The 230,686-nt window shown below is 34.1% G+C and carries 172 protein-coding genes and 1 other RNA gene (2 of these 173 running past the window's edge); 65 read left to right on the forward strand and 108 right to left on the reverse strand.

Features of this window, described 5'->3' with window-relative positions; translation table 11 throughout:
* The 15 genes from JS605_RS06550 to JS605_RS06620 form a co-directional block, all read left to right on the forward strand.
* Positions 1-3,900: the 3' portion of a glycoside hydrolase family 38 N-terminal domain-containing protein gene (locus tag JS605_RS06550; protein ID WP_203256900.1), read on the forward strand. It extends 447 nt beyond the left edge of the window; the window shows 3,900 of its 4,347 coding nt (coding positions 448-4,347); its start codon lies beyond the left edge, outside the window; the stop codon is at positions 3,898-3,900.
* A 13-nt stretch (positions 3,901-3,913) separates the two neighbouring features.
* The gene (locus JS605_RS06555) at positions 3,914-6,088 is read left to right on the forward strand and encodes a glucosidase family protein (protein ID WP_203256901.1); all 2,175 of its coding nucleotides are present in this window, start codon (positions 3,914-3,916) and stop codon (positions 6,086-6,088) included.
* Between the two features lie 21 nt (positions 6,089-6,109).
* The gene (locus JS605_RS06560; protein ID WP_130935471.1) at positions 6,110-7,150 is read left to right on the forward strand and encodes a mannonate dehydratase; all 1,041 of its coding nucleotides are present in this window, start codon (positions 6,110-6,112) and stop codon (positions 7,148-7,150) included.
* A gap of 147 nt (positions 7,151-7,297) precedes the next feature.
* A complete protein-coding gene (locus JS605_RS06565) occupies positions 7,298-8,674 on the forward strand; it encodes a sugar porter family MFS transporter (RefSeq protein ID WP_203256902.1) in 1,377 nt (458 codons plus the stop codon).
* Between the two features lie 2 nt (positions 8,675-8,676).
* On the forward strand, positions 8,677-9,450 hold the full coding sequence (locus tag JS605_RS06570) for an SDR family NAD(P)-dependent oxidoreductase (RefSeq protein WP_203256903.1): 774 nt from the start codon (positions 8,677-8,679) through the stop codon (positions 9,448-9,450).
* A 26-nt stretch (positions 9,451-9,476) separates the two neighbouring features.
* On the forward strand, positions 9,477-10,802 hold the full coding sequence (locus tag JS605_RS06575) for a glucosidase family protein (protein WP_203256904.1): 1,326 nt from the start codon (positions 9,477-9,479) through the stop codon (positions 10,800-10,802).
* A gap of 27 nt (positions 10,803-10,829) precedes the next feature.
* On the forward strand, positions 10,830-12,161 hold the full coding sequence (locus JS605_RS06580; RefSeq protein WP_203256905.1) for a glucosidase family protein: 1,332 nt from the start codon (positions 10,830-10,832) through the stop codon (positions 12,159-12,161).
* Positions 12,161-13,588, forward strand: a complete 1,428-nt coding sequence (locus JS605_RS06585; RefSeq protein WP_203256906.1) for a glycoside hydrolase family 125 protein — start codon at positions 12,161-12,163, stop codon at positions 13,586-13,588. The genes JS605_RS06580 and JS605_RS06585 overlap by 1 nt, the downstream gene beginning before the upstream one ends.
* Before the next feature lie 6 nt (positions 13,589-13,594).
* Positions 13,595-15,913 (forward strand): hypothetical protein, encoded by a 2,319-nt coding sequence (locus JS605_RS06590; protein WP_203256907.1) that lies wholly within the window; start codon positions 13,595-13,597, stop codon positions 15,911-15,913.
* A gap of 118 nt (positions 15,914-16,031) precedes the next feature.
* A complete protein-coding gene (locus tag JS605_RS06595; RefSeq protein WP_203256908.1) occupies positions 16,032-17,048 on the forward strand; it encodes a LacI family DNA-binding transcriptional regulator in 1,017 nt (338 codons plus the stop codon).
* A gap of 57 nt (positions 17,049-17,105) precedes the next feature.
* Complete coding sequence (locus tag JS605_RS06600; protein ID WP_203256909.1) at positions 17,106-20,516, forward strand: glycoside hydrolase family 38 N-terminal domain-containing protein; 3,411 nt, start codon at positions 17,106-17,108, stop codon at positions 20,514-20,516.
* A 1-nt stretch (position 20,517) separates the two neighbouring features.
* The gene (locus tag JS605_RS06605; RefSeq protein ID WP_203256910.1) at positions 20,518-23,235 is read left to right on the forward strand and encodes a GH92 family glycosyl hydrolase; all 2,718 of its coding nucleotides are present in this window, start codon (positions 20,518-20,520) and stop codon (positions 23,233-23,235) included.
* A 19-nt stretch (positions 23,236-23,254) separates the two neighbouring features.
* Positions 23,255-24,190 carry an ROK family protein gene (locus tag JS605_RS06610; protein WP_203256911.1) on the forward strand — a complete coding sequence of 312 codons (936 nt, stop codon included), beginning with the start codon at positions 23,255-23,257 and terminating at the stop codon, positions 24,188-24,190.
* Positions 24,191-24,237: 47 nt separating this feature from the next.
* Positions 24,238-25,539, forward strand: a complete 1,302-nt coding sequence (locus JS605_RS06615) for an amylo-alpha-1,6-glucosidase (RefSeq protein ID WP_203256912.1) — start codon at positions 24,238-24,240, stop codon at positions 25,537-25,539.
* 10 nt (positions 25,540-25,549) lie between these two features.
* Complete coding sequence (locus JS605_RS06620) at positions 25,550-27,319, forward strand: class I mannose-6-phosphate isomerase (protein ID WP_203256913.1); 1,770 nt, start codon at positions 25,550-25,552, stop codon at positions 27,317-27,319.
* A 91-nt stretch (positions 27,320-27,410) separates the two neighbouring features.
* On the opposite strand, the gene JS605_RS06625 is transcribed toward JS605_RS06620, so the two are convergent.
* From JS605_RS06625 to JS605_RS06640, 4 genes are all read right to left on the reverse strand, one after another.
* A complete protein-coding gene (locus JS605_RS06625) occupies positions 27,411-28,496 on the reverse strand; it encodes a peptide-N-glycosidase F-related protein (protein WP_203256914.1) in 1,086 nt (361 codons plus the stop codon).
* Between the two features lie 165 nt (positions 28,497-28,661).
* Positions 28,662-30,533 carry a LamG domain-containing protein gene (locus JS605_RS06630; RefSeq protein ID WP_203256915.1) on the reverse strand — a complete coding sequence of 624 codons (1,872 nt, stop codon included), beginning with the start codon at positions 30,531-30,533 and terminating at the stop codon, positions 28,662-28,664.
* An 8-nt stretch (positions 30,534-30,541) separates the two neighbouring features.
* Entirely contained in the window at positions 30,542-32,080 is a 1,539-nt protein-coding gene (locus JS605_RS06635) for a SusD/RagB family nutrient-binding outer membrane lipoprotein (protein ID WP_203256916.1), read from the reverse strand.
* Positions 32,081-32,090: 10 nt separating this feature from the next.
* The gene (locus tag JS605_RS06640) at positions 32,091-35,171 is read right to left on the reverse strand and encodes a SusC/RagA family TonB-linked outer membrane protein (RefSeq protein WP_203256917.1); all 3,081 of its coding nucleotides are present in this window, start codon (positions 35,169-35,171) and stop codon (positions 32,091-32,093) included.
* Between the two features lie 329 nt (positions 35,172-35,500).
* Here JS605_RS06640 and nagB point away from each other — a divergent pair, with 329 nt between their 5' ends.
* Entirely contained in the window at positions 35,501-37,378 is a 1,878-nt protein-coding gene (gene nagB, locus JS605_RS06645; protein ID WP_239000286.1) for a glucosamine-6-phosphate deaminase, read from the forward strand.
* A 2-nt stretch (positions 37,379-37,380) separates the two neighbouring features.
* Here the strand turns inward: nagB and JS605_RS06650 are convergent, their stop codons facing one another.
* On the reverse strand, positions 37,381-38,103 hold the full coding sequence (locus JS605_RS06650; protein WP_203256919.1) for a LytR/AlgR family response regulator transcription factor: 723 nt from the start codon (positions 38,101-38,103) through the stop codon (positions 37,381-37,383).
* Positions 38,100-38,969 (reverse strand): sensor histidine kinase, encoded by an 870-nt coding sequence (locus JS605_RS06655; RefSeq protein WP_239000287.1) that lies wholly within the window; start codon positions 38,967-38,969, stop codon positions 38,100-38,102. The genes JS605_RS06650 and JS605_RS06655 overlap by 4 nt, the downstream gene beginning before the upstream one ends.
* A gap of 305 nt (positions 38,970-39,274) precedes the next feature.
* Here JS605_RS06655 and JS605_RS06660 point away from each other — a divergent pair, with 305 nt between their 5' ends.
* From JS605_RS06660 to JS605_RS06700, 9 genes are all read left to right on the forward strand, one after another.
* The gene (locus JS605_RS06660; protein WP_203256921.1) at positions 39,275-41,524 is read left to right on the forward strand and encodes a GH92 family glycosyl hydrolase; all 2,250 of its coding nucleotides are present in this window, start codon (positions 39,275-39,277) and stop codon (positions 41,522-41,524) included.
* Positions 41,525-41,527: 3 nt separating this feature from the next.
* On the forward strand, positions 41,528-43,405 hold the full coding sequence (locus JS605_RS06665; RefSeq protein WP_203256922.1) for a sodium:solute symporter family protein: 1,878 nt from the start codon (positions 41,528-41,530) through the stop codon (positions 43,403-43,405).
* Positions 43,406-43,413: 8 nt separating this feature from the next.
* Entirely contained in the window at positions 43,414-44,382 is a 969-nt protein-coding gene (locus JS605_RS06670) for a glycoside hydrolase family 130 protein (protein ID WP_203256923.1), read from the forward strand.
* Positions 44,383-44,478: 96 nt separating this feature from the next.
* Positions 44,479-45,453, forward strand: coding sequence for a carbohydrate-binding family 9-like protein (locus JS605_RS06675; protein WP_317194131.1), 975 nt, complete (start codon positions 44,479-44,481; stop codon positions 45,451-45,453).
* Between the two features lie 8 nt (positions 45,454-45,461).
* Complete coding sequence (locus JS605_RS06680) at positions 45,462-46,544, forward strand: family 10 glycosylhydrolase (RefSeq protein ID WP_203256925.1); 1,083 nt, start codon at positions 45,462-45,464, stop codon at positions 46,542-46,544.
* 9 nt (positions 46,545-46,553) lie between these two features.
* Positions 46,554-48,836, forward strand: coding sequence for a GH92 family glycosyl hydrolase (locus JS605_RS06685; protein ID WP_203256926.1), 2,283 nt, complete (start codon positions 46,554-46,556; stop codon positions 48,834-48,836).
* Between the two features lie 80 nt (positions 48,837-48,916).
* Positions 48,917-49,891, forward strand: coding sequence for a type I phosphomannose isomerase catalytic subunit (locus tag JS605_RS06690; RefSeq protein ID WP_203256927.1), 975 nt, complete (start codon positions 48,917-48,919; stop codon positions 49,889-49,891).
* Positions 49,892-49,895: 4 nt separating this feature from the next.
* Positions 49,896-52,238: a GH92 family glycosyl hydrolase gene (locus JS605_RS06695; protein ID WP_203256928.1), complete on the forward strand. Its 2,343-nt coding sequence runs from the start codon at positions 49,896-49,898 to the stop codon at positions 52,236-52,238.
* 6 nt (positions 52,239-52,244) lie between these two features.
* A complete protein-coding gene (locus JS605_RS06700; protein WP_203256929.1) occupies positions 52,245-54,500 on the forward strand; it encodes a GH92 family glycosyl hydrolase in 2,256 nt (751 codons plus the stop codon).
* Between the two features lie 29 nt (positions 54,501-54,529).
* Here the strand turns inward: JS605_RS06700 and JS605_RS06705 are convergent, their stop codons facing one another.
* From JS605_RS06705 to JS605_RS06825, 25 genes are all read right to left on the reverse strand, one after another.
* Positions 54,530-56,095 carry a M81 family metallopeptidase gene (locus JS605_RS06705; protein WP_203256930.1) on the reverse strand — a complete coding sequence of 522 codons (1,566 nt, stop codon included), beginning with the start codon at positions 56,093-56,095 and terminating at the stop codon, positions 54,530-54,532.
* 15 nt (positions 56,096-56,110) lie between these two features.
* A complete protein-coding gene (locus JS605_RS06710) occupies positions 56,111-56,752 on the reverse strand; it encodes a copper homeostasis protein CutC (RefSeq protein ID WP_203256931.1) in 642 nt (213 codons plus the stop codon).
* Positions 56,753-56,756: 4 nt separating this feature from the next.
* On the reverse strand, positions 56,757-58,691 hold the full coding sequence (locus JS605_RS06715) for an endo-beta-N-acetylglucosaminidase (protein WP_203256932.1): 1,935 nt from the start codon (positions 58,689-58,691) through the stop codon (positions 56,757-56,759).
* A gap of 42 nt (positions 58,692-58,733) precedes the next feature.
* Positions 58,734-59,807, reverse strand: a complete 1,074-nt coding sequence (locus JS605_RS06720) for a mannonate dehydratase (protein ID WP_203256933.1) — start codon at positions 59,805-59,807, stop codon at positions 58,734-58,736.
* A 7-nt stretch (positions 59,808-59,814) separates the two neighbouring features.
* Entirely contained in the window at positions 59,815-61,002 is a 1,188-nt protein-coding gene (locus JS605_RS06725) for a CaiB/BaiF CoA transferase family protein (RefSeq protein WP_203256934.1), read from the reverse strand.
* A 2-nt stretch (positions 61,003-61,004) separates the two neighbouring features.
* Positions 61,005-61,775 carry an enoyl-CoA hydratase/isomerase family protein gene (locus JS605_RS06730; protein ID WP_203256935.1) on the reverse strand — a complete coding sequence of 257 codons (771 nt, stop codon included), beginning with the start codon at positions 61,773-61,775 and terminating at the stop codon, positions 61,005-61,007.
* 2 nt (positions 61,776-61,777) lie between these two features.
* Entirely contained in the window at positions 61,778-62,917 is a 1,140-nt protein-coding gene (locus JS605_RS06735; protein WP_203256936.1) for an extracellular solute-binding protein, read from the reverse strand.
* A 16-nt stretch (positions 62,918-62,933) separates the two neighbouring features.
* On the reverse strand, positions 62,934-64,022 hold the full coding sequence (locus JS605_RS06740) for a lactonase family protein (RefSeq protein ID WP_203256937.1): 1,089 nt from the start codon (positions 64,020-64,022) through the stop codon (positions 62,934-62,936).
* Positions 64,023-64,826 (reverse strand): SDR family NAD(P)-dependent oxidoreductase, encoded by an 804-nt coding sequence (locus JS605_RS06745; protein ID WP_203256938.1) that lies wholly within the window; start codon positions 64,824-64,826, stop codon positions 64,023-64,025.
* Between the two features lie 6 nt (positions 64,827-64,832).
* Positions 64,833-65,264 (reverse strand): cupin domain-containing protein, encoded by a 432-nt coding sequence (locus JS605_RS06750; protein ID WP_203256939.1) that lies wholly within the window; start codon positions 65,262-65,264, stop codon positions 64,833-64,835.
* 6 nt (positions 65,265-65,270) lie between these two features.
* A complete protein-coding gene (locus JS605_RS06755; RefSeq protein ID WP_203256940.1) occupies positions 65,271-66,722 on the reverse strand; it encodes a sugar porter family MFS transporter in 1,452 nt (483 codons plus the stop codon).
* 36 nt (positions 66,723-66,758) lie between these two features.
* Complete coding sequence (locus JS605_RS06760) at positions 66,759-67,463, reverse strand: RraA family protein (RefSeq protein ID WP_203256941.1); 705 nt, start codon at positions 67,461-67,463, stop codon at positions 66,759-66,761.
* A 29-nt stretch (positions 67,464-67,492) separates the two neighbouring features.
* Positions 67,493-70,345 carry a glycoside hydrolase family 38 N-terminal domain-containing protein gene (locus tag JS605_RS06765; protein ID WP_203256942.1) on the reverse strand — a complete coding sequence of 951 codons (2,853 nt, stop codon included), beginning with the start codon at positions 70,343-70,345 and terminating at the stop codon, positions 67,493-67,495.
* A gap of 76 nt (positions 70,346-70,421) precedes the next feature.
* A complete protein-coding gene (locus tag JS605_RS06770) occupies positions 70,422-71,447 on the reverse strand; it encodes a LacI family DNA-binding transcriptional regulator (RefSeq protein ID WP_203256943.1) in 1,026 nt (341 codons plus the stop codon).
* Between the two features lie 110 nt (positions 71,448-71,557).
* Positions 71,558-72,871, reverse strand: a complete 1,314-nt coding sequence (gene fucP / locus JS605_RS06775) for an L-fucose:H+ symporter permease (RefSeq protein WP_203256944.1) — start codon at positions 72,869-72,871, stop codon at positions 71,558-71,560.
* Between the two features lie 167 nt (positions 72,872-73,038).
* Entirely contained in the window at positions 73,039-77,070 is a 4,032-nt protein-coding gene (locus JS605_RS06780; RefSeq protein ID WP_239000288.1) for a hybrid sensor histidine kinase/response regulator, read from the reverse strand.
* An 11-nt stretch (positions 77,071-77,081) separates the two neighbouring features.
* A complete protein-coding gene (locus JS605_RS06785) occupies positions 77,082-78,866 on the reverse strand; it encodes a metallophosphoesterase family protein (protein WP_239000289.1) in 1,785 nt (594 codons plus the stop codon).
* A 7-nt stretch (positions 78,867-78,873) separates the two neighbouring features.
* A complete protein-coding gene (locus tag JS605_RS06790; protein WP_203256945.1) occupies positions 78,874-81,825 on the reverse strand; it encodes a glycosyl hydrolase 115 family protein in 2,952 nt (983 codons plus the stop codon).
* Positions 81,822-82,883: a phosphatidylinositol-specific phospholipase C1-like protein gene (locus JS605_RS06795; RefSeq protein WP_203256946.1), complete on the reverse strand. Its 1,062-nt coding sequence runs from the start codon at positions 82,881-82,883 to the stop codon at positions 81,822-81,824. Before JS605_RS06795 ends, JS605_RS06790 begins: the two co-directional genes overlap by 4 nt.
* A 2-nt stretch (positions 82,884-82,885) precedes the next feature.
* Complete coding sequence (locus JS605_RS06800) at positions 82,886-84,325, reverse strand: glycoside hydrolase family 125 protein (protein WP_203256947.1); 1,440 nt, start codon at positions 84,323-84,325, stop codon at positions 82,886-82,888.
* Positions 84,326-84,368: 43 nt separating this feature from the next.
* A complete protein-coding gene (locus JS605_RS06805) occupies positions 84,369-86,666 on the reverse strand; it encodes a GH92 family glycosyl hydrolase (RefSeq protein WP_203256948.1) in 2,298 nt (765 codons plus the stop codon).
* A gap of 4 nt (positions 86,667-86,670) precedes the next feature.
* Positions 86,671-88,299 (reverse strand): glycoside hydrolase family 28 protein, encoded by a 1,629-nt coding sequence (locus JS605_RS06810; RefSeq protein ID WP_203256949.1) that lies wholly within the window; start codon positions 88,297-88,299, stop codon positions 86,671-86,673.
* Positions 88,300-88,302: 3 nt separating this feature from the next.
* Positions 88,303-90,378: a GH92 family glycosyl hydrolase gene (locus JS605_RS06815; RefSeq protein ID WP_203256950.1), complete on the reverse strand. Its 2,076-nt coding sequence runs from the start codon at positions 90,376-90,378 to the stop codon at positions 88,303-88,305.
* Between the two features lie 138 nt (positions 90,379-90,516).
* A complete protein-coding gene (locus JS605_RS06820; RefSeq protein ID WP_203256951.1) occupies positions 90,517-92,175 on the reverse strand; it encodes a RagB/SusD family nutrient uptake outer membrane protein in 1,659 nt (552 codons plus the stop codon).
* An 18-nt stretch (positions 92,176-92,193) separates the two neighbouring features.
* Complete coding sequence (locus JS605_RS06825) at positions 92,194-95,247, reverse strand: SusC/RagA family TonB-linked outer membrane protein (protein WP_203256952.1); 3,054 nt, start codon at positions 95,245-95,247, stop codon at positions 92,194-92,196.
* A 360-nt stretch (positions 95,248-95,607) separates the two neighbouring features.
* Here JS605_RS06825 and JS605_RS06830 point away from each other — a divergent pair, with 360 nt between their 5' ends.
* From JS605_RS06830 to JS605_RS06840, 3 genes are all read left to right on the forward strand, one after another.
* A complete protein-coding gene (locus JS605_RS06830) occupies positions 95,608-96,483 on the forward strand; it encodes an inositol oxygenase family protein (RefSeq protein WP_203256953.1) in 876 nt (291 codons plus the stop codon).
* Positions 96,484-96,521: 38 nt separating this feature from the next.
* Entirely contained in the window at positions 96,522-98,096 is a 1,575-nt protein-coding gene (locus JS605_RS06835) for a solute:sodium symporter family transporter (protein WP_203256954.1), read from the forward strand.
* Positions 98,097-98,225: 129 nt separating this feature from the next.
* Positions 98,226-99,242: a LacI family DNA-binding transcriptional regulator gene (locus tag JS605_RS06840; protein ID WP_203256955.1), complete on the forward strand. Its 1,017-nt coding sequence runs from the start codon at positions 98,226-98,228 to the stop codon at positions 99,240-99,242.
* 11 nt (positions 99,243-99,253) lie between these two features.
* On the opposite strand, the gene JS605_RS06845 is transcribed toward JS605_RS06840, so the two are convergent.
* Both JS605_RS06845 and JS605_RS06850 read right to left on the reverse strand, forming a co-directional pair.
* A complete protein-coding gene (locus JS605_RS06845) occupies positions 99,254-100,879 on the reverse strand; it encodes a UxaA family hydrolase (RefSeq protein WP_239000290.1) in 1,626 nt (541 codons plus the stop codon).
* An 11-nt stretch (positions 100,880-100,890) separates the two neighbouring features.
* On the reverse strand, positions 100,891-102,348 hold the full coding sequence (locus JS605_RS06850; RefSeq protein WP_239000291.1) for a tagaturonate reductase: 1,458 nt from the start codon (positions 102,346-102,348) through the stop codon (positions 100,891-100,893).
* Positions 102,349-102,836: 488 nt separating this feature from the next.
* Here JS605_RS06850 and pheT point away from each other — a divergent pair, with 488 nt between their 5' ends.
* Genes pheT through JS605_RS06865 form a run of 3 tightly spaced genes read left to right on the forward strand, consistent with a single transcriptional unit; the run spans position 102,837 to position 106,437 of the window.
* Positions 102,837-105,266 (forward strand): phenylalanine--tRNA ligase subunit beta, encoded by a 2,430-nt coding sequence (pheT, locus tag JS605_RS06855; protein WP_203256956.1) that lies wholly within the window; start codon positions 102,837-102,839, stop codon positions 105,264-105,266.
* A 1-nt stretch (position 105,267) separates the two neighbouring features.
* Entirely contained in the window at positions 105,268-106,137 is an 870-nt protein-coding gene (locus tag JS605_RS06860; protein ID WP_203256957.1) for a phosphatase PAP2 family protein, read from the forward strand.
* Between the two features lie 60 nt (positions 106,138-106,197).
* Positions 106,198-106,437, forward strand: coding sequence for a putative signal transducing protein (locus tag JS605_RS06865; RefSeq protein ID WP_203256958.1), 240 nt, complete (start codon positions 106,198-106,200; stop codon positions 106,435-106,437).
* Here the strand turns inward: JS605_RS06865 and JS605_RS06870 are convergent.
* Positions 106,434-108,059, reverse strand: a complete 1,626-nt coding sequence (locus JS605_RS06870) for an ABC-F family ATP-binding cassette domain-containing protein (RefSeq protein ID WP_203256959.1) — start codon at positions 108,057-108,059, stop codon at positions 106,434-106,436. The two genes, JS605_RS06865 and JS605_RS06870, sit on opposite strands and share 4 nt — an antisense overlap.
* Before the next feature lie 187 nt (positions 108,060-108,246).
* Here JS605_RS06870 and JS605_RS06875 point away from each other — a divergent pair, with 187 nt between their 5' ends.
* The 3 genes from JS605_RS06875 to trmD all read left to right on the forward strand — a co-directional run bounded on the left by JS605_RS06875 (position 108,247) and on the right by trmD (position 110,725).
* Positions 108,247-109,656, forward strand: a complete 1,410-nt coding sequence (locus JS605_RS06875) for a TlpA family protein disulfide reductase (protein ID WP_203256960.1) — start codon at positions 108,247-108,249, stop codon at positions 109,654-109,656.
* 97 nt (positions 109,657-109,753) lie between these two features.
* Positions 109,754-109,936 (forward strand): hypothetical protein, encoded by a 183-nt coding sequence (locus JS605_RS06880; protein WP_203256961.1) that lies wholly within the window; start codon positions 109,754-109,756, stop codon positions 109,934-109,936.
* Between the two features lie 111 nt (positions 109,937-110,047).
* A complete protein-coding gene (gene trmD / locus JS605_RS06885; RefSeq protein WP_203256962.1) occupies positions 110,048-110,725 on the forward strand; it encodes a tRNA (guanosine(37)-N1)-methyltransferase TrmD in 678 nt (225 codons plus the stop codon).
* A gap of 72 nt (positions 110,726-110,797) precedes the next feature.
* Here trmD and JS605_RS06890 read toward each other — a convergent pair whose 3' ends face one another.
* Complete coding sequence (locus tag JS605_RS06890; protein WP_449554949.1) at positions 110,798-112,687, reverse strand: M61 family metallopeptidase; 1,890 nt, start codon at positions 112,685-112,687, stop codon at positions 110,798-110,800.
* A 99-nt stretch (positions 112,688-112,786) separates the two neighbouring features.
* Between JS605_RS06890 and JS605_RS06895 the strand changes: the two genes are divergently transcribed.
* Genes JS605_RS06895 through JS605_RS06915 form a run of 5 tightly spaced genes read left to right on the forward strand, consistent with a single transcriptional unit; the run spans position 112,787 to position 118,010 of the window.
* Positions 112,787-113,794: a glycosyltransferase family 2 protein gene (locus JS605_RS06895; RefSeq protein ID WP_203256964.1), complete on the forward strand. Its 1,008-nt coding sequence runs from the start codon at positions 112,787-112,789 to the stop codon at positions 113,792-113,794.
* A gap of 48 nt (positions 113,795-113,842) precedes the next feature.
* Entirely contained in the window at positions 113,843-115,768 is a 1,926-nt protein-coding gene (locus tag JS605_RS06900; RefSeq protein ID WP_203256965.1) for a vWA domain-containing protein, read from the forward strand.
* Positions 115,765-117,018 (forward strand): dihydroorotase, encoded by a 1,254-nt coding sequence (locus JS605_RS06905; RefSeq protein ID WP_203256966.1) that lies wholly within the window; start codon positions 115,765-115,767, stop codon positions 117,016-117,018. The genes JS605_RS06900 and JS605_RS06905 overlap by 4 nt, the downstream gene beginning before the upstream one ends.
* 1 nt (position 117,019) lies before the next feature.
* On the forward strand, positions 117,020-117,349 hold the full coding sequence (locus JS605_RS06910; protein ID WP_203256967.1) for a hypothetical protein: 330 nt from the start codon (positions 117,020-117,022) through the stop codon (positions 117,347-117,349).
* Positions 117,350-117,353: 4 nt separating this feature from the next.
* Entirely contained in the window at positions 117,354-118,010 is a 657-nt protein-coding gene (locus JS605_RS06915) for an alpha/beta hydrolase (protein ID WP_203256968.1), read from the forward strand.
* 50 nt (positions 118,011-118,060) lie between these two features.
* Here JS605_RS06915 and JS605_RS06920 read toward each other — a convergent pair whose 3' ends face one another.
* The 14 genes from JS605_RS06920 to JS605_RS06985 all read right to left on the reverse strand — a co-directional run bounded on the left by JS605_RS06920 (position 118,061) and on the right by JS605_RS06985 (position 131,364).
* Positions 118,061-118,765 carry a response regulator transcription factor gene (locus tag JS605_RS06920; RefSeq protein WP_203256969.1) on the reverse strand — a complete coding sequence of 235 codons (705 nt, stop codon included), beginning with the start codon at positions 118,763-118,765 and terminating at the stop codon, positions 118,061-118,063.
* Positions 118,766-118,769: 4 nt separating this feature from the next.
* Positions 118,770-120,341, reverse strand: coding sequence for a sensor histidine kinase (locus JS605_RS06925; protein WP_239000292.1), 1,572 nt, complete (start codon positions 120,339-120,341; stop codon positions 118,770-118,772).
* 77 nt (positions 120,342-120,418) lie between these two features.
* Positions 120,419-121,006 carry a dephospho-CoA kinase gene (coaE, locus tag JS605_RS06930; protein WP_203256970.1) on the reverse strand — a complete coding sequence of 196 codons (588 nt, stop codon included), beginning with the start codon at positions 121,004-121,006 and terminating at the stop codon, positions 120,419-120,421.
* Entirely contained in the window at positions 121,003-121,968 is a 966-nt protein-coding gene (locus JS605_RS06935; protein ID WP_239000293.1) for a CdaR family protein, read from the reverse strand. Before JS605_RS06935 ends, coaE begins: the two co-directional genes overlap by 4 nt.
* Entirely contained in the window at positions 121,965-122,972 is a 1,008-nt protein-coding gene (locus JS605_RS06940) for a glycosyltransferase (RefSeq protein ID WP_203256971.1), read from the reverse strand. Before JS605_RS06940 ends, JS605_RS06935 begins: the two co-directional genes overlap by 4 nt.
* Before the next feature lie 84 nt (positions 122,973-123,056).
* Positions 123,057-123,875, reverse strand: a complete 819-nt coding sequence (locus JS605_RS06945) for an enoyl-ACP reductase FabI (RefSeq protein ID WP_203256972.1) — start codon at positions 123,873-123,875, stop codon at positions 123,057-123,059.
* 78 nt (positions 123,876-123,953) lie between these two features.
* Positions 123,954-125,606: a DNA repair protein RecN gene (gene recN, locus JS605_RS06950; RefSeq protein WP_203256973.1), complete on the reverse strand. Its 1,653-nt coding sequence runs from the start codon at positions 125,604-125,606 to the stop codon at positions 123,954-123,956.
* A gap of 56 nt (positions 125,607-125,662) precedes the next feature.
* Entirely contained in the window at positions 125,663-126,550 is an 888-nt protein-coding gene (porD, locus tag JS605_RS06955) for a type IX secretion system protein PorD (protein WP_203256974.1), read from the reverse strand.
* Entirely contained in the window at positions 126,543-127,754 is a 1,212-nt protein-coding gene (gene coaBC / locus JS605_RS06960) for a bifunctional phosphopantothenoylcysteine decarboxylase/phosphopantothenate--cysteine ligase CoaBC (RefSeq protein WP_203256975.1), read from the reverse strand. Before coaBC ends, porD begins: the two co-directional genes overlap by 8 nt.
* 9 nt (positions 127,755-127,763) lie before the next feature.
* Complete coding sequence (locus JS605_RS06965) at positions 127,764-128,090, reverse strand: DNA-directed RNA polymerase subunit omega (protein WP_203257389.1); 327 nt, start codon at positions 128,088-128,090, stop codon at positions 127,764-127,766.
* A 9-nt stretch (positions 128,091-128,099) separates the two neighbouring features.
* Complete coding sequence (locus tag JS605_RS06970; RefSeq protein WP_203256976.1) at positions 128,100-128,930, reverse strand: outer membrane protein assembly factor BamD; 831 nt, start codon at positions 128,928-128,930, stop codon at positions 128,100-128,102.
* A 108-nt stretch (positions 128,931-129,038) separates the two neighbouring features.
* Complete coding sequence (locus JS605_RS06975) at positions 129,039-129,962, reverse strand: ion channel (RefSeq protein ID WP_203256977.1); 924 nt, start codon at positions 129,960-129,962, stop codon at positions 129,039-129,041.
* A 1-nt stretch (position 129,963) separates the two neighbouring features.
* Positions 129,964-130,842 carry a 4-hydroxy-tetrahydrodipicolinate synthase gene (gene dapA / locus JS605_RS06980; protein ID WP_203256978.1) on the reverse strand — a complete coding sequence of 293 codons (879 nt, stop codon included), beginning with the start codon at positions 130,840-130,842 and terminating at the stop codon, positions 129,964-129,966.
* A 3-nt stretch (positions 130,843-130,845) separates the two neighbouring features.
* Positions 130,846-131,364: a DUF6913 domain-containing protein gene (locus JS605_RS06985; protein ID WP_203256979.1), complete on the reverse strand. Its 519-nt coding sequence runs from the start codon at positions 131,362-131,364 to the stop codon at positions 130,846-130,848.
* Between the two features lie 60 nt (positions 131,365-131,424).
* Here JS605_RS06985 and JS605_RS06990 point away from each other — a divergent pair, with 60 nt between their 5' ends.
* The 3 genes from JS605_RS06990 to JS605_RS07000 all read left to right on the forward strand — a co-directional run bounded on the left by JS605_RS06990 (position 131,425) and on the right by JS605_RS07000 (position 133,561).
* Positions 131,425-132,192, forward strand: coding sequence for a 5'-nucleotidase C-terminal domain-containing protein (locus tag JS605_RS06990; protein WP_203256980.1), 768 nt, complete (start codon positions 131,425-131,427; stop codon positions 132,190-132,192).
* A gap of 4 nt (positions 132,193-132,196) precedes the next feature.
* A complete protein-coding gene (locus JS605_RS06995; protein ID WP_203256981.1) occupies positions 132,197-133,117 on the forward strand; it encodes a bifunctional metallophosphatase/5'-nucleotidase in 921 nt (306 codons plus the stop codon).
* Positions 133,118-133,183: 66 nt separating this feature from the next.
* Entirely contained in the window at positions 133,184-133,561 is a 378-nt protein-coding gene (locus JS605_RS07000; RefSeq protein ID WP_203256982.1) for a DoxX family membrane protein, read from the forward strand.
* On the opposite strand, the gene JS605_RS07005 is transcribed toward JS605_RS07000, so the two are convergent.
* The 4 genes from JS605_RS07005 to JS605_RS07020 form a co-directional block, all read right to left on the reverse strand.
* Positions 133,558-134,262, reverse strand: coding sequence for a hypothetical protein (locus JS605_RS07005; RefSeq protein WP_203256983.1), 705 nt, complete (start codon positions 134,260-134,262; stop codon positions 133,558-133,560). The genes JS605_RS07000 and JS605_RS07005 overlap by 4 nt on opposite strands.
* Before the next feature lie 80 nt (positions 134,263-134,342).
* Entirely contained in the window at positions 134,343-136,346 is a 2,004-nt protein-coding gene (gene ligA / locus JS605_RS07010; RefSeq protein ID WP_203256984.1) for an NAD-dependent DNA ligase LigA, read from the reverse strand.
* Positions 136,346-137,203: a peptide chain release factor N(5)-glutamine methyltransferase gene (gene prmC / locus JS605_RS07015; protein ID WP_203256985.1), complete on the reverse strand. Its 858-nt coding sequence runs from the start codon at positions 137,201-137,203 to the stop codon at positions 136,346-136,348. Before prmC ends, ligA begins: the two co-directional genes overlap by 1 nt.
* Positions 137,200-137,691: a GNAT family N-acetyltransferase gene (locus JS605_RS07020; protein WP_203256986.1), complete on the reverse strand. Its 492-nt coding sequence runs from the start codon at positions 137,689-137,691 to the stop codon at positions 137,200-137,202. Before JS605_RS07020 ends, prmC begins: the two co-directional genes overlap by 4 nt.
* A gap of 53 nt (positions 137,692-137,744) precedes the next feature.
* Here JS605_RS07020 and JS605_RS07025 point away from each other — a divergent pair, with 53 nt between their 5' ends.
* The 4 genes from JS605_RS07025 to JS605_RS07040 are packed head-to-tail and all read left to right on the forward strand — an operon-like array spanning position 137,745 to position 140,423.
* A complete protein-coding gene (locus JS605_RS07025; RefSeq protein ID WP_203256987.1) occupies positions 137,745-138,200 on the forward strand; it encodes an LEA type 2 family protein in 456 nt (151 codons plus the stop codon).
* Positions 138,201-138,202: 2 nt separating this feature from the next.
* On the forward strand, positions 138,203-139,207 hold the full coding sequence (gene ribD, locus JS605_RS07030; RefSeq protein WP_203256988.1) for a bifunctional diaminohydroxyphosphoribosylaminopyrimidine deaminase/5-amino-6-(5-phosphoribosylamino)uracil reductase RibD: 1,005 nt from the start codon (positions 138,203-138,205) through the stop codon (positions 139,205-139,207).
* A complete protein-coding gene (locus JS605_RS07035; RefSeq protein ID WP_203256989.1) occupies positions 139,200-139,811 on the forward strand; it encodes an HAD family hydrolase in 612 nt (203 codons plus the stop codon). The genes ribD and JS605_RS07035 overlap by 8 nt, the downstream gene beginning before the upstream one ends.
* A 3-nt stretch (positions 139,812-139,814) precedes the next feature.
* A complete protein-coding gene (locus JS605_RS07040; protein ID WP_203256990.1) occupies positions 139,815-140,423 on the forward strand; it encodes an IMPACT family protein in 609 nt (202 codons plus the stop codon).
* Here the strand turns inward: JS605_RS07040 and JS605_RS07045 are convergent.
* Positions 140,420-140,815: an acyl-CoA thioesterase gene (locus JS605_RS07045; RefSeq protein WP_203256991.1), complete on the reverse strand. Its 396-nt coding sequence runs from the start codon at positions 140,813-140,815 to the stop codon at positions 140,420-140,422. The two genes, JS605_RS07040 and JS605_RS07045, sit on opposite strands and share 4 nt — an antisense overlap.
* Before the next feature lie 190 nt (positions 140,816-141,005).
* Between JS605_RS07045 and dnaA the strand changes: the two genes are divergently transcribed.
* Genes dnaA through JS605_RS07060 form a run of 3 tightly spaced genes read left to right on the forward strand, consistent with a single transcriptional unit; the run spans position 141,006 to position 143,642 of the window.
* Complete coding sequence (gene dnaA, locus JS605_RS07050; protein ID WP_203256992.1) at positions 141,006-142,433, forward strand: chromosomal replication initiator protein DnaA; 1,428 nt, start codon at positions 141,006-141,008, stop codon at positions 142,431-142,433.
* An 11-nt stretch (positions 142,434-142,444) separates the two neighbouring features.
* Positions 142,445-142,903 (forward strand): low molecular weight protein-tyrosine-phosphatase, encoded by a 459-nt coding sequence (locus JS605_RS07055; protein WP_203256993.1) that lies wholly within the window; start codon positions 142,445-142,447, stop codon positions 142,901-142,903.
* A gap of 22 nt (positions 142,904-142,925) precedes the next feature.
* On the forward strand, positions 142,926-143,642 hold the full coding sequence (locus JS605_RS07060) for an SAM-dependent methyltransferase (RefSeq protein ID WP_203256994.1): 717 nt from the start codon (positions 142,926-142,928) through the stop codon (positions 143,640-143,642).
* A gap of 6 nt (positions 143,643-143,648) precedes the next feature.
* Here the strand turns inward: JS605_RS07060 and JS605_RS07065 are convergent, their stop codons facing one another.
* From JS605_RS07065 to dapF, 5 genes are all read right to left on the reverse strand, one after another.
* Positions 143,649-144,314: a lysozyme family protein gene (locus JS605_RS07065; protein WP_203256995.1), complete on the reverse strand. Its 666-nt coding sequence runs from the start codon at positions 144,312-144,314 to the stop codon at positions 143,649-143,651.
* Between the two features lie 111 nt (positions 144,315-144,425).
* Positions 144,426-145,334, reverse strand: coding sequence for a DUF2279 domain-containing protein (locus tag JS605_RS07070; RefSeq protein ID WP_203256996.1), 909 nt, complete (start codon positions 145,332-145,334; stop codon positions 144,426-144,428).
* 3 nt (positions 145,335-145,337) lie between these two features.
* The gene (gene mltG / locus JS605_RS07075) at positions 145,338-146,381 is read right to left on the reverse strand and encodes an endolytic transglycosylase MltG (protein ID WP_203256997.1); all 1,044 of its coding nucleotides are present in this window, start codon (positions 146,379-146,381) and stop codon (positions 145,338-145,340) included.
* A gap of 1 nt (position 146,382) precedes the next feature.
* Complete coding sequence (locus JS605_RS07080) at positions 146,383-146,907, reverse strand: GNAT family N-acetyltransferase (protein WP_203256998.1); 525 nt, start codon at positions 146,905-146,907, stop codon at positions 146,383-146,385.
* Positions 146,904-147,677, reverse strand: a complete 774-nt coding sequence (dapF, locus tag JS605_RS07085) for a diaminopimelate epimerase (RefSeq protein ID WP_203256999.1) — start codon at positions 147,675-147,677, stop codon at positions 146,904-146,906. The genes JS605_RS07080 and dapF overlap by 4 nt, the downstream gene beginning before the upstream one ends.
* 126 nt (positions 147,678-147,803) lie before the next feature.
* On the opposite strand from dapF, the gene JS605_RS07090 reads away from it, so the two are divergent.
* The 3 genes from JS605_RS07090 (at position 147,804) to JS605_RS07100 (ending at position 151,547) form a co-directional block, all read left to right on the forward strand.
* The gene (locus JS605_RS07090; protein WP_203257000.1) at positions 147,804-149,216 is read left to right on the forward strand and encodes a trypsin-like peptidase domain-containing protein; all 1,413 of its coding nucleotides are present in this window, start codon (positions 147,804-147,806) and stop codon (positions 149,214-149,216) included.
* 125 nt (positions 149,217-149,341) lie between these two features.
* The gene (locus tag JS605_RS07095) at positions 149,342-150,790 is read left to right on the forward strand and encodes a glyceraldehyde-3-phosphate dehydrogenase (RefSeq protein ID WP_203257001.1); all 1,449 of its coding nucleotides are present in this window, start codon (positions 149,342-149,344) and stop codon (positions 150,788-150,790) included.
* 136 nt (positions 150,791-150,926) lie between these two features.
* Positions 150,927-151,547: a tRNA (guanine-N1)-methyltransferase gene (locus JS605_RS07100; protein WP_203257002.1), complete on the forward strand. Its 621-nt coding sequence runs from the start codon at positions 150,927-150,929 to the stop codon at positions 151,545-151,547.
* A 76-nt stretch (positions 151,548-151,623) separates the two neighbouring features.
* Here JS605_RS07100 and fsa read toward each other — a convergent pair whose 3' ends face one another.
* The 22 genes from fsa to ffs form a co-directional block, all read right to left on the reverse strand.
* A complete protein-coding gene (gene fsa / locus JS605_RS07105) occupies positions 151,624-152,277 on the reverse strand; it encodes a fructose-6-phosphate aldolase (RefSeq protein WP_203257003.1) in 654 nt (217 codons plus the stop codon).
* 255 nt (positions 152,278-152,532) lie between these two features.
* On the reverse strand, positions 152,533-154,842 hold the full coding sequence (locus tag JS605_RS07110) for a hypothetical protein (protein ID WP_203257004.1): 2,310 nt from the start codon (positions 154,840-154,842) through the stop codon (positions 152,533-152,535).
* 163 nt (positions 154,843-155,005) lie between these two features.
* Positions 155,006-155,425 carry a hypothetical protein gene (locus JS605_RS07115; RefSeq protein ID WP_203257005.1) on the reverse strand — a complete coding sequence of 140 codons (420 nt, stop codon included), beginning with the start codon at positions 155,423-155,425 and terminating at the stop codon, positions 155,006-155,008.
* A gap of 44 nt (positions 155,426-155,469) precedes the next feature.
* On the reverse strand, positions 155,470-156,273 hold the full coding sequence (locus JS605_RS07120) for an SDR family oxidoreductase (RefSeq protein WP_203257006.1): 804 nt from the start codon (positions 156,271-156,273) through the stop codon (positions 155,470-155,472).
* Between the two features lie 330 nt (positions 156,274-156,603).
* Positions 156,604-158,604: a transglutaminase domain-containing protein gene (locus JS605_RS07125; protein WP_203257007.1), complete on the reverse strand. Its 2,001-nt coding sequence runs from the start codon at positions 158,602-158,604 to the stop codon at positions 156,604-156,606.
* 34 nt (positions 158,605-158,638) lie between these two features.
* Entirely contained in the window at positions 158,639-161,797 is a 3,159-nt protein-coding gene (locus tag JS605_RS07130; protein ID WP_203257008.1) for an efflux RND transporter permease subunit, read from the reverse strand.
* 347 nt (positions 161,798-162,144) lie between these two features.
* A complete protein-coding gene (locus JS605_RS07135; RefSeq protein ID WP_203257009.1) occupies positions 162,145-162,729 on the reverse strand; it encodes a hypothetical protein in 585 nt (194 codons plus the stop codon).
* Entirely contained in the window at positions 162,707-163,939 is a 1,233-nt protein-coding gene (locus tag JS605_RS07140; protein WP_203257010.1) for a 6-bladed beta-propeller, read from the reverse strand. The genes JS605_RS07135 and JS605_RS07140 overlap by 23 nt, the downstream gene beginning before the upstream one ends.
* 73 nt (positions 163,940-164,012) lie before the next feature.
* On the reverse strand, positions 164,013-164,372 hold the full coding sequence (locus JS605_RS07145; RefSeq protein WP_203257011.1) for a hypothetical protein: 360 nt from the start codon (positions 164,370-164,372) through the stop codon (positions 164,013-164,015).
* A 367-nt stretch (positions 164,373-164,739) separates the two neighbouring features.
* Complete coding sequence (gene lepB / locus JS605_RS07150) at positions 164,740-165,906, reverse strand: signal peptidase I (RefSeq protein WP_317194134.1); 1,167 nt, start codon at positions 165,904-165,906, stop codon at positions 164,740-164,742.
* The gene (locus JS605_RS07155) at positions 165,893-166,519 is read right to left on the reverse strand and encodes a hypothetical protein (RefSeq protein WP_203257013.1); all 627 of its coding nucleotides are present in this window, start codon (positions 166,517-166,519) and stop codon (positions 165,893-165,895) included. The genes lepB and JS605_RS07155 overlap by 14 nt, the downstream gene beginning before the upstream one ends.
* Before the next feature lie 21 nt (positions 166,520-166,540).
* On the reverse strand, positions 166,541-167,686 hold the full coding sequence (locus JS605_RS07160; RefSeq protein WP_203257014.1) for a 6-bladed beta-propeller: 1,146 nt from the start codon (positions 167,684-167,686) through the stop codon (positions 166,541-166,543).
* Positions 167,687-167,766: 80 nt separating this feature from the next.
* On the reverse strand, positions 167,767-168,120 hold the full coding sequence (locus tag JS605_RS07165; RefSeq protein ID WP_203257015.1) for a hypothetical protein: 354 nt from the start codon (positions 168,118-168,120) through the stop codon (positions 167,767-167,769).
* Between the two features lie 272 nt (positions 168,121-168,392).
* Positions 168,393-168,593: an HTH domain-containing protein gene (locus JS605_RS07170; protein ID WP_203257016.1), complete on the reverse strand. Its 201-nt coding sequence runs from the start codon at positions 168,591-168,593 to the stop codon at positions 168,393-168,395.
* A gap of 12 nt (positions 168,594-168,605) precedes the next feature.
* Complete coding sequence (locus JS605_RS07175; protein ID WP_203257017.1) at positions 168,606-170,120, reverse strand: TolC family protein; 1,515 nt, start codon at positions 170,118-170,120, stop codon at positions 168,606-168,608.
* Complete coding sequence (locus JS605_RS07180) at positions 170,117-173,185, reverse strand: efflux RND transporter permease subunit (RefSeq protein ID WP_203257018.1); 3,069 nt, start codon at positions 173,183-173,185, stop codon at positions 170,117-170,119. The genes JS605_RS07175 and JS605_RS07180 overlap by 4 nt, the downstream gene beginning before the upstream one ends.
* 16 nt (positions 173,186-173,201) lie before the next feature.
* Positions 173,202-174,155 carry an efflux RND transporter periplasmic adaptor subunit gene (locus JS605_RS07185; protein ID WP_203257019.1) on the reverse strand — a complete coding sequence of 318 codons (954 nt, stop codon included), beginning with the start codon at positions 174,153-174,155 and terminating at the stop codon, positions 173,202-173,204.
* A 174-nt stretch (positions 174,156-174,329) separates the two neighbouring features.
* The gene (locus JS605_RS07190; RefSeq protein ID WP_203257020.1) at positions 174,330-174,935 is read right to left on the reverse strand and encodes a hypothetical protein; all 606 of its coding nucleotides are present in this window, start codon (positions 174,933-174,935) and stop codon (positions 174,330-174,332) included.
* Positions 174,932-176,203 (reverse strand): 6-bladed beta-propeller, encoded by a 1,272-nt coding sequence (locus JS605_RS07195; protein ID WP_203257021.1) that lies wholly within the window; start codon positions 176,201-176,203, stop codon positions 174,932-174,934. The genes JS605_RS07190 and JS605_RS07195 overlap by 4 nt, the downstream gene beginning before the upstream one ends.
* 60 nt (positions 176,204-176,263) lie before the next feature.
* Entirely contained in the window at positions 176,264-176,647 is a 384-nt protein-coding gene (locus JS605_RS07200) for a hypothetical protein (RefSeq protein ID WP_203257022.1), read from the reverse strand.
* Between the two features lie 156 nt (positions 176,648-176,803).
* Positions 176,804-178,714, reverse strand: a complete 1,911-nt coding sequence (locus JS605_RS07205; protein WP_203257023.1) for an O-antigen ligase family protein — start codon at positions 178,712-178,714, stop codon at positions 176,804-176,806.
* A 239-nt stretch (positions 178,715-178,953) separates the two neighbouring features.
* Positions 178,954-179,052: signal recognition particle sRNA small type (gene ffs / locus JS605_RS07210), an RNA gene on the reverse strand.
* Positions 179,053-179,141: 89 nt separating this feature from the next.
* Here ffs and JS605_RS07215 point away from each other — a divergent pair.
* The 3 genes from JS605_RS07215 to JS605_RS07225 all read left to right on the forward strand — a co-directional run bounded on the left by JS605_RS07215 (position 179,142) and on the right by JS605_RS07225 (position 182,600).
* The gene (locus JS605_RS07215; RefSeq protein WP_203257024.1) at positions 179,142-180,176 is read left to right on the forward strand and encodes a glutaminyl-peptide cyclotransferase; all 1,035 of its coding nucleotides are present in this window, start codon (positions 179,142-179,144) and stop codon (positions 180,174-180,176) included.
* A 98-nt stretch (positions 180,177-180,274) separates the two neighbouring features.
* A complete protein-coding gene (locus JS605_RS07220) occupies positions 180,275-181,579 on the forward strand; it encodes a cytochrome ubiquinol oxidase subunit I (protein ID WP_203257025.1) in 1,305 nt (434 codons plus the stop codon).
* A 1-nt stretch (position 181,580) separates the two neighbouring features.
* Complete coding sequence (locus JS605_RS07225; protein WP_203257026.1) at positions 181,581-182,600, forward strand: cytochrome d ubiquinol oxidase subunit II; 1,020 nt, start codon at positions 181,581-181,583, stop codon at positions 182,598-182,600.
* An 11-nt stretch (positions 182,601-182,611) separates the two neighbouring features.
* Here the strand turns inward: JS605_RS07225 and JS605_RS07230 are convergent, their stop codons facing one another.
* The 9 genes from JS605_RS07230 to JS605_RS07270 all read right to left on the reverse strand — a co-directional run bounded on the left by JS605_RS07230 (position 182,612) and on the right by JS605_RS07270 (position 188,269).
* Positions 182,612-183,508 carry a DUF5777 family beta-barrel protein gene (locus JS605_RS07230; RefSeq protein ID WP_203257027.1) on the reverse strand — a complete coding sequence of 299 codons (897 nt, stop codon included), beginning with the start codon at positions 183,506-183,508 and terminating at the stop codon, positions 182,612-182,614.
* Positions 183,498-184,040: a YceI family protein gene (locus tag JS605_RS07235; RefSeq protein ID WP_203257028.1), complete on the reverse strand. Its 543-nt coding sequence runs from the start codon at positions 184,038-184,040 to the stop codon at positions 183,498-183,500. Before JS605_RS07235 ends, JS605_RS07230 begins: the two co-directional genes overlap by 11 nt.
* A 3-nt stretch (positions 184,041-184,043) precedes the next feature.
* Entirely contained in the window at positions 184,044-184,469 is a 426-nt protein-coding gene (locus JS605_RS07240) for an OB-fold protein (protein ID WP_203257029.1), read from the reverse strand.
* 97 nt (positions 184,470-184,566) lie between these two features.
* Entirely contained in the window at positions 184,567-185,745 is a 1,179-nt protein-coding gene (locus tag JS605_RS07245) for a hypothetical protein (RefSeq protein ID WP_203257030.1), read from the reverse strand.
* Between the two features lie 44 nt (positions 185,746-185,789).
* A complete protein-coding gene (locus tag JS605_RS07250; protein ID WP_203257031.1) occupies positions 185,790-186,062 on the reverse strand; it encodes a cation transporter in 273 nt (90 codons plus the stop codon).
* Between the two features lie 10 nt (positions 186,063-186,072).
* Entirely contained in the window at positions 186,073-186,921 is an 849-nt protein-coding gene (locus JS605_RS07255; protein ID WP_203257032.1) for a DUF5777 family beta-barrel protein, read from the reverse strand.
* Positions 186,922-186,927: 6 nt separating this feature from the next.
* Positions 186,928-187,320, reverse strand: coding sequence for an OB-fold protein (locus JS605_RS07260; RefSeq protein ID WP_203257033.1), 393 nt, complete (start codon positions 187,318-187,320; stop codon positions 186,928-186,930).
* A complete protein-coding gene (locus JS605_RS07265) occupies positions 187,317-187,886 on the reverse strand; it encodes a YceI family protein (RefSeq protein ID WP_239000296.1) in 570 nt (189 codons plus the stop codon). The genes JS605_RS07260 and JS605_RS07265 overlap by 4 nt, the downstream gene beginning before the upstream one ends.
* Positions 187,887-187,903: 17 nt before the next feature.
* On the reverse strand, positions 187,904-188,269 hold the full coding sequence (locus tag JS605_RS07270; RefSeq protein WP_203257034.1) for a hypothetical protein: 366 nt from the start codon (positions 188,267-188,269) through the stop codon (positions 187,904-187,906).
* 244 nt (positions 188,270-188,513) lie between these two features.
* On the opposite strand from JS605_RS07270, the gene JS605_RS07275 reads away from it, so the two are divergent.
* A complete protein-coding gene (locus tag JS605_RS07275) occupies positions 188,514-189,614 on the forward strand; it encodes a LytR/AlgR family response regulator transcription factor (protein ID WP_203257035.1) in 1,101 nt (366 codons plus the stop codon).
* Between the two features lie 163 nt (positions 189,615-189,777).
* Here JS605_RS07275 and JS605_RS07280 read toward each other — a convergent pair whose 3' ends face one another.
* The 4 genes from JS605_RS07280 to JS605_RS07295 all read right to left on the reverse strand — a co-directional run bounded on the left by JS605_RS07280 (position 189,778) and on the right by JS605_RS07295 (position 196,971).
* Positions 189,778-192,015, reverse strand: coding sequence for a TonB-dependent receptor (locus JS605_RS07280; protein WP_203257036.1), 2,238 nt, complete (start codon positions 192,013-192,015; stop codon positions 189,778-189,780).
* Between the two features lie 107 nt (positions 192,016-192,122).
* On the reverse strand, positions 192,123-192,593 hold the full coding sequence (locus JS605_RS07285; protein WP_203257037.1) for a hypothetical protein: 471 nt from the start codon (positions 192,591-192,593) through the stop codon (positions 192,123-192,125).
* Entirely contained in the window at positions 192,583-196,725 is a 4,143-nt protein-coding gene (locus JS605_RS07290; protein ID WP_203257038.1) for a non-ribosomal peptide synthetase, read from the reverse strand. Before JS605_RS07290 ends, JS605_RS07285 begins: the two co-directional genes overlap by 11 nt.
* A gap of 9 nt (positions 196,726-196,734) precedes the next feature.
* Positions 196,735-196,971, reverse strand: coding sequence for an acyl carrier protein (locus tag JS605_RS07295; RefSeq protein WP_203257039.1), 237 nt, complete (start codon positions 196,969-196,971; stop codon positions 196,735-196,737).
* 335 nt (positions 196,972-197,306) lie between these two features.
* Here JS605_RS07295 and JS605_RS07300 point away from each other — a divergent pair, with 335 nt between their 5' ends.
* The 5 genes from JS605_RS07300 to JS605_RS07320 all read left to right on the forward strand — a co-directional run bounded on the left by JS605_RS07300 (position 197,307) and on the right by JS605_RS07320 (position 204,632).
* Positions 197,307-198,542 carry a HupE/UreJ family protein gene (locus JS605_RS07300; protein WP_203257040.1) on the forward strand — a complete coding sequence of 412 codons (1,236 nt, stop codon included), beginning with the start codon at positions 197,307-197,309 and terminating at the stop codon, positions 198,540-198,542.
* A gap of 9 nt (positions 198,543-198,551) precedes the next feature.
* Entirely contained in the window at positions 198,552-201,458 is a 2,907-nt protein-coding gene (locus tag JS605_RS07305) for a non-ribosomal peptide synthetase (RefSeq protein WP_203257041.1), read from the forward strand.
* Between the two features lie 12 nt (positions 201,459-201,470).
* On the forward strand, positions 201,471-202,262 hold the full coding sequence (locus JS605_RS07310; protein WP_203257042.1) for a methyltransferase domain-containing protein: 792 nt from the start codon (positions 201,471-201,473) through the stop codon (positions 202,260-202,262).
* Entirely contained in the window at positions 202,259-203,845 is a 1,587-nt protein-coding gene (locus JS605_RS07315) for a thioesterase domain-containing protein (RefSeq protein ID WP_203257043.1), read from the forward strand. The genes JS605_RS07310 and JS605_RS07315 overlap by 4 nt, the downstream gene beginning before the upstream one ends.
* A gap of 61 nt (positions 203,846-203,906) precedes the next feature.
* Positions 203,907-204,632, forward strand: a complete 726-nt coding sequence (locus JS605_RS07320) for a 4'-phosphopantetheinyl transferase family protein (protein ID WP_203257044.1) — start codon at positions 203,907-203,909, stop codon at positions 204,630-204,632.
* Here the strand turns inward: JS605_RS07320 and JS605_RS07325 are convergent, their stop codons facing one another.
* The 8 genes from JS605_RS07325 to mnmE form a co-directional block, all read right to left on the reverse strand.
* Positions 204,633-206,375, reverse strand: coding sequence for an alpha/beta hydrolase family protein (locus JS605_RS07325; protein WP_203257045.1), 1,743 nt, complete (start codon positions 206,373-206,375; stop codon positions 204,633-204,635).
* Positions 206,376-207,132: 757 nt separating this feature from the next.
* Positions 207,133-207,567 carry a hypothetical protein gene (locus tag JS605_RS07330; RefSeq protein ID WP_203257046.1) on the reverse strand — a complete coding sequence of 145 codons (435 nt, stop codon included), beginning with the start codon at positions 207,565-207,567 and terminating at the stop codon, positions 207,133-207,135.
* Positions 207,568-207,570: 3 nt separating this feature from the next.
* Positions 207,571-208,491, reverse strand: a complete 921-nt coding sequence (locus JS605_RS07335) for a hypothetical protein (protein ID WP_203257047.1) — start codon at positions 208,489-208,491, stop codon at positions 207,571-207,573.
* 5 nt (positions 208,492-208,496) lie between these two features.
* Entirely contained in the window at positions 208,497-217,070 is an 8,574-nt protein-coding gene (locus tag JS605_RS07340; protein WP_203257048.1) for a LamG-like jellyroll fold domain-containing protein, read from the reverse strand.
* An 11-nt stretch (positions 217,071-217,081) separates the two neighbouring features.
* Complete coding sequence (locus tag JS605_RS07345; protein WP_203257049.1) at positions 217,082-217,996, reverse strand: tail fiber protein; 915 nt, start codon at positions 217,994-217,996, stop codon at positions 217,082-217,084.
* 143 nt (positions 217,997-218,139) lie between these two features.
* Positions 218,140-218,778 carry a response regulator gene (locus tag JS605_RS07350; protein WP_203257050.1) on the reverse strand — a complete coding sequence of 213 codons (639 nt, stop codon included), beginning with the start codon at positions 218,776-218,778 and terminating at the stop codon, positions 218,140-218,142.
* A 2-nt stretch (positions 218,779-218,780) separates the two neighbouring features.
* Entirely contained in the window at positions 218,781-220,802 is a 2,022-nt protein-coding gene (locus tag JS605_RS07355) for a sensor histidine kinase (protein ID WP_203257051.1), read from the reverse strand.
* A 198-nt stretch (positions 220,803-221,000) separates the two neighbouring features.
* Positions 221,001-222,389: a tRNA uridine-5-carboxymethylaminomethyl(34) synthesis GTPase MnmE gene (gene mnmE, locus JS605_RS07360; RefSeq protein ID WP_203257052.1), complete on the reverse strand. Its 1,389-nt coding sequence runs from the start codon at positions 222,387-222,389 to the stop codon at positions 221,001-221,003.
* Between the two features lie 378 nt (positions 222,390-222,767).
* Between mnmE and JS605_RS07365 the strand changes: the two genes are divergently transcribed.
* Positions 222,768-223,196, forward strand: coding sequence for a hypothetical protein (locus JS605_RS07365; protein WP_203257053.1), 429 nt, complete (start codon positions 222,768-222,770; stop codon positions 223,194-223,196).
* A 21-nt stretch (positions 223,197-223,217) separates the two neighbouring features.
* Here JS605_RS07365 and JS605_RS07370 read toward each other — a convergent pair whose 3' ends face one another.
* The 3 genes from JS605_RS07370 to menD form a co-directional block, all read right to left on the reverse strand.
* A complete protein-coding gene (locus tag JS605_RS07370; protein ID WP_203257054.1) occupies positions 223,218-224,051 on the reverse strand; it encodes a CvfB family protein in 834 nt (277 codons plus the stop codon).
* Between the two features lie 99 nt (positions 224,052-224,150).
* Complete coding sequence (locus JS605_RS07375) at positions 224,151-224,489, reverse strand: DUF2853 family protein (protein WP_203257055.1); 339 nt, start codon at positions 224,487-224,489, stop codon at positions 224,151-224,153.
* A gap of 84 nt (positions 224,490-224,573) precedes the next feature.
* A complete protein-coding gene (gene menD / locus JS605_RS07380) occupies positions 224,574-226,334 on the reverse strand; it encodes a 2-succinyl-5-enolpyruvyl-6-hydroxy-3-cyclohexene-1-carboxylate synthase (RefSeq protein WP_203257056.1) in 1,761 nt (586 codons plus the stop codon).
* A gap of 98 nt (positions 226,335-226,432) precedes the next feature.
* On the opposite strand from menD, the gene JS605_RS07385 reads away from it, so the two are divergent.
* Positions 226,433-227,026, forward strand: coding sequence for a hypothetical protein (locus JS605_RS07385; protein ID WP_203257057.1), 594 nt, complete (start codon positions 226,433-226,435; stop codon positions 227,024-227,026).
* Between the two features lie 14 nt (positions 227,027-227,040).
* Here the strand turns inward: JS605_RS07385 and JS605_RS07390 are convergent, their stop codons facing one another.
* Together JS605_RS07390 and JS605_RS07395 are read right to left on the reverse strand one after the other, a co-directional pair.
* Entirely contained in the window at positions 227,041-228,156 is a 1,116-nt protein-coding gene (locus tag JS605_RS07390; protein WP_203257058.1) for a chorismate-binding protein, read from the reverse strand.
* Between the two features lie 4 nt (positions 228,157-228,160).
* Positions 228,161-228,586, reverse strand: a complete 426-nt coding sequence (locus JS605_RS07395) for a PaaI family thioesterase (protein WP_203257059.1) — start codon at positions 228,584-228,586, stop codon at positions 228,161-228,163.
* Between the two features lie 206 nt (positions 228,587-228,792).
* Here JS605_RS07395 and JS605_RS17670 point away from each other — a divergent pair, with 206 nt between their 5' ends.
* Positions 228,793-229,644, forward strand: coding sequence for an AraC family transcriptional regulator (locus tag JS605_RS17670; RefSeq protein ID WP_203257060.1), 852 nt, complete (start codon positions 228,793-228,795; stop codon positions 229,642-229,644).
* Between the two features lie 17 nt (positions 229,645-229,661).
* On the opposite strand, the gene JS605_RS07405 is transcribed toward JS605_RS17670, so the two are convergent.
* Positions 229,662-230,558, reverse strand: a complete 897-nt coding sequence (locus JS605_RS07405) for an NHL repeat-containing protein (protein WP_203257061.1) — start codon at positions 230,556-230,558, stop codon at positions 229,662-229,664.
* A 122-nt stretch (positions 230,559-230,680) separates the two neighbouring features.
* Between JS605_RS07405 and JS605_RS07410 the strand changes: the two genes are divergently transcribed.
* Positions 230,681-230,686, forward strand: the beginning of a protein-coding gene (locus JS605_RS07410; protein ID WP_203257062.1) for a hypothetical protein. Its footprint extends 345 nt past the window's final position; 6 of the gene's 351 nt are visible here — the first part of the coding sequence; the start codon lies at positions 230,681-230,683; its stop codon lies off the right edge, out of view.

A 230,686-nucleotide genomic window follows, 5' to 3' on the forward strand; every position in this document is an offset into this window, starting at 1 on the left:
CGAGAAGCCGGTATTGATACAGCACTAGACTTTTGTAAGGAGACCGACTCTTGGGACGAAAACGACCAATTTAGATGGAATATTGAAACCAGTGAACCTATAATTCGTTGGATATCAAAACAAACCCCTGAGAGAATCAAAGAATTTGAACAACGCGTTAATGAGGGCAGAATAGGCTTTTCTGCCAACCACAACACCATTTCCTCCCAAATACCAGGATATGAGGTTTTAGCCCGTAGCTTTTACACACCTAACCGCTACATTGTTGACATGTTAGATGTTGCGCCTTCTAAACTTGCTTTAAATAATGATGTTACAGGTATTACCCGTTCTTGGCCTTTGTATCTTAAAGAAGCTGATATTCCTTATTTTATGCATGGAAGCAACAATCCTAACAACTTGAATGATATGTTTGACCAACCTGTTTTTAAATGGTTGAGCACAGACGGCGACACAAAAAACACGCCTTTATGTAAAACAGATTCGTATTACTCTCCAAATAAAATAGCAACTTGGGACCTTGATGGCGTATCCTATCTCATTAACCGCCACGTAGATTTAGATTGGCAGTTCGATTGTATTTTGGCTTATGATAGTCACGATTTTTCTGTCCCAACCATGGAAAATGCCGAAAAAATCAAAGAGTGGAATGCCATATACGAGTATCCAAAATTTAGATGCTCTTTAGTTAGTTCATATTTTGAAGACGTAGAATCGCAATTAAAAAATGGCATCACAATAGAAGAAACTGCTAAAGATGCACCAGATAGCTGGAACGACCAGGAAATAATAGACGCCGACCTTATGGCTAAGGCAAGACGTGCAAATTACGCCATTCCTACTACCGAAAAATTAGCAACTTTTGCTATGAATACAAAAGGTGGTTATCCAGAAAAAGATATATTCCAAGCCTATAACCGTATTGTCATGTATCACGAGCATACTAACGGTACTTTTGATGGAGGTAATCCTAAATACTACGAAACCGAAAATGTTATGCATGAAACTTTGGTAGATGAAGCCATTGCGTATAACGAAAATGCATTACAAGCATCATTAGAAAAGTTGGGCTCTGAAGTACAATCAAAATCTAACGCAATAGTAGTATACAACAGCTTAAACTGGGAACGAAACGATGTGGTTTATATCAATAAAGACCAAATACCTTTCAATAGTTTTAAAATAATTGACCCCAATACCAAAAAGCCTGTTAAAGTACAAGAGCTAACCAATGGAAAATTGGTGTTTTATGCTAAAAACATTCCTGCCATGGGGTATAAAACCTTTAACATTAAAGAAGTAAAGAAACCAACTCTCTCCAAATCTTTATTAAGCAATGAAACATCTGTAGAAAATAATTTTTACCAAATAACCTTAAATAAAGAAGAGAATATTATATCGGATGTTGTGGACAAACAACTCAATAAAAGCATCATAGATAAAAGCTCGCCTTACGCCTTGGGAGAGTACATTCACTATGACCATTTTAGCAAAGAGTGGAAGAAAACAAAGTTTACCGATATTAAGCTATACAAAGGTGCTGTAATGGACGAACTGCACCTAAACCAAAAGGCTTACCTAACAGACAGAACAACTTTAGTAGTATATATACATCACAATACTAAAAGGCTAGATTTTGCTTTAGAAGTAGACAAACTTTCTAACGGAGAAGCACTTATTTCTGGCTGGAACCGTTATATTAAAGAAGCCTCTTTTTGTGCCGTACCCATAAACGTACCCAATCATCAGCACCACCATGAATTAGCAGGCACTGTAACCCAACCAGGAAATAAAGATTTACAATTTGAAGCAGCTGAATCTGCTTTTTATGCGATTCAACATTTTGCAGATGCATCTAATGAAGACTTTGGAGTAACTTTATCTACAATTGAAGGCAACTTGATTAATTACAAGCACCCAAGACCCGTATTTTGGAATAATGATGGTCGCAGAGCTAAAGAGGACATCGTAAAACCAGAGAACAGCAATATGTTTCTCTATTTAATGAACAATTTCTTCCAAACCAATGTACAAGTAGACCAACCAGGCTTAAAGAAATATACGTTTTCTATAAACAGTCATAAAGGCAACTGGCAACAAGGAAAAGCACCAACTTTTGGTTGGGAGAGTTCCCACCCACTCTTAGCGCAATACATTCAAAAAAACAAAAAAGGACAATTACCAAATAGTCGTTCATTTTTAAGCACAGATAAAGACAATGTTATATGTACCACATTTAAAAAAGCCGAAGCCAACGGTAATGGGTTTATTATGCGTTTTTTCGAATTAGAAGGTAAAACCACAAACGTAAAAGTAAAGCTCAATTTAAATCAAGATATTACAAAAGCCTTTGCCCTAAACCTTATTGAAGATGATAAAGAAGCCATTAAAGTTACCAACAACGAAATAGAATTTCAAATTAATGGTCATGGTATTAAAACAATACGAGTACTAGGTAAAGCGAATTTCTCTACTTCAGATTTAGAAGTAAATGCCCAAGCCATATCTAATGAAAAAGTACAAATCTCTTGGCAACAAATAGAAAACCCTGAGAATTTAAGCCATTATAACGTTTATAGAAGTTTAGATAATTCCTGTGAACCTAACGCCTTAAATTTTATTGGCACCGCAGAAACAAATTCATATACAGACCAAACACAACTTAACTTTGGAGGTTGGGCACACAATCGTGTGGCTCCAAATACAACATATTACTATCGCGTTCAAGCAGTAGATAAATTTAATAACCGCAATAATGCATCAAAAGTAGTAAAGTGCAAAACGCCTAAAAGTGATGAAATAGATGGCAAACCTACTAAAGTACAAGGGGTATACACGGCACATGTTTCCCCATTAGCACCAGAAAATTTTATCAATCTATGGTTTTATACCAATTTTGAAAAAGATGTAGACAAATATGTAATTCACAGAGGGGAAAACCCAAATTTTACACCAACAAAAGACAATTTAATTAATGAGCTTATACCCTCAAAAGATTCCATTACCTTCCATAAAACCTACAGTACTGAAGCACTGAACCGACAAATGTATGCGGACAAAACGGCAAAAGTAAATAAGGCCTACTACTATAAAGTTGCAGCTGTAGACCATAACGAAAATGTAGGGCCCTATTCAGACCCATCCTACGCCTACATGGAGCAGGTACCAGTAAAAATCTCTCACGAATATGTAGCCAGTAAAACTTTTGAAACCTTCAGACCAAAAAAGATTGTTACCATTACATGTACAGACCCAAATCTAGATATCTATTATTATACAGAAGATAGAAATAGTACTAGCGAACTAAAAAAATATACAGCACCTTTTGAAATTGATGAACGAAGTCTCATTAATTTAGAAATGTACAAATCGAATACCAAAGATATGGTACACCGATACAGAAGATTTGTGGACTTGAATCAAAATATTAGTCAATCAGATTATAACAATTACTTCAATTCCCTAAAAGCAACCGATGGAAGTTATTACAGCGGTTGGGTATCCAAACAATATGGTGGAGGCACTAAAGAACAGCCCAAAGATATTTGGTTAGGTATCAATTTAAGCGAAGAAAAAACAGTTGGAGGCATGACAATGATAGCCGACAGAGGTAATATTTTCCCAATTCATGACAAATTCCGCCTGTATGCAAGAAATGGAGAGCAATTAACCGAAATTAATTTTGAGTCTGCTCCAGATAAAGACATTAGAAACACCTTCCACGTAACGTTTAACCAACCGATTTCTGCCGATGGTATCATGATTTTATTTGAAAAAAACAACTTACCAACATTTGATGATGACAACAAACAAAATGGTATAGTTAGATTAAATGAAGTTACTTTGTTAGACGACAAAAAACAATCCGTTCTTAGAACCGATTTATTACCAATAGAATAAAAAAAAACACATTATGAAAATTAAATTATTAGTCTTAACCCTATTAGCAATTACTGTGCAATCTGTTTTTGGGCAAGTAAAACGCACCCCAGCACACCCCGAATACTACGCCATGGATAGGGAAGATATGACTTTTGACGACCAGCAAGTTCTGCTAACAAACTATCGCGGTTTTATATCGCCGCGTCAGTATAGTGTTACCCAGTTTACCAATGTATGGTTTTTGCCAATAGAATCTACCCGCTATAATTTCAATTTGAATTTTTTCGATAAAGGCACAGGAAGAATTATAGAGGATGACGTACCTGTAAAATGGAAATCATGGATTGATGATGGCAAAAGTCATGACCCCTTAGGGTCTAATTTCCGTCCAAATTCGCCATCAATAATGGTTACTCAGGATGAAAAATGGCAACCCAACCAATATGTTAGAACAGCAACGTTTCATAAAGAGTATAACCAAACATGGGTAAGTTTTGCAGCAAAAAGTTGGACCAATGTGTCTTTTGAAGACGATGAAGTTTTTATCAAACTTAAATTAACCAATCGTAATTCCAAAGATTTAAACATGACCATCATACCCAATCAGGTAGCAGAACGTATGGTATGTCACTTTAAACAAGGAAATACAAAGTCTGCTCAGATTGACACCTTTACCATAGGTAGCGATATGGCTCATGCTCGTGTTTCTTCTTCCATAAAGGAAACTAGCGAGAAAGGGTTTGAAATTAGTATTGCTCCTGGGGAAACAGCTACCTATTATTTTGCAGTTAAGTTTTACGAACCGCAAAATGGCGCTCCAGAAATATATCAAGCTGATATTAAAGAACGTATGGAACAGGCAGATAAAAAGACCCGCGATATGCTAGCTTGGGCTTACGAAAAAATGCCTGTTTTAACCAGTTCTAACAAACAACTACAAGAATATTATTATCGCTGTTTACTATCTGTAATGATGAGTCGTTACGAAAACCCGAATTATATAACCGATGTATTTTGGGCAGTAGGTACTTGGCCATATACCATTAGCTGGGATAATTCCTATGCATCAGATGTGCTAGCCATGTTAGAACCAGAAAGCTTAAAAGGTGCCATATTAACCGATTTTGAGCAAGTACAACTCAAGAAAACCTATGTAGGTTGGAACGGAGCGCACTGGGAAATTCTATACATTCAGGAGCCTTTTGCACTTCAAATTATGATAGAGGCCTATTTACGACATACTAACGATTATTCCATTTTTGATGAAGTGGCCGCTGGTAAAACCGTATGGCAGTGGATGCAAGCATGGGTAGACGAATTACAAGATAATTACACCAACAAACTAGGTTTAATTGATGTGGGCTACAATACCGAAAAGATTATTGAAATACGAACCGATGGTTATAACCATGCGGTGCCCATTACCAATACCTTAACCATAGACCTACTTTACACTATGGCAGATTGGGCGAAAAAGCGAAATGAAAGTAAATTAGAAAAGACATTCTTTAAAGACGCCGAAAAACTGAAATCTTTAGTTGATGAGTACATGTGGAACGAAGAATTGGGATGGTTTGATAATTATTATCCAGACGGCTCCAAAGGCACTATTTGGACCTACCACCTTTTCGATTTATTAGGTACCGATTATTTACCCCCACACCAAGCCTATAAATTAGTTAGCCATCTTCAAGAAGGCGAGTTTTTAGGGAAATATGGGGTGTATTCCATAGCTAGACGCGATAGCGTGCATTGGGATTTAATAGATTCCGACTGGGGTGGCGGTGGCCAATATGCAGGAATGCCAGGACGAATTTCGAGAAACCTATACCAAAAAGGATTTGCTGGAAAAGGATGGGATGTTTTAAAACGTAACATACGTTATATAGACCATTTTCCTTACCTCCCGCAAAACCCACGCATAGATGCTCCTGAGGCAGACCGCTCATCAATGCCCTTACAAATTGCGGCCGGAGCTGGAATGGAAGCCATTATTTTTGGAACTTTTGGCGTAAACATTCAAGAAAACAGTTTATCTATAAAACCCTATAACCACGAGGATATTGGTACAGCTTTACTAGAAAATGTAAAATGGAACAACGACAACTATAGCATTCAACTAGAAAGAAAAACATTTTCTATTTATAAAAATGGCCAACTAGAAGCTACAAAGTTCTATGGCGAAACTTATTCAATAAAAAAATAATACGCGTTGCGTTAAATTAATATGGAACGACTTATAAAAACGGGGCAGTGGAAAGATTTGCCTATGCGCCCAGGTTTCGGGTCCTTTATGCACCCAACCGAAGAAAAACTAACCCTAATTAAGCAATTAGGGGTAGATGAAATTATCCTGAATATGTACAGGAACAACCTTATCGATACCAATTTTGACAGTCTACCCCTTCCAGGTGACCACCAATGGGAATATAAAGACCTTCTCATGCTACGTAAAACAGTTGAAAATGCAGGTATCCGCTTTTTAGCTCTGGAAAACATGCCGTTTTCATTTTACGATAAAATAATGATGGGGCAACCAGGCAGGGAAGAACAGCTAAAGCATGTACAAGAATCCATTGCCAATATGGGTGCTGCCGGTATTCCAGTATTGGGTTATGGATGGACACCAACAGGAGTTTGGCGTTCCTCTACCACCTACCCTATTCGTGGTGGGGCACAATCCATGAGTATAGACCTTGATGATTTTAAAAGAGCACCGCTGTCTCACGGACGCGTATTTTCAGAAGACGAAATGTGGGATTACTACCAATATTTTTTGGAAGGCGTACTACCCGTAGCAGAAGAAGCTGGTGTAACTTTGGCATTGCATCCTAATGACCCTCCCGTACCTTCTTTGGCAGGCGTACCACAGCTTTTTAGAAGCTTTGAAGCCTATAAAAAAGGGATGTCTTTGGTAGAAAGTGAAAATCATGGATTACAATATTGCCTAGGCAATTTTTCAGCAATGGGCGAAAACCTAGACGAGGTTACAGAATATTTCGCAAAACAAGATAAGTTGGTGTATGTACACTTTCAAACCATATCCAATTCTTTAGTAAACAATACTAAATTAAATGAAGTTTTTGTAGACATGCCCGGATATTATGACCCCGTAGCAATGCTTAAAAAACTAAAAGACGTTGGGTATAAAGGCATGATTATGCCGGGGCACGTGCCAAAAATGACTGGCGATGTATCTTGGGAAGAACGCGGTAGAGCCTTTACCATTGGGTATATAAAAGGAATTATTGCTACCTTAAATCAATAGCACCAGTATTTTAAAGGTATATGGAATAAAAAAAGCCATTTATCACTGCTGTTAGCAAACGCGTAAAGGTTATTCGTCTAAAAAAACACGGTTATTTGAAAAAAAAAGATGTACTTGTCTAATTAAATTTAACATAGAAGTTTAAAAATGAATAAAATTATTGTTTACAAATTAGCATTCATAGCATCCATGGGAGGCTTTCTATTTGGTTTTGATACCGCAGTTATTTCTGGTACCATAAGTTTGGTAACCGACCAATTTCAGCTAGATGCCGTATTACAGGGCTGGTATGTAAGTAGTGCCTTATTAGGCACCATTACTGGCACCCTAATAGCTGGCGTTTTAAGTGATAAATACGGTAGAAAAGAAATGCTAATAGCCTCAGCAATTTTATTTGGCATATCAGCATTTGGATGTATGATATCCCAAGGCTTTCAAAGCCTTATCGTCTACCGATTAATAGGTGGTATTGGTGTAGGATTAGCATCTATCTTATCCCCATTATATATTTCAGAAATAGCACCAGCGAAAATTAGGGGGAGTTTGGTATCCCTATACCAATTCGCCATTACTTTGGGAATTTTAGTAGCCTATTTTACCAATGCATGGTTTTTGGATATTAGTGAATCCAATGGACTTGCAGATGCTTTTGAAGGGGTACGAAAAGTGTTTATTTCAGAAGTCTGGCGCATCATGTTGGGTAGCGAAACCATTCCAGCATTTTTATTTTTAGTGCTTTTGTTTTTTATACCAAAAAGTCCACGTTGGTTCTTAAGTAAGGGTAAAGTAGATAAAGCCGAAAACATACTAGTAAAAATAGTAGGCGAAACTGAAACAGAAAATGAATTGCAATTATTTAACAACGCCAATAAAACCACAGTTAAAATAAGCTCTATATTTAAAGGAGGTTTTAAAACAGCCTTAATAGTTGGGGTAATTTTAGCAGTATCCACGCAACTCTGTGGTATAAATGCTGTTATCTATTACGGGCCTAGACTCTTAGAAGAAGCTGGGTTGCAACTGGGAGATGCCTTGGGTGGACAAGTAATTATAGGAATAGTAAACGTACTTTTTACACTAATAGCTATATGGAAAATAGACCAGTTTGGTCGTAAAAAACTATTGCTCTTTGGTATTTCTGGAATTTTAATTTCACTTATTGCTATAGGTATTTTGTTTTATTTAGACGTAAACAGTCCGTACTTACTCATTGGTTTTATATTGGCATTTGTAGCATGTTTTGCGTTTTCATTTGGTCCAGTGGTTTGGGTATTATTATCAGAGATTTATCCAACCAATATCAGGGGGTTTGCCATGTCTATCGCAACCTTTGCACTATGGATTGGCGCAACAGCAATAGGCCAATTGGTACCGTGGTTGCTTGAAAATTTAAAACCCTTTGGCACATTTTGGCTTTTCGCCCTATGTACCATCCCATCGGTGTGGATAGTTATTAAAATTTTACCCGAAACCAAAGGGAAATCCTTAGAAGCAATAGAAGAATTTTGGCTTAATAAAAAATAAAAATGTCCAGATTAAAAGATAAAGTAGCTATTATAACAGGAGCCGCAGATGGTATCGGACTCGCCATAAGTGAAGCTTTCGTTAAAGAAGGCGCCCGTATTTTAATGGCAGATATAAACGAGGAAAAATGTAAAAAAGAGGCAGAACGGCTAGCTAGCGGTAACAACACAGTAACATATATGCATTGCGACATAGGCACCACCAAAGCAGTGCAATCCATGGCTGAAACCTGTATCAATACCTTTGGCAAAATAGACGTACTGGTAAACAATGCCGCTGTAGCAATACCAGGAGAAATTACTAAAATGACAGATAACGATTGGGACACCCTAATGAACATTAATCTAAAAGGAGCATTTCGTTGTATTCGGGCTTGTTTACCTCACATGATTTCCGCTAAACACGGTAGTGTAATAAACATATCATCTACCCAAGCCCATAGAAGTTGGGATAATTGGACGGCTTATGCTGCAGCTAAAGGCGGATTACTATCTATGACCAACCAACTGGCAGGTCAATTTGGAAACAAAAACATTCGGTTTAACAGTATTTCCCCAGGTACAATTTTAACACCAATGCTTACCGATAGAGTTAAAAGCGAAGGCGAAGAGTTTTTAAAAGCCTCCATAAATCAAGCATCAATGCTACGTTGTGGCAAACCAGAAGAAGTGGCAATGACGGCTGTATTCCTAGCCTCTCATGAGGCGGCCTTCATCAATGGAGATGACATTAAAATAGACGGTGGATTATCCACTTTACCAAGATATTTTGAATAAAATAGATAAAAACTAAACTTTTAAACATGTTTAAATTTTCAGCAGTAATTACACTATTATTGTTGGTGTCATCATGCAATAACACTAACAATAATGAAACACAGCAAACCCCAAAGCAAGCATTGGCAGAAAGCATTCTAGCCGATACACGCTTAGATGCAGTTTTAGCTAAATCCAAACAAACCTTAAAGCCAGAAGACGGCAGGTTTCAGGCGGGCAGTAATTATGCAGAAACATGGATAAGGGATTTCGCAACATTTATAGAAATTGCTTTAGAGGTAAACCCTAAGGAAGTTATTAAAGAAAGAATGTTATTGTTTTTTGATTTTCAAGGCGATGACGGTAATATTATAGACGGCTATACAGAACTTAAAAATGAAGGTGGGTATAATTACAGATATTCAAAAACAGCACCCAACTATAAAGGCCACAAAAACACAGTTGAAACCGACCAAGAAGCATCTTTAATACTGGCCATAGCCAGATATATTGAAGTTACAGGCGATAAAGACATACTGCAACTCAACAAAAATGGTAAAACCGTTTTAGAACGTTGCGAAATGGCACTAAATTTCCTAAAAGAGCACATGTACTCTGAAAAATTCGGACTTATAAAAGGGGCAACTACCATCGACTGGACAGACGTACAACCAGAAAGCAACTGGGGGGTTTACATTACCAAAGACACCCATTGGTGCGTAGATGTTTACGATAACGCCATTTACGTATTAGCAATAAATGAATACCTAAAATGGATTAAAGAGGATGAAGAAAAATACAACCATTGGACCTCTGAAAAAGCCTCAATTACAGCCAATGTGAGAGAGCATTTATGGGATAAACAAAGGCAAAAATTTATACCGCACAAATACATAGAAGATTCTCCTTTTACTGGATTTGATGAGGATGAGATATACTACTTCGGCGCAACGGTATATGGTATTATGGCTGGGTTTTTAAACGAAGATGAAATAGAAACCAGTTATAAAAAAATGTTGGCCGTAAAAGAATTAACTGGCGCCATGACCATTGCCGTTATCAACTGGCCTCCATACCCTTTGGGTAGTTTCTATAAAGGCGAAGGCACCATACCATACAAGTATGTAAATTCTGCCGATTGGACCTGGTGGGGAGGACGTGCTATTCAAGCCATGGTAAAAACAGGACATCTGGAATTGGCGTATCAAGAAATAAGTCCGTTCCTCGATAGAGTCATTAAAAACGAAGGGTTTTATGAGTGGTACTCCGTTCTAGACCATCAGCCCCATGGTTCCAACACCTTTCTAGGGGCCGCTGGCGCATTGGGGAAAGCCGTAAAATTAATGAAGGCAGAAGCATCAAATATCAAATAAAAAATCATTAATAAAGTGTCATTAAATATGAAACATACAATAGTAACCATTGCGCTTGTTGCAGTATGTTTTGGTTGTACAAACCAAAAAAAGCAACAAGAAAAACCAGAAAACCCCAAAACCACCCTTAGCAAAACGATTTTAGAAGATACGAGACTGGATGTAGTTTATGAAAAAGCAAAAGCAACGCTAAATCCAAAAGATGGCAACTTTAATGCCGGTAGTAACTACCCAGAAACATGGATACGCGATTTTTCCACATTTGCTGAAGTTGCCCTAGAGGTAAATTCAAAAGAAATGATTAAAGAACGAATTTTATTGTTTTTTGATTTTCAAGGCACAGACGGCAATATTGTTGATGGCTATACATATATTGATACCGAGGCTGGATATGATTACATCTATTCTAAAACAGCACCAAAACACAAAGCCCACAAAAACACGGTTGAAACCGACCAAGAATCGTCCTTAATACTAGCCATAGCCAGATACATTAACGCTACTGGCGATAAAGATATACTACAGCTAGAAAAAAACGGAAAAACCGTTTTAGAACGTTGCGAAATGGCACTTAACTTTTTAAAGGAAAAGATGTATTCAGAAAAGTACAATCTGATTTATGGTGCTACTACAGTAGATTGGACAGATGTACAACCAGAAAGTCCATGGGGTGTATTTATAACTAAAGACACGCATTGGTGTGTAGATGTGTACGACAATGCCATTTACGTACTTGCCATTAACGAATTTTTGGAATGGGTAAAAGAGGACACAGAAAAATACAATTTCTGGGATACAGAAAGAGCATCTATAAAAGCCAATGTTAGAAAACACCTTTGGGATGAAAAACTTCAAAAATTTGTACCACATAGATATCTAAAAGATTCTCCATTTAGCGGATTTGATGAAGATGAAATTTTCTATTTAGGAGGCACAGTTTACGGCATTATGGCAGGGTTCCTAACAAAAGAAGAAATAGAAATTAGTTACCAAAAAATGCTTGCCATTAAAAATCTAACAGGCGCAATGACGGTGGCTGTTATCAACTATCCCCCGTATCCAAAAGGTAGTTTTCTAAACCCTGGTGTAGACCCCTACGTGTATGTAAACTCAGCCGATTGGACCTGGTGGGGCGGACGTACCATTGAGGCCATGATAAAAACAGGACATCTGGAATTGGCCTATCAAGAAATAAGTCCATTTTTAGATAGAGTAATAAAAAATGATGGGTTTTACGAATGGTACTCTGCTATAGACCACAAACCTCATGGTTCTAATACCTTCCTTGGGGCGGCAGGTGCCTTAGGGAAAGCAATCAAATTAATGAAAGCTGAAGCTTCAAAAAATATCGAGAACTAATGAATAGAAGGGTATTTGCAAAACAAACGGCAATGGGTACTATGGGGCTGGCATTAAGTCCGCAGTTGGCACTTTCGGAAACACCTTATAAAAATTTTGTATCCAAAAGACCACCAGAGCAAGAAAGGCTTTTTACCAGTAAAGCCGTTGAACAGGTCATAAAAAAAGTAAAAAAACAGCTAAAAGACCCAGAGTTGGGATGGTTGTTCGAGAATTGTTTCCCAAATACCCTAGATACTACTGTATTTTATAAAGAAGAAAAAGGTAGACCATTAAGCCATATTATTACAGGCGATATAAACGCCATGTGGTTAAGAGATTCTACCTGCCAAGTATGGCCGTACGTACCTTTTGCCAATAAAGACGAAAAGTTACGCAAGATGATTATGGGGCTAATAAACTGGCAGGCAGACTGTGTTTTGGTAGACCCTTATGCCAATGCGTTTAAAAAAGATAAAAGTGAGGTTAGCCAATGGAAGGACGACCTTACCGACATGAAAGACGAACTACATGAACGCAAATGGGAAATCAATTCGCTTCTTTTCGTTATCAGGTTGGCTCACAAATATTGGAAAACCACAGGAGACACTACCCCTTTTGATGCCAATTGGGAAAACGCCATGAAACTTATTTACCAAACATTATTAGAACAACAGCGTTTTGATAATCTTGGGCCTTACACCTTTATGCGAGAAACCACCCAGGCCAATGAGGTTATTGCAAATAATGGTTACGGAAGACCTACCAGGAAAATTGGAATGATACACGCCACACACCGTCAAGACGATGCCTGCGTATTCCCATTTTATGTGCCAGATAATTTAATGGCCGTGGTAGAATTAAAGCATCTTGCCGAAATGTTCAAGACCATTTTAAATAATACCACCTATGCAGAGCGTTGCTTAACAATGGCAGACCAAATAGACAGCGCCATTAAAGAATATGCTATAATAGAGCACAAGGTTTTTGGCAAAATGTATGCTTTTGAAGTAGATGGCTTTGGAAGTCAATTATTATTAGAAGAGTCTACAATCCCAAATTTAATGTCCCTACCCTACATTGGTGCTTGCGATATAAACGACCCCGTTTACCAAAATACCAGAAAGTGGTTGCTTAGTGAGTGGAATCCTAAATTTGTAAAAGGCGAATTTACCGAAGGTAATGGCAGTACCCATTATTTTGAACCACCAAAACGCATTTGGCCCTTAAGCACAATTTCTAGAGCATTAACAACAGAAGATAAAGAAGAAATACTGTTTTGCGTAGAACAAATAAAACGAAGTAACGCAGGTACAGGTTTTATTCATGAATCGTATTTACCAGACCACCCCGAAGATTTTACACGCCCTTGGTTTTCATGGGTAAACACGTATTTTGGAGAGATGATATTAATTCTGCTTGAAAAACACCCTGAATTACTTAGTTAGAAAATTATGAAAAACTGCAAAAAAACCACAGCACTTTTAATTATTCTAATTGGTTTAAATATGAGTTTAACCTCATGTAAAAACCATGCAAAAAGTAATATATCTGTTGCAACCAACATCCCGACAATTGATGAAATTTCAGGGAAATGGATAGCATCAGATACTATGGCAATAGAGCCTTCTATACGCAATTTTAGAGGGCAAGCACTACTTAATCGTGATGTAACATCGGTAAGTTGGTTTGTGTCTGCGCCATTTTCTGGCGGACACCACACAGGTACACTAAAAATTAACGGTATAACACCCGAAGCATCACACTTTCGTTGGCAACCCTATCAAGCGTTAAGAAAAGCTACTGTAAATGGTATTGAAATACACAGCACCACACGAATGCTTGTAGAGGACAATGCTATAATGTGGGAAATAGACATCACAAACAAAGACAACGAGGAGAAAAGTGTCCAGATAGATTTAGATATGATAGGCTACATAAGCCAATATGAAGATGGTAAGTGGAATTGGTGGTATCCATACCCAGACTGGGATGGAAAAAGGTCTGAGCATCGTAACCCAGCCATAGAAGGCATGCGAAAGCACATTACTTCAAATCGCACAGAACAAGAAACAAATTGGCCTAAGGATAACGCTATTCTTAACTCCCCACATTTTAGCACACATAAAGAAGCGCAAAATATTTATATCCAAGATAAAAACACCCCAGCAATTTCTGCATTTTCGTTGGTAACTAAACCCGACAGTCTATCCGTTAGAAACTGTGGTGGTAACGCCAAATGGAACGTAACGTTAGCTTCAGGAAAATCAAAAACCATCAAATATTTTTTATCCTACAATAACAACCTAGAAACCCTTAAAACCCAAACACAAAACTGGCAAAATACCTTTGATACCACATTTGCATCAATAAAAACAAAATGGGAAGATAAATGGCAAAATTTATTTAAACCTAATAATAACTTAGTTTCAGGGTGCTTTCCTGTTTTAGAAACCAACGATGAAAAGGTAAAAAGAGTGTATTATACCGGTGCTACAACCCTACTCTATTTATTAAACACCAACCTACCAGAACACAAACGTGTGTATTTAACAGGAGGCCCAAGATGGGGCGCTACAACAACTTTCTTCTGGGACATTGCCATTTGGTCTGAACTTTGGGCAGTGGTAGACCCAGAAATGATGAAAGAACACATTATGGCCTGGATAGAAATAGACCCAAATTTGCATTATGGCAAAGACAATTTGGGAGGCAATGGTGTAGGTAATGGCTATTCCGCTAATTATTGGTGTTTGTTCAGAATTATACGTGCGTACATAGCAACCACGGGAGATTATGAGTTTTTAGATACAAAAATAGGAGCAAAAACAGTTATGGCGCATTTAGAATCTTATGCCCTGAACTGGCAAAACCTCTCTAATTACGGTAAAAAAGGGTATGAAAACGAATTGTACCATCTTGCCGATTTTGGTGCAAACCCAGCAAATTTGTTAGAATGCGTCCCAACCTACGTACACATAGTACCATCATTTAATATTGGCTATGTATGGATGATGCGAGAAACCGCTAAATTACATTATCAAAAAAATAATATAGCTAAAGCCAAAGCACTAGAAGAACAGGTAAAAAGCATGACGCAAAGTATTCTTAAATTATACGCTGGCAAAGGGGTTTGGAATAGCTTATATCCTAACAACAAAACAGTAGAAGTACGTCATGTACTGGATTTTATTTACTTCGGAAAATATCTAGCCAACGATGTAAGTTTAGAGATACGTAATGAAATGATGGATTTTCTTAATACAGAATTAAGAACAGATTCATGGATGAGAGCACAGTCCTTAAAAGATATTGCGGCCAAAGATTCAGACAGACCAGACCATGGGCCTTTAGGTAGTTTTGATGGTTGGATTCCAGAAGTTATGGATGCCATGAGCAATATGGACTACACCACTGATGCATTAGCATTTTACAGAGCTATAGAACCCGTTACTCACGAAGGCAGTTGGGCGCAAGCAAGAGAACTGTGGGGCGAGGACAAATTAAATAAAACCGCAAGAGTACGTATAGCAGACCGTGGATGGAATAACCGCGAGAGTTCATCTGGTATAGGAATATCTCAGGTAATGCTAAAAAACTTCTTTGGCTTCTATCCAGAAATACACAATGCACCGCTTTTAAATTACGATACTTGGCCAATTAATGGTAAGGCAACCTTGCACCACGTATTTTACGAGAACGACTATTATCGTATTGAATTTATAGATAACAAACCCGTTATGGTTAAAGAAGAACCCGCAACACATCCATAATTTCATCACTCGATTTAGAAAATCACTAGTGTTAAAATCGGTATATTTCTTCTAGAAATTCAAATTTTATGGAAAACTTTTATATATTTGCTTAACCGGTTAAACTAAACAAATTCACTTGAAAAGCATTTCCCTCAAAGATATCGCTATTGCATTAAATCTGTCTAAGACAACAGTGTCTTATGTCATGAACGACAGAGGCGATGAAAAAAGGGTTAGCAAGGAAACACAAGATAGAATAAAACAGTATGCTCAAGCGCACAGCTACAAACCCAATCAATTAGCAAGAAGTTTAAGCTTAGGAAAAAGTAATATGATAGGCTTAATTGTGCCTAATATATCCGATAGCTTTTTTGCTCAAATAGCCAGACGCATTGAAAAAAAAGCAGAAAAACTGGGTTATAATGTGGTGTTTAGTAGTACAGGCGAATCCCCAGAAAGAGAATCAAAAATCATACAGTCTATGTTAGATAGGCAGGTAGATGGTCTTATAATAGTATCTAGTGAAAAAAACCACGACGATATTTTAAAATTAAAAAAAGGGAACTTTCCTTTTGTAATTGTGGGTAGAAAATATGCAGATATAGAGACCAATGTTGTAGCCTTAGAGGATAAGGAAGGTGTGACTTCTGCTGTAGAACTACTCATAGATAACGATAGAAAACACATAGGTTTTATAACCATTTCCTTAGAGCTAGATTCTATAAAAGACCGCTTAAAAGGTTATAAAAAAGCACTTAAAAATAAAGACATTACCTATAACACCAATGTTGTTAAACACGTAACTTACAATAATGTAGAAGCCAGTCTTAAAGAAGCTATGCAAGAGTTGGTGCATCAAGAAAAAGTAGATGGTATTGTATTTGCCACGCACTATTTAGCTGAAGAAGGGTTGCGTTTATTAAAGCTTAACAACATAAATGTACCTGAAGAAGTAGCCATAGTAAGTTTTGGAAAAGATAGAGGATTTGATTTGTTTGACCCTCCCCTAACGTCGGTAGATTTCCCCATAATAGAAATGGGAGATACCGCTGTAGACTTATTATTGGATGCTATTGAAAACCAAGTCGTCTCAACAAAAAATATAATAATGAAAACCAAACTGGACATAAAGCAATCTTGTGGAAGCATTTAATTTTTATTTAAAAAATTGCTTAACCGGTTAACTAAATACTATTTAAGATAAAACAATATGAAACTATTAAAATTTTTATGCACCATTACCCTACTAGCAGGTATAAGTCTAGATATTTCGGCACAGTCAAAATATATAAATGGCTATGGTAAAGCTGTTTCAGGGGTAAACTTTGCGTACCCTTCCCCCCACTCCTACAACGACCCGTGTTATTTAACAAGAGCCACCAAAGATGTAGGCCCTATGGAATGGGAAACCGTTGCCATACCAGAAAATCATACAGGTAAAACTGTATCCTTTATCTGGGTGTACGGCATGGATGTAACTCCAAATAGTGAAGCATTTGATTTATCTGTGAATAACCAAAAAGTATTAACTTTTAATAACCCTGTTTCTACAGAAGAAAAGTCACGTACCATTCAAGGTAACAATGGGGTATCACTACAGTTTATCCAATCTATGGTAGATTCCAACCGAGATGAAATGGGCTATGCCGTTCTTACATTGCCAACAACCATGGTAACCCTAGGGCAACCCGTATTATTAAAAATTGGTGGCGTACCCAACAATAGCAGTGCGTGGTACATGACCTTTAAAATATCCCCAAAAAACGCTTTTAATGCCTACCAATTAAAGGCTGTAAAAAAAGAAAACGACAAACTTTTTAGCGTAGTACGTTTTAGTCAAGTTCATCTAGGAAAACCCTTAAATGCCAAATTAATAGTAGAAGGAAAATCTAAAAAGGTAAAACTAAAAACAGGACTTAACGAAATAGATTTTTTAGTACCAAAAGTGGAAAGTCCTAAAACTGTAGAGGCACAAATACAATATGGTAAATTAACCGAAAAAATTTCTGTAGCACTGCAACCAATTAAAGAATGGACGGTTTATTTGGTACAGCATAGCCATACCGACATTGGTTACACACGACAACAATCTGAAATTTTAGCAGAGCATTTAAGGTATATTGATGATGCTTTGGACTATTGCGACCAAACAGACCACTACCCAAAAGAAGCACAATTTCGTTGGACCTGCGAAGTCGCTTGGACGGTGCGCGAATACATCAATAGTCGCCCTAAAGCACAAGTAGACCGTCTTATACAACGTGTAAAAGAAGGTAGAATTGAGGTAACAGGGATGTTTTTAAACTACTCTGAAACTATTGATGAAACCGCATTAGCGATTCAACTACAAGCCCTTAAAAAATTTAAAGCTAAAGGTATAGACGTAACAACAGCAATGCAAAACGATGTAAATGGTATTGGCTGGTGTATGCCAGATATGTACGAAGATACAGGAGTAAAATACTTAACTATGGGTGTCCATGCGCACAGGGCAAGACTCCCGTTTAATAAACCTACCTCCTTCTGGTGGGAATCGCCATCAGGAAAAAGGCTTTTAGCTTATAGAAGTGAGCACTACATGCACGGTAATGCGCTAAGTTTGGTATCAGGAGAAATGGATGTATTTGGTAGCAACCTCTCTAAATACCTAGACAAACTAGAAGACAAAACCTATCCTTTTGATAGGGTGGCATTTCAGTTTTCGGGATACACCACAGATAACTCCCCACCTTCAACCAAAGCCTGCGATATCATTAAAAAATGGAACGAAACTTACGAGTGGCCAAAACTAAAATCTGCCTTAGCCAGCGAGTTTATGGTGCACATCGAAAAAAACCATCCAGATGATATAGAAACAAAAAAAGTTTCTTGGCCAGATTGGTGGACCGATGGTTTTGGCTCTGCCATGAAAGAAACCAAAGTGCTTCGTAATAGCTACTCGCAAATGTTAGCTACCATGGGATTATTGTCTATGGTACAAACATCGGGTGGAGACATACCAGAACAAATACATGACGAAATAAGAAACTGCTATGACAACCTATTGCTTTATAGCGAACATACTTTTGGTGCCTCAGAAAGCATCAGGGACCCATATAGCAAAAACACGATGGACCAATGGAGCCAAAAATCCTCTTATATATGGTCTGCCAACCAACAGGCCAATTTATTAAGAGAAAAGGCCATAGGTTTAATTCAGCCCCATGTAAAAGTCCCAAAAGCACCATCAGTAACAGTTTTCAATACTTTAAATTGGTCTAGAAGCGGTATAGCCGAAGTCTTTATAGATTATGATATTTTGCCTCTAAACAAAAAAACAAGTATTGTAGATAGTAACGGTAACGAAATACCGTCGCAAATTATAAGGCAACGTGCAGAAGGTACGTATTGGGCGCTATGGGTAAAAGACGTACCTCCAATGGGATACGCCACTTATACCATTAAAGTATTAGATGAAAAAGCACCGCCTAGAACTAAAAAACTACCCGCTACAAAACAGTTTGAAAATGCTTTCTACAACATACAAATAAATGAAGCAGAAAAGGGTATTACAAGTATTTATGATAAAACCCTGAATAAGGAATTGATAGATACACAAAGCCCACATGCACTTGGAACTATTATTTATGAAAGGATACGCAACAGAAGGGATTTAGAACGATTAACAGGTACTAGAAGAGATACCGTTTTTAAACCCCTTAACGAAAAACACTATAAGTTTTCTAGCTTTAAAATTGAAAAAGTTACAGATGGCGCTATTTGGAAATCTGTAATTTGTAAAGCACAACTTCCCGAATGTGCAGAAGAAGCTTCAGGAATAACTATAGAAATTCGTTTACATCATCATAAAAAAGAAATAGAATTTTTATACAATATGAAAAAGCTTGACATCATTGAACCCGAAGGTGTGTATGTAGCATTTCCGTTTTCAAATGATAAAGCGCAATTGGTTTTTGAAGCGCAAGGTGGTGCGGTGCGTCCGGGCATAGACCAATTAGCAGGTTCTGCTTCAGACTGGAATACCATTCAAAATTATGCCTCTGTAAAATCAGACGATTCGCAAATTGTATTTTGTAGCGAAGACACACCACTGGTGCAGTTCGGCGGTATAAATACAGGGCGATATTACTATAAAAACCCCATAAAAAACAAAGGCCATATTTACTCGTGGGTACTTAATAATTATTGGGTAACCAACTTTAGAGCTAGCCAGTTTGGAGAGTTAAACTGGAAATATCAAATTACTTCATCAGAGAATAAATCAAACACCTTTGCTACCAAATTTGGTTGGGGTAACCGCGTACCATTTGTAAGTAAAGCAAATAGTGGTAAAGAAAAATCGAAGAACAATCAGGTTTCAGAATCCTTGATAGACCTAAATATGGTGGACAATTTACTATTGGTACACGCACGCCCAACAGAGGCCAACGACGGCGTTATTCTACACCTACGTGAAACAGAAGGCGACCATGCCATTTTAGATATCAATAAATTTCTTGAAAACCCTGGTATTAGCGAGGTATACCTCGTAAACAGTTTAGGCGAAAAAATTGAGAAACTAACCGCTCCCTTCTTGGTAGAGCATTTTGAAACACGATTTATTCTTTTAAAAACAAAATAAAATGAAACACAAGTTTTTAATAGTAGTAATAGCATCCATAGCGCAATTTGCGTATTCAGGCTCGAAAAACATTGCTACAACAGCTAAAGCATCGGCTTCTTCTTCTATCAATGAATCCTATCATCATCAAAATATAAACGATAATGTTATAGCCATTGCCGATAATGGCAACTGGTTGGCCAACAAAGATGAGGCTTGGATAAAACTTACTTGGGAAACATCGCAATGGGTTAATAAAGTGGTTATTTACAATTATCCCACCTCAGAAGGAAGAGTACTAAATGGTACTTTAGAATTTAGTGATGGTAGTACTATGGCCGTAGAGTTGCCCGAAGATGGTACTGCAAAAGCCGTTACTTTTTCAGATAAAAAAGTAGCGTTTGTACGCTTTCTTATTAATGATGCAGTAAATGAAAACGCTGGTCTTTCGGAAATTGAGGTATTCTCATCCCCTAATCAATATAAAGAACCCGTAGAGTGGGTTGACCCTTTTATTGAAACAAACAGAGGTCGCTTTTTTCTATTTGCAACAGGCTCCAGACCTTATGGAGTTACTTGCTCTGCGCCTATGACCAAAAACTGGAATAACGGTGGAGGTGGATACGCCTATTTTTCTGATGAAATATTAGGCTTTCCGCAAATCCATGCATGGACACTTTCAGGTTTAAACCTTATGCCAACATTGGCGAGTGTAAACCCTACTCTTGGCGAAAACGCCTGGAAATCTAAATTTAAACATGACGATGAAATAGCACAACCGGGATACCATCGTGTTTACTTACCAGACAGTAAGGTTTGGGTGGAGCAAACCTCCACTGATAGAGTTGGCTTTTACCGTTTTAAATGGACAGAAAACACAGAAGCCCAAATTTTACTTTCGCTAAGTGGATTATTGGGCAACAGCCGAATGACCAATGCAGATGTGAAGAAAATCAATACGCAAGAATATGAAGGCTCAATTAGTTCTGTAGACAGAGCATATAATGTTGGCCCTAAGGATGTGAAAATTTATTTTGTTGTTCAATTAGACAAACCATGGAAAACATTAGAGGGTTGGGATGGCAAAGAGAGGTTTCAAGACATTAAAACCCTAAAAGGGAACGAGGCTGGTATGTCTTCCATACATCATGTAAAAGCTGGAGAAGAAATACAAATGAAAATTGCCATTTCTTACACAAGCATAGAAAATGCAAGGAATAATCTAAACACAGAATGTACCACTTGGGACTTCAACAAAGTAGCTGAAGATAGTAGAAATATATGGAACGAATGGCTACATAAAATTGATGTTGAAGGAGGCACAGTAGCACAGCGCATTAAATTCTACACCGATTTATGGCATGTGCTATTAGGAAGACATCGTATAAACGATGTTAACGGCGACTACCCAGATAGAACCACAGGCGAAAAAACCAATACAGGAAATTTAACCGATGGCTTTGTAACCGACGCCAATTTTCTTATAAAAAATCCAGGGTTAGATTCAGAAGGAAAGGTTAAGCATAATATGTATAATTCAGATGCTTTTTGGTTAACACAGTGGAATTTAAATGTGCTTTGGGGCTTGGCGTGGCCAGAGATTCAAGATGATATGGCTTCATCAATGGTAGCCTATTCCAACAACGGTGGTTTGCTTCCTAGAGGCCCATCAGGAGGAGGATATTCTTTTATTATGACGGGATGCCCAGCAACCAACCTTATTGTAAGTGCTTTTATGAAAGATATTTTAACAAAAACTGACCATGAAAATGCATTTCAACAAATAAAAAACAACCATTTCCCTGGAGGTATGATGGGAGGTGGAAAGTTCTTTGCACACGACCTTGAGTTTTATGATAAAAACGGCTGGTGGCCTAACAATGCAGGTATTACTATTGAGGCATCGTTTCAAGATTGGGGAGCGGCCCAAATGGCTAAAAAGTTAGGGAAAACAGAAGACTACAATTACTTTTTTAAGCGTTCGCAGTCTTGGAAAAAATGTTACAATCCAGAACAGAAATTATTATTCCCAGTAGACCCTAAAGGAAAGTATGTACATGAAGACCCACTAAAAGGATGGGGTTATGTAGAAGCAAACGCGTGGCAAGCCACATGGGGCGTGTCGCATGATATCCCTACTTTATCAGCGCTTATGGGAGGCGATAACGAACTCATAAAAAAACTAAACTACGCCTTTGAGAAGGAAGAAGAAAACAGTTTTGTACACAGCTATGGCTCAGGACATATTAGTTATGCCAACCAACCAGGATGTTCTAACGCACATGTATTTAGTTATGCTAATGCGCCTTGGTTAACCCAATACTGGGTGCGCAAGGTTAATGAGAAAGCCTACGGCGGAATTACGCCAGATTTAGGTTATGGCGGACACGATGAAGACCAAGGACAAATGGGAGGTGTTAGTACTTTAATGTCTATCGGGCTATTTAATATTATCGGTACAGAATCGCAAACCCCATACTACGAAATTACAGCACCGGTTTTTGATAAAATTTCTATTGCTTTAAATAATGACTATTACAAGGGAGATAAGTTCGTTATCAAAACCTACAATAATAGTAAAGAGAATTGTTACATTAAAAAGGCAAAACTAAACGGTAAAAAACTTAAAAACTTCTGGTTTTTACATGAAGATTTTGCAAAAGGTGGAACCTTAGAAATTTGGTTATGCAACAAACCAAATAAAAAATGGGGAACCAAAACACCGCCTCCAGTAAATTAATCATTTAAGAAACATTACAATGAAAAATATAGCCATTGGAGTAGATGTTGGTGGAAGCCATATAAGTTGTATGGGTTTCGATTTAGAAAGCAAACAATTACTGCCAGAAAGTTTTGCCGAAAACTGTGTAGATAATCATGCCATGCCCAACGATATTATAAATGCTTGGGGTACGGTAATTAAAAAAACTATCAATAAAATTGGAGTAAATAACCTTGCAGGTATAGGTTTTGCAATGCCAGGACCTTTTGATTATGTAAACGGGGTATCTTGCTTTAACGGACAAAACGGTAAATACGAACATACATACGGCATGAATGTTAGAGAGCGCTTATTAGAATTTTTAAATATATCGCAACCCCTAGAAATTAGATTTATTAATGATGCTACTGCATTTGCGCTTGGCGAAGCCAAATTTGGAAAGGCAAAAACCTACCAATCTGTCCTATCCATTACTTTAGGAACTGGATTTGGTTCTGCATTTATAAAAAACGGAGTGCCTGTTGTAGATGGTAATGAGGTACCAAAAGGCGGATGCCTGTGGCATTTACCATTTGAAAAAGCTACGGCAGACGATTATTTCTCCACACGCGGATTAATCAATAGGTTTGAACAAAAAACGGGGTACAAATCTATTGGGGTAAAGGACATTGTAGATTTATGTGAAACAAATCCAGATGCCAGAGAACTCTTTGCTGATTTTGGCAAAAACATAGGTGTTTTTCTAACCCCTTGGATACAAAAATCGAGCATAGATATAATAGTACTTGGAGGTAATATTTCTAGAGCTTATTCTTTATTTGGAGAGGCTATGCAAACCTATTTTAATAGTGAAGGTATCTCTGTGGAAATCGTGGTATCCGATTTAAAAGAAAAATCGGCATTTATGGGAAGTGCTGTCTTAATCGATGATAAAATTTATGAAAAGATACTTCCTATTTTACAAAAAATGTGATTACTAAATCTTAAACTCAAAGTTTACTAAAATAAATTTAATGATATATGAAATATTTTAATCTAATTGTGTTATGTCTTTTAATAAGCTGTAAATCAAATACAAAAAAAGAAAACACAGTACTAAAAGAACAAATTAAGACCAATGAATACTTTGCGTTTACCAAAGAAAAAGCGCTTAAAGTAGTTAAAACCGGATTTAATGCTGGAGACAGTTATGGCGAGGTTTGGATACGCGATTACAATACATTTATAGAGCTATCTGCAGAAGTATTCCCAAAAGAAGCCCTAAAGGAAAATTTACGTGTGTTTTTTAGGCTTCAAAGAGAAGACGGCAACATTATTGACGGGTTTATACCAAAAGAAAAGGCTGTACAAACCAAAGATGGCTACACCTACATTTTTACAGATTTAGAGCCCAATTATGCAGGTCAAAAAAACGATGTAGAAACCGACCATGAATCCTCTCTAGTTCAAGCTGTTTATAAGTATGTAAAGAAAACAGGCGATACTGCATTTTTAAATGAAACTATAGGAGGCAAAACTGTAACACAGCGTATGGAATGGGCTATGCAGTTTTTGTTAAACCATCGCTGGAGCGATAAACACGGACTAATTTGGGGTGCTACCACAGCAGATTGGGGCGATGTACAACACTGTCATCCTTGGGGCGTTTACATTACCGAAGACACCAAATATGCTATAGATATTTACGATAATGCCATGATGCTTGTTGCACTAGATAATATGATGGCTATAGCCCCACAGTTAAAACAAAAGTGGCAACCTATAAGACAGGGTATCGCGCAAAATACCATGAAACATTTATGGGACGATAAAAACCAAAAGTTTATACCACATGTATATTTAGATGGTTCGCCTTTTCCAGAAGATTTTAACGAAAACAACATTTACTATCACGGAGGTACAGCCCTAGCCATAGAAGCAGGACTACTTTCAAAAGAGCAAATAAAAGTGTCTTTAGATAAAATGATTGCCAATGTAAACGCATCAGGAGCAGGCTCTATAGGTTTAACATTATACCCTGCCTACCCCGATGGGTCGTTCGAAAACAAAGGCATGTTCCCGTATAGTTACCAAAACGGTGGAGATTGGACGTGGTTTGGTGCCCGTATGATTCAGCAACTTGTTGAAAACGGATTTATTGAAGAGGCCTATCAACAATTACAACCCATGGTAAAACGCGTTAAAGATAATGATGGTTTTTACGAATGGTACACTATAAAAAACACACCTCAAGGGTCTGGAACATTCCGTGGTTCTGCAGGCGTACTTTATAAAGCCATACAGCTATTAGAAAATTATTCACACGATAAAACAATTGAATAACTACAAAATCATGAACCATACAACACTAAGAAAATCAGACCAATACTTATTGCCTCAAAAAAAACAAGAATCTCTTGTTGGGATGTACGACTTGTATCCTTCAATAAGCTTAGAGTCGGGAAAAATTGCATCAGACATCAACAGTTTGGTAGATGAGCTGGACAACCAAAAAACGATTATCATTGATGGCTATATTGGTGTGTTTTACGATAAGATAAAAACACAAATAACTGAGGCATTTAAAAGCAAAGGAAAAGATGTCGCGTGGTTTGACGCTGATAAAGCCTTAAAGCCAGAAGCAGAAATTGATGCACTGATAGCACCTTTTCTTGGAGGAGACGACCCCATTTTTGGAAAGCGCACAACACTACAGCTGGAAGATTTTTTCAATAAGGAAAGACTAGCCCAATTTAAACCAAATACTAATGCCGATGTAAACATCATTATAGGTGTAGGAGCCAGTTTAGCTGGATGGGAAGGTACTTTGGTATATATAGATTTACCAAAAAACGAGCTTCAATTTAGAGCCAGAGCAAAAAGTGTATTAAATATTGGAGCCACCAAGACAGATGCTATTAAACCCATGTACAAACGCTACTATTTTGTAGATTGGATAGCACTAAATAAACATAAAAAAGACCTATTACCCCAAATAGATTATTTTGTAGATGAGCAACGTATAGACCATATCACTTGGATGAAAGGAAACGATGTTAGAGATGGTTTAAAAGCGATGTCTCAAAACATGTTTAGAGTGCGTCCTTGGTTTGAACCAGGAGCATGGGGAGGGCAATGGATTATTGATAAGATTGATGGGCTAAACAAAGATGTAATTAATTACGCTTGGTCTTTTGAATTAATAGTTCCTGAAAATGGGTTGTTGTTTGAAAGCGATGGCAATCTTTTAGAAATATCCTTCGATTGTTTAATGTTTCAAGAACATCATGCAGTAATGGGCAAGCATGCAAACCAGTATGGTTATGAATTTCCACTTCGTTTCGATTTTCTTGATACTTTTGATGGGGGGAACCTATCCATACAATGTCATCCGCATTTAGATTATATGAAGGAACATTTTGGAGAACCCATTACCCAAGAAGAAACCTATTATATTTTAGATGCTGGGGAAGATGCAAAATGCTACCTAGGATTTCAAGAGGATATCAACCCTGAAGCTTTTGAAGCAGATTTAAAGTATAGTTTTGAAAACAAAAAGGAAATAGATATTACAAAACACGTGCAGGTTCATGACTCTAATAAGCACGATTTGTTTTTAATTCCTCCGGGAACAATTCATGGTTCTGGTACAGATAACCTTGTGCTAGAAATTAGTGCAACCCCTTATATTTTCACATTTAAAATGTACGATTGGTTACGTGTAGATTTAGATGGAAAACCAAGACCGATAAATATTGAACGCGGTATGGAAAACCTTTCCTTTGAACGTAAAGGAGATTATGTAAAAGAGAAATTAATTTCGCATCCGTATGTTTTAGAACAAGGAGACGATTGGACATTGTATCACTTACCAACGCATGAGAAACACTCGTACGATGTACACCGCTTTCATTTAAAAACTAATGTAGAGGTTAAAACTAACAACCTTTGCCATGTACTATCTTTAGTAGAAGGTAAAAGCATTATAGTTGAAACTGAAAATGGTATGCGCCAACGTTTTAATTACGCCGAAACCTTTGTAATTCCGGCTAATGCAGGTTCGTACAGGATTATAAATGAATTAGATACTGAAATTATGGTTGTGAAAGCCTTTATGAAATAAAGCCATATTTCAGTTAATATATTAAAACCCCCATGATTTAAAATCATGGGGGTTTTATTATCCACTCTATCTAGAGCAAGTAAAACTATATTTAATTACTCACTATTGGTGCATCTATAGGTGTTTTACTTTTTACTACAACATAGGTAGAAATAGCATAAAAAGCACCTGTTTGTCCTGATTGAGTACCCCCATCTGATACCCAATCTTCAAAATCGTATTCAAAATTAAATGTAACGTTAGAGTTAGATTTATCAAACTTATCAATTCTTACAGGTACAGCCATTCCCGGGCACCACCCTGCCCTATCAGGAGCCCAATTACCACGTTGCGGATTTATTTTATTACTACCACAACCTATAGGTTTTAATTCGTGGGTAAATCTGGGGGCATTATCAATTTTAATTTCATGGGTTCTAAAACACCATTCTGCACAACCCCTACCATCGCTATCGGCAGGAGTGGCATGTCCCCATCCAGAAATTACGGTTCTTAAATGCGTACTAAATGCATTACTAGGTATAGCTATTGTTTTTGTGAGGTCGAATCCAGCAGTACTACTTCCATAGGGAACACCTGCCAACGACAAGGCATTATAAGCAATAACTTCAGAAACCCCATAATACGGATAATCTGGCACGCCCTCTTCAAAATCGAAATCTACAGATAAATTCCAGCCATCATCTCCCCAAGTTTCTATAAAAGCCCTTAATTCTACCTGGCCTTGTAGCATCGTCTTAAAATCTGTAACATCTATTTCAATACCTCTCGTTAATTGGGATGTATCAACACCATAAGGTGTTATATATCGTCCCAATTCAAACCACTTATTTGTTTTTTTATCTTTAACACTAATATTGGCATAAACATCCCAAATATTGCATCCTGCAGTAGGACAATCTAATTGTATAAACATTTTCACAGCTTTTACATTGGTATTGTCTTCATTTAAAGTAAACGTACTTACTTTACTTTGACTAAGACCAGCCCCAAATGCAATTCGCGTTTGGCTAAATGTTTTATAGTTAAGTGTTTCAAAATCTTGGGGCGGGTTGTCGTCCTTTGAACCATCCCCACTATTTCCTACATCAGTACCACTACTACAATAACTAAAGCCTAAAATAAATGTAAAGCAAAAAGACAATTTTATAACCGCTTTAAAAAAAATCTTATTCATAATTTATTTTTTGATCAACTTTCTAAATCTGATTTTATTTAGAAAAAATAATTTTAAAGGATCTTAATAATTTGCAATACAGTTAGATAGCTTTGTATAAAAAAGAAGAACCTAGAAATAGGTTCTTCTTTATACAAAACTAAAACTAACTCAAAACAATCTATCTTAATTGTTCCAAACTATACCGCGCATTTCTCCATTATAATTTCCAGTTTCATCACTAAATTGAATACCTTTAACTCTATCTAATGGGAAATATGTTTGTAAATTAGGCTCTGTACCATCAATATCTGCATCAAGTTGACCAACAGAACGTACTTCATCCCATCTTCTAAAATCTTTAACGTAACCATTTATCTTAGCTCCAAAAGCATTACCTATCCATGTTTCTCCCCAAACTGAATTTAGAGGTACACCAATATCTTCCTGTTGTGAAACCATTTCTCCGTCAACATAAATTGCTGTTGTCCTTGCAGTATCGTCATGAACAATAGCTATATGTTGCCAAGTACCAGATTTAATTGTTAAAGCTGGATATGTAGGGCCAGTATAATTTGCAATAGCTTCAATGTATGTGAAGTTCCAACCTCCTCCAGCATTGAGTAGATTTTCCTCAGATAACTCTTGGTATCCATTAAGTCTTAAACCTAAAGTATTGTTCCCAAAAATGTCTCCCCAACCAAATGTAGGTAACTCTAAAGTTTTAATCTTTAAGTCAAACTCATATGTATAATCTCCTGTAGGGGTGTAATTAGGAGTCATTCTAAATCCTACCGCATTAGGGTCCTCACTATCAATATATATTCCATCTGCTGGTCCTACCAAATTAGCATTTATTAAATCAATCTGTGCAGATAAAGCAGCAGCTGCATCATCTAAAGCCGATTGTCTTGTTTCATTGGCCACAACATCACTAGCACCAGTAAGTAAACTATCAATATAATCTATAGTGCCTACAGGATAGTCACCATCCATATCTCCTTCTACAACCGTAGCTCTAAAATCTAACAATTCTTGAATAGCTGCATTAATATTATCATAGTTAAGTACAATTATTGGTGGTTCTGACACCCACTCTACACTTCCATTAAGTGTTGCTGTGCTATTCCCTACTATATCTGAAAAACTACTACCTAAATCGGATCCAAATGGAAAATAAGCTTCTAAACCTGATTCTGTTCCATCTACAGAACTACCAAGATTACCTTGAATTGTTGCCTGATCTAATTCTTGATTCCATACTTTAAACTCTCTTACCAATACATTACTAGAACGATCTGTCCAGGTTGGTCCATTACCAATTAAAAAAGGTACGTCTGTTGCCGCAGGTATACCATCTATAGTAGTAACAAGTGCTCCATTAACATAAAACTTTTGCCCTGAACCTGAATTAGTATAGGCAATATCCAGCCATTCTCCTGACTTAAGAGTTCCCGGACCTGCTCCAGCCACTACCCAACCAGAGGCTGTCCCAGCTACCAATTGCAATGAACCATCACCAAAATACCTTGCTGTCATTCCATTGTTAGGAAGTGCTTCTGATGAAAGTAAATTATTAAGTCCCGTACCACTAAACGCATTCAAATCAACAATATAAATTTGAGCCTCTATAGTTGAAACCCCAAACACAATCTGTTTGATGTTATCTGACAATTCTATTCCTGCCCCTACTCCATGTTGAATCCAAGGTAAGGCTACAGAAACCGTACTTGTTAAAAACTTATCGATTGCAGCGTTTAATTTAACTACAGCATCATCTATATCTGCTTGTGATTTAGAGGATTCTATACGTTTGTATATCCAATTCACAACATCCTGAAGGGCGTCTTTCGATCCAGGTTGAAAATCTCCAGCGTTGATACCTTCTACGCTGGTTGCTATCAAATTTTCTGCCTCAGCTATTCTTGCTTCTAGTTGGGCTATATTAAAATTCTGTACAGTTGCGTCGTCGTCATTGGCACAGGATACTGTAAAAAACACCACTATTAACGGTAACACAAATGCTACTTTTTTTAAGTTGTTTAATATCTTCATCATATATTTTTTTAAAAATTACTATTCATCAAACCGTTAGATTTAGTTCTGGTATCTGCTGTATCCCACCATACTTTAATATCCATTCTATCTGAATCTATTGTATTTTGACTTGCTGGCATAAATTGCTGCTCCAACTCATGTGCATTGTCTGGATATCTTATACGCTTAACATAAGTTCCTGAAGCAACAGAAGAAGCACTACTTACCCCATCAATTGGTAAGGTTAAATCTGGATAGTCCGTTCTTCTAAAATCTGCCCACGCTTCTTTTCCGTTAGGGAAATTAGAAATATATTTTTGAGTAATTAACTGTTTTAGTTGGGCTTCATTAGATCCTGATAAGGCTGGCAACTGATCGATATAAGCTGTGGCATCTGCTGGATCTACTCCTACAAACTCCATAGATGCTCTTACACCTTCTTGCATTAACGATGTAGGATCACCACCTGTCCACCCTCTCAGTGCTGCTTCTGCTTGTAAAAATAATACTTCAGTATACAGCATTACCGGTTGATAATGATCGATCTCTCCATCATCTCCTGAAAATCCGATGTAATTTGTATCTGCATTCAGTGTTGCAAAATCGTTAGCATCTACCGGTAAAATATTATAACCATTGGCTACACCTTCTAAACGGTCACTACCAAACATTGGAGAACTGTCTTTGTAGGAAAACCAAATTCTAGCTCGCGGGTCTTCCATTGAAGTTTCAGAATACATAAAATCTAAAAATGTTTTAGAACATCTTATGTTATCCCAGAACACCGCCATATTCCTAAGGTAATCGTAGAATCCTCTACTCCACGCTGGAATATGCGCTACGTCTGCATTACTTTGCATAACACCTGCATTTATAGCAGCTACAGCTTCCGTTTGGGCTTTTCCGGGATCTACATTAGAAATACGCATAGCCATTCTTAATCTTAATGAATTTCCAAAGCGTTTCCATTTATCCAAATCCCAATTAAAAATTAAATCAGGACCTATTCCTGGTTCTTGTAGAGAAATTTGACTTGTATCGTTTGCGTCAATTGCATTCACTGCTGCTGTTACTCTATCGAATAAGTCATAATAAATTTCTTGTTGAGAATTATATGGTACGCTCTCTCCTAATCCAGCCCCGAAATATGGAATATCTCCATAATAATCGGTCATTCTTGTCCATTCAGACGCTTCCCATATCTCTAAAACTTGCATTAAATTATTGTAGGCAGGATCTTCTCCATATACCCTCTGTAGTGTTCTAATGTCGGCTAAACCAATGGTGTACCATTCGCGCCATTTATTACCTACCCATCCATCTACATACTCATATCTACCAGATTCAAAACCAGAAATAGTATTGGCCCAATACTGTGAATAAAAGTCTGCAAATAGGTTTACATTTCTTTGATAATTATACACAGGTACTGTTACTATTATAGTAAATAACTGCCCTGGTTCTGGTGCTACAATAGCATCCTTTTGGGTATTTATTTCCTCAAAGTCTTCTGTACATCCAACTAGTGTCAGTAGAATACTCAGTATTAAAATTATTGATTTTTTCATGTTATTTTTTTTATAATTTAACGTTAAGGGCAAAACCATAGGTTCTTTCTACTGGTACAGGAGAGAAATCAACAGCCTGGGAACCAAAAGTGGAATTGTAAACCGTATCTGGAACTGTTCCTGGTGTATTTCTATAAAGATAAAATAAATTTCTTCCCACTGCTGATATTCTTACTTCGCTTAAAATACCATTACCAATAGAACTTAGCACTGACTTAGGAAGTGAATATCCAAGAGATATTTCTCCCAGTTTCATAAACGAGGCATCGTAAATAAACTCCTCATCAATATTTGTTACTGATTGCCAGTATGCTTGAGGTGTTACAATGGTGGTATTGGTACTACCATCAGCTAAAACACCAGTAGGAACGAAAAATGGTTCTCTACCCAAACTAAGCGTCTTTGGAGTATTACCACTTCCTGTTGCTGACTGCTCAGTTAAAGATAAAATATCTCCACCTTGTTGCATTACCAACAATGCGTTTAAAGAAAAACCTTTGTAAGTAGCATTAACCCCAATAGATCCTGTAAAATCTGCCTGTACGTTACCTAGCTTAACATCTTGTTGACTGGTAGTAGGTAATCCGTCTGCTCCCACAATAACATTGCCATTATCATCAAGTTGATATGATGTTCCAAAAATATCACCATAACGCTCTCCTGGTAGACCACGTACAGTGGCTCCGAAAAAACGATGGAAACTATCAGGTTCATCTGCTATAAACTCTTCTATAGTACCAATATTTTTTGCAAAATTAAACGTTAAACCTAAATTGAAATCCTCAGTTCTAACTGGAACTACATTGGCATATATTTCGATACCTTCATTTCTAATTAAACCTAAGTTATCAATCCTAGAGGTAAACCCACCTGATTGCCCTGTTACTACAGGAATAATTTGGTTCCTTGTATCTTCTCGATATAAGGTAATATCAAATCCTATTCTATTTTTTAATAATCTAAATTCTAATCCTAATTCTGTAGTAGTTGAAATTTCTGGCTTCAAATCAGGACTAACAGTTGCATCTGGAGTTGTAGTTGCCAAAAGCAAAAAGTTGTTTGGTGCTAATTGAAACACTGGATTTGTTTGGTATGGTTCAGTATCCTTACCTACCTCAGCCCAAGTTGCTCTTACTTTTAAATAAGATAACCAATCTGGGGTTTCAAACATTTCAGAAAGAATACCACTTAAACCTACGGAAGAATAGAAATATGAATTTGCATCTATTGGTAAAGCAGAAGACCAGTCATTACGAGCAGTAACATTTAAAAACAAATAATTCTTATATGATACATCGGCAAAACCGTATAAGGAATGAATCTCTCGTTCGTTAAATCTTTCATTAACACCAAATTCGGTAGCTGCATTTAAGAATAAATTATTTTCTGATGCTAGTTTACCGGAAGCAGCATTTAAACTTTCAAGACCACGACGCATGATGTTACCACCAGCACTTACACCAACAGTAAAATCTTCATTAATTTCTTTGTTATACGAAAGTAAAAACTCTGCATTGTCTTCTTTGAAAAAGGATTCTGATGTATTTAAAGAAGGTGTGTTATTTGTAAATATTAAATCTTCATAACGGGCTCCACTTATCGCTTCATATCTATAAACATCTAATCCATATTTAAGTTTTAGTTGTAAATCGTCAGTGAACTTAAAAGTGGTAGCTAAATAACCAAAAATTCTGTTACGTTCATCACTATTAAAATTAGAAGCTCTTAAGAAATAAGGGTTTCGGTTATCTGCATTAGGGTTTTCCGTTAAAATTGTACTCGGTCCAAATAGGTATTCACGTGTTTGGTTATCTTGGAATACAAAACCTGGAGCCAAATCTTGTGTTCTTATATTAGCTGGCATCCCATTCCAATAAGACACACTACTGTAAACCCCAATTGTAGGTCTTCCAGCACCCTTAGTATTAATGTATGATACTTTTGCATCCACATTCATCCAAGGGTTAATATCGTAATTAGCTCTTAAATCAAAATTTAACCTGTCTATATTGAATCCATCATAAATCCCTTCAGTTCTATCTTTAGAAATCGCAGCTTTAAAATTACCATCCTCTCCTCCTTTTGTAAGTATAATGTTATTTCTGGTACTTACACCTGTCCTAGTAAAGTCTTCTAATAAATTAGATTCCGCCTGATATGGTAAAACCTCTCCCGTCCAAGCCACGCGTTCTACGCCATCAAAACGAGGTCCCCAAGACACTCTTGATTGTGGATCATAAACCCCATCTGTACCTTGACCATATTCTCTCTGTAAATCCAAGAAATATGCTGCTTCTGAGAATGTGGTTGAACCTGTGTAAGATATACCTAAGCCTTTAGATTTCGCTCCACTTTTTGTAGTAACCAGTACTACACCATTAGCACCACGCGAACCATACAAAGCTGCTGCTGGCCCACCTTTCAGTACTGAAATGGTTTCAATATCATCAGGGTTAATATCTAGATAACCGCCACCGTTTGATACACCGCCAAATAAGCCTTCAGCATCTGTTGATGTATCTTCTGTGGAGAAAGGCACACCATCAATTACCCATAGCAAGTCATCATTTCCTGTTAAGGAACTTGTACCACGAATATCAATTCTAGGCTTACCTCCTACACCACCTGCAGAGGTAACATTTACACCTGCTGCCCTACCTTGAAGCGCTGATGTAACATTAGGATTAGCTGCTGCTGCAATGGTTTCAGAATCAACTTCCTGTACAGCATAAGACAGCGCTTTCTTCTCCTTTTTAATACCAAGAGCGGTTACCACAATCTCGTCTAATGCCTCTAAACTTTCTTCTAGAGTTACATTAATTACTGTTCGTGAATTAACAGCTTCTTCTTTTGTTACAAAACCAACATAGGTAAAAACTAGGGTTGCCGAGGAGCTAACTTCTATAGAATATTTTCCATCAAAATCAGTAGAAGCACCATTATTAGTACCCTTTTCTACAATATTAACGCCTGGTAGGGGTACCCCATTAGGGTCGACCACTGTTCCGTTTACAACCCCATTTTGCGCTTTTACTATGTTAGTGGATAATAAAAACACAAAAACTAAAAAGAATAATAATTTTTTCTTCATACTAGTTTAATTTAATCAGTTTAGAAATAGTTAAAAATTAAGTTTAAGTAAATGTTACAAAAAAGTTAAGAGCCTTAAAAGTTTTTCGACCAACAACAGTGCATAAAAGCTAAAGGTTGAAAAAAATCTTCTAGAAAAGCCTTAACATATGATTTTTAAGGGTTTAATACATATATGCCAAAAACCTTTTCAGTTATGCATTTTAGACTAACGCCATAAGTTGTTCGTCGAAATAATAATTTATATTGAATAAGCACTGGCTAATTTTGCCGAAACAAATAATTTAAAGCAAACTTTATATGGTATCCTTAGCCTTCAAAAGACCCGGAATGTTTGAAGAAACCCGTTTTGAAAAAATCCACAATATTATTTTCAAAGATTCTATAGAACCTTCTATTCTTGTTGCTCGTGAAATAGCAGACCTAATAAGGGAAAAAGCAGCAAACAACAAATCTTGTGTTTTGGGATTAGCCACAGGATCTTCACCAATAAAAGTATATGAGGAATTGGTACGTTTACACAAAGAGGAAGGGCTTAGTTTTGCAAATGTAGTAACTTTTAATCTTGATGAATATTACCCAATGGATAAAGGGAACATACAAAGTTACTTTTATTTTATGCACGAACATTTGTTTAATCATGTAGATATTTTACCTGAGAACATCAACATACCTGATGGCAAAATAAGCACAGAAGACATACAACAATACTGTATTGACTATGAGAAGAAAATTAAAGCTGCAGGAGGCTTAGATTTTCAACTTTTAGGCATTGGAAGAACTGGTCATATTGGATTTAACGAACCAGGGTCTCATTATAATTCTGGCACTAGAAGCATTACTTTAGACCATATAACCCGAGTTGATGCCGCCCCAGCTTTTTTAGGTATTAACAATGTCCCAAGAAAAGCCATTACCATGGGGATTGGAACGGTAATGAGCGCCAAGCGTATAGTGTTACTAGCATGGGGAGGTAATAAGGCAGAAATCGTTCAAAAAACCATAGAAGGTACCGTGACATCTGAAGTACCAGCAACATACTTGCAAAACCATAATAACACAACTTTTATTTTAGATGAGGCTGCTTCAACAGAGCTTACCCGTGTAAAAACACCTTGGTTGGTAACATCTTTAATATGGGACGAAGTGTTAAAACTTAAAGCTGTTGTATGGCTATCTGAACTTTTAAATAAGTCAATTCTAAAGCTAACAGATTCAGATTACAACAACAACGGCATGTCTGGTCTGCTTACCGAAGAGGGCACTGCTTATCATTTAAATATTAAAATGTTTAATAAACTACAGCATACCATTACGGGGTGGCCCGGAGGTAAACCTAATGCAGATGATTCTAAGAGACCAGAACGCTCATCACCAAAACGTAAACGTATAGTTATTTTTAGCCCGCACCCAGATGATGATGTTATTTCTATGGGAGGTACTTTTGACCGATTGATAGAACAAGGGCACGAAGTTCATGTAGCATACCAAACTTCAGGCAATATAGCGGTTTCAGACGAAGAAGCATTAAAATTTGCAGAAATAACTCAATCTTTATGTCCTGAGTGTGGAGAAACCAAAAATATCATCAACTTTTTAAAATCGAAAACCGAGAATGATATTGATACTGAAGCCGTAAGACGGCTAAAAGGATTAATAAGGCGTAATGAATCTTTAGCAGCTACTAGATATTTAGAGTTAAACGATGAGAATGTACACTTTTTAGATTTACCTTTTTATGAAACTGGCACCATTAAGAAAAATAATATATCTGATGAAGATGTTTCCATAATGAAAACACTAATTGATGACATAAAACCACATCAAATCTATGCAGCTGGGGATTTAGCAGACCCGCACGGTACACATAAGGTTTGTCTAGATGCATTGTTTAATGCTCTTGAAGAACTGAAACAAAATAAGTATATGGATGATTGCTGGGTTTGGTTATATCGCGGTGCGTGGCATGAATGGGAGTCTTACCAAATTGAAATGGCAGTTCCTTTAAGTCCAGATCAAGTACTTAAAAAGCGACGTGCCATATTCTATCATCAATCCCAAAAAGATGGGGTCATGTTTCAAGGGGACGACTCTAGGGAATTCTGGGTAAGAGCTGAAGATAGAAATCGCCTAACCGCAAAAAAATATAATGATTTAGGATTGGCCGATTATGCAGCGATAGAGGCATTTAAAAGATATCATTTTTAACTCTAGTTTATGTTATTAGGGTTTAATATTTTACCTTTAACCTCCTCAAGGTAAGATCTACCTATAACATACCTTAAACCCTCTATTTCAACACTATTGCCTTCTAAAATATCTATTTTATCTATAGCTATCGTGTAAGATCTATGTATTCTTATAAAATTTTCTTTCGGAAGAAGTGCCGTGAAATCTGATAATGTGCTATGGATGATATATTTTCCAGTAGTTGTATTTATTTTTAAATAATCTTTTAACGATTCAACAGTAAGTATCTCATCCAAATAAATCTTTTTCATCTTCTTTTTATCAATCTTTATGAAAAGATGCTTCTTGGCCTTACTTGAATCCCCCAGATCTACCTTATTACTTTTACCCAACCTATTCTCAACCTTCCTTATAGCCTTAATAAACCTAGGAAACTCAATGGGTTTAACTAAATAATCAAGAACATTCAATTCGTAAGTTTCAACCGCAAATTCAGTGTAAGCTGTAGTAATAATGATTAAAGGAGGATCTTTTAAAGTCTTTATAAAATTCAATCCATCCAATAAGGGCATATTAATATCTAAAAAAATAACATCCACTTTATGCTCCTTTAAAAACTCCAAAGCTTCTAGGGCATTGCTAAACGTATTTATTACTTCAAATCCATTTATTTGCTGTAAATAGTTTTTAATAACATTAATTGCCAAGGGCTCATCGTCAATTATTAAACATTTGGTACTCATGCTACTCTTATTTTTAGTTTAGCTATAAAAATGTTATCCATTTCTTCAAATTCTAGGTTGTAATCATTTTCAGAATAACCTAGCGAAAGTCTTTTTCTAACGTTCTTAAGGCCTATACCTCCAGAATAGTTTTTTCCTGAATTTTGATTCATAATTGAAGGCATTGGGTTTGACACACTAAAGTATAGAAAATCTTCTTTAATTTCGAATGAAATATCAATTTTAATATTACCAATGTTTTTGTTTACCCCATGTTTAAAAGCATTCTCAACCAAAGACAACAAAATAATTGGAGCAATTTTTTTGCCTTGTATATCTCCGGTAATTGAAACTTCTACTTGTAAAGACTTACTGTGTCTTATCCGCTCTAAATCCAGATAGTTTTGCACACATAAAATTTCCTTTTCCAATGTTTGCCTTCTTTGTCGTGTTTCATACAAAAGATAGCGCATAAGTTCTGACAACTTTAAAATTATTTTGGAAGTTTTCTTTGATTTCTCTAATGCAAGTGAATGGATATTGTTTAAAGTATTAAAGAAGAAATGAGGCGATATCTGGGCTTTTAAAAACATGAGTTCGGTTTCTAAATTTGCTTTCTCAAGTTCAGCCACTCGCCTATGTTCTTGCAGGTAATCTAACGTTATTTTTATGGCTGTTACAAATGTTATAACATATAGTTCGCCAATCATCATATCAATAACATAGTTAAGGGATAGTGAATTAAGCGTTTCCGGACCTTCTGGCCATACATTCGTGCTTATTAAAATATATGTAAGATTAAACTTAACCAAAACCATGATAAAAATAGCAGTAAGTACAGATAAAACATATAATATATACTTTCTCTTGTAGACTAAAAATGGCATTAAAACAAAAATATTAAGGTAACATAACACCATGTGAATTGGGAAACCCAAGAGGTTTGTCTTCAAAGAATATATGTAATCCCCAAAGTAACTCCCCCATCTAAATGTGTTGAAAGAAAAATAAATCAACCAAAATATTAAATGAAATTTAAAGGGTAATTTATAATATTCCTTAGAGTTTAAAATCTTTACCATGGTTTCCTTACTATTATTTTTTTGGGTGTTTAGCTTCGATTAGATGTTGTCCGTCTAAATTTATTTGGGAGAATGATAAAATTATGAATTTTTACATTAACTGATTTTTTATGAAGCATATATTGCCGTGTTTGTTTTTGATTGTTTTGGTTTTTACTTGCAAAAATAAAAGTAAAGATTCTTTAAAAAATAGTGCTAAACCAAAATTAACCCATCTGGTAAACCCTTTTATTGGAACAGGTGGGCATGGACATACATATCCTGGTGCCACTGTACCGTTTGGTATGTTGCAGGTAAGCCCTGTAAATGGAATATCAGCTTGGGATTGGTGCTCTGGCTACCATTATACAGATTCGGTAGCCATAGGTTTTAGCCACTTGGCACTAAGCGGAACAGGTATTGGAGATTTGGCTGACATATTGCTAATGCCCATAAACAAAGAGGTGGACTTGTCTCCCACACCTAAAGAACGAGATAGTCTAAACTATAAATCAAAATACGCTCATAGAAACGAGAACGCTTCTCCAGGATATTATCAAGTATATTTAGAAGACCATGATATTGATGTTGAATTAACAACTTCTCAGAGAACAGCATACCATAAATATACTTTTAAAGAAGGCGATAAACAATCGGTGGTCTTAGATTTAGGGTTCTCCATTAATTGGGATAAGCCTACAGAAACTGCGATACATATAGAAGATGCACAAACCATATCTGGCCATAGATTTAGCACAGGTTGGGCAAAAAATCAAAAAGTGTTTTTTGTTGCTAAGTTTTCAAAACCTATAAAAAGTTCTAAGCTCTATGCAGATGGATTGCCAGAGGATTCCAAGTCTATAAAAGGACACAAAACAGCCTCTCAATTGGTTTTTGATAGTCAAAACACAAATCAACTTTTTGTTAAAGTGGCACTGTCTTCAGTAAGCGTGGAAAATGCTAAGAACAATTTAGATTCTGACGATTTTAACTTTGAAAACACTAAACAAAATGCAGAACATATTTGGGAAGCTTCATTACAAAATATAAAGATTGAAACCCCTGTAGATTCCCTAAAAACAATATTCTATACTGCACTATACCACAGCCAATTGGCGCCAGTAACATTTAGTGATAAAAACGGAGCATTTAGAAAGGAAAATGACAGTATTGTATTGGCTCAGGATTACACAGCCTATTCCACACTTTCCCTATGGGATACTTTTAGGGCAGAACATCCCTTGCTAACACTTGTTGCTACAGAGAGAGTTTCCGATTTTATAAATTCCATGTTGGCTTACTACCAAACCAATAAAATTTTACCAGTATGGACATTATACGGCAACGAAACCAATACCATGACGGGCTATCATTCCATCCCAGTTATCGTAGAAGCTTACCTTAAAGGCATTCGTGGGTTTGATGCCGAAAAAGCATATGAGGCAATGAAAACCACGATGATGCAGGATGAAAGAGGGTTAAACCACTACAAAACTTATGGCTACATTCCTTATGAGCTATTAGACGAGTCTGTAACCATTACTTTAGAATATGCCTACAACGACTGGTGTGTAGCACAAATGGCTAAGGCTCTAGGAAAAGACGATGACTATAGTTTCTTCTTAGAACGTTCTAAAGCATACACCTATTTATTTGATAAAGACACTGGCTTTATGCGTGGCAAATCTAAAGATGGTAAGTCGTGGAACATGCCTTTCGACCCCAAACATTCAAATCATAGAGAACATACAGATTATACAGAAGGTAACGCATGGCAACACAGCTGGTTTGTACCCCATGCAGTGGAAGATTTTATTAAGATGCATGGCAACAATGATATGTTTTCTACTAGATTAGAACAACTTTTCACAGAAAGCTCAGACATTACAGGGGACAATGTTTCTGTAGATATTTCTGGGCTTATAGGCCAGTATGCACATGGTAATGAGCCTAGTCATCATATTGCTTATATGTTTAATAAAGCCAATAAACCATGGCGTACACAATACTGGGTAAACCATATTTTAAACACGCAATATAACACAACACCAAATGGTTTAAGCGGTAATGAAGACTGCGGACAAATGAGTGCATGGTATGTGTTTAGTGCCATGGGATTCTATCCTATGAATCCAGCATCAGGTAACTATGAAATAGGAAGCCCTATTTTCGAGAAAACTACCATTAAATCAAAAGACAATAAAGTATTTATTATTGAAGCTGAAAATGTTTCGAATAAAAACATCTATATACAATCAGCAACCTTAAATGATAAAGATTTTAATAGCACAATTATCTCTCACAAACAAATTCTAAACGGAGGCACTTTAAAGTTTAAAATGGGGCCAGAACCTAATAAATCCTGGGGTGTAAAAAATTGATTTATGAACGCTATTGACGTAACAATAATTGGAGTATATATTGTACTAACCTTAAGTGTTGGTATTTGGATTTCCAAAAGAGCCTCCAGAGGTTTGGATTCTTATTTTCTAGGAGGAAAAAGCATTAAATGGTACTATTTGGGGCTTAGTAATGGCTCAGGGATGTTTGATGTCTCAGGTACTACATGGATGGTAGGCTTACTATTTCTCTACGGAGCAAAAAGTTTCATGATGATGTGGATGTGGCCTATTTTCAACCAAATTTTCGTTATGGTATTTCTGGCCGCATGGATAAGACGGTCAAACATTATGACAGGTTCTGAATGGATTTTAACACGTTTTGGAGATGATAAACCCGGTAGGGTATCTCACCTCATCGTTGCTATATTTGCAATCATATCATCTTTGGGTTTTATTGCCTATTTCTTTGAAGGTGTCGGTAAATTTTTAACCATTATATTGCCATGGGACCTAACTATAATGCTCAATGGTTCTGTTTTTTTACCCTCGGATCAAAGTTATGCCCTACTAATTATTATTCTTACTACCATTTACACCGTAAAAGGAGGTATGTTTTCTGTTGTAGCAACCGAGGTGTTACAGTATGGTATAATGGTTTTAGCTGGCTTGTTGATAGCTACATATACTTTTATTTCTATATCAGATATTCAGCTTGAATCTATCATTTCAAAAGAATGGGGTACAGTATTTTTTGGTTGGGAACTTGATGGTTTTTGGGATGGGAAGTATGAGAAGTTTAATGATTTAATAGACACACAAGGTTACAAAATGTTTGGGGCTTTTATTGGGATGTCTTTATTAAAAGGCTTCTTTGCCAGTATTGCTGGACCCACGCCAGGTTATGATATGCAACGCATACTCTCCACACGATCCGTTAAAGAGGCGGCTTACATGAGCGGATTTACAAATTTGGTATTATTCATTCCAAGATATTTACTTATTACAGGTGTTGTCATTTTAGGATTGGTATTTATAGCACCCGAGATGGCTATATCAAGCACCCTATCGATTAATGATTTAGAGATTATTTTGCCTAAAGTGATAAACCATCACGTACCCGTCGGTATAAAAGGTATACTTTTAGCAGGCCTTTTGGCTGCTTTTATGTCTACGTTTTCCGCAGTAGTAAATTCCGCATCTGCTTACGTCGTAAATGATATTCATAAAAAATATTTTAAACCAAATGCAACGCCTAGATATTATGTACGAGCAAGTCATCTAGCTTCTTTTGGTATTGTTATTTTGGGTGTAATAATGGGCTTTTTCGCAGACTCCATAAATTCTATAACATTGTGGATTACTAGTGCTCTCTATGCTGGCTATGTTGCGGCCAATCTACTTAAGTGGATTTGGTGGCGCTTTAATGGCTGGGGCTATTTTTGGGGGATGACAGCTGGACTTTTAATAGCCACGCTACAATTTATTTTAGAGCAAAATCAAGATAGCTTTCAAGTTGGCTCGTTTATGCACCAAATAGCAACTCTTCCTGTTATTTACGCTTTTCCGGCAATATTAGGAATCTCCTTAATCGGCTCTTTTTTAGGTACATTTTTAACACCTCCAACAAATATGGATACCCTTAAAAGTTTCTACACCAATGTAAGGCCGTGGGGTTGGTGGAATCCAGTTTTTAAAACGATTAAAGAAACTAATCCAATTTTTGAGAAAAATAAAGATTTTCCAATCGATATGTTTAACTGTATCATTGGTATTATTTGGCAATCCAGTATGATATTATTGCCTATTTACTTTATGGTGCGAGATTACTCTAACATGTTTTGTGTTTTAGTGCTGTTTGTAGTAACTTCTGTGATTTTAAAATTTACTTGGTTAGATAAAGTAAAGAAGTACAAAAATTAATTAAAAAAATGAATGCTATTCCTTGGGAAGAAAGACCGTCAGGGTCCAAAGAGGTCGTTTGGCGTTATAGCCAAAACCCGATTATTAATCGTGATGCCATTCCAACATCCAACAGCGTTTTTAATAGTGCCGTAGTGCCGTTTAAAGATGGTTTTGCAGGGGTGTTTAGATGCGATAATAAAGCTGTGCAAATGAACATTTTTGCTGGCTTTAGTGACGATGGCATCAACTGGAAAATTAATGAGAATCCTATAAATTTTGAAGCACACGACAAAGGACAGATACTCGGAGATTACAAATACGACCCCAGAGTGGTATTTTTAGAAGACCGCTACTGGATTACTTGGTGCGAGGGTCACAATGGTCCTACAATAGGTATTGGCTATACCTTCGATTTTAAGGAATTCTTTCAATGTGAAAGTGCCTTTTTACCTTTCAACAGAAATGGGGTATTGTTACCTCAAAAAATAGATGGAAAATATGCTATGATGAGTCGCCCAAGCGATAACGGTCACACCCCTTTTGGAGACATCTATATGAGTTACAGCCCCGATATGAAATACTGGGGAGAACACCGGCACATGATGTCTCCCACCTCTTTTAAAGATAGTGCGTGGCAGTGTACAAAAATTGGCGCAGGCTCAGTCCCTTTTTTAACCAATGAGGGCTGGTTAATGTTTTATCATGGCGTTATAAATACCTGCAACGGCTTTAGGTATGCCATGGGCTCTGCAATTTTAGATACAGACCAACCGCATATCGTAAAGTACAGAACACAACCCTATTTGCTCACACCATCTAAAACCTATGAACAAGTAGGCGATGTACCCAATGTTATTTTTCCATGTGCTTCGTTACAAGATTTAGAAAACGATAAAGTAACCATTTACTACGGAGGTGCAGACACCGTTGTGGCCATAGCATTTGGTTACATAAGTGAAATATTGGCATTTACAAAAAACAATAGCATCATATAAAAAAGAATGAGATTAATAGCATCAATACTTGCTCTTTTGAAAAAAGGCTTATGGAACATAAGTCTTTTTTTTCTTGGGCTACCAATATATAGTTGCGTGCAAAATAATATACCCACTACTCCCAAAACATACATAGCAAATTTTGTTGATGAACCCATAAAAATTGATGGTTTCGGGAATGAAACATCTTGGAAAAACGCTCCATATTCCGATATGTTTATTGATATAGAAGGTATTAAAAAACCAAAGTACAACACACAAGTAAAAATGCTTTGGGATACCCATCATATTTACTTTTTTGTTAAAATGGAAGCCCCTCACGTTTGGGGTAACCTAAAAAAAAGAGATACCATCATTTTTCACAACAATGATTTTGAAATTTTTATTGACCCCGATAACGACAGCCATAATTATTACGAATTTGAATTTAACGCCCTAAACACCGTTTGGGATTTGTTTTTAACAAAACCATACCGTGATGGTGCATTAACGCTCAACGATTGGGATGCCAAGGGTTTAAAATCCGCTGTTTATATTGATGGTACATTAAATAATCCAAATGATACAGACAATGGATGGCGTATTGAAATTGCTATACCACTCAGTGCTTTTAAAACTTCTTATTTTGAAACTATTGATTTATCAGACACCTTTTGGCGCATCAATTTTTCAAGAGTGCATTGGGATTTTCAACTAGACAACGGAACGTACCAAAGAAAAACAAATGAAAAAGGAGAACTTTTGCATGAATACAATTGGGTATGGTCGCCACAAGGCGTTATTGCGATGCATCAACCCGAAACTTGGGGGTATGTTTATTTTTCAAAAGAAAATAAAAGTTTTACCATTCCTAAAGATGAGCACATCAAGTGGTATTTATCCGAATTACATAATGCTTTAAAACGCAAAACTATCACTATTGAAGACGTTAGTCAATCAAGGCAAATTCTGAATAAAACGATAACTCCTCACTACGACAATCATAAAACAGGCTATAATATTTGGGTGGAAAGCCCTTTTTCAAATACAACCATCATTATTAATCAACATGGTAAAATCATGGTAAAATAGTGTTCCATATGAAATCAATATATCAATTACTCATCATCATTTTCATAGTAACAGTATCCTGTTCAAAAGAAAAAAAGGACATCAAAATTACTGAGACTGAAATCACACCACCGTTTAAGTATTGGGCTTGGTATGGTGCTGCGGCTAATGTTGCAGATAGTATTCACATTAAACAATTCAAAAAATATACAAATTCAGGTATCGATGCCGTACTTATTGATACTAGGGCCGATGCCGATTATTTATCTAAAATTGCACCGTTAGCCATTAAGGAAGGTTTGGAAGTACACGCGTGGATGTTTACCATGAACAGACCGGGAGACACCACGGCACTAAAACACCCCGATTGGTATATGGTAAGCCGAAGTGGAAAATCGTGTTTTGACGACCGCCCTTATGTAGACTATTACCAATGGCTATCTCCCAGTCATCCAGAAGCCCGAAAACATATTTGGAGCTTAGTGGAAGGTTTAGCAAAAGTCGAAGGCATTTCCAGCGTACATCTCGATTATATAAGATATCCTGATGTGTATTTACCTGTAGGTTTACTTCCTAAATACAATTTAGTACAAAACGAAGAACTTCCCGATTTTGATTTTGATTATTCAGAAGCCTCGGTTAAAAAATTTGAAAAGCTATTTGGAAAAGACATTACAAAAGCTGAAGTACCAGCCATAGACATAGAATGGAAACAATTCAGGCTTAATGAAATTAAAGCGGTCGTAGATGGCGCTTATGATATAGCCCATAAACACGGTAAAAACCTAACCTCCGCGGTATTTCCCTATCCTGAAATGGCAGACCACATGGTGCGCCAACGTTGGGATAAATGGAATATTGATGCAGTATTACCCATGATTTATAACAATTTTTACAATGAAGGTTTAGATTGGGTAGAATTTGCCACAAAGCAAGGACTTACAGATTTAAAAGCTAAACAAACCCAATTACATACAGGCCTGTATTTACCTGAAATGACTGATGATGAATTGGCAAAAGCCATTGCCATTGTAAAACAATCAGGAGCTTCAGGAGTCGCTTTTTTTGATATTCAAGAATCGCATTTTGCAGTAATTAAAGCGTCGCAATAATACTTATTTATGAATAAGATTTGTATTTACATATTACTATTGATTATCACGTTTTCTTGTAAATCTAAAACAGATGTAAAAGAAAACACCAAACCTCTAGTGGATTATGTGAATCCGTTTATTGGAACCGATGGCCCCGGAAATACATATCCGGGCGCAAGCGAACCCTTTGGTATGGTGCAATTAAGTCCAGATATAGGTATTCCGGGTTGGGATAGGATTGCGGGCTACTTTTATCAAGATTCCATAATCACGGGGTTTTCGCATACGCATTTGTCGGGCACTGGAGCTGGCGATTTATACGATATCCTAGTCATGCCAACCAATAGCAGATTTAATAAGCGTATTGAGGCGAATAATTTCAAACCCTATTCCACGTTCAGTCATCAAAAAGAAAAAGCATTCCCGGGATATTATACAGTCGATTTGTTGGATTATGGCATAAAAGCAGAATTAACAGCCACAAAACGAGTAGGCATCCATCGGTACACCTTTCCCAAAGATGGCGATAGCCAAATACATATCGATTTGGGCTATGCCTTGAACTGGGATAAACCAGCAGAAACTTATATTGAAAAAGTAAACGATACGACGATTCAAGGCTATCGTATGTCCACAGGCTGGGCAAGAAACCAAAAAGTGTATTTTCAAATGCTGTTTTCAAAACCTTTTGATACGCACCACTACTATAAAAACGATACGCTGAAAATTTACCCAATGAAGGGTAATACCAAAATGGTATTGAAATATCAAACCCTAGAAAATGACCAAATCATCATCAAAACAGGATTGTCTTCTACAAGTTGTGAGGCCGCGGCCCATGCCATAAAAATGGAAACCGTTGGTTTTGATTTCGATTATCAACAGGAAAAAACCACATTGGTCTGGGAAAATCAACTTCAAAAGATTAAGATTGAAACCCCAGATGAAGACAAAAAAAGCATCTTTTATACCATGATGTATCAAAACATGCTGACGCCTAATTTGTTTAGCGATTATGGAGGTACCTATAAAACGGCCAATGATGAAAATGGACAACTAAAATCTGGTATAAATCCCATTTCTAAAGCTGAAGGATTTAATAGATATGACACATTCTCCTTATGGGATACCTTTAGGGGCGCACACCCGTTACATACTATTTTACAGCCAAAACTGGTACCCTATTTCATAAAATCTTTGTTGGCACATTATAAAGAAACTGGCGAATTACCTGTTTGGTCCATGCAAGGCAGTGAAACCGATATGATGATTGGTTATCATGCAGTCCCTGTAATTGTTGATGCTTATTTTAAGGGATTTGATTTTGACGCACAACTTGCTTACCAAGCCTGTAAAGAAAGTGCTATGGTTACTGATAGACAGATTAATGTTTACATGCAAAAAGGCTATATACCCGTTGATAAACACCACGAAAATTGGTCGGTTTCAAAAACCATGGAATATGCTTATGATGATTGGTGTATTGCCATGTTTGCACAGTCATTAGGTAAACTTGAAGATTACAACTATTTCATAAGACGCTCTAAAAATTGGCAAAATTTACACAACGAAACCAATTCTTGGATGCAACCTAAAGATGAAAGGGGCAACTTTATCACACCATTTGTTCCCAAGGAGTACAGCCCCTACTTCTGCGAAAGCAATGCCTGGCATTATTACTGGTTTGTACCTCATGATGTGGAAACTTTAATTGCAAAAACAGGTGGCAAAGAACGTTTTGAACAAAAACTAGACTCCATGTTTACCTACTATCCTGAACCTACTGATAAATTACCTTTATTTAGCACAGGCATGATTGGGCAATATGCACATGGCAATGAACCCAGTCATCATGTGGCATACTTATATAATTTTATAGATAAACCATCCAAAGTGCAAAAATATATACGTCAAATTTTAGAAACGCAATACAAAAATGAACCAAATGGACATTGTGGGAATGAAGATTGCGGGCAAATGTCGTCGTGGTATATCTTCAACGCTTTAGGATTTTATCCCGTTAATCCCGCCCAAAATGCCTATGCCTTAGGGTCGCCACTTTTTGATTCTGCTACCATTGTATTGCCAGATAAAAAACAGTTCAAGATTGTAGCAGAAAACAATTCAAAAGATAATATTTATGTGAAATCGATATGGCTTAATGGAGAAACCCTTAATAGGAATTACATTACCCACAAAGAGATTTTGGCAGGCGGTACACTTAAATTTGAAATGAGTAATACTCCAAACTTAAGCAAAGTAGTTGAAAAGCTAAATTCGGCCAAGGTTTATGGTAATTTTCCATATTAATGCATTAAAGTTCCATGTGTAGTCTAATACTTTATAAGTATTTTTACTAAGCAAAACGTTTAACTAACACATATAGATTTATGGATTTATATCCACTAAAATTCACGCCACTTTTTAAATATAGAATATGGGGTGGCGAAAAACTAAAAACAGTATTAAACAAAGATTACAAAGAAACCAACGTTGGCGAATCTTGGGAGATTTCGGGTGTAGAAAACGATGAAACTCTAGTGGTCGATGGGGCCTTAAAAGGTAAAACCCTTGAGCAACTCATCAATACCTTTAAAGGCGATATGGTTGGGAATAATGTGTATCAAAAATTTGGAGATACATTTCCGTTACTTATCAAATTTATTGATGCCAAAACTCCGCTATCCATTCAAGTACACCCAAGTAACGACATAGCAAAAGAACGCCATAATTCCTTCGGAAAAAATGAAATGTGGTATGTTATGGAAGCTGATGATGATGCCGAATTAATTGTTGGTTTTGATAAAGAAATCACGCAAAAAGAATACAAAACGCATTTAGACAACAGCACTATTTTAGAAGTGATGCATCATGAAAATGTAAATCCAGGCGATACGTTTTATATCCCAACAGGAAGAGTGCATGCCATTGGTGCGGGCGTGATGTTGGCAGAAATCCAGCAAACTTCTGATATTACTTATAGAATTTATGATTACGACAGGGTTGATTCAAAAACAGGCTCAAAAAGAGAATTACATAACGATTTAGCTGTTGATGTAATTGATTATGATGTACTTGATTCTTATAAAACATCATACGATTTAAATAAGAATACGTCAAATACACTAGTACATTCGCCATATTTTAAAACCAACATTATAGCTATAGATGGCGAAATGTCTATGGATTACAGCAACATAGATTCTTTTGTAATTTACATCTGCGTGGAAGGTAGCCTGAATATCCATTGCAACGGCACTGATTACAACCTAAAAACAGGAGAAACCATTTTAGTGCCAGCAAGTTTAAACTCCCTTAAACTACAATCTGAAGATGCAAAAGTACTGGAAGTCTATTATCAATAAGATTATGAAAATAAGAACATTATATAGCATTATTGGCTTTGTAGCACTTCTTTCGTGCAACACCAGCACAAAACAAGAAGACACCTGTTATGCCATTGATACGACCACAAATTTGGTGGATTTTGTAAACCCGCTTATGGGTACAGATTCTTCTTTTGAACTATCCAATGGAAATACCTATCCTGCCATTGCAACCCCTTGGGGCATGAATTTTTGGACACCAATGACCTCAAAAATGGGAGATGGATGGACCTATAAATACGACGGAAATAAAATTAGAGGCATAAAGCAGACCCATCAACCAAGCCCTTGGATAAATGATTATGCGGCCTTTTCGTTAATGGCCGTAACCGGCGATTTAAAGTTTCAAGAGGACGAGCGTCAATCTTGGTTTTCGCATAAAGCCGAAACAGTAAAACCACATCATTATTCTGTGTATTTGGCGGATTATGATGTTACTGCAGAAGTGACTCCAACAGAACGGTCAGCTCATTTTAAATTTACCTTTCCAGAGAATCAATCTTATATTTTATTAGACGGATTCTTTAAAGGTTCCATGGTAAAAATCATACCAGAAGAACGAAAAATTATTGGCTACTGTCGAAATAATACTGATGGTGTGCCAGACAATTTTCATAATTATTTTGTAGCCGAATTTGATAAAGACTTTGAACTTACCCATACTTGGAGCGACAACTGGGCACTTCAAGAAAATAGTAAAGAAAGTGAAGGCGAACACGTAGGAGCTATTGTTGGTTTTAAAACAAAACGTGGGGAAACTGTGCATGTAAAGGTAGCGTCCTCTTTCATCAGTTTAGAACAAGCAAAACTTAATCTAGATAGAGAAATTGGAGCCGATAGTTTTGAAACTACAAAAGCTAAAGCCAAAAACGTTTGGGAAAAGGAACTGGGTAGAATTAAAATTGAAGATGATAATATTGATAACATCCGTACCTTTTATTCTTGTCTTTACAGAGTGTTATTGTTCCCAAGGCAATTATATGAAATAGATGCACAAAATCAAACGGTTCATTACAGCCCTTATAATGGCGAAGTGTTACCTGGTTATATGTTTACCGATAATGGATTTTGGGACACGTTTAGAGCGGTGTTTCCCTTTTTCAATTTGATGTATCCAGAACTGAATGCACAAATCATGGAAGGGTTGGCAAACACCTACAAGGAGTCTGGTTGGTTGCCAGAATGGGCAAGTCCAGGACACAGAGATTGTATGGTGGGCTCTAATTCGGCACCCAATATTGCAGATGCCTTTTTAAAAGGTGTTGATATGACGGATACAGGTGTATTACTAGAAGCAATGTTAAAAAACGCCACAACCTCAGAAGGTAGACCTGTTTCATCTGGAGGTAACACCTTAAAATCTGTTGGGCGTGAAGGCATTGAATATTACAACAAATTGGGCTATGTGCCTTATGATGTTGGTATTAAAGAAAATGCGGCCCGAACTTTAGAATATGCCTATGCCGATTTTACCATAGCACAAATGGCTGAAAAATTAGGAAAAGAAGATATAGCTGAGACATTTTATAAACGCTCGCTGAATTACAAAAATCTATTCGACCCAGAAACCCAATGGATGCGAGGTAAAAATGAAGACGGTACGTTTCAAAGTCCGTTTAATCCCCTAAAATGGGGCGATGCCTTTACCGAGGGGAATAGTTTGCATTACACATGGTCGGTTTTTCATGACATCAACGGACTCATGGAACTTATGGGCGGTAAAAAAGCATTTGAAAATAAATTGGACGAGGTATTTAATATGCCTCCAGATTTTGATAATTCGTATTACGGCTTTACCATCCATGAAATTCGCGAAATGCAAATTATGAATATGGGTAACTACGCCCATGGAAATCAGCCCATTCAACATATGATTTATTTGTATAATCATGCGAATGCATCATACAAGGCACAAGAGAAAGTGCGTGAAGTATTAACCAAATTGTATTCTGCTACACCAGACGGTTATTGTGGCGATGAGGATAACGGACAAACCTCGGCATGGTACGTATTTAGTGCTTTAGGGTTTTACCCCGTAACACCAGCAGTAAATGAGTATGTTATTGGTAGTCCGCTCTTTAAAAAGGCAACCGTTCATTTTGAAAATGGAAACACCTTGGTAATATCTGCACCGTCAAACTCAAAAGATAATGTTTACATCAACGGAGCATCCTTAAACGGAGAAGCTCACAATAAAACGTTTTTAAATTTTGAAACGCTAAAAGAAGGAGGCACATTAACCTTTGATATGAGCGCAACCCCTAATAAAGATTGGGCTAGTAATGATAACGCAGTACCTTATTCTTTGAGTCTGATAAAAAAGTAGAACTCTATGGCACATCTTAAATTAATTAATAATCTTTTACTATTACTATTTGTTGTATTAGTAGGTTGTAAAGATGTGCCAAAACAAGATGTAGAGCAAGAGACTGCAACTACATCAAAAGACTTTACGCAATTTGTTAACCCATTTATTGGTACTTCAAATTTTGGAACCACCAATCCTGGCCCTATCGCCGTAAGAGGTATGGCAAACGTATCCCCATTTAATGTCGCCGGTCCAAAAAATTTGCCTTTGGAAAAAGACAGTCGTTGGTTATCCACGCCCTATGTACATGAAAATACTTTTTTAACAGGGTTTAGTCATGTCAATCTCAGCGGTGTGGGGTGTCCAGATTTGGGTGTTATTTTAGCAATGCCAACCACGGGAGATTTGGAGACCAATCACTTAAATTATGGGTCGACATATTCAAAAGAATCGGCCTCTGTTGGGTATTACACCAACACACTTGATAAATATAATATTAAAGTAGAAGCCACAGCAACTACAAGAGTTGGCGTGAGCAAATACCACTTTCCAGCGGGGAAATCCAACATACTTTTAAATTTAGGTTTGGGCTTAACTAACGAAGAAGGTGCAATGGTAAAAGTGGTATCGCCCAATGAAATTGAAGGCATGCGCTCTGTGGGTTCATTTTGCTATTACAAACCCGAAGAAGCATATCCTATCTATTTTGTAGCACGTTTTTCTAAACCTGCTGATGCTTTAGGTGTATGGAAAACCCCAAGAACTTATGATGGCGTAGAAGGGAAATGGATGGGCTATAACGGAAAGCATCGCATCAAAGAAAATTATACTAAAGAAGTCGTTGGGGACAGTATTGGAGCGTATATGCGTTACAATTTTAAAACACCTACAGTGGTTGAAATGAAAATTGGTGTATCCTATGTAAGTATCGAAAACGCCAGGGAGAACTTAGAAAAGGAAACTGCAAACAAAACATTTGATGCTGTTTTAGCTGATACGAAAACAGATTGGAATAATCATTTATCAAGAATTGAAGTTGAAGGCGGTACGGATGACGATAAAACCATTTTTTACACAGCATTATATCACACGTTAATCCATCCCAATACTTTAAACGATAGTAATGGCGAATACCCAAAAATGAAAACTCGAGAAACTTTAAAAACCGATGGCACACGCTATACTACCTTTTCTTTTTGGGATACCTACAGAAATTTACACCAGTTGATGAGTTTGGTATACCCCGAACAACAATCTAATATGGTTAAAAGTATGTTGCAGATTTACGATGAATCTGGCTGGTTACCAAAATGGGAACTTAACGCTACCGAAACCACAACCATGGTAGGCGACCCTGCAGGAATTATTATTGCGGATACATACTTAAAAGGTATTACCGATTTTGATGTTGAAAAGGCTTATGAAGCCATGACCAAAAGTGCAACCCAATTAGAAAACAATGCCTTAAGACCAGGATTAAAAGACTATATTGAAAAAGGCTATCTCACGACAAGTACCGTACATAGTGGTTCTGTTTCTACAACCCAGGAATATAATATTTCAGATTTTGCCATTGCGCAATTGGCTAAGGCCTTGGGTAAACAAGAAGATTATGAATTGTTTTCCAAAAGAGCCATATCCTACAGGAATCTTTACAGTGATGAATTCAAATTATTAAGACCCAAAAACGAAGATGGTAGTTGGTTAACGCCATACAATCCAGAATACGGAGCAAATTTTGTTGAAAACGTTGGCTTTATAGAAGGTAATGCGTGGCAATACACCTTCATGGTATCTCATGATACTAAAGGTTTAATTGAATTAATGGGAAGCGACGATGCTTTTGCTAACCAATTGGAAAATGTATTTTCAAAAAACCAATTTGATATGGCCAATGAACCTGATATTGGTTATCCGTTTTTGTTTAAATACATAAAAGGTAAGGAATACAAAACAGATGCATTGGTACAGCAACTTTTAAACACCTATTTTAAAAACACCCCAGATGGATTACCAGGAAACGACGACACAGGAACCATGAGCGCATGGGCGGTATTTTCAATGATGGGTATTTATCCTGTATCTCCTAGTGAACCTAGCTATGTTGTTTTTCCATCTAAATTTGATAAGGTTACTATTCACTTAAACAAGCCCTACTACAATAAAGAACGACTAATATTATCCAAACTATCCGCAAATAAAGGTTTTGAGGTTATGGTTAATGATAAGGTTTACAATGAGCATTTTATTTCGCATGCTTCGTTGACTGGCAAGGACTAGCCAAAATAATGTTCCGGGTATTAAGTTGTCTAATGTGATTGCTCAATCCACCGCACACTCAAATCAGGATTCTCCATTTCTTTATCCAAAGGAAACATAGGGCGTTTAATGCGCTTGTAGGGTAAACGTTCTATATCTTGGTCTACACCTCCAGGAGTTAGCGCCATTACCCAATCGCCACGCATGTTGTACAACTCTGGAACTAAATAGCCTATTTTAACAACTACAATATCTGTATCTCTGGGGTTTAAATCTAAATCGGTAAAGTCTTTTTCGTAATGATAAGGCTTACGCTTTTTAGTCACAATAACTGATATATTCCCTGTTTTAACCACAACTTCAACTTCGGCATTTTTATCACCTGTTTTAATTGCTGTAACTTCTCCTTCTAATAATACCGGAGATGCATATCTATTATCTACCTCAGCGCCTAAGTAGGCTTTTACCTTACCACCAACACCTACTTTTAATGCCTCCACAATTAATTTTGGTCCAGGAATAGAAGCATATATTAAGGACTTACCACCATCACTTTTAAATTCATCAATATTTAATAGTTCATTCAACGTCCATGTAACGTCCCCTGCTCCACCTGCAGTAGGATTATCTCCCATATCACTCAACATAAATGGTTTTTTATCGCTTTTCATAGCGGTTTCTATAGCTTCTTCAAATGGTAATGTAGGTGCTACAAATTCAAATTCATGGCGTGCATCCCAAAAACTTTGTGCTAACATTTCAGCGGATGCCTTTACGTCTTCTTTACCATCTCCCACTACCATAATAACGGCATGGTTTCTGGGTTCGTCTGCCCACGCATAACCCACCCAAATACCTGCGTCAATAACGCCTTCTTTTAACGTTTGTGGTTCTACTTTAGCATACAAACTTTTTCCTGGTTCTATACGCGTGCTGGTTTTCTCTCCTGGTAATAAAATGGGCACTGGAATCCATGCTTTATATTTTGGTTTACCTTTTCCTGACTTTAACCGCTCTATTAAATTAACTAATGCCCGTTCTTTAGATTCCATAGCATCTTCATGGGGCGCTAATCTGTAACAGGTCATTAAATCTGTTTCTCTAGCTAAGGTTTCAGATACATTACCATGTAAATCCATACAAGTAGAAATGACGCAATCATATCCTACAACTCCTCTAATTTGTTTTATCATATTACCTTCGGGGTCGTCTAATCCTTGTACGCTCATAGCTCCGTGAATATCAAAGAATAGTCCGTCATAAGGCAAATTCTTCTTTAAACTATCTAAAGTTTTCTTCATCAAAGCATCATAGGCTTCTTTTGTAACAATACCTCCTGGTAAGGCATGCCCTTTTACCGCTGGAAAATATTGAGCCTGTTGCCTTAATGTATCTTTTGGCTCTCTTAAAAACGTAAAATATTGAAACACATCTTCTCCATAATACGCATGAAAGGCTTCTTCTGATGTTGTTGCTGGCGAAAATGTACTTGACTCAATTCCCAAACCTGTAATGGCTATTCTTGGAAGATTATCGGTTTCTTTGGTGCCTTTCTTACAACCAACGAAAACAACAAAAACAACAATTAAAACGGTTAGATGTATTAATTTTTTCATGCTCTAATTAGAATTTTATAATGTTCCTACAATTAATTTACCGTGATAGGCTTTGGCTTTAAACACACTATGCGCGTCCTCAAGATTTTGTTTTGTAATACCTCCGCAAGGCATGATTTCAAGATGACTTCCCTGAGCTACTTTCATCATTTGTAAGATTAATTCTTGTCCCTCTTGCCATGTTTGTCCTTTGCCCGAGGTTAATATCGTATCTATGCCTTTAATGTTCATCAATGCCTTAATTGTTTCAACGGGACTATCTACTGCGTCAATAGCTTTATGAATCGTTACTTTCATAGGTTGAGCTAGTTCAACTAGTAATTCAGTTCTTTTTAAATCCATCGTATTATTGTCGGTTGTAATCCCAAAAACAACGCCTTCAATACCTAATGATTTACAAGTTTCTATTGCCTGTTTCATACTTTGAAATTCTTTTTCGGAATAATCAAAATTACCTTCTCTTCGTCTTATAATGACTCTAACTGGAATATTACATTGCGTCGTAACCTCTTTTATCGTTGCGATATCAGGTGTTAGCCCATCTAAATCTAAACGTGCACAAAGTTCAATTCTATCCGCCCCTAGTTTTTCAGCTAGTAGTGCTTGTTGTAATCCCTCAACACAGGCTTCTTTTATGTATTTACTATTCAAATCCATAACATCATTTTAAACTCACTTTTTTCAGGGAGGGTCTACTGTTAGAGTTGTTTTTTGAAACGGAAACTACTTGAATTTCTATTGTTTTTTGATTTTTATTTATTTTGAAAGGTGCCACATAATAATCTGTACTTCGTGTTTTACCCAACCAGATTTTCTTACCGTTTTTAATTCGATATATATTGTGAAATTCAGCTTGTTTATCGCCTTCAATATGTACATACAATTCCACGCTATCATCATGTTTAAAAGGTGCAATAGTCACTTTAGGCTTTTTAATGGCGGTATTGGATTTCTGTCTGATTGCCAATGCCCCAAGATATACCATATCTCCTTTGCTTCCTGAAAATTCGATTTCAATCTTAATAACTTTTAAACCTTTTAATTCTTCTAATAAATCAAAGGTATTTTCATTCCACACTTTATCTAATTTGACATGAAATGCATGTTTTGAACCATGATTTGTATAAAGTACGTATTGTAATTTCCCAACGCCCTTGCATGCTATATTCAATACCTCCTTACCGGTTAGACTTAGTGCTGTTTTGTATAGCGGAATTTTAGATAGTTCAACATTCGTTTTAGCTTCTATTTTTACCGATGAACCTCCCGTATAGCTTTCATTAAAATCAAAACCAATGTTAACCTTAGTAGTATCCACTTGCCATTGCCATGTGGGTAAAATATCTTGAATACTTAAATTATGCCATTCTGTATTGGATACTCTTTTTCCTTTTTCATTAAAAAAGCGCCCTAAGCCATAATTGAAATGGGTTGAAAATGGGAGTCTCTGAATAACCGAACGCGCAGGAATATATTTTGAAAAACCTTTCCATTCTTTAGATTGCCACGCAGGAACTTCTTCCTTTAAAATGGTACCGTTCCAAAATTTTTGTTCTTCCTCATAAACCGATTCTGGTTGTTTGTCTTTGGCTATATCAAAAGTAGAATTTGGCCAATATAAACCTATAGATGTTGTGTAAGGTTTTTCGTTTTTATATAAGCCTTTCCAGTTGGTTGGTGTTTTATAACTTTTGGATTGTACGTCAATACCAGAGTATAATTCCCACGGACTTCTACCCAAAGCTTTGGCACGTTTATGAGAATCTTCCAATTGTGTTTCACTCCAACCAAAATCAATAAACATGATATCTGAACGCTTTTCATCTTCTTTTTGAAAATACATGCTGTTGTGGTGATTCAACTCGTCTTGCCAAATGACGCGTCCATCTTCAATCATGGCGTCGTACCACATAATTTTTAGATGTCCGCTGGCTTTTTGTTGGTAATATTTTAAAAATTCTTGCATTAAGCGTGCCTCTTTTTCGCCCATACCATGGGTTTCTTGATTGATAAACCAACCTTCAAATCCGTAAAGTTTGGCTACTTCAATTAATTTATCTGCTACTAGAAAATTACCGGTATCATCTTGCTGTAAAAACTGGTGCACCCATTCCTCTTTCCCTCCATACACATTGGGCGGAAAAAATACGGTTCCCAAAATTTCAACACCATTTAAGTGGGCAGATTCTATCCAAAAAGCAGTTGGTGTTACAATGATGCCTTCGCCAGCAGAACCTCCCCATTGTACCAAATAATCAATATACTGCCAATATGGAAAGGCATACTGCTCTACTGTTTGAAACCCTTGGGAAGGGTGATTATTAGTAGTATATGGCGCAATTAAAGATATTACAGACGGCTCTGTACTTAATTCTGGATTGACTTGTGTGGTACTATCAACAAATCGGTCTTGTATTGGTAGGTAACTTTTATTGAATTTAACATTGTTATCTTCATTGGGGCTCCATTTTAAAAGCTCATCAATAAACCAATAAGAAGAGTAAGGCTGATGTTTTCCCATTCCACTCTGAGCACCAGAATAGTGAAAGACAGCAACTAAAAGTAGTGTCTGAAAAAGCATTTTTAATTGTCGCATAATGTACAGTTATATCTTTAATCTATGTTATCAACTTTAAAACTACTGTTCATGAATTAACTTAAGCGAGGCTTTCATAAACCCCATAGCATAAGCCATACCCGCATACCATGGTCCATCGCAACTCATTTGTGGGGTATGGTCTGGAATCAAAACACCTTCGAAATTATTTTTCTTTAAAATTTCTAAAATCTTAAACATATCGATATCTCCTTCATCTACAAATACTTCGTGGTAATTTGGCACTTTGCCAACAACATTTCTAAAATGAATATAGGCTATCTTGCTTTGTTTGCTGTATTGGTCTGTAGCTTCGTATACATCGCCTTCAGTCATTTCAGATATGGTGCCCAAACAAAACTCTAGGTTGTTATTATCACTAGGTTTCATATCTATTAAACGTTGATACATGTCAGGTTGATACACCAATCGTGGTGTGTTTCTAACATACGGCATTGGTGGGTCGTCTGGGTGGGCCGCCATCTTTACACCTGCCTCCTCGGCCACTGGTATCACATGGTCTAAAAAGTACTGTAAGCGCTCCCAAAGTATGGCATGCGACACTCTTTCTACAGTCCCTGCTGGTGCGTTATCATCATAGACCATATTCCAAACCATACCGTTTGGAATAGGTGTTTCATCAACCGAACCTTCCATACCTACGGAAACCGCTCCACCGCGGGCAAATGGTTTTTCAACCCTACTGGATACGCCTGCCAAAGAAAAATTATAACCGAAGACAGGAATTCCTACTTTACCCACAATTCGAATTTGTTCTTTAACCAGCTCTATTTGTTGTTCCTTTTTAGGGCCATCTAAAAGAATATCGTGCCATATTGAGGGGTCAAAATTCTCAATAGCGTACCACTCTAGTCCATGACTATTAATTTCTGCTTTAATCTTTAAAAGCTCCTCCAAAGACCATAGTTCTCCGTTACCTGCTTTTCCCCAGCCTTTGTTTCCCCCTATGGGTTGGTTGGCGTTAGATTTACTATTATCTGCATTCCCAAAATAATCTACCATGTGCACCACCACGTGTGTCGCTCCACATTGCTTTGCAAATTTATAATGCTGTTCGTTCAGCATGTGACGGTATAGTCCGAATCCTAATTTCATCTTATTATTATTTTTTGTTTAAAAATGTGTGGATATCCTCATCGGAATATCCACAATATTGCTTCAATATCTCTTCGGCATGTTGGTTGAGTAAAGGTGCCGGTTTTTCAATTTTTTGTGGTGTTTCACTAAACTTCACAGGAAAGCCTGTAGTTTTTACAGTGCCCACCTTTGGGTGTTCGTACTCCAAAATCATGTCATTATGTTTTATCTGTGGGTCTTCTACCATTTCTTTAAAACTATTGACTTGCGAACACCAAATGTCTTCTGCCAACAATAATTCTAACCATTCACTAGTGGTTTTGGTTTTAAAAACAGCATTAAAATCGTTTCGAATATTATCACGATTATCAATGATGTTATTCGATTTGTACTTCTCTGAATCATACTTGTCTAAACCAATGACTTGCGCTAGTCTTTGTACAGAATTCATCCCGATAGCAATGTAACCATCAGAAGTATCGTATAAACCATAGGGCGCACCCAACCAAGGATTTGGAATACCGCTTGCACTGCGCTCTGGATTTTCCCCTTTTAACAAAAAAGCTGTTATCTCTTGAATATGAAATCCTACTGCAGAACTCAATAAATTAGCTTCAATTTTTTGTCCTTTACCAGTGACACTCCTTGAATAAATACCAGCTAAAACCGATTGCACAATAAACAAACTGGTTAATAAATCGGCTTGACCTACTGCCGTAACCACGGGCAACCCATCTTTCTGTCCGTTTAAATAGGGAGCCCCACTTATGGACTGTGCCAGTAAATCCTGCCCTGGTCTTTTTAAATATGGTCCTGAAGCTCCGTATCCCGAGCTAGAGCAATATACTAATCCCGGATTCAGCGTTTTCATATCTTCATAACCCAAACCTAAGCGCTCCATTACACCAGGACGAAAATTTTCCAAAAGAATATCCGCCTTAGCAATTATATCTATTGCTATTTTTTTGCCTTCGTCAGATTTTAAATCGAGTGCTATACTTTTTTTATTTCTATTGAAACTTATAAATGAGATACTCTCCCCTTCGGGATATAAATTCCCATAGGAATAATGACGCATCCAATCGCCTTTTACCGGTTCTATTTTTATGATGTCTGCGCCCATATCGCCCAACATTTGTGTAGCCCATGGCCCTTGTGCCAACTGCGAAAAATCGGCTACTACCAATCCTTTTAAAGATCCGTGTTGTTCCATGTTTATTGTTCCGACTTTTTAATAAACTTTTGAATTGACATTTGCGCTTCTTTATCTAAGTATAATTGTTTAACTGCAATGGCCTCTTCATTGATACGCTCTTCAAAAGGTATTGTTGTTAAACTCATATTTGCCAGACGCTTTAATTGTGCTATAGATTTATGAGGTCTTCTTGAAAGTTTCCCTGCAAAACCCATCATTTCGGTTAAAAAATTATCGCTGGAAAACACCTGATTAACCAACCCCCAATCTTTTAAGGTATTGGCATCGTATTGCCCTCCTAGAAACAACATTTCCTTTACTCGGTTTATGCCTATTTTTTGGATTAATCGTTGCGTGCCACCACCACCAGGAACTAAACTTAAAAATACTTCTGGTAGCCCCATTTTTGCACTTTCAGATGCTACAATCATATCGCAAGCCAAGGCTATCTCACAACCACCACCAAGAGCAAAACCATTAACACCAGCTATCCAAGGTTTATGTGCATTTTCAATAGCATCATATAGTTGTTTCCCTTTTTCTTGAAAGGCGTCAAACTCTTCAGGGGTTTGGCTTCCGTATTCCTTAATATCGGCTCCTGCCATAAATGCTCTACCCGTTCCAGTAATTACTGCAACATGATAGTCAGATTGGGCGTTAATCCGATGGATGCCTTCAATTATTTCATCCATCATCTCCCGATTCATGGCATTTAATTGTGCTGGCCGATTAAATTTTAATACAGCAATGGCATCAGTAGTTTCAATGGTTATGGTTTTAAATGCTTTCATAACTAAACGGATTTGTAATAGTCGTTTAACGTATTCATTATTGCCTCTGAACTCGTATCTTTTAATATACCATCGTGAATAATATCGGCACCCTGTTCTTGAAATGCATTCCAACCCGGATGTTGCGGACGTATATAAGCGTTTTCAATAGTCCATTTTGTATCATTAAAAAAGTCGTTACATAACACATTGTTAGTTTTGCTCTCCCAAGCAGTTTTACTTGCGGGTTGCCCATCGTTTTTGGTAAACACACCTTTTTGAACCTCAGCACTAGCTGCATAGTTGACATACTTTGAAGCTATTTCAGGATGTTTGGTTAAGGCAGATACCGCTAGCCCTACACCTCCCATAATCGTTGATATATCTTTTTGTAATCCCGTAGGGCTATTTGTAAAATGCACTAGGTTTTTAGTATACCCTTTCCGGGAATAATTGGTGTACCCAAATAGATAAGGCGAATAAATTATACTTTCTTCATTACCCATATTATCCAGTATCTGAATAGGATTCCAGTTTAAGGATTGGGGATGACTATGTTCTACATGAAATTTTATATCATCTAAAGCAGAAATACCAACTTTGGAATTAATTTTATTATTATCAATAAATCCAGAACCAAAATTTTGAGCACAAAGCGTTAAAAAAGTACACCAAATATCTGTTGGACAAAGTGCCCAAGCCACTGAAAACCCAGATGGTAACTTTTTATAAAATGCTTTTAATTCCTCCTGATTTTTAGGTAAGCTCAGTTCCAAGCTATCTATAATATCTTTTCTGTAAGATGCCACTAAGGCTGCCGCATCTATTGGAGTGGCGTAAAAGTGGTCCTCGCAATTATAGATATCGAAGCATTTTCCTAAAGCCTGTTGTTTCAAGGCATCTAATGCTTCGGGGGTTATATAGTTTTCCAACTGAAGTAGCAAGCCTTTTTTGTGGGCTTGCCCCATGTAGGGATGGTCTATGGTTATGATATCAAAATTTTCAATTAAATCTTCGATAGGTGTATCCCCAAATTCCTTTAGGGAACGCACTTTCCAAGTGATATTGACATTTGGATTATTTTCTTGAAATGCCTTTGATGTAGCTATGAGTGGTTCATACCCTCTTGGATGGTCCCATGCTATGCCTTTTAATTCAATCATTGTTAACTCAATTAAACTATAACCAGCAAATATTTACTGGTGTATTTACTTTAAATGTTGATTTTTTTTGAAGTGTGCCATCATTTGTATTTATCTCAAACACTACTAAGCTATTGCTATCCTGATTAGCGACTACAAGCCATTTGCCTTCAGGATGGATATTAAAGTCTCTTGGTGTTTTACCATAGGTACTTTGATGCCCCACAAGTGATAATTGCTTGGATTGGGCATCAATTTTAAAAATGGCAATGGTTTCAGAACCGCGATTGGATGCGTATAAGAACTTCCCATTGGGATGCATTCGTATGGCCGCACCACCAATTGCCCCATCATGATTTTCAGGAATAAAACTTATCTTTTGAATGCTCTTACTATCACTTTTCTTTACATCTACAACAAAAATCTCTCCTGTTAATTCTCCCAGTACATAGGCAAACTCTTGATTGTTATCCATAACCATGTGTCGTGCACCACTTCCTGGCTCAATTGATATATCTAAAACTGGATTGCTCTGCCATTTTTGTTCTTTATCTTGCCATTGGTAGGCCTTTGCGGTATCTAAAGTTAAATCTACAGCAAACATCTGATTGTCGGCAAAAGGGTATATCATGTGGGCATGTGCCGCTTCTTGCCGTTCTTTATTAGGACCAACACCTTCGTGCCGGATGTCTTGTGAATATGGATTAAGACTACCATCTGCGTTTATGGGATAGGATAAAATATTTCCTGACATGTAACTTGCCAGTACCAATTTATTTTCAATAATAGCTAGATGACATGCGTAATCGCCATTGATAGGCTGTGAATTAATAAGGCGTAAACCTCCATTATTTTCAATCTTATAGGCATGTACCTTTGGTTTGAGATTTTCTTGGGTTTCCTCAACCGCATAAAGGTATTTTTTGTCGTCAGAAATTACCAAGTAACTCGGATTTCGCTGTTTCGTATAGCTTTTTTCGGTAATTTCTCCTGTTTCTAAATTAAATTCAAAACACCCAATACCTTTTCCTTCTGGATTTTCTGCCGGAGTGCCTTGCCCCGTATAGCTTCCTGTATAAAAAACACCCATACTTTGTAATGCAATTGTTATTAAAATTAGTTTCATCTATTTATTCGTTTTTCTCGGAGGACGAGGGTCGTATTGAATCGTGTGGTTCATGTAGGCACCATCGATGTACAAATCTGCCCCGTTGATATACTCTGCCATATCACTTGCTAAAAATGCCACGGTATTGGCTACTTCGGTAACATTACCTATTCGTCCAGATGGTATCCAGTCATGAAACTTCTCCCGTCCAAATTTGTTGATTTCTTCTCGGTTCATATTCGTTTCAATAGCTCCTGGCGCTACAGATACCACTCTAATGTTATCTTCTGCCAACTCTAAAGACAGACATTTTGTAAACATCTTTAATCCTGCTTTTGCAGAACAATAATGAATCAATCCCTTTCTGGGAACCGTATCATGAATTGAGGAAATATTTATAATAACACCGCCTCCATTATTTTCCATACGTTTTCCTGCTTCTTTAGCACATAAAAAAGGGCCTTTTAAATTGATGCCCATTACCCTATCCCATTCGTCTTCTTCTAAATCTAAAACATGTTGAACGCTTTCGCTACCAGCATTATTTACAAGAATATCAATAGTGCCAATTTCGGCATCCATTTGACTGAACATATCCTTAACTTCGGAAGCTTTTGCCACATTGGCTTTTCCTATCCTTACCGTAACATTATACTTTGATGTTATCTCATCTGCTACCTCCTGTGCTTTATCTTTATTACTGTAATAATTGATAAATACATCAGCACCACACGCCGCCAATGCTTTACAAATTCCTGCACCGATACCTTGACTTCCTCCTGTTACTAGGGCTTTTTTGCCTTTTAAGTTAATTTGTGTCATTGGCTTTTAATCTTTTTGGTTATTAAAACAAGCTGTTACCTTCTGTTTTAATTCAGCTATTTGCGTATCATTTAATTGAAAAAACTCAAAGTCTGATATATGTGTATCTGATTTTTCTACTATAATAATCTCGCTTCCTTCTTTCATAGCTATATTATGCCACACATTGGCAGGAATATTATATGTGATGTTGGGTTTTAGTAATTCTGCTTCAAAGGTTACACTATCGCCTTCAATTTCAGCCCCAATTAATACGGCCTCTCCTTTTAATAGAATAAATACCTCATCGGTTAAAAAATGGACATCCAATTTTTTTATATTATCTATATGTTGCTCTGGCATATAGTTTAATTGTGCCACTTGCCAGCCCTCTCGTATTAAAAACGGATGGTATCCATTAGCTTCTACTTTGTACTGTTCTATAACGGTTGTGCTCATATTATTTTAGTCTTTTGTTCTATCTTGTTTCCAAGACATTTCTATCTCTTCTAATGTTTTGCCTTTTGTTTCTGGTACAAACTTCCATATAAACCAAATGGCTGGGAGTGTTAATGCGCCGTATAAAAAGAAAGTCCCCGACGGTTTTATAGTTTCTATAAACACAGGGTTGGTAAGTGTGATAAAAAAACCTGTAACCATTAATGATAAACTACCAATACTTACGGCTAAACCTCTAATTTTAGTGGGGAATATTTCGCTAATAATGACCCAAACAATAGGACCATAGGAAAAGGCAAAACATGCTACATACAATAATAATGGAATAATGACCAAACTAGAACCTAGGGCAAATAAGGTAGCTACACCAAACAATGAAATGGCGGCACCTATGACGCCAATTAGAAGTAATTTTCTTCTTCCGTAACGCTCAATATTCATAATAGCTACAAACGTGAAAATGGAATTTACCAATCCTACTAAAACCGCTCCCAAAAAGGAACTTTCTACACTTTTTATAGACTCATTTAAAATATTTGGCGCAAAATACATGATGGCTGCAATTCCGCTTAAATGTGAAAACATTGGCAATAGAATACCTATTAAAAATGGTCGTCTTAAATAGGGCTTTAGCAAATCTTTAAAACCTTGAGATTCTGATTTTACTACAGATTGTATCTCGTCCATTTGAGATTTAGCCATAAATTCTCCCATGGTTTTAACCATAATGGCGTAGGCTTTATTTTCCTTACCATTTACCGCTAACCATCTTGGACTCTCTGGCACTAGGAATAACAGCACCAAGAACAATAATGCTATGGGAATTTCTGTACCAAACATACCACGCCAAATTTCTTCTACAAATAACCAGTTCCAAAACCCTCCGTTTTCTTGCGTTACAACCCCAGCCACGTCTCCTGCCGCATTTAGTACCATCCAGTCCACTAAAAAGGCTAACAGAATACCTAGTGTTATTGAAAGCTGATATAGCGACACCATTTTTCCTCGCTTTTCGGGTAATGTTAATTCTGAAATGTATATGGGTGCTACAACTGACGTGATGCCTACGCCTATACCGCCTATGATTCTAACCACAACTAAAAATACAAATGAGTTTTTAGAAGATGCCGACATCCAATAGGCATTGTTCAAATCGCCTAAAAATTGAGGCGGTAACATAGAACCAAATGCAGAAAGCAACAAACATGCTGCTGCCACTATTAAGGCTTTTTTTCTACCAAACTTGTCCGTAATACTTCCCGAAATCACACATCCTAAAATGGTGCCCAAGAGTGCCGAAGACACGACCCACCCCAACATACTTGATGACAGGTTATATTGACTTTCTAGAAATGTGTTACATCCTGAAATAATGGCGGTATCGTACCCAAAAAGAAAGCCCCCAATGGTGGACACAAAGCTGATGCCATAAACGTAAAATGATGTATTGGTTTTCATAATTTATATTTAGTTAGTGTTGGTTTGGTTTTTCTTCTACATAATTCCAAATTTGTTGTAGGCATCTACAGTACTCATCCCTTCTTCCAAAGCTTTTTTTACAAGTTGCTCTCCCCTTGCCTTTTCTATAGCTCCTGCAAACGCTTTTTCTTCTACTTCTTTTGGCACTACAACTACACCATCCCTATCTCCATAAATAATGTCGCCTGGATTTATGCGTGTACCTTCTATTTCTATAGGCACTCTATAATCTATTACTTTACCTCTTGGGCCTTGGTCCTGTGCATAGCCTCCGTAAGAAAATGTTGGGAAATTAAGATTTAAAACTTCGTTGGTATCTCTTGAATAGCCATGAAGTACAGCGCCTGCGGCCTTAAGTTTCATAGCGCGGGTACTCATTAATCCTCCCCATAGGGCATATCTAGGAGAAGACCCTGAGCAGATGTAAACTTCATCTTCTTTTAAATCGTCTAAGGCTTCAAACATAATCCCGAATGGTTTTTTCATCATGGGGTTTTTGGTGTCTTTTACAGACTCTTCAAAAACATCGGCCTCTAAAACTGGCATTGCTCTACCTATAACCACAAAATCTGTATTTAATGGTTTTATATTAGGCGGTAAAAATTGATGTTGATATCCCAACGTATCTAAAATATCGCCTACTAAGGCTACAAATAATTCTGACTTGGCTATGGCGAATAGCTCTTTATCATCATTCCAAATTTTATTAGTATTGCTCATATCGTTTGATTACAAAATGTTAATTCCTGTTACTTTAAAATTATTTTATAAGTTTCAATAGCATTGTGCCCAATGTCTATTTTAATATCTTTTCCACTTAAATTCAATGTTTCTGCGTCTTCTTCAATTAAATTAGTTTTTATAACTTTTGAAGCCTCTTTAGGTAGTGATATTGTGGGTTGACTGTCTTTACCATCTAGTTCTACCAACCTTAACACGAGAGCATCTTCATCTTCTGCTTTCTTAATGGTAGTAACACGTACCATCGGATTGGAAATATCAAAAAAGCTCTTACTTTCAGGTAAACTACCCTCTTTATTCTTTGTTTTTTGAGAGCATACTTGAAGTGGATGATGTGCGTCATTACTAAACTTATACGCTATGGCATCACTTGCTTGATGTGATGTTATTGAAAATTCAAAATGATGGTCTCCTGTTTGGTGGTACCAATTCCCTTCGCCATGACAACTTTTATGTGAAGCCATTAAAATACCTTGAAGTACGGTGTATTCAACAGATTCTCTGGTTGGGTCTATCCAATCTGCTACGGCCACACCAGAAGCTAAGGTAACTTGAAAACCATCCTTTTCTGAAGATATAAAATTCATAACCTCTCTTGGATGAATCTCCACAGGCTTTTGGTCGTAAGTACCAACCCAAGACCAGCCTCTCGGTGCTTGTTTCATTTCAGATTTTCTAACTTCGGCTATGGCCAGAGGTACTTCGTATTTAATAGTAGTCTCTTCCATATCTAAAGGCAAAGCAAATCTAAACTCCCTGTTATGTGTGCCATCCCAATCTAAAATATCTATTGAAAAATCTATTTTCTTAATATGATGATGCACTTTTATGTGTTGAACTATGTTGGCATGTTTAAACTTAACACGGTTTTCATAAAGTGTGTATACAGCACCATCATTCACAATTTTCCAGTTACCTGTGTGTAAACTTGTTTTATCAAATCCGTCCATTTTTGGGGCTGTCATTTGTGTAAACTCTCCCGCACCATTCCCATCATATTTCATTGAAAGTATATCGCCTCCAGCAAACCTTGTAGTCTTTACAACCTCTTTATTTGACTCTCTATCTAATAAATACGTCATACCACCTTTTCCTAATCGCATTTCATAAAATTGATTCCATAGGGCATTAGGTTTTACAGTCTTGTTGACTTTAAATGTTTTTCTACCTTTCTTTAAGTAAAAGGTAGCATAGCCCAAAGAGGGTAATTTAGATGCTACAAACTCCAAAGTTCTTATACCCTTTTGCGTACTGATTTGAGACGGTACCACATTACCATTTTGGTCTATAACATAATAGTTGGAATTATCATTTAAAGCCACTTTAGCAGTTGCCTTTCTTTCCCAAGACAGGTCATTGTAAACCACCATCGCATTGTTGCGCTTGGTTTTCACATTACTTGAAATGGAGTGGATTGACTTTTCAATTAAACGGTCTGCTTCTGATGCCGAAAATTCCAATTTTGCACGGAAAATACTATCTGTAACATGTCCGTTTTTGCCACCCCAACCGTGGTCTGGATAAATTGACGCTTCAAAAGCTTCCGAAAGTGCTTCTGATGGATAGTCTTTAAACGACCCTTTTAAAGTAGCATCAATTGAAGCAAAAATTTCTGCTGATGGTAATAAGCGCCCTGCTTTTCTTGAAGCTGTAATAGCCTTTGCGTGACCAGGTCCATGAATGTATGACCAAATGTTAGGTCTTTCGCCGTCTACAGTTTCAAATTTAGCTTCAGGTGTTTTTATTTCATTCATCAACGCTGTTACTGTGGAATGTCTAAGATTGGGCATTTTAACCCCAGTTTTCTTTAGAATTTCATTCCATTCTGAAACAATGTTTCCATAGTTGTTAGGTCCTGAAGCATCATTACTTATCACTATAGCAAAATGTGGTGGTAGGTTGTGTTCTTTATAATAATCGCTCCACATTTTTACTCTAGATTGCAATTTATGCATAGCTTCTATAGCATCTTGTTCAAAGAGCTTGTAGAACATAACCGCCCAGCCATAATTCCCAGGACTGTATGTTGGGATTTTCGAACCATCTGGAGAATACCAGTTATAAAAACCTTCTTTCATTCTAGATACAAATAAGTTCTCTATACCAGATTTAGCCAGTACTTGTGCTGATTGCAACGTTCTTCCGGGCACATCTGTATTGTAAACAGTAACGGCATCTGCGCCTTCAAGGTTCTTTATAATCCAACGTCTTCCAAAATAGAGCTCACGAATTAACTGCTCGTCGGTTTGCATGCCTTCATAAGGCTGATTATAGGTTCCTCCCCATTTAAATCTTCCTTCCTGTGAACGTAATATAATCTCCTCTTTGCGCTCTGGAAATTCTTCTAAAAACTCCATTAAATCGAGTGTTTGCTCCATTCCAAAGTGGAAATTTTTATCGGTTTTCATAATATCTAAAGCAGGTGCTACGATATGATGAATACGCTCCTCCCTACACTTATCTGGTGTATCTACCCAGGCAATATCTTGATGTGATGATGAAATAACATGCAACGTACCCTCACTAAAATAGCCCCAATCTGATGTTACTAATGGTGTAAATAATTGTTTAGAAGTATTTTTTCTTGATTTCCCTACAAAGGTTACGCTTTCGGGGGTGCCAAAAACGGGCAACCATACCCATGCTTTACCATCTTGTTGCTTTACTTCGGCGGTTCTTCCACTAGCAAAATCTAACCGTTTGTATATGTTAACATCATCAATATTTAAACTCGCCTTTGCCAGCAAATTCCCTGAAACTTCTTTATACTCATAAGGCTCTACATAAGTTATATTAATAGTGCTTTGCCCATAGGCTAACCCTACCATTAACATCAGCATTAAAAATGTATAATTTTTCATTTAATTCTTAGCTATTTAAATTTATTAATTGTCTTACTAAATCGGTTTAGTTTATTTCTAAAAAAACTCGCTAAAGCTATTTTTTTGTTCCGCAAGACCCTCTTACTTCTAGTTTTGTTTTTAAAACTTCTACTTGTGTTTTGGTCTTAACTGTACCCGCTATTTTATTTAAAAGTATATCTGTTACTGCTCTTCCAATGGCTTCAACAGGTTGCACTACTGCTGTAATTGGAGGTTCTACTATATCAAAAGCACTTAGTTCATCAAAACTTACTATGGCAACGTCATCTGGTACATTTACGTCTAATTTTTTAAGTACCCGCAACCCTTGAGAGGCCAAATAATGTGTTGAAAATACTATGGCATCAACGGGTTCTGCTCCCCGGAGTAAGTCTTTAATAGCGCTTTCTATTTCATTAAAATATTCTTCTCTACTAATCTCTTGTATATGGTCCTTATTCTGAACTAAATTATGACTTTTAAGCGCGTCGCAATAACCTTTTAAACGTTGGGCTATTGGTTCTAAGCCTGGTTTTAATGTTACAAAACCTATACGTTTTCTTCCTAAGCTAAGTAGATGTTCTGTTACTTTTTTTGAACCATAGAAATTATCTACAATAACATGGTCTGTATCCATATCTGGATAATGCCTATCAAACAACACAAAGGGAAACTTTTCTTTCTTTAAAAAATCTATTTCCTTTTGATTTTTTTGGGTAGACGCAATCACTAATCCATCTACTTGCCTATTAAGCATAGACCTTATAAGTTCTCCTTCAGTTTCAGGGTTTTCGTAAGAACTACTAAATAGTACTGTATAACCTTTTTCTTTTGCTTTTCTTTCAATAAAACCAGCTACTTTAGAGTAAAAGGTATCTGATATGTTTGGGATAATCAGCCCAATGGTTTCACTTTTACCCATACTTAAACCACGTGCTAACTGGTTTGGAATATAGTTATGCGCTTTGGCAAAGTCTATAATCTTCTGTTGGGTCTCTTGGCTTATCTTATTTTCATCGCCTTTTCCATTTAACACCAGTGATACTGCCGTTTTAGAAACATTTAGTTCTTTCGCTACATCCTTCAAATATAATTTCTTCATAAAAATGAACTAAATCGGTTTAGTTTACTGTATTACAAAGAAAAGTAAATAGATTTTATTTTCAAAAAAAATTGCTTTCTAAATCATTTGTGGCATGAAAACAAGTATGTTTATATTTTTGGAGGTTGATTTAAATTAACAAAAAAACCATACCATGTAATGTAAAAGAAACACATTAGAGGTAATACAAATGAAAAGTTAACCTCTGTAACACCTAATATGTCTGTATCTGAAACTCCACTGCCTCCTAAATCTATAATCATACCTTGTAACTTTGGCATTAAAGCACCTCCTACAATGGCCATTACTAATCCAGCCGAACCTACTTTAGATTGTTCCTCGGTTAAATCTTTAAGGGCAATACCATAAATGGTTGGGAACATTAAAGACATACAAAAAGATACGCCAACTAATGCATACAAACCAACAACACCTTTAATAAAAATGGTACCCAGCACAAAACACATGGCTAGTATGGCAAAAATCATGAGTAACTTACCTGAACCAATAAATCTTAACATATAAGTTCCTATAGCTCTTCCCAATGTGAATAAAATAAAAGCTACCATTTGATAATATCCAGCAGTTACGCTATCCATACCTATGCCCTCTGCATATTGGTAAATATAGGTCCAACACATAATTTGTGCTCCCACATACAGTATCTGCGCCAGTACACCCAAAATATATTTCTTGTTTTTGAATAATACTGAAAATGTATTGCCCATACTTGGCATCTCCCCTTCTTCTCTAGCTTGGGGCATTTTACTCACTAAAAACAACACAAAAACACCAACCAGTACCAGACCAAGAATAACATATGGATTCCTAATGACCAGTAAATCTGAAGTTTTAATAAGAATTTTAGATGCTTCATCCAAAGCACTAAAATTTTCAATATCATCAGATTGTAGATTTTTAAGCACAAACTGTTGTGCCACAAATAATCCCAATATGAGTCCTACTGGATTAAATGCTTGTGCTAGATTTAAACGTTGCGTAGCTGTTTCTTTTGGCCCCATAGCCAGAGCATAAGGATTTGCCGCTGTTTCTAAAAATGCTAGTCCGAAAGTTAAAATATAAAGTCCCAAACAGAAAAACCAAAATAGTTCTGTTGTGGCCGCGGGATAGAACAACAAGGCTCCAACGGCATATAGTCCTAATCCAATTAATATTCCTGTTTTATAAGAGTATTTCCTCATAAACATTGCCGCTGGTAGTGCCATACAAAAATAGCCTCCATAAAATGCCATTTGCACCCATGCCGCTTGTGAATTTGATAGCTCCAATACTTTTTTAAAGGCTTGAACCATGGGGTCGGTTACCGCATTGGCAAATCCCCACAGGGCAAATAAGGAGGTCACTAGAATAAATGGTATAACCATTTTTTTGGGAACAACTGGTGTCTTTTCTCTATGCGCCATAATGAATTTTAATAATTGAATGTTTAATGAATCCCAAATATGTATTAAGCTGTATTAATTTATACAGACATATTGTTCAAATTCATGGAAATTTCAATTAAAGGAGAGCTAAAGGTATCGATAGCTTGATAAGCTACTGATGCCATAAATGCTTAAAGCCTAGTTTACTATTTAAGTAATTCGCTTGGAGAATACCCAAATTGTTTTTTAAAGACACGGCTAAAATATAGTGGGTCATTAAAGCCGACTAAATCTGATACTTCTGATACATTATAACGTTTAGTTTTTAAGAGCTCGGCAGATTTTTTTAAACGGATGGTTCTTATAAACTCATTAGGCGATAAATTAGTAAGCTGCTTAATTTTTCTATATAATTTCGAGGTACTCATAGCCATTTCGGTGGAGACGAAACTTGGTGTTAATTGAGACGAATTCATATTGGTTTCGATAATCTCTTTTATTTTAGATATCAAATCAATATCTATCTGCGAATGAGCTAAGGTCATCACATCACTTTCTGCCTCTCCTGAGAATTGTTGTTTTAACTCAAAACGTATTTTAATTACGTTTTCAATTCGAGATTTTAGTAAGGCGGGGTCAAATGGCTTTACCAAATACCCATCTACACCAATTTTATAGCCTTTAATCCTATTTTCATTTTCTGCTAAAGCTGTTAGTAAAATTACAGCCGTATGGCTCAGGTTTTCATCATTCTTAATGGCTTTAACAAATTTAAATCCATTCATTACAGGCATCATAACATCTACTACACACAGGGCAGGTTTCACTTTTTTACAGATTTCTAAACCTTCTTTACCATTTTCAGCTTCATAAACTTTGTAATAATCAGATAAATAGTCTACGATGTATTGCCTTAATTCTGGATTATCTTCAATGACCAACACTTCGTGTTTTATATCGGCATCAAAAATAACCTTGGTGTCTTTAACCCTTAGCAGCGCCTTAGGTTCTTCACTTGTAATACTTTCAAGTTGTTTTTGGGTATCTTCATTATCCAGCTCTAGGATTTCATCTAATGTATAGGCGTCTTTATTAACAGGTAACTCTACCGTAAAAACACTCCCTTGGTTGGGCTCGCTTTCTACGTTTATATTGCCTTTGTGGATTTCTACAAGTGCCTTTACTAAAGACAGCCCTATTCCCGTTCCTGTGGTGTTCTTTTTACTATTCCTCGCTTGATAAAATCTTGAAAAAATCTTCTCTTGACTTTCTATTGGAATACCAATACCATCGTCACTAACTTCAATAATTAATTTATCCTTTTCATTATCTTTTATACCAATGAATAAATCTACATTGCCAAAATTGTTTGTAAACTTCATGGCATTGGATAATAAATTGTACAGGATTTTATTCAATTTGTCAAAATCCACCCAACACACAATGGCTTCATCTTCTGTATTAAAGTTGAAGTTTATGTTTTTTGATTCTGCTAACTCTACGAATGAGTAAAAGATACTTTTCGTAGTCTGCAATACGTCAACTTCTGAAACTTTTAATCTTAATTCGCCCGTTTCTGCCCTTCTAAAATCTAATATCTGGTTTACAAGCCTTAAAAGTCTATTTGCATTTTGATGAATTAAACTAATTTTATTTTTGGCACGTTGCCCGTTGTAATCTTGGTTTAATAGTTGTTTGGCAGGCCCTAATATTAATGTTAATGGTGTTCGTAACTCGTGGGAAATGTTGGTAAACAAACGCAACTTTTCATTATTTAAGCGTTCATCACGTTCCCTCCTATCCTTTTCTAACAAAAGTTCTTGCTTTAAGCGAATACGGTATTTAATCTGCTTCCTTAAGAAATATATTAGTATGGAGAGCAATACTAAAACGATGATAAAAAACTGATAGGTTAGCCAAAACGGAGGCGCTATTGTAATGTTGTAGCTTGAAACGTCACTCCAGTAACCATTGTTATTAGAAGCCTTTACTTGTAAGGTATATTTTCCTGGATATAGGTTAGTATACTGTATGGCTCTAGAATTACTGGTTGTTGTATTCCATTTATTATCAAACCCTTCTAGTTTATATTGGTACGTGTTTAAACGCTCATTGGCGTAAGAAGGGATTGAGAACTCTATTGAAAAATTCCGATTTCCATAGGTTAATTCTACATTATTGTCATAATTTAAATCTTTATTTAAAACAATTTGATTATCAATTCTAACACCTGGTAATACTTCTTCGTTTTGTATTTTAAATTCTGTTATTAAAGGTTTTGGTGCATTGGTGTTTTCTTTAATATCTACAGGAGAAAAATAAATAATGTCCTTATCGCCACCTATATAAATTCTTGTATTATCATATTGCAAAAACCCTCTTTTGTTTATGAGGTTAGAACGTACTCCGTTATTGATATGAAACGACCTATATTCATTTTTCTCAGGGATATATTTTACAATTTTGTTATAGTTCATATTTAACCATAAGCATCCGTTGATGTCGGTAGCTATATCGGTTATCCAACTATTTTTTAATTCTGAAGGGTCTTCCTTGGGTAAAAAATTATCTTTCTTGGCATCATAATAATTTAATCCCTTTCTTGTAGCTACCCAAACATTGCCGTTAACATCAACAATAATATCTTTTACTTTGTTATTGGATAAACTTTCTTTATTTACTTCATGTTTATAATGCCTAGTTTCTTTGGTGTGGGTATTATATTTAAAGACACCCTCTTCTGTGGCTAACCAAACTATATTGCCTCTATCTGGAACAATTTTATTTACATCATTTAAGGCTTGTAGTTCGCTATTTATCTTAGAATATGTTTTTGTATTTAAATTATATTCTACCAATCCTTCCCCTACAGAACCTATCAACAATTTTTCTTTTGATGTTTGATGAAAGGTTAATACTGGAGATGATGTAAACCCTACGTTTAAAAGTCTCTCGCGCTTTGTTTTTAAATTAAATGCTACAACTTTACCACTCCACAACCCAACATAAAAATCGATATTATTCACGGTGTAAATACTACTTATTTTCGTGTATTTATTTAATATTTGTGTGAAACCATTTTCATCTTTTAAAAATATCCCGTTGGAATGTGTTCCTATTAAAAGTTTGTCATTATACGTTTTAGCAAAGCAACTTATAATGGGGATACTACCTTTTGAAGTGAAATTTGCCTTTATGGTTTTAAATTGATTTTCGTAAGGGTCTAACTTATCAAGACCATTCTCTGTACCCACCCATAGTATTCCTGAATAATCGAAAAAAAGTGATAACACATAGTTATTAGCGAGAGAGCTTGTATTGCTAATATCTGGAACATATCGTTTATATGTATTACGTTTTATCTCATCGATACTTTCACATTCAATGATACCGTTAGAGGTACCAAACCAATATTTACCATCTGGAGCAACTGTATAACACCTAAAGTACTCTCCTAAACCATCTTTGTGAAGCAAACGGAATTTAGCTTCTTGCTGGTTGTATTTATAAAGCCCGTCTTTGGTTCCTATATACAAATCATTTTGGTGGTCTTCTAGAATAAAATAAGCATCAGAGTCATTTTGTAATTCGCCTTTGGCAGGAAATAATCTATGGTTTAGTAACTGACTTATCTTATTGTTTTTATCTATGGTAAAACTAAAAACTCCCATATTGAATGTTGTAAACCATATTTTCCCGTTACTGGTTTGATATATCGACCTTATATTTTTTACACCTTCAATATCTACTTCATGAAATTTATCGTCTTTTTCATCATAAAAACAAATTCCATTTTGCATGGTACCTACCCATAATCTATCTGAATTATCAATAAAAACAGACCTGATTTTATCTCCTATTATTTTATTTTTTTCATTCTTATTGGCATGATAGGTTTTAAAAGTATGAGTAGATATATTATACTTTGTTAGCCCAAAATCTGTTGCTATCCACAGGTTATCATGTTTATCAATTACAATTTCTAGAATATCATCGCTATGTAAGTAATTAGGTGTGTTAACCTTACTTTGATAGGCCTTAAAATCGTAACCATCAAATCTATTTACACCTCCAAAAGTACCAATCCATAAAAACCCGTTACTATCTTGTACTATATCCCTAACCGAGTTATGCGACAATCCATTTATTTCATTGTAATGTTCAAAAACCAGTTCTTGTGCTTGTGCGTAACAGCAAAACAAATACATGGTAAAACATAGGAAATTGAACTTTTTCAAGGCAATTGGATTTATTTAGAAATTACTTGATTGGTACTTAAATTTATCACAAAATTTTCAGATGGAGCTCCGTTTAAAAACTTTTTAAAGATTATACAGAATTGCAAGAAGTCATTTTCTATTTCTGATGGCTCACTAATCTTCTTAAAATGAATTAAGTAGGCTTCTATAATACTCTTATAGTTTTCAATCTTTTTTGCTCCAATATCTTGAAATGCCAACGTATCTGCAGAACGCAAGCGATACAAATCGAATAACATGTCAAAACCTGTCCAGTCCTCAAATCCTTCTAAAGTACTTTCGTCAATTGAAACAAACTCTGAAACACTATTCTTAGTTAAACTCAGTAAAAATTTGGTAAACGGAATATCCCAATCCTTTTGCAAAAACCTATTATTAATTAGACCCTTCAAATGACTTTGGGTAAAGTCTTTATAATTTGTTGCATTTAAAATTGTTGAATCCCACAGTGTACTGGCATCAGTGCTCTTTAAATGGGAGTACTCTAGTTGGTATAATGGAAAGAGTTCCTTAAATCTGGGCACATTGTCAATAACGACGGTCTCAATCTCAACCTTATCTGCGGAGACCGTTGCTATTTTATAAGCAGGAATATACGCCGATAATGAAGGTATTTGCACATTTACTAAACTACCTGATTCAAAAGTAGCGACACCTGTATCATTAATATGCATGTGCCCTCCAAAATGTACTTTTACTCCTGCTTCAATAAATGCTTTGGCCACCGCTTCTTTGGGTACACGATGCAGTTGCATTTTATTTTCTCCTAGTAACATACGTATATTTTCTGAAGCACCATCGTTAAATTCAACCGTTGGAAAATGGCTAAACACTATTAATTTTTTATTCAGCGTTTTTGCACGCTGTGTCACGCTTTTTACCCATGCTATTAGATGTGACTTATGCGATAATACATTATTATAGCCAACACTTGCACTGTTATAGTTATTGGCATCCTTAGGCACATACACATTAGCATCAATGGCTAAAAACCATAGTCCCTCTGTCGGTTCTACCAAATAACTTACATCAGAAATTTGGCTTCCAAAAGGTGGGATTTTGTAATTTCTATTTGATAATTCAGCTTGTTTTAGAGCTTCATCAAATTGATAACTGTCGTAATTATAATCTGTAAATGGTGTCTCCCAATACACATCTTTTTGCTTTGGATAGAAACCGAAATCTTTTAATTCATTTAAGATATCTTCGTAACCTAATTTTGCAATATCTTTTGTAAAAACAGGTGCCAATGCGTTGGAGTCTTTTGCTTTGTATATCTCTTCCGAACTAAAAATAGGTTGCTGTTTTCCATCTTCGCCTATAAAATCATGCTTGCCCGCTTCTTGGTAAAATGGGCGCACTGGGTCGTGATTACCCGTAGTTAAAATAAACTTGATGTTATGTGCTTCTGAATACTTTTTTAAAATCCGTTTTAAGCCCTTGATATTCAGCATTTGACCATCATCACTAAAATCCCCAGGCAATACAACATATTTAATGTTTTTGGATACTATATCGTCTAAAGCTGACAAAAAAGCAAAGTAGTTCTCATTAAATAACCGTGTAGATTGTAACTGAGACTGCATGGTTCTGGCTAGTGTATAGGTATTCGTTTCAGGGTTTAAAACACCCTTATAATCATTATCTGAAAATCTACCATAGATGTCTTGCAAATGCACATCGGCCATAAAGGCTACTTCATAACTTTTATCATCCCTTTCTTTTTTACAAGAAAGACATACCAATAGTATTAATATGACGATACTTCTGTACAATATTTTGCTATTTTAGTTTAGTTTCAGATGGAAAGGTATACGATGTTTTCCAACCGCCTAAATCAATTAAAATTTGGTCTAACATCACTCCGGGGTCTACCATCCAAATCTTTAATTTATGCTTTCCAGCTGTGTTCACTATTTGCTTAACGGATTGTACCGATGCATTTTTTAACACATTTTGCTTCCAAGTTTCACTTCGCCCAAAGGTTTGAAAATCTACTATTACAGGTTCTGCATCATCTATAGCTACCGCACAACGCACCCCTGTATCATTATTAAAAGCGTGTGTTGGTACAGCCTGTAAAAACACATCTACCTCCCCAAAATTAAAGGCATAAAAATCATATTCTAAAATAGGACTATTTTGTTTTATGGCCTCAACGGAGGTTTCAGAAGTTGCGCTTCGTGGAAGTGCCACACTTACATTTCCTGTATGCCCTAGACCAGAAAAGGTTGTCCATTTGGCTTCTTTACCGTCTGCTTTTCTAGTGAAATTTTCAGCATTTATTGAGACAAAACCTTTGTCTTCAACAAAACCTTTATAATTTTCTAGGTCTTTAAACTTTGGATTAAAAACCGAAACACCAAGCGTTGTCGTTTTGTTTTTGGTTACTACATCTATAGCCGAATTCACTTTGTAACTTGGCGGTATTAATTGATAATCGTGTCCTAACGGAGCTTCCTTTTTATTTTCCCCCTGCGGTACTTTATCCCAGTCTATGGTAACCCAAATACGCTCTTCTAATTGTTCTTTATCTAATTTCCCCGAGGTTTTAGAAAGTATAATCCAATCGTCTTTTGGTTGTAATTCCCACTCCAATTCGCCTTGTCCTTTTAAGAACACATCCATGTAATATGTATTCTCTGTGTAAGCATTAAACACCGGAAAAACATCGGCATAAGAATTTATAATCTCATCATTTACTTCCATTTGATAGCTCTCGATGGCTATCCCTAATGTATTTGATTTTTCGGTTAATGGGATGGATGCCGTTGGTTCTGAAAACACGGGCAAATGCCTAGGCGACATGCTCATGATATGCTTCCATTTTCCATTTTGAAGGGTGTTATTAAAATAATCGGTGTCTTTTTGAATGGTTTTGTATGCCTCTAAAGATTTCGTTGCAAAATCCTTAGCACTCTCTCGCCCCTGCGAGGCCACAAAAGCATTTTTATAACTGTACAACCATTTTAAATTTAAGTTTGAGGCACCTGAAATTGGATAATAAACGAGTTGATAAAAGGCATCTGCCTTATGGCTGGGAATATTTTTTTGAATAGCCTTCACACGAGAAATCAAATCTTGATGCGCTTTGATACGCTTACTAACCTCATCGCCATAATGGTATTGCGTCAACTCGGTGTTACCCGCTTTGGTTACAGGTTCAACACTACTCCACGCCATAAACTCAGGTCGCCTTTGAAACGCCAATTGATTGTATTGGTACATCAAATCGGTAATGGTAGTTGCATTATTTTTTCCAAATTCTCTGGCACTCCAATCCATATGATGCGCTCTGATGGTATCGTCATTTTTAAAGGCATCTATATTCCAAGCCATGTCCAAAAACAGCTCGATATTATATTCGTGGGGTTTGATATCGCCACAATTTAAAATCCAAATATTTTGCGACCCAAACTCATAGGCTTTGGTCATTTCTTCCCACATTAAAACAGGATTCGTCGAGTTTAACCATAAATAATCATGTGGTCTTCCCCAATAGGATGTGTGATAATACACGCCCGCTCCTCCGCTTCGTTTTTGTTCTTCAGCATTACTTAATTGTCGAATATATCCGTAGTTATCATCGGTCCAAACCAAACCTACATCTTCAGGTAAATCCAATCCGCTTTGGTAATAATGTAACACCTCTTTATACGGCACAAAAGCCTGAGGTTTTGTAACACCTTTTTTAGAATTTGCTTTTAGAATCTCGCGTTGGTCGGTTATAACCTGTTCTAAAAGTTTTACTTGCGAATCGGTATCATCTTCCCCAACAATCATGGGCGAATCGTGTTCTCCACGCATACCAACCGTGTAAATCCCCTCAAAATTTGCGGTTTCTTTAGCTCGTTTTTTGAACAAGGTCTTTATGGATTCTGAATTGGTATCATATCGATAATCGCCCATAGTATCATGATTCCATTCTGCATTGATGTTGCACAACATAGGTTCTGCATGCGATGTACCAATAACAATCGCATAATTATCGGCTACTATTTTATTTTTCGGATAGTGGTAAAATGCCTTAGTACATTTGTGCATTGCCGGCCAAATGGTATTGGCACGTAGGCGCAACAATAATTCAAATACTTTGGCATAGGTTTTTGGGCCTATATCTCCCGTTTCTGGCTCGTAATTTAGTGCCGACCACCGTTGCAAGCCCCAATCTTCGTCATTTAAAAATATACCTCGGTATTTTACTGATGGCGTTCCGTAGGTTTTGTTTTCAATATGAAGCACAATACTTTCTTGCTTTTCTGGAGTAACATCTGCCCACCATTCCCACGGGGAAACGCCTATCATTCTGGAAATATCTAAAAGTCCGTAAGCCGTTCCTCTTCGGTCTGAACCAATAATGACTAATGCTTTTTTTATGTCTTTTGAAGGATTTTCAATGACTTGAATCGTGTAGGTTTCCCATTTCCCTCTAATTTGTGAGACATCAATAGCGTGTTTTTTTATGAGTTGATTTATAACTTTACTGTTCCCCAATGTTCCTGCTATAATTTGACATGGGGCTTTCTTTTGATGTTTCACAACCGTTTTTCCTGAAACTTTTTGGATATCGCTCGCCAAAATATCTGAAGCAATATCGACGACTTTGGCATCCCTTTTATCTATGATAATAGAGGCTACTTCTCCATTTTGTACTATTGGAAATTGAATACTATTTTGCCCCCAAAGAGAAGAACAAATTATTAGAAATATGAATTTTATATAGCGTTTATTCATTTTATAATGTCTTTAATGCGTTCGTAAGTACCATCCTCAAATTTTACTTCAAAAGTAGATTTGAATAATCTTGAAGGTTGGTAATAATCTGTTGAAATCACTTGCGCTCCCGAAGCCTTTGCTTTTTCAAACTTGGTGTAATCGTTAGTTCGGGCCTCTTTTGTTCCAGCATCAGCACGAGTGCGTACCATATAACCTTGTGCCACCAATTGCTTGATATATTCAAAATCGGTAATAGGATTGTTTACAATTCTAAAGGCCGATTCTGGATTTCCTTCTTTACTATTCACAAAAAATACACGGTTTTTCAGCGTATTGTCCCCATTCATGTACAGGCCATTTTTATGAGCTTTTTCATCTAAAACAAATAGAAATTTCCCTTTGCATTCTTCTAATTTTGGCCAACCTTGTTTTAAAACGGCTTCTTCTAAAGTACCATGGTTTCCTCTTACATCATCTGGTCGTATTAAATCCTCTTTTGTAAATACTGAAAATATTTCAGCATCTAATTCTTGATACGCTTTCGCTGAAAAGGGAATTGGTTTGGTTAAGTCTGGTATTACCTTGTCTTTCGTATTCATTAAAATTATGATGGGCAGATGTGCAGGATTATTATCCGACCATTTCTTCATCGCTTTTAATGCCTCTTTGAACAGTAAATGATGACTCCGAAAATCGATATCTTGGATATGAAATAGTTTAAACCCCGGTTGTTTTAATTGTTCTGATTCGTCAAAAGGCATTGGCGTTTTTCCCGATTGTTTGACAATTTCTAAGCCTTTTGGATTTAAAAAATGACCGCCTTCGGGGTCGTAAAACACATCTAGCTCTAAATTCCGTAAGCCAAGATTTAACTGTGCTACTATGGAAATATGCTCGTATTCCAATGACTTCGCTTTACTGGAATCTTTTAAAGCGATGTCCTTTAAAAGTGGTTGTTCAATCGCAATTTTATAGGAATTGTGACTCCCAATTACCTGAATATCATTAAGTTTTATGGGTTGCTCTTTTGAACATCCAAAACACAGAAGCACAGCAAGAAGTACGAGGTGCTTCATATTTAAATGGATTTAAGAAGTTCTGGCTTTTCGTTGTATAATTTCAAGATTAACTCGCCAAAAAGGGTGTTTGCCCATGCAAACCAAGAACGCGAAAATTTGGATGCATCATCTTTATGGAAGGTTTCGTGCATAAACCCTTTACCATCGTGGGTATTCATTAACTGTTTTACACACCACACAATTTCAGAATCACTATCGCTGGTCATGGCCCGTAAAATAATCCCCATAGGCCAAATGGTGTCTAAACCTGCATGCGGACCGCCTTGTCCTTCGCCCGCCTTTCCTTTAAAATAATAAGGGTTGTCGTCACTTAACAGATAAGCTCTTGTATTTTTATACGCCTCTAAATCGTAATACCGCTCGCTCATTAAATACTTCATGGCGATTAAAGATGGAATGTTTGGGTCGTCTATAAATGCTTTATTGCCAAAACCATCCACTTCAAAGGCATATACTTTACCATAGTTTAAGTGTTCTGAAATGGCATATTTGTTTATCGCATTTAGTACTTCATTTGAAAAGGATTGACATGCTTCTGAAAACGCTTTGTCTCTAAAAACATCCTTATAAATCTCGCTTAACTGGGCTAAAGACTCCACCGCAAATAAATTAGATGGAATTAAAAACGGATACATGGTACCATCATCTGAAGGTCTAAACGCAGAACATATAAGTCCGACAGGCTTAATAGGCCTACCCTTTCCACTAAAAGGCGTAATGATATTTTTATTTCGTCTTACGCGCTCAAAATAATAGGGTGTTTCTCCATTTTTACGTTGCTCTGTTCTTAGCGTTTTTACCGCGAGTCGCATGGCTTTATCCCAATTGGCATCTAAAACAGAGGTATCTCCCGTTTCCTTATAATATCCATAAGATAAACGAACAGCATAGCACAACGAATCTATTTCCCATTTACGCTCATGCACACCGGGTATTGGGGTTGGGCGGTCGTCCTTCCATTTGGTTTCTCTGGTCAGGTCTTTATAAAATGCGTTGGCATAAGGGTCTAACAAAATGCATTTGGTTTGCCTGTTGATTAAACCTTTAAATAGCTTTTTTAATGCTTCATCTTGATTTACCAAAGGCAAATACGGCCATACCTGAGCAGTAGAATCCCTGAGCCACATGGCGTCAATATCGCCAGTAATAACAAAGGTATCTGGTTTGTTATTTATGACTTCGAAATCTACCGTAGTATCTAAAGTGTTTGGAAAACAGTTTTCAAAAAGCCACGACAATTCTGGGTTTTTTATGCCCTTTTTTACCGTTTTAATGGTATTTTCAACGGCTTGACTTATAAAGGTTCTATCGGCTAATGGTGGTCTGTTAGATGTAAAGGATGATGTGCTTGAAGCCATCGTAAATGCCGAACAACTCAGTGTAGCAACTCCCGTTGTACCTATAATCGTTTGCTTTATAAATTTTCGTCGTGTGGTCATAAAAATGATATTTACCTAAACCTTTTTCAATCTGCATGACAGACTACTTTGTCCCAGTCATTTCAAGTTTTAGCACCCCGCCGTTAGTTAGGGTTTTATGAGACACATTAAATTTAAGTAAATCCTCGTTATTAAAAGAGGCCTCTTTTATGAAAACATTAGAACTGCTATTGTTTACGGATTGAATCTCCAAAGTCTTCCCTGAATAATACTCTGGATGTAATTGGATGGTTACCTTATCAAAAATAGGACTTCCTATTTGATACTCTGGATTTTCCTCTGTACCTCCATTAACTTGAAACAGCCCAATTTTTATTAAAACGGCTAAACTTCCCATGAGACCTTGGTCTTCATCGCCATTGTATCCTGTGGATGGGGCTAGACCGCCAAAAACCTTAGAAGCCACTTGCCTAGACCAATAGTGGGTTAAATCTGGTCTATCTAATTTATTAAAAATAAAGGCTGTTTGAATAGATGGTTGGTTACCATAATTTATGGGGATTTTACGATACTCTGGGTGCAATTCTGAAGCATGCGATGTGCCCGAAGTAAAGTTTAATTGTTCCGCTTGTTTAAATTGTGTATTTAATTTTTCAACAGCTTTGTCTTTGCCTCCCATGAGTTCAGCAAGTCCATCGTAATCATGTGGTACAAACCAAGTAGATTGCGCGCCATTGGATTCTATAAACCCTTCTTCGTAGGTATACGGACTATAGTCTGCTTGCACTTTACCATCAACATTTTTGGCTTGCATCCAGCCCTCATCATTTAAAAGTGTAGCATAACTTTTTGAACGTTTTATGAAGTATTCATAATCTTCCGTCTTATTCAGCTTCAGTGCCAATTGGGCCAATACCCAATCTTGATAGGCATACTCTAAAGTTAAACCTGCACCATCTTGATGTCCGCCAAACTTCCCTTTAGGATTAGGATGTGGCACAAAGCCTTTTTCCATATAGAAATCCAGTCCGCCTCCAATATTGGTTTTATGCTCATAACCTGCTTTTTCCATGATACCACCTTCTAAATGGTTTTTCTTCAAAGCATCATAAATGTCTTCTAGATTTTCCTTTAAAATACCTTTTTGAATCGCGCTGACAAAAAACGGTGTGGCTGGGGAGCCTGTCATAACGTAGGTGTAATTTCCACCTGATGGCCCTCTGGGAACCAAGCCTCCATCTTTATAATATTGAAGAAAAGACATGGCAAACTCTTCATAAATATCTGGGTAAGCTAGTCCCCAGAGTGTATTTAGTGTCCATTGGGCTCCCCAAAGCGCATCAGAATTGTAATGATTGAATTTTGGTTTTCCCGAAGTATCCAACGGCAATTGTCCTATCTTAAATTTACCTCCAGTATTATCAGGATACGCACCATTTACATCATTAATATTGCGTCTGCCCTGAAGCGCATGCCATAAATCTGTATAAAAACGTCTTTGTTGTTTTTCGGTATTGCCTTCTACCTTTATTCTACTTAATAACGAATTCCAATGGTCTTTGGAATCTTGAACAACTGCTTCAAAATCCCAGTGTGGTAACTCTGTTTTAAGATTCAAGTTGGCATTTTCTTCTGAAGTGTACGAGATAGCCACCTTCATAAGTAAGGGCTTTTCCAAATTAGAAAAATGCATCAAGTAATTACCTGTTGCTTCATCTTTTTGTAATTCAGTTACTGGAGCATCGAGACTTACACTAAAGAACACCTTAAATTCTTGAGGCCTTCTGTGGGTTGGTGTTGCCACTACTGAACCCGCAAATTCCGTATCACTAATTTGGCGCAATTCTCCTTGAGCATTATCTGATGGCCCAAGTATGGTATTCAAATTAAATAGAACGGCATTTTTGGTTTTTTCTGGAAAGGTATACTTATGAAACCCCACTCTTGTGGTACTGGTAAGCTCTGTTCTAATGCCATAACGTTGTAGCTCCAGACTATGATAACCTGGTGTTACCGTCTCATCATCATGACTAAATTTTGAGTAAAAATCTTTGAAAACGGTTTTAGTATTCTCGTCAGAAAGCGTTACCGGCATAACCGACACACCCGATATTTGCCATCCATGTATATGGCTAAAGCCTTTAATGGTATCGGTTTTATAACGATAACCACTGCCCCAAGCTCCGTCTATTTCGTTATCTGGACTTAGGTTTACCATGCCAAACGGGCGACATGCTGATGAAAAGAAAAACCATCTGGAATTCTCTGTATCTAAATGCGGATATACCAAACTTGCATAATCTATTGCTTTATTGGTTGTATCAACAGTTGTTTTATCTTCATTTTTACATGAAAACAGTATACTTAAAACGGTTATTGTTACTATTAAATATTTTCTCATGCAGTTACTTAATTACTAAAATATTTTCCTTTATGGCATCACTATGTGTAAAATTTTCTTTTCCTTCAAATACGAATTGTTTGTGGGCAGTTTCTGGAACTTTGACGCTTTCTAAATGTACACCATCAACGCCATGGAACACAAAAGCTGGTCTAAAATCGTGATGTTCTAACTTTAAATTTACGTTTTTATATGTAATGTTGTTTGCATGTTTTACATAAAATCCCCAAGCTGGCAACTCGCCAAACATTGAAAATTCCGGATAATCTTTTATTTTCTCGGGCACTTGTTCCAATCTGCTTAACGGTACATAAGCCATCCCTTTTGATGCTCTTCCGGGATATGTAATTTCTACATTTTCGATGGTTACGTTTTCAATGTTGTGACCAGGAATACCAACAATGGAAGATGGAAAAGGGTTATGGAAAAAGTCTACTTCAGGCCCTCGTAAATCGTAATCTATGTCTGGTCTTCCAAAAGGCACCTCCACTTTGATATCTTTAATGTGAATATTTTTTACAACTCCCGGTGCATCTCCGCCTCTATGCCCTAATCTTATAAAAATGGCATTACCTGTATTTTTCGCTATGATATTGGAAACGTTGATGTTTTCAATAACACCGCCATCTACACTTTCAATTGCTATGGCTGAACGGAACGTATCGTATACTTCTATACTATCAATGGTTACGTTTTTAAATCCGCCGTAAGAAGCTGTTCCAAATTTTAAGGCACTGGCGCTACTTCTTATTTTACAATTTGCTATGTAAATGCTATCGTTGTAATAGGCTGGGAAGTATGATTTTAGGCAAATACCGTCATCGGCTGAATTTACATCACAATTTGTGATTTGTACATTTTTGCAATCGGTAATGTCCATACCGTCGTTATTCCAATAGGCTCTATTGATAATTTTTAAATTATCCAGTTTTAATTTTTCACATAATTCGAAAGACAATCCCCAGCATGCTCCATTTTGAAGATGGAGGTCTAAAATATCTACATTTTTACACATAGAAAATCTGAACAACTTAGGTCTTGCTGTTTCGTTGGGGCGCATACGCCTGTAGTTATATTTTGGGTCTTTGCGTTCTCCTGAATGGTGTAAGCTATCAATATTTAAAGCCAATGCTCTACCTTGACCGTCTATTTTTCCTTGACCATATATCTTAAAGTTATTGGCCTTATAAGCCACCAAAAATGCCATATTGGAATAGTCATCGCGCTTGGGAGACTCTGGACGTTCAGGCATTGGCACATCTGAATAATGATAGGGATTTGTACTTCCCAACAATACAGCATCTTCTTTTAAATAAAGACTTACGTTAGATTTCATTACCAAGCCTCCTGAAAGATATTGCCCTTTTGGAAATACCAAGGTGCCCCCATTTTCCTTATGAACCTTATCTATTAATTGTTGTAATGCTATGGTGTTTAGGGTTGTGCTATTACCAACTATACCATAATCTGTAACCAGATATTCTGTATCGTTGGTCTTTTTTATATAGTTCTTATTTATTTCAATTTGAGAGACATTTACAGCTGTTTTTGGTGTTTCGTTACACGACCAAAAAAATAAGGTCAGCAACAACACGTATAAAACAGAACTATTAAATTTTGTCTTGTATGTCATTTTCTAATTTTGTTTTCCCCAAAGTGTATTGGGCATGTCTGTTAATTCAAATTGTAAAACGCCTCCTTTAGAAATTAAATTAAAGTCTATAATACTTGAATTAATTTCTGCGCCATTCCATGTAACTTTTTGAATGTAAATTGTATTTGGTGTTCTGCCATTGGTAATAATTTCCAATGGTTTGTCTTTTGTTTTTATGGTTATCTTATCAAATTGAGGTACTGTTAGTGCTAACTGCGTACTTCCCGGAAACACAGGGTAAAGCCCTATTGTGGACCAAACATACCATGAGGACATGGTGCCTGCATCATCATCCATTTCTTTGATATAGCCATTTGGTGTTGCCGTAAATATTTTTTTTACAATTGGTGCTTCAAACTTTTCGTGGGTGCCGTACCAGTTGTTAGTTACTTTGTTGAGTAACTTGTCTACTAACTGTTGTGTTTTCCAAGGCGAATTGGTGTAGTTATACAAATAAGGCACTTGAATATCTGGTTGATTACCAATGTTAAACAGTTCATTATCAAAGAAATAATCTAATTGATTTTCAAATTCGTCTTTACCTCCCGTCATAGTTTGAATGCCTTGCATATCAAAAGGCACAAACCATCGGTATTGCCACAGGGTTCCTTCGTACAATCCATCGCCATGCATAACATCTGAGTTTTCATCCATGTTCATGAATTTATTCTCCCACGTGGTTTTATATTCAAAAGCTCGTGCTCTGTAAAATTCTGCATCTACGTCTTTTCCTAATATTTCAGAAATTTCAGAAAGCGCCCATAAATCGTAACTAGATTCCAAAACATTGTCTGGCGATTTAAAAGGTAGGTGTTTTGCTTCTTCCTTTAATTCGTCATAAACTTCATTTAAATCAAATGGTAGAATTCCTTTTCTATAAGCATCCAGCAACATGACTATGCTATGCTCAGTTCTTATGGTTAAAAACGGTTCTGTTTCTGTTGCCCAATCTGGTTTGCCTTGTTTGTATAATCGTTTTAAGGACAATAACATGTCTTGATATCTCTCTGGATAAACCAAAGAAAACAGAGGCAACTTTGTTCTAAATGTGTCCCAAATAGACCAACCGTGGTAAGTTGGTGTTTTGCTATTATACAGTTTATTGTCACTTCCTCTTACCTCGCCGTTATCATCATTTATAATAAATGGAGACTGTGTGGCATGGTATAGATGGGTGTAAAACATGGTTTTAAGCGAATCGTTTTTGGTTTCTACATTTACAACATCCAGTAAGTCGTTCCACTGCTTTTTCGAAGCATTTTTAACCGTTTCGAAATCAAAATTCAAACTCTGGATTAAATTATAACTAGCATTAGCCTTACTTACACTAGATAAAGCGACTCTTAATACGACCTCTTCGTCTTTCTTGGTTTTAAATTGAAAGGATACCGTTGATGAATCATTAGAAATTCCTATGTCTCCCTTATTTAAAGCCAATGCATAATAGAACGTATACTTACCCTTTTTACAAACATTTATACTTGTTACCTTTCCACTAACAATGCCTTTGCTAATTTGATGTTCTTCTGAAACGTGTCCTACAAAGGAGCTGGCCAAATCAATAGATATTCCTGAGTTTTCAGACTCGGGGAATGTATATTTATGAAATGCAACCTGTCTTATACCTGTCAATTCAGTAGTAACACCATTATTTAAATCAACTTTGTAATACCCAGCCGAAGCCGTTTCACTTTCTTTTTTGAAACGTAATTTTTTAGAGGTGGAGTCTTGTTCTGAAATCACAAGAGGCAGTACTCGTAAATTACCGCCTACACCTCTACAGCCTACACCAGAAAATCTCGTATTTGAAAAGCCGATAATTTCTTTGGCCATATAGTCGTACCCAGAATGTGCTATAGGATTGGTATCTGGGCCTGGTTTTACCATACCAAATGGTACCGAAGCCGATACATCTGTTTGTCCGTGATCATCTGAGGTACAGATGAAAGGGTTGATGTAGTCTACGTTTTGTTTTGATTCTACTAAAGGGACATCAGCATGCTTTTGGCATCCTAAAACAACTAAGAATAATATGATTTCTAGATGGCGTTTAACCATAAAATTGCTTTTCAAATTATAAAGGCAGACAAAAAAATTTCATCTGCCCTTATAAAAACTAAACTAACTCAAAACTAATTACTCAAAAATTAAAGTTTCTTATACAATGTTCTCTTCTAAAAAAAGAGAATATAATATCTAATAATTAGGGTTTTGGTCTATAGAACCTTCAGATAGAGCAACTTCATTATCAGGAATTGGTCTTACTAAATGAGTACCTGCACTAAATGCACCGTGATCTACAATATGTGGGTTGTACATATTAATGCGTTCTTCTAATTTACCTGCGCGCTTTAATACAGCCCATCTATCTTCTTCTCCTGCAAGTTCTATAGCTCTTTCATCAAGAATGGTATCAATATCTACAGAAGTATAATGATTTACTACACCAGTAGCTCGTTCTCTAACCCTGTTTAAGTGACTTAATGCAGAAGTTGTATTACCAGCTCCCAAATACGCTTCAGCTGCAATTAAATGCGTCTCTGCAATTCTAAATAGAAATGTATCCCTTGATCCTCCATTTTCTGCATCAATACCTACATCATCAAACTTCTTAAATATTGGGAAATTCGTTCTTAAAACATTAGAGGAATACTGATAAATAACTCCTGGTACATTATCTGGAAGCCCAAATAAATACTGATCTGGTTGATATACCCAGTACCTGTTTAACTTATCTGCTAACTCAGCAGCATCTATAGGTTCTTTAGGATAATACACGATTGTATCTCCAGGCACAACATTATCTGTACCTTCTGGCGATGTGAATGTAGCTTCCTCATCTGCAAATAACACTCTATGTAATGTTACTTCATCTCTTGAATCATTGTTTGCCAATAATTCAAAGAAACGAGGCGTTGGCATTAAACCAGTATTATTAGCTCCATAAGGATTAGCTCTTCCTATACCAACATAATTATCGACAGGATTCATAAAAATTCCATGCTTGTTATTATTCCTGTCATCAAAATTACCCCCAGGCCCATATTGAACTGCAAAAAGAATCTCAGGATTTACTTGATTACCATAATCGAATACTTGCGCATAGGTTTGACTTCTTATATCATAAGACCCAATGGCTTCCTCTGCCAAGTTAGCTGCAGTTGTAAAATCCGAAGCACTACCGAATGATTTATAAGCCCTTGTTAAATAAACATCGGCTAATAAATGTTGAGCAGCACGCTTAGACATTCTACCTGTTTGTGGATTATCTCCTAAATTAGGGATAGCTTCTTCCAAATCTCTAATAATTTGAGTAAAGGTTTCTTCTTCAGAAGACCTCACATAATCTGTACGAATTGAATTAGTTTCGTTCAATTCCAAAACTATACCTCCAAAATGTCTAACCAAATTGTAGAAACCAAGTGCTCTTAAAGCTTTTGCTTGGGCTATTCCATTGTCACGAACGGCTAAATTGGCATCGCTCCATGAAATTTGGTTCTCATAGCGATTTATAACCGTATTGGCATCTGATGTTAAACCATAATTTGCACCCCAAAAAAACGCAGAATTACCTTCACTAGCTGTGAGACCAAAATAATCATTTATTGCAAGGTTACTCCTTACATCGTCTTGTGAAGTAAACACATCTGTTCCTGGGAACATAATTCCATAATTCTTGTACACTGCACGTAAATTACCATACATTCCAGCTACTAATTGATCTGCATTGTTTTCATTTATAGAGTTTTCGGCAACTAAACCACCATAAAACTCCTCTTCTATATAGCTTTCACAGGCTGTAAAAATTAAGCCTAGTAATAAAACTATGTTTTGTATTTTAAAAATTGATTTCATTTTCTTAACAATTTATAATTATAATGATACGTTTAATCCAAACAATACTGTTTTGGTCATATATGCAGAACTATAGGAGTTTTGCAAACCAGTCTCTGGATCTGGTCCTTCGTAATCTGTGAAAACAAATGGATTTTGAATATCTAAAGATAATCTCATACCACTAAGCTTTAACTTATCTAATACATTAGATGGTAGTGTATATGTAAAACCGATATTTCCAATCTTAACAAAATCAAATTCTTCATAATAGTACTCTCCTGGGTGAGCATAAGCCAAGGCTGGTCTTGATGCATCAGGATTATTAGGTGTCCAATAGTCTAAATTAATTTTATTAAACTTAGCTTGGTCATTTTGATAAGGTGTAAAATTTTGATACCACTCTGAATGACCTAGTGTTCCTTGACGTGTGTTAATTTGTACTCTGGCTTCGAAATTCTTATATGTGAAGGTATTTGTCATACCACCAAACCAATCTGGTGTAGGACTTCCAATAACAACTTTGTCATCATTATTGATTACACCATCATTATTTTGATCCACAAATTTATATTGCCCAGGTCTCGCTCCAAATGTAGCTGCTTCAGCATATTCATCTAACTGCCAAATACCATCATTTTCAAAAGAAAAAATAGCTGCTGGATCTTCTCCAACTTTTGTTACACCGTGACGTCCAAATGGTACTTCTTCTACATCGCCTTCAATCTTTAAGATTTCAGCTTCGTTTTTTGAAAAGTTAAGACTTGTACGCCATCTAAAATCCTCAGTTTGTATGTTAGTTGTATTCAATACGACCTCAACCCCTCTGTTTCTTACCTCTCCAAAGTTCCCTATAGCAGAACCAAAACCAGAAACAGCTAACAAGCTTCTAGGAAACAAGCTCCCATCTGTATCTTTATTATAATAATCTACGGTCAAGTTTACTCTATTATTAAATAGTCCTAAATCTATACCAATGTTAGTTTCTGTAGTTACCGCCCATGTTAATTCACTATTAGGCAAACCTGCAATAACCTGTGTAGTTGCTAAATCGTCTCCAAATAAATAGGTACCTCCACTCAAAGATGAAAAAGACTGATATGCTCCTATTGTATCAATATTTCCTGTTTGTCCGTAGGTTAAACGTACTTTCATATTATTAAGCCAAGACACATTTTGCATAAACTCTTCTTGAGAAACTTTCCATGCAAACGCCGCTGAAGGGAAAAAATCCCATTTATTACCAACAGCTAAACGAGAAGCGCCATCATAACGACCAGTAAGTGTTAATAAATACTTGTCTTTATGAGAATAGTTTAATCTAGCTGCAAAAGACGCTATATTATCCTTAATAAAACCACTATTAAAAGCACGTATGTCTGTACCTTGCCCCGTATTGAAGAACAAGAACTCATCCGCCAAATTACGTGTTTGTATATCTCCTCTTTCAAATTCTTTATGATATAAAGAAGAAATCAACGTGGCTGCTAAATTGTTATTATCATCAATATCAAAATTCATGTTGGCAATGTTATCCCAAGTATATGTTACTATGGAGGCAGAATTATAAATAGCTCTAGTTCTGCGAGGGTCATTTCTAGCTGCTTTTGTCAATAAAGCCCTATGTTCCCCAAATCTATTATAAACTAAACTTGGTGAGAATTGTGTTTTTAAGTTTAACCATTTTAATGGCTTGTATTCTAAAAAAGCATTAGCTATAATGTCAAATCTTTTAGTATTAACCCTCCATGCCCCATTTTTCTCATAAATTGGATTTATGAAACGCTGATCTTGTTCATCTGGTATTAAATCTAAAGTGCCATCGTCTTCAAAAGGATCAACAGTTGGAGCCAAACGGAAAGAACTTCTAAATAATTCCCGGCTACCTTCTTCTCTTTCAGAAAAAGCGATATACGTTTTTACACCAAATGTTAATTGGTCATTTACTTTTTTAGATAGCGAACCCGAAAGGTTATATCTTTCAAAAGCTTCAATACCTACAACACCTTCGTCCTTTAAATAGCCTACAGATGCGTTATACACTAGTCCATCCTGTCCACCAGATGCTGATAAGGTATGGCTGGTTTGAATTCCTGTTTCTTGAAACAGACCTATCCAATCAGTATAATTGCCGTTTAATGCATTAGCCTGCTCTTCAGCACCTATAAACTCTACTGTTGTATCTGGAACTATGTTATTGTAATCTGCAGCAGATGCTGGTCCAGTATTTAACAAGTTACCAAACTCTCTCGCTCTAACAACATCATTAACAAATGCTACATATTCATCCCCACTATAAAAATCTGGAGAGTTTACCACACTTCGTATCCCAAAAGTAGCATCATAATTAAATCGTGTCCTTCCTTCAATACCACTTTTTGTAGTTATTATAACAACACCATTAGCACCTCTTGCTCCATATATAGCAGTAGAAGATGCATCCTTAAGAATATCTATTTGTTGAATATCTGCAGGGTTGAGTGCGTTAATATTATCTACAAAAATCCCGTCTACTACATATAAAGGAGATCCTAAATCACTTGTAGGGTCATCACTTACACCGTCATTACCTTGATTGTTGTTTCTAAGAGCACCATTACCTCTTACAGTAATGGAAAGCGGAGCTCCTGGCTTATTATTTAAAGTTCTAACATCTACACCCGCTAAACGCCCTTGTAAAGCCTGCCCGACATCTGTTTTTCTTTGTTCGATTACAGCATCACTCCCTATTGAAGCCACTGATCCTGTCAAATCTGTCCGTTTCACACTTCCATAACCAATAACAACAACTTCTTCTAGTTGTGCGGTATCTTCTAATAATTGCACATCTAAGGTTGATTGTCCTGAGTAACTAACTTCTTGTGTTTTGTAACCCAGATAGGAAAACACAATAACATCGCCATTACTAGCTTGTATTTGATAGTTACCATCAAAATCTGTTGATGTACCAGTTGCAGTACCTTTAATAAGTACATTAACCCCTGGTATAGGCACATTTTGTTCATCAGTAACTACACCGGACACATTATCCTGGGCAAACACTGATAGTGTACCTATAAAAAAGGTAAACAATAAAAGTTTTAGTTTTTTCATTTGTAATAAATTTAGATTAGTCAAAATTATTTGGTTAAAATTAAGTTAAGACCTAGGACTTGATATGGAATTTTACATCAAAAACATGGAAATATCATTTAGACGTCATTTAAAACACTGGACATTATTCTACATAAAACTAAGCTTAAATTTCTGATTTTACCCAAATTGATGTATGTTATATTCTACCCAAGCAAATACTGTATTGATTAAATAATCCATATAAATAAACTATTAGTCCATTATACTAAATATCGCTGTGGTTAAATTTGTTACTCGCTGATTTTATGTAACTTGTTAAGTTCATTTGTTCTTATTAGAACTAAAAAATTAGTGAATTAAAATTAAATACTAAGTCGCATGAAAAAATCATCAATAAACCAACCGCTTGAGAATATAGAACATTGGGAAGAAGATCTTTTAAAAAGGTATCCAGATCCTGATCCTGATACAAATGGTAAGGAAAAGGAAGATTTTAGAGACTATGAAGATTCAGAAAGAGCAGAAACTGTTAAAGAATTCTACAGGCTTAATCACACGTTTCAAACCTACGACTTTGTATCAAAAAAGGAAGCTGATTTTTTACAGTTTAATAGAAAAGAAATGTCTATTTGGGAAGCTGTAGATTTTTTAAACACATTAGTTGATGACAGCGACCCTGATATTGATCTGGATCAATTACAACATTTGCTACAAACCTCTGAAGCCATTAGGGCTGATGGTCATCCCGACTGGTTTGTTTTAACGGGGTTTTTACATGATGTTGGTAAAGTACTTTGCTTATTTGATGAACCTCAGTGGGCTGTTGTTGGTGATACGTTTCCTGTTGGATGTAAATTCTCTGATAAAATAGTACATGCTGATTTTTTTGCTGAAAATCCAGACTCAACCAATCCTAAATTTAATACTAAATATGGTATTTATTCCCCTAATTGTGGTTTAGACAAGGTTAAGATGAGCTGGGGACATGATGAATATTTATATCAAATATTAAAAGATTATTTGCCCGAACCTGCCTTATATATAATTAGATACCATTCATTTTATGCGCAACACCGTGAAAATGAATACCGCCATTTAATGAATGATAAAGATGTAGAAATGTTTGAATGGGTTAAGAAATTTAATCCTTACGATTTGTATACAAAAGCTCCTGTGAAACCTGATTCTGAAGCTCTTAAACCTTATTACCAAGAACTTGTTAAAAAATACTTGCCAGATGTATTAAAATTTTAAAAAACACAAACTAACCAACTAACTAACCTTTTATTGAAATGTTTTATACTTACCTAGGCTTTTTTGGGTTTACTCTTTTTGTAATATTATATACAACATATAAACTCAGAAAAGATAAATTTACCACATCTAAAGGTTATTTTTTAGCTGGAAAGAGTTTAACAGGCCCAATTATTGCGGGCTCTATGATACTAACTAATATTTCAACAGAGCATTTAATAGGAATGAATGGGAGTTCCTATAAAAATGGCATCATTATTATTGCTTGGGAAGTTACTTCAGCTATAGCCCTAGTTATAGCCGCCATTTATTTTATTCCTAAGTTTATTAAAATGGGGTTGACCACAATACCAGAGTTTTTAGAAAGACGTTTTGATGGTGTTATAAGATCTGTGGTCGCTTTTCTTTTAATGTCCTCATTTGTTATTACCCTTTTACCTATTGTGTTATATTCTGGTGCGATTAATATTGAAAGTGTTTTTGATTTCTCTGAAATGTTCAACATTTCAAAAGGACAATCTTTAATCTATACCGTATTAATTATTGGAGTTATTGGTTCATTATATGCCATTTTTGGTGGCCTAAAAGCAGTTGCATATTCAGATTCTTTAAATGGTATAGGACTTATGCTAGGAGGTTTATTAATACCTATCATTGCCTTATATCAAATAGGTAATGGCGATATGTTTAGCGGTTTAAGTACTGTATACAATTTTGCTCCAGATAAGTTTGACATCATAGGAAAACCAGACTCCGTACTTCCCTTTTCTGTATTATTTACGGGTTTAATGATTAATCAACTCTATTTTTGGGGAATGAACCAAGCCATTATACAACGGGCTTTTGGAGCTAAAAATTTGATTGAAGCTCAAAAAGGATTGATTTATACAGGCATTCTAAAACTCTTTGTACCAGCTATAATTGTATTGCCTGGATTAATAGCGTATTATTATTTTCAGGATCAATATTACGAAACACCAGATTTAATATATCCTATGCTTGTAAAAAAGGTGCTACCTACCTATCTTTTTGGATTTTTTGCTGCTGTTATTCTAGGAGCTGTTTTAAGTACTTTTAATAGTGTTTTAAATTCTGCGAGTACCATATTTTGTTTAGATATCTACAAAAAAATTATAAATAAAAACGCTTCAGATGCAAAACTGGTTAAATATGGTAAAATCTCATCAGTAGTTTTAGCCATAATTGCTATAGCTGTTGCTCCAATGGTAGCATATGCCCCTGAGGGGTTATATCAATTATTACAAGAACTCAACGGTATATTTTTTATCCCTATTTCTTCAATAATCATAGCAGGTATATTTTTTAAACAGATTAATACTAAGGGTGCCAAAGCTGGTTTATTTTTTGGATTTACATTTTACATCCTAACTACATTTATCCTTAAACTGGATATTCATTTTGTACATCTCTGGGGTATAGAATTTATTCTAAATTTTATCATCATGTTTTTAGTATCAAAAATTTATGCTTCTGAAGACAATATAGATTATTATAAAGAAAAGAATACTGCAGAAAAATCGTGGTCTAAAGTAAAACCTTATGGTGCTATACTAGTCGTTTTAACCGTATTGATTTATGTATTGTTATCATAGAGTACTCTAAAACTGATGCTTTTATTAAGACTCCCCCTTTTTATGATTTATTAATAAAACCTTATAAACTATCATTCTTTAATATTTAATTTTTATTTTGCTTATCACTTCATTCATGATTGAATATTGATGACAAAAAAAACGACAATATATGATATTGCGGAGCGATTAAATCTAACAGCTGCTACGGTTTCAAGGGCTCTAAACGATAATGATAGGATAAGTAAAAAAACAAAAGCCCTAGTTCAAAAAACCGCTATAGAAATGAACTATGAGCAAAATAGGGTAGCTAAAGCTTTAAAAAGTGGCAAGAGTTATAATGTTGGGGTTATTGTACCAAAAATTGACAATAATTTTTTTGGTTCCCTTATAAGAGGTATTGAAGAAGAAATTCGCCCATTGGGATATCATGTTATTATTTGCCAAACACATGAAGATCCAAATATTGAAAAAGAGTGCATTGATACGCTAATACATGCCCAAGTTGATGGTATTTTAATTTCTACCACGCCAAACTCAACTACACAGGCTTTTGAAAAAATCATCAAAAAGGGAATTCCCCTCATATTTTTCGACAGAAAAAAGAGCATTAAAGGCGTAAGTTCTGTAACAATAAATGATTTTGAAGCTGGGTATAAATCTACAAAGCACCTAATAAACCAAGGCTATAAAAGGATAGCGCATTTAAGAGGTGATTATTCTGTTGAAATTTTCAAACAAAGATATTTGGGCTACAAACAAGCTTTAATAGATTCAGGATACGAATTAAATGAAGATTATATTATAAAAACAAAAAGTACTCGCGATGATGGTAAAAAGGCTGCTAAAACCCTACTTAATTTAGGGAAACGTCCTGACGCTATATTTTCGTCAAGCGATTTTGCTGCACTTGGTGCAATTAAAGAATTAAAAGCACAGGGAGTAAAAATACCTGAGGATATGGGAGTTGTTGGTTTTAGTAATGAACCATTTACTAAATTTATGGAACTATCTATGAGCTCGGTAGATCAATCACCAATAGAAATGGGAAAATCGACTGCTAGGGTTTTTATGGAGCAAATGCATAACAGTTCTAATTTAAAAGAAGCTAAACATGTAGTGCTTGAGCCAAAATTAATTGTAAGGCAATCCTCTTCTAAACGATAACTGCATATTTATTACAGGGAAACACCTCGCTTCCAAGGAATAAAATCGTTTTGATTTAACATTTTAGCTTTCGTTTTTATCCTACCACTGGCGACTTCTATAATAAAATCTAACATTTCCTCCGCCATGTTGTCTATGGTTTTTTCTCCACGAATTATAGCCCCAGTTTCTATATCTATAATATCTGGCATTTTTTCCTTAAGCTCGGTATTAGAAGATACTTTAATCACTGGTGCAATAGGGTTCCCTGTAGGCGTCCCTAAACCTGTGGTAAATAAAACCAAGTTTACACCAGATCCTACAAGACCTGTAGTGCTTTCTACATCATTCCCAGGTGTACATAACAAGTTAAGTCCAGATTTGGTAATATATTCTCCATAATCTAAAACACTTTGTATTGGAGATGTCCCTCCTTTTTTAGCTGCGCCCGCAGATTTCATAGCATCTGTGATAAGACCATCTTTTATATTTCCTGGTGATGGATTCATATCAAACCCTGAACCCGCATCTACAACGGACTTTTCATAAGCCTTCATCAACTTTAAAAACTTTTCTCCATCTTTATCATCTACACACCTATTCACAAGTTCTTGCTCTACACCACATAGTTCAGGAAACTCTGCTAAAACAGCTGTTCCCCCCAATGCTACAATCAAATCTGAGACAACTCCTAAAGTAGGATTTGCTGATATTCCTGAAAAACCATCTGATCCACCACACTCCAAGCCTATTCTTAATTTCGACAATGGTGCAGGCTGTCTTTTTATCTTGTTTGCTTCTTTAATAGCTGCAAATGAGTCTTTAATTATGGTAGATAGCATAATATCAACAGTTCCCATTTGCTGTTGTTCATAAATTAAAACTGGTTTTTTTATATCGGGATTTATACAATTAAGCGCATCTTGAAATATAGATATTTGTAAGTTTTGGCATCCCAAGCTTAACACTGTAGCTCCTGCTACATTTGGATTATTAACATAACCAGCCAACAATTTTGCTAAACTCTCTGCATCTTGTCTAATACCACCACACCCTGAAGCATGTGTTATAAATTTAACATCAATATTCTCAAAAACATCAGCTTCATTGTTTAATATCTCGGTTTCCTCCTTACCACTTACTAGTGACCGAAGTAACATTTGGTGAGGATTGGGTTTTTGTTTGAGTAATTCTTTTTCAAAGATATCTTTAAGGATCAATATATTTCTATTCTCACAGAAAACTAAAGGAAAAAATAGCCAAACATTTTCTGTACCTACTTGCCCATCTTCTCTGTGATACCCCATAAATGTTTTAGTGTGCCACTTTTCAACATTGGGGGCACACCAATGAAACTCTTCCGTTTTACCAAAAACGCTTTCACTTTCATGTTTTACATTATCTACAGTTAAAACATCCCCTTTTTCAATGGTAGTACTGGCTGCCCCCACCAGTACACCGTACATGGTAATCTTATCTCTAGGTTCAAAGTGTTTTAAGGCTATTTTATGTTTGGATTTGACATTAGAAAGTACTTTTATCGCCTGATCTTCAAAAGATATAACATCATTAACTTTTAAGTCCACCAACGCCACTGCAACATTGTCTGTCTCATTTACCCTAATAAGTTTATTTTGTATTTTCTTCTCTTTCATCATCCAACTAAGCATTAATATTCCTTGGCGTAGTTTATATAACCCTTTTCAACGCCCTGGTTTTCAATTTCTTTTAGAGCTAAAGTTATAGCTTGCACCAAACCGTCAACTTGTGTTAAGTCCTCTCCCCAATATGCTTTTATGCTTAATATTTGCTCTACAACTATTGCTACATCACTAGAACTCCAAATCTTCACAAAATTGTCCATAATCTTCTCATCATCTCTCACAGGTAAGGCCACTCCCCTCCATGTACCTTTATAGAATCTTAATAAGCATGCAAAAGCAAATACCAAATTAGTTGGTAATTTTCCATGAACCTTAATATAACCTAATAAACTAGGAAGTACCCTTACCTTAAACTTAGAAATTGAATTTAATGCGATACTGGACAGCTTATGGATTATAAATGGGTTTCTAAACCTATCAAAAACTTCGTTAGCAAAGCTATTCAACTCGGTTTCTTCCATATTTAAAGTACTAATAATCTCATTGAAAACAGTATCCTGAATAAATTTACTGGTAAACACATCATCTATAGATTCTTTTACGGTTTCATTTCCATATAGTAAAGAGAATGGTACCATAGAGGTATGAGCTCCGTTTAATATGCGCACTTTTCTGGTTCTGTAAGGTTGCATATCCTCTACTATTTTAACATTTAAGTCTGTTTTATAAAACGGCAGTTGTTTCTTAAGTTTTTCTCCACCTTCAATAACCCATAACAGAAAGGGTTCAGCAGTAACTATCAAGCTATCTGAATAATTCAACTGTGCATTGTAAATATCAATTTCGTCTTTAGGATAGCCGGGAACAATTCTATCTACTAAGGTATTATGAAATGAATTATGCTCTAAAACCCAACTTCTAAAATCACTACCCAGATTCCAATCTGAAATATATTTAAGTATAATATCTTTTAAAACATCTGAATTATAATTTATAAGTTCACAAGGAATTATAGTTAGCCCTTTATTTATATCTCCATCAAACCAATTGTACCTTTCATAAAGAAAAAGGGTTAATTTCGCAGGAAAAGAACTCGGAGGTCTCATATCTTGTGTGTCTCTAGACACGTAAACTATTCCCGCTTCTGTTGTATTAGAAATTATAAATTCTAATGATGCTTCCCTCGCAAGATTTAAATACATCTCAAAATCTTCATAAGGATCAACACCAGTAACAATAGTATCTATCAGTTTTTTATCTTCTATTATTTCATTTTCTTTTATACCCTTCATAAATAAAGTATACAAACCATCTTGGTCATTGAGCATACTCACTAAACCCTCCTCTATAGGTTGTACAACAGCTACACCTGCATTAAAATCTGCTGCTTTATTTAATTCATAGATGGCATAATCAACAAAGGCCCTTAAAAAATTCCCCTCTCCAAACTGTACTATTTTTATTGGATACTTATTTTCTAACCCTTGGGTAGTCCTATTTAACTTCATTTTAGTATCTATCATAATCTGCTTTGGTTTGCATCTAACAAGTAGTAATCAATAAAAACTTGCAGTAAAAAATCAAAAATGTAATCGATTACACAAAGTTAATATTTTCAATATGGTATGCAATTAAATTTACAGAGTATTTATAGCTACTCCTAACTAGGTTTAAGAAAAAATAGATAGTTGAAACAAAAAGCTCAACCTTAATCTTGGGTTGAGCTTTATTACTGATGTTTGGTTTGATTGATGAGAAAAGGCTTAATACCTTAATTATGTCTAAAATACTGGCTATTTGATTATGAGAATGTTAGTACTTTGTTAAATAAGTTAACACGAGTGTTAATTAACAGTTTTAACATTGTTACTATAAACTAATAAATACTACATAAAAATCCTACTTATTTATTAAACTCTGGAGATTTAACTTCAACATACAAAATGAAAGGCTTTATTTGAATACTAGCTCCAAAGAATTATCTTTGCCTCCTCTAATAGGATAACGATTTATGAAGATTTCATATAACTGGTTAAGGCAATTTATTAATATTGAGTGGACACCAGAGCAAACTAGTGAGATTCTAACCGATTTAGGTTTGGAAGTTGAAGGTCTAGAAAAATACCAATCCGTTAAAGGTGGTTTGGAGGGTGTAGTTGTTGGCAAAGTTTTAACTTGCAAGAAACACCCAAATGCTGATAAACTTAAAATTACCACGGTTGATCTTGGAGCGGATGCCCCAGTACAAATTGTATGTGGTGCTCCCAATGTTGCTGCTGGACAAAAAGTACCTGTTGCTACTGTAGGTACAACTTTATATGCTAAAGATGGTGAGGCATGGAAAATAAAGAAAGGAAAAATTAGAGGCGAAGAAAGCCTTGGTATGATATGTGCCGAAGACGAACTTGGTTTGGGCGAATCTCATGATGGTATCATGGTTTTAGATGAAACTTTAAATGTTGGTACTCCAGCTGCTGATATTTTTGAAATAGAGAATGACACTGTTTTTGAAATTGGATTAACCCCAAACAGAGCAGATGCGATGAGTCATTATGGAACTGCTCGCGATCTCAAAGCGGGACTACTCCAAAAAGAAGTAAAAGTTGAATTGATTACACCATCTGTAAGTGCTTTTAATGTTGAAAACAGAACTTTAAAGATGGATGTTGATGTTATTGATAAAGCATTGGCACATCGTTATTGCGGTGTTACCATTTCTGGTATTAAGGTTACCGAATCTCCCCAATGGTTACAACATAAACTTAAAGCCATAGGCTTGAGCCCAATAAATAACATAGTAGACGTTACAAATTATGTGCTACACGAACTTGGACAACCTTTACATGCTTTTGATGCAAATAAGATTGAAGGAGACAAAATTGAGGTAAAAACCTTAAAACAAGGCACTAAGTTTATAACACTTGATGGTGTAGAACGAGAACTACATGAAGAAGATTTAATGATTTGTGATGCAGAAAAACCAATATGTATCGCTGGTGTATTTGGAGGTTTAGACTCTGGAGTAAACGAGAAAACTAAAAGTATTTTCTTGGAAAGTGCCTATTTTAATCCTGTTAGCGTAAGAAAGACAGCTAAACGACACGGATTGAATACAGATGCTTCTTTTCGTTTTGAGCGAGGAATTGATCCCAACATAACCGAATATGCATTAAAACGTGCTGCGCTATTAATTCAAGAATTGGCAGGTGGCGATATTACCAGTGATATTGTAGATATTTATCCAAAAAAGATTGAAGATTTTCAAGTACGACTAAGTTTTGAAAATGCTAAAAAAATTATTGGTGAGGAAATTCCAAAGGAAACCATCAAAAGTATTTTAACATCTCTTGATATTAAAGTTAATAATGTTACTGAAACAGGCCTAGGTTTAACTGTTCCTGCTTTTAGAAATGATGTGCAACGTGAAGCTGATGTTATTGAGGAAATTTTAAGGGTTTATGGTTACAACAACATCAATATTTCTAATAAATTAAATGCCTCTATATCCAGCATGTCTCGCTTTGAGGATTTTAAAATTCAGAATACTATTGGTAATCAACTTGCAGGGCAAGGTTTTTTTGAAATTCTATCAAACTCATTAACCACTCCTAGTTATGCAGCACTGAGCAAACAGTTGAAAACAGAACATAATATTGAAATGCTCAATCCTTTAAGCAATGAGCTATCTGTTTTAAGGCAATCTCTAATATTTTCTGGATTAGAAGCTATATCGTATAATATCAATAGGAAGCGCCAGGATTTAAAACTGTTTGAGTTTGGTAAGACGTATCTTAATTTTTCTGAACAGAAAGAAGAGCACAAACATTTAGCTATATTTGCTACCGGGAGTCAAGATTCAGAAAGCTGGAACTCCAACTCAAAGCTAAAAAGTGATTTTTTCTATCTAAAAGGTGTTGTAACCGCCATACTATCCCGTCTAGGTGTTTCGAGATACAATGAAACTCCTATTAAAAGCGATTTGTTTAGTGAAGGTGTATCCCTTAATTTAGGTAAAATAAAACTGGTAGATTTTGGCTTGGTAACTAAAAGTGTTTTAAAGTATTTTGATGTTTCCCAAGAAGTGGTTTGTGCCGATTTTCATTGGGATGCTATTTTAGACGTGATTAAGCGAAATAAAATTATATTTAAAGCCATACCTAAATATCCTGAAGTACGTAGGGATTTTGCACTATTACTTGATGATAATGTAACTTTTGAGTCTATTCATAAAATTGCTAAACAAACTGAAAAGCAGTTATTAAAAAATATAAACTTATTTGACGTTTATCAAGGTAAAAACCTGCCAAAAGGTAAAAAGAGTTATGCTGTAGGTTTTACACTTCTAGATGAAAACAAAACGCTTAATGATAAGCAAATTGACAAAATCATGAAAAAACTTCAAACCAATTTTGAGAAACAACTTGGTGCAGAGTTAAGATAACATGAGTATACATCATAGAAACTACTACCTAAAACCCCTACTGATAGTTTTATTTTTTTATTGTCAATTAGGATATGGTCAAGATACAATATCCAATTACTCTCAAAATAAGCAAACTAAAATAAGTCAACTTTTAAAGCATGATTTCAAATACACCTTAAAGGGTGTATCACATAGTTTTACCAGACCTATATATTGGAAAGAAAAAGATTTTATTAGGTTAGCAACCTTGCTTGTGGGCACAACTGCTTTATCAACATTAGACAATGAAACCAATCGATTTTTTGATAAAAACAAAAAGGGCTTCCCAAAGCCACTAAGAGATTTTGGGTGGTATTTTGGCAGTCCACAAAACTACTTTATGGCCAATGCAGGCCTATATGGTTTTGGTTTAGTTACCAAAAATGAGAAGATTAGAAAAACTAGTGTCCTAATCATTTCCTCATCGGTAACTACTGGTGTTATTACGAGCCTTCTCAAGAGTAGTGTAGGTAGATCTAGACCCAATAACGGAACTTATGGTCATTTAGATTTTGAATTGTTTTCTACCAAACCCGGTTTTCACTCCTTCCCGTCTGGGCATACAGCCCTATCTATTACAATGTCTCATGCCATTGCAAAACAATTTGATAATACATGGGTTAAAGTGGGAATTTATAGTATAGGTGCCATCCCTCCAATTACAAGATTAGTTGATGGCGCACATTGGCTTACCGATGTTGCTTTTTCAGCTGCTTTAAGCATAATTGTTGTGGATAGTATTGATAAATTCCTCTTAAAAAGCAAAGCTTATTCATATAATAAACCAAAGAAAATCTCTTGGAATTTTACAATTTCTACTAATCAAATCGGGTTTATTGGTTCTTTTTAAATTTGCTAAATTTATATTTTTTTAGTATATTCATTGACGTATTATTAAAAATTATAAGCTATGTCTAATTATATTAAAGTTTTTGAAGGTAGCTTTATTGAAGTGCAACGTATATTTCAATCTCTTGAGACTGAAAATATATGTGCCATAATTAAAGATGAAGCAGAATCTGGAAGGTTAGCTGGTTTTGGTGGTGCACTACAAGGTTTTCAAGAAATTCACGTACACAAAGATGAATTAAAGCGGGTAACTCCAATTATTAAACGCTTAACTTCTCAATTAAAGCAAGAATCTAATTAAACAGTTACCGTGTACATTTTATCACGTAACTCTTTAATCTTTGCATCTTGCATGTACTCATCAAACGTCGTATAACGATCAATAATTCCATTTGGTGTAAGTTCTATAACACGATTTGCCACAGTTTGCGCAAACTCATGATCATGGGTGGTAAACAAAACTGTTCCCTTAAAGTTCTTTAATGAGTTGTTAAATGCTGTAATACTTTCTAAATCTAGATGGTTTGTAGGTTCATCTAGCATTAGTACGTTAGCTCGTATCATCATCATTCTACTTAGCATACAACGCACTTTCTCTCCTCCAGAAAGCACATTACACTTTTTTAAAGCTTCTTCCCCACTAAAAATCATTTTACCCAAAAAACCACGAATGTAAACTTCTTCTCGCTCCTCTTCTGTCTTAGCCCACTGGCGCAACCAATCTACCAAAGATAAATCACTATGGAAATATTCACTGTTATCTAATGGTAAGTAGGATTGTGTTGTAGTAACACCCCATGCATATTTGCCAGCATCAGCGTTTTCTTTACCATTTATAATCTGATAAAAGGCTGTGGTTGCTCTAGAGTCTCGAGAAAACACTACCAACTTATCACCCTTTGCTAAGTTCAAATCTATGTTATTAAACAAAGTTTCTCCATCCATGGAAGCTGATAAACCTTCAATATTCAAAATTTGATCTCCAGCTTCTCGTTCTCTCTCAAAGATAATAGCAGGATAGCGTCTGCTAGATGGTTTTATGTCAGAGATATTCAATTTATCAATCATTTTTTTTCTACTGGTGGCTTGCTTACTTTTAGCAACATTCGCAGAAAAACGACGTATAAACTCCTCTAATTCTTTTTTCTTTTCTTCAGCTTTTTTATTTTGTTGTGCCCGTTGTTTGGCAGCTAATTGTGATGATTCATACCAGAACGTATAGTTACCTGAATAGTGGGTAATCTTTCCAAAATCAATATCTGAAATATGTGTACAAACCGCATCTAAAAAATGACGGTCGTGAGACACCACTATAACACAATTATCATAATTTGCTAAAAAGGTTTCCAACCAAGAAATGGTTTCGTAATCCAAATCATTAGTAGGCTCATCCATAATAAGTACATCAGGATTTCCAAAAAGTGCTTGCGCCAAAAGTACACGTACTTTTTGTTTTCCGTCTAAATCTGCCATTAAGCTATAATGCAAATCTTCTTTTATACCCAAATTAGAGAGCAAGGCTGCAGCATCACTTTCTGCATTCCACCCATTCATTTCTTCAAACTGTACCTGTAACTCCCCTATTTTTTCAGCATTCTCATCAGAGTAATCGGCATACAAGGCATCAATCTCTGTCTTAATTTTAAATAAAGGTTTATTGCCCATTAAAACAGTTTCTAAAACATTATGGGTATCATATAAATTATGATTTTGCTCTAGAACCGACATGCGCTTACCAGATTCTAAACTTACACTACCAGAAGTTGCCTCTTGCTTTCCTGAGAGGATTCTTAAAAATGTAGATTTACCAGAACCATTGGCCCCAATTATACCATAACAATTACCATTGGTAAAAGATGTATTTACTTCATCAAACAAAACGCGTTTACCAAACTGTACTGAGAGGTTTGAAACTGATAACATAACCTTGCTTTAAAATTTTCGCAAAAATAAAAAATATTAATGTTACATGAAGCTTTATAAATTTAATTTTTAACACGTATTAAAGTGCTTTAAAACATTTAACAACGCCTTAACAGCCTGTTTTAAGGGCAAAACATATTTTTGTATTGGTAGATGTGTTATATCTACTTTTTTTGAAGAGGGATTTATGAAAATATACTTTTACATAGTATGTATTGCTTTTGCTTTAACAAGTTGTGGTACAGACTCTTGTAGCTACGCAATTATTGGTGGTGAAATCATCAATAAGAACACAGATTATGTGGTCTTATATGAATCTAAAAAGATTTTAGATACCGTACAACTTGATGGTAATAACCGCTTTATTTATAAGATAGATGCTTTAAAACCTGGTTTTTACACGTTTCGTCATGGCGGTGAAATTCAAATGGTACTTTTGGAGCCTGGGGATAGCCTTATGTTTCGTTTAAATACTTTTGATTTTGATGAATCACTGGTTTACACTGGAAAAGGAGCCAAAAAGAATAATTATTTAATTAATGATTTTCTTCAGGGCGAAAAGGAAGAAAAACAAGTATTTAAATTATGCCAACTTAAGCCAGAAGCTTTTGAAAAGAAAATAGACTCTATAAGAGCAAGAAAAAATAAAAAACTAGAGAAATATCAAGTAAAGCACAATACCTCACCGCTTTTTAATAAAATAGCGCAAGCTAATATCGATTACGATTATTATTCTAGTAAAGAAGTATACCCATTTGTACATTACGGGAGAAATAAGAAAAAAATAATTGAATCTTTACCTTCGAATTTTTACGAGTATCGCAATCACGTAAATTATAACGATGAGTTTTTTAAAGATTATTTCAACTATACGTCGTTCCTTAAGCGTAGTTTCAACAATATTGCTTTAGGAAACCACATAAAACATACAAAGTCGCCTTATCAAATATGGACAAGTTGTTACTACAACATTGATAAAATGACAGCTGTAGATAGTTTAGTTAGCAACAAAGACATTAAAAACGAATTACTCTATCATTACACGATAACTTTTCTATCGAAGAATAAAAATGCAGAGGACAATGATAAAGTAATAGCATATTTCTTATCGAAAAGTACCGACAAAAAACATAATGATTTTATTGTAGCTTATAAAGAATCTGTTAGCAAGTTAAAACCTGGAGAGAAATTCCCTGATATACAAGTGAGAGACTTAAACAATGATGTGCTTAATATGAATAGCGTTATAAGCAAGCCTACCGTTGTATACTTTTGGTCCCATTTATATAAAAAGTATTTTGAAGATAGCCATAAACGTGTTAAAGAATTAAATAAAAAATATCCTGAAATAGACTTTATTTCAGTAAATATTGATAATTATAGTAAACATCGCTGGTTGTCTACTTTAGAACACAAAAAAGATATTCTTAAACATGAGTATATTTTTGAAGATGCAGAAAACTCCATAAAAACCTTAGCTGTTTACCCTCTAACAAAAGTAATTTTAGTTAGCGAACATAATAAAATTGTAAATGGTAATGCCAACATGTTTTCTCATGGTTTTGAGGAAGAGCTTTTAGGCTTGATTAATTATTAAACTGACAAATTTTCAACATCCTTACATAATTTTGCTTTGGAATATTTTTTGATTCCAGATGTCTATAGTTTTAGTTTAATCTTAAATGGTCTAAATTATGGAAGAAACATTAGTAAAAGTCAAATTTATTGGTAAAAAAGGAAACAAATACTTAATTAATTTTCCAGATTTAAAAATTCCTGTTTCGGTAAACAAAAGCTTGTTCAAAAAAATGCTAGATAGCAATACATATGAGTTTATGAATTTACCAAAACAACACTCAAGAGTGAATTCCGCGTAGTTTTCTGAGTGATTAAAAACTAAAATTGAATAGTAAAGGTTACCTTATTTATTGGTAACCTTTTATGTTTTCATAAAAAACATCGTTTATATTTGTGGCAACATTTGTATTATGCGTATAGACATTATTACCGTTTTACCAGAGCTACTCAAGAGTCCGTTTGAAGCCTCTATTTTAAAACGGGCTATAACAGCCAACTTGGTTGAAATTCATTTTCATAATCTACGCGATTATGCTACCGATAACTATAAATCGATTGATGACACCCAATTTGGAGGCGGGGCTGGCATGGTAATGATGGTAGAACCTATACATAAATGTATTAGCGATTTAAAATCGCAACGTGATTATGATGACGTAATTTATATGACCCCTGATGGAGAAACCCTTAATCAAGGCATAGCGAATCAAATTAGTATTAAAGAAAACATCATTATTCTTTGTGGGCACTATAAAGGTGTAGACCAACGTGTTAGGGATCATTTAATTACTCGTGAAATTTCAATAGGCGATTTTGTGCTTTCTGGAGGAGAGCTTGCCGCTGCAGTGTTATGTGATGCTGTAATACGATTAATTCCAGGGGTATTAGGCAACGAAACCTCTGCCTTAACTGATTCTTTTCAAGATAATTTATTAGCGCCACCTATCTACACTAAACCCAGGGAATATAATGGCTGGAAAGTACCAGAATTATTATTTAGTGGCAACTTGCCCAAAATAGAAGAATGGCGTGAAGAGCAGGCGTATAAACGCACTAAAGAACGCCGTCCTGATTTATTGGAAGAATAAACGGTAAAATAAAAGCGATTACTTTACATAAAATAATCGCTTCAATTTTAATTTTATTTGTAAAAAAATAGCTTAGCCTTTCATCCAAGCCTTTCTTAATGCTATCTGTGCTTCAGTTGCACCTTTCTTCTCTATCAAACCTTTTCCATCTGTATAACCTTGCGTAGTTACAGTTTTAATCACAATCTCTTCTCCATTCCTATCCAATTTTACCTCAATATCTTTTCCCGGTTTCCACATGAACACTTCTTGAAGTACTTGATTGGCATTCATCAATGTTAACTCTGTACCGTTAATACTTTTAATAACATCATTAGCCTGAATGCCTTGTTCTGCCCAAAAACTATTTTGCAACGCAGCTTCAGTAAAAAATATTGTTCCTTTTTGACCATCCCCACTAACTATAGGCATATTATTCATCATAATATAATTTGCCTTTATTTTAGTGTTCCCAACTTCTAAACCAACTTTTTCAAAAAACGTATCGTAGTTAATTGGTAAATCTCCAACTACATGAGTATTTAAAAACTCCCCAACTGATGGATAGGTCATTTCAGTAATTTCAGCAATTAGCTTATCATCTTCAAAAGGTTTGTTTTTGCCATATTTATTTGATAATTCTTTCATTAAAGATAAAACACCTCTATTGCCGTTGCTTGCTTCTCGCATTAAAATATCAATACACATACCAATCAATGCCCCTTTTTGGTATACATTAATATATTGGTCTTTATAAGCATCCTTCAATACATTCTCACTCATTATAGTAAAACTCATGGCATCATTATACTGTTTAGACGCCTGTATTTTACCCATAATTTTATTGTAAAAATCTTCCTTTGCCACAATATCTTGATTGATTTGAAATAGCGTAGCAAAATATTCGGTAATTCCTTCATACATCCACAAATGTTTAGAGAATGTTGGATTGTTATAATCAAAATAATGCACATCTTCAGAGTGTACACTCAAAGGTGTAACGATATGAAAAAACTCATGGGACACTACATCTATCATACTTTCAGCAAGAGCTGCTTCATCCATGCCTTCTGGTAAAACCACAACAGTAGATGTGTGGTGCTCTAGAGCTCCAAAACCCTTAGGGGAATCTTGTTTTCCTTCTGATAAATACAAATAAATATCATACCTAGGCGTGGCGTTGATATCTCCTAAATAGGCTTTTTGCGCTTTCATCATCTTAAAAATAGTCTCCTTTAATGATGCCGCAGTGTGTACCTTATTTGGGGAATAGACGCTTAAAACTATGTTTATATCTCCAACTTTAAATTTTTCAACATCTAGATTACCATACATCATAGGGTTATCTGTAATATCAAAATATCGTGATGCCAAATAGCTTGTTGTGGTATACTTACCATCATCACTAGTTTTAGATGCTATGTTTTGTAATGCAGAGGTGCGTACAAAGTCTGTTGGAGCAACTACGTCTAATTTATATTGGTTGTTCTTTAATTCATCAAAATACCCAATAAAACCATGTAAATTCAATACATAATTCTCATCTTCTATGTTGGTTCCTGATGGAGAAAAAGGTTGTTCCCCACCTATACCCCCTTCGGTTTCAATATCATATGTATCGTTAACGTAATATGTTATTTTATCTAGAGATTTTGCATTTGTAATGGTCCAAGAATTCTTATCAACCTTATTCACTGTTATTTCATTACCATCATTGTCAATCGCTTTAAAATCATCAATATATTTTCCAAAATCACTCACGGAATAAGTCCCTTGAATTACCCTGGGCAATCTATAGGTTACCGTCTCAACAGTAAAACGCCCCGGATTTATGGTAACAGGTACTTTATCATCTTTAACTTTAGATAAATCGATGTGTGATTCTATGGGTAAACTAATGGCTAAATCGTTTGCTTTACCCTTTCCTGCACCACAACTAAAAAGTACTAAACTGAAGCAAATAGATGCTACAAAAACTCTAATATTCATTTGTTATTTTTTTTGTTAAAAAAGTAGATCAAAAATAACATTATAGCGTACTATGTTATCCCAAGGTTTTGTTAAAAGATACTATATTCGCCTATGGAACAACCGCTAATAAGCATATTAACACCTTTTAAAAATACTGAACGTTTTTTAAGTGAATGCCTAAATTCTATTTTACAACAAACCTACAACAATTGGGAATTACTTATTGTAGATGATCATTCCACTGATAAAAGCTTAAGTATAGTTGAAAAATTTGCCAAAAAAGATGCACGTATACAACTTCGTAAAAATGATGGCAATGGCATTATTGATGCACTAAAAATGGGATTTAAATACAGTTCTGGTACGTTGATAACAAGAATGGATAGTGATGATATTATGCTCCCAAACAAACTTGAAGTTTTAGCAAACAACCTTATAAAATTTGGAAAAAAGCATGTAGCAATTGGGTTGGTAGAATATTTTAATGCCAATGGGGTTGGTCCCGGGTATAAAGCGTACGAAATATGGTTAAATAACCTGACGCAATCAGGTAATAACTATAATGAGATTTACAAAGAATGTGTAATTCCGTCCCCATGTTGGATGCTACATCGGGAGGACTTAGAAGCGTGTAACGCATTTAATCCTAATATTTACCCTGAAGATTACGATTTAACATTTCGCTTCTATAAAAACAACTATAAGTGTATTCCTTGTAAGGAGGTTATCCATAAATGGAGGGACTACAGCACCAGAACCTCTAGAACGCACATACATTATGCACAAAACCATTTTACTACGCTTAAAGTGCAACACTTTTTAGATATTGATTACGATGCATCAAAAACTTTAGTAATATGGGGTGCAGGTACTAAAGGAAAGTTAATGGCAAACATCTTTATACAGAGAAATATTCCTTTTAGATGGATTTGTGATAATCCCAATAAAATCGGAAAAAAAATTTATGGAATACAAATGCTTAGTTTTAATGCATTGGCAAGCATAAAAAATCCACAAAGTTTAATAACTGTAGCCAATAAAGAAGCTCAAAACGAAATAAGGGTGTATTTGGGTAATTTAAATTTACAAGCATTTAAAGACTACATTTTCTTTTGTTAACTTAATTAATAAAAAAAAATACGTAGGTTTGATAAACTAAAAACTTAGATGCAGTTTAAATATCCCGAACTTCTTTACGCTTTATTTTTACTGGTAATCCCTATAATAGTCCATTTATTTCAACTTAGAAAGTTTAAAAAAATCCCTTTTACCAATGTTGCGTTTTTAAAACAGGTAGAAATGCAAACGCGTAAAAGTTCCCAGATAAAAAAGTGGTTAACACTACTTACCAGATTATTGCTATTTGGAGCCATTATTTTCGCATTTTCCCAACCTTACTATTCAAAAAACAAAACACTAAATAAAAACACTGAAACGGTAATCTATCTAGATAATTCCTTTAGTATGCAAGCTAAAGGCAATAATGGAATATTATTAAAACGTGCCATTCAAGACTTATTGACCAATGTTCCAGAAGATGAACCAATTTCAATTATAACTAATTCTAAAACTTTTAAAAATACAACCATAAAAGCCATAAAAAACAGTTTATTACAATTGGAGTATACACCTAATAGTATCTCTTTTAAAACCGCACTTTTAAAAAGCAAAAAACTGTTTAGTAAAGATTTAAAAACCTTAAAAAAATTGGTCTTCGTTTCTGATTTTCAAGAACAGGATGAAATTTTTAATATTGAAGAAGACACCCTTGTAGATGTATATGCTGTAAAATTACACCCCATTAACCCACAAAACATAGCTATTGACACTGCTTATCTTTCTAAATCGAATCCAACTAAATTAGAGTTAACCGTCATACTAAAAAATAATGGTAAGCCTATAGAAAATGTTCCTGTTTCCCTTCTTAATAACAATAATTTAATTGCAAAAACATCCACGCAAATAAACAACGAAGCTAGCATTACTTTTGATTTGCCCACAAACGAAATTATTAACGGAGAACTTAAAATTAGTGATACACATCTAAAGTTTGATAATTCCCTATTTTTTAATTTAAATGCTCCTGAAAAGGTTAATGTTTTAGCTATTAGCAATACAAACCCAGACTTTTTACAACGTATCTATACAAAAGACGAATTTAGATTTATGAGTTATGGTCTAAAAACTTTAGACTATAACCGCATAAATAACCAAAACCTTATCGTCATTAATGAGCTGGAAACTATACCCAGAGCTTTAACTACTGTTTTAAAATCGTTTACCGATAATGGTGGGACTATTTTAATTATCCCTGCTAAAAAGACTGAAACTAATTCTTATAATGCTTTACTTGCTAATTACAACTTAAATCTCGGTAATGCTATAGAAGCAGAAAAGCGTATTACAACTATAAACTACAGTCATCCCCTATATAATAACGGTGTTTTTGAAAAGCGAATTTCCAATTTTCAATATCCCAAAATCAATTCATTCTATAATATCAGCTCAGGCAATCTGTCATCTATCCTATCATTTGAAGATGGAAAACCCTTTTTAATAGGGAATCGTAATACGTATCTTTTTTCAGCGTCTCTAAATTCAAAAAATTCAAATTTTAAAAACTCTCCTTTAATAGTGCCTACACTATATAATATTGCTAAACGCAGTTTTAAAATCCCTGAATTATATTATACCATAGGAACGCAAAATAGTTTTGAAGTAAACGTTAATTTACAACAAGACGAAGTATTGACGTTGCAACTCAACGACGATAGAATGATTCCTAAACAGCAAAATTTTAACAATAAAGTACAGATAACCACAGATGAACTGCCCAATAAACAAGGGATTTACATGCTGATGCACAAAGAGGTGCCATTAAAAAATGTGAGTTATAATTACAACCGAAATGAAAGTAATCTAATATATCAAGAAATTGACAATTTAGAACACCTTAAAACCAGTGATTCCATAAGCGAATTGTTTTACACCTTAAAAAGTGAGACCAAAGTTAACGCCTTATGGAAATGGTTTGTTATTTTTGCACTGATTCTGTTGCTAACGGAAATGCTCATCTTAAAATATTTTAAATGAACATACTCATAAAATCCGCCACAATACTTGATACCAAAAGTGATTTCCATAACACAACTCAAGATATTTTAATTGAAGACGGATTGATTTCTAAAATAGGGACCAACCTTAAAAACCCCAAAAAACATCAAGAAATTGCTCTAGAAAACCTACACATATCCCAAGGATGGTTTGATAGCAGTGTGTCTTTTGGAGAACCAGGTTTTGAAGAGCGGGAGACTATAGTCAACGGTATTAAAACTGCTGCATTATCAGGGTTCACAACCGTAGCTTTAAACCCTAATACGAATCCCATTGCAGATAGTAGTGCTGATATATCTTTTATAAAAACTAAAAGCGCAAACAGTGCTGTAGATGTGCTACCTATAGGAGCCCTAACAAAGCGTGGTAAAGGGGAAGACCTCGCTGAACTATTTGATATGATGAATGCTGGTGCGGTTGCATTTTATGATTACAAAACCCCTATCTCTAACCCCAACCTCCTAAAAATAGCATTACAATATGCTAGTAATTTTGATGGCTTGGTGTGCTCTTTTCCACAAGAAGACAGCATTTCTGGTTTGGGTGTTATGAACGAAAATATTACGAGTACATCTTTGGGCTTAAAAGGAAACCCTGCCCTAGCAGAAGAACTTCAAGTAGCGCGAGATTTGTTTTTGTTGGAATATACAGGAGGTAAATTACACATTCCTACAATTTCTACAGCTAAAAGTGTTGCCTTAATAAAAGAAGCAAAAGTAAAAGGATTAAATGTTAGCTGTAGTGTTGCAATACATAATTTGTACTTTACTGATGAAAACCTAACGGAATTTAACACCAATTTTAAAGTTAAGCCTCCGCTAAGAACTCAAAATGACATTGATGTACTAATAAACGGTGTTAAAGATGGCACTATTGATATGGTTACCAGTGATCACAACCCTTTAGATATCGAGTTGAAAAAAGTTGAGTTTGACCACGCTGATTATGGTTCTATTGGATTAGAAAGTGCTTTTGGGGCATTACTGCAAAAGTTTACACTAAAAAAGACCATAGAGATTCTTACTAAAGGGAAACAACGTTTTGGTGTAAATGATACTCCTATAAAAGTTGGTAATAAATTGAACGCCACATTATTTAATCCAAGTACAAAATATACATTTTCAGGGCAACACATCCTTTCAAAATCTCACAATTCAATTTTTAAAGGAGAAACCTTAAAAGGAAGTGTTTATGGTAGTATCTCAAACAACATATTAGCTTTAAAATAAAATGACGCAACAAGACATACAAGATGGTAAAGGGCTTTCAATAGTTAGTTATTTAGGTATTATAGGTATTATCATAGCCTATTTTATGAATAATGATAAGAGAAACCCTTTTATAAGTTTTAACATAAGACAATCTATGGGGTTGTGGATTATGTTTCATTTATTTGCGTTTATCGCTAGTTCTTTTGATAGTTGGATGGTAACGTCCTCCTTTTATTTATGCTTTGCAATTCTTGTGATATATGCTTTAATTAATGCTGTTGGTGGCAAAGTGCAAACAGTTCCGTTAGTTGGAGATTTTTTTCAAAGAATTTTTTCAAATGTAGGTTAATTCTATGCTTCACACGTCTTTATCTCTAGATTACGTTTTAAGACCATCTTCAGTAACAGAAAATATACCGTTGCTCATCATGTTACATGGTTATGGTAGTGATGAAAATGATTTATTTTCTTTTGCTAACGAATTACCTGATGAACTTTTAATAGTTTCAGCAAAGGCACCTTATGCCATGCAGCCTTTTGGCAATGCTTGGTATGCCATTAATTTTGATGCAGACAAAGGTAAATGGAATGACAATGTACAAGCTAAACAATCAGTAGACCTAATTTCAAAATTTATTGATGAGATAAAACAAGAATATAACATTAACCCAAGTAACGTCTCTCTTTTAGGTTTTAGCCAAGGTAGTATTTTAAGTTACGCTTTAGCCTTGACATATCCTGAAAAAATAAAAAATATTATAGCGCTAAGTGGCTACATAAATAAAGATATCTTACCAGAGCACTTAGACAATAATGCGTATTCCCATTTAGATTTTTATTGCTCACATGGTAGTGTAGACCAAGTAATTCCACCAGATTGGGCAAGACAAACCCAACCGTTTTTAAATGCTTTAAACATAAAAAACACATATTCAGAGTTTCCAGTAGGACATGGGGTTGCACCTCAAAACTTCTATGAATTTAAAGCATGGTTGCATAAACGTATTTAAACAAAAAATCCAGCGTTTGCTGGATTTTTTTATATATGTACGAATACAGTCTAACGGTTTACTACTAACCTGAAGCCTTCTCCATGAATATTTAAAATTTCAACCTTTTCGTCTAACTTCAAATACTTACGCAACTTAGCTATGTAAACATCCATACTTCTTGAGGTAAAGTAATTATCATCACGCCAAATTTTTGTTAGGGCTAACTCTCTGGGCATTAAATCATTCTCATGCAGGGCTAACAAACGCAATAGCTCATTTTCCTTTGGAGAAAGTTTTATAGGTTCTCCTCCATCAAAACGCAAAAATCGTAATTTAGAATTTAAATGGAAACGTCCAATCTCAAACTCAAATTGCTTACTATCGGCTATGGTTTCAGTTGCTTTACGCTGCATAATAGCCTTTATTTTCATGAGCAATACTTCACTATCAAAAGGTTTATTTAAATAATCATCTGCACCAACTTTGTAACCTTTTAACACATCTTCCTTCATAGCTTTAGCTGTTAAAAACACTATAGGCACATCAGTATTCTTCTCTCGTATTTCTTTAGCAAGAGTAAATCCATCTTTATAGGGCATCATAACGTCTAATATGCATAAATCGTAATCGTCCTTTTTGAATTTCTCGAAACCTTCCATGCCATTTTTAGCATGAACTACATCATAGTCATTCATCATTAAATAATCCCTAAGCACGGTTCCAAAATTTGGATCGTCCTCTACTAATAAAATTTTCTTGTTTTGTTCTTCCATAATTCTATGATATTAGCGGAAGTTTTATCGTAAATGTACTTCCTTTACCTTTTTCACTTTCTACCGAGACAAAGCCCTGGTGGTCGTCTACAATACGCTTTACGTATGCTAAACCTAAACCATGTCCCTTAACGTTATGTATATTTCCTGTGTGTTCTCTATAAAATTTCTCAAAAACACGTTTTATGGCAGCTTTACTCATTCCACTGCCTTGATCTTGTATTTTTAATAAAATATTAGTGCCCACATTTTCTGTAAAAACATCAATTTTTGGAGTTTCTGGTGAGTATTTTATAGCATTATCCAGCATATTCACTATTACATTTGTAAAATGTGTATCGTTAGCCAAAACCGATGTTTGATCTGCTTCTAAATGCGTTTTTATATACCCATCTCTGTCTTCAACAATTAACTCTACATGGGTAACAGCATCTTCAACTAGGTCGTGCAAATCCACTCTATCCTTACTAATATTTAGTTCGTTCTTTTCTAATTTAGATATTCTCAATACGTTTTCAACTTGTGCGTGCATACGCTTGTTTTCCTCTCTTATCATATTAAGGTAGCGCATTACTTTGTCCTTACTATCAATAATTTTAGGATTTTTTATGGCATCCAATGCTAAATTAATTGTAGCAATTGGCGTCTTAAACTCATGCGTCATATTATTGATAAAATCCGTTTTAATCTGTGAAATTTTACGCTGTTTAACTAATTGAAATAAAGCACTTGAATAGGCTACAATTATGATGGATGTAAACACAATGGACAATAAAACCATTCCTAAAATAGAAGAAAATATAAACTTGTTATCTCCTGGAAAGTTTAATAAAAGCTTGTAATTACTTTGGTTATTTTCATCGTAGAAAATAGGCACACTGTAGGTTGAAGTCTCTGTTTTCTCAAAACCTTCACTGTACAATTTAGTTGCTAAATCCCTACTGTAAACCGCAAATTCAAAATCTATATCTATACCGTTCTGATTTAATTTAGAAGTTAGCAACGTTTCCAACTCTTCTATAGATACACGCTCATAAACAGGTCTCTGCTTTGCTAATGCTTTAAAATTCTTTTCAAACGAACTTCTTTGGGCATCACCTAAAATACCACTGTGTACTATATTTAATATAGGAGATTTATCAATATCTATCTCTGAAGACTCAGTCCCTTCAATAACTTTTATTTCGGAATTCCCTATGATTCGCTTGATATCAATACTATCTAAACCAATGTCAAAGAGCGAAGAAGATAATTTATAATTTTCTTCTAAAATACTGCTTCTATAAAAAAGCATGTCTTTGGTACTGTTATTTCTCTGATAAATAAACAATTGAGAAACAGCAGCAGAATCTATCTTTTTTTCACTATCTAATTCCTGAAAACGTTCAAAATAATTGTCTAGTTCCTTTTTTTCAATGGCATTAGACACATAACTTAAGGCACTTTTTACGTTAAACTTAAAACGCGCTTTTTCGTTATTATACGCATCATTTATAAAATAGGCTTGAACAAAAATTATTCCTATAAGTGATAGACTCATTAATAAGACCGATAGGACAAATACTTTTTTGCTCATTACCCAAAATTAACATTTTAACGATTAGTCAACTTATCATTTAACCTTACATTAACAAAAATGTTAAAACTAGAGATTTATTGTATTTTTTTAAGAATTTGCTGGTGTATTTTGCGTACTTGAAGCCTTGTTTCTTGTATATTTTTGTTTGTAATTACAAAATCAGAGTGCTCTATTTTTTTACGATCACTCCACTGATTTTTCATTATAGCTTCAATTTTTTCTTTAGAAGTATTATCTCTTTTTAGCAAGCGTTCTATTCGTAATGATTTTGGTGCTGTTACAGTAATTACAAAATCACATTGGGTGTTGGCACCATTTTCAAATAAAATAGCTACCTCTTTTATGATGTAAGGTGCTTTTTGCTTGACTACCCATTTTTTAAAATGACTCCCTACTTTAGGGTGTACAATGGCATTTATTTTTTCTAGATAACTCTTATCATTAAAAATGATATTTGCAATGTAAGGTCTGTTAAGCTTACCATCATTATAAGCCTTTTCTCCCAGAAGTGCAATGAGCTTGCGTTTGATAACCTTAGAACGATTCATCAATTTTTTAGCTTCAATATCAGCTATATAAACAGGAATTCCTAGAGCATCAAACTCTTTAGCCACTGTGGTTTTACCACTACCTATACCGCCTGTTAAACCAACTACTATCATTTTATGATTATAAATTCTATTTGTTGTTGATTCAACTTTACATGTTTCACTTTTTCTGGTATTTTAACCAACTTAGGAATAAGAATAGATTGGTTCTCGCTCACATTATTAAAATCACAGCTTACTTTAAAATGGCTTGGTTTTATTTTATTAAAGTTATCTAAACTTGTATAATACGATACTTTTACCTCTTTTGGAAAATATTTAATTGAAACACCTTGGGGTAAGTTGATAATTTTAACAGGAACTGTAAGTACTCCCTCTGTAAATTTTTCAACATTAGCAGTAAACTCAACCTCTTTAACCGAAAATTTTAAGTCTTTAGACGCATTAGGTAGCACTAGTTTTGTTGTTTGCGAAATATCTTCCTTTACTTGTTTAAGGGTTACTTTTTCTGCATCAATATGATTTATCTGTTTAACTATATTGTGAGGTCCTATTACAGTTACCGAATCTGGTATGGTTGTATAATGATCCAACACATCAAACCCAGGCAAGAAAGAAATATCTGTTTCTATGTTAACTGGAACTTTCTTAATAAGGTTAGTATCATATTTAAAAACCAACGTGTCCGGATTAATACTTAATAACTTTACGTTATTTTGAAATGGCTTTTTTTCATTTAAATAAGATACAGATTTTGTGTAGACATAAGTACTCTGGTTCTTGTATACTTCATTCGAAAAATCTATACTCACATTTGGTGTACTAAAGTAGTATTTAAGCCAGTTAAAACCATGTGTTTTAAGTGTTACTGATAATTTTCGAGTTGAGTCTTTTAAAATAACTTCATTATCTGGCACGTTTATTTTTTTTATACCAAAGCTTAAGGTATTGGTATATTCCTTAGAGAGTTTAGTGAAAATTAGGATGATAAAAGCTGAAAACAGAAATAGCAAAAACACATTAAGTCTTTTATTCTTAATGGAAGTTAGTAGTTCTGTTTTTAACGTTTTTATCATTTTAACTTAAAAAATAGCTTTGGATAGTGTACTTCTGGATCTTTATTCAAAATATGAATAGCTATAGTGGATTCTAGAAAACCTAAACCATAACCAAAAAATTGTATACAAATTGCCCATAATGCCATTATTGATACTTTTATACGCTTTGTGGTATAAATTGCTGCTATAAAAGCTATTATAAAGTATAATAGATACATAACTAAAAACCACCAAAAACCTAAAATTGCTAGTATTATAGATATATCAAAACCTATAATAAAAATTGTAGGAAACCAATAGGTAATTTTTTTTGTTTGCGGGTGCCATTTATTTAAAATAGGACGTACCAAGCCAAATTTACGAACTTGTTGTTTAAATTTACTCCAAGAAATACGGCGTTTATGATACACTACTGCTTCTGGAATTAGTTTTGTTTTAAATCCTAAATCCCATAAACGGATAGATAAATCTGGATCTTCCCCTGGATGGATTTGTCCAAAACCTAGCGATGCTTGAAATGCCTTTTTTGATAACCCCATATTGAAGCTCCTGGGTTGAAATTTATCTACGGCATTTTTATTGCCCCGTATACCGCCAGTTGTGATAAAAGACGTCATCGCAAAATTTATAGCTTTTTGTAAATCGCTAAATGATTCATGAGCCGCATCGGGACCTCCAAAGCAATCTACATACTCAACCTTTAAGCTTTTGTCTACCTCATTCAAATAATTCTCAGGCAAAATAACATCACTGTCCAATATAATAAAATAGTTACCTTTTGCATGTTGCATACCATAGTTTCTAGAATCTCCCGGACCTGAGTTTTCTTTAAAAAAATAAGCTATGTTTAGATCGTTTTTATAGGTTTCTAATATGTGCTCTGAAGTATTGGTAGAGCCATCTTCTACAATTACAATTTCATAGTCCAAATGGGTCGTCATGCTCTTAAAGCTCTTTAAGAGTTCATCTACCTCGTCTGGACGATTATACACTGGAATTATAAATGAGTACTGCAATTGCATAACACAAAAGTAATTATTCCTAACAAAAAGACCTGACAGGTTTTAAAAACCTATCAGGTCAATAAAGATTATATATTACGGTATCTACTCTTCTCCCATAAAGGCACTCATCACTGCATCACTTACACCCATGTTACTGAAACCACCATCGTTGTATAAGTTCTGCAATGTTACACGTTTGGTTAAATCACTAAACAATGTAACGGTATAATTTGCACAATCTAAGGCTGTTGCATTACCTAATGGTGACATTTTTTCGGCATAGGAAATAAATCCATCAAACCCCTTTACACCACTACCTGCTGTTGTTGGTGTTGGCGATTGGGAAATGGTATTTACGCGTACTTTTTTATCTCTTCCAAAGAAGTACCCAAAGCTACGTGCTATGCTCTCTAAGTAAGCCTTATTATCTGCCATATCGTTGTAATCTGGAAACACACGTTGAGCAGCCATATAGCTAAGCGCAACAATACTACCCCATTCGTTCATAGCATCTGCCTTATAAAGCGTTTGCATCACTTTATGAAAAGACATAGCAGAAACATCTGTTCCTTTTTGTGTCCAACTATAATTTTGATCTGTATAGTGTTTGCCTTTTCTAACATTAATGGACATCCCTATGGAGTGCAATACAAAATCTATTTTACCTCCTAAAACCTCCATCGACTTTTCTATCAAATTTTGCAAATCTTCTTCAGAAGTAGCATCAGCAGGGATAATCTCAGAACCTGTTTTTTCTGCTAACTCGTTAATCTGCCCCATTCGCATTGCTACAGGCGCATTGGTTAGCACAAATTGCCCACCTTCTTCATGCACTCTTTCTGCTGTTTTCCAAGCAATTGAATTAGCATCTAATGCTCCAAAAATGATTCCTTTTTTTCCTTTTAATAAATTATAAGCCATAGTATTCGTCGGTTATCGTTTCTTATTAAATTTATGATGCCAAAAGTACTAACTTTCAACTTAAATTTGGAATGTTTTTTAATTAAGTAATTCTTTAGCATGCGCGATTGCCGAAGATGATAAATCCGTACCTCCCAACATTTGCGCTATTTCTACAATACGGTCGTCGTGATTTAATCTTACCAATTTTGTTTCTGTGGTATTGGCTACATCTTCTTTATAAACTTTAAAATGGGAATGCCCCTTTGCTGCAATCTGTGGTAAATGCGTGATAGAAAACACCTGCATGTTTTTACTCATTTGCAGCATGATATCTGCCATTTTATTTGAAATTTCTCCTGAAACACCAGTATCAATTTCATCAAACATAATAGTTGGCAGTTGTGTATAGTTAGATAATATAAGTTTAATGGTTAGCATAATTCGGGATAATTCCCCTCCTGATGCTGCCTTTTTTAATTCATTGAAACTCCCACCTTTATTCGCTGAAAATAAAAACGACAAAGTATCCTTACCATTAGAAAGATAACTTTCTGTTGATGAAATTTCTATCTTAAATTGGGCATTGGGCATACCTAAATCAGAAAGTGTACTCTGCAATTGCTGCATTAAACCTGAAATAGCTTTTTCTCTATTAGATCGAATTGTGTTTGCTATAGCATCAAGCTTTTCTGCAGATTTGGAAACGTCTGTAATTTTATGTTGAATCGTTTCATCTAAATTCTCAGTAACACCTACTTTTTCACTCAATACGTCCCTTATCTCAATGAGTTCAGAAATGGTTGCTACTTGATGCTTATCAAACAAACCGTTTAACTTACGTAGTTTGGCATCCACCATTTCCAAACGTATTGGATCTGCTTCAACAGCATCTTGCTCGGTGTCAATTTCTGAAAAAATATCATCAATTTCTATAAAACTACTATTTACCCTGTCGTATAAATGTTCATATTTTGAAGACAAATGGGATAGTTTTTGAAGACTACTTTTTAAATTAGTCATTGTTGAAATCACGCCAATCTGCTCATCATTTAGTAATTGATAGGCTTCTGATAGATGTGTCTTAATATCTTCAATATTATTTAAAGTCTCATATTCTTCTTCTAAAGCTTCTAATTCCCCGTCAACCAAATTAGCTTCCACCAATTCATTGAGCAAAAACGAGTTATAATCGTGCTCTTTTATCGCTTCTGCCTTGAGGTTTTTAAGTGCTTCTAAATCTGTATTTAGTTTTTTATAATGTGATAACTCATTGATGTAGACATCAATATTATTTTGATTTTTAGCTAGTGCATCAATAACTTGAAACTGAAATTCGTTTTGTGTTAATTGTAGGGTTTCGTGCTGGCTATGAATATCTATTAAACGCTTACCCAGTAACTGTAGGCTATTTAAATTTACCGGAGAATCATTAACAAAAGCTCTCGATTTTCCAGATGGCAAAATCTCTCTTCGTATGATAGTTTGTGTATCGTAATCTAAATCTTCGGCTTTGAACAAAGACTTTAAATTATAATTTGAAATATTAAAAACGGCTTCAATGATACATTTAGTCTCTTTATCCTTTAAACTGCTCAAATCTGCACGCTTTCCTAAGATGAGAGACAAACCACCCAACAAAATAGATTTTCCTGCTCCTGTTTCTCCTGTAATTATGGTAAACCCATCATTAAAATTAACTTGAAGTTGATCTATTAAAGCGTAATTTTTAATGGTTAGCGATGTAAGCATATTGTAAAAACAGCTAATTTGTAAGTTTCAATATATTCTAGCTTTCTATGGAATTACTAAAATTTAATATTTCTCCATTTACTAGAATGCATAGGTGCCACTTTCTGTAAAACATCCTTAAGATTTGCGATGTTTACTTGTGGACCATCTGTAAAAATTTGTTCTATTTCGTCTGATTTAGCATCAAAAAAAGTTCGTAATAAAAAGGAATTAGGACGCCTACTATTCATTGCCTTAAACTTAACCAAACTTGATGCTATTTGTTGCTTACCTTTTTTAGCGTCGTTGCTCATTTCGTCCAGTCCTAATCTGTGATAATCGTACACTACATTTCTAAATTCTTTGAATGTTGTGGACGATACATTATCAATAAGTATAAACCTACTTTGTAATCCATCTTCTAACTTCCATCCCTTAAAATTTTCTTGTTGGGAATAGTTTAAAATGGTTTGTGCTTGTTTGTAATATTCCTGTCCGCCATTTTGTTCATAAGAATCTGCGTCCAACGCCAAAATCATATACACATGAAATGCCAATACAGAGATTAAATTAGAGGTGTATTGGGTAGGGTTATAAATTAAGTTTTGAAACTCTAAATATCTAAACGTAAAATCTTTATCGTTGAAATTATAAATTGGAGAACTGTAAGACGATCCGTAAATAGGTCTGGAAGATTGTACTTGTAGTGTAGCTTGAAATGTTTCTCCACTGTATTGGGATACTATAATATTCATACTACAATTAATCAACTCTTGGGAAGCGTAAGTTCTATCAGTCCACTTAGTATTGTTTACAAACTCTGTGAGTTGCTTTTCTAAATTTTTAAAGATCTGTAAATTCTCATTACCAGTTTGCTGGGCATTAACAACAACGGTACAGTTAAGTTCTTGAGAAAAACTTATTGTACTAAAACTTAATAAAAGAATGATTAAAAAATTACGCATAAACATGTTTTACAATTTCGTTTAATACATCTACTGCTACTTCAGCCTTAGATTTTAATTGAAACTCTGTTACATTATTTTTATTATCTATTAACGTAACTTTATTTGTATCTCCTTTAAAACCGGCACCCTTATCTTGTAACGAATTTAAAACAATTAAATTTAAATTTTTCTTTTTTAATTTCTGTTTTGCATTTTCCAACTCATTATTTGTTTCTAAGGCAAAACCAACTAAGAATTGATGCGTTTTAATTTCCCCTAAAGATGCTAAAATATCCTTTGTGCGTTCCAGTTCTAAAGTTAGCGTATCTGCTTTCTTTTTAATCTTTTTTGTTGCAACTTCTTTAGGTTTAAAATCAGCTACTGCCGCCGAGAGTATCGCTACATTAATATCCTTAAAATATTTATGCGCTTCTTGGTACATCTCTTCTGCACTAATAACTGGTAAAACATGAATTAAACTGTGGGATGTCTTTTGGTGTGTTGGTCCCGTAATTAAAACAACCTCAGCACCAAGGTTAGCCGCAGCTTTTGCTAAAGCAAATCCCATTTTTCCACTGGAATGGTTACCTATAAAACGTACAGGATCTATGGCTTCATATGTTGGTCCTGCTGTAATAAGTACTTTTTTTCCTTTAAGTGGAAGCTTTTCTAGAATATCATTTTCTATGAAAGTAACGATATCCTCTGGCTCAGCCATTCTACCCTCACCCACCAAGCCACTTGCTAATTCCCCACTAGTTGCTGGAATCATAATATTACCAAACGCTTCTAACTTGTTAAAAGAATCTTTGGTGGACTGATGCTTGTACATATCCAAATCCATTGCTGGTGCAAAATACACAGGGCATTTGGCTGATAAATATGTGGCAAGTAATAAATTATCAGATGTACCATTTGCCATTTTGGATAGGGTATTTGCTGTTGCTGGTGCAATAACAAATATATCTGCCCAAAGTCCTAAATCTACATGATTATTCCATACAGCATTATCATCTTCTTCGTTAGTAAACGATGAATATACTGGATTTTTGGAAAGTGTGGATAGTGTAAGTGGTGTTATAAAATCTTTGGAAGCGGGCGTCATTACCACTTTAACCTGTGCTCCTGATTTTATAAACAATCGCACAAGAGCAGCTGTTTTATAAGCGGCAATACCTGCTGTAATGCCTAACAGAATGTTCTTGCCGCTTAGTATACTCATAGATTGTGATTACTGAGCGTCTTCCTCAGTATTTCTAAAATAAATTTTATCTGTAAGCCATTCTTGAACAGCTAATGCATGAGGCTTTGGTAATTTTTCATAAAATTTTGATACCTCAATTTGTTCTTTATTTTCAAAGATTTCCTCTAAACTATCATTATAAGTAGCAAACTCTTCCAACTTATCTATAAGTTCTTTTTTAATCTCTGTGTTAATTTGCTCTGCTCTTCTTGAAATGATAGAAATGGCCTCATAGATGTTCTCTGTTGGCTCATCTACTTGATTTCTATCATAAGTTACTGTGTTTACTGGAGCTGTGGTTTTCTTTAAATCCATCATTATATATTAACTTTTAGCACTGTATACTTCTAATTGTTCATTTATTGTTGCTGCCATTTCTTCTGCTTCTGCAATATATTTAGAAGCTGCATAGGCTTTCTTAAAGGCGTTAAAATACTCTTTTGCCTGTTCTAATCTATTTTTCTTTAAATTGACAATTCCTTCGGCTGTTCTTTTAAAATCCACACTGTTCACAGCAAGTTTATATGCTGCATCTAATCTGTAAAATAACGCATCCTCTCGTAAAGTGGACCCTGGAAATTGAAAAATAAAATTATCGAATGATTTTATAGATGCCTTAAAATCTGATATGTGATTGTATTGTTTAGCAATTTCAAATGCTTTCTTTTCGAGCTTAAAATCTAACTCTTTTACCAAAACATTAGCTTCTGAAACATATTGGGAGTTTGGATAAACATTTATAAACTCTTGCAATTTCTCAATAGCGTCCTTAGTTTCCTTTTGGTCTTTAGAGTATCTAGGAGAGAGCATATAATAACTTTTAGCACTTAAAAAGGCTGCTTCTTCTCTCTTTTCACTTTTTGGATAACTTGCAACAAAACGTTCAAATTGGTACCCTGAAACATAGTAATCCTTCATTTCAAAAAAAGATTTCGAGTACAAATACATTAATTTTTGGGCTTGAGGTTTTCCTTTGTATTTAGGAACTATTTGCGCAAAAATCCTATTGGCTTTCTCGTACTTACCTTCCTGAAAAAGAGAGTCTCCCATTTTAAATTTTAAAGCGACATCTTCAGATTTCAAAATCTTTTGATACTCGCTACAGGAACTTAAAATACAGGCTATTACTAATATGCTAAAAAGAGTAGTTCTCATAGATTTTAAACAGAATGCAAAATTACATTTATTAAACGTAATTTAAAAATATTATTTCACGGCTAAAATAAATCTTCAAATACTGCAAGCACAAGGTTTAAGTTATATTTAACTTTTAGTAGATTCAATGGCATCAAAAAGCTTGTGATCTAGCACCATCTGTCCTTTTTCGTTGTAATGAAAGGTTTTTATAAATCTAAAATTAAGCTTAATATCTTTCAATAAATATGAGCACATTTGGTGTACCTCTTGATTAAAAGATTCGTCATAGTAGCTAACCATTACTATCAATTCTCCTTGTTGTTTGACAATATCATCATCAGAAAATCTAAACAAAGGGCTTTTTTCATCTATTTCATGGACTATTGTCCATGTTGTTGGTAGGTAGTTTATGTTGTCCCTCTCTAATTCCAGAGTATAAAAATCGTTTACATATACCCCTTTTTTATTTTTCTTCGAAAGTGTAAGTGTAACCGTTACTTTTGGATGAATCATCGTGCTCTTTCTATCATTTTCAATTCTAAACATCAGTGCTCTATGCGCTTTAACATCATTTAACACTAAATGCTTTGTAAACCTAATAGCTGCCTTTGGTTTAGAAAATCTTCCATAAAGCAAGCCTGTAGCAAATGCAAAAAACATCAATCCAATAAAAGCTTCAATCGAAGATACTATACCACTTGCCATTCCAGTTGGAGACATTGCTCCATAACCTAGAGTGGTGAAGGTTTGGGAAGAAAAAAAGAAGGCGTTAAAAAAATCCTGAAGCATACTCCCAGAAGCTACTGTAATTTCTTCAATTCCTATTAATAAATACAAAAAAGCAAAACATGTATTTGCAAAAATGTAAGAGACAAATGAGAGACCAAAAAAAGCTCCCCAAGATATATTTATAAGATAGTTATAAGCTTCAGAAAATCGTTTTGATTTATTGAGGTGTACCACATTAAAAAATCCATTATCATCAATTAACCGTCCTACATATTGCGCAGAAGATTTACCAATACCTGGATCTTTTATTTTCTTACCCAAACTAAAACGTTTTTACAAAGCCCGCTATTTTTTCTTTTAATTCCTTCGATGCTGTTACCAATGGTAGTCTGACATTAGATTCACATAAATTTAATGCTTCAAAAACCGACTTTATGCCTGCTGGGTTATTTTCTTCAAAAATATAGTCGATAACATCCATTAGACGGAAATGAAATTTATAGGCTGCCTTTGCTTCTCCTTTAAGTCCCAAACGAATCATCTCGGAAAATTCTTTTGGAAATGCCTGACCTATTACCGAAATAACTCCCGCTCCTCCTGCAAGCGTTACTCCCAATGCTAAATCGTCATCTCCAGAAATCACTAAGAAATCTTCAGGTTTATTTTTTAAGAGTTGTAAATACTGGTACGTACTATTACCTGCCTCTTTAACACCTATTATGTTTTTAAAATCGTTTGCCAAGCGAATAATGGTACTCGGCTCAACATTTTTTGAAGTACGCCCTGGAACATTGTAAAGTAAAATATCCACTGGACTAGCTTCTGATATTGCTTTAAAGTGCTGATAAATGCCTTCTTGGGTTGGCTTAGTATAGTAAGGAGACACAGATAAAATGGCATCTATTTCACTTAAATCCGTATCCTTTATTTCTTCAATTATTGCAGCAGTGTTATTACCCCCAATTCCTAAAACCAGTGGTACCCTTCCCTTGTTAGTTTTAATTATAGCTGCAGTGATATCCTTTTTTTCTTGTTTAGTTATAGTTACACTTTCTGCTGTTGTCCCGGATATTACCAAATACTCAATCCCGTTTTCAATATTATAGTCAACAATTGTACTAAGCGCATCATAATCAATACTCAAGTCTGATTTAAAAGGTGTAATCAGTGCCACTCCAGTTCCAAGAAACTTATTATTCATTTTTTAAATTTTATTTAATACCGTTAAGTATTTAACTACTTCATCGCTAAATACATCAACCTCTTTAATCTTAGTTTTTATAATGATATCATTTAAACGTGTATCACTTTGCAAAATTCCGATTTTAAATTGAGATTTAGAAGAAGCTGTTAATAATTTTAATTCCAAATGTTCTTCGGAATAATAACTGATCAAAACATCAAAAGACTCTTCTAAAAATGCTCGTAATTCAATATTTTTTATTTCGCCATTCCAGCCAAAATCTTTTGCGTTAAAACAAGCGTCCCAAGAATTACTGTGGTTTTTTACATCGTTGGTATACGCAATGACCTTAATTTTATTGGCATGGATTTTTAAATGGGAGGCCAACACATTAAAGGCGTTAAAATCTTCAATCTCATCAAAATTTAAAATAACACCCAAGCTTTTAATGCGATTATTACCAACATTGACTTTACGGTCAGATAATAATTTATTCAAATACTTTTTATTTGATTTTGTCTTAAAAGCTTTTAAAAACATTTAAATTTACACTTTGCGCAAAGGTAGCAAAAGTACACTCAAAATATAATCAAATTTAAGATGGCAAATTTTGTCAAATCCAAATTAGGTTTAATCTCACTTATCCTACTGATATCGATAGGCTGTAGAACCCAAAAGCTATATTTAAATAAAGTTGAAGGGCAACGTTTGGATATAAATACAGCTATTACGCCCAATGCAGGTATAGAGGCATTTATTGCGCCATATAAAAACCGTATTAACAATGACTTAGACAGTACGATTGCCTACGCAGTAGACACCTATTCCAAAAATGACGGTACTTTAAACACAGCTATTGGTAATTTAATGGCAGACATTGTACAGCTACAGGGAAATACTGTTTTTTACAAAAGAACTGGGAAAAAAATTGATGCTGTAATTTTAAACCATGGAGGCATACGTGCAGAAATACCAAAGGGTCCTGTAACGGCCAGAACCGCTTATAATGTTATGCCATTTGAAAATGAAATAGTTGTTGTTGCACTCAAAGGGAAAGCATTGGATAATGCTATAAACTATTTAGTTAGCAAAAAAAGAGCCAACCCTATCGCTGGTCTTAAGATAACAGTTAATAAAGCCTATAATTTGATAAGCGCCACCATAAATAATGAAACAATTGACACTAACCGCACATACTACTTTGCCACCAGTGATTATTTATACAACAGAGGGGACAACATGACTTTCTTTCAACCTAACGAGGGACTTTATGATTTAAATTACAAAGTAAGAAATGCCATGATTGATTATTTTAGAAAGACGGATACGATTAACCCAGTAATAGATGATAGATTTACATTAAAATAAGCAGATGAGAAGAAGAGATTTTATTCAAAAAGTATCTACCGGAACAACTGCTTTGGCCGCTATTGGCAGTTTAGGGCTCCAATCTTTTGCTCCAAAGCCAAAGGCTACTAAAATTACCATATTACATACCAACGATGTACACAGTCACATAGACACATTTGGACCTGATGAAGGTAGGAATGCCAACAAAGGAGGCGTGGCAAGACGTGCCGCTTTGATTGATAGTATAAGACAACAAAATCCAAACACCTTACTATTTGATGCTGGGGATATTTTTCAAGGTACACCTTATTTTAACTATTATGGAGGTGAATTGGAAATTAAACTCATGAGTAAATTGAAATATGATCTAGCTACGATTGGTAATCATGATTTTGATAATGGCATTAACGGGTTTTACGCACAATTACCACATGCTGATTTTAACTTTGTTTCTGCCAATTACGACTTCTCCAGCACACTATTAGATACACATGTAAAACCTTATCAGATTTTTAAGAAAGGTGGGGTTAAAATAGGTGTTTTTGGATTGGGTATTGAACTTAACGGACTGGTTGAAAAAAGGCTTTACAAGGAAACAAAATATCTTGATCCTATTGAGATAACCCAAGATATAACACGTATTTTAAAATATGATGAACAATGCGATTTAATTATATGTTTATCCCATCTTGGTTATGATTACAGAAATAACCCTGATAAAATAAGTGATTTAAAACTTGCTAAACTCACAAAAGATATTGATTTAATTATTGGAGGGCACACCCACACTTTTCTATCCAAACCAAGCATTGTAAAGAATTCTGAGAATAAAGAATTACTTGTTAACCAGGTAGGCTGTTACGGGCTTTATCTAGGACAAATTGATTTCTTTTTTGATACTAATAAAAACAAAACAGCTAAGGGTGTTTCCATAACAGTTTAGTTTTTTTTCAATTTTAATAAGTTTTTATGCATTGTTGCGTCTAAATGCTTATTAAATTGAATAATTATGAAAACATACCTTCCTTTAGCATTACGAATTATAGTTGCGATAATTTTGATTCAAACATTGAGATTTAAATTTCTTGGTCATGAAGACAGTATTTATATTTTTGAAACTGTAGGCTTGGAACCTTATGGAAGAATTGGTGTTGGTATCATGGAACTTATTGCTGGCATACTGTTACTTGTTAGAAAAACAGTTTGGATTGGTGCTCTTCTTACCATAGGGATAATTGGCGGTGCAATAATGATGCATCTTACAATATTAGGTATAGATGTAAAAGGAGACGGCGGTTTACTTTTTATCACAGCTGTGGTTACATTTTTACTTGCTACAGTAATTGCTTTACTATATAAAAAAGATATTCCCTTTATTAAGGTTTAATGCAGTACTTTATCTTGTTTTCTATATTTAAGTTTAGCTTGCTCGTACAAAAAGTAAAAACCTATAAGTCCTAAAGATATTGCAAAAAAGTTGAGCAAGTTTGTATCAGACACATATAAATACGCAATGCTGATTACTTCGGAGAAAACAATACATATAGCTCCTACTAATATGTAAAACGCCTTTCTGCTATCCTTACAAAAATAATTCAACAAAGCTAAGGACAGTATTATTAGCATAGAAATGTTGTAAACTAGTTCTAATACATATTTTATCCCTACATCCAAATAGGTGCTAATAATTTGAAACAGCACATAGCTTATGTATACATTGAGCAAAAACAGTACTATTATTGAAAACAAATAATGCTTTAAAATATAGCTAATTGATAAATCTTTAGCAATTTCAATAGCTAGAGCAATATAAGCTAGAACATACAGTGTATTACCCACAAAATAATCAACATCATCAGACATATATTGCGAAAAAAGCATCAATATATCTGATATTGAATGAAATATTAAAAACAAAATCAAGTAAAGCGACCGCTTTTTAACATGTAAAAAGTATCCTAATGTTATAACAGGTAGAATTAATGCACCAACTCCATCAGCATATAATATATTGCCTGAAAACAGAAAATATACAAATAGCGCATAAATAAAACCTACAAATGTTGCCAGTACTTTGGGGCTGCACATAATAGTGGTTAATAGTTGTGTGACAAATATAAATAAAAAATGTAATTAATCGATAAAAAAATACTTTTTGTCGTTTTTTTTTAAAATTTATCTATTTTTTGTAAGAATTCAACTTCGTTTATTAATGTTATTCCTAATTTATTTGCTTTATCCTTTTTACTAGGCCCCATTTTATCACCAGCAACTACAAAACTAGTTTTGGAGGATATGGAACTACTAACCTTACCTCCATTATCCTCGATCAGTTTTTTAAGCTCATTTCTGGATACATGCTCAAACACCCCAGAAACAACGATAGACTGTCCTTTTAAAGTATCTGTTTGTCCTTCCAACTCCTCAGAGGATATTTCTAATTGTACACCAAACCCTTTTAGCCTATTTACAATTAGTATATTTTCCTGTGAGGCAAAAAACAAGGTAACACTTTCAGCAATTTTCACACCTATTTCATCAACCTGCTCTAAATCTTCTTGAGAAGCATTAACGAGATTATCAATTGATTTATAATGCTTTGCTAATTTTTTAGCTACGGTCTCACCAACATAACGAATACCCAATGCATACAATACACGCTCAAAAGGAATGTTTACAGAGGCTTTGATCCCATTTATTAAATTGTCGGCACTCTTTTCTGCCATTCGCTCTAAAGGGATAACCTGCTCCTTTGTTAATTCATATAAATCAGAATAATTTGAAATTAAACCTGCATTTACAAGAAGCGCAACGGTTTCCCCTCCCAAACCTTCAATATCCATTGCCTTTCTTGAGATATAATGTTGTATTCTACCAATAATTTGAGGATTACAACCATTATAATTAGGACAATAATGCTTAGCATCGCCATCGGTTCTTATAAGTTCAGTACCACATTCTGGGCAATGTGTTATATATCTTGTAGGCTCTGAATCTTCTGGTCGTAATGTAAAATCAACTCCAATAATTTTTGGAATAATCTCCCCGCCTTTTTCCACAAAAACAGTGTCCCTTTCACGAATATCAAGTTTTTCAATTTGATCTGCATTATGTATAGATGCGCGCTTTACTGTTGTACCCGCCAATTCCACTGGCTCCAAATTAGCCACAGGAGTAATGGCTCCTGTACGCCCTACTTGGTACGTAATCTCGTTTAATAGAGTAGACACTTGTTCTGCCTTAAACTTATACGCCATTGCCCAGCGTGGTGCTTTGGCTGTATAACCTAACTCTTCTTGTTGTTGCAAACTATTAACTTTAACCACAACCCCGTCAGTCTCATAAGGCAGCTCATGACGTTTGACGTCCCAATAATTTACAAACTCTAAAACTTCATCAATATTTTTTGCCAATACTGCAACATCTGGCACTTTAAACCCCCAAGAACGGGCTTTTTCTAAGCTTTCAAATTGTGTTGAAATGGGCAAATTTCTACCCTTTAAGTTATACAGCAAACATTCTAACGGGCGTTTGGCGACCTCGGCGCTGTCTTGCAATTTTAAACTACCCGATGCTGTATTTCTGGGATTCCTGTAAGGCTCTTCTCCGTTAGCAATACGCTCCTGATTCATCTTACTGAATCCATCAAAAGGCAATATAATTTCTCCTCTAATTTCAAATACATCAGGATAATCTCCTTGCAACTGCAATGGTACAGTTTTAATGGTTTTTACATTTGCAGTTACATCATCACCTTGAAATCCATCACCACGGGTCACGGCTTTAATCAATTTTCCTTGTTGATAAGTTAAACTCATGGAAGCCCCGTCATACTTCAATTCGCATGTATAATTCACCTCTCCTTCTACTATTTTTTTTATGCGCTTTTCCCAATCCAATAAATCTTCTTTGGAATAAGAGTTATCCAGAGAATACATACGGTACTCATGCTTAACCGTTTCAAAGTTTTTAGTTACTTCTCCCCCTACACGTTGTGTTGGCGAGTTAGCATCGTAAAACTCAGGATGCTTTTCTTCTAGCTCTTGAAGTTCTTTAAGTTTAATATCAAACTCATAATCTGAGATTTTAGGATTATCCAATACATAATAACTATAATTATGAGCTCTTAATTCTTCCCTAAGTTCATTTATTCTAAGTTGAATGTCTTTCATTAGTTCATTTCTGCTTTTATCATTCTATCTTTCCCAAAGATATCTTGCTTTAATATTATGTTTTTAAAATAAAATTCCTCCAAAAGCCCAACAGTCTCTTCTCCCAAATATTCATTAATCTCAAAAAACAAGCATCCATCTTGATGCAACGCCTGTTTTGCAAATTTAGAAATAGCCTCGTAAAACAATAGTGCATTATCATCCTCTACAAACAATGCTAAATGAGGTTCATATTCTAATACATTAGGTTGCATCAATTGTTTTTCCAATACTCTAACATATGGCGGATTGGACACAATAACATCAAACTTTAAATCCTTAAAACAGTGCTCCCAAGCCTTCTCATCTAAAATATCACACTTCATAAATTGGAGAGTTACCTTATTATTTAAAGCATTGCCTTTAGCAACCTCAAGTGCACTTTCACTTACATCAATTGCATAAACGTTGGCTTTTGGCAATGTTTTTTTCAATGAAATTGCAATACACCCACTGCCTGTACCAATATCTAAAATATTAATTTCCCTACCCTCATCAACAGTATTAATTATCCATTGCACTAAAGCTTCGGTTTCGGGGCGCGGAATCAATACATTCTCATCCACCTTAAATTTGAGACCAAAAAACTCTGCTTCTTTGAGTATATATTGAATTGGTTTCTCAGTTTTTAACAGTTCTAGAGCTTCCAAAATTAAAGATTCGTGTTGTATTTTTTTATTTGGATGCATGGCCAAATCAATCCGCTTTAATCCATAAAATTTTTCAGTAAGGAGATAAAAAAACGTATTTATTTCCTCTCTTGGATAAAACTGCCCCAAAGCTTTATGAAACGTATTTCTGATATCTTTTAATTTCATAAATCCATTATCATCCATATACCACAAGAGGAATGCCCTGTATTGCCCAAGGCACTTTGTAAATGCTTAAACCCAAAGCTCTCATATAGATGTATAGCAGCTTTTAGTTGTGGCGCAGACTCCAAATAGCATTGTTTATAACCTAAATCTTGTGCTGCTTTTATACAGGTTTTAAACATCAATTTACCAAAACCTTTGCCACGAACTTTAGGGGAAAAATACATTTTCTGAATCTCACAAATCGTATCTTCAAAATCCTTTAGAGGTTTGACGCCTGCCCCACCTAAAATTTCTCCATTTTTTTCTACAACAAAATATACATCATCATCATTTTGATAGGATTGAAACATTTGTTTAGTTTCTGGATCTTCGTAAGCAGTACCAGTGAGAGGAATATTAAACTCATAAAAACAGTTTCTAATTACTGCCTCTAATTGAGCATCATCTTGCGGCTGTATTTCTCGAATAACTATAGTATCTTTACCCACTTTAATCGATTCTTTTTTTAAAAGTGAAGATACAGGAATTCTTAAAATAGAATATGAAACGTTTTTTATTATTATTAACAATACTGTGTACTTTTTTTAACTGTAAAGTAAATGAGAGACCTCTTTTTATAAATGTTGAAAACATTAAAGTAGAGGAATCCACTTCTAAGCACATTACACTATCAGCTGATGCTTTATTTATGAACCCCAATGATATTGGAGGCGAATTAAAAACCGATGAAATCAAAATATTTGTAAATAACAATGAAGTAGGTCAAGTATCCACCAAAAGTTTCAAGGTGCCTTCGAAAAAAGAATTTAGCATTCCTCTAAAGGCTACTGTTCCCATTGATAGCCTTATAAGCGGAAAAAATATAGGTGGGCTTATTGGAAGTTTATTTAGCCAAAACATAAAAGTACAGTACAAAGGAGCTATTATTTATAAAGCTTTGGGCTTCTCTTTTAATTATGATGTAGATGAAACCGAAGAAATAAAAATTAAGATATAACCGTGAGCGTTCATGAAACCTACATAAAACGCTGTTTACAAATTGCAAAAAACGGGTTAGGCATTACCAGACCAAACCCTATGGTAGGCTGCGTAATTGTGGTAAATAACAAAATTATAAGTGAAGGATTTACCAGTGCCTATGGAGGTAACCATGCAGAAGTAAATGCCATTAACGCCGTGCAAGACACTTCTCTTTTAAAAAAAGCAACACTGTACGTTACTTTAGAACCCTGCTCTCATTATGGAAAAACACCACCTTGTAGCGACTTAATAATTAAACATAAAATCCCAAATGTTGTTATTGGCTGTATTGATGATAACGAACAAGTAGCTGGGAGAGGCGTAAAAAGGCTTAAAGATGCCGGCACCAATGTTATAGTTGGTGTTTTAGAGTATGAGTGTAAGCAACTTCATAAACGTTTTTTTACTTTTCACAATAAAAAACGCCCCTACATTATACTAAAATGGGCTGAAACCCAAGATGGGTTTATTGCTCCCAAATCTAAAACAAAACAAGCTCCTGTATGGATAACAAATAAACACTCAAGACAATTGGTACACAAATGGCGTGTTGAAGAACAAGCCATTTTGGTTGGCACAAATACGGTTTTAGAAGACAACCCTAGTTTAACCGTTAGAGATTGGACTGGTAAAAACCCTATTAGAGTTGTCATTGATAAAAACAACAAACTACAAAAGGGTTTAGATGTTTTTAATGCAGAAGCCAACACTATAATTATTGATAAAAATACTATTGACTTTACAGTACCTATAGGTAAACAAATCTGTACTACTCTATTTGCAAATAATATTAACTCCGTAATCATTGAGGGCGGAGCACAAACCTTACAAACCTTTATTGACGAAAACCTTTGGGATGAAGCACGAATTTTTAAAGGCAACTCCAATTTTGGAGACGGAATTAAAGCACCAAAACTCTCTGGTAAGTTAATATCACAAAGTAAAATCCTAAACGATACCCTTAATATCTATAGCAATGATTGATACCATTATATTTGATTTTGGAAATGTATTTATCAATTTAGATATTGAAAACGGATACAAACAATCACTACAGCAACTTAAAATTAATACTTTACCCCAAGACATTATTACCATTAATAATGCTTATGAAACTGGTAAGGTTTCTACTGAAACATTTGTTAGTTTTTATGCTAAAAAGTTCCCCCATTTATCCAAAAAACAATTAATCGATTTATGGAATATCATTTTAAAAGATTTCCCCAAGCAACGTTTAGATTTTTTAAAGGCTTTAAAAGCAGAACACAAATACAATCTTATTTTATTGAGTAATACAAACGAACTACATATAAATTGGATTAAAGAACACGTAGCATTTTATGATGAATTTAAAAACTGCTTTGACGCATTTTATTTATCCTATGAAATACATTTAAGAAAACCAAACACTGATATTTTTGAATTTGTATTGAACAATCACCAACTAAAACCAGAACAGTGTCTCTTTATCGATGATAATGCAGATAATATTTCTACCGCTAAAGTGTTGGGTATTAAAACGTGGCACATCACACCCTACAAAGAAGATGTTACGGATTTATTGTTAAAGCAAAAGCATCTTTTTTAAATTTTGGAGGCTAAAGACACTTATAAAACAATTGTTTCTACTACTGATAGCATTCTTTATAAAGAAAGGAACAGTAAATTCTACGGATTGGCATTTCCTGTAAAAAATGAAGATGATATAAAACAACACTTAGAAGCTACAAAAAACCAATACCATTCTGCCAGACACTGGTGCTATGCCTATCAAATAGGAACAGAACAAATGGTTTTTAGAGTAAATGACGATGGCGAACCCAGCAATTCTGCAGGAATGCCTATTTACGGACAGATACAATCCTTTGGAATTACTAATGTATTAATAATAGTGGTGAGATATTTTGGAGGCATAAAATTAGGCGTTGGAGGTTTGATACAGGCTTACAAAACAGCCGCGCAATTAACTTTAGAATCTGCAGAAATCATTGAAAAGACCATAGATACCGAGTTTGTAATTACTTTTGAATACAAGGATATGAACAAAGTAATGCGAATTATTAAAGAAAGACAACTTAAAATCATTCATCAACAATTAGAACTAAGTTGTGCCATTACCATCTCTGTTAGAAAAAGCTTAGTTAAGGATATTTTTAAAATATTTAATGCCACGTATGGCGTTACTATTAAAACCCCTTAATCTATTAAATCCAAAATATATTTTGGAGCACGCACTGGCCTGTTAGTTTTCATATCGATAAAGACCAATGTTGTACTTGCAGTAGTTAAAATTTCTCCAGCTTCATTTGTGATTTCGTACTCAAATTCAATCTTTGCAGTTGGCTTCTTTTTAAGTTGAGTTTTCACATTAATTAGGTCGTCGTAACCTGCTGATTTTTTATAATTTATATTAAGGGAAACTACTGGCAACATTATACCGTCTTCTTCCATTTTTTTGTATGAAACTCCTAGTTTACGTAACCATTCAATTCTCCCCATTTCTAGGTATAACGCATAATTGCCATGATATACCACACCCATTTGGTCTGTTTCACCATACCTCACTCTAATTTGTATTTCATCGAATTTCATGACTTTATATCAATATTTTTTTGTAGTTTCGGCTGGAGCTTAAACATGAGGAAAAAATTCTGAAAATTCAACACTATTTGATTTTTTTTTTTAGAATTTTGTTCACATATTTGCCATGTAACAAAAGGGGGATTAAAGAAGTATTCTTCTTCTTTAAAAATACTAACTAAAACCAAAATATTTTAACTAAATGAGTACAACTGCGCAATCGGTTTGGAATAACTGTCTTAGTTTTATAAAGGATAATATCCAACCGCAAGCCTACAAAACATGGTTTGAACCCATTGTAGCAGTAAAGCTTCAAGAAAACGCTTTAAGTATTCAAGTTCCAAGTAAATTCTTTTATGAATGGCTGGAAGAACATTATGTTAAAATCTTAAAAGTAGCTCTAACAAAAGAGCTAGGGGAAACTGCCAAATTAGTCTATATCATCAAGATGGAAAATACTTATGGTAATAGGCAGCCTTTTACTGAAAAAATACCAAGTTCTAATAGAACACCAGTAAAATCACAAGAAGTAGACATTCCTCTTAATAACAAAAGTCCTGAATTAAAAAATCCATTCGTTATTCCTGGGATAAGAAATGTGAAAATTGAGTCACAATTAAATCCCAATTATAGTTTTGAGAATTTTTTAGAAGGAGATTCTAATAGGCTAGCAAGAAGTGCAGGATTAGCTGTAGCAGCCAAACCTGGTGGTACATCTTTTAATCCATTACTTATTTTTGGTGGTGTTGGCTTGGGGAAAACACATTTAGCTCATGCTATTGGGGTTGACATTAAGGATAAATATCCAGAAAAAACTGTACTTTATATTTCTGCCGAAAAGTTTACCCAACAATATATAGATTCCGTTAAAAAGAACAATCGCAACGATTTTATTCATTTTTACCAAATCATTGATGTATTAATTATTGATGATGTGCAGTTCCTTTCTGGAAAGTCTGGAACACAAGATGTATTCTTCCATATTTTTAATCATTTACATCAAAATGGGAAGCAAGTCATACTTACCAGTGACAAGGCTCCTGTAGATATGCAAGATATCGAGCAACGCTTACTGTCACGCTTTAAGTGGGGACTTTCTGCTGAATTGCAGCATCCAGATTTCGAAACACGCGTATCCATTTTAAAGAACAAATTATATCGTGATGGGGTTGAAATGCCTGATGAGATTATAGATTATGTTGCAAAAAACATTAAGACTAATGTTCGTGAGCTAGAAGGTGCTATTATTTCATTAATCGCACAATCTTCTTTCAATAGAAAAGAAATTACTTTAGAACTGGCTAAACAAATAGTTGAAAAATTTGTAAAGAATACAAAACGCGAAGTGTCTATAGATTATATTCAAAAAGTTGTATCTGACTATTTCCAAATGGATGTAGATACACTTCAGTCTAAAACCCGAAAGCGCCACATTGTACAAGCTAGACAATTAGCGATGTTCTTTGCCAAAAAAATGACCAAAGCCTCGTTAGCCAGTATTGGTTCCCAAATAGGAAAACGCGACCACGCTACGGTACTTCACGCTTGTAAAACAGTAGACAACCTATCCTCTACCGATAAGCAGTTTAGGAAATACGTAGAAGATATTGCAAAAAAACTCTCTGTTTAAATTTTACTAAAATGACTAAAATTCTGATGGTATGCTTGGGCAATATTTGTCGCTCGCCATTAGCTGAAGGTATTTTAAAATCTAAGCTACCTGATACTGATGAATTTATCATCGATTCTGCCGGAACAGCAGCTTATCATTTAGGCAGCAAGCCAGATTTACGCTCAATCTCTATCGCTAAAAAGCACGGTATTGATATTACCCACCTAAGGGGAAGACAATTTGTGAAAAAGGATTTCGAAGATTTTGATTTGATTTACGCAATGGACGAGTCAAATTACAATCATATTTTATCCATGGCTAAAGACGAGAATCATACATCTAAAGTAAAACTTATTCTTAACGAAATAGCACCAAACGAAAATTTAAGTGTTCCAGATCCTTACTATGGTGGGGAACAAGGCTTTAAGAATGTATACGAAATGCTAGATAAAGCTTGTGATGTTATTGTCGCTAGATTAACAGCGTAAATAACTCCTTAATAGAATTGAAATGCAAACTACCAAAGGCAAATTATTTCTCATTCCTACTACATTAGGAGACACACCTCCTCTTGAGGTGCTACCCATTTCAATAAAGAAAACCATTGAGGATGTTTCTATTTTTATAGTTGAGAATGAAAAAACCGCACGTCGGTTCATCAAAAAAATTAGTCCGAAGAAATCACAGCCCTCTTTAGAAATATTTTTATTAAACAAGTTTACACAACCTATTGAGTTACCTGAGTTTTTAGAACCCTGCTTAAAAGGAAAAAACGTTGGTCTCTTATCAGAGGCTGGTTGCCCTGGAGTAGCTGATCCTGGTGCTGATGTTGTAAAACTTGCTCATGAAAAAGATATTCAAGTTGTGCCATTGGTAGGCCCATCCTCCATTTTGTTAGCTGTTATGGGCTCTGGCTTAAACGGGCAAAGTTTTACATTTAATGGGTACCTAACAATTGATAAAAATGAACGCAAAAAGGAAATAAAATACTTAGAGCGCTTATCTTTTGATAAAAATCAATCACAAATTTTTATTGAAACACCTTATAGAAACAATAAGTTACTTGATGACATCTGCGCAACAGTATCTGGAGACACAAATGTATGTGTTGCTTGCGATATTACACTACCCAGCGAATACATAAAAACTTTACCCGCCAAAGTTTGGAGCAAAAAAAAAGTAGACCTTCATAAAAGGCCTACTATTTTTATTATTCATAAAAGCTAAACCCATCTATATGGAATTTACTTTGGCTTTTTTATTTGCTTTCAAGAAAGACGTATCGTAACCAGAGAACCTTTTCATATAATAGGCTACCGTGGTGCCATAACCATCAGCAAAATTATCTAAACCGTAACTTCTTAAATATTTTTTTACGCTTCCAGCTCCTGCAAGATGTGCTGCTGCTAAGATGCCCGATTCTGTAACCAGGATACCATTTATTCGTTTTCCAACAAAATTATTAATATCCCTTCTAAGAATCCACTTGTTTCTCTGAGCATTTGCTATAAAAGCTTTTTCTTGCAATTTAGGAGTGTTTAAAAACTTATTGATATCCCTTACTCCTATAAGCCTGAGGGTTTCCTTACCAAACTGATACTTCCCCAAGTACCCATAGGTATTAATTGTAGCGTAATTACCTCCAGATTCCTTAAAAGCTAAAGCTTCTTTAAAACCAACGAACGATTTACCAAGATATGGCGAAAACGATTCGTATCCATCATTTGACGTCTTAGCATTATCCCTAATGCTTACGTCTGGCTTAACGGTATAATTTAACACTAAGCCTTCGGTTGAATACCTACTAAAATCTACCGCTTTACTACTTGAAAACGATATGTGTAACAGTATACATATTGTAAGTGCTATTACTAGGTAACTTGCAATATTTTTTACCATAATATTTAAATTTCTTCAGCAAAATTACTAGGTAAAACTGCTTGAAAATTTGAGCGTGCAAAATTACACTTTATTTTAATAATATCAAAATAACTCGTTTAAGTGCAATTTTTAATAATGCAATAGATGAAATACAGCCCCTTTTTTATTGAATTCTAAGGTAGGAAATGGTATTTTTATCATATTAAAAATGTTAAAAATTGACTTTAACAGCGCTGATTTCGTTCTTAGGTTTGATAAATTTACATCTAAACTCAAATAAAACTGCCTAAATCTTGGAATAGTTGTTAACATTTGATTGTCAGCAACTCTTGTACCTGTAAGCATCCCTTCGCCTCCATAGCCTAGAGTCACATTTAACCATTTTGGAATTTTACTGCCTTTAAAAAAAGAATACAAATTAAAACTTAGCCAATACGTTTGTCCGTTATAGTCTTTTAAAACTTGTTCCGAGAAAGAATTTCCAAGTTTTTCAGGGTTTAAATCTGCATATCTTGAGGGCCTAAATCCAAATTTAACGTTAATGCGCTGTTCATTCCACAATAATTCTTGCGAAATATATAAGCCAGTTCCTAATGCATTAGCACCAACATCTCCCCAAGAAAAGCCCCATTCTTTAGAATAACCATCTAGTATTTCTACTGCTGTTAAAAACCCAAAACCTAAAGTAGCTCCATATAGTAATTGATCTTGTTTTCTAACCCCGCTCCAATTTAAAAGGTTTGCTCCCAGTTTTCCCATTTGGTAAGATGTAAACACATGACCAAATTTATCCATCTGCAACCATTGGCTATTATCGTTTATGGTATGGAATTTAGAACGCTCAAAATCTGCATACCAGACATTATTTAACGCTACCAAAGTTATTCCGCTTAGCGTTACTTCTGATAGTACTACAGCATTTCTTCGGCTCTTATTTAAGGTGTCACTGGGTTTTAAAAATTGCTCTAAACGAGATTGGGATGTTACGGTGCTAGTGAAGCACAAAAAAAGAATAACACTACACCTATATAACCACATGCTCTATTTTCTAATCCCTTTGGCGTTTAAGTATGAATGGTATGCTCTTGCATTAGCATTATGCTGTGCTAATGTTTTAGCAAATTTATGATATCCAATTCGTTTAGGGTCTGCCGAGAAGTATAAATAGTTGTGCTTTTCGTAATTCAAAACAGCTTCTATTGCTGATATGTTTGGCATAGCGATAAGCCCAGGTGGTAAACCTCTGTTCTTATAGGTATTATACGGCGACTTAATTTCTTTGTGCACATTTAACACACGTTTTATTATAGTGTTTTTATATTTAGGTAGCTTGTATGCAGCAAATTTTAGTGTAGGATCTGCCTGTAAGGGAATACCATTTTTCAACCTATTAATGTAAACACCAGCTATTCGTGGTTGCTCTTTTTCTGCTTTAGACTCTTCGTAAACAATAGAAGCCAACGCAATTACTTGGTCTTGAGACAAACCAATATTATGTGCTTTGGCAATACGCTTATCTGTCCAAAATCGCTTGTACTCCTTTAGCATCCTATCCCTAAACGTCTCTGCAGAAGTATTCCAATACAATTCATAACTATTGGGTAAATACATGCCTAATGCTGTTTCGCTTTTAAAACCATTGGAACTTAAAAACTCAGTATCTGTCATGGCATTGATAAGAGCCAAGCTATCTGCCTCTATTTGCTTGGCAATTCTACCCGCCAATTTCTCTAGGGAATTTTGATTATTAAATGCTACTTTAACGGGGATGTTTCCACTCCGTATAGAATTAATAATATCATTATTATTCATGCCTTTTTTTATCGCAAACTTTCCTGATTTTATATTTGATGTATATTTTTTTTGTTCGGCTAAAACATCAAAAGAGGCTATATCTTTTAAAAGTGGCTCTAATTGGGATCTTACTTCATCATAACTATCCGTAGATTTTATGTATATATAGGCTTCATCATTGTTAAACTTTGTATTTGGAGATAACATCGCATTGTACACATAATATGCAAAAAAGCCTGCTACTACTAAACCGATTAGTGCTATTGCCCAAAGTATTTTTTTTATATACATACTATGATTTTATAAGTTGAAATAAAAATTCGTTACTGTATTGCCCTTCATTGTAATTCCAATCCTTTTTAAGCCCTATGCTTTCAAAGCCGTGATTTGTAAAAAGCTGGATACTTGCTTTGTTTTCCTCTGAAATGTTACAATATAATTGATGCAATCCTAAATGTGCAAAACTATATTTTATTAGAAGCTTTAGGGCTTCATTTCCAAAACCTTTAGCTCTATTATTTTCATCCTTTACAATAATACCTACACCAGCCCTTTTATTCTTAAAATCAAAGTCAAATAAATCAATCAATCCTAGAGCTTCTCCGTTTTTACTTTCTATAAGTAATCGCAATTGTTTTGCCTCAAAAATATCCTTGAGGGCATTTTCTAAATATTGCTTAATAACATAACGAGAAAAAGGGGTTTGTGTATTACTTAACTGCCAGGTGGTTTCGTCATTCTCTACCTCAAAAACAAAATCTAAATCCTCTGGTTCTAGAGCTCTAAGGTTAATATGTTCTCCTGTTAGGGTTTTCATATGGTGCCCTCAAAAACAAATTTCGCAGGTCCAGTAAGCCACACATTGGTGTACTTACCTTCTTTAACATCAAAACTTACTTCCAATTTTCCACCTTCAACATGTATGGAAATAACATTCTTTTCAGTCTCTCCTATATAATGCATTGCGATGGCTGTAGCTGTAGCCCCTGTACCACATGACAAAGTTTCATCTTCCACGCCACGTTCGTAGGTTCTTAATCTAAAGGTATCATCATCCATCTGTTTTACAAAATTCACATTGGATCCTTCTTCAAAATACGGTGCTCCATATCTAATTTCAGAACCTTTTGCTTTAATTTCAAAAGTATCTATAGCTTCCTCAAATTGAACATGGTGTGGCGAACCCGTGTCTAAAAAAACATAACTTTCCTTTTTCTGCACAGAGGGCACGTCTTGCATTTGTAATCGTACAATACCATCCTTTATGGTGGCGTGATGTAAACCGTCAATAGCCTCAAAAACAGCACTATCGGAGATCACACCTAAATGCTTGGCAAAAGCTACTAGACATCTACCGCCGTTTCCACACATCGTACTCTCATTACCATCAGAATTATAGTAAACCATCTTAAAATCACAAGTATCGTGATTTTCTAATAAAATTAAGCCGTCTGCACCTATGCCAAAACGTCGGTCACAAAGGTCTGCCACCAATTTGGTATTATTTTTGTCGAATGTTTGTTGACGATTATCAATCATCACAAAGTCGTTTCCTGTACCTTGATATTTGTAAAATTTCTGTTGCATAATCAAGGCACAAAGATATAAATATTATAGCGTTTTTCAGATTGTTAAATCGTCGTTAAAGTTGAATTTCAAATTCAATAAATATTTAATTTTAATCGTTCATGAATATATCTTAAACTGAAAATTATGAAGAAGATTTTAACATTAGTATTGGTTTCAGCTCTTGGTGGTATATTAACACTTGGAGGCTACAAATTATTTCTAGAAAAAGAAAAAACATTAGTAGTTAATACTACTGAGGAGCAACCCTCTTTAATCCCAACAACCTCAACTAACACCATTTATAAGCCTTATGAAACACCTGATTTCGCAAAGGCTGCTGAAAACACTGTAAATGCTGTTGTACACGTAAAAAATGTAACGTTAAGTAGAGGTAGATTGACTTTTGAAGATTTATTTTTAGGCAGAAGCCCACAACGCGCACAGTTAGGTACTGGCTCTGGTGTTATAATTACCCCTGATGGATACATTATTACAAACAACCATGTTATTGATAAATCCCAAGAACTTTCAGTAACCTTAAATAACAATAAAACTTATAAAGCCGAAATTGTAGGCACCGATCCCAAAACAGATATCGCATTGTTGAAGATTGAGGCCGAGGAGGACTTACCTGTTGTTACGTTTGGAGATTCTGATAATGCAAAAATAGGCGAATGGGTTTTGGCAGTTGGCAATCCCTTCAATTTAACTTCAACCGTAACCGCAGGAATTATTAGTGCTAAAGCAAGAGACTTATCTGGTAATGCATCACAGTCTTTTATACAAACAGATGCTGCTGTAAACCCCGGAAACTCGGGAGGTGCTCTTGTTAACACTAACGGAGAGTTAATTGGTATCAACACTGCTATTTCCTCACAAACAGGATCTTATGTAGGATACTCCTTTGCTGTACCTAGCAATATTGCAAGAAAGGTGGTAAATGATATTATGGAATACGGTAACGTACAAAACGGAATTTTAGGGGTGTTTGGAACTGCCTTAAACAGCGTAGCTGCCGAAAAAATAGATATCGATGATACAGAAGGGTTTTATGTGGATAGTATTGAAGAAGACTCTGGTGCCGAAGCGGCTGGTATTAAAAAGGGAGACATCATTAAAAAAGTAGATAATATCAAGATCTTGAAGTTTTCTGATCTTAAAGGCCACTTAAATACTAAAAGTCCTGACGATTATGTGGACGTTACTTATTTACGCGATGGAAATATTAAAACTGTTCCTGTAAGACTTATTAAACCTGCCCCTTCGGTTGTTTTACCTTATGTAGGCTTAATTAAAAATGCAAAACCCAAGGAATTGAAAAAGTTTAAGGCTAAAAATGGGGTTAAAATAGACCGATTAGACGGTAATGAAAGAATCATAAACTACTGGAAAAAAAATAATATTGGTAAAGGCTCTATTATTACCAAGATTAATGGCACAGATATAAATAATGTCGATGATGTAAAAATGGTTTTAAAAAGTCAGTCTGTTAACGAACCACTAGAGTTAGAACTCATTAATTTAGACGGAGAAAAAGAGAGTCATTTTATTAGATAAAAACAAATATATACTATGAAGAAACAGCATCTTTTGAAGGTGCTGTTTTTTTATACAAATGTTTTACGAAAACGTTTGAAATGTGATACTTTTGCAACATTATAAACTACTAAACTATCAAAATAATGTCCACAGATGCGACTTACGAAAAAGAGTTAGCGTTTCAAGCAGATCGACGAAGAGCTACAGTTGAATTTATTAAAGTTGTTAGTGATCTCTGGTATGATGACTCTATCGAGCTAATTCTCTTTAAAAACCAGCTTATCGACAAAAATGTAAGTGAAATTTTAAACTTACATGATTATGCTGGTAAGTTTGTACAAAAACCCATTTCAATTTTTGATTCCGTTGAAGTTGCAAAAGCAATAAAACAGCTCAATATCCCTCCTGCTAAATTGGATATTGGTAAGTTAACTTACGAATTCCACTTAGAGGAAAACAAATTTGATGATGCAATACATTTTGTAGCTAATAAAATTAAAGATGCCGACAAAAGTAAATCCATCGAACCAAAAGATGTTGTACTTTACGGTTTTGGTCGTATTGGGCGTTTGGTAGCCAGGGAATTAATGGCCAAGACGGGAAAAGGCAGTCAACTTCGCCTAAGAGCCATTGTTACTAGAGGTGCCATAACATCAGAAATTTTAGAAAAACGAGCTGCTTTATTAAACAACGATTCTATTCACGGTGAGTTTTCAGGAACTGTTACAGCTGATGTAAAAAATAATGCCCTCATTGTAAATGGTACAACTGTAAAGATCATTTCATCAGACGCTCCTGAAACAATTGATTATACCAAATACGGTATAAGTAACGCCTTAGTTATTGATAATACTGGAGCTTTCAGGGATAAAGATGCATTATCCAGACATCTACAAGCAAAAGGGGTTAAGAAAGTCTTGCTTACTGCTCCGGGAAAGGAAATTCCCAATATCGTACATGGTGTTAATCATTTTGATTACAATCCGGATGCTATTGATATTTTTTCCGCTGCATCTTGTACTACTAATGCCATAACACCTGTTTTAAAGGCAGTGGAAGATTCTTATGGTATAAAAAGTGGTCATTTAGAGACGATTCATGCTTATACCAACGATCAAAATTTAGTAGATAATTTTCATAAAAAATACCGTCGTGGTCGTGCTGCTGCACTAAATATGGTAATTACAGAAACTGGTGCCGGGAAAGCTGTGGCTAAAGCATTACCAAGTCTGGATGGTAAATTAACATCCAATGCGATTAGGGTTCCTGTACCAAATGGTTCGTTAGCCATTCTAAATTTAGAACTGGATAGAAAAACATCTCTTAATGCAATTAACGCCACCATAAAAAAATATGCACTTGAGGGCGATTTGGTGGAGCAGATAAAGTACGAGCTTAATGATGAACTCGTTTCTAGCGATATTGTTGGGTGTTCTGCACCTTCAATTTATGATAGTAAGGCAACTATTGTTCGCCCTGATGGAAAAAATGTAATACTGTATATATGGTATGATAACGAATATGGATACAGTCATCAGGTTGTTAGACTCGCAAAATATATCTCTAAAGTAAGACGTTATACCTACTATTAAAAACATCTAAGCACAAGTTTTTATCGTAAATAGCTCTGAATAGCTTCAAATTTTGAGGCTATTCTGTATTTATTGATGTTTTTAAACTTTATTTTATATTTTCGCATTAACAGTTAACCTATTTAAACACAACCAAATGAATTCCTCAAAATACCTAATCGCATTCATCTTTTTGTTTACTTTTAGAATAGCTTTCTCTCAAACCGCTCAACAACCTGAAGCATTATCACTTAATAGTGGTACCATTGATAGTCAATTTGAATTTATTTTTAGAAAATCTGGTAATTTCAAGGGCACAAATGGTCAACCTTACGAGGCCGTAAAAACAGCATGGTTATTAACACTACGTAACCATGTAAAGGATTCTTTAAACGGAATTCGTAAAAATTTAAACGAGACGCAAGCTGTAGTTAAAACACAAGCTAATGAGATTACACAACTAAAAAGCTCGCTTTCTAAAACGCAAGCAAACTTAGATAAGACTAACACTGAAAAAGATAGTATGTCACTTTTTGGGATGCAAATGAGCAAGACTGGGTATAACACATTATTATGGAGTATTATTGCTGCACTATTGGCCTTACTCCTATTATTTATATATAAGTTTAAAAATAGTAATGCCGTAACAAGGCAAGCCAAACTTAGCTTATCTGAAATTGAGGAGGAATTTGAAGAACACAGAAAAACTGCCTTAGAACGCGAACAAAAAGTAAGACGCCAATTACAGGACGAAATTAACAAGCAGAAAAAGGCTTAAAATTCTAGAAATCATAAAATTAAAAAGGCGCACTAATCAAGTTGATTATTGCGCCTTTTATATATTCTATAAAAACTTAGTTACCTTTCTTGTAATCAGCTAAGAACTTAGCTAAACCAATATCAGTTAAAGGATGTTTCAATAACCCTTCAATAGAACTTAAAGGCCCAGTCATTACGTCCGATCCTATTTTAGCACAATCAATAACATGCATTGTATGTCGTACAGAAGCCGATAGAATCTGGGTTTCAAAACCGTAATTATCATAAATATGACGGATTTCAGAAATTAAATTTAACCCATCTGTAGAAATATCATCCAAACGTCCTAAAAAAGGAGACACATAAGTAGCTCCTGCTTTAGCAGCTAAAAGTGCTTGTCCAGCAGAAAACACCAATGTTACATTGGTTTTAATTCCTTTACTAGAAAAGTACTTACATGCCTTTACACCGTCTTTAATCATTGGTAATTTAACCACAATTTGGTCGTGCAATTCAGCTAAAGCTTCTCCTTCTTTTATCATACCTTCAACATCGGTAGAAATTACCTCAGCACTTACATCGCCATCTACAATATTGCAAATATCAACGTAATGTTTCATAATATTATCATGCCCTGTAATACCCTCTTTAGCCATTAACGAAGGGTTTGTAGTTACACCGTCTAAAATCCCCATATCTTGGGCTTCTTTTATTTGGTCTAAGTTTGCAGTGTCAATAAAAAATTTCATTATTTCTGTTATATAGTTTTTAATTTATATTAAGTCAATATTATGGCGTTACCCACAAGGGGTCGGGCTTTCAGCAGCCGCTCCCTCCTACGTCGGGGAGCTTCAACAAATGCTTCAATCCCTAACGCAGCGAATTTACAACATTAAGCGCTTTACGTAATTAACTTTAGATAAAATCTATTAACAACTTGCTAAAAGTTTTCGGGAAAGTAAACTTTATTAAAACCAGTAGAACAAAATTATTAACGCGTATTCTCATTTAGGTTTATGCACTATAAATTTAAAGTTATTACTCCCAATTAATCCAGTATAGTCAACACCTTCTATAACCCCTAGAAACGTAGTATCTATATCTGAACAAAAAAATTGAATAGTAGCCTCTCCTTGACTATTAGTAATGATATCTGGTTTCCAAAACAGAGTGTTACGGTAATCTGGAAAAGGATCATTTATAGATTCTTCATCGTATGCTGGTTGATAAAACTCTCGTTTACCATAATAACCTTTTAACATTACCAAATTGAACTTTTTTAATAAATACGCTTCTGTTAATTCTGGATACTTATATTTCTCAACTTTAGAATTCTGAAATGTGTATTGTCGTCTACTTTCATCTACCCATTTAAACCCCACATATTGCTCATAAGTTCTTCCTTCTATAGGTTTGGTATTATCTGGGTGATTTAAACCATGAGTTGGGCAGTTTAAAATTCCTGATGAACATACGTAATCTACATTCAAATTTAATTTAGCTAAGCTATCTAGAACCCCCAGGTATTTATCTCTAAAGATTTTATTTTTTTTAGTTGACAGTACAATTTCTTTTAGTTTATTGACTTCATCGGTTACAATAAAGGGCTCTGTAACTTTATTTGATTTTATTTCTTGAAACTTTGAAAGTGGGTAATTTATTATTTTAGTCTTGCGATAATGATTGATGGTATCGAAAAAAGAGTCTCTAATATTAATTGCATACTTGTTTTTTTGTGACATCATTGGCTTGAGATATAAATATGCTTGTTCTGCCATTTTAAAATGATTATGATTAAGACTAAATTGCCCATAATCATTGGTACCTATAAACGTTTTACCCTTTGATGAATCAGCTGTAAAAACCATTACAAATTTCTCGCCTATCTGTTTGATAAGTTTATTGGTTTTTTCTGGTTTAAGTATTCCCGTAAGTGAGTCAGAAAGAATATAATGTAGAAACTTAGGATACCTATTTAAGTTTTCTTCATTCCATAAATAGTTTCTCCAACCTTGAGTTAACATTAATAGATTTAATGCCTCTTTTCTGTTTTTGTTCCTTTCATCAAAATAAAAAATAGGGTTATATAACTTCCCTTTTAATTGAGTAGATAAATGATAATGACTAAATATATTTTTTGAATCTTGTGAATTTTTATATAGTCTATCGTATACACCTAACCCCAAATGGGCAATAGCTGGTAAACCATTCTCATCTGTTACCCTTATCTTCATGGTAACTTTTTCCCTAGTAGCATATTCTTCTTTATTAAGTGTTGTACTAATATTAAGCTTTTTGTTATGATTTACATAAACTAATCGTTCTGCTAAAGGTAACAGCATATCATTGAATAATGTAACTTCAACTATACCTTGTGGAATATCCTCTAAAGGAATATTAATAAGTAATTCTTTATTTAAAATTGCTCTAGCAATGTAATATACCATGCCTTTAGCTTGAACTCTCAAATAAATTTTTTCTTTTTTATGCCCCAAAGTTTTGGTCACTTTAAAACGCAGTTCTTCTTTGGTATTATTCAAAAGTTGTAATACAGTCCCTTTGGCAAGAATTTTTGGTAGATAATACTTTTTATTATCACTATCATTTTTAAGCTCAATATGGTAATCTTTATCAGCTTTAGGTGTTAATAAAAAACTCCCCATACCTTCATATTCGCTTTCAAATTCCAAAACACGTATATTATCTTCGTATAATGTGCCTATAACCTGAATTGGAAATCCTTGTGAATTTGTAGCCTTAAATGCAATTCTGGATTCAATATCATTAACTAAATTTCCTCCTTCAGGAAAGGTATTTAAATGAATGACACTATCTGTTATCTTTTTTTTAAATTGTAGTTTTCTTTTACTGCCAATATTTTTAAATATATATATTTCTCTTACTGCATGGAACTCTTCATTATCTTTATAATAGGATTTACTAGAGTAAGCTGTCAAACTATACTGTCCTTCTTCTAAAGAGTCTTGTAAATAAAGATGCCCATCAACAAAACCATTTTCTATTTCATATTTTTCCTCCCATACAGAGTTACCTGTTTTATCGTTTATAAGCTGTACAAAGAGTACATTACTACTATTAGAGGGTATATTATATTTTTCATCTAAGATATAAGCTTTAAACCAAATGTTTTCTTCAGTTTCATAAACCCCTTTGTTTGTTTGTAAGTATAAAAGATCAGCATGCCTGTTATTTGATAGTTTTTCTAATTTATCTACCAAAATATCTGACACATGAGTTTTAACTTGAGAATAAGAATAAAAAACAGAAAAACACAGAAGAAATAAATACTTCATACCACATCAATAGACACATTAACCTACAGACGAAAATATACTTAACTTACAATAATAATATAAACAATTAAAGAAAATATATGGACAAATTAATCTTCTTTACAAACCAAACACTAAAAATACAGGCTTTTAGATTCTAAAATTATACAAAAATAAGAATACATCAATTAACCGTTAAAATATAACTTCTGTCTGTACTTTCCTCACAAAGGCCATCACAATCATTTAAATTATTCTCGCAATAATTATCAGCTTGCTCAACGTCTAGTCTAATGGTAAATCGATACCTACCTCTTTCTCGAGGGATACCTTCAATAAAAACATCTCTATAATCAAAATATACATCAATACCAGGAGGTAAATCCCCAATCACAGAAAAAAAGTAATAATAATCGTTATCTCTGGGCTCATTTTTAATTTCTGCTGTTATCAATTCAGAATAATTTTGATTAACTAAACCAACACGCAACCTATTATCAGATAAAACAGGTCTTCTATTTATAACACATTCTAAAATATCTTGACAACCTGTTATCAAAAAGAACAGAGCGAAGACTGAGGGAAAAGTAATTTTTTTATACATCTGGTTACATTTGTGCTAACAAAACACAAATAACGTACCAAATCTTATATTTTGTAATGATTCATTAATAACTTTTCATAAACTTTATCAGGAAGTATACGTTTTAATACAATTGAAAATTTCTGCATAAACTCCCCTACCTTGTAATGAATCTTTGGGTTTTTAGTGGTAATGATGTTATAAACAGCTTTTGCCATTAGTTCAGGATCACTTCCAGAATCTACATGGGCATCCATTAATTCTAAGGATTTTCCATAAGATGATTTGTATGGCGAATCGTCTTTAAGAGGTGCATGATAGCGTCCTGCAGCAATATTAGTTGCAAAATCTCCTGGCGCAACATTGGTCATTTCAATATTAAAGGGTTTTAATTCCATTCTAAAAGCTTCAGTTAACAATTCTAAAGCACCTTTACTCGCACTGTAAACTCCACGATACGGTAATCCCATATACCCCGCTATAGAAGTAATATTAATTATTAAACCAGATTGTTGTTGACGCATCTGCGGCAATACAGCTTTAATCACATTAATGGGTCCAAAAAAATTAGTATCAAAATTAGCTTTGATCTCTTGCTCTGGAATTTCTTCAATAGGTCCAGTAATTCCTGCTCCAGCGTTATTAATTAAAACATCTAATCTACCTTCGGTATCTATAACCTGCTTAATAGCTATATGTATAGTAGAAACGTCTTTAACATCTAAAGTAATCAGAGGAAATTTGCTGTTCTCATAATTTTTAGGATTTCTACTTGTACCATAGACTTTATAACCCTTTTGGTGTAAAAATTCTCCAATAGATTTTCCTATCCCTGAAGACCCTCCTGTGATTAAAACAACTTTAGACATATTTATAAATTAAAGTGCCAAATTACAATATAGAATATGGATAAGAAAATTTTAATAAGTGGAAGCATTAATTTCTTTTTACTCTAAATCAAATTTTTTTTATCAGTAAACAAAAAATCATTTAGTCAACATTTTTAGAATTCACCATAACTTATAACATAAAACTAACCACTTTACTTAATTAGTATTATCTGAAATTTATTATGTAAAGTTGAGATTGAAGTACTAGTATCAAACTATCTAAGAAAAATTATTGCTATAAACTAATAGTTTTTAAACCTAATATGTGTTTATTATTTTATCCAAGTAGTATTATAATTGGCTATCAAATTACAACCCATAAAAAGATCTATCATTTTCATATTCTGAACATCCTACCCAAAACTGATTACCATTATCATCAAACTTAAAAACAAATTCTTCTTTACCTTTTGAATTATTTTTTAACAAGTATAACATATTCTTAGGTATTGCATTGTACACTAAAATGGTGTCATCTGCTTTTTTTATACCTAATGAAATCCATTTTTTATCCCAATAATGTAACTCGTAGTTGTCTCCCACATCAATATGATTACCATCATTTCTGGCTTGAATTTCGAAACCAAAAATTTTCTTTGGCTTTTTAAAAGAATAGGTTATTGTTAAATGTTTTCTTTCAATAAATGATAATTGATTGTCATCAATTATATTTTTGCTATCAACAGATCCTTCTTCATTGTTTATAAGTACTTTACTCCAATCTTTTGAAATTCGTCCTTTTTCATCATCTAACAATTTAAAAGTTGCAAGACTTACCTTTCTGGCATATTTCTCTGTCTTAAACCTAAAGAACTTATACTTTTTGGGGTTGTCAAAATAAAATTTGATGCTTTGAGTAGTTTTAAATTTTGAAATAGTATCTAAGTTAATGTAATATTCGTCTGCATCAATATTTGCCCCTTGAATTATTGCTCCATTTAAATCCTCAATTCTTCTGTATTTTTGTTTTTTTGATTTAATTCTAAAAGGCGGATATTTTCTTAATAATTTAGCTTTTCCAAGCAGAGTTTCATCATTACTAAAAAAAATAACTTTTCCATTCTTAGTAAGTTCAAAAGGGTAATTAATTGGCTTATCAGGACTTTCGACATAGGGAAAATAAATGATATTGTTACCCATGTTTTTGAAAAAGGCACTATCATTCTTTAGCTTTTCAGCTGTCGCAATCTTAAATAAACTTTTATTATCATCGTAAATACCTAAAAAAACATTACTACTATTTTTTAGTTTTTCAATATTCCAAATAGCAGGAATAGTAACATCAAATACATCTCTGTATAAATGGGTTACTTCCAATGGAGGTTCTTGTTTTTTATGAAATTGCTGTCTATACACTTTAGGGGTACTACTAAACCTAAATGTTTTTTCTAAATCAAAATACACAGGCCCACTATTTAAAGCTCTTTGGTTACCATTGTTTAAATAAAAAACCCAGGTATGAGCCCCACCACTTCTATTGGTATTTCCTAACTTGGTAGTGTAATCAACACCTGCAGGAATACCTAATGCCCTAAGAATATATACGATATAATTGGTTATATCAGTACAATCTGCAATCTTAATATGGTTTATTTGAGAAAATGAATATGAATAATTATAATTAGGATGACGTTTTGATATCACTCGAAATCTATTAATATCATATATTTTGGCTACAACTTTATCTAATGAATTTGTTTTTAACGAATCATATACCCATGAGTATTCTTCGTACAAATCTTTTCTTTTATTTGCTTCAATGGGTTCTTGTCCTACTCTATAAGGCAAGACGTAATGTAAAAACTCATTAAAGTTTTCACATAACTTTAATGGCATTTTTTTGTGGGCTGTAAAAGCCAATTCAATATTATCAATAAGATATTGCGCATTTATAAACTTTAAATCATAACGTAAGACTGGTGCTTTATCTAATAATGGATTTGCTTTTGATATCGAGTCTAAAAGCTCCCCTAGTTTTGTGTATGTGGAGTCTTTAGGGTTTTTTTCACGCGGGTTTTCTTTTATCTGTCTTTCACGCTCTTTACCAGCCAACACAAAAGCTTCATCAAATATTTCATGCCCTTTTTTAAAAGAATGATAAGGCATATTAGCTATTAAATAGTAGGCAGACCTAAGCTTTAAACTATCTTTAGGGGCTTTGTTGTATGTATTAATAACTTTTAAGAGTTCGCTTTGATTTTCTCCAGCTAATAACAGCGCTTTTTCGACATCTTCTGGCATGTTATTTTGTCCACACGAAAAGAAAATTAAACTTAAAATAAGTACTATAATTATCCTATTATTTATCATAATTTTACATTTGTTTTAATTGATATTTTTAGGGTTAACTTTCGTTTCTCCTTTTAGCGTTAGGTGTTGTTCTCAAGAATATGGGTAAATAAAAAAATATCCCCATCAAAGAAAAGATTAAACCGCCTATAGAACCCACTGCAAAAGAAAACCAAAACGCTTCATTTTGCCCATACCATACAAAGGGAATTAGACCAACAATTGTTGATACTATGGTTAAAACAACTGGAATAATTTTATAGTTAAATGCTTTAAAATAAAGTTGTGACATGTTTCTTTTCGGATAATTGGTTTTCAAATTATTAAAATCATTAACAATGTACAATGCTGAATTAACGCTAATACCGCAAAGAAGAATAAAAGAGGCATAACCTCCTTGGTCGAAATTAAAATTGAAAATGTAAAACGTTAAAAATACACCTACAAATGATATTGGAATCATACTGATAATTGCCAATGGTTGTTTCAAAGACTCTAATAATATACTACAGATAAAAAGAATGATAGCAACTACAATAAATAAATAGTAATATTGCTTTTTATCTTTTTTATCCCAACGGTTATATTTCTGCTGAAAAATTTTGTAACCCATAGGTAGTTTGGGTTCAAAACTCTCAATGGTATTTTCTCTCACTTTTTGCGCCAATTGCCCTGTACCTAAAAAATCATAAGCAACTGTTAACGTGTATTGTTGATTGTTTTTTTGAATAACATTGCCTGTTTTTCTTTTTTCTATAGATGCTAACTGACTCAATTTATATTGTTTGTTTCTAATAGGGATTGGTGTATTCTTTAAATCCCAAACATTAAACTGTTGATATTTATCTGAAATTAATTTTACGTGCTGTAATTCATTATTTTGGATTACAGAAGAAAGGTTGCCATAGTGTACTTGATTTTTCAAATACCCATAAAGTTGTTGCTGGGATACATTGGCTACTGCTAGCTTATAATCATCAAAGTCTAAGTAATATTCGTAAAGAGCTTTGTCTCTCCAGCCTCCACTTGTAATTTCTATATCTTTAACTCTGGAGCCTGAACTCTCTTCGAGTTGTGTCACAACTGCTTCGGCATAATTGTAAAGCTTATCGTAATTATAACCTTCTAAAATGATGCGATTTTGTTTATAGCCATTTCCCAATGCATTAGAAAACCCTCTACCAACACCACTTACCGTCCAGTCTAAACCACCTAAACTAATGGCCTTCGATTCCAGTAAATTTTTTAGTGTATGTGGAAACCCAGAAAACTCAAAGGCTTCCTTAAAATAAATAGAAATGTTAGAATTTCTATAACTGTAAATATTGGTTTCAAAAAGTTCTATTTCTTTAAAACGACTTAGGTACGATTCCATTTTAATAATAGCATCGTTCAATTGTTGTATCGTACACCCCTCAGGCATAGTACCCGTAACTCGCAGAGTAGTACGCTCTGGCTCAGTATAATAAGCATTTTCAAATACATCTTCGGTAAATAAACGTAAAGAACCGCCTACAACTTTTTCTAAAGTGGGTCTAATAGAGTTAGTAAACCATTCTGAACCCATTGTTTTGTTATATAAATTGGCTAGAGTAGCTTCGCCTTCAATTTCATTTGGTAAAAACTGTATAGGTAAGCCAAATCCTAAAATAAACAATACGATAAAAAACCACTTAAACTTTGGTCTTTTCATAAAGTAAACAATAGAGCTGTAAATATTTGTAAACCATATAATGCGCTTTTTTCGCTTTCTCGAAAAACGATTTTGCTTCTTCGGTAATTTAATTTTGTTTAAAAGTGCTGGTATATAATAGATAGATATCAGCAACGATACGCCTATGTTTATAGCAATTACAAGAGCAAAATCCAGCAAATCTACCTGCTGGTTTTCATCTAATAACAAAATGATCAATAAAGCTCCGATAGTAGTTAGGGTGGCCGCTAAAATGGCTAAAAACACTTTTTTGTCGCCTTTATTTCTAATATGGTCTATCATTATAATACTATTGTCTATAATAATCCCAAATGAAATGGTTATGCCTGCAAAAGAGTATAGTTGAAGCTCTACTTTGAATAGATAATAAAAAATTACCGCTATTAACAGATTGGTAATTATACTTAAAAAGAGTATTGCTAAGTATTTAAAACTTCTATTTATAATTAAAATTAAAAGCAGTAAAATTAGAAAGGCGTACAAGGTACGCTTTTGTATTTTTTGTAGTTCTTCTACAATATATTCGGTGCTATCTTGCGTAAGTCTTATGTTATATCCAGCATCTAATTGTTTGTTTGTATTGATTATTTGCTCTCTAACCGATTTAGCTAAGTTTATAGTATTTACATCTTGCTCAGCATAAACAGTCATGTTGATAGTGTTTAAACCGTTTATTCTATAGTATCCATTAGGTTTAGCTTCTTTATAATTTACAGTAGCAATATTCTCTAAATAGACAATTCTAGTTCCTAATTTGGTAATGGGAATTTTTGCCCACTGTATTGACCCTTCAGGGCTGTAAGATAGTTTAAGGTTTATTTCATTATCCGTACTGTTTGAGTTTTTAAATACGCCCTTACCCAGTTCTTGCTCTCTTAAATGATTGTTTATGGCGTTTTGTATATCGTTTACGGATAGGTTTAGTTGTTGTAGTTTGTCTGAATTATAAGTTATAACCCATTCAAAAGGAGATGCCCCGTACACATTTACTTTATTAACCCCTTTTATGGTTGTTAGCTTTGGTAATATGTGCTTTTCAGCATATTTTTTTATGTAGTAAGGGCTTTCGTTGGCATGAATGCTGTAGGACAGGATGGGGGACTTATTTTCATTGGCAGCACTTAAAGATAAGCTGGGATAGCTCACGCCTTCGGGTAATTTAGGGTAAGATTGTCTAATGAGGTTAGCTAACTCAAATCTAACGGCATCTATATTAGTATTGTTTTTAAACTTTAAGCTAATGTTTCCTCTGCCTTTGTCAGAAGTAGAGGTAATATTTTTAACACCTTTAATTGTGTTAAAAACACCCTCTAGTTCAGATGTGACTTCTTGCTCAATAACTTTTGCTGAGGCATCTTGCCACCTGTAACTTACATGAATACTAGGTAATGCTTTAGAGGGCTTTAGCTGTACGCTCAATAAAGGGATTACACTTACACCTATTATAGAAAGACAGACAAAAACAATGATTATTGAGAATGAAGAAAGTTTGAGTTTCAATTTAAGTCATCTAATGAGTTTCTATTAAAATTATTCTTTTAAAACAAAGATAAAATTCCAGCTAAGCAAATATTTAAAATTAGTATTGTTAGAGTAATCAAAGTACTAAAAAAATAGTTATAATTAATATTTCTGTTAGTTTGATATGCTTTTACTTTTTTACCTCAATATGTAATAAAATTCAAGTTTTGATTTAGAAATTATTAAATCATTTTTTTTAATTTATGCAGATTAGATTTAGATAAATAAAATTACAAATCAATTGCTAGCTGTTATTTTATGTATTCATAAAACTTATAAATCTAAACAAAAGAAATCAACCTCCAGATTGAACACAGTTAAAATTGTTAAGACATTCTCAAATCAGGAGCTATCTTTTTCAAATACTTGTTTGTCCTACTATCATTCGTTCTAAGTGGAATAAAGGTCTTTTTTACCATAAGGTTTTGATCCAAAATAAAGAAAAAAGGAATCGACATCTCGTCCAATTTGAAATTACCAATTTTATTTTCTATTAAATTATAAACTTCAAATTCATGAAGTTTATTTAGTCGCTTAAAAAGATTAAGATACCTTGGATTTTGGTAGTATGTTAATATGATAATATCATCCAATTTAAAAATTTTATTGTCAATGGCTGACTTTAAATTTTCAAATTCTTTAATAACACAAGCGTCACAATGAAGCTCACTAAATCTCAAAATCAATTTGTTATTTATTACTAAATCCTTTATTCTTAAAGTATCTCTTTTTTCATTTACTACTAAAAAATTTTCTAAATGATAATTATTCATCTGTTTTTGAATTTTATCATAAACTGACATTTCATCGAATGATTTAATGTTGGGTTTTTGTAAATTATATAACACAAAACACGCCGAAAATACAAATAAGATAACACAAAATAATTTACTTTTCTTTTTTATATTCATAGACAAGAAGTATTGGATTTTGGTTGTTTTCAATGTTAGAAAGCAAATTAAATAACTTTGGTTTGTTCTTTTTTAAAGAGTTTCTTAAGTTTTCACTTTGGTTCATTTGGGTTTTTAAGTCTTTTAAAAAAAAAGGATCTACTGTTTGGATAAATCCATTATCAATATAACCACGGGGAGCAATTTGATTACTTAAGCTTAAAAATAGCCCGTCATTAAGTTCTTTAAAAATTTCAGTTTTTTGGTTTTCTTTATCAAAAAATACTGTGTATGGTTCATTATTATAGGAAAACGAAAAGTTTAAAACTCCATTTTTCATCCTAACCCTATCTATACCAGACACATAAGACCTTTCTTTTTCTAACCTTTGGGTTTTTTCATATGAGAATTTTGATATCAAGCTTTGGGGGTATTTATTATTTTTGAAATCGATAAAATATGTTAATCTTAAAGTATCATTTTTAATGACATATATAGAATCATTAAATTTTTCAGTAAAAAATACTTTGTCTTCAAATTTTTCCAATGATCTGAAACCTTTTTGTAATATTTTACTTCTTTCATCTGATATTTCCAGACATCTTCCCAAAGACTTCTGTTTATCATTAATTAATACCAATTTATAATTAAGATTATCCCCTGTTATTAAATTATTTGTATATACTAAATATGTGTTGTTACCGTAATAAACCATTTCTGTGGCAAAGCAATTTAATTTAAACTCTTTAATTGGTATGCCTGATTTAATATCTAAACTAATTATTTTATATGTTTTACTGTCTAGTAGATCGATTGTATTATTTTCGGCATTAACTACAAAATCTGTTAATAACATATATTCTAACGGCCCTTTACCAATAGACTTATACTCCCAAACTAACTCTCCTGTTAAATTATAACAGAATAGTTGTTTCGCGTTTTTACTATCTAAAATAAAAATATAATCACCATGTTGCCTTATAACCGAAATATCTCCAATAAGACTTTGCATATCTAAGTGTATAACATTTTTTATATCAAAATAATCATAAAAGTTGCCCTTAATTATTGAGGATAAATCAACACTTATATTTGTAATATTTGCTTCATCAGTGAAAATTTTATTATTTTTTGCAACTTTTACTGGGTTTTTAAAAAAAACTTTTGTTTGATTAGGATTTTTACAGGAAAGACAAAGTACAATGAATATTAAGCTAAAATATTTGCTCATAATATATATACATGATTTATAAAAGTCCAGAGAATATGTTTTCTCTGGACTTAATTTATAATAAATTTAATAATCAAATAACAGCACCACAGGGTAATAAATTTTGACATATAAAGCTATTTCCCACACAATAATCCTCAACTCCATCTCTTTCCTCATATTTTATAATCTTATATCTAACTCCATTCTCATCCGTATACCAAGTATGCCCAACTGCTACGAGGTATTTGCAGCTTCGTGGCATCCTTAACCCTAATTCTGCAAATGGGTCGTTAACCTCTGATGCATTTGCCACGTTTATGGAGAACAGACTTGCCAAATCTAAATCATTTATAGAACTACTTTGCTTTATCCTGATATTATAGTTAAAAAATAGAACGATCATCATTGAAATAATTCCTAACGATCTTATTAATTTTTTTTGTAGATTCATTTTGATATTTGTTTTAAATCCTAAAATTTAGGATTGGTTATTATTTTTTTTAAAAGCCTTAGGAGGTAAGCTGCTTTTAAGAACAAAACAATAATATAGAAACTCTAAATTATTATATTAAATATTTAAATTTAACCTCCAGTTGTCATAGATTTATACCATAAGCTAAATATTTTAGTTAAACAATTTGTAATTATATTTTTTAATTTGGTGCTCAGAGGTTTTTATATTCACATTGCATAATTATCTTACAAAGTAAAACCCTTGTAGGGACAAATTCTGTCACTTTGCTATTTTGTTTATAAATTTTAACTAGGGCCTTCTCTAAATTTTTATCGACGATCAAACTAAAATAAACAGGAAGTTGTTAATTTATTTTTTTAAAAAAACGGCCCCAATTAAATGATCCACCATAATTAGAAAACAAAACATAGTCCACCTTACCAATTATGTTATCTATTGGTACAAACCCCCATGCTCTGGAATCTGCACTTTTAGCTCTATTATCTCCCATTAAAAAGAAGTAATCTTTTGTAAATGTATAGTGCGTAGCTCTTTTATCGTTAATATAACATACGTCTTCAACTCTTTTAATAGTAACGCCTTCGCAACTATTTATTGCTCGTCTATATTTAAAAAAATTAATCAAATTTAGTTCAATCGTCATGCCTTTTTTAGGCACTATAAATGCCCCCATATTGTCAATAGTCCAAGACAACATTTTTGTTTTGTCAAAGGTTTTTGCCTTGCGCTTACTAATTGTTGTGTCTTGCACAAATTTTATTAAATCATCTTTAGTTAAGTGTCCCAATTGTTGTTCGGTCAAAAAACCTTTTACGAAGGCTCTATTATAATTTACATCTAGTTGTAAAGTATCCGTTATCTTTTTAAAATCATTTTCTTTACCTCTTACTGTAAAATTATATTCTTTTTTTACAGCATTTGGCTCTTTAAATACTTTACCATTTATAAAGACAGAAGCATTTTTTATGGTCAAAGTATCTCCTGGCAACCCCACACAACGTTTTACCAAAATAAAATCTTTTTTCCATGTAGAATTAAATACAACAATGTCTCCCTGTTGTATCTTGGACGTACCTGATAATCTCTTATATGGCCACCAATACTCTTTTTTGCGTTTTTTTGCGCTTTCATTAAACTGGTAGGTAATATTGATTATGGGTATATCAAAAGGCGAACGTGGTAAAATTGGACCATATTTTAATTTGTTTACTACAATTATATCATCTGGGAAAAAGGTATTTTCCATGGATGGGCTAGGGATTCTAAAAATATCAAAAACAAATAACTTTATGCTTATGACAACAAGTAGTATAACCGAAGAAATTAAGATGCTTTTTATGACTTTATTTCCCCTTTGGCTCTTTATCTGCGAAATACGTTTTAATAAAATGAAATATAGCAACAAGATCAAACCTAGCCAAAATAACCCTATAATCATCAAGATTAAAGATACAACCAGCATTACTATAACGCTCTTCTTCATCAGGTTAGACGGGTCATTGAGTTGCATTGTTGCCCAAAAAATTTTTAGAGGTATTAAGAAGGTAGTTCTCCGATAGCTTTGGTTTGTCTTTTTGAGGTATGAAAAAGTTAGTTATCAGCAAAGTTGAATCAATACAGAAATAATAAGGCATGTTGAGTTTGTCGGCAGGTATATTTAAATCCTTATCTGGTAACAAATACATTTTAATATTTTTTAGCCCTTTATTTTGAATATCTCTGTAAAAAACATACAGGTCTCTTTTGTTTCTATAATGTGCGATAATATATATATCATTTACGAATAACTCTTTATTCTTTAATACTGCGTTAAGTTCTGCTTTAATACAATCACTACAATTAGATTCTGAATAACGCAAAACAAGTGCGTGTTTTTTAAATATATCCTGAGCTAAAACAACATTGCCATGAATATTTATAAATTTAATGTCTTCTCGTAATTTTAAGTTTTCATTTAGATTTTCATCAATAATATTCTGTTCTAATGTAAGAAGTTCTTTTTTTATATCCTTTGATAGGATATTAATATCATTGATAGCTTTTGAATAATTATTAATCTTAGTTAACAAAAACCCATTTAAAACTAAAAGTAAGATCATTATAGTATAATTTATTTTTCTCATTCCAACTTGATTAAAAGCATCTTATTTTTTAAACGTATAAATAATTAACATAGGGTTATCATTACTAGATACTTTTTCATCAATATTTTTAATATATGTTGGCAAGTCATGCCAAGGTTTTATTTCTTTTTTATAGATACTTAATTGTTCTTTGAAATATTGAGCTTCGCATATTGATAGTATTTTATTATTATCACCATCATGTGCAAAATAATTTTGAAATATAAGTTTATCTTTTGGTCCCCTGAAAGACTGGAAGATTTTAGCCTTTTTGGAAATTTTAGAATAAATAACAATCATACTTCCCCAAAAATTAAAAGTGATATAGCTGTCATTTTCTCTAAAATTTGAAATTCCAAAACCTAATTTATTCTTTGTAGCGTATTGATAAAGCCCATTAAATTCATTATCCAATTTTTCGATGAAATTTTTTGGAGTTTCATTATCTCCAAAATCTATGTAATACTTTGGTAAAAAAGTATTATTTTTATATCCATATATTATTTCTGAATAGCCCAAACTCATATTCAGGCTTTTGCTTTTTATTATATTAGGGGTGCGCCATCCAAGTGAGAAAAAAAAATGATCATACTTATCCATATTAATTTCATTTTTTTTCTCGAATGTGGATAAATTAATTTCTTGAAACAATTTACTTTTTTCTGGGTTTTTATATAATGATAAAAGCTTATTGTCTTGATACCCGATATTAAAATAATAATCGGTCATTTTCTTTTCTTCTATAAATTGACCATCAAAATTAAAAGTTATGATCTTATTTGGAGCCCTAGAATATAAAAGAAGTCGATGGTTTTCATAATCAATCGTAAAATCTTGTAAGAAACTGTATTCACCAGGTCCCTTTCCAATATTCTGAATCTTATTTAAAAACTTTCCATTGTTGTTAAAAATATAAACACTTCTTAACCTTTTGTCTAAAATAAAAATTTTATCATCTTGAAAACTTATTCTGTCAATGCCACTTAAAATGGACACCTCATTTGTTTCCAAAGGAACAATTGAAGATGAAGAAAAAAACTCTTCAAAATTACCTTCACCATGAGTTTCTCTCATATCCACCTCTATCCGTATAGGATTTTCTACCTCTACACTTCTACTACAGGCATTTAAAAGTAATAAGATTAAGATAAAATGTAGTTTATTCATTATTTAAAAATTTTAAAGAAGTGTTTAGCCTTTGTAAATTAAGTTTATAAATACAAAGGCTTAAACTAATTTATTAACTATTAGGGATTAGGAGGACAAGTGCTCGAGAGCTCAATAGTTACTTTCGTTATTGGTGTACAATCTGATGTGCCTCCTGGCCAACATTCTCTGTAAGATGAATGACTATAAGTTCTTGTACACGAATAGGCTTGTGGAGTACCAGTCTTATAATGAAATGTTTTTACTTCGATTTCAGAGGGGAAATTCGCTTTGACATATTTAATTACTCCACCTGATGATTCTGCATTAGCATTTTGAATTAAATCTAAAGAAGCTAAATTAATATCTTCTTCAGTTTGAAGAATAGAAGATACATTAAAAAAAGCAACTGCCAAAATCATTGTGACACTTAATATTCCTATTATTTTTTTCATTTTATTAAATTTTAAAATTTGATAATTAATTTTCACAAAAGTCTTTTAGGAAATACTACTTTTGCTAAATATCAAAAAGTTTTTTACACAAAACTATTTAGCCCTAAAAATAAAGACTTCCTCTGGGTATTTTTTATTTATGTCATTGGCATGAATTTTTAGTTAAACAATTTGTGATTATATTTTTTGACCCGATGCTCAGAGGTTTTTTATATTAAATTTCAATTATCTTACAAGTTTAACAACTTATAGGGACAAATTCTGTCACTTTGCTATTTTTTTAGAAGGTATTTATTACTTTTTCTACAGTACACTATGGTTTTACCTTCTTTTCTAAGACTTTCCAGCATTCGCTTAACTGTTCTTACACTACAACCATAATCGTCAGCTATTTTATCTAGTGATACTAAACGTTGTTGTTTTATGAGATATAACAAATACTCTTCTTTTTCTTTTCTTTCAGAATATGTCATAGCTATTTGGTATTAATCTTCTAATATATTATCAAAATCTTGTATTAAAGGAGTATCTTTTATAAAATTATAAAGGGTTAACTGCTGTACTTTATAATATAGGTTCCAATAGTTTTGTAATGTTTTCACATAGTTTTCGTTAGCCTGTTGCCATGCTCTACGTGAAGTAGTAAGGTTTAAAAAATCTACATTACCAGATAAAAATCGTTTTTCTGTAAGGCTGTAAGATTCTCGAGCTAAGTCTCTGGTACGTAAGGCATCATCTACCAACTGTTTTTGTAAATTAAAATCGAGAACATTCAAGGTCACATCTTGTTTGTAACTTTCTTCATTTTGTTGCAATTCTATATCTATTACTTCCTTATTCATTCTTGCCGTTTTAATATTGCCCTTGCGTTCTCCCCAATCTAGTATAGGCATATTAAACTGTATGGATACCATCTGTTGGTCCAGAAATCTACCATAGGCATCTACAAAGGTGTTAGCCTGCTGGTTTAACCCATAACTTGCTCTTATAGATAAATCAAAACGATTGTCTTTAATTGCTCGATCTAAATCTCTTAGCGCCTCTACTTTTTTAAGTTTTAAGTCTAATATATCAGGGTTGTTTTGGTAAGCGAGTTCTATCGCCTTATTTAAATCTATAGTTAAATTACTTACTAACTCTGGTAATTCTGGTGTCGCATTCTTGGGTAATTGGTCTCTTAAAAACAGCTGTAAGGCAGCTTCGGCTTTTTGTAAAGCTTGTAGGTTTTGTGTTAATGCTGTATTGGCATTGTAAACGTCTAGTTCTAAATTTAAAAGGTCATCGCGCTCAATAGCAATAACCTCATAGCGTTTTTTACCAATTTCAAACAACTTTTCTACAGTAGTTTTATTCTCTTTAGCGATTGTTACTTTTTGACTTGCTAAAGCCCATTTAAAGAATAAATCAACGGATTTTATATTAATAGTTTGTAATTCTGATAGAAAATCTTGCTTGCCTTTTTGATATTCTATAGGCGCTGTTTGCTTTTGCCATTTAAAGGTATTAAATGCCATAATGGGTTGCACTAAGCCTATTCTTACAGGGGTAGCATTGTAGGTCTCCAATTTGGTAAGACCAAAATTTTCTAATCTATTAAAACTAGAATTAATGAATAGCCGAGTACCAGTAGCTCCAATATTTTGAGATATTGAAATATTTGCAAAGGTGTTAATGGTTTGCTGCTGCCTAAAGACATCAATATTTAATTCAGAATCGTAGCGCTCAACTAAAGCACTGTTGTAAGTAAATGGTCTTGCTTCTAAATCTACAGTTGGCAATAAGCTGGATTTAAAAGCCCTAAATTGCCAATAATTCACGCCGTATTTACGTTTGGCTTTAAATACATCTAAGGATTTTTTACTAGCAAGATTAATAACATCTTGTAGTGTTAATTCCTTTTGTGGCAGATATTCTGGTTTTTCTTGAGCAAAACCTGATAGGCTGGACAATAATAGCCAAACAATAACGGTAGATTTTTTTATATTTAAGTATAGTTTCATTTTTTTCTGGTAAAATGATAATAGCATAACGGTATAAAGTACAAGCTTACTACGGTACCCAACAGCATACCACCAATTAAGGCTACAGCGAGAGGTGCTTGTAATTCTGCACCCAAACCTCCTGTTAACAACAGTGGGACTAATGCTAAAATTGTGGTTAAACTCGTCATTAATATGGGTTTTAAACGCCTTTGTCCTGCTACTAAAAGTGCTTTAAGTAGCGGGTGTCCTTGGCGTTGTAATTGAATAATGGTATCAATCTTCAAAATAGAATCGTTAATAATAATACCACTCATTACCACAATACCTATCATAGACATTAAATTGATACTCATACCAAACAATTTTAAAAACAAGAAGGCTCCTGCCAAATCTATAGGTACTTCTAACAGAATAATCAATGGCAATACAAATGATTCAAATTGAGAAGCCAAAATAAAGTATAATAGCAGTAAAGATATCAGTAGTACAACTTTTAACTCGTCCATAAGTTGCAGATTAGAGAAAAAACTACCCGAAAAACTAGTCTCGTAGTTTGTGTTTTTGTTTACTATTTTTTTTACGTTATCAATAGTGTTTTCAATCTCATTATCCTTTACATTAAATTCTACTGGATAATATTCGCCCACAACGCCGCCAGAAATACGTTTTAAATCTTGGGCTTTAGACACTTTCACAAAGTCCTTAATTTGGAAAAGCGTACTGTCTCTGGATGCTACCATAGTCTCACTTAAAATGGCTTCAAGATACTTTGTTTTACCTCCTAAAATTATAGGCATAACCTGTTGATTGTCTGCTATTGTTAAAACTTCATGCGCATTAAAAGCACTTTTTAGAGTATTGAACAACGTGTTACTGTTAATATTATAAGTAATTAGCTTTTCTTGATCAGCAACAAGTGTCATGTACTCCTGCCATGCAATAGGTTTTAGTGCTATGTTTTCAGTACTTTTATTTAATTGATGCCAAATAGTTTTAAGTTGATGGTTTTGGGCACTTCCTAAATTTTCAATATGACGTAATCTGGCTACTAAAGGTGCTTCTTTACTTGAAAAAATTAGACTAAAAATGTTATCTACGTTACTATAATTGTAAACAGCGTTAGGAAACTTTTGTATTAAAGTCTTATTTAAATTTGATTTAATAGTATTAATATCTATTTCTGTCTCTGCATTCAAATAAATAGTGGTTTCTGAAGTTTTAGCATCAGCATTTTTATCCAGTATAAATTGCTGTGTGCCAACAAGAGCTGTTTGGTTTACTAATTGGGGTTTTATGGGCTGTAATAGTTCTAATGAACGTCTCTTGTTTTCTTCAACATTAATTTGTTCATTCCAATCAATTTGAAGTAGTGTTTCGGTAGTTGATATTACTGGCATTTGCTTTTTAGGTAATAGGCTAAACAAGCTTATTGAAAGGGCTAAAAATAAAAAGCTGATACCCCAAGACAGTTTTTGTCTGCGCATGATAAAACGGAATCCTTTTTCGTAGAACGCTTCATAATTAAAACGATTTACCTTCTCTAAAAAACGTGTAACCCTACTAGAGCGTTTTCTTTCTTTTAAATGAAACAAACGATATAATGTAGGCAGTAAGGTGACTGATACTAAAAGCGATATAAATAAGCCTATACTTACCGCCATGGCTTGGTCGTAAAATAACGAACCGCTAATACCACTTAAAAACACCAATGGAATAAATACGGCACAAGTGGTAAGGGCAGAGCTTAATAAAGGTTTAATAACCTCGTTGGTACCCATAACGCAGGCTTTAGACAGTTGATGACCTCTGGTCCTAAATTGCTCTATATTGTCTATGACAATAATAGAGTTGTCTATCATTAAACCTATCCCTAAAACCAAACCCGATAAGGAAATGATATTTATAGATATGTTTAAAAGATGGAAAAATAACAGTGAAACTAGTATTGAAGCGGGTATGGTAATACCAATTAGTAAGGGGGATTTTACATTTTTTAGAAACAAGAACATGACAGCAAAAGCTAATAGCATACCCCATAATAAACTTTGAAATAAATTGTTGATGGCGTAATCGAGTAACTTAGTTTGGTCTCGAGTAATTGAAAAATTAATTTGCGGATAATCTTTTTTAAAGGCATCTATTAATTTGCTAAGAGATGCTTTTAAGTCATTCATTTTAGCATCACTTTGTTTAATGATGGCCATTGTTACCGCTTCATCGCCTTCCGATAATACTAAACCTGTCCTGTTTTGTGGATGTTCAATTATCTCTGCCAATTCCTTAAGTTGAAACACACGATTGCCCTTGTTTATGTAAATAGATTCAATGTCTTTAATATCGGTAAGTGAGGTTCCTAATCGTATGTCATATTGATACTGATTGTCTTTTATTAAGAGGCTTCCTATATCGAGATCGTTCTTTTCTATAACAGATTCTATGTCGGATAACCTAATACCTAAAGCATTCAATTTATCTTGATCTGGAATAATTAAAATTTCAGAAGCTACCAGTCCGTTGATATCTACCATAGCTACTTCTTCCACCTGCTCAATACGCCTTTTAATTACTTGGTTTACAAAACGATTAAAGTCTACAAACTCTTGGGATACAGGAAATAGAGGATTCCCTGTTTTACTTGTTTTTTGGGGAGCTTTAATGGTCATGCTCAGGTAAAATACTGGGATATCAGTAGCACTAGCTTTAATAACTTTAGGGCGATCTACAGTTTTGGGTAAGCTATTTGCCAAGCGGTCTATTTTCTCGTTAACCTCTATAAACGCATAATCTATATTACTGCCATGAGTGAAACTTAATCGTACAACTCCAGATTCATTACTGGCTTCACTTTTAATATCCTTTAGGTGACTTACTTGCATTAATCTGGAGCGCATTGGTTTAACAATTGCATCTTCCATTTGTCTAGCCGACATGTTATCTGCTTGTACCTGAACTGTGACTTCTGGGATATCTATATCTGGCATTAAGGACACAGGAATAAAATTCAAGGCATAGGCTCCTAAAATAAGCACACCTAGAGTCGTCATTAAAACAGCTATAGGTTTATGTGTTAAAAATTTTACCATAATTTATAGATAAAAGCTAGTCAATATCTTTTACGGTAACCCCGCTATCGTGGGCTAAGTTCAAATTATTAGATACAATAATGGTGTCTCCAACTTTTAAGCTGGCACTACTTTTATCGGGGTGTGGTATTACGGCATATTGTTTACTATTTTCATAAGTGGTTTGTACGTAGGTCCAAAAGGCTTTGCCTTGTTGCACTTTAAACAATACTTCATGATTATCTCTTAGAACTACAGCTGCTTTTGGTACAACAAATTGGTCCGTAACATCTTTTTGAATAAAAACTTTTACATTCATACCTTCTAATAAGCTACCATCATTCTTTACGTTGGCTTTTATTAGAATGGTACCATCCTTTTCTACCTGAGGATTAATAGTTGTAATTTTTCCATTATAAGAGGTATTGGTTGCAGAGGGCTGAACAGTAATGGTTTGGTTTACTTTAATATCTTTTAACTCTGATTCTATAACACGAAATTCTACTTCAAAAACAGCATCATTAATTAGCGTTAAAAATGGTGTGCCAGTATTAACTTGTTCATATAATTTGGTGTTGATGTTCGCAATTTTACCACTAAATGGGGCAATCAGTGTGGTGGACTTTAAATCGAATTGCGCGGTTTCTAGTTGATGTTTACTGTTTTTATAACCAGATTTTATTGCCATTTTATCATACTCTTCTTGAGGTATGGCGTTGGAGTCATCTGGATCAAAACCTCGGCGAATTTGTAAATCCTTAAAATCTAAAGCGGCTTGCTTAATGTCTAATTGCGCTTTATTAACTTTTTGTTTAAATGTAGTATTGTTTAAACGCGCTAGAATTTGTCCTTTCGTTACATTGTCTCCGTTTTTAACGTAAAGATGTTGCAATGCTTCGCTTACCTTAAATCGTAATTCACTTTTCTCTAAAGCTACAAGCCTACCATTGCTAACTAGTTCTTTTTTAAAAACACCTTGGTTCAGCAACATGATATTTACATCGTTTTTGTCTGGGAGGTAACTTTTTTTATTTAGATTCTCGTTTGGTTTTTCTTTTGTGTCGTTACAGTTTAACAAAAAACTGAAACAAACGATCAAAAGAAATTTTTTTGAAAGATTTTTGTTCGCTCCACTCATAATATTAGATTAAGGCATATAATTCTTCTAGTATAATTCACTTATTTTTGTAAAATATCTATCCTCTAAAATTGAAGATGATTTTATTGGAAAAAACACATTTGAAACTTCTAAATTCTTGTTTACTACAAAATAATATGGGTATTGCACTTCATCCATTTTATTAAAAAAAGAGAGTTCAATATCAGTTAGTGCATAGATTTCAGCACCTATATTCCTATCTGTTTGCATTAGCTTTAATTCTCTTAAGCTGAAGCCTTTTGAAATAATTACATACTTAAATTTTGGATGCGTTTTTAAATAGGTTTCAACCTTATTAACAGCGTCATTTATACAAGAATTACATTGGTTTGAACTTATATATAGCACAAGTTTCGATTCTGGAAACACCTTAGAGAAATATTCTAAGTTGCCTTTAATATTTTTAAGCTTGTTGTCTTTAGGTATTGTAACATGCCCCGAATAATGAGAATGCAGTAACACTCGCGATCTTAATTCCTCAATTTTGGCAACATCATGTTTTACTGATTCTTGTTTCTTGTTTTTAATGATGAAAAAAAATGTTAACCCTAAAATAACTGAAGTTAAAAATAATCCAAAACAAGCTAAATATTTTTTCTGTTTCTTTATCAAAAGTCTTTTAGTTTATATGTTACTATTACTGGGTTATCGGTTTGTTTAATTTTTTCAATAATTTCCCAATATTTTGGTTTGAGACCATTTTTAATTCCCCCATCCTCTACGGCTTGTTTATGATAAAATAATTCTATGGCCTCTATTTTCCCAATAAATGAATTGTTTTCTCCAACCCCAATAGGCCTTCTGTATAACATCATCAACTGATTATCATTTACCCATTTGAGATTGTTTCCGTATAGCATGTTTTTTGATTCTGTATTAAAAAACATATTTGAAACCCCTTTTTCTGAATAAAAAGTAAAAAAGCTACAATTATCAGTTATTATAAAGTCTCCAGAGAAATTTAGATGTTTATTCTTAAGTTCTATAAATTCTTTAGTACTAATTTGTTTTTTCCATACCTTGTCAGGAAAGCCGTTTTTTTCAAATTCAAACTTTATAAACGGAATTAAATTATTTTTCTCTATTTTCCAGATTCCGTTCGAAAAAGGTTGATGATAATAAATAAAATCATTAAACTTACGAAGCGGTCTAGTTGTTGCATAAACAAATGAATTCTCAGGTGTTTTAAAAGCTAAACCTAAAGGAATAGAATTAGTATCTGCTATTATTAGTCTGTAAGAGGCAATTAATGGAATACTTTTATTTTTTTGAACTATAGAAGCTCCAAAAACCAAAGAATTGTTTCCGTACTCATGTTCAGAAACCATGTAGTAAAACGGTTTTGAATCTATGAACTTACCAGTATAGTCATACCTTAATACTTTTCTTGATTTAGAATCTAAAATTGAAATAATTTTTTTTTCCCTATTAATGGCTACATCTCTCATTCTAAGTAATTCCTGGGGACCTTTTCCTATTGTTCCAATTGAATTTAAAAACTTACCATTTTTACCAAATCGTAGTAATTTATTATTATTCTTATCATGAATAAAATAACAATTTGAATCATATATTATGTTGTCTATCTTTCCTATAAGACTCTCTGAAGTAGTTTCTAGGGGAATTAATTCAATATCATACAATACATCATTCAAATCCATTTTAGAACTAAATATATCAGAGGGAATTATAACCTTTTCAGCACCAGCTGTATTCTCATCAAATAGTATAATATCTTCACTTTTGATTTCTATTTTTTTTTTGTTTCCACTTGCATCAATACTTGTTAATGAAACATTATTTTTAGATTCATTTTCACAATTAAAGAATAAAGCAAAAACAAAAAATGAAAGTTTAATTAAGTATGTTTTATTGTTCATATATATTTTAATTAAAACTAGAATACCCCTATAATTATAGAGGCATTCCAGTTAGTTATTTTAGCACTCGGCAGGTTCTGCCTCACAATATAAAGGCCCTGCAGTTTCAGCATCTTCGCAAATAGTTCCCCATACTGTATATGTTTCATATTCAAGATGGCCATAAACATCATATTCATTATTGTAGACCCTCGTTGGAGGTTGGCTATAGTCAATGCATTCATTTGCATATGGCACAGCTTCCTCTCCATAAGGAGGATAATAATCATCACACAAATAGTCTGGCACGTACCAAGGACATCCTTCTGCATTAGCAGATTGCATCGCTATAGCATCTGTTAAATTAAACTCCGCAGACGTATTGCTATCCAGTACGCTAGTGTTTAAAAACATAGCTAGAACAAATACAGATACTATTCCTACTAATTTTAATGTTTTTTTCATTTTATTGAATTTTAAATTTATACTTGTTATCATTAAAGTCTAAAAAGGCATACTACTTTTGGAATATGTAACAGACCAATCTATTAGGCTGTTAAAATCTTTTTAAAGACTCCTTTTTTATTAAGAAATACTTTATTATATCATTAGCATTTGGTTTTAGTTAAACAATTTGTATTCTGTGATTATATCTTTCATTTCCTGTTGAATTTCCTTTACAGCTGTAGAAGGCACTTTTATTTCTTTTTCCAAAATAGTGTTTGCCATAGCTAATGCGTTTTCTTTTTGTCCGCTTTCATCATATAATTTGGCCAATAAATACAGCGGGTAAAACCTCGAGGGTATCATACTAGCAGCATGTTTATAATTAGCTTCTGCTTTATTATATAGTTCTACGTTTTTATAAGCATCACCCAAAGCTGTTTCTGTAATGGTGGTATTTAAATGTTTTTTTGCATGTTCTAAAATTTTAATTGCTTTTTTATTTTGTTTATACATAGATAGTGCTTTACCATAGTTCATTAAAAACTCGCCGTTTCTCTTTAATTCGGGATAAGCAATTTCATATTCTTTTATAGCACTTTCGTAATCACCATATTGATAACTGTTTAAAGCCAACTCCCAATTTTTAAAGCTAGTATTTAATCTCTTTATGTATATGAGGCTTGACGCAGAAATAATCAAAACAACAACTATAGCTATAGATTTAAAAATAATATTGAATGGGAGTTCTAATTTAAAATTTTCAAAAAACACTTTAGTGTTTTGATCTAAATTAGCCATAGCTGCCAATAAAACTATCACGATAAGCTTAACAGGCAAAATTTCCGTGGGATATGAAAAGAAAGCAAATACAGCAATCGACAATAATGCGATTTTTATGATAATAATTAGATAAATATTTTCCTTTGAAATAGACAGTTTAAAGATGACATAAAAAACAGCTATTAACATTAAAAAACCAATAATACCATTTTCAACTACAAATTGTATCATTTCATTAAATGCATAATACGTATTATCTGCCACCAAAGCTTCTTGAGTTTCTCCATTCACTGCAAAATAATTGGCTTGATAATTCATATAGTGTGCCTTGAAACGGTCAAAACCAACACCAAAAAAAGGATTATCGCCTATGATTTTTGTAGAAACTTTCCAAATAAATAAACGTCCGTCTGAAGATCCTTTTTTGAAATGGTAAACGCCTAATAAGCTCACTAAAGCAATTAATACAATACCAATAACTAATACCAGTCTTTTTAGTTTAGATAAGTGATTGAAGATTTTTTTTAGGATTTTATAACGAAACTCCAGTAATAAACTACTACTTACAATAACTGCCAACCATGATGCTCTAGATTGTGTTGCGGGAATAACAAGAATAATACTTATCACACCGATTAAAGGAATATATTGCACAGTATATTTAATGAAAGTATTAATATGTGCAACACTTTTATTCTTTAGATCAAGTTGTAAATTATTAATCACTTTTTCTCTAAAAAGATACATACCTAAAGCTATTGGAAAAACAGAAACAAGAAAACCTGCGTATGGACCGGGATTAAAAAAGCTCCCAGTTAATTTGAACCCAGAATGGTTTGATGGATAATAATCCAATAATTGAAGATTACCATAAATAGCTTGAATAATACCTGAAATTATAATCGCTAAAAGCACTCCATAAAACAGCTTAACACTTTGAGTTCTGAAAATCACATACAAAAAAATAAGTCCCAATAACTCTATAAAACGAATAGAGAAACTATAGTGCGATTGTAATAAATATCTGTTACAGGTTATATAAATAATTAAGATTGCTAAACTAATATCTAAATTAGATAAGTATAACTTCTTTACTTTAGGTTTGTAGATACATAAAACCGAAAGTCCAAATAAAACAATACAAGAATATATAAAAACAATAAACTTACTGGTAATTGTTGATTGTGGGTAGCTTGTTAAGTTTATTTGAGGAATAAAAACTAGTATAGCTATAATACAAAGTGAGATAAAAAACTTTTTTGTCTCAAAAAAAAGTAAATTTGATACAGTTTTATCTCCAAACATTAAAGTTTTTTTTATAAAATATTTTCTTAAAGCTGAGAGATGCCTTTTGTAAAAAAGACTTTAGCTAAAAAAAAAGATTTTACATACAAAAAGTATCCTGTGCTATCCTGTTTTTAATTAAAATTTATAATACCCTTATAAATCAGAAAAAATAGTCACAGAAACATAGAAATTTGTTAAGAGGGCTTATTTAATATTTGAAAATAAATATTTTAATCTATGTGAGTTTAGAGCACAAAAAAAGGCAAGCTACCTACATCACACCGCTACAACCGTATACCTTTGCTGCGTTCCCGCCCTGGAGGATTCTACAGGAGCTGGTTGTGTAGGACTTGCCGGCTGCAAAGATACAATCTTTTAAAATTTTCACAATGATTTTTTAAACCGATTTTAAATAAATATATTCGACACAAAATAAGGTTTATCCATGAAAATGCTTAAAGTATTCACTATAATAACGTTACTGATTTTACAAGTGTCTTGTAACTCTAAATCTGATAAAGAAAAAAACGATTTTGAGATAAAAACTAATGCAAAAAAAGGTAATATTTCAATAGATAACACTTTAGAATTATCATTGAACAATAAAAAAAAGCATACTATAGATTCCGTTGTCTACAAATTAGATGGAAAAACAGTTACTGAAAACCTCAACTTAAAAGATCATAAATTAGGTAAATATCCTATTGAAGCCATAGTGTTTTTTAATGATGATGAGCAACAGACGGTGTCATCATCAGTTACTATTCTTAATAATGAGTCTCCAAAAATTTACAAATTCAAGATTCTAAATGAATACCCCCATGATATCACTTCTTACACCCAAGGCTTGGAGTTTCATGATGGGAAATTGTATGAAAGCACAGGACAATACAAAGAATCTAAATTACGTCAAGTAGATTACACTACAGGTAAAGTGATAAAAAATATAAACTTAGCTAATGAGTACTTTGGAGAGGGTTTAACTGTGATGCATGATAAAATATATCAGTTAACGTGGAAAAAAGGAATTGGTTTTGTTTACGATGTAAATACATTTGAGAAAACAGGAAGCTTTAAATATGGACAAAGTAAAGAGGGCTGGGGATTAACACATAACGAGACACATATTTACAAAAGTGACGGAAGTGAAGCTATATGGTTACTAGATCCGAAAACCCTTATAGAACAAGAAAAAATTCAAGTGTATACTAACAAAGGGAAAATTACTGACATTAATGAGATGGAATGGATTAATGGTAAAATTTATGCGAATCGTTACCAAAGAAATGGCGTAGCAATAATTAACCCTATAAATGGTGCAGTTGAGGGTGTCATTGATTTTACACCTTTGAAAAATATGGTAACTCAACACGAAAAACTAGACGTATTAAACGGTATTGCATACAACCCAGAAACTAAAACTATTTTTGTTACTGGAAAGCGTTGGGATAAGTTATTTGAAATTGAAATTATAAAGTAAAATTTTAACTAAAAATACACTCATTTTTATCCTGTTTTCAATAAAAGATTAAAGCTTTAAAACGTATCTTTGTGGTACTATTTTAAAGCTTGTTTTTTATGGACAATCTTGATGCCGCTAGACTTCAAATGGCATTTACTTTAATGTTTCACATTGTATTTGCATGTATAGGCATGGTAATGCCCTTTTTTATGATAATTGCGCATAGAAAATGGCTAAAAACTAGAGACCCTATTTATTTAAAATTAACAAAATCGTGGCAAAAAGGTGTCGCGATTTTTTTTGTTACAGGAGCAGTTTCGGGAACCGCCCTGTCTTTCGAATTAGGGTTGCTTTGGCCTGAGTTTATGAAACATGCTGGCCCCATAATTGGCATGCCCTTTTCCTTAGAAGGTGCAGCTTTTTTTGTAGAAGCCATAGCACTTGGTTTTTATCTGTATGGTTGGGATAAAATTTCAGAAAAATTCCATTGGTTTACTGGTATTATTGTAGGTATATCTGGTGTTGCTTCTGGTATTCTTGTAGTTTCTGCGAACGGCTGGATGAATGCACCGTCTGGTTTTGATTTCGTTGATGGGAAATTTCTAAATATAGATCCAATACAAGCCCTATTAAATCCTGCTTGGTTTACACAGGCTTTACATATGACACTTGCAGCCTTTACCGCTACAGGATTTGCGGTTGCTGGTGTGCATGCGTTTCAAATTTTAAAAAGCAGACAGGTTGAACTCCACAAGAGAGCGTTTAAAATAGCGATTACTTTTGCAGCCATAGCCGCTATTTTACAACCAATAAGTGGGGACCTTTCTGCTAAAGATATTGCCAAACGACAACCTGTAAAGCTAGCTGCAATGGAAGCACATTACGATACTACAAAAGGGGCACCACTCTACATTGGTGGTATTGTTGATGATGAAAAACAAAACGTATCTTATAAAATTGAAGTTCCCAAAGCGTTATCCTTTTTAGCTTTTGGAGATTTTGATGCTGAAGTAAAGGGGTTAAATGATTTTCCTGAGAATGTGCGTCCCAATGTCCCAATTGTGCATTACGCTTTTCAAATCATGGTAGGTATTGGCACATTATTAATGGCAGTAGGAATTCTATTTTTTATTAGTTTGAAACGTAAATCTTGGTGGCAGAACAACAAATTTTGGCTATTATTTATTGTTTTAGCTCCTATGGGATTTATAGCATTAGAAGCAGGTTGGGTAGTAACTGAGGTTGGTAGGCAACCTTGGATTATTCATAATATCATGAGAACAAAAGATGCGGTTACCCCTATGCCAGGAATGGTATTTAGTTTTTACATGTATGTTATACTCTACAGCATTTTGGCAATAGCTGTAACTTGGTTAATGGCAAGACAAATTAAATCTTTAAACAACACAAAAGTAGCGTAACATGATATATGTAGTTTTATCATTTTTAATGGTGTCTTTATTGCTTTATGTGTTGCTCGCTGGTGCAGACTTTGGTGCGGGTATTATTGAGCTATTTTCATCGAAACAAAATCGATCAGACACTAAAAAGAAAGTATACCGCGTTATAGGCCCCGTTTGGGAAGCAAACCATATATGGATTATCATTATTGTAGTAATCCTTTGGGTAGGATTTCCAGATTTTTATCATGTTATAACGGTGTATCTGCATATTCCATTAACATTAGTGCTCCTGGGAATTACATTAAGAGGGGTGTCCTTTGTTTTTAGACATTATGATGCTTTTAAGGATAAATCTCAAATTTTATACGATTGGATGTTTAGGCTCTCCAGTTTAATTACTCCAATATTTTTAGGAATGACATTTGGTAGCATGATTTCTGGTAAAATCCTATTACATCCTGAAAGTACCGATTCGTTTTATACAACTTTTATAACGCCATGGTTAAATGTATTTTCGCTTCTTGTTGGGTTGTTTTTCGCTGCATTATGTACATTTTTGGCGTCGGTACTTTTAATTGGCGAATCTGACAAAAACGAACGTAAACGCTATGTTCTAAAAGCAAGGATCGCCAATATAATCGTAATTCTTATAGGATTTTTGGTTCTATGCTTTGGATTCTTTAATGATATAAAGTTTATTACCAACTTTATTAAAAACCCTTATGCTATTGGCCTAGTAGGGCTATCCGCTTTGCTTATCTTTCCATTAACCTACAGTATAAAAAAAGCAACTAGAATTAAAAGTAGGTTTCTTGTAGGAATACAGGTAGTGCTAATCTTATTAGCTGCAATAGTTGCCCATTACCCAAACTTATTAATTGCATCTGATGGCACCGTAAATCTTATAGAAACAGCATCAACACCTAAAGTTATTCAAGTTTTAGGCATTTCTTTAATTATTGGAGGTGCCATAATACTTCCAGGGTTATTTCATCTTATGAAATCTTTTAAAATGATTAAAATATTGGAGAAGTCGTAAGCAACTGGATATCAACGTTTCAATCTATTTTTAAAGTGAATCGTATACGTGAAATTAAATCCGAAATTTAAATTAGGGTTTTTAAAATTGAAGTTATTTCTGGTTTGTGTAATATAAGCATCGTCTACCATACTTACGGCATTAGTAAGCATAAACTGTAACATCACATCACTAAGTTCCCAATTAACGCCTAATGAGAATGGTCCATAAGTATCAAAAGATGTAATAGGGTTTGCTACATAATAATATTCTGAAACTAAAGAAATATGACCTCCTAACTTATATCTCCCACCAAAGCCAATTGCGAAATGATTTTGCGGATCTGCTTCATTAAAAACTATACCTCTATGTATAAATGTTGGAGATATTTGCAGAGAAAAATCTGGAGTTATCTTTTTAGCTATTAGCGCTTGGGATGTAAATGAAAGTCTTTTAGATGTCTTGTTTCCAGGACTCGAGTACGGTAATATTTCACTAAACTGGCTTACGCTTTGTAATAAAGATATTGTAATTGGCGATCCTTGACCTGCCGTACCTTGTCTTACTAGTTTGTACTTTAAAAAACCATCAAACCGTTCATCAAAAGTACTACCTCCTATTCCTAATAAAAGCCTGTCAGAAACTCCATATTCTAATGCAAATCTGGTATTTATACGATCCACAAAAAAGCTTTGAGAACGCTCTTCTGGTGTATTCCAAAACCTATTGGATATAAAAACATCTAGGGTTCCATTTTTTCGTGTTTGTACAGATTGCCCATAAGTAATCCTAGAAAATTTAAATGTAGCTTCAGTAAATCTTAAGGTATCTTTATGCTCTTTGTCTAAAATATCAAGTAAATCCTGACCGCTAACAAACGTTACAGCAAACATAAAGCCTGTAAAACACAGTATTTTTTTAATTCTCATAAGCTTCATACGCAAACTTAAAATCAACATTAATTATTTTGGCGATGTTTCCTCTTAAAAGCGGAGGAATTTTTATGTTGTAATCCTCCACTACAGCTTCAAAAGCCCCATGAATTACAAACATGTTATTCTGTTTCTCTATCTTAACTTTTATCTCTAACGTCTTGGTAACCCCATGCATTGCAAAATCACCTTTTATCATTCGTGTTTGTACACCTTCAAGATTAGGATCAAAATCAATAATCTTACCCTCAAAAGTCGCTTTTGGATAAATATCAGATTCAATATAACTTTCATTAAAATGCTCTCGCATTAAGGCTTTTTCAAATACAAAAGCATTCATTAATATACTTACTGCAATCTTATTAGTTTGCAAATCCACTATGCTCAACACCTGATTATTTTCTGCCTTAATATTTTCAACAGGGGTATAAGAAAAGAAAGAGACATTGCCCTGCCTAGCAATGATTTTTTTAGATGCTTTCTGTACCGTTAGAAAGGATAGGATGACGATAAGAATAAATTTATGCATAAACTATTCTGAAATTATACAATTTAAAAAAATGGCATCTTCAAGAATACCTTTAAAAACACCTTTTAGCCTAATAGTATCGTTAGTAGTTACTTTTGCAACTTTTTCGGTTTGATTGTTTTTCATATCACAAATTACATATGCATTTTCTTTTCCATCTATGCCTAACAAAATAGTGGTTCGGTTATTTAAGTAACTTATTTTTTTCACTATGCCTTCAACTTCAATAATCTGCTCTGCTTGTAATAGATTTTTATCTTCATTTTGAATAAAATCTATAACTGTTTGCGCATCAAATTTATGAACTGCTTCTTTTTGGGAAATATCTATTGCATCTGGTTTATCCCAAACAAAATACTTTGCTACAAAAAACACAAGTATCAATATAGCCGCAAGCAACCCTGTATTTAAAATTGATGTTCTCTTCAAAACCTTACCTATGAAACTTAAACTTTCTTTTTACAAAGATTAAACCTAGGGCATTACACCCCAGGTTCAAAACTACTAAAAATTAAACTTCCCTTTCTCAATCAACTATATTAAAAGTACCTTTCATGGATGCATGATGCTGGCATATATAAAACAATGTATCTGGAGCATTTGCTGGTACTGTAAAAGTTACTGTACCTTGGGTTGCCCCATTATTGGTTACACCGTCATTAAATCCATCTCCTGTTCCTGTAGTTTGAGCGATTTTTATAAGAAATGGGTGTCCAGGAGCATCTATTACAAACTCGTAAGTTTCTCCTCTTTTTAGTGTAATATTAGGGTTTGAAGTATTGTTTAACCCTTCTCCACTAAACAAATATGCTGTTGCCCCTTGATTGCCAACTGTATAAGTTATTGCACTTGGAGCTTGTACCGTTGGTGCCTCATTAATATTTTGGTTCACAATTGGCCATACACCGGCTGCAGGAAAGCCTACGCCGTAGTTATCCCCTCTTTGGATATCCTTTCCAAAATAGTACAATGGCCAGCCTTTGTAGGTAATTTGGGTTCTTCCAAAAACATTTATACTTCCAAAATCTGAATCGGATAAAACACTAGGTATGTTTGACAAGGTAGCTTCAAAAATTGGCCATACACCATTATTTGAAAAATCATCCTTCGTAAAATTATTAACTCCCTTTGTATCATTTGTAAAACTATAAAGGGAGTTTCCTTCAGCATCAACCATATAAAAGGTTTCCTCTTCTCCTTCAGTATAATTACTAGTAAGATTGGTTTCATTTCCATCTTTATCCCTACCTAATAATTGGGCACTTACCATCATTACCGTGTAATCTGGTTTTGCAACGTACCATACACCTCCTACACCATCTCCATTAATATTACCTGCCGAAGTATCATTTGCATATGTGTACAAAGGCCAGCCTTTAAAGGTGGTTTGTTTACTCCCATCTGCTCTTGTAATTGTACCAAAATCTGAAGTATTTAAGCCTGTGTCCAAGGTTAATTCGGCAGCAAAATAAGCTGGCCAACTAGACTGACAACCGCCGCTACAATTGGATATAGATTTACTGTCCTTAGAAAAGAAATACAATGTAAAACCTTCGGATGTGGTTAATATATTGCCAAAAGTTGCACTATTCTTTAACTGAATAGCGTTATTCTGTACTGGGGGTATTGTAGTATCATCGTCGTTATCGTTACTACAACTGGTTACCATTAAAAGTGTGACTAGAATTAAAAATAAATGTTTCATGATATTTGAATGTATTTAAATGATTATTTGTGATTTTTATTAATTTACTTTGAGCTTTTAATACAGCTGCATTTGGGTAATATTGAATTGCCTTCTAAAATTTGATCTCCTTCTGGTGGGTACCCCAATGCCACAAGCGTATTTAAAACTTCTGAAATTTGATGTGCCCGATTAAAGTTGAATACCACAAGGGAATCTGCTGGAAACAACCTTACGTTTTTTACATCTTTTACTTCCATAATTTTCTTCTTAACTGGTGCTATACAATTCGAACAGAACGGATTTTGAACAATTACTCTTGCTAAACTTGTTGTCATAATTACCGTTTTAAAAGATTCTTGAAAGGTTAAATCCAAAGAAGATATTTCCATCTGTCCAATCTCCAGTGGCTTGCCCTAAGAATGTGTTTACATTCATAGGTTGCGCGTTCGTGAAATGCAATTGGAATACATGACCTCCTGTTTCAAGATCAAACCCTATAGATAATGGATTTTTAAATGGCGAATTAGATGCTCTGTTTAGGTGTAAACCATAATCGAAATTGATAGACCAACGTTTACTTAATTTATGTCTACCACCAAAACCTAGTGCATATTGCGTATTGGTTTGGGCATCAAAAGCCACTAAATTATCGTGAAATAGTGTAGGTATGATTTCTAACGAAAAATCCTTACTAAACTTTCTTGAAATTAATGCCTGCACTGCATAGCTTAACCTATGTTTAAATTCGAGCCCTGGTAGCTCTTCTTTATCTAATACTGTATTGATTAAAAGACTATTAAACAATACCACTGTGAAAGGCATTCCATTAGACTTTTGCCGTAGCAAACGTAATTTTAAAGAGGTTTCATAGGTTTTCTGAAATGAACTTCTAGATACGCCAATATTTATACCATCTGAGATTCCATAAATAAAGTTAAGTCGCGTTACCGCTTGATCCAATCCAAAAAAGTCTTTAATTCCCGTTTCTATAGAACCAAACCTGTGCGATACTACAAAGTAAAGTTCCTTTTGTGATACCATTTTGGTAGATTCAAAATTTACGATTTTTAAACCCTTAAACGCTGCGGATGCATAATTATCGTCTGTGTTTTGAGTGTCTATCTCTTCCAATAGGTCTTCTTGTGCATTTACACAAAGGGATGCTAGACATAAGATGTATACTAGTTTTTTCATTTTGGTTTATTGATTAGTTATTGTTGCTTGGTCTATTTTTACTACTTCTAGCAAGTCATCGTACCCAACACATCTGCCCTTTATACTTAAGGTAGCTTCAGGTTTTAAAATGCTTAAATCTGTATTTACAAAGTCGACTTGGATAACATCATTAATGACTATTGAGTTTTGTTCTATTGATGTTATTACTCCTTCTGTTTGGATGACCTTATCTATAAATTGACCTGAAACAGAATCGGTGCGCATTACATTTTTTAGGTCATTAGAACTCAAAGTATAATCGACTTCTTCTGAAGCAATATCTCTATGTTCTTTATACATGTAGTCATAAATTAAACAACCTGCTATACCAAAAATTAGTAGTGCTACTGTGATGATGTAAGTAACCTGCTTTTTCATTTTTTAATCAATTTAAAATCAAGATTTACATTAACGACTTTAGCAATTTTGTTGCGTACAATTTTTGGGATCTCTATACCAAAATCAGCGGGTGTAACACTAAAAGCTCCTGTTAAGGATATAATGTCATTCACTTTTTGGATGGTCAACATCGTTTCAATCTCTTTTTGCTTTCCATGTAATTCCAAAACACCTTTTACTTTTACCTGTGCTGTTGTGCTACCAAGATTTTCTTGAGTATTAAAATCAATTAACTTTCCTCTAAAAATGGCTTTAGGATAGGTGCCCGACTCTATGTAGTTCTCATTAAAATGTTCTTCCATCAAAGAATTTTTAAATCGAAACCCTTTTATTAAAGCCAATGCAGCAATTTCGTTAGTTGTGATATTATATATGGCGGTGGTAGATGTGTTGGTGGCTTTTACTTCTTCAAATAGTTTTTCTGAAGCTTCAAAAACTATAGTTCCGTTTTTATCTATATATTTCTCTTGTCCGTAACCTATAGCGAACATTAAAAAACATACACTACTAAGTATTAGATGGTTTATGTTTTGGTATACTATCATGTTATATTGTTTTGTTATTAATTTTCTTCTAGTCCGTCCTCTATCCATTGTTCCACCAAATCGATAGTAGCTTGGGGTAATCTTCCCGATGGAGGCATAGCTCTGGGCTCACCTGTTTGTCTACTCATGGCTCTTAATAATTGTCCATTATTAGCTCTTGAGAATACTTGATCAAAGTTTGCTAAAGGAAAAGGTGCTCCATTTTGAGGTGGATCTGAATGGCATCCCACACAATTGTTATTTATAATGGATTGAATTGTGTTTGTATACGTGACAGATTCTGTTGGATTTTGATCTTCAATGAGATCGTTTTGGCTATCGTTACTACATCCAATGAGTAGTAGTAGCGATAAAGACAAAAATGAAAGACTAATTGATTTCATAAGATTTAATTTTTAATGTTAATTTACTGTAACGCCAGTATCTGAAGGCACTACAAAGGAATCACTAAAGCCTGTGTTTTGCATTACAAACCTATGCGAGAGGGAAAAAAAAGCTTTAAAAGGGAATATTTTTAGGTAAATTATTATCTTAAATCTTGTGAAAATGAATTTTTGACTTTGAAAATTGCCAAACAGAAATTCAACATTCTAAATGCTTATATTAGCCAAAGTTTTTTGGTTGCAAATGAGAAAGGACAGACTTTATTTTCTTACATTTTTATCTATCGCAGTTGTTTACGGTATTATTGCAACTCTAGCTTTTAACTATCTGGTAAAAGAGAGTACGCTAAAACTCCTTGAAACCCATTTGGTATTTAGCAAAAAGGAAGCTAAATCGTTTTCTACACTTTTAAGCCATCAATTATCCCAAAATATTTCTAAGGATTCCTTAACCCATAACATTCAACAAAGTTTAAATGGTACCGATTTAGATATGGGGTTTTTAAGTATCTATGATTGGTCTGGAAAAGTAGTAGCACATCCCGATATTAAAAATGTAGGTTTATTGGCAAGTCCAAATAATTCTTATGTGTCTTCTGTAAATGATGACCTTACACCAAGCGCATTTTACGATTTGTTGAGTAGTGAAAGTGATACGCTCGCTTCTGAAACCATTGAAAAACAATCTAAGGTTATTACCTTAAGCTCCATTCTAAATTCCGATTGGATATTGGCCGCTCATGTAAGAACGGATAATATTAAAAATCAAATTCAAGATTTTAAAAGTAAATTTCTCACTGTTTTTTTAATAATGGGGCTTTTTATCGTAATTGCTGCTGTTGTAATTCTAAGAATTTTTGGAAGTTCTTATGAAAAAACACTAGAGCTTAAGAATGAGAAATTAGAAGATGAAGTTATTAACCTCTCTAAATTAAATCGGGCGGTTGATAAATACCAACAAAAAGTAAGTGAAGAAAGCACGAATACCGAAACGGAACATAATACCTCCAAAAAAAGGCTTTTAACCTATGTTAGAAATGAGTTAGTACCAGTCCCTACTAATGATATTGCTTACATATACACCGAAAACACCATTACCTATGTGGTTTGTAATGACACAAAGCGGTCTACTTCAAACTTAAGTTTAGATGAACTATCTACGCAATTGGACGAATTGGTTTTCTTCAGAGCTAACAGACAGTTTATTATTTCTATAGCTAGTATTGAAAAAATTGTAAAGTATGGTAACAACCAACTTAAAATTTTGGTTTCCCCAGATTCTGAGGCTAGTATTATCATCAGTAAAAACAAAGCTGCCCAATTTAAAAAATGGCTTAATATTTAACTTCTTTTAGTAATTCCATAAGGTTAATTCAAATATAGAATACACCATTATCGGTGTATCTAAACACTATTTGCCTATACCATCTTTTATTGCTGTAAAAACATGATAAAAAAAGGGTTGCATTACAAAGCAACCCTTTTTTAATTTAATCCGTCTACAATTTTTAAAATCTTACAGACACCTTACCTCTTAAAAAGAAAGGTACTCCTGGGGTAAAATGAATTTCCTCCACAGAATCGGCCTCATTAAACAATCTACTTTCTGTAGCAAATTGGGTTTCATTCCAATCTACATCAAAAAGGTTTTCTACTATTAAACCAAACGTCCAATTATCACAGTTGTAATTTAAATTTAAATCTGTAACAAAATAACCTTCTGCCACTATAGAGTTATCTTCATTAGCAGGACGGTCTTTGATGTAGCGGTAGCTAATACCTCCTGAAAAATTCCCTAAGTTATTAACTGTAAAGCCTCCTGCAGAAGTTAAATCTGGCGCAAGCGGAATAAAATCCTGTCCATCTGGTTCTTCTGTACTTCTGGCTACAGTGTAGTTTACATCGGTGTTAAAGTACAACCAATCTGCTATTTGGTATCTTAAACCAAAATCTATACCGTATCGTGCTGTTTTTCCGCTAGGTTCTACAATAGCAGCATCTCCCACGTATACAAATTCTTGCTGTAAAAATAAGGACCAAAGTGCTGCGTTAATTACCAACTTATCTGTGGGTTTTATTACAGTTCCTAAATCTGTACTAAATGCTGTTGGTAATATTTGTTCCCCGCTTTGCGCAGTAACAACCCTAGAATCGTTAGAGTGATATCCCAAACCTGTTTTTAAGAAAAACTGAGTATTAGGTGCTGCCGCATAAATAAAATTTAATTTGGGACTTAGTAATGCTTTGTTTTCACTCTTGCTATCATAAAGTTCTGATAATAAATCCTCATAATCAAAAGTAAAATAATCCAAACGTAAACCTGGGTTAATTGTCCATTTGTTTACTTTATATGTTAGGTCAGCAAAAGAAAACGCGTTTGTCTCATCTACATTACCATAAGCTAGTCTTTCCAGTAGTTCTTTTCTATTCTTGGTACGTGATAATTGGTTTTCGTTAACATCATCATATCTAAAGCCAACACCTACTCTATACTTTAGCTGCTTGTCGTGGTCGTCTAAATGCAGTGATTTTTCATATACACTTTTAGCCCCAATGATAGTACGTTCTTCAAACTGGCGAATCTGGTCTGCATTTATCGGATCATCTAAAAAGAAGGTAAAGTTTGAAAATAGTTCAAAATCATAATTAGACACATAGGCTGACGATGTTAAACTAGAATGCTCATCGAAATGCTTAATGTGATTCATCCAAATATTTGTTCTGCTGGTGTTTCCTCCTTCAGTGTCATCTATGGCTCCAAATCTACTTATCAAGCCTTGGTCTACAGCCCGCTGTGGTATCTGTCCAGAGGCATCCCATTTACTTTGAAAATGGGAGAGCGATAGGTTAAATTCTTGATTCGCATAATTATTATAATTGTAACGGGCCATAATATTTAAGCGATTAAAATTTTGAGGAGATTCAAAAACTCCATCGGTAAGATTCATTTCACTTGCTACATAGGCATTACTATTCTCTCCATCCCAAATTTTTAACATACTTAAAGCCCTTACGGTATTAAATTGACCTGCCTCTACAGAAATTAAGTTTTTATCAATTTTCGTTTTAGTTTTAATATCCACATAACCTGCCGTATTAAAATTACCTTTATCTGCATAATAAGAGCCTTTGCCAAAATCTAAATTCTCGATAGTTTCTGGAATGATAAAATGCATATCTGCATATCCCTGTCCATGTGCGTGAGACACCATGTTTACGGGCATTCCGTCTACATCTATGGCAATATCGGTACCATGATCAATATCAAAACCTCTTAAAAAGATTTGTTCTGCTTTACCACCTCCTGCATGTTGACCAATAATTAAACCTGGAATCTTACGAAGAATTTCTTGCGATGATTTTACAGGACTTGTTTTCACATCTACATTAACAATATTACTCAATACATTTACCTTAGAAACGATTAATACTTGCTCTAAAGATGCAGAGGAAATTTCCATAATAACCTCAATTGTACTATCTAAATGGGATTCATCAATTGTAAGTTGGTAGTTCTCATATCCTAATTGGTAAAAATAAATAACGTCTCCAACAGATATATCGTCAATTTCAAAATATCCTGATACATTTGTGTATGTATATGTTCCTGTATTCTTATTGTAAACCCCAACACCTTGTAAGGGCTTCTCATTATCTTCTGAAATTACTGTTCCGTTAAGTTCATGGGCATTAACTACCCCTACAGTTAACATAAAGACCAGTAATACTGTAACTTTTTTTAACATAAAAATATGATTACGCACAAGAATAATGGAGTACCCAATACCCAAAGTGCAATTATTTAATTTTAATTGTTTTGTGTACAGTGTGTCTGTACATTTAGTGAGAGAAGTTAAGATACCTGTGGCGGTTGTAGCGGACTATTTAAATATCCTAAACGTGTTTGTTTGGTAATGAAAACTATAATTTTATTTTGTTCTAGCGGTAACAAAACCAGAGGTCTTTTGTACTTTTTTTGATACTGTGTATGTTTATCTATTTTTAGTGCCAAAACAATGGAATCTTCAGAATTCTTTTCTGTATCTATATCTTCTAATAGGTCATTGAGCAAATTAAGGAGTTGATGGCTGTGAATATCTTTTGAAGTTAGCACCTCGTGGTCTGAATGTATTTTTTCACTTCTCTTTCTATCAATGTCTGAATGCGATACTATATAATCTGGTATTTCCAACAAATGCGTAACTTCATGAAGAAACACACCTACTTCCTTGTGCAGGGGGCCAAGCAAATAAGATGCACTTAATAGCACAACCAATACTCTCAAAATAAATGGCTTAAAGCCTTTTGATTTCTTAATCTTCATTTAATAATTCCGTGAGGGTACTTTCTATATATTTTGAATACGCATCTATGGTAGGTAGGTTGAACACCTTGTTAAGGGGTAACTCTAGCTCTAATTCTTCATTTATGCGAGAGGTAACCCTAATCGCTGCTAAAGAATGCCCACCAAGAGCAATAAAATTATCATAAACCCCAATTTTTTCAAGTCGTAACACTTCCTTCCACACACCCTCTACCATATCTTCAATTTCGTTTCTTGGAGCTACATAAGACACCTCCATTTCTAATTGTTCAACAGTTAAACTTCTTAGCGATTTTTTATCAGTTTTTCCATTTTTTGTAAGTGGCATTTGGTCGATATTCTTAAATACTGAGGGCACCATATACGATGGAATCTTGCTCGCCAAATATTGCTTTAGTTCTTTTTGGGTTATGCTTATATTTCCTGTATAATAAGCCACAAGTTTTTCATCTTCTGTAAAATCATCAGAGTCTTCATAACCTATTTCCTTCATAATACGCTTAACTTCTGGCTCATGAATATACTCATTTATTTCTTCTAAACTTTCATCTCTGGTTTTATGACCTAATCGTACATCCCAACTGTAAGGAAACGAGTAATTACTATATCCCAGTTCTTTTTTATGAACATAAATACCAACTTGGTTGATTAAGCAATTTGTTGATCTGCCAGTATCTGTAGGCCTAACCCATCCCACCTTCTCGTTTAAAAATTTTAACATATCCTCCAGACTAACATCTGAATACCTGTAAAAATCAATAAACTGTACTTTGTCAAAAACCTCATCAGTCTCAAACATGGAAACATCCAAGAGTTTTTTTACAGCATCCTCTTCTTGATGATAAAGCTTACGAACTTCTAAGATTGTATCATCAATTTTAGTTACATCTAAATCTTCATCCCAAAACAATTCTTCAGTTAAGCGCGTCTCAAAAAACTGTCCTCGAGATAATCCTGTAACAATAAAAGGAATCTTGTGCTCTAGGGCAATCTTAGTACTTAAGGTATAGATGGTTTTAAAGCAACCATTGCACACATTTTTGTGCCGTTTTAAACTATCTACAAAAATGGCATTCATATATTCGGTTTCCCCATAAATATGATCTACGCCCAATCTGTCTACTATACGATCTATATTGGCTTTTGCCTGATCTGAAATATACCCATTATCAAGCGTAAAGGCCAAAACCTTCATACCCATATTTACCAATTGTGCTAAGATGTACGTACTATCCTTACCTCCACTTAATAATGATAAACAATCATACTTAGGATTTGTACCTTTGGTGGCTAATAAAATTTCTTTTAATTCTTCCTCTGTTTTAAAATAACGTTGGGCTTTTTCTTTATAGCCCTTAAAAGTATTGCAAAGGTTACACACACCATGTTCATCAAAGTCTGTTTGTGGATAATTAGAGGGTAGACCACACTCTGTACAATTTACTACTTGTGCCTCTGGAATGTGATCTTTCTTATTATCGACCAATACTACGGCGCAATCATCAATACCTTCATAATTGGCTAAATTGGCCTCAATATCGGTTAGTTCAATTCTGTAACCCCTAAGTTTTATTTGCTCATCAAACCTACCTAAGTACTCGTACTCACCATTTTTATTGATTCGTGCTACATCTCCGGTATGATACATTTTCTCTCCTGCCACGAAAGGGTTATCAATAAATTTACTGTTAGATAAATCTTCAAGTTTTAAATAGCCATTGGCAAGACTGCGACCACTTAAATATAACTTACCCATTACACCATGAGGTACTAAATTATGGCAATCATCAAGAATGTAGGCATGCATGTTAGAAATGGGATAACCTATTGGAACAGAAACCTCATCTTCATGTCTAGTAATATCAAATTTACTTACAATACAGCCAACAGTAGCTTCAGTTGGCCCGTATTCATTATAAATTGCTATTTTATTATCGTACTTTTTTGAGATTGTACTTGCTAGGTTAACCTTAAAATCCTCGCCCCCAACTATCATTGTATGTATAATTGAGCTAGATAGATCTCTATCTTTCAAAAATGACAAATGCGATGGCGTTAATTTAATCGTGTTTACCAGATTATCTGCCAAAACTTGTATTAAAGACATATCGGGGCCAAAAATATTTTCGGTGTAGAGCATTAATCTACCTCCACTTACAAAAGGTAATAATGTTGATGTTATTGTTAAATCAAACCCTATAGAGGTAAATAAAGGTAGAACAGTTTTATTAGTGATACCGTAATAATCCTTGGCCCAAAAAATATAATTTGAAAGTGCTTCATGAGATATCAAAACTCCCTTTGGGTTCCCTGTTGATCCAGATGTGTACAACACGTATGCTAAACTGGCAGAAGTCAAAACTGCTCTTAAATTTTCTTCAGATTGAATTTTAAGTGTTTCTTTAATCTCTTCCAAATCAATGTTTGCAACATCAATACCTTCCAGATGCTTTTGCAATGTACCCTCAGTTAATATTAGAGAAGCTTCAGAATTGGAAATTATAAACGCAACACGTTCTTTAGGTTGATCTGAAGCTATAGGGATAAAAGTTCCCCCTAACTTCATAATGGCCAAAACCCCCAAAATATAGTTGGTATTACGGTAATTAAGCAGCACCACCTTATCATTGGCTCTAACTCCCCGCTCAAATAAATAATGCGCTAGCTGATTTGCTTTCTTGTTTAATCCATTAAATGTTAATGTTTCATTTTTAGATTGGACAGCTATCGCATTGGGGTATTCCTTTGCCAAGCGTTGAAAAACATCAAGAACATTATTTAAGGCATTACCTGATATAGGTGGGCTTAAAAAGAAGTTTTGTTCTTCATCAGTACTTATAGATGCGCCTTGTATAGGTTTATTTATATCTCTTACAAAATTATCAAATAATTTTTCCACATGATTTATTGAAGATGAAGCCTTTTGCGCATCAGCTATATCATTATTATAATCTATAATAACCTTTGATGACCCTTTTTGGTTAAAGTTACATACGTGAAATCGCATTTTATGCCCAGGATCAGCATGTTCAGGATGCATCCAATTTACTTCTGTTTCTAGTCCTGCAAAATCTCCAAAACTGGAATTAATATAATTAAATATTGTGATAAAGCTTCTACTCAACTTGGCAGATGATGTGCCTGTAAGTCCATTTTTTAAGTAGTTATTAGTCTCAATTTTAACTTTTTTAAATAAGGATAAAAAAGTATCCTCATCATCTACCTCAACTGCAAGGGGTAACATTTCTATAAATAAACCTGCCGTTTTGATAAAACTTTGCTTAATACGGTTATGTATTGGCGCTCCTACCACTAACTTTTTTTGCCCACTTATTCTAAACATGTAAGCAAATAGTAAAGTTCCAAAAATCATAAAATTGGCTACATCATTGTTCCAAAATGAAATGTTTTGATCCTTTAATTTCTGCCTTATTGCATCTAATTCATCATTGCCTACTTCAAATTCAACCCTGTTGGAGGTTGTGCTAAGTCCTTGTAATCGCTTTTTACCGTATAAGGCTGGTGTTTCGTTAAAAGATGCTATCTTTTCTTCCCATTGTGTGGTAATCTCTACATTTTTAATCCGTTCTTCTTGTTCATATTTAACAAACTCTGAGTATGCAGGCATGGGAACCATAGGCGCACCTTTGTTCTGAAGTAATATATTATATATAGATGCTAATGCATTGAATAAGATTACAGAACTGGATGCATCTGTTATGATATGATGTATGTTGAGGTACCAAATGTAATTTTCATCTGAAGTTTTTAATAGTGCACTATAAAATAGTTGTTGTGATAGGTTAAATGGTTGGGAGCTTTTTTGTTTTAACCACACACTTAGTTCCGCACTACTTTGCCTAGAAAAATCTATCAACTCAATGCTTTTAACATATGGTGTTGTTCTCTGCTTGGGTTGGTTATTCTCCTCCTCTATTACAGTTCGTAAAATATCTGTAGACTCAATCAACCTATCAAAAGCTAGCTTAAAAACATCATGGTCAACATTACCTTTAATGTTAAAGGCATAAGGTACATTGTTAATAGGGGTATTAGGATTGAGCTTATCTACCAACCATAACGATGTTTGGCTTTTAGTAAGTGGTAATAGAGATTGGTTATTTAAATGCATACTAATACGTTAATTTTTTACTTTGTTGATGTAACTTACCATATGCTCTATTGTCATAAAATTTTCAGGTGTTATATCCTCGAAAGGGACTTGCACGTTGCTCTGTCTTTCAATAAAGCGCACTAAACGCATAAGCCCTAAGGAATTAATCGTACCATCCATTAGCAATTCATCTTTTTTATTAATTACTGCAGAAGTATCTTCTAAAATTTCAGTTTTTATGAAGTGAATGAGGCGTTCTTCCATATCCATGTTTTCTTGTGGTTTATCAAGTAAAAAACATAAGAATTGGTGTAATAGTTACTGGGGTGTAACTACTTGAAGGCAGACATATCTAACAATCAAAATTTACGTAGTGGCAATTTTTATATTTTCAATCTTTCTCTTAAAAGTAAATATATGGTATAAAAACATACACTAAAAATACTATTTTAACATTTTGACGACTATTTAAATAAGCTTATCGAAAAAAAACACAAACAAAGTTACTAATATTTCAATATTTACGATATTGAAATAAAAAATCGACAAAACGCATATCTCCTCCACAATGTGTTTTTTGTTAATAAAACCAACATGCTATGCACAAGTTATTTTCCCAAATTCCCATACTCTTCATTGCATTTTTTACAACTATAAATGTTTGGGCACATCATCCTGATAATAGCCTGATGTATTTAAAAGTTTATGAAAACGCAAATATTGAAGGCAATTTCCACATTAATGTAAACGAATTAAATGATGTTTTAGGCCTTGATTTGGGTAAACGTACCTCATTAGAAAAAGTAAAGCCTTACCTCGAGACTATAAAAACATATTTATTGGAAAACACATCATTTACCCATAATGACAAAGCATATACAATAGAGTTTACTGATGATGTAGAAATTTGGAATGTTAGTTTTGGAGACTTTGTAGTGATACATTTTTTTTTGGAAGATTCTGCAAACGTTCCTGATGAGATTGATGTTACCTATAAAGTATTTATAGAAGAGGAACCCCATCATGTTAATTTACTAGGTATTGAATATAATTGGAAAGCTGGACTTTTTAATAATGAGGCTATAATCGCTTTAGACTTTAATAAAAGTGATTGGACAAAAACCCTCTCATTAACTGAAGGCTCTATATGGCAAGGTTTTGTAGCAATGATAAAACAAGGAATATGGCATATATGGATAGGCTTAGATCATATACTCTTTATACTAGCACTTATTTTACCTGCAGTTGTTAGACGAAAAAATGACAATGAAGTAAAGTCTGGAATATGGAACTGGCACCCTGTAGAAAAATTTAAACCAGCATTTATATACATAGTAAAAATAATCACTTTTTTTACCATTGCCCATACTATAACATTAAGTTTAGCTTCATTACAAATTATCGTTTTGCCTTCTAGATTTGTTGAGTCCATCATAGCGCTCTCGATAGGTTTGGCTGCGCTACATAATATTAAACCAATTTTTAAAGGTAAAGATTGGATTATCGCTTTTGTTTTTGGGCTATTCCACGGTTTTGGATTTGCCAGCGTTTTAGGTGAACTTGGGTTTAATGGTGAGCATTTAACCTTATCGCTATTAGGATTTAATATTGGTGTGGAAATAGGCCAGTTGGTTATTATTGCTGCTATTTTCCCTATACTTTATTTTATAAGAAAGCTAAAACTATACCCTAAATTATTAATCTATTTATCAGCTCTATTAATTATAATCTCCTTGTATTGGCTTGTAGAACGCGCCTTTGATATCGATTTACCTGTAGATGATTATATTAAATGGAAATTATATGAGCTTGCTGTTTGGTTAGGTTTAAGATAAATATGCCCTATGGAAAATAAAAAAAAAGGTTCTCTTCTTCAACAATGGAAGGATAAAACTAAATCTGGTATTTCTAAAAATAGTATTGAAAAAGCTCCGAAGGATGTTATCATTCCTTTATCCTCAGGACAAAAAAGGCTTTGGTTCCTTCAACAACTCTATCCAGAAAATCCTTTTTACAATTACTCTGAAACCTATACTTTTAAAGGAAGTTTAGATATTGAATGCTTGTCTAAAAGTTTAAAAAAGGTCTATGAAACTCATGACATATTAAGAACTATATATATTCAAAACGATAAAGCCATCATTCAAAAAGTAGATTATGAATCTACCATGGACATAAACATATTTGATTTCTCTGATCTTGACAAAGACAAAGCAATTAGTGCTGCAAAGATTGAACAAAAAAGAGATGCAACTATGCATTTTTCTCTCGATAAGAGCCCTTTAGTTAGAGCCACGATTATTAAGATATCAGATACCTACCATATTCTTCAAATAACCTTGCATCACATTACTACAGACAAGTGGTCTATGAAAATCTTTAGGGAAGATCTTGCTGCATACTATAAAGAGTTTATAGATGGTAAAATACCAGATGATAGGAGAACACATTTGCAGTACACCGACTATTGTTATTGGATTGAAAACCAAGAAATAGACAAAAAAGCATTAGATTATTGGAAAGAAAAATTATTAGGAGAAATTCCAGAACTTACCCTACCTTATGATTTCCAAAGACCTAATGTCCCTTCCTACAAAGGGGCTGCCTCATTTACCCAAAACTATCCTAAAGCTCTATCAGATAAGATATTTAAAATATCCCAAACATCTAAGACGACGCCTTATAATGTCATGCTAGCGGTATATTACATTTTTCTATACAAACTTAGTGGACAAAATGATATACTCATCGGTACACCTATTACCAATAGGGATAAAAAAAGTCTAGAAAATTTAATTGGCTTTTTTAATGATACTATTGTTTTAAGAGGAAAAATAAACCCTAATCTCAGCTTTACAGAGTTCATTGGTTACATTAAAAACAATACTCTAGAAGCATTTGAAAATAAAAGTATCGCATTTGATACTCTTGTCAAAGAAATAGGTGTAAAACGTTCTTTAGCATCAAACCCTTTTTTTCAAGTAATGTTTCTTTACCATTCAAAACCAGAAAATCCATTTTTTTCCAGAGAATTAGAATTGTCTCACACTTGGTTTGATTCTGAAGTATCTAAATTTGAACTTACTATCTACGTGGGAGAAGAAGATGGAATTTTAAGTTCTACTTTTGAGTATGCCCACGATTTATTTGAAGAAAAAACTATAAAACGCTTTCAAGATTATTTCAAAACACTGATTTTTAATGTAACAGAAAACCCAAATATTGTAATTAATGATTTAGACATACTAACGGTTTCGCACACACGCTTAGCATCTAAAGAAAAAAAAGATAGTAATACATCTTCCCAAAACACAGGCATACATAATATTATTGAAAATATTAGTACAAGACACCCAGATAAAATTGCCGTATCTTATAATAACACATCACTAACATATCTAGAACTTAATAACAGAGCCAATATGCTTGCTCATAAAATTAGAAATACCATTTCTAAAAGAAAGACAGTTATTGGTTTGTGTGTTGAAAGGCACCCTGATATGATAGTTGGTATTTTGGGAATCTTAAAAGCTGGATGTTGCTATCTGCCATTAGACCCTGAATATCCTAAAGACAGAATTAATTTTATGTTAGAGGATTCTGGAGCAGAACTCATAGTTACACAATCACAACTGGAAAATTTATTTCTCGGGAAAACATATAATAGTGTTAAAATTGACACAATTGAAAGTATTACTAACACCCCTCTAGAATTACCTGAAATACATCCTGATGATTTGGCGTACATAATTTACACCTCTGGAAGTACTGGTAAACCTAAAGGCGTACCTATTTCGCATAAAAACATTATAGGCTCTACTATGGGCAGACTTAAATTTTATGAGGAAACCCCTAAGGCGTTTATGCTGATGTCATCTTTCTCATTCGATAGTTCTAAAGCAGGTATTTTTTGGACGCTTTGCACGGGTGGTAACCTAATTATTACAGAAAAACGTATTGAACAGGACATAGAAAAGATTGGTAACCTAATTAACGAAAAAAAGGTTACCCACACCTTGATGCTCCCATCCCTATATAGTCTAGTTTTAGACTATATTGATATTGAAAAACTTAAAAGCCTTAATACAGTAATTGTAGCTGGGGAAGCATGCAGTACTACTATGTGTAAAATACATTTTAGTGTGCTCCCTAAAGTAAATCTTTACAATGAATATGGACCAACTGAAGCATCCGTATGGTGTATAGCCCATAAAATTTCAATAGATGATTTAAAATTAAAAAGTATACCTATTGGTAAACCCGTAGCCGATGCACAAATTTATATTCTGAATGAGCAGCTAAAACAAGTTCCCTTAGGAGTTAGTGGAGAAATTCACATTGGAGGGGCTGGGCTTTCTAAAGGATATATCAATAGAGCAGATCTAACAACAAGTGTATTTATAGATAGCCCATTTAATGCAAACGAAAAGCTCTATAAAACGGGAGACCTGGGCAGGTTTAAAAAGGACGGTAATATAGAATTTCTAGGGAGAAAAGATCAGCAAATAAAAATTAGAGGATTTCGGGTAGAATTAAGTGAAATAGAAAATACCATTAAAAAGTACTCCCAGTCTCTTTCTGATGCTATTGTTGTAGTAGATAAAAACAATAATACGACTCTAGAGAATTTAAGTGATGAAGAATTAGCTGATATCCTTGAACCTCTTGAAGATGAAGATTTAAATAGTTTGCTACATGCAATTCAATCCTTAAGTTTAGAAGAAAAAAAAATGCTTTTAAGCCAAACCTAACCCAAATTAGCTATGAAAAAAATAAAACGTTCACATGCTTTTGAAGTTATCTTAACAATAAACGACGATAATTTTATTTGCCCTCCAAAAGAAAGTCAGAGAAATGCAATAGTAAATAGAGCAATAAAAGAATTTGCAGGCGACTTAAACATTCTAAACGAACAAGCTAAAACGTTTGTTCCCGGGGCAACAATACATGGTTTTAAAGTTGATAGGGAACAGAAAATCATGGGAGATCAGGAAATAATGGAAGATTGGCAAATTCCTTTAATGAAAGAAATGGCTAAGGCAATAGCTGGAGATGGTGGCGATATTCTTGAAATTGGTTTTGGTCGGGGAATTTCTGCTGATATGATTATGCAACACCCCATTAATTCCTACACTGCTATTGAATGTAATGATGATGTTATAAACACCTATTTTACCAGTTTTAAAGAAAAATATAAAGACAAAGATATAAGTCTATACCATGGCCTTTGGCAGGATTACATACATAATGTTGGCATCTACGATGGCATTCTTTTTCATACATATCCACTTAATGATGATGAATACATGCAATACGTAAATGGTAGTATAACATTTGCCCAACACTTTTTTGAACATGCATCTGCGCATTTAAAACCAGGTGGCGCATTTACATATTTTTCTAATGAAATAGATTCGCTAAGTAGGGAACACCAACAATTACTTTTAAAATTTTTCTCATCATTTAGTATAAAAGTTATTCCTCTGGCAATGCCTGTAGATGTAATAGACACATGGTGGGCCGACTCAATAGTAGTAATAAAAGCAGTTAAATGATGAAACAAAGTACCATCAATAAAATACAACAGCTAACTCAAGAGGAAAAACAACTCCTAAAACTAAAAATAAAGGATTTGGTAAATAATGGGACACTTAAAACCAATAAAAATCATCCCAAAAAACTAGTTGCTTTTGTTAGGAAAAGTGAAGTTGAAAGTGTAGAAAATCTTAAAATTTTTCTTAAAAAAAGCTTACCTAATTATATGGTTCCCAATAAGATACATGCCATTAGTGAGTTTCCGTTTTTACCTAATGGAAAAGTTGATAGAAAAAAAGTTCTAGAATTAAAAACTACCCTAAATGGTACAGTACACTCACGAAACACGTCTGATAAAGATTTAAATGATACAGAACAGAAATTAATCGCAATTTGGGAGGATGTTTTAGGCTTTTCCCCTATTAAAGTTAACGATAATTTTTTTGAAATAGGGGGCGATTCCATTTTAAGTATTCAAATTGTATCTAAAGCTAAAAAGGAGGGCATTCAACTAAAAGCAAACCAACTATTTGAATATCAAACCATATCAGAATTAGTCTCTTACACAAAAGCACAGGAAACAGAAAACGCATTAGTTGACAACCCTAATGAACTTGAAAATAAATTAATTACTATATGGGAAGATGTTTTAGGCTTTTCTCCTATTCGCGTTGATGACAACTTCTTTGAAATTGGAGGCGATTCTATTTTAAGTATACAAATTGTCTCCAAAGCAAGAAAGGCAGGAATTCAACTAAATGCAAACCAATTGTTCCAAAGTCAAACAGTAAGGGAACTTGCAACTTTAATTTTTGAAAGGCAACACATTGCAAAAAAGTGGGATTTCGTAACTTCTATCAGAAAAGAAGGTTCTAAAAACCCTTTATTTTGTATACATTCTGGAGGTGGTCATGTTTTCTTTTATGGTCTTTTAAGAGATTATATAAAAGAGGACAGACCCATTTATGCCATAGAGCCTCTTGGCTTAAATGACGAAACAGAAATGCACAAAGACATAGAGTCGATGTCTAAAACTTATCTTGAAGCCATAAAAGACATACAGCCGCAAGGAACATTGAATATATTGGTTAACTGTTTTAGCACTGCTGTAGGTAATGAAATATGCATTTTAATGCAAAACAGCAAGGATAAAGTAAACCTCATTGTTGCAGATACAATGGCTTCTCCGTGGAATGCTATTGATAAAGAATCATTATCTGCCCGCAGAAAGTATTTTATTAAACGATTTTTGAGAAACCCCATAAAAGCTGTTGGAATGTTTATAAGCGACAGAAAATATTTAGTAGAACCATACATCGTAAAATATTTTGGTAAAGACTTTGAAAAAGACTTGGAACGTATAAAAGCTAACTTAAGAAAACTTAGTTTAGATTATATTTGGAAGGCGCACAATGGATATGTATCCCTTATTCTTACTGAAAAAATTGATGAACGATTTCAAAATCATGTTATTAAATCATGGGAAAAACTAGCTAAAGGTGGCGTAAAGACTTATTTTACAAAAGGACATCACAATACACTATTTACTGAGCCTGATATAGAATCACTTTCAAAACAAATAGATGCTATTATCCAGGATTAAAATAGGTTATATTATAAGATGATTCTCTTAACTTAGCTAGTAAACATTTATTTGATCTTGTATGTTTCGCTATAAACTAAAAAAGCATGATTTCCATTTGTGGCTGGTGGATGTTAATGATACTGAAGTTTTACTAGAGACATTATCTTCTTTTTTATCTAATGAAGAATTGCATAAAGCAGAAAAGTTTAAATTCGAAAAGGATCGAAAAGTTTCTATAATTTCACGTGGAGTTTTACGACTGCTTCTTTCCAAGTACCTTAATACCAACCCAAGTAATATTAAATTTATCTATGGGCAATATGGTAAACCCATTGTTACAAATAAAGAAAATATAACATTTAATGTATCTCACTCTAGTAATAAAATTATAATAGGTTTTACTAAAGGTTACGATATTGGGGTTGATGTAGAGCTTATCAAATATAATTTTGATTTAGTTAATATTGCTGAAAATTTTTTTTCGAAATCAGAAATAAACCTTCTTAGCAAGTTTCAACCAAAAGATTATCCTATAGGTTTTTATAGATGTTGGACAAGAAAAGAATCGTTTATAAAAGCCAAATCTAAAGGACTTTCTTTTCCATTGGATAGTTTTTCTGTTTCATTAGATTCAGATAGTAATGCAGAAATCACTGAAACCAAATGGAATAATAATGAAAGACACGAATGGTTTGTTCATTCCCTTAATTTAGGTAAGACTTATCAGGTAGCTGCTGCAATTAGAGGCAAAATAACAAATATAGAAACTATTGAATTTTCCAAATTCAACAAATATTTCCTTTGATCATAAAAAATTCAAGTCCTTAGCAAATCCTATATTATCTATTACAACTTTACCTTTAGATATTTTATCAAAAACAAAACATATACTTTTCAGATTCTGTAAATTAAAATTAGGGTTGGTCTTAATAAATTTTTTAATTGATAACCTGTAGGATTGAGATATCGATTTAGTTTCATATTTACTTAAAAAAGCATCCGTTTTAGTTAATGCTACTTTTAAGGGTGGATGCAAAAAAGAGATATCACTAAGTGAACATCTAACGGTTTCTCCATCATTATCCTTCAAAATAATAGTAAAATCAATAAAATATTTGGATAAGTCTTTTTCTTCAGAGATTTCGTTAATGATTTTATTATCTGTAAATGCACTATCAGTCAATGATCTCGTAGAAAAAACGAGAACAGAAGAAGAATCAATTATCTTAGGTTGACTTTCAAAATTTAAACTTAGATAAGGGTAGGTATTCATATTTGAATTATCCCAACTTAAAACTATTTCCTTATTACCATGTAAGCCTTTATTCTCTTTCCATTGTAACAAATAATCAGTTTTGATTGTAATATCCTCTCTTGATTTAGTTGGATGGCTAAAGTCTTTTTCTGGTGTAAAAATATACTCTGTAGTAGAATCTTCAAATTCATTTAATCTTATTGAGTTAGGAAGCCACTCCGTTTGGAAATTGGGATTCGAAAATAAATTGATGTACTTTTTTTTATTTTTAAGTGTTGCGTCTAAAAATCCCGATATAAATATCTTAGCTATTTGTTGTTGGTCTTTATCTGAGATTAAAGGTTTTAAATTCAATAATTTAGCGAATGGACTATATGAATCCTTATTTCCCCATGTAGTATTAAACTGCCCATGATTAGCTCCATGTATATAGAGCGAAGATTTAAAATGATATAAACTATCGGTAAACTTTAAACGGTTATATTGATTTAATCCCATAAAATTTTGAACCTCTCCATCGTAAGAACCATGTAATGTTAAATAATTAAGGTTACTCAGGGAAACTTTTTTTCCATAGGGTTTATATACACCATCAACTGGAGCTATGGCAACTATTGATTTAATATTAAAGCCATAATCGAATTTAATATTTAAATCATCAGGATAATTTGGTAATGTATTTAGTAGACCAGCAATAGCAACGGCTTCTCCTCCCCTAGAATGTCCTATTAATGCAATATTATTTAAATCAACCTTATTAAAAAATAGATTAGAATCTTCTAAATTCCATGATTCCCATAGTTTTAAATGTTCCAATAAAGTAATTGCTCTAGCATCATTTTCATCTTTAAGGTTCCCAAAATAATAGGACCATCCAATATTAAAAAAGTTTTGATCTATTGATGCAACAATATATCCACGAGAAGCCAATAGATTAGCAAGATAAGCATAACCTGTATCTGAAAAGTCTTGCATAGAATGGTCACCGTGTACTATTAAAACCAAAGGAAAACGTTCCTTCGATTCGGGAAACCAAACCCTGGCATTTAAAGGAATTTTACTAGCATTAAACCCCCAAAACTTACTACGCCACCAACCATTCTTACCATCCCACCCATCAATAAATTTTTCGCAATTTATCGTTGGGGTTATTATTTCTGCTCCTTCAGCATACTCAAAACGATGTTTATCCTTTCCACTTCCGTAAGCTATTGTATTAACTTTGTAATGTCCTTCTTTCTCAGGAGATTCTATATTTAAAGCTACATTTTCACTAAACTCTTTACTTTTCAACGCTGAGAAATTTAGAGATGTTTTTTTATCGAAACCTTCAATACTGATAAACCAAACACCACAAAAAAACAAAAAACTGCTGATGCCCATTATCAAAAAAAAGATACATCTTTTAATTGCAGAAAACTGCCAAAGTCTTTTCCTCTTCAATAAATAAACAGTCCCGCTGAGGAAAAAAATTAATATTAAATTATAGATAAGCAAAAAAATATCCCTTTCCATAATCATAAAAAGTACTGGAATACTTAGTATTATTGTAAATAGAAATATTTTTGATAAGCTTATTATTAATCGTATTAAAAATGTTATTGTAAGGGAAATTATAGCAAAAATAATCACCAGTAGACCAAAACGTGCATACATCCATAAAGCGTTGGTTTCAATAACCAAAGATGTGGTATAAACAATAAAAAGTAAAGAGGTATAACCCAAACATAACTTTGCTACAAAATCAAAAAAAGGATTAACCTCCCTCAAATACAAGGAAACTTTATTTTTTGATTTTTGAAATTTTTTGAGCATAACTTTTCAATTGGGTATTAATTTACTTCCCGATACATAAAGTAACTTTTAATTATTAATAAGCACTTAAGAGATTACGAGACAAAAATAATACAACTATTATATATCTAGATTAAAGTAAATCAAAATTATGATTTCACTGATAAATTATAATGGAATCATTATAAAAAAATCCCGAGACAAAACTGTTTGCGGGATTTTTTGTTTAAACCAAATTTAAGTTATTTCACTTTTTTTATTCCACCAATTGAAAATCATCCTGCTTTACAAACATAACCTCTATAGATTTTGCTGTTTTTACCAATTCGGCAATATTTCTACCATCTACAAACACAATAGGGTTTCTTTTAGTCCCAGCTGCCGAAAAAGACATGCTGTAAGAAGCACCATTAATAGTATATTCTATTTTAGATACATCTGTATTACCTTCAGAATTTTTCGAAGTTTCAATTTCAATAGCATAAGTCTTCTCAGGGTCAATACACTCACTAGCACCAATACTTGAACCATCTTCGTAAACAAACCTTATATCAATTGGATCGAAACTTTCAATTATTTCTGGTGTTACTGGTGCAGATGGACCTTGATCGACAGGTTCATCATCATTAGAACAACTTATGGATAAAAACATAAGTATTACACTCAACAAAAAATATTTATAATTCTTCATCTTCTATTCTTTTAAACTTATTTCTATTTCTTTCTCTAACCCATTAATTTTTAAAAGGTAGTTTCCAGCACTTAAATTAGAGAACAATGCTTCTCCATTGATTATTTGCTGTGTAGCAAACTCTGATTGATCTTTTAATACCACAACATTGCTTCCATTTTGAGATGAAACTACTTTTATTGCTCCACCATTGTAGCACACCGCGTCCTTTTTATAAAAGGCTAAATCGCCAATAGACGCATTATATTTAACTGTAATTTGCCAACGATTAGATGACGATTCATCTTCTGATACAACATCAAAAGCTTGTGTGTTAGTAAAATCTAAAACATCATTATCAGAAATGACAGGCATAGCATTTTGATATAGTTGTGCACCTGGGCTTAGCTGAAAAACTGGTGTTAATGCTGATATATCTATACTATTATCTACAAATAATGTGATGTCATTACCATTATTTATTCTATTATTAATGGTTACATCTTTAAAACCAAAGTTTAATAAATCGGCACCGTTGTTTAATTCAGGGCTAGCAAAGCTATAGGCTTGAGCTATATCCCCAAAAAGAGCATTTATTTGAAAATTTATCGTTTTACTAATATCTACAACTTTATCATTTGCTGAATCATATACTTTAAAGCTTATAGCCTCTCCATTTGTATTAGAAAACACATTGAAATACGCATAATAGCGGTCTTTACTAGCCACATAAATCAAATTAGCAACGCCTCTACATTCATCATTTACAAAGGCTCCTATCATATCATTTGTGCTTGAAAGTGTTACACCATCAATATTTAAAAAGGCTACAAATGACATGTTATATTCAAAATCATTTTCATTAACAGACCAAGTTGGTACTTGTGCAAAGGCATATATTCCCGTAAACAAGAATATAACTGCACTTAGTATTGTTTTTTTCATCTTGCTTAGTTTTTAATTACTTTATATGTTCTGTTTGTATTGTTCATGTTAATCTTTAAAAAGTAAACTCCAATACTCACACTCGGATTTATTTTAAGAGTATTAGCTCCTTCCCTAACCTCAAGGGTTTTTGCATAAACTGATTGGCCATAAACATTTATTAGTTGTATATCTATGTTATCTGAAGTATTAGAATTGAATTGTATTAACAACTCATCTTTAAACGGATTAGGGTACATTTTTAGTTGTTCTAAACCATTTGCTTCTAAAACAACTGGATTAGCTACTGTACCTAAAACATTATTCCCCTTAAACATAAAAGTCTTTTGAGTTGGCCTTTGAGAATTACCGTCTCCAATAAAGAAGGTTAACTCTCTTTCTGTTTCTCCATAAATAGTGATAAAACTTAACGCTTTATCTCCAACTAATTGATTTTCAGACATACCTTTTAGCGCTCCTTCATCATCATAAACATAGAGTTTACTATAACCTTCTGGTAAAAGCACTACTGCATTCATATTATCAGAATACTGAGCAAACTCCTCACTTATAGTATTTTGATTTTTGGATGCTATATCATCAGAAGTTGTTTTCTTAGTATTCCCCGATTTACCAAAAATATTAGGGTATTTAAAATTCTGAGCGCTAGAAGACTTAATCATATATCCTTTACCAACTTCTAAATAATTTAATGTTCCGCTCCATCCATTTAAAGGATCATAAATAGCAAAGAGATTTTGTGATTTTATAATATCACCATCAGACACATTAAACGTAGATAATGCTTCATTTACTGAGACATTCTTAGTTAATGGATATGGCAACCAATTCCAGTTTTCTTGGATATCAAAATTCCATGTATTTACATCAACAGTAGTACCTTGAATTTTTAATGTTTGCTGGTTGGCAAATTTCATTTTATACATAAAGTTTGAAGACAAACCAGAATTTGCACTAATAGTACCATTCCATGAACTATTTGCTGGCGATGCATCCTTAAAGTACGTCTCTAATTGTGTTGGAGAATGACTTAGAATACGATCTGATGTTTGTAAATTCATACCAGAAGTCAACGCATTCAAATCTGAAAAATTAGGATCATTTACATTGAACGACACCCATGTCCAACCTTCATTTAATGGTATATCCTGCTCAATAACATTAGTATTTTCAAATAATGACGGGTTCGTTAACGTTCCCATGACATTATTATCTGTAAAGGTTATTGAACTGTTCCCATCTATAGTAGCTCGTATGATTTGTCCAGTGCTAGCATCCCAGATATTGAAACTAATAGCATCACCAGAAACCGTATTACTGTATACTGTTAGGAATACGAAATATTCTTGATAAGCTTCATCATAAACTACATTGGCTATACCTCTGACTTCGCCATTAGAAAATGCTGCCACTTGGTCAAATAAATCATTTGAAAACACACTATCTATACTAATGCGCCCTATAATATTCATACTATAGTTAAAGTCGTTCGGGTTAACTTCCCATTCAGGATCTTCCGCAAGTACTCTTACTTCTAGTTGTAGTTTTTCATCTAGACCAAAATCAGTTTGTAGATAAAGATTTTCCAAATATTCTCCAGCTGATAAACCTTCATCAATATTAGCTGTGATTGTAATTTTACTGTCTGGTGCTAAACTTCCAGAAGTACTACTTAAAGACAACCAATTAGGCACTCCTGCAATATTATAGGGTTGTACTAAACCACCTTTATTGATTATTGTAATATCGAATGTAGGTGACTCATTACCCTCTTTGATAATATTAACTACCTCATCAAAGCCATCAACAAACCAGCTCATTTCATTTTTCTGAACAAAAGCGGTCCAAGTGATTGGGGATTGCTGCATATTATTTGAAGCATCAAACATACGATGTACTGTAATATCAAGTATTTGGCCTTCAATTGCTGCCCAGTCTGATATCACTGGTTCCAATATCATATCATCTTCATTAATAACATGATTCACTTGGAATTTGATCAATTTTCGTTCTGGTTTAATAGCAGGCACATCATTTGAATAATTCACAGCTCCTGAGCTTAATACTGCATTTGACGGTATCACACTTTGGTTACTAAAGGCATGATAATATCGTGGCCCGTTTGCTGTTACTGGGTCAGGTGCATTCATACGTGCATATAGTAATAAACCAATACTCTCAACATCCATTTCGTTAAAACGATCTCTGGATATTTGGTCTATATTTCGTAATGTATTCCATAGTCTAAACTCATCAATTTTCCCTGTAAATGGTCTATCTACGGTTTCTACACCTGCTTGATCTTTAAAGCCTCGTGCACCTAACCAGGCCTGATTTCCTGAGAAACCACCAATATCTGCAATAGGATTAGAAGAGACTTGTTGTGCATCTACATAAGTTCTTAAAGAGCCATTTCTGTTAAACAACAAAGCGATATGATGCCAATTATTATCAGCTACACTTGCAGCGGTTAACACATAGTTGTTACCTTCACTTTCAAAATATAAGGCTCCAGAACTATTCATATTAATAGCCCATTTATTTGATAAACCAACAGATTGTATAGGGTCTTCACCATTACCACGACCATTAGAGAATATGGTGGCTTCTTGTGGGGTATCGGTTTTTATCCAGAACGAAATAGTGGCATTCATTTCATTTGTTAGCTGTACAAAACCTACATTATCCAACTCTAAATACTGGTCATTAGCAAACTCATATGATGTGCCTTTGGGTTTGATATCCCAATCGGCGGTTACAGCGGCATGTTTAAATCGTGCTAAATCGTAGGCAATAGTACCGCGTCCTTCATTCATTGGCCAATAACCAACCAAATTAGCTTCGTTTCCAAGTAATTTGGTATAGATATTTGCATAAGCTTCACTTAAACTTAATGATTTTGTCCATAATCTTAAATCATGAATATTGCCTATAAACGTATTCCCACCAATCACTAAAGGATTATTATTTGTGAATTGTGTGTTAGCACTTCCTGTACTCCCGCCAATGTCTCGATCATCTTCATAAATACTGAGGCTTCCCGATGCATTATCGTGCGTAATCGTATAATGGTGAAACAAGCCATCTGTGGCTATAGTTCCATTGGCTGTAATATCTCCAAGAGCAGCAAAAACATCTCCATTTTCTAAACGAATGTTTAATCCATTTTGCTGGTTAATGATGGTAGCTGATGATGCCGTAGTAGCATTATTCATCCAGAATTCTACCGATAAATCTCCAGATACCAACCTTGGGCTTTCTATAGTTGCTGTATTATTAGCGCCTTCAAAACGCAAAGAGACACTATTATCTATTGGTAACTGATTGGTTTCTCCTTTTATTTCAATGGTACTTACTGCACTATTATAAAAGATATTTTCGCTAAAACTAACACGTAAATCTTCTCCAGCTCCTAAAATACCATCGGTTGGTAATGGTGTACCGAACTGCTGTGGTGATTTTAAATCTACACTACCTGAAACAACCTCTGAAATATATTCGGTGCCATTGGTGCAGGTACTTCGTGCTCTTATTTCGTAATTCCCGTCTTGCAGTTGTAAATCTGCAATATTAAAAGCAAATATAACTTCGGCATTTGTTATTAAGGAAATCTCAGACTCATTATTAATTACAGCTTCATCATAAAAGGCTTGGGTGTTATAATACGTATGCAAGCGTGTCCAATTTGGAGATGTTGCTAAACGATATTCTAAATCGATTTTTTGAAAATTATCAAAGGCTTGATTGTATTCTGATAAATTAATAGATAATGGATTTGTTGAGCCATCATTATTATAAGCCCCATCTACATTATATACCCAATTATCTAATGGCGCTTTAACAGCTACCTGAGAACAAGACGGTACAAAATGAGCCGATATTTCCACAGTATCGAAAACATTAACAGGATCACAACGCGATTGTAATATGATTTTTATATTCTCGTAATCGTAAACATCCGATACCGATTTTCCTAAGGTCAAAGAATAAGGTACTTTTTGACCATAAGGCACAAATACAACGGTACCGTTTTGAGATATGTTAATATTGGCATTATTGGGGTTTGTAGTATTATCTACAATAAGTTCAAAATAGGCATCAGATTGTGTGACACTATTATTCTCCAAAATCAATTCAAATTCTGCATTATTATTTTCGGGAATATTGCTAATATCTGCAACCTCTACGCTAATTAAAGGCACTTCTATACTCTGGGTTGCAAAACTTAAATCGACTTTTTCGTCATCTGGCAATGGCAATACTGTATAATCTGGTATACCTAATAGCCCCGCTGCATCGCGTGCCAGAATAAAGGCTGCATAAACAGCATCATTATAAAAATTGGATTGTTCTACACCCTCATACGGACATGATGTACTACCTCCTACCGTTGAAAAAATAGGGCCATTACCGTCAAATACATTAACCACATCTACACTTAAAACATTGTTTAAATCATTGTCTTTTAAAGTATAGCTTACATTTAGCGTAGATGTTTGGCTTTCACTTAAATCAGTATCAAAAGATTGACTGGCGAAGCCTGATGTTTTTGAGGTGACACCAACATCAAGAATTTCTGCGCCAACTTCAACCGCAAAGGACTCATCTAGTGTTAAATTAAAATCGAAGGTGTTAGACTGTACAATGGCAGTTTCTACGCTTCTAGTAATTTCGCCAACACCCGAATCAAACGAAATATTATCGTCAAATTTTTCATTGATTAGTACCAACAAATTGTTTGCTGCCGAAAAATTGGTTTCTAATTTTTCCAGTTCTTCATCATCAGGTTGAGCATCTATCGCTTCTTCTACTTCTGAAGAAAAATCGCTAACCAAAACAAGTGCATCTTGTTTTAAACCATCACGGTCTTTAATTGCTCTATATTTGCTTCGTTCATTCTGAAGAATGACTTTTCTCCATAAATTTATTTGTTGTTCGTAAAAGTCCACACTTACACCCTTTTCAGGGTCTGGGGTTATATTTCCGTTTTGTATTTCAGTAATTAGTGTTTGTAATTCTGGAATTAAGGTTTCTAATATGAACTTTTGAGAATACACAAAAAAGGTATCTGAAGGGTCTTCGGTAAAGGTTGTTTTTCGTTGTTTACTTATAAATACCGAGTTTGTACCGTTGCTTAATTCTAAATAATCACCAGTTCCTATAGGTGCTTCAGATGCTCTTACATCTGCATTAACACCGTAGAAAAAGTTTTTAGACTGACCAATATATAAATCGCCATCAGCACCTACAAATCTTGGATCTGAACTAGTTGAAATGGTTTGCGAAAAATTATAGGTTTTGGTAATTCCTTGACTCACGGATGCTGATGTAGATACGCCAATACCTGCATTGACATCAAAGATAATCTCGGTAACAACATAAGGCCCTACAAGACCGCCACCAGTGGCAAACGATGGTCCTGCATCAATGGTAAGTTCTTGGGTTAATCCAACTCCAGCAGATAAACTCTGACTGTTGGTAAAGGTTATACTTTCTCCTGCTGTAATAGATGCCGAACTATTAGATCCTGGCGGGTCTCTTAAAATGATATCTGGAATATCTGGTCCTGCGGTAGTGAATGTTTGGCTACCATCTGAAATGATACCTAGAATAATACCCTCGGGGTTATAATCTTCTGCTGGATTATCCTGCCCGTTAATTCTATATTTTATATCAATAGTTTTTGTAAACGGTGAGGAAATAGATGGTAACCCAGCTTTAAAGGTGTAAATGATTCTACTATCGTCATTAGGGTCTGTAACGACCTCCTCTGTTCCAGAGAATGCCAAATTATTGGTCACCTTTAATTCACCATCAACAATAGGCACAATGTCTTCTAACACATTGGCTCCGTCAAAGTTTTCATAACGTTCAAAGGTGTTTAAAACAATTTTATAATCTTCAAATTGGGTATAGACAGGATATTTCACATTTGCATTTGAAGCTAATGATAATCCTCCAGAAATATCAATATCATCTGATGGATCCAATGGTGTTGCGTTAACATCGATGGTATCATCAGATGTTTGTTCAACTACTTTTAATACTGGTGTAGATCTGTAAACAAAACTCTTTTCATGTTGATACGCATTTCCATAGATAATTTCGTCATCTGATAATGTGAATTCTGGAATTATTTCCGATGGTATTGTTGAAAAGTTAACCGCTTCTTTGTTTCCAGAAGCAATAATACTGGAATTGATACTTGGGTTGCTAGTAATCTGCAAACCTGTATCTCCAACAATTTCGTAATTTAAAGGCAATACTTCTATACGATACTCTCCTGATTGTTCGTTAGTTTGAAAATTGAACTGTGTATAAGGTGTAACATTTGCACCAACAGGAGCATAATCTAGAGTGATATTGGCTATTCCAATATTGTTTTTAGAACTTACTTGTAACGTTGTATTTCCATTTGGAGACGAGTAAGGCACTTCAAATAATCCGTTTTCACCAAAACCAATAGGTTTTTGGGCTTCTACCGAGCCTCCCACAACACGACCAACAGCAGTAACACGGGTTTCATCTATAAATACTACTTGCTCTTGAGCATCCTCAAAAAACTCTTTAAAGGTACCAGTTTCTGCAGGAAATCTACCTTCATAAGTAAAGTCATGTCCAGCTTTTGCAACACGTATAAAGTGATTACCAATAGGCACACTAATATCGAAATTACCTTCATCATCTGATTCCACAGGCACGTTATTTTCATCTAAAACAATGTTACCATCTATATAAATATTGGCGCCTGCTACTGGAATACGTGCGTAACGTTCTAAACGGTCTTCGGATTGATTATACCAATATTCACCTTTATTATAAAAGTTGCCATTTCTTTCATATTGGTTATAGTTCTCATCAATAATACCAGGACCACTAATCATAGTATCATCTTCAATACCGTTACCATCTACTTCAACAAAGGAAGGGAATACATCTCTGGTATCATATAATATTTTGCCTTTAAAACTAAAGGATGATGTGTCGATAAAATCTATTTTGTTAACCACTTCAGACCCTTCTCCTAAAAACACCAATTGCTGATTGGGCTCAAATTTATGCTGTCCGAAGACAGGCGTTATTTTAAAAGATTCGCCTGTTCCTGTATAAGGAATCGCATTGATTTCATAATTACCGTTAACATCGGTAACTCCCAAAATGCCTAATTGGTTGGACGATGGAATATTTCCTGCACCAGACACAAAAGAGATATCGTTACTTATACCCTGGATGTTTAAACTACCGTGATTTTTGTTATAATTGAATCCATTTCTTGAGGCATCATAAGCATAGCCTCCTGTATTTTCGTTAGCACTTAAATACACGACCAAATCTGGGTCGTTTCCGCTTATGTATCGCTTATAATCAGTACGAATATCTGAAGCGTCTTCTATACTTTTCCAAACACGTATTTCGTCAATTAATGCGGTTTTACCACCTCCCACAAGTACATTGTTCCAATAGGCACTTCCTACATTAAACCTTGTTGTTACTGTTAGAACCGTTATTTCTAAATATGGTGAGGTATCTTCATCATCTACTTCAGCTCTGGCAGCATGTGCTGCATCCCTATAAGCCGCAGTCATAGGACGCCCATTTATAAACAATAAAGGCTCTTTATTATCTTCTAACTGGGCAGTAATATGTACAAAATTGCTGTTAAAATCTGATACCGGTATCATGATATCATTCCCTCGAGCATCTATATCTCCAGATGGGTAAACGTTTTGAATAATATGAAGGTTTCCTCCAATACTAACTTCTAAAGTTTTAGAGGTTTCTTTTAAATTAACGGTAATATCAATATTATTTCCGTTTGACTCATTAAGCCTAAATAGTCTAATGGCATCACCACTATCGTTTGTATAAGGCTCATCTGGACGTACCCACGCTTGCAACGTAGTTTGTGTTGCTATAGGTTTGTTCAGATTTAATATTTCTAACTGATTAGACCCCAGAATAATTAAACCACTGCCGTAACTTACAACGCTGCCATCAGACTCTGCTGTAACGGTTACATTTTGCACTGGGTTGCCCCCTTTATAACTTACGTTACCTGTTACTATGGCTGTTGGGTTTCTAAACCCTATACCTGTAATAAAATTGGTATATAATTCTTCTGTTTGGCTTACACCTTTTGCTAATACTTTATATTCATACAGTACGCCACCATCTACATATTTATCTTCGTATTGTGTATCATTGGGAGACACACTTCCTATAAATTGAAATGGCGTTACACTTCCTAGTTCTCTACGTGATATTTCTATGGTTGTAATTAAATTGAAGTTATTCCTTAGCTCCCATTGCAGCAGTACTTTATCGCCGAAATAGCCTTTAGACACATCAAAAGATTCCTCTGCAAATGTTCCAAAAATGTATAATATGTCCCATGGAAAACGGGCATCTGTATTGTTGGCAACATTACTGGTTCCCAAATAAGGTACACCAACTTGAATGGTATAACCATTGTTTTGTACGGCCTGCGATGTGGTAACCATTTTGGCACCATCATCTTGTTGTGCCCAGAGCCCTGAGACCAGGAACCCTAAACACAGGGTTAGTATTTTTTTTCTCATCGTCCTATAGTTTATAGTTTAATGATGTAGTTAACACCGTAACTTACAGGACGTGTTTCACCTAGTGTACCTGTAGCCCCGGTTAGTCCTGTGATTTGATGAGAATGAATGCCAGCTGCTAGGGCACCATCATTAACTGTTCCTGTTCCAGCAGCAGATTGGTTTTGAAAAGCATTTGTGGCTCCAGAACTACCCCCATTTCTAGGTTCAAAGAAACGAAAAGGTTGTCTTAAATCATGTGTATGCTGCCCCGCATTGGCCGCTTCTAAGCTTCCCGCTGTATGATTATGAGATTGAAAGCCATCCTTTTGTTTAACTCCTAAAGCGATGCCAGCATAATTGGTACCTCCATAAGCTTGAGAACCGGCACCTCGCAAATACATGGCCTGTAAATTTGGGGCATTGTTACTGCCCAACAAGTCAATAAGTTTTTGTGAGCCATTGATTCCTACTAAAGACCTCCCATCGCATAACACCCAGCCTGTTGGAGCTGTTGTTCCTACAAAAGGCATAATAGCCCCAGTTGGCACCCCGTTATTGGCGGCTATAGCATAAGGCACGTGTTTTAACTTTTCTTCTGAAATGACCTGTTGCCCTTCACTTATTTTTAAATACACCTGTTGGTTTGCAAATATGGGATTATTAGTTGCCGCTGGACTTATAATATGTGAAAACACGCCAAAGGCATCTGTCGTCAAATTAACAGTTTCTGGATTACCAATAACTACTTTAGTATTACCGTTATTGGCATCTAAATAATACAACTCAAACGTTAAAGAAATAGTAGCATTTGTTTTAGCTGTATTATTGCCATCTCTTGCTATACCTTGTACAGCTATATCTGCTATTTCTGCAGAGGTTTGTGCATAGTTAAACGTTGCTGTAAAAAGTAGTAATAGGGTTAGAAGTGTAAGTTTTGTTTTCATGGTTACGTTATTTATATCATTAAAATCTTTATAATTTGCAATTACGAGTGCAAGTTACTTTGAGACCGTTGTGATAACAATACGTACCAAGTGCAAATACTACGTAGGGCTACGTAATATTTACACATAAAACAAATTAGTGTTTATATAGAAAGTATGAGCTCTTTATGCTCTTGAGCCCAAGAATGTAAAGCATCCATTCCATTAGAAAGATTAAGCTTTTTGATAATATTAGAGCGATGCTTTTCTACTGTTCTACTAGATATACTTAACAGTTCACCTATTTCTTTAGAAGATTTATTCTGTGCCACTAAACGCACTATAGTACGCTCTGAAGGGCTTAAAAATTTAATTTTTTCAATTTCAGGAGAGACTTGATGCTCCAATATTTTATTAAATTCTGAACTAAAATAAGTACCGCCTTTATAAACTTCTTGAATACATTTATGGAGTTCTACTGCTGGTTCATCCTTTAAAATATACCCTTGTATATTAAGCTTTTGCGCTTTAGATATAAACCCTTTTTCTTTATGTGATGTTAATATGATAAATTTAGTTGGTTGCTGTTGCGCTATACATTTTTGGATGACTTCGAAACCAGTTAACAAAGGCATTTCTATATCTAACACAGCAATATCTGGTTGTAAAGACATAATATCATCTAACGCTTTTGCGCCATTATCTACAGCTGATACTACCTTATAATTAAATGACTTTAATTCATCCACCAGACCTTTAAGTAACATCGGGTGGTCATCAGCAACTAAAACAGATATTTCCATAATTATATAATTGGTATTTGAGAAATTATTTGGGTGCCTTGTCCTTTTTTACTTTTTATTGATAATACACCATTAAGCATACGTATACGTTCTGCTATAGTTTTTAAACCTAAACTATGTTGTTTTAAAGATGTAACATTGTCAAATCCAATACCATTATCCTTTATTAAAACTTCAACTGTATTATCTTCCTTTACAATATTAACTGTAAGTGTTTTGGCTTTAGAATGTTTTAAAGCATTAGTTACAGACTCTTGAATAAATCTATAAAAATTAAGTGTAGCAGCTTCGTTAAATTGATGATCAATATCATCTATTTCAACAGAAAAAAACATGTCAGATTCGCTATCTAAATCATTTAATAATTGCTGGATACTTTCAGTCAAGCCTAATTGTTTTAGAGTAGCTGGGAATAACCCTCTTGAAATACTCCTCACTTCTTCAAGAGCAGAATTTGTGAGTGTTGCAAGTTCTTTCTGTTCTAAGTTTTGTGCTTTTCTTTTTATTAAAGTTAGCTGTTGCCCTACACTATCGTGCAAGTCCTTAGAAACTCTAGTTCGTTCTTCTTCTTGCGCACTTAAAAGATCTTGCGAAAATTGTTCTTGCAGTAGTTCTCTGTTTCTGGCAGCGTTTCTAGAGCGCCATAATAAAACAATTCCAAACACTGCTAAAAGACCTAAACCCCCAAATAACATCCACTGGTTTTTTACTTTATTTTTTTCATCCAACAAGGCTATATCACTTTCTTGAGCTTTTATTTTTAAATCGCGTTTTTCGGTTTCATAAAGGGTTTGATAATATGTTAATGAATTTACATTTTGAACTTTAGATATCGAATCTTTTATTTTGTAATAATTAATAAGATGCTTTTCGGAGTTTCTAGAATCGTTAGTATTTTTGAAAACATCAGATAAAAACTTTTCAGCATTCATTATTTCTACATATCCCTTGTGCTCCTTTTTTAATGACAAATGCTGCTTCCCATAATTAAGCGCTTGTTTATATTGTTTTTTTGCTAAAGCCATTTGCTTAAGCACTTCAATATACATCTCTTTTTGAATCCCTTCTGAGTATGTATGTGGATCATTCGTAATTTTATCAAAATATTGTTCTGCTTTTTCTAAACTGTCATTTTCTGCAAGTGCTATGGTTAAATCACACAAAAAGAAGGGTTCATAAAAACGTTTAAATTCGGAGTTATTGTGTTTGAGAGCTAATCTCAAATTTAAAATTCGTTTTTCTTGATCATCTATTAATCTATAATCAGCCGCCGCGTTGTAATACAGTAATGATACTGCGGTCTCTTCTTTAAATTTATTTGATAAAGCTATAGCTTCGTTGCGCTCTTTTTCTGCCTCTTTGTAAAAAGCATTTTGACTGTAAAGAATTGAAATATCATTTTTAGCATTTATTAAGTTTAAGGTATCCTTTTCAATAGCAAAAATTCTAATAGCATCCTGTATATGTTTTGAGGCATCAACAGCTTTTCCTGTTTCCATCAATACACCTCCTTTTTTTAAGGCTATGGTTCCTAACAAAGATTGTTTATTGGCTTTGGCAGCCCACTCTTTAGCCAAATTGTAATATTTAAAAGCAGTATCAAAATCAACTAAACTTGCATAACAATCTGCACCATAAAGATAATATCTTGATTTGATAGCATTAGAATTTACATCTTTTATGTAATTCTTAAACCCCTTAAACATTTGTAATCCAGCTTCCGAATCTCCCAATATATTATTGTAATAATGAATAAGCTTGTTTGTGTGTGTAGCTGCTATGTTAAGAGAATCTAATTCGAGTGCATATTTGATGGTTTGCTTTGCAATAGAATCATATCCATAAGCATCATCAAATTCTATTAAAGAAGACAAACTATCAGACCATTTTAAACGCTCTGTATTTTCTGTTTGCTCAATTTTTGATTTTAATGCTTCTAACTTATCTTCAAAACTATTTTTTTGAGCATTTACACTTAATACGAAAAAAAGAGTAATTAGAAAAAAAGATGGCTTTGTAAACATATATAGGTTTTTCGATTTTAAATTTCAGGAGTAAAAGATACAAAAGTAGCAGAAACTAAATCGGAAGCAATTTACATCGATTAAAGGTTTAAAATCTTCTTTAATTGATGGAAGGATAACTCCCATAATATTGGTTAATATATAGAAACGCCCAACTAGAATTAATTGTGTAGGGTGATGTAAAATAGCTTTTTACACCTATTTCCCGATACAAAAATTAGCAAATATATTCCCCAATAAATCATCGTTAGTAATTTCCCCTGTTATTTCTCCAAAATGATACAATGCCTGACGAATATCTATAGCCAATAAGTCTCCTGATAATCCTGTTTCCAAACCTTCTTTTACTTTTTGAATTTCCTCAAAGGCTTTTAAAAGTGCATCGTAATGACGGGAATTTGTAACTATAGTCTCGTTATTTCTTAGCGCTCCTGTATTGATAAGGTTTAAAAGAGCATCTGTTAATTGATCTACACCTAAACCAGTTTTAGCTGATAATAGAAGTACATCAGTAATATATTTTTTAATACTTGCTATATGCTCATCGTTTAACTGATCAATTTTATTAGCAATTACCAACAGGGGTTTTTGAGGGTATTTATTTTTTATTTTTTCTATTTCTACAGAAACAGTTTTAAGGTTATCTATGTTTTTCTTCGCATCAAATAAATAAATAGTAACTTGAGATTGCTCTATTTTTTCAAAGGTTTTTTTAATCCCTATACTTTCAACAATATCTTTAGTTTCTCTAATACCTGCCGTATCAATGAACCGAAAACCAATGCCCCCAATAGAAATTTCATCTTCAATCGTATCTCTGGTTGTTCCTGCTATTTCTGAGACAATCGCACGATCTTCATTAAGTAAGGCATTTAAGAGTGTAGACTTACCTACATTGGGTTCGCCAACTATAGCAACTGGAATACCATTTTTTATAACATTACCTACTGCAAACGAATCTATAAGACGTTTTAGTACAAAAGTGATTCTAACAATTAAATCTTTAAATTGTGTTCTATCGGCAAACTCCACATCTTCTTCTGCAAAATCCAGCTCCAATTCTATTAAAGAAGCAAAATTTAAAAGTTCTTCTCTTAATTTTGCAATTTCAGAAGAAAAACCTCCACGCATTTGCTGCATCGCTATTTGATGAGAAGCTGCATTATCGCTAGCTATTAAATCCGCAACTGCTTCTGCCTGACTTAAATCTAGCTTTCCATTTAAAAATGCTCTCAATGTAAATTCTCCAGCATTAGCCATTCTACACCCTTTTCTTAAGAACAACTGTATGATTTCTTGTTGAATATAATTAGAGCCATGGCATGAAATTTCTACAACATCCTCCCCTGTGTAAGAATTAGGATTCTTAAAAATAGATACTAAAACCTCATCTAAAACAATATGGTTATCTGTAATATGTCCTAAATGAATAGTGTGCGTTTTCTGCTTAGTCAAAAGTTTTCCTGAAACAGATTTAAATTGATTATCTGCTATGGTTATGGCATCTTTTCCAGATAAACGAATCACGGCAATAGCACCAGCTCCTGAGGGTGTTGCTAATGCTACAATGGTATCTTTTAATATCATGGGGTAAAAATAACTAATTTAAAATGTATTTATCAGTCGTAACTTTAGTCTATTTTATTATGATAGAATTTTCTCCAATCTTTTAGCATTCACAAATAGATATCTAAATGGTGTTTTTTTATAGCATATATCTATATATGTTACTGTAAAATGATAATTCTGTAGATTTTTTTTAAATAATTTTACTATTTCACAAAACTTTGATTTTTAGATATTTAACTTTTATTTATTATGCACACATAGTATATTTGCAGGAATTTTTTTCAGTATAAAATGTGACTCTTACAAGTATACATGTGTCTTACTGACAAATAGATAAAAATCTAAAAAACAATTTTAACCCATCTAGTGCTTCTAGAATAAAAAAAGCCTTTAATAATGAAAATAATTGAATCTGATTTTTCAAATCAAATTGTAAAGTTTGTTCAAAACAAGTTAGGGAACATCTTTTTCTTTAACCATATTGCCGTAGTAGAATTAAATGAAGGTATACATTTCAATATAAATAATGCACCTCTAATTTTAGAGGAGCTAAAATCGTACTTTGGAGATACAAAACCTTTTGGGGTTATTGCTAACAGAGTGAACTCTTACTCAGTAGATTTATTAGATACTCCTAAGTATAGAAATGAAATTAAAAACTTAAAGTCTTATGGTGTTGTAGGTCATGATGCAGCTTCGAAGATGAATGCTACTATAGAAAACGATTTTTGTATGTCTGAAAAAGTAGATTACGATACTATTTATGATGCCATTAATCATGTATACAATAAGGTAAAAAACAGTAAGTTATTCTCGTTGAACTAGAAAATGTTATTCTGAGTGGTTTTACGTTGTAATTAAATAAATACCATCCGGTTTTATTTCAATTTGCCTTTGTCTGTATAGATTTCCAATTGCTTTTTTAAAACTTTTTTTACTCATTTGAAGTTGCGATTTTATGTCTTCTGGATCAGACTTATCTGTAAGGTCTAAAAAACCGCTATTGTCTTCTAATTCTTGTAGAATACGTTTAGCATTAGGTTCTATATTTCTGTATCCAATCTTTTCTAATGATATATCAAGCTTATTTCCTGGTCTAATTTTTTTTACTACACCTTTAAAAGTATCTCCAACACTTATATCCTTATAAATATTATCCTTGTAAATTAGCCCAGAGTGTATTTTATTAACAATTACATTCCAACCAATATCCGATGGATGGGAGGCTATTAAATCTACTTCATCAAACTGATTAACTGTTAATTCTTTATTATCTAAAAAACGGTTGGTTTTGCTTGAAGCTACTAAACGCTCTGTTTTTTCATCTAAATAGCAGTGCACTAAATACCAGCCACCAGGTTTCATTTTAAAGGCTTGCTCTTTAAAAGGGCAAAACAACTCTTTTACCAATCCCCAATCTAAAAAAGCACCAAAATCTGTGACTTGATTGCATCTTAAAAGTGCAAATTCATTACGTTTAATATAAGGAACATCTGTAGTGGCTACAGGACGTTCTTCATTATCTAAGTAAATAAAAACATCAATTTTATCCCAAATTTTAAACTCAGCTGGTACATATCTATTGGGTAATAGTACTTCATCATCGTTTGCATCAATTAAATAAATGCCATGATCTGTTTCACGAAGTATCTCTAAAGTATTTATTTCTCCTAATTTCATAAGCTGCAAAGTTATAACAATAGGTAAATACAATTACATTAAACTTCATAAAAAAAGCGTTACCAATTGTAACGCTTTAAAATTTATATGGGCTTTCTTCTAATAAACTGACTCTTTACCAAAATGCTTAGTTAATAAATAGTAAACTACAGCTCTATATTTATTTCTGTTAGATTTACCATAAGTTTCCATAACAGATGCTATTGCACCATCTAAATCATCACTAGCACTTAATCCTAATTTTTTAATTAAAAAATTATTTTTTACTGTTTCTAATTCAGATTCATCAGAACCTGATACTGTTGACGCATCTGCATTATATATAGATGGTCCGCAACCTATAGTTACTTTTGTTAATAAATCCATATCAGCATTAACACCACATTTTTCTTTTAGGTCTGCAGCATATTTTGCAATAAGCTCGTCACGTTTACTCATGATAATAATTTTTTTAGATTAATAATTTATTTTTTAAATATAGTCAATTTTTAGACACATTAACTTTTGTTAAGTCACAATTGATTAGCGAATAAATTCAAAATAATTTAAAAGCACTTCATCATTAATATGCTTGGGTGTAAAAATTTCTAGAAGCTTTGGTATTTTGGACAAATTGTAAAAGGTTTTTAGCTCTTGAATCACTTCGTTTTTATTTGATGCTTTAGCATATTCAAAACCAAACATGTTGCATAAATATTCTGCGTTAAGCTTATGGTTGGTTTCAAAATACATATCAAAATTTTCAGTGTTTTTATGTCCTGGTAAAATTCTAAAAATACCACCACCCTCGTTATTTACAATTATTATCCTAAAATTATTGGGTATATGTGTGTTCCACAAGGCATTACTATCATAAAAGAAACTTAAATCGCCAGTAATAAAAGTGGTACGCTTTTCGCTTGCAACTGCACATCCTATAGCTGTTGATGTACTGCCATCTATACCACTTGTACCTCTATTACAATACACCTCTAGGGTTTTGTTTAAACTAAACAATTGTGAGTAACGTATGGCCGAACTGTTACTTATTTGTAAAATTGAGTGGTTTGGTATTGTTTTTAAAATGTGATTGAAAACCAAAAAATCACAAAACGGAATTTCATTTAAATACTGCTCATGCCGTTTTAATCGTTTTTGTTTCACCTTTCTCCAAATAGGGTTATAGTCACTCTTTTTGTAATGGTGTATAAGCGGTAAAAAGGATGTAAAAAATTCCTCTGGAGTTGCTTCTATGTGTTTAGACAGGCAGAAAAAAGTATCATTAGCACGCTTTTTGTCTATGTGCCAGTGTTGCTTAGGTTTATATTTTCTTAGTAATGCTTTAATTTTTTTTGAAACAATTAGCCCTCCAAAGGTTAGTAATATTTCTGGTTGTAATTGTTTTTGTGCTTCATCTGATAATGGTGCTATGATTTGATCGATACTAGGAAAAAAATCATTGTGGTGTAGGTTTGATGTTGTTTCTGTAAACACAATAACACTATCGTCCTTTACCAATTCATCAAGTAAAACCTTACTAACGGTATTTGGAGCATTAACCCCAACCAAAATCATCTTTTTAGATGCTGCTATCCAATCTTCGTAACATTCCTTTAAAAGAGAGGTTTCAATAGTGTTTTCGCTTTTTAAGTTTGAAATGGCTTTGGGAGTAACAGTTGGGGTGTTGATGGTCTCATATAAAGGTTCATCAAAAGGAATATTGATGTGTACTGGCCCAGATTTTACTTTAGCAAAATTAATGGCGTTATTTATTTCTTGTTCGTTATACTCCTGAATATCTTTTTGAAGTCCCAAAAAACGTTCTAGCTTATTTTCAAGACTTTTCATTATGGGTAACTCTTCGTTACCTGGTATGTTTTTCTCATCTTTTAAGTCCAACTTTAAAGCCGCTGAATATAAAATATGATTCTTATAAACATTTTTTTGATTAATGGTTTGTCCATCACCTATGCCAATAAGATGTTTAGGCCTGTCTGCCGATAAAACCACCAATGGTATATCGCTGTAGAATGCTTCTGCTACTGCGGGGTAATAGTTTAACAAAGCACTGCCCGATGTACATACTAAAGCTACTGGTGCTTTAATTTGTTGGGCAATACCCAATGCAAAAAAAGCAGCACATCGCTCATCTACAATACTATAGCAATTAAAAAAATCGTCATGGGTAAAACCAATAGTTAAAGGAGCACTACGGCTTCCTGGAGAGATAATTATGTGTTTTATATGCTTCGCCTTGCATAGTTGAATTACGGTTTGTGCAAGCGGAATTTTAGGTAATGTCATCAACTTCATAATCTATTTGCAAAATTACGAAATAGAGTTCTATTGTCCATATTGCTATTTGATTATATTTGTAGGAATAAAATTCCAAACAATTCGATATGTACCTTAAGGAAACCTTTAAAAACTTTACACTAGTTATTTTACTTTTCTTTTTTGTGAGCTGTTCTACTGAAGAAGTAGACAACAATACTTTAGCTTGTAACCCAGGTAATATAGATTTTCTTCAAGAAGGTAATTCATGGAGTTATCAAACTTTTGTCTTTGGTTTTGAAAGTGCAACAATTTCCCTAAATGTTAGAGGGTGCAATGGCAATGGTTTTTTAGTTGACAGAACAATTAGCGACCCTTCTACTAATGAAAACACAACTTCTACGGATCTATGGAGAGAAGGCGATGATTTCCTTTTAGTTGATGCAAACGGAAATACAAATGCTAAAATATACAAAAGGAATGCGCAAATGGGTGAGACATGGATGCACGACCAAGCTGATGGTGGAATTGCTACACATGAAGTTGTTTCATTAGATTCTACTATTACTGTTCCAGCTGGAACATTTAAATGTGTTGTTTACAAATACACAGCCACTGATATCGTAAATGATTCTTATGTCTTTTGGAATGATGAGGTGGGAAATGTAAAAGAGGACGCTGGATTTTTCGTGTTAGAATTAACGGATTACACAGTTAATTAATGGCACCTAATGTATTATAACACCTTTTTAACGACCTTAGATTTTGCTACAGTTTCCTCCCACTCACTCTCAGGGTTAGACGTCTCTGTAATACCACCACCAACATAAACTAAGGCTTTATTATCTTTTATTTGCATACAACGTAAGTTTACATAAAGCTGTGTACTTTTACGTTTTACTGTATAGGCTCTATTTTCTATGTTACGTCTTCCTGTTCTAGGCTTTACTTCTGTTTCAAGATTAAGCTCCCCTAAAAACCCTGTATAAAATTCGCGATCATAGTCTTCATGTTCTAATATAAAGGCTTTTGCTAGTGCTTTAGGCATACCACATACCGCTGGAGTTGGATGTAAATTATAAAGCAAACGTTTAAAGTTAATATCTGTTACACTTAAGACTCCTTTTATCAATGTCCGTAAATGTAATAAGTTACCTGCTTTTATGGTTTCTAAACTAGAAACTTGGATATTATTTACATCTTCTTGAATATTATCCAATATAAAATCTGTAACAAACTGTTGCTCTTGTAATTCTTTTTCTTGCCATACTACATCTAAATTACCATTGTAATTCTGTGTTCCCGCTAGGGACATTATAGAGAAGTTTCTGCCTTCAATTTTTAAAAGAGTTTCTGGTGTTGCTCCTAACCATAATCCAACTTTTGGATGAAACCAACAATACACAAAAGCGGATTGATATGACGCTAATAAGTTTTTAAAAATGGTTAATGGACTGTCTTTTTTAAAATCACATATTTCTCTTCTTGATAGCACAACTTTTTGAAACTTACCATTCTTAATAGCTCTTATACCCTGCTCTACTAAAGCTATATGAAAGTCTTTATGTGTAGAATGTGTCTGAGATAATAAGGTTGAATTCTGATCATTTTTATCAATATCTTTTTCTGATGCAGTAATTATTTCAGATTCAGATAAAGGTGTTAAAATACTATCTACAGAATTATCAAAAGGAGAAAACACAAAACCGCTCTCTTTAAAATGTTTTGTAATGTGTAATTCGTCACTCCTCTGTAAAATAGCTTTTATTCTATCTTTATTTGGTTTACGATAAACTACAAATGGAAGATTGCTTTTGTGGTGGTGCTCTAAGCGCTCAAAAATGTGTTCCAAGGTATTACTTTTTTCTTGGTAAAGAAATGGTGGTTAGCTTACAAAGTGAAATAAGATTATCATTACCATCGGTAACTTTTATTTCGAACAATTGGGTTGTTCTGCCTTTATGTATAAATTTTGCGGTGGCATAAACATATCCTTCCTTTACACTTTTAACATGATTGGCACTTATTTCTATACCTCTAACAAAATAATCCTTTAAATTTAATAGCATTTCTGCTGCAAAACTCCCTGTAGTTTCGGCCAAAGCAACAGTTGCTCCTCCATGTAATACTCCATCTGGCTGATATACTCTCTTATTTACTGGCATTCTGCCAACAACAAAATCGTTACCAAAATCTACCATTTCAATTTCCAACGTCTCCATCAATGTATTCTTGGTTATGTCATTAGCACGCTTTAGTATTTCTTCTTTTGAAATTTGCATGGAAGTATTTTATGTTTTATGAATTGTAAAAATACGAAATGCCTAGTACCTCAGAAAACACAAGAGCAAAATTGTCTTATTGGCTATACAATACTTTCCATTTAGTAGAATTTGGAGCAACTTCGGCATATTATATATCAGCAAGAATGGAAAAGTAATTCATCTTATTCCTTATTAGATTTGTAACATCAAAATGACTAAAACAAGTGAAACAAACTAACAAATATTTTTATCAGGAAAAGCTAAATAGTATTACAGAATATATTCACAATAATCTTGATAGCAAAATAGATATTAAAACTCTAGCTGAGCTTTCTTGTTTCTCACCCTTCCATTTTCATCGCATTACAAGAGCACTATTAGGAGAACCTATTGGTAAATACATCACAAGAACCAGACAGGAAACAGCCGCTAAACTACTACGCTATTCTAAATTAAAAATTGAAATTATCGCTTACAATGTTGGTTTTGATACGCCTTCATCCTTTACAAAAGCTTTTAAATCTCACTTTGGAATTTCTCCAAATGAATATAGAAAAGATAAATCATTCACAATCAAAACAACGAATATTATGCAAACAACACTTAACATTAAGACACCAAAAATTCAGAATATTGAGGATAAAACATGTCTTTATTTACGAATGCATGGCAATTACCAAACACTTGATTATACTGGTGCTTGGGCTAAACTTTGGGAACAAGTAAAAGCTCAAAAGTTATTTACCAAAGGTATACAACATTTTGGGTTACCTCATGACGATCCTAAAGTTACCGACGAAAATAAAATCAGGTATGACGCATGCTTAATTATCCATAAAAATGCAAAACCATATGGAGAAGTTGGAGTTAAAACCTTAAGCGGAGGAAAATTTGCTGTTTTTTTATACCAAGGTTCTTATAAATATTTTGCTGATGTTTATGATTATATTTTTAACGACTGGTTATTAAATAGCGAATATGAATTAAGAGACGAACCTGTTAGAGAGCGCTACATTAGCCACCCAGATAGGGTAACCGAAGAAAAGCTGAAAACTGAATTTTATTATACCTGTTAGATAAAAAAACCTTTCTGCTACTCAAATTTTAATTTATAAGCCATTACTCTATTATGGAAAAATGTTGGAACTAATAAAGTTTGAGTAGCAGGTATATAATCTATATCTGCAGCATAGATTTTTTCCTCCCTAGTGTCTAAAAGTTCTACAGCTCTAAAATCTTTGGCATAGATATAAAATAGCTGTCCACTCCATCCTGATGTAATAAAATCTCCATTTTCTAAACGTACTATGCCATCGGCTTGACCAATATCCTTTGTAAGGGTTTTAAAATTTAGATCTTTATTATTTACTAAACCAAAGACAGATGCTGCAAAATCCGCATAATAAACCCCTTCTTCTTGCCATAATAATCCATTAAGTCTATTACCTTCAGGGTTTGAAGTATAAACACTTAGATTACCATTTTGCAGCTTATGAATTTTATTGGAATTTGAGCCTGAAACATATACCACACCGTCTGGACTTACTGTTAAATCGTTTAATTGAGGATTGTTTTCAACTGTGAAAGTATTTGAAATCTTTCTGTTTTTAATATCAATTTCTACTAAGTTATGTATGTCATTAACGTATAATTTACCATTGTAAATCCCCATACCCTTTGGAGCACTGAGACCTTGTATCCAATTTAATTTTGTTATTTCTCCTTTAGTATTTATCGTGGAAATAAAACCATTATTATCCTCTTCCCATGGACCATTATTTATATTGGCAACATAAATAGTTTTTGAGACTTCATCATATAATACAGACTCACAAGTGGTTAACAACGTATCTGTTTGCCATAATAGCTGCAAAGAAGGTTTTGTTATTTTAGATTCAACATTACTATTAGTGGTACTCTCCTTTTTTTTGCCACAAGACAAAAAAAACACAAAAATGATGAGCGTAATTGATATTGTATTTTTAAGCATAGTTTAAACAGTTATGAGATTTAAATATAGACAAATAATAAGTTTTTATGCAACAAGTCAATAAAAACAGCACTTCATCTTAAAAATTTATTTGTAAGAAGTGATATTACTAAATTTCAATCATGAAA

The organism is Hyunsoonleella ulvae, assembly GCF_016827605.1.
GTDB lineage: Bacteria > Bacteroidota > Bacteroidia > Flavobacteriales > Flavobacteriaceae > Jejuia > Jejuia ulvae.

Coding starts and splice junctions, on each gene's coding strand:
- JS605_RS07035 (WP_203256989.1), top strand. CDS start 139,200: ATGATTGATACCATTATATTTGATTTTGGAAATGTATTTATCAATTTA.
- JS605_RS07180 (WP_203257018.1), bottom strand. CDS start 173,185: ATGGTAAAATTTTTAACACATAAACCTATAGCTGTTTTAATGACGACT.
- JS605_RS06995 (WP_203256981.1), top strand. CDS start 132,197: ATGAGAAGAAGAGATTTTATTCAAAAAGTATCTACCGGAACAACTGCT.
- lepB (WP_317194134.1), bottom strand. CDS start 165,906: ATGCAACTCAATGACCCGTCTAACCTGATGAAGAAGAGCGTTATAGTA.
- JS605_RS06570 (WP_203256903.1), top strand. CDS start 8,677: ATGTCCAGATTAAAAGATAAAGTAGCTATTATAACAGGAGCCGCAGAT.
- JS605_RS06605 (WP_203256910.1), top strand. CDS start 20,518: ATGAAACACAAGTTTTTAATAGTAGTAATAGCATCCATAGCGCAATTT.
- JS605_RS06805 (WP_203256948.1), bottom strand. CDS start 86,666: ATGAGAAAATATTTAATAGTAACAATAACCGTTTTAAGTATACTGTTT.
- JS605_RS06910 (WP_203256967.1), top strand. CDS start 117,020: ATGACGCAACAAGACATACAAGATGGTAAAGGGCTTTCAATAGTTAGT.
- JS605_RS06650 (WP_203256919.1), bottom strand. CDS start 38,103: ATGAGTACCAAATGTTTAATAATTGACGATGAGCCCTTGGCAATTAAT.
- JS605_RS06820 (WP_203256951.1), bottom strand. CDS start 92,175: ATGAAATCAATTTTTAAAATACAAAACATAGTTTTATTACTAGGCTTA.
- menD (WP_203257056.1), bottom strand. CDS start 226,334: ATGACATTACCTAAAATTCCGCTTGCACAAACCGTAATTCAACTATGC.
- mnmE (WP_203257052.1), bottom strand. CDS start 222,389: ATGATATTAAAAGATACCATTGTAGCATTAGCAACACCCTCAGGAGCT.
- JS605_RS07335 (WP_203257047.1), bottom strand. CDS start 208,491: ATGAAAAAAACAATACTAAGTGCAGTTATATTCTTGTTTACGGGAATA.
- JS605_RS06730 (WP_203256935.1), bottom strand. CDS start 61,775: ATGAAAGCATTTAAAACCATAACCATTGAAACTACTGATGCCATTGCT.
- ligA (WP_203256984.1), bottom strand. CDS start 136,346: ATGAAAGACATTCAACTTAGAATAAATGAACTTAGGGAAGAATTAAGA.
- JS605_RS07365 (WP_203257053.1), top strand. CDS start 222,768: ATGAAAATAATTGAATCTGATTTTTCAAATCAAATTGTAAAGTTTGTT.
- JS605_RS06630 (WP_203256915.1), bottom strand. CDS start 30,533: ATGATGAAGATATTAAACAACTTAAAAAAAGTAGCATTTGTGTTACCG.
- JS605_RS06860 (WP_203256957.1), top strand. CDS start 105,268: ATGAGTATACATCATAGAAACTACTACCTAAAACCCCTACTGATAGTT.
- JS605_RS07270 (WP_203257034.1), bottom strand. CDS start 188,269: ATGAAATCAATTAGTCTTTCATTTTTGTCTTTATCGCTACTACTACTC.
- JS605_RS06745 (WP_203256938.1), bottom strand. CDS start 64,826: ATGACACAAATTAACTTAAAAGGCAAAAAAGCCCTAGTAACAGGAGGA.
- JS605_RS07260 (WP_203257033.1), bottom strand. CDS start 187,320: ATGAAAAAGCAGGTTACTTACATCATCACAGTAGCACTACTAATTTTT.
- fucP (WP_203256944.1), bottom strand. CDS start 72,871: ATGGCGCATAGAGAAAAGACACCAGTTGTTCCCAAAAAAATGGTTATA.
- JS605_RS07280 (WP_203257036.1), bottom strand. CDS start 192,015: ATGTTAAAAAAAGTTACAGTATTACTGGTCTTTATGTTAACTGTAGGG.
- JS605_RS07215 (WP_203257024.1), top strand. CDS start 179,142: ATGAAAATGCTTAAAGTATTCACTATAATAACGTTACTGATTTTACAA.
- JS605_RS07285 (WP_203257037.1), bottom strand. CDS start 192,593: ATGAAGATTAAGAAATCAAAAGGCTTTAAGCCATTTATTTTGAGAGTA.
- JS605_RS07310 (WP_203257042.1), top strand. CDS start 201,471: ATGAAAAAAATAAAACGTTCACATGCTTTTGAAGTTATCTTAACAATA.
- JS605_RS07235 (WP_203257028.1), bottom strand. CDS start 184,040: ATGCATAAATTTATTCTTATCGTCATCCTATCCTTTCTAACGGTACAG.
- JS605_RS06935 (WP_239000293.1), bottom strand. CDS start 121,968: ATGATAAAAACGTTAAAAACAGAACTACTAACTTCCATTAAGAATAAA.
- JS605_RS07160 (WP_203257014.1), bottom strand. CDS start 167,686: ATGAATAAACTACATTTTATCTTAATCTTATTACTTTTAAATGCCTGT.
- JS605_RS07350 (WP_203257050.1), bottom strand. CDS start 218,778: ATGGAAATATCTGTTTTAGTTGCTGATGACCACCCGATGTTACTTAAA.
- JS605_RS07125 (WP_203257007.1), bottom strand. CDS start 158,604: ATGATAAATAATAGGATAATTATAGTACTTATTTTAAGTTTAATTTTC.
- JS605_RS06895 (WP_203256964.1), top strand. CDS start 112,787: ATGGAACAACCGCTAATAAGCATATTAACACCTTTTAAAAATACTGAA.
- JS605_RS07155 (WP_203257013.1), bottom strand. CDS start 166,519: ATGAGAAAAATAAATTATACTATAATGATCTTACTTTTAGTTTTAAAT.
- JS605_RS06560 (WP_130935471.1), top strand. CDS start 6,110: ATGGAACGACTTATAAAAACGGGGCAGTGGAAAGATTTGCCTATGCGC.
- JS605_RS06810 (WP_203256949.1), bottom strand. CDS start 88,299: ATGACATACAAGACAAAATTTAATAGTTCTGTTTTATACGTGTTGTTG.
- JS605_RS06680 (WP_203256925.1), top strand. CDS start 45,462: ATGAAATCAATATATCAATTACTCATCATCATTTTCATAGTAACAGTA.
- JS605_RS07225 (WP_203257026.1), top strand. CDS start 181,581: ATGATATATGTAGTTTTATCATTTTTAATGGTGTCTTTATTGCTTTAT.
- JS605_RS06640 (WP_203256917.1), bottom strand. CDS start 35,171: ATGAAGAAAAAATTATTATTCTTTTTAGTTTTTGTGTTTTTATTATCC.
- JS605_RS07315 (WP_203257043.1), top strand. CDS start 202,259: ATGATGAAACAAAGTACCATCAATAAAATACAACAGCTAACTCAAGAG.
- JS605_RS07100 (WP_203257002.1), top strand. CDS start 150,927: ATGAATTCCTCAAAATACCTAATCGCATTCATCTTTTTGTTTACTTTT.
- JS605_RS06615 (WP_203256912.1), top strand. CDS start 24,238: ATGAAATATTTTAATCTAATTGTGTTATGTCTTTTAATAAGCTGTAAA.
- JS605_RS06970 (WP_203256976.1), bottom strand. CDS start 128,930: ATGAGAACTACTCTTTTTAGCATATTAGTAATAGCCTGTATTTTAAGT.
- JS605_RS06660 (WP_203256921.1), top strand. CDS start 39,275: ATGAAGCATATATTGCCGTGTTTGTTTTTGATTGTTTTGGTTTTTACT.
- JS605_RS07055 (WP_203256993.1), top strand. CDS start 142,445: ATGACTAAAATTCTGATGGTATGCTTGGGCAATATTTGTCGCTCGCCA.
- JS605_RS07385 (WP_203257057.1), top strand. CDS start 226,433: ATGTACCTTAAGGAAACCTTTAAAAACTTTACACTAGTTATTTTACTT.
- JS605_RS07340 (WP_203257048.1), bottom strand. CDS start 217,070: ATGAGAAAAAAAATACTAACCCTGTGTTTAGGGTTCCTGGTCTCAGGG.
- JS605_RS06740 (WP_203256937.1), bottom strand. CDS start 64,022: ATGAAACTAATTTTAATAACAATTGCATTACAAAGTATGGGTGTTTTT.
- JS605_RS06590 (WP_203256907.1), top strand. CDS start 13,595: ATGAAAAACTGCAAAAAAACCACAGCACTTTTAATTATTCTAATTGGT.
- JS605_RS06765 (WP_203256942.1), bottom strand. CDS start 70,345: ATGAAAAATTATACATTTTTAATGCTGATGTTAATGGTAGGGTTAGCC.
- JS605_RS06670 (WP_203256923.1), top strand. CDS start 43,414: ATGAATGCTATTCCTTGGGAAGAAAGACCGTCAGGGTCCAAAGAGGTC.
- JS605_RS07320 (WP_203257044.1), top strand. CDS start 203,907: ATGTTTCGCTATAAACTAAAAAAGCATGATTTCCATTTGTGGCTGGTG.
- JS605_RS06620 (WP_203256913.1), top strand. CDS start 25,550: ATGAACCATACAACACTAAGAAAATCAGACCAATACTTATTGCCTCAA.
- JS605_RS07330 (WP_203257046.1), bottom strand. CDS start 207,567: ATGAAGAATTATAAATATTTTTTGTTGAGTGTAATACTTATGTTTTTA.
- JS605_RS06815 (WP_203256950.1), bottom strand. CDS start 90,378: ATGGTTAAACGCCATCTAGAAATCATATTATTCTTAGTTGTTTTAGGA.
- JS605_RS07220 (WP_203257025.1), top strand. CDS start 180,275: ATGGACAATCTTGATGCCGCTAGACTTCAAATGGCATTTACTTTAATG.
- JS605_RS06790 (WP_203256945.1), bottom strand. CDS start 81,825: ATGAATAAACGCTATATAAAATTCATATTTCTAATAATTTGTTCTTCT.
- dapA (WP_203256978.1), bottom strand. CDS start 130,842: ATGAATAATAAGTTTCTTGGAACTGGAGTGGCACTGATTACACCTTTT.
- JS605_RS07145 (WP_203257011.1), bottom strand. CDS start 164,372: ATGAATCTACAAAAAAAATTAATAAGATCGTTAGGAATTATTTCAATG.
- JS605_RS06565 (WP_203256902.1), top strand. CDS start 7,298: ATGAATAAAATTATTGTTTACAAATTAGCATTCATAGCATCCATGGGA.
- JS605_RS06825 (WP_203256952.1), bottom strand. CDS start 95,247: ATGAAAAAACTAAAACTTTTATTGTTTACCTTTTTTATAGGTACACTA.
- JS605_RS06555 (WP_203256901.1), top strand. CDS start 3,914: ATGAAAATTAAATTATTAGTCTTAACCCTATTAGCAATTACTGTGCAA.
- fsa (WP_203257003.1), bottom strand. CDS start 152,277: ATGAAATTTTTTATTGACACTGCAAACTTAGACCAAATAAAAGAAGCC.
- JS605_RS06655 (WP_239000287.1), bottom strand. CDS start 38,969: ATGCCATTTTTAGTCTACAAGAGAAAGTATATATTATATGTTTTATCT.
- JS605_RS06725 (WP_203256934.1), bottom strand. CDS start 61,002: ATGGAACAACACGGATCTTTAAAAGGATTGGTAGTAGCCGATTTTTCG.
- JS605_RS07060 (WP_203256994.1), top strand. CDS start 142,926: ATGCAAACTACCAAAGGCAAATTATTTCTCATTCCTACTACATTAGGA.
- JS605_RS06685 (WP_203256926.1), top strand. CDS start 46,554: ATGAATAAGATTTGTATTTACATATTACTATTGATTATCACGTTTTCT.
- JS605_RS06715 (WP_203256932.1), bottom strand. CDS start 58,691: ATGCGACAATTAAAAATGCTTTTTCAGACACTACTTTTAGTTGCTGTC.
- JS605_RS06580 (WP_203256905.1), top strand. CDS start 10,830: ATGAAACATACAATAGTAACCATTGCGCTTGTTGCAGTATGTTTTGGT.
- JS605_RS06965 (WP_203257389.1), bottom strand. CDS start 128,090: ATGGATTTAAAGAAAACCACAGCTCCAGTAAACACAGTAACTTATGAT.
- JS605_RS06925 (WP_239000292.1), bottom strand. CDS start 120,341: ATGAGCAAAAAAGTATTTGTCCTATCGGTCTTATTAATGAGTCTATCA.
- coaE (WP_203256970.1), bottom strand. CDS start 121,006: ATGATAGTAGTTGGTTTAACAGGCGGTATAGGTAGTGGTAAAACCACA.
- JS605_RS07070 (WP_203256996.1), bottom strand. CDS start 145,334: ATGTGGTTATATAGGTGTAGTGTTATTCTTTTTTTGTGCTTCACTAGC.
- JS605_RS06905 (WP_203256966.1), top strand. CDS start 115,765: ATGAACATACTCATAAAATCCGCCACAATACTTGATACCAAAAGTGAT.
- JS605_RS06880 (WP_203256961.1), top strand. CDS start 109,754: ATGGAAGAAACATTAGTAAAAGTCAAATTTATTGGTAAAAAAGGAAAC.
- JS605_RS06800 (WP_203256947.1), bottom strand. CDS start 84,325: ATGACCACACGACGAAAATTTATAAAGCAAACGATTATAGGTACAACG.
- JS605_RS07140 (WP_203257010.1), bottom strand. CDS start 163,939: ATGAGCAAATATTTTAGCTTAATATTCATTGTACTTTGTCTTTCCTGT.
- JS605_RS07185 (WP_203257019.1), bottom strand. CDS start 174,155: ATGTTGCTGAACCAAGGTGTTTTTAAAAAAGAACTAGTTAGCAATGGT.
- JS605_RS06575 (WP_203256904.1), top strand. CDS start 9,477: ATGTTTAAATTTTCAGCAGTAATTACACTATTATTGTTGGTGTCATCA.
- JS605_RS06625 (WP_203256914.1), bottom strand. CDS start 28,496: ATGAATAAGATTTTTTTTAAAGCGGTTATAAAATTGTCTTTTTGCTTT.
- JS605_RS06850 (WP_239000291.1), bottom strand. CDS start 102,348: ATGATAGATACTAAAATGAAGTTAAATAGGACTACCCAAGGGTTAGAA.
- JS605_RS06735 (WP_203256936.1), bottom strand. CDS start 62,917: ATGATTGAATTAAAAGGCATAGCATGGGACCATCCAAGAGGGTATGAA.
- JS605_RS07005 (WP_203256983.1), bottom strand. CDS start 134,262: ATGTGCAGCCCCAAAGTACTGGCAACATTTGTAGGTTTTATTTATGCG.
- JS605_RS06695 (WP_203256928.1), top strand. CDS start 49,896: ATGAAAATAAGAACATTATATAGCATTATTGGCTTTGTAGCACTTCTT.
- JS605_RS06845 (WP_239000290.1), bottom strand. CDS start 100,879: ATGATGAAAGAGAAGAAAATACAAAATAAACTTATTAGGGTAAATGAG.
- JS605_RS07065 (WP_203256995.1), bottom strand. CDS start 144,314: ATGGTAAAAAATATTGCAAGTTACCTAGTAATAGCACTTACAATATGT.
- coaBC (WP_203256975.1), bottom strand. CDS start 127,754: ATGAGTATACTAAGCGGCAAGAACATTCTGTTAGGCATTACAGCAGGT.
- JS605_RS07080 (WP_203256998.1), bottom strand. CDS start 146,907: ATGAAAACCCTAACAGGAGAACATATTAACCTTAGAGCTCTAGAACCA.
- JS605_RS06635 (WP_203256916.1), bottom strand. CDS start 32,080: ATGAAAAAATCAATAATTTTAATACTGAGTATTCTACTGACACTAGTT.
- JS605_RS06840 (WP_203256955.1), top strand. CDS start 98,226: ATGACAAAAAAAACGACAATATATGATATTGCGGAGCGATTAAATCTA.
- JS605_RS07195 (WP_203257021.1), bottom strand. CDS start 176,203: ATGAACAATAAAACATACTTAATTAAACTTTCATTTTTTGTTTTTGCT.
- JS605_RS07295 (WP_203257039.1), bottom strand. CDS start 196,971: ATGGAAGAACGCCTCATTCACTTCATAAAAACTGAAATTTTAGAAGAT.
- JS605_RS07255 (WP_203257032.1), bottom strand. CDS start 186,921: ATGAAAAAACTAGTATACATCTTATGTCTAGCATCCCTTTGTGTAAAT.
- JS605_RS07230 (WP_203257027.1), bottom strand. CDS start 183,508: ATGAGAATTAAAAAAATACTGTGTTTTACAGGCTTTATGTTTGCTGTA.
- JS605_RS06990 (WP_203256980.1), top strand. CDS start 131,425: ATGGCAAATTTTGTCAAATCCAAATTAGGTTTAATCTCACTTATCCTA.
- JS605_RS07095 (WP_203257001.1), top strand. CDS start 149,342: ATGTCCACAGATGCGACTTACGAAAAAGAGTTAGCGTTTCAAGCAGAT.
- JS605_RS06900 (WP_203256965.1), top strand. CDS start 113,843: ATGCAGTTTAAATATCCCGAACTTCTTTACGCTTTATTTTTACTGGTA.
- JS605_RS07290 (WP_203257038.1), bottom strand. CDS start 196,725: ATGCATTTAAATAACCAATCTCTATTACCACTTACTAAAAGCCAAACA.
- JS605_RS06600 (WP_203256909.1), top strand. CDS start 17,106: ATGAAACTATTAAAATTTTTATGCACCATTACCCTACTAGCAGGTATA.
- JS605_RS07370 (WP_203257054.1), bottom strand. CDS start 224,051: ATGAAATTAGGAGAAATAAATACTTTAGAGATACTTCGTGAAACAGAT.
- JS605_RS06920 (WP_203256969.1), bottom strand. CDS start 118,765: ATGGAAGAACAAAACAAGAAAATTTTATTAGTAGAGGACGATCCAAAT.
- JS605_RS07305 (WP_203257041.1), top strand. CDS start 198,552: ATGGAAAATAAAAAAAAAGGTTCTCTTCTTCAACAATGGAAGGATAAA.
- JS605_RS07120 (WP_203257006.1), bottom strand. CDS start 156,273: ATGTCTAAAGTTGTTTTAATCACAGGAGGGTCTTCAGGGATAGGAAAA.
- mltG (WP_203256997.1), bottom strand. CDS start 146,381: ATGTATATAAAAAAAATACTTTGGGCAATAGCACTAATCGGTTTAGTA.
- JS605_RS07250 (WP_203257031.1), bottom strand. CDS start 186,062: ATGACAACAAGTTTAGCAAGAGTAATTGTTCAAAATCCGTTCTGTTCG.
- JS605_RS06870 (WP_203256959.1), bottom strand. CDS start 108,059: ATGTTATCAGTTTCAAACCTCTCAGTACAGTTTGGTAAACGCGTTTTG.
- JS605_RS06665 (WP_203256922.1), top strand. CDS start 41,528: ATGAACGCTATTGACGTAACAATAATTGGAGTATATATTGTACTAACC.
- JS605_RS06610 (WP_203256911.1), top strand. CDS start 23,255: ATGAAAAATATAGCCATTGGAGTAGATGTTGGTGGAAGCCATATAAGT.
- JS605_RS07090 (WP_203257000.1), top strand. CDS start 147,804: ATGAAGAAGATTTTAACATTAGTATTGGTTTCAGCTCTTGGTGGTATA.
- JS605_RS07170 (WP_203257016.1), bottom strand. CDS start 168,593: ATGACATATTCTGAAAGAAAAGAAAAAGAAGAGTATTTGTTATATCTC.
- JS605_RS06835 (WP_203256954.1), top strand. CDS start 96,522: ATGTTTTATACTTACCTAGGCTTTTTTGGGTTTACTCTTTTTGTAATA.
- JS605_RS07205 (WP_203257023.1), bottom strand. CDS start 178,714: ATGTTTGGAGATAAAACTGTATCAAATTTACTTTTTTTTGAGACAAAA.
- JS605_RS07395 (WP_203257059.1), bottom strand. CDS start 228,586: ATGCAAATTTCAAAAGAAGAAATACTAAAGCGTGCTAATGACATAACC.
- JS605_RS07135 (WP_203257009.1), bottom strand. CDS start 162,729: ATGAATATAAAAAAGAAAAGTAAATTATTTTGTGTTATCTTATTTGTA.
- JS605_RS06760 (WP_203256941.1), bottom strand. CDS start 67,463: ATGAGCAATACTAATAAAATTTGGAATGATGATAAAGAGCTATTCGCC.
- JS605_RS06755 (WP_203256940.1), bottom strand. CDS start 66,722: ATGAAAACCAATACATCATTTTACGTTTATGGCATCAGCTTTGTGTCC.
- JS605_RS07045 (WP_203256991.1), bottom strand. CDS start 140,815: ATGAAATTCGATGAAATACAAATTAGAGTGAGGTATGGTGAAACAGAC.
- JS605_RS06985 (WP_203256979.1), bottom strand. CDS start 131,364: ATGTTTTTAAAAGCTTTTAAGACAAAATCAAATAAAAAGTATTTGAAT.
- pheT (WP_203256956.1), top strand. CDS start 102,837: ATGAAGATTTCATATAACTGGTTAAGGCAATTTATTAATATTGAGTGG.
- JS605_RS07165 (WP_203257015.1), bottom strand. CDS start 168,120: ATGAAAAAAATAATAGGAATATTAAGTGTCACAATGATTTTGGCAGTT.
- JS605_RS07405 (WP_203257061.1), bottom strand. CDS start 230,558: ATGCTTAAAAATACAATATCAATTACGCTCATCATTTTTGTGTTTTTT.
- JS605_RS07345 (WP_203257049.1), bottom strand. CDS start 217,996: ATGAAAACAAAACTTACACTTCTAACCCTATTACTACTTTTTACAGCA.
- JS605_RS06940 (WP_203256971.1), bottom strand. CDS start 122,972: ATGCAATTGCAGTACTCATTTATAATTCCAGTGTATAATCGTCCAGAC.
- JS605_RS06585 (WP_203256906.1), top strand. CDS start 12,161: ATGAATAGAAGGGTATTTGCAAAACAAACGGCAATGGGTACTATGGGG.
- JS605_RS07300 (WP_203257040.1), top strand. CDS start 197,307: ATGCACAAGTTATTTTCCCAAATTCCCATACTCTTCATTGCATTTTTT.
- JS605_RS06875 (WP_203256960.1), top strand. CDS start 108,247: ATGAAAATATACTTTTACATAGTATGTATTGCTTTTGCTTTAACAAGT.
- JS605_RS06720 (WP_203256933.1), bottom strand. CDS start 59,807: ATGAAATTAGGATTCGGACTATACCGTCACATGCTGAACGAACAGCAT.
- JS605_RS06710 (WP_203256931.1), bottom strand. CDS start 56,752: ATGGATTTGAATAGTAAATACATAAAAGAAGCCTGTGTTGAGGGATTA.
- JS605_RS06770 (WP_203256943.1), bottom strand. CDS start 71,447: ATGAAGAAATTATATTTGAAGGATGTAGCGAAAGAACTAAATGTTTCT.
- prmC (WP_203256985.1), bottom strand. CDS start 137,203: ATGAAATTAAAAGATATCAGAAATACGTTTCATAAAGCTTTGGGGCAG.
- JS605_RS06795 (WP_203256946.1), bottom strand. CDS start 82,883: ATGAAGCACCTCGTACTTCTTGCTGTGCTTCTGTGTTTTGGATGTTCA.
- JS605_RS07375 (WP_203257055.1), bottom strand. CDS start 224,489: ATGAGTAAACGTGACGAGCTTATTGCAAAATATGCTGCAGACCTAAAA.
- JS605_RS07265 (WP_239000296.1), bottom strand. CDS start 187,886: ATGATAGTATACCAAAACATAAACCATCTAATACTTAGTAGTGTATGT.
- JS605_RS06830 (WP_203256953.1), top strand. CDS start 95,608: ATGAAAAAATCATCAATAAACCAACCGCTTGAGAATATAGAACATTGG.
- JS605_RS07115 (WP_203257005.1), bottom strand. CDS start 155,425: ATGTATAAAAAAATTACTTTTCCCTCAGTCTTCGCTCTGTTCTTTTTG.
- nagB (WP_239000286.1), top strand. CDS start 35,501: ATGTTTGAAGAAACCCGTTTTGAAAAAATCCACAATATTATTTTCAAA.
- JS605_RS07355 (WP_203257051.1), bottom strand. CDS start 220,802: ATGTTTACAAAGCCATCTTTTTTTCTAATTACTCTTTTTTTCGTATTA.
- JS605_RS07110 (WP_203257004.1), bottom strand. CDS start 154,842: ATGAAGTATTTATTTCTTCTGTGTTTTTCTGTTTTTTATTCTTATTCT.
- JS605_RS06700 (WP_203256929.1), top strand. CDS start 52,245: ATGGCACATCTTAAATTAATTAATAATCTTTTACTATTACTATTTGTT.
- porD (WP_203256974.1), bottom strand. CDS start 126,550: ATGCGTAATTTTTTAATCATTCTTTTATTAAGTTTTAGTACAATAAGT.
- trmD (WP_203256962.1), top strand. CDS start 110,048: ATGCGTATAGACATTATTACCGTTTTACCAGAGCTACTCAAGAGTCCG.
- JS605_RS06690 (WP_203256927.1), top strand. CDS start 48,917: ATGGATTTATATCCACTAAAATTCACGCCACTTTTTAAATATAGAATA.
- JS605_RS07175 (WP_203257017.1), bottom strand. CDS start 170,120: ATGAAACTATACTTAAATATAAAAAAATCTACCGTTATTGTTTGGCTA.
- JS605_RS07275 (WP_203257035.1), top strand. CDS start 188,514: ATGAGAAAGGACAGACTTTATTTTCTTACATTTTTATCTATCGCAGTT.
- JS605_RS07245 (WP_203257030.1), bottom strand. CDS start 185,745: ATGAAACATTTATTTTTAATTCTAGTCACACTTTTAATGGTAACCAGT.
- dapF (WP_203256999.1), bottom strand. CDS start 147,677: ATGCAACAGAAATTTTACAAATATCAAGGTACAGGAAACGACTTTGTG.
- recN (WP_203256973.1), bottom strand. CDS start 125,606: ATGCTTACATCGCTAACCATTAAAAATTACGCTTTAATAGATCAACTT.
- JS605_RS06945 (WP_203256972.1), bottom strand. CDS start 123,875: ATGGCTTATAATTTATTAAAAGGAAAAAAAGGAATCATTTTTGGAGCA.
- JS605_RS06865 (WP_203256958.1), top strand. CDS start 106,198: ATGTCTAATTATATTAAAGTTTTTGAAGGTAGCTTTATTGAAGTGCAA.
- JS605_RS07025 (WP_203256987.1), top strand. CDS start 137,745: ATGAAACGTTTTTTATTATTATTAACAATACTGTGTACTTTTTTTAAC.
- JS605_RS07000 (WP_203256982.1), top strand. CDS start 133,184: ATGAAAACATACCTTCCTTTAGCATTACGAATTATAGTTGCGATAATT.
- JS605_RS06750 (WP_203256939.1), bottom strand. CDS start 65,264: ATGAGCACAACCGTTATAGAACAGTACAAAGTAGAAGCTAATGGATAC.
- JS605_RS06915 (WP_203256968.1), top strand. CDS start 117,354: ATGCTTCACACGTCTTTATCTCTAGATTACGTTTTAAGACCATCTTCA.
- JS605_RS06705 (WP_203256930.1), bottom strand. CDS start 56,095: ATGAAAAAATTAATACATCTAACCGTTTTAATTGTTGTTTTTGTTGTT.
- JS605_RS07200 (WP_203257022.1), bottom strand. CDS start 176,647: ATGAAAAAAACATTAAAATTAGTAGGAATAGTATCTGTATTTGTTCTA.
- dnaA (WP_203256992.1), top strand. CDS start 141,006: ATGAGTACAACTGCGCAATCGGTTTGGAATAACTGTCTTAGTTTTATA.